Origin of the sequence: Alteromonas gracilis, assembly GCF_043642145.1 — a bacterium.
Taxonomy (GTDB): domain Bacteria; phylum Pseudomonadota; class Gammaproteobacteria; order Enterobacterales; family Alteromonadaceae; genus Alteromonas; species Alteromonas gracilis_B.
In genome coordinates this window covers 1-230,686 of record NZ_JBHZRZ010000004.1, presented here as the reverse complement: position 1 = coordinate 230,686, position 230,686 = coordinate 1, and the positions used below count along the sequence as shown (strand labels likewise).

Genomic DNA, 230,686 nt, shown 5'->3' with positions numbered 1-230,686 from the left:
ACAGATATGGTGTCGGGCGATAGCTTTATCGATCTTGACCGAATTGCCAATAGCGAATTAGATGCGCAAGAGTCAACTAACTACGAGCTGACCTATATTGGTGACTTTGAAAACGGTAATGTTAGCGTGTCGGTGTTTAGAACAAAATACACCAACGTGATTCAAGACGAGACCTTTTCAACGCCTTATGGCACCGAAATTACTATTCAGCAGTGTGGTCGCTTTGGTTGCGACACCTTAGTTACTGATCGAGATATTTTTACCCAACCACAAAATACGGGTGAACTTACCGTTGATGGTTTTGAGATAACGGCATCTTACGATTTCACTAACAATTTAAATGGTCGTTTTGCTTACACCGCATTAGACGGCACCTACGACACCGCATCAGCATTTAACAATGTTGGCGACGACCTAGAAACCGTATCACCTGATACAGCAACAGCATCATTAGGTTATGTATCTGATGAAGGCGACTGGGGCGCAGAGCTTGTTGCTATTTTAAGTAAGGATGTAGAAGAGAGCACGCAACTAAGCTATACGTCATTAAACAACGGTGACGGCCCTTCCCATTCACCAGCAGGCTATGCTGTTTTTGATTTGTTGGCATTTTACGACATTACCGAAGACTTGCGATTCACCACGGCAATTTACAATCTTACAGACAAAGAATATTACCGTTGGGAAGTGCTTAACAGCGTAAGAGACGGCGTAGGCGGTTTCTTTGGTGGCGTGAGTGGCAACGGCTACCAGCGTTTTTCAGAGCCAGGTCGAAGCATAAGTGCTTATGTAACCTATCAATTTTAAGAAAGCCAAGGCATGTGCCAAATAAGCGTTGCTATAAGGCCAGTTCATAAAGCGCGCTTTGGCATTGTAAATACAAAAGCGGACAGCGCATTGCTTGTCCGCTTTTATTGTTAAAAAGAATGCGTAGGAGGTAAACGTGAAAGGCATTCACCCTCAACCTAAAAGCTGCGAGCACTCGCATTCATTTCTACGCATTAATGAAAGTTTATTCACAAAAATGGGTGATCGAAAATTTCTTTTCAAACGTTTTCTCGCTATCTCTCTTATTAGGACATTCATAATGTTTGGATTCTTTAAAGGCAACCCGACAAAAAAGATGCGAAAGCAATATGACGCGCTGCTTGAAAAAGCCATGCACGCGCAAAGAAATGGCGACATTAAAACGTATTCTTTGCTTACGGCTCAATCAGAACAACTGTGGAAAGAAATAGAGCAATTGGAACAGAAAGCGTCAAAAAGTTAAGCCAATTGACGTTTAAAGGCGCTCTTTTCACGCGTAAAGGCGTCACATTAAAGCTTAGTACGTTAAATTTACGCCCAGGGCGTAGCGAGCGCCTGCATCTTGCACAAGCAGTAGGTGATTGCTGAATCTGCCTCGTTTGTGCACCGTCTCATTAGTTAAATTAATACCTTCAAAAAACACCGCAACGTGTGGGCTAAATTGATAGGAAAGGCTCATATCCCACTGCTCGTAAGGGCTGACAAACGTTGGCTCGGTGCTTTGCGTTTGGTTTAGCGACTGTAAAAAGCCCTCGCGCTGGTTCCACGCCACTCGCCATTGCAAGGCATCTTTTTCGTAAAACAACACCATGTTTTTGGCCCCTGACAGCCCGGTAAGTGCGAAAGTAGAGCGCGTGTTGGCAGTATCTAACTCGGCGTTGCTATCCACAAAGCTCGCGTTTGCCTGTATTCCCCAGCCAGATTCGCCAAACAAATGCTGCACTGCGATTTCTATACCTTCCACGGTGGCAGACTCGCCATTATTAGGCGAAATAACAGAAAACTGCGCCAGCTCGTCGGCTTCGTCAGCGGCATTAGGGTTGTTGCCTGTGCTGGGGTCGGTAACGTTATTAAAGGTTTGCGTACTGCTCTGGTTAATAATGAAGTTATCAACGGTTTTAGAGAAATAGCCTGCTGAAATATAACTGTTTTCTTGATAATAGTGCTCTATGGCCACATCAACATTTTTCGCCTCGAAGGGCAAAAGCTGTGCGTTACCAATGCGCGCTCGTAAATCGCCTCCTTGACGCGTAGTGGTATAGGTTACGCCAGGCGCCATTTGTTCTAACGTGGGGCGGGTTATACTGTGATTGTATGCCGCACGAAACACCCAGCTATCAAGCCAGCTGGCTTTTACGCTTACACTGGGTAAAAAATTGGTGTAGTTGGACGACTCATCAATATCAACCGAAGCGCCAAACTCTTGGCCAAGTTCGGTCTGATCTAATATCACCAACGCAGACAGCTGCTCATCAACGCCACTTACCTGTACGTTGGTGTACTCGGCGCGAAGCCCTGCATGAATGTCGATAAACCAAGGTGCCAAATCTTTTTCTATTGCAGCTTGAATGTACCCTGCATAAACCGTTTCTTTAACAGCAAAAGAGCTTCCTCGGGTTTCTGCAGCTAAGTTTACGTTTCCCGCATTTTCTAAATAACTAAATAGCGTATCGCCGTCATGCCTTAGCCAACGATGGGGAATATTTTCATGCCCACTTATCGACCCTAAGAAGTCGTCGCCTGCATCAAACACAGTTTGAAAGCTGTCGGGTATATCCGGTGAATCGAAGTAACCGCAAAAACTACAGTGTCTTGCGTCTGCTTCGTTGTCTCTTCGTTCGTTGGCTTTTTCGCGCTGCGTAAGTGCTGCGCCAACGTCAATCTTGCTATACCAACTGTCATCGCCAAGCACACTTACATTCAGTTTGGCCTGCCCAATATCATCATCAATACTCCACCCTCTGCGCAACATAACATGTGAGCGCCCATTTGCAGGGTCGAGATAGTGAGAAACGCCTACCGGTTCGCCCAATGCATTGACTTGTAGTGGGTTGGCTTCCTCGAAGCCCGAAATGGCGGGTAAAATATAAGATTGTGTGTGATCAAATGTAGAGCGGTTCAAATAACCAATAAGTGACAGCGAGTTTCCCTCACCGTTGTTATCATCAACGTTAGCCATTGAGTACGACAGGTCAGCGTCTACTATTACACTATCGCTTGCCAGGTAGTTAGCTTCAAAGCCAAAACTTTTTAAGTTTGATGAGCGATTAAAAGTTCTGGCGTGAAAGTCGGTGGCATGACCGCTATTTTGCGAAAAGGCCACTGCCGTACCATTTTCATCAACGGAAACATTTTCCAAGTTGCTTGACGTAAACCAGTGCCCCATTGACGTTGCAGAGGTTTCCACATCGAACGTTGACCCTAAATAATCAGCGGTAAGCTCTAATTTATTGTTTGGGCGATATTGCAAAACCAACGCTGAGCCTGTGCGTGTTCTATCGTCAAAGCGTACTCGCTGGTCGTAGTTTCTAGGCACATATAACGTTGTAACTCCATCAGGAAGCTCACTATCAGGTACGTTAGTATTTACCAACCACCCATCAATTTGGGCCTCTTCTAACCGCGCTTGCCTTTTGTGCTGAGTAAACGATGCTAAAACGCCAAAGGTGTTGTTTAAATAGGTGTTGCTGAACATGGCAGAAGCAGAGGGCGCATAGTCTTGTGAATTTGTGTCGTACTGCATTTTAACGCTACCGGCCGCTCGCATTCCTTTAAACGACAGTGGTTTGGCGGTTTGAACATTGATAGTGGCGCCAATTCCCCCCGACTGCATAGAGGCTTGGCTTTGCTTGTGTACGGTAACACTGCTTACAATTTCTGAGGCCAATGTATCAAAACTAAACTCGCGCCCCAGTTTGTCAGTGGCCATGGGCCTGCCATTTAACAGTACACGGTTAAACTCAGGTCCAAAGCCTCGCACGGTGACAAGCTGTCCTTCGCCTTCCGCGCGATCAATAGATACACCTGAAACCCGTTGCAGCGCTTCGGCAAGGTTTTGATCGGGAAATTTCCCCATATCCACCGACTGAATAGTATCAATAATCACACTGGCATTGCGCTTAATGCCAACCGATTGGGCAACTCTAGCCCGCAGACCTCTCACTTCGATATATTCAATGTCGTAACTGCCAGCTTCATCTGGCACAGTAACTAAGCTGTCGTCTTGCGCAGTTATGGCGTTAAAAAGACGCCCAAGTAAATGATTATTTTCATCAGCCTCATTCGCAGGTACAATTTTTATACGCGTATTGTCGACGATTTGAGCACTCAGCCCAGTTCCATCCAAAAGCTTTTCAATAGCAACTTGCGCCGTATAGTTACCACTTACTTCATTTGCAAAAATATGCCGCACTTTATTAAATGGAAAAACAACGGTGAGCTCGGCTTGATTGGCAAAGGCAATAATGGCTTCGTCGGCACTTTGTGGCGGAATTGCGAAGTTAATAACTGGCTTGGTAGCCTTTGCTGGCGCGACAACAGTCGCTTGTTGATGGGGCAACACCGACTGCGCCAACCCTATTTGGCTAATGCCTAACGACACCATACAACACGCCACCGTTAAAGCTTTTGGCTTAAATGGCAGCAAAATCGCTATATTGTGTGGGTTGTGTGCCACAGGCATGTTCGTATTTACGCTATTGTTATTATTTAGTTATAAAGAGTGTGCAACGTGGGCGTCACATTCCCTTTTATTTGTTGGTCTTGTTTTAAACCAGCGTCGCATTATATACAACCCATTAACAAATTTAATTTTTCAGCGATAATGTCGAAAATACTGGGGGAAAATGAAGTGGCTGTCGTCTTAATAAATAACAACGATAAAAAATAACAATATGCCCATAGAAACAGCTATACACAATGCCTACATGTCGGCGCGCAGCTCGATGGCCAAAATGCTATCGCGTCTTGTGCCGCCCAAAGAAGTAGACGACATACTGCAAGATACGTATGTGCGCTTGTGTCAGGCAAAAACTACCGAGCATATTAAAGAGCCAAAGTCGTTTTTGTTTAAAACAGCAAAAAACCTGGCTTACGACCACCTTAAACGTGCAGAAACACGCATGGTCGATGACAGCATAGAAGTAGTAGCAGCGCTAGAGAGCGCAATTAGTGGGGTTGAAGATGAGACTTTTCACAATAACGCTACACAACAAGAGTTTAAGATGTTTTGCGATGCGGTGCGCGCCCTCCCCAAGCAATGCAGGCGCGCATTTGTATTAAAGAAAGTGTATGGCTACTCTCTTAAAGAGATTGCCCAAGAATTAGGTATAAGCGAAAAAACCGTGGAAAAGCATATTGCTGAAGGTATAAAAAGATGCACCTTGTTTATGCGACGACAAACCGTGTCGCACACACGGCCTAACGCTTATAAAGCTAGTGGGCAACAGAGCATGGCGGGAACAAAGAGAGACGCCCATGAATAATTCGACAACCGAAACCAATGCTACAAAAGCAGACGTTAAGAGCAATGTTATTCCATTGAAAAGCGACGAGCATGTGCTTGATGAAGCCAGTGAGTGGCTGGTAAAGCTAGATAACGGTCTTGATGAGAGTGAAACTAAAGCACTTAAGGTTTGGCTTGCGACCCCGCTGCACCGAGATACGTTTTTAGAAATGGTCGCCTTGTGGGATAAAATGTCGGTACTTAACGAACTGGCCGATATCGTGCCTCATGCACCTGAGTCCAGTGCCCATCACAGCAGAAGCGGCGCTGTTACATGGAAGCGCCCTTTAGCCATTGCCGCCTCTTTCTTAATGGTGGGCTTTTTAAGCTACCAAGGTCTGAATTTATTCAGCTCACCTGACCAAACACCGCCTATCTCACAAGTGGCGAGCTACTCGCTACAAGCATCTACTAAAGCTGGCGAGCATAAAAGTATTAGCTTAGAAGACGGCAGCACGCTTTGGCTTAATACGAATTCTCAGGTGAACATTGCGTTTACCGATACCTCTCGGGTTATTCAGCTAGTTAAAGGCGAGCTTCATATTGAAGTAGCAAAAGACAAGTCTCGCCCACTTAATGTGCTTGCTGCTGGGAAAGCCATTCAGGCCGTAGGTACAGCGTTTAACGTGCAGTACCATCGCGGTGACCTTGAGCTTGTGGTGACAGAAGGTGTGGTTGAGGTAGCTAGCTATACGCTTAACAAAGCTAACGGCAAAACCATTATAAACCCTATTATTACGCCGCAGGCGACGCCTCTTACTTTGGTAGAAGGTGAAAAGTCGCTGCTATCTTTACCAAATAGCGCTATCGAGACTGTATCGCGTGAAGATATCACCAATGACTTAAGCTGGCGTGAGGGAAAAATTGTATTTCGCGGTGAATCACTCATTGACGTGATTGAAGAAGTCAGTCGTTATACAGACAAAACCGTTGTGTTAGGGGATTCCGCGCTTGCCAACATGCAAGTGGCGGGGCTATTCAATACCAATGATGTAGACGCTTTAATTGCGGCATTAGCCGACAATCTGCAGATTTCTACTGATTATTCTAACGACACCATTGTTCTTCGTCCTCGGTAAGGCCTTGGTTCAAGCCAGTCGTTTAGATAGCCGTTTAATCTAGAAGGTATAGCAAGGCACAAAACATTACGCGCGATTTCAAGCTTCACTCGCGCTTTTCACACCGACACCTTACAATAAAGCCTTATTAAAAAATGCACCAAACAATAAGGCTTCTTTAATATGCGAATTGGCAGCGCAGCAACGGCATTAAAACAACTTTCCACTCAGCTTACCTTGTTGATAACGTGCACCATGCTGTGCAATGGGGCATTCGCCATTGAAGCCGGGCAATATTACTATTTCATTTCTGATAAGTGCCAGGCTAAAGGCCCTCAAACGCCTGAAGAGCGCGGCGCAGTAACACCCGATGTAATGCTATTTGAAGTGGTGCCAGCGGGAATTAGCGACTATTACGTCAATATGAATACTAACGCGCTGGTTCATTATACCGAAGAAGGGCAAGAGCACCTTGCGTCGCTAGAGTCGGAACAGGCTTATACGGCAGGAAAAACACCGTCGAAAGAAAGCGTAAGAAAAGACGGTAACGCAATACATCACGACTTTATGCTTCAGCGCGAAGCGATAGATTTGAAAACGCTGGTAAACACGTTAAATGGTTTTTCGCAGCTGCAGACAGATAAAGGCTACTTTTTTAAGAAAATAGTGGGCCTTTCAGATTCCAATGCTAAATTTAAAGCCGTTACTCGCGTACGATTAAGCGATATAGGCCATGATAAGCGCATGATGCTAAGCAGTTATATCAGCGACTACTTTATGTTAGACGAACAAGGTAAGGCATCAGATACACCGTTTATCACCGCCGATCACGGTGCTGCGCTTCGACACCCGCTTCACGATGCCACCAGCCCGTACGCCATTTTCACAAAGCACACGGTATGCGGTGAAAAATGGGAGCCAGGCAACTAAGTAGTGCCGTTTTTAAGTGCTTCATTAAGTAACGCTTTTAATAGAAGCGTTACTTTCTTCCGCAGTACTTTTGTATCGTTTTACTTGTTGCGATAAAGGGTTTTAATAAGGTGATAACCGAAACGTGTTTTTACTGGCCCATGCACTTTAAGTACTTCTTTTTTAAACACCACATCGTCAAACGCTTTCACCATTTGCCCACGACGAAATTCGCCTAAATCACCACCTCGCTTACCCGACGGGCAAGTAGAATGGCGCTTAGCCAGCGTAGCAAAGTCTTTGCCTTTCTTAAGTTGTTCAAGAATAGAAAGCGCTTCTTTCTCTGTTTTTACCAAAATATGAATTGCGGATGCCGTTGCCATGGTTGTTTCTGCTCGCTGTTGCTAATGCTAATGCTGTTGGCAACATTATACCGAATTTGCGTGGTGTTCGACAAAACACCCATCTAAAAAACCCATTTGCTTAGTGTTTTTCCTTTACATGGTCTAAAGCGTTTTTCATCAAATAGTAAACGTGATTATCAGCTAAGCTATAGATAATATGTTTACCTTCACGCCTTGTTTTCACTAGGTTCTCACTTTTCAAAATCTTCAAGCGTTGAGATACCGTCGACATTTGAGACTGGGTTGCCAGTTCAGACACACAGGCTTCGCCCTGATATAAAATAGAGAGCAATTTTAACCGTTCGGCATCAGCCAGCGCTTTAAACAGCAAGGCGGCACGCGTAAAAGTAGCGTCGCTTTCTTCTAGTACCTTACGTTTGGTTTCATGCACATGATAGTCTGTATCTTGTTCAGACATGTTTTTTCTCGTCCGTTTCTTATTAAGCGCCCAGTAGAGGCACATCTTTGTCGTCGCCTTCACCATCAAGGGCTTTTTTGCGAAACTTGTAAAAGTTCACATAATAAACAATACTACATTTCAACAATTGATGAAATGTAGTATTGAAAAGAGGAACGATAGATGAGCGAATGCAATGTACACAAAAATCACCCTCACCAACATGGCCCTAATTGCGGCCATACGGCAATAAAGCATAGTGATCACGTCGACTATTTGCATGACGGGCACTTGCATCATATGCATGGCGACCACGTAGATGAACACACCTTAGACGTCAACAGCACTAATCCAGATACGTGTACTGGAGGGCATGAGTGCTCGGGTCACGAAGACGGTCATATTCACGGGCCAGGGTGTGGACATGAAGCAGTGCCGCACGGCGATCATGTCGATTACATTGTTGATGGGCACCTTCATCATCAGCACAACGGCCATTGTGATAATCACGGCCCGGTTGAAATACTGTCGAAAGGCTAATTAATTACCCTGTGGCAAGGTAATAATAAAAAGGCGCTAGCTTAAAGAGCTGCGCCTTTTTCATGTGTTTAGCTCAATAGGGTGGTTTAGCTTTCTTTCGCTGACTTAACTAAAGGTAAAATACGCTTTGCGACAAGCTGTTGAGTTATGTCATCTCGTTCGTGAGCGGTAACCACAACGGTTAAATCAAAGTCGGGAATAAGCAGAATATACATGCCACCGCCGCCTTGCGCCGAAAACGCGTAGTGTGTTTGCCCATCAAGCGTCATGTCTGTTCCCCACCAAAAGTATCCGTACCCTTGATTTGAAATGAGGTCACCGCCACCAAAAATATCGTCATCCCCCACACGAACCTGCCTTTTAGTGGCTTGTTTAAGGTATGCCGGTGATATTAATTGTTCACCATTCCACTTGCCATTATCACTTACTAAAAGCCCAAGCTTAAGCATGTCGCGTGCGGTAACACTGACTTTCCACCCAGATTCAGGTAAGCCGCTGGGGGCCGTGCGCCAGTGGTAATTCGTAATACCCAACTTTCCAAATAGTTCGTTATCGATAAATGCTTTTGCAGTTCCGGGCACAACAGACTCGATTACCTGCATGACAAACTGTGGGCCAGTGCCGTACTTAAACACCTGGCTATCTTTGGTAATAGGGTCGCTGTCCTCTAATATAGCCTGAATTTCCCCTTGGCCTTTTACTCGCGCGCTGTCTTTTTCTAACGCTTTCCACCCGTCTTCGTCAATGCGAATGCCGGTTGTCATGGTTAACGCATGGCGCAATGTAATGTTATCAGCGCCGTCTATCAATGAAGCTCGGTCAACCTGCTTCAAAAAATTAAGAACGGGTTTGTCTAAATCATCCATGGTTAAGTAGCCAAGCTGTATGGCTCGCCCTAATGCCAAAGAAGTAAAACTTTTCGTTGCAGATGACTGAGGATGAGATAAGTCTACCCGCCCTCGTTTGTAGTACGATTCGAACAACAACTTTCCGTTTTGTGCAATGAGCAAGCTGTCATAGTTACCGTGCTCGCCAGTGGCTATTTCTTTCGCCAACGAAACCAGCGCGTTTTCATCAATAGCTGCGCTAGAAAGTGTGCCAACGGCGATACCGTCTTTTAAATCTACAGGTGCTGAAGACACATAGGGCGTGGTAAGTTCAGAAATATCCATAAAGCGTTTTTCGATTTCAGGCATACGCCAATAAACAATTTGCGCCTCTTCCTTTGACGCTGTTGGCGGCATATTTTGCTTACTGCCCGCTAATGCCGAAGCTGTGCTGCTGATTCCTATTAAGCACATAAGTGCCGACACGTAATTTCTCTTTGTTCTTGCTGTCATGTTCTTTCCTTTTTTATTTTCGGGCTTTTTCTCATAGGGCTTAGTCTCTTTAGGCATAGTCTCTTTGAGCCTTGGAGGAGCCGCTTAGCCCATGGGTAACAGCGCGCAGCACGATGTTCTTGCTTCGCACTTAAACGCAGACACAGTTAACATTGCAGACAAAACCATTAGATACATGAAAAAGCGCTGATTTTTCGCTGATTTGTACCTGCACAGCAAACATCTTATTCTTATCAACAGCTTATAGTGGTACGGTATGACCTATGAAGAGCGCGTTTTTAAACACAATGCGCGAATTTTTTTACCGGCTAGAGTGCGTATGACACAACGATATTGGATTGGTGGCTTTTTTGTTGATGTGCCCAGAAACCAAATTACACACAACAAGCAAGCCCAAACGCTTCCCCCTAAAGCACTTGCTGTTTTAACGTATTTAGCCGAACGCCAAGGCGAGGTAGTTAGCCAAGATGAATTGTTGAACCATGTGTGGAAAGGCACTGTTGTCTCTCCAAATACGCTTCAGCGGTGCATTGCTCAGCTACGCAAAGCTTTCGGCGATGATGGCAAAGCACAAAGCTTTATTAAAACGCACGCCAAGAAGGGCTACAGTTTAGATTCAGACATTCGTTGGGACGAGACTTCTTCTTTAGAGCCTACTTCTATTGAGCCTGCGCCTATTGACACTCAGCTTACTAATACCAAGCCTATTTATAGCACTCCGGTAAATGCAGACGTTCCACACCAACCACAAGCTACCACCAGCCGAAAAACGACCTCGCTCACTTTATCGCTTTTACTCGTTTGCTTAGTAGCGGCGGTGACAATAGCTATAGCGTTTATACCGTCATCTAAACCTAGCAACGTACTTCAAATAAACGATATTCGTATGCTTACCTCGACAGACAACCGAGAGTTAGCCAGTGCCTACTCGCCTGATGGCCAATACATTGTTTTTCAGCGATTTCCCGAAGTGATGTGCCGAAGCCATTTGTGGGCGAAGCATATTGAAACGCAACAAGAATTTCAGCTAACCCAGTCGCTTGGTTCATACGGCAGTTTGGCGTTTTCTCATGACGGCAGTACGCTAAGCTTTGTAAAGGAAAACAACTGTACAGCGCCTGTAGAACAGAAAAAATGCTTCTATCTGCAATCGCTAAACTTTGCCAAGGCCCTGTCCTCTCCCCAGCCTTCTACTACACTTATGGAGTGTAAGAACACTGAAATTAAAAGCCCTATTTGGATTAATGACGACACCATAGCCTTGCTACAAAAGGCACAACGACGGTGGCGTCTTATTGGGTACTCGACAAGTGATGATACAAGCGCGCCGCTGTATGAGGTAAGTAATGGCAGTATTGTGTCGTTTGACTACGCAAAGCGCGACAACATCATTGCTTTAACAACCGTGCATGAAAGCGGCAAGCTTCATATTGAAAAGCTAACCACATCGGGCGATGTGCTTTCAAGCAGCCCCATTGATTACCAAAGCGTAATACCTAAATATAGCTACATCTACCCTAACTTTTCACCTGTTGATGAGCACCTTATCTTCAGCACCGGCAAGCAGCTTTTTACCGTTGCCTTCGACGGTTCAATAAGCCGTGTTTCTATGCCGTTAACCGATGCCATTGGCACACCGTTTTTCCACCCTTTCGATAAGAAAATGCTGGCGATAAAAGGGCATTACGATAGCGACATTGTTGCAGTGCCGCTTTCACAGTTTTCACCACAAGTACGCGCTCAAATAAGCAACCCAGAACAAGTGGAAATAGCGCATACAACGCTCGTACGCTCAATGAAAGAAGAAAGCCGAGCTTCGTATCAGCCTGGCGGTTCACTTATCGCCTACTCGTCTGAAGCTGATGGCACATCGCAGATATGGACAGTGTCGAACGAGGCTGAAAGCACAACATTCCCCATTGCTGGTAAGCAATTTAGCCGTTTTCCTACCAATACTTATGTTCGCGATATTCAATGGGCAAAAGACGGCGCAAGCATTTTAGTAAATGCCTCTGCCGAGCTAAAGCGTTTCGACTTAACGGGTAAGGTAAGCGACATTGACCTACCCTACCCTGTGTACAGCCTTTTCCACTGGGACAGCGAGCAACACCTAGCACTTGCCAATATTCTTCATCGCGGCGTGATCACGTTTGTGCGTATTGATTTAACAACGGGAGACTTCACAACGCTTTCCAACCGAGACGTTACATGGGCGGTACAAACGGACAACGGCACACACATTTATACCGATGCAGCTGGGCGATTTTGGCAGTCTGGCAACGTAGAGTACGCGCTTATTTCTGCACTACAGGGCCAAGGCAGCGACAGGCACTTCGTTGCCAAAGGCAACACGCTTTACGGTGTTAATGATGATTACAAGCTATGGCGCTTCACGCTTCAAGAAGGTGAATTGGAAATACTGGGTCAGCTTCCTGATACCGTTGACTATATTTCCGATGTAAACGACAACGTAATTTTGATTACGCACCGGGTAGCCGCCAGAAAAGACGTGGTAGAGCTAACCGTACAGTAAAGCTACGTACTTACTGTGTAATACGCGTAAATCAGCCAAAAATCAGCAGCACATCAAGCTATCTGATTGCTCAGGTGTAATGTAATGACTTTGCCGTTAAGGCTAACTATTACATTACGAGAGTTTTCTATGCGCCTGACTTTATGTTTATTTTTGGCAATATTGCCACTTTTACTTCCGCCCGCAATCGCAGCAACTACCGCCTACTCCATGCCAAGAACGCAGGTTGTTCCCCTGAAAGATAAAGAAACAGGCGGGCAGTATGAGCTGTATATAAAATTGCCTGAAGACTATAAGGTAAACGAGAAAACCCACGAGACTGCGTCATCAGACTCTGCCCCTCTTAAACACTACCCAGTCATTTATACGACCGATGCAGTGTGGCATATGGACTTACTGTCGGGCGTCACAGAGTTCCTTATGCCCGATGTGATATTAGTGGGTATTTCATGGCAACAAAATATGCCTGAAGACATCGACTACGGGCACCGAAGGGCATTTGCCAGCCGTTTTAAAGACTACTCATTTGTTGCACATGAAAAACCTGAAGTACAGGCTAAATATAATTTTGGGCAAGGCGATAAGCACTTGCGCTTCATTCAAGAAGACGTCATCGGCTATGTAGAAAAGCACTATAGAACATCACCAAACAATAGAGCTTATTTAAGTTATTCCATGGGTGCTGAATTCGGTGCGTATATTTTGCTTCACGCGCCTGACACGTTTAATCAGTACATTCTTGGAAGCCCGTCGTTCGATGCCACCAGCTTTGAATTTTTAGGCACACTCCAATCTCCACTATTCACACAAAGCCAACAAGACAACACTCCTCAGGTATTTGTATCAATTGGGGAGCTAGAAACAAAAAGAATGAAGTTAACGCAGCAGTTTGTAGACTTGCTAAGAAACAAAGGTGGGCAAGGTTTATCAATTAGCGGGCTAAATATAGTAGCTAATAGCGACCACGCCAGCGCCGTACCCGACACCTTTTCAGAAAGTATTAGATGGTTAGAGAGTAAGACGAGTGGACAGTAGAATAACTAGCCACTCATCATTTAGGTTCTCTGCGTGAAGCAACCTTCTCTTTATAGGCTTCACTGTGAATGAAATGCGTTCTGCGAAGAAAAACGTAAGCTAACTTAACGTAATACTAGCGAAGACGTTTCTTTATCTGTTGTGCAATTTGTTGGTGATTAAGCGTTTGGTCAATAGACTCAAATAACGAGTTAAACCCTTTGCCGAGCTTGAACGGTGTTGCCTTTACTCGAATATAAAAAGGTGCACGACGGCCAAAATAGTCGGTTTCAGGACCGACCTGCTCAAGCGGAAAACCAATGAATTTCAGACTTTTCGCCAAACGTGGCTCGACCATGATAAACGCATGATTAATGTTGTTTCTAAGCAATACAGACATCGCCGTGAAGTATAAACCTATGGCTATGTACGGGTAACATTGAATTTCATTGCTCAGTGAGCGCCTTGAACGAAACCTCCTCTTATACTCAGACTTAACATGCTTACGCCTAAACTCTCTTGGTACGGCAAGGCGCGAAATTTCAGCTATTTTGTCCTGCCGAAAATCGTCAGGGCTAATTTCTTCATCATGAAATCCATCGTCTAAGTAATGTTGCATTGGTAGCGGCTGGTTTTCGTTTTTGGGTCGCACCACTCTCACTGTACCGGCAAGCTTTCCTGTTGGCCGGTGTTGCAAAAAGCAATGGATAGAATATCTGTCGAATTGATCTGACTCTAATAATGTTTCTCGACGCTGCTCTAGCCCCAACTCTTCGCTAAACACATCATGACGAATTGAAAATGTACTATTTCTTTGTGCTTCGGTTTCGGCCACCTTAGGTGTAAAAAAATGAGGAAAATAATTGCTTATCTCACGTACTTTCTTATCAGCAACATTAGCCATTACCTTTTTTACTACTGACCCAGCTAAAAGGCTCGATATTCTTTTTTTAAACCTTTTCTTTGGCGTTGTTGTAGAGGTCATAATACTCTCCTAAAGCTTTGCAAAAAATAGAATCGCAAAGTGAAGCGAACTATGTGCAGGGCGAGCTATAGTCTTTTACTCCTTCGAACTGGTAATTGTTCAAATTGAAATAAAAAGGCTTTGAGTCGTCGAGACTTTATATGGAAGAAAGGTTTGCTTTAGCAAATATATATAAAATTTTTGTACTTAATCCGAGTAAGCATCTGCACAAGCAAACACGCGAGCATTTTATATTAGAAGTATAGACGCTATTTGCCCATTACGGAGGTAAATGAATTCGGTGCGAATATTTTGCTTCATACGCCCTACCCGTTTAACCAGAACATTGTGGGAAGCTTCTCATTCAATGCCACCAGCTTTGATTTTTTAAGCACACTTCAATCCCTACTATTCACACAAAGCCAACAAGACAACACCCTTCAGGTATTTGTATCAATTCGGGAACTGGAAACAGAAAGAATGAAGCTAACGCAGCAGTTTGTGGACATGGTAAGAAACAAAGGCGGGCAAGGTTTATTAATCATTGGACTGTAGTTGATACAAAAAAGCGCTGCTTGTAGAGCAGCGCCTCCAATGTAAACTCTTAATTTATAAATTCAGAGACCTGACAAAAATACGGACAGCCGCAACAAGTGTAGACTTTTTGCGTAATAATTCATGAACGGTATCTAACAACTTGATTACCGACTTTATTAGCTGAGTACACTGGTCACAGATGAGCCTCACGTAAACAATGCTATATCTTAGCTTTCTTCTCAGTTTTTTGTGCATTTTATTTCCTTCCTAGTTATTTATTGCTCGCTATTTTCGCTAAATCAACAATTCAACTAAACCATAAAAGTTAAATAAGTCAGACTTTTGCATTTTTGACTTATTGAATAGACAACACGCTCTAGAGATATAGAACTGCGGAGAGCTTTGAGGCAATTCCAATGCACAACTTTAGCCTTTGGTGCTTTACATATGAAATTTATAGTTCATATACTCAACTAGACAGGTCGGAAGAAGAGAAGACATTTCAGTATAAGAGAATTGTGGTTGAACGTAAGTTACCAAGCAGTCTCAATTGCTTTTTAGGGGAAATTTAACATGGAAGACTTCGAACAAATACAGGCTTATGATTCTGACGAGCAGAAAACCCTATACATGGAGTATTTTCAAGTACTTCAAGGAATATTGGTATCATTGGAAGCAATTGATGTATTGAAAGAAGTCGAAAGACCTGACAGTACGAATAGCAGTTCATATATCAAGGCTGCCAAGGAGCTTCAGAGCTATTTCATCAATGCTGGTGCCATAAAAGAAGTCATTGATACTTTGCCTCAGGTCAACAACTTCACCTTCTCGCATGACCAGCAATGCTTATACATCATAGGTAAGGCCATAAGAAATAAGGTTGCTCATGAAGGGTTATGGACACCTACATTTAGAACAGCATATAGCTTAACTAACAATTGGAAACCGACGATATGCTCTTTCGCTTATAAGACGGAAGAAATAATCAAAGGCATCCGTCAGATATACGCCAAAAGGAAATACGGCACTACAGATAAAGAACAGCGAAAAGCTCTACGAGACGACCAAAAGTTACTAAATGCTAAAAAACACATTCAATTGATAGACGATAACGGCTATTTGGATATTATCGCTTTTACTTCGAGACATGCCGGCTCACTTTTTCCTTGTTATATAAAACTAGTAGAGCAAGCATATCGTGACAGTAAAATGCAATCCTTGTCGACCTTAAGAAACGGCTTTAACTTAACAACTATTGATGACCAACTTTCGCTGGTTCATGCAAAGCTTCAGTGAATATCAATTCATTTAATCACAAAAAGCTGTAAGGCTAATACGACAATTAAGAAGCCTAAACTCCTTCAATGGAATGCCTCTACGCACTAAATGAGCAGCGCAAAGACAACGCAGGGACGCTGCTGGTCGATCTTCAAACCAAACAATAAACTTAAAGGTTATTGAAGTACACCAAAGGTTGAAGGCTACAAGACAGGCTTACACTTGCTTAGAGGTCACTTTGCGACAGCGCTAAAGCAGATGAGTTGTCCTGAAGACATCGCTACGAACTAGCAGGGCACATACGCTTTTCTCTGATGTATAAATAAAGAGGAACTTTGGCAGTATGTCGAGAGAGTTCACGAGGCTGACTGCTTGAAGCCGTTAGTACCATAATTAGCAGTATTAGATGAACCCTTGACTTAAAAAACTTACAACCTGAATATGACTCCTCATGTTATCGCCCAAGGAAGGTTTAAAATATTATGAAATTTAGTCAGCGAATTGGAATTAGCCCGATTGAAAGTGGACTTCAAACTGAAAGCATGTCTTCAGACTTGAGAACTACCTTATGGAATATTCTCGACTTGAAGGTTTGGTCTGCTTCTGATTTTAAAAGCTCTTTGCGTGGTAAGCCTACAATACTTTTTTTCGGAAAATCACTTTGGCTTGGCTACTTCAAATGGCCGATTGACGACATGCCTATTAATCCTGTGGCCATTATGAAGACAATAAGGCAGCATTTTTTTGAAGGCCAGTGGTACGAAGTATACGAGTTCATAGAATTCGTACTGAATTCACCCGTTTCAAGCGATGAGTTGGTAGATAACTTAAATTTAGTTCTTGAACGAGAGCTTTCAGGTTTTCGCATAATTGACAGTATGTTAGTGCAAGTAACTGATGATGCTGAAATTGAGTCTTTGCAAGAGGCACTTTCCGAGAGTCCTTTTAAAGGCGCTCAGTCACACATGAAAAGTGCCGTGCAGCATTTGTCTAGAAGAGAAAACCCAGATTATCGCAACTCTATTAAAGAGGCAATTTCGGCTGTAGAAAGCGTAGCAAAAGAAATTACAGGAGACTCAAAAGCAACATTAGGCAAGGCTCTTACTAAGCTAGAGCGAAATAAAAAACTACACCCTGCGCTTAAGGATGCTTTCTCGGCTATGTATGGTTATACAAATGATGAGGGAGGAATTAGACATGCTATGCTCGATGAGCCTGAATTGACTGCATCTGACGCAAAATTCTTTACAGTCTCTTGTGCATCTTTTATCAACTATCTGAAGTCCAACGCAGTAAAAGACGACAAGACTGCTCCTAAAGATTAGGTTGAGAGTTAAAAGTAAAGTTTTGACTACAAAAGTGTTAGGGGCCAAATCGACAATGATAAAGCCTCTACTCCCCCGCAGTGAGCCTTTACGCACCACAGGAAGTCACCTAAGACAATCTTCAAGCAAGTCGCAGTAGTCATCTTGACCAAACTCGAAGACAACACAAAGACTCTGTGAACCAAACGACAAATTGAGAGGTTGGCTAATTAGAGTTAGCTATGGATTTTTCCAGAGTTTATCGAGACTAGAAATACAAGGCTTCCTGAACGTCCACCAAAGTGAGTGTTTAATGCCTGTTGAAAGAACGGCCCCCTATTGACCATACAGACTTATAAAGCTCATACATATTTGCCATTGATACGGCATTTTTAGGCCCCCTTTAGTTGCTCCGGTTGCTTACGAAAGAAGTATTCTTTAGAGCTGCATTTAAGCTGCTTTGTTCTGCGTGCCGGTAGCAATTGAGACGACTAAAGCTGATTTCACAAGGCTTAAACGGTTTAATTAAAAATAAATCCGATTCGCCAAAATCATCGCTCAAAACCGAATCAGACAATGGTAATAATAAACCATCAAGATATCTTAAAACTAAGCTAAAGCATTGTAAATTGGCGAATTTACTGTATGCGTGGTCGTATGGATAGTTGGTTTGCTCGTAACTCCAAAATTGCTCTTCATTGAGGCCCTTCTTTAACGTAACGCCCGTAATGTCAGACAAAGTCTTAAGCATATTATGCGCTTTTTCATCAAGTTGTTTCGCATCTACTGAAATATCTATCTCTGACATTTCAATTAAATTAACCCGCTTGCTTATGTCAAAATTTTTATATGAATTCTGTGAGAAGAAAAACTTGTACAGTCGCTCTTTATCTAAGCGAAAGTCCATAATGTAATCGCTTAAATGAAGATTCTCCTCATCACTTTCTACAGTAAGCCTTGCCTTAAAAGTTATGCCGTCAAAATCCAACTTCTCAAAAAAGAGCTTTTTATGTTCGATAAAGTTACTAAAATTATTGTTACTCTCTGTTTGACGAAGAGCCTCATACCGCTGAACAGAACCGTGAAACCTCCCAACGAGTACGCCAAAAATTATGGAGCCGGACGCTATCCAGAGAGGGAACGAGAATAGCTCTACGAATTTTGAATACCCTTGTGGCGTTAAATCGAACTTAGTAGACGAGAACATTGGTATTGAAAGTACAAGCGCAATTGCTAATGGAAATAAAGTAGCGAACCAGAAAAGCTTTATCTTGAAAAGAGGAGCGTGGTCTATCCGAAAAAGTGACTTGAAAATAGCGTGAAAGCCAAGCAATTCTGAAATAACAATCACAACCAGCAAGATAGAAAGCATCAATAAAATCCCACCTACTACATCGCTCATTAACGCCTCCTTGCTATCAACCTTATATTGGTAAGTAAGCTACTAAACTAATTTGTTATTTACAAACAAAAAGGCGCTGAGTATAAACCCAACGCCTTTCTTAAAGTAAAGCTTCTTTTCGTCCTACATCAGTGTCTACATTTGCGTTTACTTAACCGTATACATTAAATGTAAACTAATGATTTTAAAGGACTATAAGAGGCAGCAATTGATTACATCATGCCGCCCATTCCGCCCATGCCGCCCATATCAGGCATTGCAGGTGCGTCTTCTTTAGGTAGTTCAGCTACCATTGCTTCGGTTGTGATCATTAGTGAAGCAATTGAAGATGCGAACTGTAGTGCAGAGCGCGTTACTTTAGTTGGGTCAAGAATACCCATCTCTAGCATGTCGCCGTAAGTGTCGTTACCTGCGTTGTAACCGTAGTTACCTTCGCCGTTCTTCACTTCGTTAACAACTACAGATGCTTCTGCACCTGAGTTGATAGAGATTTGACGTAGAGGCGCTTCCATTGCACGTAGTGCAAGCTTAATACCTACTGTTTGGTCTTCGTTGTCGCCAGTTAGGTCAGCAAGCTTAGCTGCTGCGCGAACTAGAGCAACACCACCACCAGGTACCACACCTTCTTCAACCGCTGCGCGAGTTGCGTGTAGTGCGTCTTCTACGCGGTCTTTCTTCTCTTTCATTTCAACTTCAGTTGCTGCACCAACTTTAATTACTGCAACACCGCCTGAAAGCTTAGCTAGACGCTCTTGAAGCTTCTCTTTGTCGTAGTCTGACGTAGAGTCTTCAATTTGACCTTTGATTTGAGCACAACGGCCTTCAATCGCTTCTTGGTCGCCGTTACCGTCAACAACAGTGGTGTTGTCTTTGTTGATAACTACGCGCTTAGCAGTACCTAGGTCTTCAAGCTGAACTTTTTCAAGGTCTAGGCCAATCTCTTCAGAGATTACAGTACCGCCAGTTAGGATAGCAATGTCTTGAAGCATTGCCTTACGACGGTCACCAAAACCTGGTGCTTTAACCGCTGCAACTTTAACAATACCGCGCATGTTGTTTACTACTAGTGTAGCAAGCGCTTCGCCTTCAACATCTTCAGCGATGATCATAAGCGGCTTACCAGCTTTCGCTACGCCTTCAAGGGTAGGAAGTAGTTCGCGGATGTTAGAAATTTTCTTATCAACCAATAGGATGAACGGGTTGTCTAGTTCAACAGTACCGTTTTCTTGGTTGTTGATGAAGTATGGAGATAGGTAACCGCGGTCAAACTGCATACCTTCAACAACGTCTAGTTCGTTTTGAAGTGCCTGACCTTCTTCTACAGTGATAACACCTTCTTTACCTACTTTTTCCATTGCTTGAGCAATGATGTCGCCAACTTCTGAATCAGAGTTTGCAGAGATAGTACCTACTTGAGCGATAGACTTGCTGTCTGCACAATCAGTAGAAAGTGACTTAAGACCTTCAACTGCTGCTGCAACGGCTTTATCGATACCGCGCTTAAGATCCATTGGGTTCATACCCGCTGCAACGCTCTTAAGACCTTCAGTTACGATAGCTTGCGCTAGAACAGTAGCGGTAGTTGTACCGTCACCTGCTTCGTCGTTCGCTTTAGACGCAACTTCTTTTACCATTTGTGCGCCCATGTTCTCGAACTTGTCTTCAAGTTCGATTTCTTTCGCTACAGACACACCATCTTTAGTGATAGTTGGTGCACCGAAAGACTTGTCTAGAACAACGTTACGGCCTTTAGGACCTAGTGTTACTTTTACTGCGTTAGCTAGTGTGTTTACGCCTTTTAGCATTTTGCTACGAGCGTCATCACCAAAACGTACTTCTTTAGCTGCCATGATTAAATTCCTCTAAAATTCGTTTTAACGTTAGTTGTTATTACTCAACAATCGCTAGAATGTCGCTTTCGCTTAGGATTAGTACTTCTTCACCATCCAGCTTTTCTGTTTTAACGCCGTAACCGTCGTTGAAAATAACGGTGTCGCCTACTTTAACGTCAAGCGCTTTAACTTCGCCGTTCTCAAGAATGCGACCGTTACCTACTGCGATTACTTCGCCGCGTGTAGATTTTTCTGCTGCAGAACCAGTCAGAACGATACCGCCTGCAGATTTGCTTTCTTGCTCTGCGCGCTTAAGGATTACGCGGTCGTGTAAAGGACGAATTGCCATTTTCAAGTCTCCTGAAAATTCCACTATTCAAGTTTATGTGATTACCAACACTCAGACCGTCTGAATGTTGCGTGCCTGGATTGCTCATTAATGAGCAGTTAAATTCTTATCTGCACGGATAGATGGGGTAGTACCCAGACAACTTCAAGGGTTTTTAAGCAAAAAAATGTAAAAAAATTGGTTTTTTCGCTAAATATTTATTTTTATTGGAAGAATTATTTTAGCGCTATGCGCTTGGTGAACGCCGTTTGCTACTGCAAACGGCGTATGAAGGCAACAAAGAATAGAAGGCGCTATTTCAAGCGTTTATCAGGGTCGTTGGTGGTGTGATCGGTATATTCACCTTCAATAACATCGTCACCACTTTGGTGAGAACGAGGGCGTTCATCGAATGGGTGTTGCCCAAAGGGCGATTGCCCATGACCAAAACCTCCTGCACCTGCTCCCATGCCCGGAGCAACAACGCGCATTTTCATGTGCTTGCTTACTTGCGATGCAAAGAACTGGCGCGAGCCCGGCATTACTAATAAAAACCCAAAAATGTCGGTAATAAAACCAGGGGTAACCAATAAAACGCCCGCTATAACAAGCATTAACCCTTCTACCAGCTCTTTGCCTGGCACTTCGTTGCGCTGCATTTTCTGTTGCGCAGTTTGAAGGGTATTAATGCCTTCGCGTTTTACAAAATAGGCACCAATAAAGGCAGACAGAATAACCAAGCCTACGGTATTCCAACCACCAATCACGCTGCCAACATTGATAAGTAGCGCAATTTCTAAAATAGGTAATAGGGCAAACAGTAAAAATAAAACCCGCAAAATACTTCCTCTTTCATGTATTCATAAGCTGTTATAGGGTCTTTGAGCGTAATAACAAGAAAAGGTGCCATGCTTTCGCTTAAATGGTCACTAAAAGCGACCGATTACAAGCGTGATATACTTTGTGTATGAAAGAATATTGTTACTTTTTAGGTCTACTAAATGGCCGCAGGATAAGAATGCGGAAAGCGCGGAAAAGGTAAGATTAGCTCATGACCATAAAGCTTGTATTGTGTACCACACCCGATGAAAAAACAGCGCAGCTGATAGCAAGTACGCTTGTGAAAGACAAACTTGCCGCCTGCGTGAATATTATTAAAGGCGTTGAGTCTGTGTATGAATGGCAGGGGCAAATTGAAACTGACACAGAGTGCCAGTTGCTGATAAAAACAAATACACAAAATGTATTGCAAGCTTTTGACAAGGTGAGCGAGCTTCATCCTTATGACGTACCCGAATGGCTAGAGCTTAACGCTGAAGCAAGTAGCGCTTACGGCCAATGGCTTCAAACTGTATTACAACAATAGCCAAACCAAATAACTGATATTAAAAATACAATTAAATGAACTGTAAACCTATGACCAACGTTTTTCTGTTGCCTACCAAGCTGTTAGCTTCACTGTTTAGTCGATTTACCACGTTAATGATAACGGCGTTATGTTTATTTCCGCTAATTAGCGGCGCAACTTTTGCGCAAGTGCCAAGCGCCTTTGACGACCCTTTTGTCGGTGAACCTCAATTTCTTGATGTAGAGCAGGCGTTCGCGTTTGACTTCAATCAGAATGAAAACATGCTTACGCTAACATTCGATATTGCAGACGGTTATTACCTGTACCGCAAACAGTTCAAGTTTGTGGCTAAACAAGCAGACATTGGTGAGCCCACGTTTCCCACTGGGGTGGTCATAGAAGATGAGTTCTTTGGCGAGTCTGAAGTGTTTTACGACAGCGTGTCTATCTCAGTTCCCATCAGCCATGCCGATAGCGACGGGGTGGTAAAGATTCGTTATCAAGGCTGCGCCGATGCTGGTCTTTGTTATCCGCCTACGGTAAAAGTGGTGTACTTAAACGAAGTTGCCGATCCTAAAAGTAATGATGAAAGTGGCAATGAGAAAGCAGGCCAAGTTGGGGGCTCGCCATCGTCGCAAAGTGAGCAGTTTGATCTAGCCCAGCGGCTTATCGACAAAGATAACTTATTACTTACTCTGACCCTATTTTTTGCGTTGGGGGTTGGTTTGGCATTTACCCCTTGCGTGTTTCCTATGTACCCCATTGTGTCTGGTATTGTTATTGGTCAAGGCAAACCTAAAACCCTGTCTCATTCGTTTTGGCTTACGTTTGTATATGTTCAGGGCATGGCCATTACCTATTCACTGCTTGGCTTAGTGGTGGCAGTGGCTGGCGCTCAGTTTCAGGCAGCCCTGCAGCACCCTGTAGTACTTGGTGTATTCATTGTTCTATTTGTAGCTCTAGCCATTGCTTTATTTGGTGGCTTTGAAATACAGCTACCTGCGAAATACCAAGAAAAGCTTACTCATATGAGCAACAACCAAACTCCGGGCAGCTTCGCAGGCGTGTTTGTAATGGGCGTACTGTCGGGTCTTATAGCGTCTCCGTGCACTACCGCTCCGCTTACTGGCATTTTGCTATTTATCGCCCAAACCGGTGATATGACGTTAGGGTTTGTTTCCCTGTATTTGCTCAGTATCGGCATGGGCGTGCCGCTTATTTTGTTTGGCATGACAGGCGGTAAGCTGTTACCCAAAGCGGGCAACTGGATGAATGTGGTTAAGGTGACATTCGGCTTTATGATGCTTGCAGTAGCCATTGTGTTTATTGAGCGTTTATACAACAGCCCAATGACAAACTTCTTATGGGCACTGCTTGGTTTTGGCCTATTTGGGTATTACTGGGTTATTAATCGCGCCACGCAAAACTCGTTGATGAAGCTAGTACGTGCCGTACTGGTAGCAATGGGCATTATGGGAAGTGCAGGGCTAACGTATCAAGCTGGGCTTAACGTGGGTCTTTGGGGCGAACAAGCAAATGGTGCACACGAAGACCATCCTGACTTCATTATTGCGAAGGATTTAACAGACTTACGCAATAAAATAGCCGCAGCCAACGCTGAAGGTAAAAGCGTTATGGTCGACCTTTATGCCGATTGGTGCGTGGCATGTAAGGAGTTCGAGAAATACACTTTCCCTGATGAAAAAGTGGTGAGCGCACTTTCTAATACGGTTTGGATGCAAATGGATTTGACCGATAACACACCCCAACGACAGGAAATATTTGATATCTTCACGGTGCTTGGCCTTCCTACCATTTTGTTTTTTGACCAAAACGGAGACGAACTAACGCGAGCGCGCGTTACCGGGTTTATGAAGGCCAACGCCTTTGCAAACCACGTTAACGAATGGCTGAACCATGCACCTGTCGATAATGACGGTAAGAATGTTAGCCCTAACTAAAGCCGATAGGCGAATAACCTTTACTCACAGTGCTTGGAACGCGGTACTTCGCCTTCCTATTTTACATTTGTCTAAAACAGGGCGCGTAATGTTTATGTTCGCGCTTTTTTGTTTTACGTTTTCAGTCGCAAAGCCCGCCGATGCTAAGTCGACGGGCTGCTTCGACAATAACCGCTTTTGTTTTGAGCTAACGAAATCCTCATCGTCTTCACTTTATAAGGTTTCAGTAAAGCGGCAAATTTCATTGCCCGTCGCGCTTACCCTTTACGCCAAAGCGCTTTATGACGTGCCAACCAATTCGAATGCCCTTACACCCAAAGCGCATGCAAATGCCTTTTTGAATACCGACAAAAGTGTGCTGCTAGGCGCGGTAAAAAATGCCAACGACTTTTGGCATTCTATGCGCGTTAAATGGACGGTAGGTGAAATAGACGCCAAGCACGATAACAACTACGACTATCTTTCACCGTTACAGCCGGCAGGCAAATATCGCATTGTGCAGGGCTTTAACGGCGCTTTCAGTCATTCCGGTGCTTCGCAGTATGCATTAGATTTTGCTGCCCCCGTGGGCACACCTATTCTTGCCGCCAGAGAAGGCGTGGTAATTGACACAAAAGACACGGGAAAAAAAGGCGGTGCGTCTGCGCGCTTTGCCAAATATGCGAACTATGTGGTTATTCTGCACAGCGACGGTACAACTGGCGAGTACTATCACCTTAAGCACAAGGGCGTTGCGGTAAGCCGTGGTCAAACCGTACAACGCGGCCAACTTATTGGTTATACAGGCAATACCGGTTTCTCATCTTTACCCCACCTGCACTTTGGTATTTACGTAGCTAAGTACCATGGCAAGTACTTCAGCGTGCCTTTCTCACTTGCCGATTAAGCGCAATAAGGCGGCACAGCACGCTTTAAAACGTAAAGACCCCACAAACTTTGCGGCGAAAACACCTGATTAGACCAGTATTTTGCTGCGAAATCTTTATCTATCACTATAATCAGCAATTAACACAATAAACGAGCAAATCAATTGGCTTTTTTTCGTGCAACTGTCACAAAAATTTGTTGAAATGGTAATTACAGTGACTTTTTCCCGAAGATAGCAGCAATCTAGATGAATATTTTGTTATTGAACGGCCCTAACTTAAATATGTTAGGCCAAAGAGAACCAGACAAATACGGCACGCAAACCTTGCAAGACATCGTCGATGATTTGCAGGCGCAGGCTGAGTCAAGCAATGTAACGCTATCGCATTTTCAGTCTAATGCTGAACATGCGCTGGTAGATCGCGTACATGCTGCAATGGGTTCTGTTGATGCCATTATTATTAATCCTGCTGCTTTCACGCACACCAGCGTTGCCCTGCGCGATGCTTTGTTAAGTGTCAATATCCCGTTTATTGAAGTGCATTTGTCGAATGTTCACGCCCGTGAACCGTTTCGTCATCATTCCTATTTTTCTGATGTTGCAGCTGGCGTCATCGTTGGTCTTGGTGCCATGGGCTACTCGCTCGCGCTAACTGCAGCAATCAATTTACCGAAATCGCAAAAATAACGCAGAGACAGAACATGGATATTAGAAAGATTAAAAAACTCATCGAACTAGTGGAAGAATCTGGCATTGCCGAGCTAGAGATTACCGAAGGCGAAGAGTCTGTACGCATCCACCGTGGCCCAACTGGTGTTCAAGCGCCAATGAACTATAGCTTTGCCGCACCTGCTGCACCACAAGCGGCTCCTGCTCCAGCAGCCGCGCCTGCTTCAGAAGCACCGGCCGAGCCAGCTAAGCCAGAAGGTCACGCGGTTAAATCTCCAATGGTAGGTACGTTCTACCGTGCGTCTTCACCAACTGCGAAGCCGTTTGCAGAAGTAGGTCAGCAAGTGAAAGTAGGCGACACACTTTGCATCATTGAAGCAATGAAAATGATGAACCAAATCGAAGCTGACAAAGCAGGCGTGGTGAAAGCAATCCTAGTTGAGAACCAAGACCCTGTAGAATTCGACCAGCCCATGTTCATCATTGAATAAGCGAGTGCTTAACCATGCTAGATAAAGTACTTATTGCTAACCGTGGCGAGATTGCCCTACGTATCTTGAGAGCCTGTAAAGAATTAGGTATCAAGACGGTAGCCGTGCACTCGACTGCGGACAAAAACCTAAAGCACGTGTTGCTCGCCGACGAATCAATTTGTATCGGTAAGGCATCAGCAACCGAGAGCTATTTGAATATTCCACGCATTATTGCGGCAGCGGAAGTTACTAACTCTATTGCTATTCACCCAGGCTACGGTTTTCTTTCTGAGAATGCTGACTTTGCAGAAGCAGTAGAGAAAAGCGGCTTTATTTTCATTGGCCCTAAAGCAGAAACCATCAACCTTATGGGTGATAAAGTTTCAGCGATTAACGCAATGAAAAAAGCAGGAGTACCTTGTGTACCAGGTTCTGATGGCCCGCTTACTGACGACGTTGAACGTAATAAAGCTATTGCGAAGCGCATTGGATACCCAATTATCGTTAAAGCCGCTGGTGGTGGTGGTGGTCGCGGAATGCGCGTTGTGCGCAGCGAAGAAGAGCTAATTCAAGCCATTGAAACTACGCAAGCAGAAGCAGGCGCAGCTTTTGGTAACTCTACAGTTTACATGGAAAAATTCCTTGAAAACCCTCGTCACGTAGAGATTCAGGTTCTAGCTGACGGCCAAGGTAACGCTATTCACTTAGGTGAACGTGACTGTTCAATGCAGCGTCGCCACCAGAAAGTAGTAGAAGAAGCACCTGCTCCTGGTATTTCAGAGCAAATGCGCACCAAAATTGGTGATCGCTGTCGCCGAGCTTGTATTGAAATTGGCTATCGCGGCGCAGGCACGTTCGAATTCCTTTACGAAAACGGCGAGTTCTATTTCATTGAAATGAATACCCGTATTCAGGTAGAGCACCCGGTTTCTGAAATGATCACTGGCGTTGACCTTATCAAAGAGCAGCTTCGCATTGCCGCTGGTCAACCATTGTCGATTGATCAGTCGCAAATTCAAATTCGCGGCCATGCCATTGAATGTCGTATTAACGCTGAAGATCCAAAAACCTTTATTCCTAGCCCTGGACCAATCAATATGTTCCATGCGCCAGGCGGTTTAGGTATTCGCTGGGAATCGCACATTTATGCTGGTTACCACGTACCGCCTTATTACGATTCAATGATTGGTAAGCTTATCACCTTTGGTGAAAGCCGAGACGAAGCCATTGCTCGTATGCGCCATGCGCTGGAAGAAATTGTTATAGACGGTATTAAAACCAATATACCGCTTCAACGCACGATTATGGCCGATGAAAACTTCTTCGCTGGTGGTACTAACATCCACTATCTAGAGAAGAAACTAGGTCTAGCCTAATCCCCCCTTTGGGCTACACGCAGTTTTTTGTGTAGCCCAATTTTCTCGCTATTCAGCACATTCTATTTTTACGATTAGTACAATCAATTTTTAACGATATTCTTAGTTAAAAACTCACTCTATACTGCATACAAGTTTTAAGACATCTCCCTTGAATCTTATTGTGTGTTTTATCCTTTTTATGAGTTTTACCCTCATTGGAGTCCCACTCCACTTAATGCCGGCACCCTTTGCCGGCTATTTTTTGCTTATTTCTATCTCGCCGTCATTCATTTGTCAGATTTTATTAGGTTTAATGCAGCAACCAATTTAACTGTGCCAACTTGAGCTTTTTACGTGCGTTGTTTTCTTTTTATCGGTTTACTATTTTTCGTTGCGTCGCCGTATTGTGCATTAGCTAGCCAAACAACGCCGCCGTTTTCACACAAGTTAGATACGACAACCGTTCTAATCGGCCAAGTAGAGAGCAATATCGCTTGCGCTATTACTCTTCTGTAGCGCTTAGTGCTGAATGGTTTGTAAGAACTGACGTTGTTGACAGCGTAAGCCGTTTATTAGCGGGTATTAAGTTGTCTTTCAAAGGTTAATTTGTAAACTAGCCAAGCGTGGAGCAAGTAAAAAAAGGGCCCATCAAATGATGGGCCAAACAGCAAGAACGCGTACACACTTTAACAGTGCAAAATAGTATACGGGCAATATCTGTCTGTAGTTCAAGAACATTAAATTACGTATTTTTAATATCCCTGCCTTCAATATAACGCCCAACTTTATTAAACTTTAGTCTAATACGATTCGCTCAGCGGCTCGTTTTAAGTGGTAAAAAAGTAGGGGTTAATATGACAAGCCGTTATTCGCAATTTAAAGAACAACTTCCTGTCTCTCAACTTTCAGATGAAACGCTGCTAGCGTTTCGTGTTTTATTCGATAACCCTCTCGATATTGTCGACTTGGCTCAAGACATAGCAGACTTGGCTCTATTTCCCGAACGTTTAAAAGACAGCTACAGAGAAGAGTGGGAAGCGTACGTACTTAAATCGCTCGCTATGGAAATAAAGAAACAAGAAAACTTATCGCCCGCTGAATTTATCGAGCAGATGATGGCGAAAGTGGAAGAGGTTCAACAACAAAACGACACCTACAACAACCTGTTGCGCCAAGTGCATCTTGCTAAAAGCGTTACGCAATCTGAAAACACCTTTGTATTTCCAACGCCGTTACGCCAACAGCTCACCGCATTTTTATTGCCAATAACAACGATTGTTCCATCCGAAGAATAGTGACAAAGCATAAGTCTTTGCTGTTCAGGCAGGGATAAAAGCGCTACTTGTTGGCGCTTTTCACCTTGTACTGAGATGGGCAATAGCCCCTATCCACACCTTCAGGGCGCAAGCTTTTATGCTTCGTTTTTCTGCCAGAAACACGCTCTCGCCAGTTTTTGAAGGTTTTCTGTTTTAAATTTTTGCGCATCAGTTTTATTACGTCTTTTTCAGGAAGCCCGTATAAATGCTCAATTGCTTCAAATGGCGTGCGGTCTTCCCACGCCATTTCTATAATTCGTGATTCTTGCTCTTCTGTTAATGCCATGTCTTACGTCTCAAAGTGCATGTAGTAAACACAGTAAATACTTGTAAACCGGCAATTGCGTTCAACTTTAAGCGCCAAATATCGTTGTAAAATGTACTACGCCAAATCACCAGCGGCAGTAAGTTCATCATCTTTCTCAAAGGCGAGTTTTAGAAGCTCGGCAGCCGCTTTAGCATCGCTTAGCGCACGGTGATGTTGCTCCATATCTATATGGAAATGCTTCGTTAGATTTGCCAAAGAATAAGACGGCAACCCAGGGTAGGTACGCCGCATTTCGCGGACCGTGCACATCTTAGGTCGCCTGAACGATTGATCTAGCCTTGCAAACTCTTGCTTTATAAACCCATAGTCAAAATTTACATTGTGTGCCACAAACACCGCATCTTCCGTAAACGTAGCAATATGCTCTGCTACTTCAGCAAAAAGTGGGGCATCGGCAACCATGTCATCTGATATGCCAGTCAGCCTAGTAATACTGCTTGGAATGCGCCGCTGCGGGTTAAGAAGGGTTTGAAACCTGTCGACTTCTTCTCCCCCAACCAACTTAACCATGCCAATTTCGGTAATACGGTTATAACTGTTGTTACCGCCCGTCGTCTCAATGTCTACTACCACGTAGGGCTGAGCAGGATCACGAACCCATTTAACGGTGGTAACAGCAACGTCAAAGCCTGCTTGCTGCAATCGCTGAATAGACACCAGCTGATTGCGACGAAGCTGATCGCCTGGCGCTTTCACCTCTTCAAATCGAAGCGCCCCATCAAATACCATAATATCGGGGAAGCCATCTCGTAAGCTTTCAAAGTCTTTGCACATCATTCTAAGCAATGAATAAATCGCGCTTAGCGAACCATGCTCAATTAGCGCCTCGATAGGTGTCAGCAAATGGCTAGACCACATAAATAAGCTATTTACCTTGCCATAGTGAGCGGTAGCCATCTTGTGAATGTGAAAGCGCAGTTTCTCTTTGCTGTCTAATTCATCGAGCAAGCCTTCAATACTGCTTTCAAACTTTGCGTAGAAATTGTTTTGCTTTAACGATAAAGGCCTGCGGTCAAACTCAGTCACTAGCGTGTCTTCTTCGTACAGCTGTTTCCAAAATGTAAGACCAAATAAACTGCGCCACAAACGGTTTTCAGTACGCCAACCTTCAATGCCGTTTCTGGCATAATGCGCTAGCACACCACGTTCCACTTGCTGATTCTGGCTTACATCTATGTTCAGTGTGCGACTGGCATTACGCAGCATATCGGTGACTGTGCTAGTACGCTTTTTATGGTATTTACGGGCATAAAAGTCTTCGGCAAAAGCAAGCAAGGTGTCAGATTGGGGATTATCTATAATCGACTCTAATTCGTGTCGTACCTCGTCTTCTTTTCCGTCTTTGTAACTCTCTCTAAGCCACTTTTCTTTCGCTTTATCGCTTTGAGCAAGTTGCAGAACCTCTAGTCCTTTTTCTTTATCAAACGCCAGTACTTTAAGACCTAATGCATAAAGCAGCTGATCGCGATAAAAACTCGCCGAAACCTCTTCGGTTTGAGGGAATTTTACGCCCGCTAGCTCAAGCAGCCTATCATCGTTGTAAAACGCCAGTTGGCTGTAATGGTTAGCATAAAACCATGCCGCTTGCGCATCACTATTACTTTCAAAGCGCGCAGTATCGGTAACCGAGTCGGACCGAGTTCTCATAACGCCTAGATCGCGCATAGAAAACTGATTAAGCCGGCTTTTAGTATTGCCAAAATAAATAAACAACAAAAAGCGAAGAGCCTCATCGAACAAGCACACAAGATAATTTTCTAGAGAAAAGCTTTCAGGCCAGCCGCGGGTATTTATATGCTCGCTTAACAAGGCAACCAGTTTTGGTTTTGTAAGCGAAGCCAGCCCTTGTACACTGCCATACTCAGACAATATTGCTAGCAATGCCTCTTTCGTTAGTACACCAGCGATGTCGTTAAATGAAGCATGCGTTAAATCGCCAAACCAACCTTGCGCTACCAGCCAATCAATTTGCTGCTGGGGATAGTTAATTTCTGCATAGTTGAACTGGGTTCTGTCTATCACCGCGTATTTGCGATTTGCCGCACGCACAACAATACACTGCTTATCGTCATCAAGCGTTTTAAAGCGCTGAATGAAATCAGCGGCACTTTCACTTAACAATGCACTGCTTGCGCCTTCAAAAAACGCAAGAAACTCGTGAAAATGGGTCAAGTAATAACGAGGCGGTAAATCTTTTCGCATGGGCAATCTTTGGCTATGAAATCGACGATAGTGTATATTTATACAGCCTAAATAATCAAATTAAATGCGTCTTCATTTCTGCCAAATAGGGTTAAACCCGTACCCGTTGTTTCGATACCCAATGAAAAAACAACGCTAACTGCTCGTCGTCTAGCAAACGCTGTAGGTTGTGATAGTGCTTAGCTAATGTCATTTCATCGTAAAATCGATGAATACCGCTATGACACTGTCTACAAATATAAATGCCGCTTTGAAGCTCAGATTTGTTGAAGTGCTTTTTGAAGTAGTTACGCCTGTGCATCTTTCGCGGAATAAGATGATGAAACGTAAGGCGCGTTTCTCGCTTGCAACAGGGGCATAGGCCTACTTTATTCGCCACTTCTTTCACCTTTGTTTTTTTACTTTGATTTATTTTTTACGGCTCCTTTGTCCTTATTACGCTTTCTTATTGAAAGCTTTCTTAGGTCACCCTTTAAGTAAATCCAGTCATCAATGCACTACGTAATAAACACAAATTGTGATTAAGAAGGCGATGAAATATGAGTTTAACCCGTTCCATGGGCTTCTCCTGCCCCTACTGTATGGCACCAAACGATGTGGAAATAGATGAGATAAATGATGTAGGTCAGGTACAAGTATTAGACTGCCAAGTATGCTGTCAGCCCATCGAATTAAACGTGTACCAGCACGGAGAAGACTTACAACTTGAGGCAGAACGAGAGAATGACTAAGCAATTTACTCGCAGCGATATTGATTCACTTGCCCAGCGTTTTCGCGCCAATTTAATTAACAGCCTATCCGGTTTTAAATCGGCCACCTTAGTTGGCAGTACCAACGGGCAGGTTAATAACCTCGCAATTGTAAGCTCTATAGTGCACGTTGGTGCAAACCCTCCGCTTATTGGCATGATCATGCGCCCACATACGGTGACGCGCGACACCCTTAGCAATATAAAGCAACAAGGCTTTTATACCCTTAACCATGTTTCTACCGAGTGGGTCGATAAGGCTCACCAAACGTCAGCCCGCTATGCACCAGAAGAAAGTGAATTCGACGCTGTAGGGTTAACACCACAATTTAGCGAGTCGTACAGTGCGCCTTATGTTCGGGAAAGCGAAATAAAAATGGGGTTAAAGGTTGCTCAGCATTTTACCTTATTAAACGATACCGAAATGGTTATAGGAGAAATCCAAGAGCTGTTTATTCCCGAAAGCATTATTGACGACGATGGTTACGCAAACATTGAACAGGCAAGCTCCGTGTGTATTTCTGGCTTAGACAGCTACCACAGCACTACGCGCATTGCGCAATTTTCTTATGCCAAACCCCACGTTAAGTTAACTACAAAGTGAACTTGTTATTGCGTAAGCGGTCCTAGTGCTATTGCTCATATTTTCACGTCGAGGTGTGCGTGCCTGTAGACCTCTGAAATTTATTTAATCTAGATCAAGAGAAATAGCGACATTTCGTTCGATCTTTTTTTAAAAAGAGATAGTATTTAAACATGAGACAAAACCTGCCCCTTGGGGCAGGTTTTTGCGTTTAAGGTACTGAATAAAAAAGAATCATTATCGTTTCTATCTCTTAAGGAGAATGTTATGAAATCTGTAAATCGCCGTGACTTTCTAAAGCTATCAGGCTCTACAGTGATCGGCCTGACGCTAGGTGGTGTGGCGTTACGTGCTCAAGCACAAGAACAGCTAAGTGCTGACGATCCAACAGCGAAAGCGTTGAACTACACGCCATCATCAACCGTTGATGGCGCAAAGTGCTCGAACTGCATGTACGTGCAGGGAGCCGATGGCGAGCAGTATCGCCCATGCAACATTTTCCCTAACAAACTAGTAAATGCTGACGGCTGGTGTAGCGCTTGGGTGAAAAAGCCAAGCTAGGAGTCTCGACTGCTTTCGCGTGATTAAAAGCGATCGGCTAAGTGCGTAGAGTGCAGTTTATTGATTCCCATGCAGTAAGCCAGAAAGCAGTAAAACACTAGGCAGGATTACGAGAAAGCTCTTGGTTCATCCAAGGGCTTTTTTGTTTTTATCACTCAGTGTCTTTGAATTAGGCGATAAGCGGCATTTCGTGGTGACTACTATTAATGTTTGCTGTCACCAACGTTCGTATTATCGTGAAGTTTGTAAAGCAGATTTTCAAGTTGGTATTTATCAAGCAGCGATTGATAACGACCGTCTGCAATGAATTGCTCTAGTGTAAGGTTAAAGGCAGCTCTTAATTCAGCATTGGGGATTGCAGCGCTGTAGGCAGAAAAGGAAAACAGTTCATGAAACACCGTTTTGTCTGCGGCATAAGCGCTATTTTCTGATTTAAAGTAATTGAAAATGTTTCTATCTAAAATGGCTACATCAACGCTGCCACGCATTAACATGTCCACTTGGCGGTCTTGTCTTGCCATTTCTAAATAGGTTGGTTGCGAGGCCATCATTTGCCCAAACTCTTCACCTAAAACAGACTGAGCAGTTTGAAAAGCGATGACACTTTTGCTTTTTAAGTCTTCGATACTTTGTATTAATATCTTTCTATCTGCGCGAGTCACGGCCACATTTTGATAAATAATATAAGGGGCAGAGAGGATAGCTTTATCAACATGATGGGCGGAATTCAGGGTAAGTGCGATATCAACCGCTTCGTCTTTTAATAAACGTGCAGTGCGACCAAAAGGTACATAAATGGGTGACAACGTGTGCCCCATGTCGGCGAGAATAGCGCGAACTAAATCAACCTCAAATCCTGCATGCTCTCGCGTAATAACATAAGGCGGTTTGTTCCAACCTACAACCACATCTAATTCTTTTGCCTTAAGCGGTGCAATTACACACAACAGACTAACTACAAATAATAGTGAACGCATACTGTAATTGTACCAAGTTAAAAATTAAACGTGCCCTGCCTCATAATATAAACTTCTATAGAAATTTGGCTAGTCGACAAAAGGCTAATTATTACACCGCATTCAAGAATCATTAAATAGCGAACGCTAGTTATGCTATTACGTGGCACTGTGCGTTTAGCCTCTACTTTGTGCTTTTTACTGCCTTGTATTTTTGTTTCCTGCAAACGAAAGGTACAATAAGGTATAAAGGTACTAATGAACTGAAAATATGGCTTGGCTACAACTTCGAATTAACACATCTTCTGAACACGCAGAATCTATTGGTGACATGCTTACTGCTAACGGGTCGCAAGCCGTTACCTATGTTGACGCTAAAGACACCCCCATGTATGAACCCAAGCCAGGGGAAGTGTTGTTGTGGCCAGACACGCAAGTGGTAGGGCTGTTTGAAGCCGACGCCGATATGAAAGGTATTCTTCAGCGCTTAGGTAAAGCCAAAGTGCTAGGCCCCGACTTCAAATATAAATTAGAGCCACTTGAAGACAAAGATTGGGAGCGCGAATGGATGGATAACTTCCATCCCATGCAGTTTGGCGAGCGCCTATGGATTTGCCCAAGCTGGCGCGATGTTCCAGACCCTAACGCCGTAAACGTGATGCTAGACCCAGGCCTTGCCTTTGGTACAGGCACACACCCTACCACCGCGCTATGCTTGCGTTGGCTAGATGGCATTGATATGACAGACAAAACGGTTGTCGATTTTGGCTGTGGCTCTGGCATTTTAGCACTCGCAGCCCTAAAGCTTGGCGCGAAGCGAGTCATTGGTATCGACATCGACCCTCAAGCGCTTCAAGCAACCAAAGAAAACGCCCGCCGTAATGGTGTGGAAGAACGTTTAGATGTATTCCTTCCTGAAGATCAGCCAGAACTTGAAGCCGATGTGGTCATGGCGAATATACTATCGGGCCCATTGTTGGAACTTCAAAGTGTAATTACCAACTACTGTAAATCCAGTGGCTTGTTGGTGCTTTCCGGCATACTCGCTGAACAAGTCTCAAAAATTGAAGACGCCTACGCAAACGATATCATACTTGAACCCAGCGCTATTGACGGCGAATGGGCCAGAGTTTCGGGCACAAAACGCTAACGCACATAAAACGGTGCACATTTTTACTGCTTAATTGTTGCTTGGGCAGCAATAAAAAATCTCAGTTTTGGCTAATTCTCTTAAAAAATTGTTAATTTTTTTCACATTACAGCCCTTTCAAATCGGGGGCTGTAAGACTTTCGTACAATAATTAGACCGAAAAACTGCGTTAGCTTATTAATGTGACAGATTTTTTTCACTGTCAAGACCACGAAGTGAAATTTTGTGCGATTTTTAGCCTTTTCAAGTATTGCGAAAACGCGTACACTTAGCGCCCCGTTTTAGCCGGGTGTATATTTTCTGTGCAGTTTTAGATGGCGAGCTATACAAAGAACAATGCGAATTGGACCTTACGAGCTAGAAAACAATTTGATGTTGGCCCCCATGGCTGGCGTAACCGATAGACCGTTTCGTCAATTATGTAAGCGCTTAGGTGCAGGACTTGTGGTATCCGAAATGCTTTCGAGTAATCCGAAGGTGTGGAACACAGCTAAGTCACAAGCGCGCATGAACCATGAAGGCGAGGAAGGTATTCGCTCTGTACAGATAGCTGGGGCTGATCCTGACCTTATGGCTCAAGCAGCACAATTTAACGTTGAGAACGGTGCACAAATCATCGACATCAATATGGGTTGTCCTGCGAAGAAGGTTAATAAGAAGCTAGCGGGATCTGCATTGCTTCAATACCCAGACACAGTGGAAGCAATCATCAAAGCCGTAGTTAATGCGGTAGATGTACCCGTTACACTTAAAATTCGTACCGGCTGGAACCCAGAAAACCGCAATGGGGTAGATATTGCCCGCATTGCAGAGCAAAACGGCATACAGTCGCTTGCTGTTCATGGCAGAACACGAGCTTGTATGTACAGAGGAGAAGCTGAATATAGCACTATACGTCAAATAAAGGCGGCAATTTCAATTCCTGTTATTGCAAATGGTGATATTACTTCTCCGGAAAAAGCACAAGAGGTGCTGAATTACACTGGTGCAGATGGCGTAATGATAGGTCGCGGCGCGCAAGGTAAGCCTTGGATTTTTAAGCAAATCCAATATTATCTTGAAACCGGCGAGAACCTAGCACCACCGCCGCTGTCAGAGCAATATGAGCTTTTGCACGAGCATGTAGCCAATGTGCAGGACTTTTATGGCGACATTGCCGGTGTAAGAATTGCCCGTAAGCACGTGGGCTGGTATCTCGCGGAGCACGATACGGATCGTCAGTTTCGTAAAACGTTTAACGCTATCGATGATGCGACAGAGCAACTCGATGCACTAAATGCATATTTTCAAGCGCTGCAGACTCGAGAAACCCGACAGATTTCTCCCGCAGCATAGTGATGACTAACTTAAGAGCAACACAGTATTATGTTCGATCAAAACGTGACTTCACCTTTTACTACTACAGTAACTACGCCTTCACAAACGCAAGCACAAAAGCCATTGCGTGACTCTGTAAAGCAAGCGGTTAACAAGTACCTTAAGCAATTGGATAACGCAAACATCGACAACCTGTACGAAATGGTACTGGCTGAAGTTGAAGCGCCGCTGCTAGAAGAAGTCATGACTTACACACGCGGCAATCAAACCCGCGCTGCCATCATGATGGGCATCAACCGTGGCACACTTCGCAAGAAGCTTAAGCAATACGGCATGAACTAAGATTCCAAGGGCTTTGCCCACCAAAGAGCACCAATCGGTGCTCTTTTTGTTTCAACACTACAACTTTAGAAACTTATAATTTATGCAAACACCAAAACCAATTAAACGTGCTCTCCTTAGTGTCTCTGATAAAACCGGTATCCTCGAATTCGCGACAGCGCTGCATAACGCTGGCGTAGAACTTCTGTCGACGGGTGGTACTGCGAAACTTCTTGCTGATGCTGGCTTACCTGTAAAAGAAGTGTCTGATCACACAGGTCACCCAGAAATCATGGCGGGTCGTGTTAAAACCCTTCACCCTAAAATTCATGGCGGTATCCTTGGTCGTCGCGGTACCGATGAAGCGGTGATGGAAGAGCACAATATTGCGCCTATCGATCTTGTGGTTGTTAACCTTTATCCATTTGCTGCTACTGTGGCAAACGAAGACTGCACGCTTGAAGATGCCATTGAAAATATCGATATCGGTGGACCAACCATGGTACGTGCCGCGGCGAAAAACCATAAAGATGTCACTATTGTGGTTAACGCGTCTGACTACTCTCGCGTACTTGCTGAAATGAATGACAATGACGGCTCACTAACCTATAGCACCCGTTTTGACCTAGCCATTAAAGCGTTTGAGCACACAGCTGAATACGACGGCATGATTGCGAACTACTTCGGCGCGCGTTTAGATAGTGCTGCATGCGAAACAGGTTGTTGCGAAGATAGCAGCGAATTCCCACGCACGTACAACATGCAGCTTACTAAGAAGCAAGACCTTCGCTACGGTGAAAACAGCCACCAAGAAGCGGCGTTTTATGTTGAAAACAACATTCAAGAAGCGTCTGTGGCTACGGCAACGCAGCTTCAAGGTAAAGAACTGTCGTTCAACAATATTGCTGACACCGACGCAGCCCTTGAATGCGTAAAAGAATTCGAACAACCTGCATGCGTTATCGTGAAGCACGCTAACCCTTGCGGTGTGGCTATTGGTGACGACATTCTTAGTGCTTACGACCGCGCGTTTAAAACCGACCCAACCTCTGCGTTTGGCGGCATTATTGCCTTTAACCGCGAGCTTGATGCAAAAACAGCACAGGCTATTGTTGACCGTCAGTTCGTAGAAGTGATTATTGCGCCAACCGTAAGCGATGAAGCGAAAGAAGTGGTAAGTGCGAAAAAGAACGTACGTCTTCTAGCATGTGGCGACTGGGCAGGTCAGCTTACTGAAGGTTACGACTTTAAACGCGTAAACGGCGGTTTGTTAGTGCAAGAGCGCGACTTCGGCATGGTTGAAATGGAAGACCTAGAAGTGGTAACTAAGCGCAAGCCTAGCGAAGATGAGCTACGCGACCTTATGTTCTGCTGGAAAGTAGCAAAATACGTGAAGTCTAACGCTATTGTTTACTGCAAAGACGGCATGACGGTAGGTGTTGGTGCAGGTCAAATGAGCCGTGTTTATTCTGCAAAAATTGCGGGTATTAAAGCAGCTGACGAAAACCTAGAAGTAGCAGGTTCTGTTATGGCATCTGATGCTTTCTTCCCATTCCGCGACGGTATCGACGCTGCGGCTGAAGCAGGCATTAAAGCAGTAATTCAGCCAGGTGGCTCGATGCGTGACCAAGAAGTGATTGACGCTGCTGACGAGCACGGCATTGCCATGGTCTTCACGGGCATGCGCCACTTCCGTCATTAATAACCTGACGCAAGTTATGTAGGAAATAGCGAACGCACAAGGCGTATTCTCAGTAAACCTACCTTTGGTAGGTTTACTGCATCGCTTTTGCAGAGGTGTGACTACGCGCGTTCGTATTTTTCACATTGAATGACGTGCTAAACAAAGCGACAAAGTTGCGATTTATTCTGCTAAGACGTTGAGTGCAGAGAGAGCTTAGCTGATAGGCTTGATCTGACCTGTGATAATTTGTAGTAATAGTGTTACTAATAAATATTCTACCCTCGACAGAAAAAGGAAATAAGAATGAAAAAGTTAGCCCAACTTGTGTTAGCCGCAACTTTAGGTGTAACTGCAACGTATGCAAGCGCTGATGCCATATCAGATGCAGTGAAAAGCGAGCTGCGTACATCAGACGCTAAATCAAGAGACGAATACCGCAAACCACAGCAAACGCTGCGTTTCTTTGGCCTTAAACCAGACATGACCATTGTAGAAATTTCACCAGGTGGCGGTTGGTACACTGACATTCTTTATCCAGTAGTTAGAGACAGCGGAAAGTATGTGGCGGCACACTTTTACGTTGATGAAGACACCAGCGATTACTACAAAAAAGCACTAGCAGCATTTAAAAAGAAAACTGAAGCGGGTCAACAATACCAAGGCGCGACTGTGACGGCATTTCACCCCACTAAAGCGCTGGACGTTATTGATGCTGGCACGGCCGACATGGTGCTAACGTTTCGAAACGTACACAACTGGTATATGCGCGAGGGTGACACAGGCATCGACAACGCATTTGGCGCGTTCTTCAAAGCCCTTAAGCCAGGCGGTGTACTTGGTGTAGTTGAGCATGAGCTACCTGAAAGCGCCAGCGATGAAGCCATGAAGAAAAGTGGTTACATGAAACGCTCTTACGTGGTGGCTGCGGCAGAAAAAGCAGGCTTTGAGCTTGAAGCCAGTAGCGATATTAACGCAAACGCGATGGATACCGCAGATCACCCCAAAGGCGTGTGGACATTGCCACCTCGTTTAGCGCTAGATGATCAAGATCGCGAGAAGTACATGGCGATTGGCGAGAGCAATCGCATGACGTTAAAATTCAAAAAACCAAAATCATAAAATTAAACACTCAAAACGGAACAATTAATGAACGTACTTGTAATTGGCGGCGGTGGCCGCGAGCACGCGTTAGCGTTTAAAGCAGCGCAGTCTTCTGATGTGTCAACGGTATTTGTGGCGCCGGGTAATGCCGGAACCGCTATCGAGCCCAAGCTTGAGAACGTAGCTATTGATGTGAACGACATTGCTGGCTTGGTATCTTTTGCTCAAGGTAACGATGTTGCACTTACTATTGTAGGCCCAGAAGCGCCGCTGGTTGCAGGTGTTGTTGATGCGTTCACAAATGAAGGTTTAATGATTTTTGGCCCAACACAAGCTGCCGCGCAGCTTGAAGGCTCTAAAGCGTTTACGAAAGACTTTTTGGCTCGCCATAATATTCCAACGGCTGAGTATCAAAATTTCACAGACATTGACCCTGCCATCGCATATGTTCGCGAAAAAGGCGCACCTATTGTAGTAAAAGCCGACGGTCTTGCTGCAGGTAAAGGGGTAATTGTAGCTATGACTCTTGAAGAAGCAGAAGCTGCAATTCGCGACATGCTGGCGGGTAATGCGTTTGGCGACGCGGGCAGCCGCGTCGTTATTGAAGAGTTCCTAGACGGCGAAGAAGCCTCGTTTATCGTGATGGTAGACGGCAAGAACGTACTGCCTTTTGCCACCAGCCAAGATCACAAACGTGCAGCAGATGGTGACAAAGGGCCCAACACGGGTGGAATGGGTGCATATTCACCTGCGCCAGTGGTAACTAAAGACATTCACGACCGTATTATGAATGAAGTGATCATGCCAACCGTTAACGGCATGGCCGCAGAAGGCAATGATTACGTGGGCTTCTTATATGCTGGCCTAATGATTATGGCCGACGGTACACCAAAGGTTATTGAGTACAACTGCCGCTTTGGCGACCCAGAAACTCAACCAATCATGCTGCGCTTAAAGTCTGACTTGGTTCCACTGTGCCAAGCTGCGTGCAAAGGCGAACTTGCAGGTAAAACCATTGAGTTTGACGAGCGTGCATCGGTAGGTGTAGTGCTTGCCGCAGGTGGCTACCCAGGTAGCTACGACAAAGGTGACGTTATTACAGGTTTTGACGACGCCGCAAAGCTAGACGGGAAAGTGTTTCATGCAGGCACCGCCCTTCAAGAAGGCAACGTTGTGACCGCAGGTGGTCGCGTGTTGTGCGCCACAGCATTGGGTAACAATGTGACAGAAGCACAGCAAAAAGCGTACGAGCTACTTAAAACCATTCAGTTTAAAGACGTTTACTACCGCAACGATATCGCTCATCGCGCTATCGCGCGTGAAGCTGAAGCGAAGTAAGCGCACGAAAACAGCTTATGTTTTATAAAAACGCGGCTTAATGCCGCGTTTTTTTATCTTTATAACTAGCCCTAAGGCTTATTTCTAGAAACCTCATGACGTACTTGGTTTCTGGCCAAGCTGTTAGCTATTTGCTGAGCACCACTTTTTCAAACACCGACGCGTCTTTGTAGCCTAGGTTTTTATCACCGTTAACGGGCGCAATGTCGTGACTACCTAAAAAGTGCTCTCTATCGCCACCGTCTGCATCGCAATACGCCAACATAAAGCCCAGCGCCATGCCTTCTTTTAACGTTAAGGGCGTATTTTCTTTGCCATGCTGATAAGAGTCGTCAAACACGTGTATCGCCGCTTCCCAATAAACCTTGTAAGGCGCTGCTATGTCACGCTGCCACTTATTTTCAACATGGTTGTTGTAAAGCTGCGGCACAGCCTCTCCCGCTTTGTTTGGGCCAATATCAACAACCTGATTATCTAGCGCAAGATGATAAGCAAACGCGTTGTAATTGTTAAGGTGGTCGCCACCTGAGGCATCAGCATCAATGAAAATCTCTAAGCAGTCATCATCCCAATAGCGTTCAAGCGGGTTTGCATAGGTATCTGAAAGATGATCATCTTGGATTTCTGCCAATAGGTACAATGCGTCTTTATTCCAGCGCAGTTTGTATCTGCCCGAAAAGTCATTAGGCTCGGGCGCGGTTCCCCACATAAGCGATGTCATCTCATGCCAATCGCCCTCTTTCCAAACGGCATCGTTTGCTACACCATCGATAACAGGTGGCGTTGAAGCAAAAGGCACACTAGCAGAGTTTGCCTGCACAGCGGATGTCGACAGTGCCACAATACATGCCGAAGTGATTGCGGTTACAAGGTATTTTTGACTTTTCAATTGAATACACTCTTTAATAACTGGCCTAAGCGTTAACGCTATCACGTTTTGCGAGCTTTCGCGCTAGATATACAAGCAAGTATAAGAATTACCAATTTGCTGCTGTAATTGGTATAAAAAGCTCAACGTTTCCTAACTAGCACCCACTATGTCTTTTCAAAGCGCGTGTTACCACATTCTCGCTCCGGCTAGCGAAGCCCGCGAATACAAAAAACTCAGCAAAGTATTTGATGTGTTTTTTATTACCTTGGTTATCGTAAATATTGTAGCCATGATGATTGAAACCGTGCCGAATATTTCACCGACGTGGAAGCACGAATTACGGGTGCTTGAACTAGTCTCTGTACTAATTTTTACCGTTGAGTATTTGCTGCGAGTATACAGCAGCGCATCGGCCCCGAATCAGGCCAATCATACGCAGGCGAGCCATAAGCAAAAAACCGCGATGCAAAAGCGTTGGGCGTATTTGAAAAGCCCTATGGCGCTTATTGATCTCATGGCCATTTTGCCTTTCTATTTAAGTGTGTTCGTGGCGTTCGACTTACGTATTTTGCGCATATTTAGGGTAATGCGAATTTTAAAAATAGGCCGTTACTCACGTTCTATGCAAACCTTAGTCACGGTGTTAAGAAATGAGTCTCACAGCCTCATTGCAGCACTAAGCGTTCTGCTGTTATTTACCGTTATTGCCGCAACCTGCATTTATTATATTGAACACACTGCACAGCCCGAAGTCTTTAGCAGCATCCCAGCGTCGTTGTGGTGGGCATTGGTTACCCTAACTACCGTGGGTTATGGTGATGTAGTTCCTGTAACAGCGCTTGGCAAAGTATTCGGCGGAATTATTACGATTATGGGCATTTGTTTTTATGCCCTTCCCGCAGGCATTTTATCATCAAGTTATACAGCGCAAATGCAGATAAAACGCGACCGCTTCAAAGACTCGGTGCGCAGTGTGCTTGACGACGGAATATTGAGTGAACATGACGTACATCACCTTGAACACGTAAGGGCGCTGCTTGATTTAGACGAAGAGGAAGCAAGGCTAATTGTGCGGTTATTACAGCATCATCACAAAGGGCTAGACACCTAGTTACACGAAGCATTACCGAAAGCACTAAAACCAAATCACACGGGGTTAGAACGAAGAGTTAGGCCGCAAGCAAAAGTTCGCCCCCTTGATTCTTAGCTCACATCAGCTTATAACTAGTAACCGTCATTTCCAAAAAGAATTCCTATGTCTGTTAAACACCCTATTATTGCTATAACAGGTTCTTCTGGCGCGGGTACTACTACCACGACCAATGCTATTCGCCATATTTTCAGGAACTTAAGTGTTAATGCGGCGGTAGTAGGTGGTGATAGTTTCCACCGTTTTACCCGTCCAGAAATGGAAGTGGAAATTCGCAAAGCCCAAGAACAAGGCAGGCACATTAGCTATTTTGGCCCTAAAGCGAACGACTTCGAGCTGCTTGAGTCGCTGTTTAGGGAGTACGGAAGCTCTGGCACTGGCCAGTTCAGACAATACCTGCACACGTTCGATGAAGCGGTGCCTTTCAATCAAATGCCAGGAACCTTTACACCTTGGCAAGATTTGCCCAAAAACACCGATTTATTGTTTTATGAAGGCTTACACGGCGGCGTTAAAACCGAAGAAAATGATGTAGCGAAACACGTCGATTTACTGGTGGGCATGGTGCCTATTGTAAACCTTGAGTGGATTCAAAAAATTGTGCGTGACACAACAGACCGAGGCCACTCTCGCGAAGCCGTAATGAGCAGCATAGTGCGAGGGCTAGACGATTACTTCCACTACATAACGCCCCAGTTTTCGCGCACCCACGTTAACTTTCAGCGTGTGCCTACTGTTGATACATCAAACCCTTTCAGCGCGCGAGAAATTCCTACTCAAGATGAAAGCTTTGTTGTGGTTCGCTTTAGGCGAGAAATGAAAACGGTCGATTACCCTTATTTGCTACAAATGATCGACGGCTCATTCATGTCGCGTATTAACACGCTGGTAGTGCCGGGCGGCAAAATTGCCCTTGCGATGGAGCTAATTCTTACCCCGCTGCTTGAAGACATTTTGAATAAAAAACGCAGAGCGGGCCATCAAATGGACTGGCTTAGCACCGACGAATAATTTCAAGCACACATACACCACTTCTATAGGCATATATTTAAAACAGTAAGTCGTAATGCCCGCTCGCTTGGGTCAATGTAGGTTTTGTTGACCTCCTTATCACCTAAAAAAAAGAGCAGGCCCTAATTATGACCACCATACAAAGCCAACAAATTTGGGTAGACCAGCAAAATCTTGCCAATACCAAAGTAGTAAAGTGCCAGATAAATACCAACGATTTACAAGAAGACGAAGTTTTACTGGAAACAGATAGTTTCGGCTTTTCGGCCAATAACATCACTTATGCCGCACTGGGTTTTAAGATGGGGTATTGGGGCTTTTTTCCTGCAGTAGATGCGGATAATAGTGACCATGAGAGTGGTTTTGGTATTGTCCCTGTTTGGGGGTTTGCGACCGTTAAAGCATCTCGCCACAGTGGTATTGAAGTGGGTGAAAAAGTATTTGGTTACCTGCCGATGGCTAGTCATTGGGTGATAAAAGCCGGCAAAGTTGCCCCTCATGGTTTTTCGGATGTGCATGAAACTCGTAAAAGCATCAGCCCAGTTTACGATCAGTACCTTCGCTGCGCTGTTGACCCTGGCTATGACGCAAACCGTGAAGCCTGGCAGCTAAATTTTAGGCCGCTATACATGACGTCATTCGTGCTCGATGACTACGTGGCTGAGAAAGCGAATAGCGAAGTGCTACTGCTTTCAAGTGCATCGAGTAAAACCGCTTTGGGCACAGCGCAGTTACTTAAAGATCAAAAATCGTCGCGTGGGGCGAGCTATTCCGTCGTTGGGCTAACGTCAAGCGCCAATGTCGACATGGTTAAAGCTTCAGGGTGTTATGACGCGGTCTATAGCTATGATGACCTTTCGGCAATTAGCACCAAAGCTGGCAGCGACGCACGTTATTGGCTGCTGGATTTCGCCGCCAACGGCACGCTTATCAATAATCTAGCAAAGCAACTTGGCGATAGTTTGAATGAAGTTACACTTATTGGCGCTACCGATTGGAAAGCGCAAGAAAAGCCAAACCCTAAACTGCTAAATGCCGAGATTTTCTTCGCCCCTGCGCGTGTAAAACTGCGCCAAAGTGAGTGGGGGCACGACACCTTTTTAGCCAAATACGCCAGTGCTTGGCAGCGCTTTGCGGCAAAAGTAAATGATCAATTTTTCGAACAATCGCATAGCGGAGCAGAGGCAATAACACAGTTATATTTAGAAACGCTGAACGGTACTGCGCCAACCAAAGCGCTAAACGTAGTCACCTTCAAATAACTACAGCAGTATCCCTTGTTACCCACGTTTTACTGGTACAAGACAACGCGTTTAGCTAACGCGATGGCCACGCCCTTAAGCTGCCATCGCGCTTGTTTACATTATTCACCAATGCTTCTCTAGACACTATTTGTAACAAACATCCCTCACCTTTTACGTTTTTCTCGCTTTTGTATTTCACATCTTGTGGTTATAGTGAAACAAAAGTAAAAAGAAAGGTATGAGTATGGGTCAGGAAACCTCCAAAATTCTCGTTGTTGACGATGACATGCGCTTGCGTAGCCTGTTAGAGCGCTATCTCTTAGAGCAAGGCTATCAAGTTCGCAGTGCTGCCAATGCAGAGCAAATGGACAGGCTGCTCGAACGCGAGAATTTTCACTTAATGGTTCTAGACCTTATGCTTCCCGGTGAAGACGGGCTATCGATTTGCCGCCGCCTGCGCCAGCAAGAAAACGACATGCCTATTATTATGCTTACGGCAAAAGGCGATGAAGTAGACCGCATTATTGGCCTTGAAATGGGTGCAGATGACTATTTACCTAAGCCATTTAACCCCAGAGAATTGCTCGCCCGCGCAAAAGCCGTATTACGCAGACGCAGTAGCGAAGCGCCAGGTGCGCCTTCTAAAGACGTGCAAATTGTTGAATTCGGCAACTACAAGCTGAACTTAGCTACCCGCGAGATGACCGCAGGCGATACGCCTTTAACGCTCACCAGCGGTGAGTTTGCTGTATTAAAGTCATTAGTAACCCACCCTCGCGAGCCTTTGTCACGAGATAAATTGATGAACTTAGCAAGAGGCCGTGACTACAGCGCTTTAGAGCGCAGTATTGACGTTCAGGTATCTCGATTACGCAGAATGCTAGAGGAAGACCCAGCTAACCCTCGTTATATACAAACCGTTTGGGGCTTAGGCTACGTGTTTGTGCCTGATGGCGAACAAGTTTAACGCCACTGTAGAGCAACCTTATGCGACAAATCGACAGCACGCTATGCGTTTAATTCCCAAAAGTGCGTTTGGCCAAACCGTCATGCTTATTGGCGTGCTGTTGCTTATTAATCAAATAGTGTCTTACATCTCTGTTACCTACTATTTCATTCAGCCCAGTTATCAACAAATTAACAGCCTTTTGGCGACCCAAGTTAAGTCAGTTCTGGCCAACGATTTACTGGTAACCAATCAACAAACTCGCGATCGCTACTTTCAAAAAACGCAGGTTCAGGTTTTCGATGAGAGCGTTGCCAAGAAAAATGGGTTAGAGAGCGCGGTTTATTATAGCTACATATCTTCGCAGGTGAGCGAACAGTTAAGGCAGCTTGCCGATGTGCGTATCAGTACCACCTCACAAGCCAGTGACGAAGACGCCCCTTATATTGTTTGGATATCGCTAAACCGTTACCCAGACACGTGGATTTCTATTCCTATTTCAGGGCTTAATGAAGCCAATATATCGCCCTTAACCATGTACTTAATGGTAATTGGTATTTTAAGTGTGGCCGGCGGCTGGTTGTTTGTAAGGCGTATGACACGCCCGTTATCGGCCCTACAAAAAGCCGCCATTTCCGTTGGTAAAGGTGAGCATCCAGCACCGCTTCGCGAGCAAGGCAGCACCGAAATGATTCAGGTTACTCGTGCATTTAACCGAATGAATCAGGGCATTAAGCAGCTTGAGCACGACCGTAACATTATGACCGCGGGTATTTCCCACGATTTACGTACGCCGCTTACCCGTATTCGCCTTGCATCTGAAATGCTGCCCGAAGACCAAGACTGGATAAAAGACGGCATAGTGAATGATATTGAAGATATGAATGCGATTATCGATCAGTTTATTGATTACGCGCGATACGATACCGAAGAAGTCACACAAGAAACCGATTTAAACGCAATCATTGCTGAGCTGGTGCAAGCTAGACACTTAGACGATAAGCATCATATCGACCTAAAACTCAACACCGTACCTTTACTGTCGCTGCGCCGCATTGCCATGAAACGGGTTATCGACAATCTTATTGAAAACGCCTTTAAATACGGGTCGGATGATATTGCAATTAGTAGCTTTTATAACCGCCACGAAAAGCGAGTGTATTGCAAAGTACGAGACTTTGGCCCGGGTATTCCCGAAGACGAGCTAGACAGTGTGTTCATGCCATTTGCACAAGGCGATAAAGCTCGTAACTCGTCAGGTTCAGGGCTAGGCCTTGCCATTATAAGGCGTATCGTTGAGGCCCACGATGGCGAAGTAATGCTAAGAAACCACCCGCAGCAAGGCCTTGTAGCCGAGTTCTATCTACCCCATTTACCTGACATTCAGCACAAAGAATAAGGGCGCTGTAAGCGCCCTTATTCGTGTCTTGGTATAGCGTTTTAATGTTAATTAGCTAGGTTGATGCTTTATTTTGCGGCTGTATCCGATTGATGCAAGCCACAATAAACAGCCACCAATTGGAATAACCCAAAACGCTGTAGTTAACGGCACAAAATTCGCCCACAGCCCCGTTGAAAAAGACGCGACCTGTACACCTGTAGAATTGCCAATAATGGCAATACCTGACAGCACAGGGCCATTGTCGCTATCAATGTTCATCGCCGCTGACAGCGCTAAAGGAAATAAGCCCCCTAAGCCTAAGCCCAACAGCAGGTTTCCAGCACCAATTCCATATAATGAAGGCATAAGTTTAAGCGCAAACACGCCTGTTAGCGAAGCCGTTGCCATGATGACAATCATGCGGTGCACCGAAACAAAGCGCAGTAAAAAAGGAAACGTGAGGCGGCTTATAACCATACCGGCAGTAAAACACGCCAGTAAGTTTCGCGACTGTTCGCCAGTAAACCCAAGGCCATTTTGCGCATAGCTAACAAACCAGTTTGCATTGCCAAACTCTACGGCACCATAACCAAAGGTAAGTAAAATCAGAAAGATAAAAACAGGCTGTTTAATGATAACGCCAAACGCCAAGGTCTTTTTAGGCTCTTTTGGCTGCCCTTTAAGTACTTTTGCTTGCGAGCGCGCCGCAATAAACGCATAGCATGAAAGTAGCACCATTACGCCCGCCAACACCTGAATAGGTAAGCGCCAGTTATGCTCTACCACGTATAACAGCGTTACAAAAAATGAAGCAGCAAAAGTACCTAGGCTGAACATAAAATCCATTAAGCCCATCATAGTAAAGCGCTTTTCTGCATACATTCGAGCTATAAGCGTGTGCCCGATAGTAAAAATTGTAGAGCTTACCACGCCTATTAAAACAGCCAATACCAAAAACCACTGCCAAGAAGTCAGCACAGACACCAATAGCAAAAGCAGGGTATTCATGCTAAACAGGGTGGCCAGTAGCGGCATAAACTCAAAGCGACTGGCATACTTACCCCCAATCACCGCGCCCAACATCATGCCCACAGAAAAGAGAGAAAAAAGCGCACCACTCACCACTTCAGACATTTGCAAATCAGCAGCAATGTCTGGAAGCAGAATTCCCCATAAAAGAAACAATTTACCGATTAAGAAAAAACCGGCAAAGATAACAATGGTGGCAGGAAGTCGGCTCATTTAGGCTCCATGGCTGAAATTGTTAAAAGGGTATCGTTAAAATGACATCCCATTCAGGCGTAAGGACACGGATTTCGCCGCACCCTCAACCATAAAATGAACCGCGTATTATCACATGATCACAATCTCGACCAATTGCTGATAGTCGCAAGTAAATGCAAGTGAAAGCGTTTTCCCTTTTTCATCCCATGTTACGGGTACTACAGCGCCATCAACAGAGACTTTTTTAGGCTTAGCTTCTAAACCGTGCACTACATAAGTTATTTCTCGCTGCTTAGGCATGCCGATATAGCTACCTTCACTATCAAGCGTAAGTGTAAGTGCACCGTTGCCGTTTGCCGCCGCGCTAAGTAGCAATGTAGCGTATACGCCTTTTTCTATAGACTCAGGGCTTTTACCGTCATCTTCATAATAGGTATAACTTGCTGACGTGACTGAACTGTCGTGCCAGTAATGCATTTCTAGTTCGCGCGCGTTGAACTGCTCGGTACGTGAAAGCGAATTTGACATAGGCATGAAGCTGCCCGCTTTAACCCACACAGGGAAGTTATCCTGCGTTAATGGGTAGTTGACCGTTTTACCGCCTTGGTATTTGGTATTCGAGAAAAAGTCGAACCATACACCTTGCGGTAGCTCGGTTGGCCACGTGGTTTGGTTAGGGCTTGTTACCACAGACACCAAAAGCGCATCGCCCCACATGTAACTTGCAGCGTTTTCAAACCATGTGCTTTCGTTAAACGCCATCGCTAAAGGACGCATAAGCGGCGTACCAAATAGCGCGTTTTCAAACGCCAATGAATAATTGTATGGCAACATGCTGTAACGCAGCTGAATAAATTTGCGCGCAATAGACTTCACAGGGTCGTCGTGAAAAATAGGTTCAGGCGCAATGTTATCTTGCGCGTGCGGTCTAAATACCGGAGAAAACGTGCCGAACTGAAGCCAACGGGTATAAAGCTCGGCATCAAAGGTTTCTCCACCGGCAAATCCGCCCACGTCAGAGTGCGTGTAGGCTAACCCGAAAACACTCATTTGAAGTGCAAGTTCCACCTGCGGCTTAAGTCCGCCCCAGCTTCTGCTTACGTCCCCTGTCCAAGGCACCATACCGTAACGCTGGCTACCCAAGAAGCCTGAGCGCATCAGCACGAACGGGCGCGTATCGGGCTGAAGCTCTGTTAAGTTGTTGTATACGGTTTTAGCCCACTGATGACCAAAAGCATTGTGCACTTCTGCGCCGCTTACTTTTGTAGACTGCCACATGTGCTGAATATCATCGGGGTGCACTTCTGGCTCGCCCAAGTCGCCCCACCAGCCTGCAACGCCTTGTGCAGCAAGCTTTTCGTAATATTGCCAAAACCACTCTTGGCCGGTTTCACTGAATACATCAACCAGACCTGTGTTGCCAAAATAAAAGTCGAAGGTATACGGCGTACCATCGTCTTTAGTGGCTAATGCATTAGCATTGGCAGCGCTCTCCCATTGCTTCGAAGTAGTTAAAATAAACGGTTCGGTAATAAGCACGGTTTTAACGTCTTGCTCGCGAAGGTTTGCAATCATGGCTTCTGGTTCTGGGAACGCTTCTCTGTCCCAGCTTAAATTGCCCATGTGCCCCTTTATGTCTTTACCAAACCAGTAAAGATCTAGTACCACAGCATCAACAGGAATATCTTGTTGATTGAATTGGTCGACAACATCCATTACCTCCTGCTGCGACTTATAGCCAAAGCGAGACGCAAAGTTACCTAACAACCAACGCGGTGGAAGCGGCTGTTTACCTGTTACGGTTACGGTAGACGTTACCGTATCTTCTAGGTTTTCACCCAACACCATGATGTAGCTAGCGCGGCCGCCTTGTGCCTTAAATAGCAACTCGTCGCTGTTCGTTTTGCCAATATCTAGCTCGCCAGAGGCGGTGTTATCGAACAATACACTGTAATTTTTCGACGACATCACCGCCGACAAACCAAAGTACATTTGGTTTGAAGACGTGGTGTAACTGTAATGTGCTTTGTTGTACAGCGGCATGCTATGACCACGACGATCCATACCTAAAACGCGCTGGCCGCCGCCATAAAGTTTTTCGTTTTCATCTAGCGCAAACGACAGGCTGACGCCTTTGTCAGAAATGCTTAGCCCGCCTTGCTCTTTCGCGACAATTTTGCCGTTTACAGAATAGCTGATAGCGTGCGTCGACTTATCAACATGCGCTGCAATATTTTTGAGTTTTAAAATTAGGGTTGTCGCTGTTTCAACTAGCTCTACATCATTAGCGGTGTTTTTTGTAGCATCAGTCAACGCGTGCTCGGGAAGCGCCATAGACGGCAGATTTGCGTAAGGCGTGCCATTATTATCTGTAAGATACGTTACTTGAAAGCCACTATCGTGCAACGCGCTTATCGTGAAGTCATTGGTATCCGTATCAATGTTTAGCGTTGCTTTTTCGAGTGTTGCTGTTTGAACTTCAGCTACCGTATTTACCGAGAAAAATGCCAAACCAGCACATACAAGTGCTATACGCTGTTTCCTGTCTATCATGCTTAAAACCTTCTTTGTGCTTCGTAGCAAAGCGCACTGAATTAGCGAAGCGCGTTTTAATGAAGCCTATTAATATACGATGAATGATAGCCAGTGCATCGCTCAACTTAAACAAACATACGTATTCATAATGTTAAAATTGTTAATAATAATTGCGTTATTTATGAGTATCGCTTTGGCTGACTTACCGGTATAAACAGATATGCAAATAGGGGGGTTAATTAATCATGGAAGAAAATTACGTAATGCCATCAACAGATTGCGCGCCGAACCTGCTTCCATAAACCCATATAGCGAACCTTACACCCTAAGACTTATCTCTGTTGATAATCAGCAATACTGGATTAGAGATAGTCACATGGAGAGCAAGCTTTTTCAGTACAGGTCTAACATCGACTTTACGCCAATATCTACAAATTGGTTTAGCTCAATATTCTAACATTAAAGGTGCCAATAAATCAGTGAGTTCTCGAAAGCGTTATGAATGCTTAACTAGGCAATATTCGCTAAAAAAAAGCCCGCAACACGGTGCGGGCAAAACATCAATCACGTTGTGTGTGATGAACGTTGGGAAGGGTCAGAACCTGTAACTTTTTAGTTACCTGGCCCTGCTTTAACGATAGCCTCGCTAACGTCATACTTTTCAAAGTTCTGTTTAAAGTCGTTAACCAAATTCTCAGCGTACTCGTTGTACTTTTCTTTATCTGCCCATGTGTTTTGAGGCACAAGCAAGTTACTGTCTACACCTTCAATGGCCACAGGCACGTCTAAATTTAGCGCATCAATATGCTGTGTTTCTACATCGGCCAAATTACCCGACACAATGGCATCAATAATGGCGCGCGTTGTTGGAATATCGAATCGGCTACCTGTGCCGTAAGGACCGCCAGTCCAACCCGTATTCACCAAGTATACTTTCGCACCGAACGCTTTAACGCGCTTGATCAAAAGCTCTGCGTATACGCCAGCTGGGCGTGGGAAGAATGGTGCACCGAAACACGTTGAGAACGTTGACTCGATATCGCTAGTAGAACCAATTTCTGTAGAGCCTACTTTCGCTGTGTAGCCGCTTAAGAAGTGATATGCCGCCGCTTCTTCACTAAGTACAGAAACAGGTGGCAGTACGCCGCTTACGTCGCAAGTTAGAAATACAACCGAACGAGGTTCGCCACCGCGGTTCTCAGCTACGCGCTTTTCAATGTGCTCTAGCGGGTAAGCTGCACGTGAGTTTTGCGTTAAAGAAGTATCGGTGTAATCTGGCGTACGCGCTTCATCTAGCACTACGTTTTCCAAAATGGTACCGAACTTGATAGCGTTCCAAATTACCGGCTCATTCTTTTGAGAAAGGTCGATACACTTAGCATAACAGCCGCCTTCAATATTAAACACGCTGCCAGGCGCCCAGCCGTGTTCGTCGTCGCCAATTAAGAAACGCTTAGGGTCGGCTGAAAGTGTGGTTTTACCTGTTCCCGACAAACCGAAGAACAAGGTTACATCACCTTCTTCACCCACGTTCGCTGAGCAGTGCATTGGCAGTACATCTTTCGCAGGAAGCAGGAAGTTTTGTACTGAGAACATGGCTTTTTTCATTTCACCTGCGTAGCGCATACCTGCAAGCAGTACGCGCTTTTTAGCGAAGTTGATAATAACCGTGCCATCGCTGTTGGTGCCGTCACGCTCTGGGTCACAAGTGAAGCCAGGAACGTTTAGAATTTGCCAAGGCTGATCGCCTTTAACATTCCATTTCTCAGGAATAATAAACAAGTTGCGTGCAAACACGTGCTGCCACGCAGTTTGCGTGCGTACTTCAAGCGACAATGCGTGCTCAGGGTCTGAGCCAACCTGAAGATGAGAAAGGAAGTGTTCTTGCGTAGACAAATACGCTTCTACTTTGTCCCACAGCGCATCAAATTTATCAGCATCAAAAGGTTTGTTTACCTTGCCCCAGTCAATGTCGTTTTCTGTTGATGGTTCTTTAACAATGAATCTGTCGTTTGGAGAACGACCCGTTCGTTTACCCGTTTCAACAACAAGTGCACCGTTTTTATCGAGTACACCTTCACCGCGCTTTACGGCGCGTTCGATAAGCTCTGCGTTTGGCAGATCGACCAGCGGCGTTACTTTTAGATCTGTTTGAATTGAGGCTGCTGCGTTCATGGCTGTTACCCTATATGTAATTTTTCAAAAGCACTTTCAAAAAAGTATCACCTCTTCGAGTGTAATGTAAACAAGGCCTAACGCGCATTTATAAAACACATATTCAATATATCGCGCACAGCAATTTCATAAATATTGTAAATTAATTACAAGGAAAGCCTTTTCCTTGGATATAAATGCAAAAAATGTGGTTATGAACGCTTAACTGATCGACGAATTTCACAATAAAAAATAAGGAAAAAAAGAAGAAAGTAACTCTGAAAACTTTCAGCAAAAAGAAAATATGAGTAGAGGGATAGACTGATGGAAAGGTAAACACTTACCGCTGGGCATTTTTTAACCAAAAGTGAAGTATAGGAGCTGCGGCTCAAACAAAAAAGCACTCTGTATTAGTGAGTGCTTTTTGTAAACGTTTAATGCCTATTAGCATCTGCTAGCTTGGGCAAACCAGTTCATGCTGACTGTTTTTAATTACTGACTTGATGAAGAAACGTCAAAGTTACCGCTGTGTATGGCTTCCACGTCGATACTGTCAAATCGATATTCAGTATGGCAGTACTGACAGTTCATTTTAACGGCACCTTCTTCTGCAATAATGGCGTGAAGTTCTGATTTTTCAACATGACGAAGCGCTTCTGCACTGCGCTCTTTTGAACATGAGCACGCAAACGACACGTCTTTTGCTGGGTAAACTTCCACATCTTCTTGGTGGTACAGACGATATAAAATGTCTTCAACAGGAAGAGAAAACATCTCTTCTTTGGTTAGCGTTTCCGTTAATTTAGAGATATGTGCAAACTCGTTAGCTTGAGACACATCAGTCGCACTCGCGTCGGTAGGCAATACTTGCAGCAGCACACCCGATGCCTTTGCGTTTTGTGCATCGCTCATATCCGTCATCAAGTGAACGCTGGTGGCAAGCTGTTCAGATTGAGCAAAATAGCCTTCAATACATTCAGCAAGAGAGGGTTTATCTAGCGCCACCACACCCTGATAACGCTCACCTTCATCTGGCGTAATGGTGATAACCAATACCGCTTGCGACAGCAGTTCAGAAAACGTTTCCGGCAACGTTTCTAACGACTCATCCCAACGTGCAACGCCGCGAAGGGTTTGCTCGTGCGTGGCATTTAATACCGCGTAACTTACCGGGCCTTTACTTTGAATTTGCAGTGAAATTTCACCTTTAAATTTCAATGTTGCCGTTAACAGCGACGTAGCGGCCGCCATTTCACTTAGCAATGTTTGAATTTGCACAGGATATTCGTAGCTGTGCACTATTTTCTTTAAGCTTTCATCAAGGCGAACCAATTCGCCACGCACGTTAGCTTGTGTAAATAAAAAGCGGTGTAATTTGTCGAAATCGCTCATAAATAATCCTGTTGAGCAGCTTACTATTGCTGCTTAAATTTAATAATCTGTCGTCGCTGCTTTTTATCAGGTCTATGATCTGGTTTTGGGCTGTGAAATGCGTTCATTTTACGCGCCATTTGGCTTTCTTCACGTTTTGTTACACTTTCAACCGTCTCTTCGAAAAGCGCTTGCGCCAAAGGTGCGCTCAATCGCTTGTCACTTAAGCCTAGCACCTTAATTTCACGATTATCCCACCCTGAGGGAACTTTAATCATGGCTCCAAGCTCTACATGCTTACCAGGTTTGGCTCGCTGGCCGTTGTACTGGACCTTTCCCGACTGCACCATGTCTCTGGCAATTGCACGGGTTTTAAAGAACCTTGCAGCCCATAGCCACTTGTCCAGCCTTACGTTTTGTGTTGTATTGTTGCTATCCGATTGGCTCATGTAATATTTTCGTAATGGTGTGGCATTAGTGTTGTGACCCTCACCTTTACTAGGCTATTATGGGTTTGCTAAAGCACGGTTAACCAAAAATTCATTATATTATAATAAAGCAGTACCATCAGTGGCAGCATGACATTCAATAAACCCAACCCACAATCTCTGGTTGTTTATCTGAACCAGCATCAAAAACAGCTACACACCATCGTAGTGGTTCTGCTCAGCCTGTATTTAATTGCATTTGCTGCCAAACTCGTGTGGCGAATTATACCTGAACCTCAGCTATCTGCGACACCCACAGTAAGCCGTGCCCCGGTTATTTCTTCGTCGTCAGGCCGAAATGGGGTCAATATTGCAAAAATACAACAGCTGAATTTATTTGGTAATGCAGCAGCCAAGCCTGCAGAGCCAGTGGCTGAAGTAACCGATGCCCCAGAGACTCGACTAAACCTAACGCTTACAGGTGTGGTGGCAAGCTCAGAACAAGAAGCGGGCACCGCCATTATAGAAAACCGTGGCAGCCAAGCGGTATATGGCTTAGGCGAAAAGATTGAAGGCACGAATGCAACTTTGCAAAAAGTGTACAACGACCGCGTTATTATTAAGAACGGGGTAAGAAATGAAACCTTGATGCTTGACGGCATTGATTACGAAGAAGCTAACAGACGCCGCGAAATGCAGGCTAGAGCGCGCCCAGAACCAGAAGAAAATGAAGGCGATGCAGTGGAACTTAGCGAAGAAGCACTGGAAGCTACTGCGGCACTGCGAGAGCGCCCAGCCAACTTTACCGATTTTATTTCAATATCGCCGAAAACCGAAGAAGGCCAGCTTATTGGTTATCAAGTAAGCCCAGGAAGAGAGCCGGAACTGTTCAAATCAGCGGGCCTTATGGCAGGCGATGTCATTACACAAATTAACGGGCTAGACCTAACCGACTTGCAACAGTCGCAAGAGGCTTTGTCTGAGCTACGCAATGCACAAACAATAGAATTAACGATTATTCGAGATGGCAGCTTAACAACGCTATACCTAGATTTACCCGAATCGTAAAAACAATAACGGTAACAGCGCTATTTTATCGCTAGGTAAGCACAATAAATAATAAAGCAACTCGCCCATCGACAAGTAAGGAAATGAAGGAAGTTAGAATGAAAAGGCGCACTGGCCAAAAATTATTATCTCGCTTGAGCACAGCTATGTGTACAGCGCTTCTGTGTTTCTCGGTAACAGCCGCTGAGTACATGCCTAATTTCAAAGATACTGACATCAACGAATTCATTAATATCGTTGGCAAGAATCTTGAGCGTACCATCATTGTAGACCCGAACGTTCGCGGTAAAATAAGCGTACGTAGTTACGATATGCTTAATGAAGATCAGTATTATCAATTTTTCTTAAACGTACTTCAGGTATACGACTTTGCGGTAGTAGAAATGCCAAGCGGCATTTTGAAGGTGGTTCGTTCTAAAGACGCAAAAACGTCAAATATTCCTGTGGTAGAGGGCGCTAATCGCGACGGCGATGAAATGATCACTCGCGTTGTGCCCGTATACAACGTGCCAGTGCGTGAACTCGCTCCGATATTGCGCCAGCTGAATGACCAAGCGGGCGGCGGTAACGTAGTTAGCCACGACCCATCAAATGTTATGATGCTAACTGGCCGAGCTGCGGTGGTTAACCGTCTTGTAGAAATCATTGAACGGGTAGACCGCGCTGGCGACGAAGAAGTTGAAATTGTTAAGCTTCGCTATGCATCAGCTTCTGAAATGGTGCGTATTATCGACAGCATCAATAAGTCTCAAGGTAAAGCCAACACCGGAGCTAAGTCTGAGCCTCGCGTTGTGGCCGACGACAGAACCAACTCGGTAATTGTAAGCGGTGATATTAAAGCGCGTCAGCGCCTAATTAACCTTATTCAACGCATGGACCAAGAGCTTGAGTCGAACGGCAATACCCGTGTGCTATTCCTTAATTACGCAAAAGCGGAAGATTTAGTTAAGGTACTGCAGGGCGTTTCGGCGAGTATCCAAGCCGAAGAGCAGGGCGGCACAGGTACTCAACGCCGCGGCGGTTCAAACCGTGAAATTAGCATTGACGCACACGAAGACTCAAACGCCATTGTTATTACTGCCGAGCCAGACATGATGCGCTCGCTAGAGGAAGTGGTACGTCAGCTTGATATTCGCCGCGCACAGGTACAAGTTGAAGCCATTATTGTTGAAGTATTTGAAGGTGACGGCACATCGCTTGGCGTGCAATGGGTGTCTGAAGAAGGTGGCGGCACACAGTTTAATAACGGCGTTATTCCTGTGGGCTCATTGGCAGTTGCGCTTCGTCAGGCTGAAGATCGTGAGGTGAGAAGAACAACGGTAACAGCGAACGGAGCAGTTGTACCTTCAGTAGATACCATTGAAGGAGACTTCACCGCGTTGGCTAACATACTTGGCGGCGCCAACGGCATGATTGCAGGTATTATCGAAGATGGCTGGGGTGCAGTAGTACAGGCGGTAAGTACTGACACCAACTCAAATATTCTTGCTACGCCTCACCTTACAACCATGGACAACGAAGAAGCGTTTTTTATTGTAGGTCAAGAAGTCCCCATTATTACGGGTACAACAACGGGTGCGAACAACTCGAACCCTTTCCAAACTGTTGATCGTCAAGAGGTAGGTATAAAGCTTAAAGTAACGCCTCAAATTAACGAAGGTGATGCGGTTCAACTGTTAATAGAACAAGAAGTGTCTAGCGTAAGCGGCGCAACGTCAGTAGATATTTCAATTAACAAGCGTGAAATAAAAACCACGGTTATTGTGGATGACGGCGGCACAATTGTGCTTGGCGGTCTTATTGATGAAGACGTGCAAGAAAGTGTGTCTAAGGTGCCACTGCTAGGTGATATTCCTGTTCTAGGTCACTTATTCAAGTCGACATCTACCAGCAAGCGCAAGCGTAATTTGATGGTGTTTTTGAAGCCTACCATCGTGCGTGATGGCGCAACTATGAACTCAATCAGCCATCGCAAATACAACTACATTCGAGCGCTACAGCTTAAGCGTCAGCAAGAAGGTGTTTCACTTATGCCGTATACCGAAACACCAAGCATTCCTCAGTGGGATGATGCGTTAGCGTTGCCGCCTTCTTTTGAAGAATACTTAATGCAAAAAGAAGCGATAGAAGAAGGTAATGAGTAGTATGGCAGGGCAAGACGAACAAATTACTCAGGCTTTAGAGGCGCAAGAAGAAGCCTTGGAAGCCATGGGTGACGATGCCGGTTTGCCAGAAGAGGAAGCCGGCCCCAAACAGCTTTCATTTAGCTTTGCAAAGCGCAATCAAGTGTTACTTGAAACCAACGAAACACCAGCGGTACTGTATTTTACCGAAAACACACCGTTCGACGTTTTTGCAGAAGTACGTCGCTTTTACGGCGAACCTTTTGTACCCAAAACTATTCCAGCAAATGAATTCGAAAGTCTGTTAACCAGCGCGTTTCAACGCGACAGTTCTGCAGCCAAACAGTTAATGGAAGACTTAGGCAACGAAAGCGATTTATTTGCACTTGCTGAAGACTTACCCGACACAGAAGATTTGCTAGATAGTGAAGACGATGCCCCTATCATCAAGCTAATTAACGCTATGCTTGGTGAAGCAATCAAAGAGGGCGCGTCTGATATTCATATTGAAACATTCGAAAACCAACTAGTAGTTCGCTTTCGCGTAGATGGCGTATTGCGCGAAATATTACGCCCAAATCGCAAGCTGTCTTCAATGCTAGTGTCGCGTATTAAAGTTATGGCTAAGCTGGATATCGCTGAAAAACGCGTACCTCAAGATGGCCGTATAACGCTACGAATAGCAGGTCGGGCAGTTGATGTTCGTGTGTCTACCATGCCGTCAAGCCACGGTGAGCGGGTGGTATTGCGTCTTTTAGATAAAAACAACGCTCGCTTGAATCTAGAAGATTTAGGCATGACGCTTCAAAACCGCAATCACTTCTCTACCCTTATTCGAAAACCTCACGGTATTATTTTGGTCACCGGCCCAACGGGCTCGGGTAAAAGTACCACTTTGTACGCTGGGCTTACCGAAATAAACTCCAGAGACAGAAACATTCTTACGGTTGAAGACCCTATTGAATTTGACCTTCCCGGTATTGGTCAAACGCAGGTGAACCCGCGTGTTGATATGACCTTTGCTAGGGGCCTTCGCGCTATTTTGCGTCAAGACCCAGACGTAGTGATGGTAGGGGAAATTCGTGATATTGAAACCGCACAAATTGCGGTGCAAGCCAGTTTAACCGGTCACTTAGTACTGTCCACACTGCATACCAATACTGCAGCGGGTGCCATTACACGACTTGAAGATATGGGCATTGAGCCGTTTCTGCTTTCTTCCAGCTTGTTAGCCGTGCTGTCACAACGATTAGTGCGTACCCTTTGCCCTGACTGTAAAAAGCCCCACTCGCCAGACGCTTCAGAACTAGAAATTCTAGGGCAAGACGCCACCAGCGAAGCCGTTATTTATAAACCTCACGGCTGCGCCGCGTGTAACCAAACGGGTTATCGCGGACGTACGGGTATTCACGAACTACTGTTGGTTGACGAAAAAGTGCGGGAAATGATGCATGAGGGCGTAGGCGAGCAAGCCATTGAGCGCTATATCAGGCAGTCGACGCCGAGTATTCGCGAAGACGGTTGCCGAAAAGTGCTCTCTGGCGCGACCTCACTTGAAGAAGTGCTTCGAGTAACGAGGGAAGACTAAATGGCGGCATTCGCTTACAAAGCGGTTGATGCCCGCGGTAAAAATAAAAATGGTGTGCTTGAAGGGGATAATGCGCGCCAAGTTCGCCAGCAGCTACGCGAAAAAGGCTTAATTCCTATAGAAATTGAGCAAGTTGCAGAGCGTAGCCAAAATGAAGGGAAAGGCTTTTCTTTTTCACTATTCAAACCCCGTATTTCAGCGTCTGACCTAGCACTACTTACTCGCCAGCTTGCCACACTTGTCGAGTCAGCGCTTCCTGTAGAAGAAGCTCTATTGGCCGTTGCCGAGCAATGCGAAAAGCCCCGTCAGAAAAACATGATGATGGCAGTGCGCAGTAAGGTTGTTGAAGGTCATGGCCTTGCTGATGCTTTAAGCCAGTTTCCCAGCGTATTCGACGAGCTATACCGCGCCATGGTTGCCGCAGGTGAAAAATCTGGCCACCTTGATACGGTGCTTAACCGCCTAGCCGACTACACCGAACGCAGACAGCAAACACGTAGCCAAATTACGCAGGCGCTTGTTTATCCTTCGCTTATGCTGTTTTTTGCATTAGGTATTGTTGTGATGCTCCTTACTCTAGTTGTGCCTAAAATTGTGGGGCAATTTTCTAAAACGGGTCAGGGGTTACCTGCCATAACAGAGTTGCTTATATCAATCAGCGAATGGTTGCAGAACTACGGGCTATATTTGTTCATCGCCATTGTGTTGCTCATTATTGTAATGCAGCGTGTTTTGCAGCAAAAACACATGAAGCTACGCTATCACCAAATGCTCTTGAAAGTGCCTTTAATTGGGCGAGTTTCACGAGGCCTGAATACTGCGCGCTTCGCGCGAACGCTGAGCATCTTAAATGCCAGTGCCGTTCCGCTACTAGAAGCAATGCGAATATCCGGTGATGTACTGGAAAATCTTCACATTAAAAACCAAGTCTCTGAAGCTGCGGTAAATGTGAAGGAAGGAAGCAGCCTGCGCGCTGCACTGGAAAACACGAAAATGTTTCCTCCTATGATGATGCACATGATTGCGTCTGGGGAAAAGTCGGGCGAGCTACAACAGATGTTGTCGCGCGCGGCAGATAATCAAGATAGGGAATTCGAAGCGCTTGTTGGTGTCTCACTTAAGGTATTTGAACCCTTACTTATTGTATCGATGGCAGGTATCGTTCTGTTTATCGTAATGGCAATATTGCAGCCAATTTTAGCATTGAACAACATGGTGAATATTTAATGAAAACTCTACGTAGTAATTCTGGATTCAGTTTGATTGAGGTAATGATTGTACTTCTTATCATTGGAATGATTGTGGCAATGGTCGGGCCTAACATGTTTGCAAGTGGTGAAGAAGCCAAGAGACAAAAGGCCGAAATCGACATTCAGTCTCTAGAAAGTGCGCTACAAATGTATAAGCTACGTCTTAATCGCTATCCAACCACCGAGCAAGGTCTTGAGGCACTGGTGAGTGCGCCCACTATAGACCCTATTCCGCGTAACTATCCAGAAGGTGGCTTTATTAATCGTCTACCTGAAGATCCATGGGACAACCCTTATTCATTGATTAGCCCAGGAGAGGTTGGCGCTATTGATATCTTTTCAAATGGCCCTGACGGGCAGCCTGGCACAGATGACGACATAGGCAATTGGGACAACTAAGAGCATCTATATAGACATGCAAAGGCGCAGCAATACACCCAACAAACAACACGGCTTTACTCTTATTGAGATAATGGTTGTATTGCTGCTTATTGGCTTGGCCGCTGGCTACGTGATGTTTAACGCCTTCGGCTCAAACCACGTTGATTTATTGAAGAGCCAAGCACAGCGCGTGCAAGTGTTGGTCGATATGGCGAGCGACTTTGCAGTACTTAACCAAAGGCAGCTTGGTATTCGCTTTGAGCATGAAACCAACGAATATTACTTCGTCTACCTTGATGATGAGGATAAGTGGCAACGCCTTGAAGATGAAAAGATGTACGCAACACATACCGTTCCTGAGCCTTTCACTTTTGAACTTAAACTAGACGACCTACCGTGGGATGTAGAAGATAGACTGTTTGACCGAGATTTGTTTGACGAGCAGCTCAGTGTATCTGATGAAGGCGTAGAAATTGGTAATGATGAGGATAAACGCTTACCACCACCGCAAGTTTTGATTATGTCTAGCGGCGAGATAACGCCTTTCACTTTGTCGTTTAACTACGAGGGCGACTTTGATGATGAGCCTGTATATTTTAGTGTCCAAAACCAAGAGCTGCCGCCGCTACTTTTAGAAGGCCCCTTGGAGCGGCCGCTGTGACTTTAGCTTCGCGCACTCAAAAATCACAACGTGGCTTTACATTAATAGAAGTCATGGTAGCCATGTCTATTTTTGCTCTTGCTGGCATTGCTATTTTGAAATCAGCATCTGAACACCTTTCGAGTGTAGGAAAAATAGAGGCCATTACCTTTGCCAATTGGGTGGCCAGCAATCGTTTAAATCAACTGCAACTTGACCCTACATGGCCCCCTAAAAATAATGCGAAGGGCTCAATGGAAATGGCAGATCGCACTTGGTATTGGAAGCAAACCGTCACCAAAACCAACGACAATGATTTGCGCTCTGTTACGATTTTTGTTGGTGAAGATGAGACTCATAATAATTCTGTTACTTCAGTAGTCACCTTCGTCGCCAAGCCAACAAATGGGCGTTAACGTGAAGAGCAGTCAGCGCGGTTTCACCCTCATTGAAGTACTTATCGCCATGGCGATATTTGCTATGATTGGCTTAGCGTCAACCAATATCCTTACCACCGTTATCAACAGCAACGACATTTCAGAAGAACGTTTCGCCAAACTGCAGCTATTACAGCGTGCGATGATCACTATAGAGCGCGACCTGCAACAAGCGGTTCCTCGTACATCACGGGTAAATGGTGAGAAACAAGACGTGGTAATGGCTGGCGGCGAAACCGCCGACAGCGACGATGATGGCATTGGCTTTGTGCGCGGCGGCTGGCACAACCCTCAATTAATGTTGCCAAGAAGTACGCTTCAGTTCGTTGCCTACCGCCTACGTGAAAACAAACTAGAGCGCCTGTACAGCAACTACGTTGATAACGTCATTGGCTACGAGCCCAAAGTGCGCGTTCTGTTAGAAGACATTGAAAGTTTAAAAATTGAATTTCTTGCCACTTCAAATAGCAACTCGTTAGATGATGAAGACGATGGCTCTTGGAGTGAAAGCTACAAGGGCACAGCACTGCCGCGTGCCGTGGCCATTGAATTTGTAAGTAAAGACTTCGGCAGAATTCGCCGAGAATTCACCTTAACCACAGGTGAAGTCTGATGAAGTTCTGCAGTATTAGGTCAGCCAAGCAAAGCGCACTTTCCACCACACCACCAGCTAAACAGCAGGGTGTAGCACTAATGATAGTGTTAATGATTGTGGCGCTGGTTGCGGTACTTGCTACTGAAATGGGAACCCGCTTGCAGCTTCAAGTACAACGCACCATGAATTTAAAAGACAACAATCAAGCGTATTGGTACGCCATGGGCGCAGAAGCTTTTGCAAGGAAGTCTATTCAGGGTTTAATAGAGGAAAGCCCAAATGTCATTTCTATAGACCAGCCGTGGGCGCAAGAGTTTAGTTATCCGCTAGAAAACGGTGGCCTAACCGCAAGCCTTGAAGACCTTCAAGCGTGCTTTAACTTAAATGCAATTACGTCTGGCAGTGCTGGAACCAATAACAACTCGAATAGCGCTGCTAGCAATACCACAGAGGCGATGGACGCCTTTCATACCATGCTGCTTTCACTTGGCGTAGATGGGTTAGATAATTTTACCGCCGATACAGTTCGCGACAGTTTGGCAGACTGGATAGACGATGACGACAGAATGCGTCCTTATGGCGCAGAAGACAGTGAGTACGAGTCACGAGAGTTTCCTTACCTTGCGGCTAACGGGCCACTGGCATCAAAAAGTGAATTGCGTATTATAAACGGCGTATCTCCCACGTGGTTAAATGCGCTTTTACCTTTAGTGTGCGTGATACCAGATTACAGCGAGTTAAAAATAAACGTTAACACGCTAGAAGAGGAAGATGCACCGCTGCTTGCAGGCTTAACAGGGTTAGACTTACAGCAAGCTTCAAGCTTGATTAGCAGCCGCCCGCAGAACGGGTGGGACGACAACAATGCATTTTTAAGCGAACCGTCTATTCAAGCGCTAAACCTAACTAGCACCCGACAAGACTGGTTTTCGGTTAAAACTGAATATTTTATGTTGCATACAAAAACACAATACAACAAAGCAACCTTTAAGCTTTCCACCGTGTTTCACGTTAGCGCAGATACTGGCGTTAGTATTGTGAATCGCGAGTTTGGGGGAACCTATTGATGGAACAACTATTGGTGCGTTTAGGCGCCAACAACACCGACTCTATTAGCTGGTTAGTTTATTCAAGCGCAGAAGATGAAATTATTGCGTCTGGTGAACTGCCAAATGCAGAAGCATTGTCGTCACTGACTGAACGCGCAGGGCAGCGAAGCGTCATTGCTTTAGCACCTAGCAGCGAAATACTGCTTAAGTGGGTGGAGCTACCACCTAAAGCTGGCCGCAAGATTATCTCTGCTATTCCGTTCATGTTAGAAGATGAGCTTGCAACCGACATTAGCCAGCAGTTTTTTGCGATTGGCCCGAAACGCGGCAATGAACAGGCCGTGGCTGTTGTCAGCCATGAAAAAATGGAATTGTGGCGGTCATGGCTAAGCGATGCAGGTTTGTTTTGCGACACCATCATTCCCGACGTTTTAGCTGTTCCCGTGACAAAAGACGGGTGGTCAGTACTGACTTTGGGCGAGCAGCTTCTTGTACGCCAAGACACCTTCAAGGGTGTGCAGGGTGAGTCAACATGGATGCTGCCAACGCTAGTTCATTTTACAGCGCAGCAGGAAAGCCCAGTAACCATTACTAATTATGCTGGTATCGATTTAAGCAGTTTGCCAAATATTGAAGAAGCACAAGCGCCACTTGAGCTGCCTATGCAAGTGCTTGCAAAAGAGGCCATGCAGAGTAGCTTCAACCTGTGCCAAGGTGAGTACAAAGTTAAGCGCAAACGCAGTGGAGTACTAAGCCAGTGGCGCATTGCAGCAGTATTGGCTGTACTAGCGCTGTGCACTAGCCTAATCGATAAGGGCGTAACGCTTTATCAGTTAAAAGCACAAAACCAAGCACTTAACAGCGAAATAAACGCAACAGTTAAAACCGGTTTTCCAAACCTTGGTGCCTACCGAAATGTGCGATTAAAGCTACAAAGTGAATTGACTAAATTGGAGCAAGGCGGTGGCAGTGCTTCTATGTTAATTATGTTAGATCAGCTTGCGCCAGCATTCTCGGCAACTGATGTAAAACCACAGACGTTACGCTTTGACGCAGCGCGAACCGAAATTCGTATTCAGGCAGAAGGCAAGAATTTCGAAGCATTGGAACAATTTAAACGCACAGCTGAAAGCGCAGGGTTCTTGGTAGAACAAGGGGCCATCAATAACCGTGACAATGGTGTTGTAGGCACAGTGTCTGTAAGGAGTACTTCATGAACGCACTTTTAGAAAAGTACAAGGCACTGACCGAACGCGAGCAAAAGCTTGTTGTTGTTTCGGCAGTAGTGGTTGTAATTGCCCTATTTTATTTCACTATTTGGTCGCCGCTAAACAGTGCACTAGATAAAGAAAAACAGCTGCTAGACAACCAACAGTCGCTGTTAGTGTGGGTAAAAGACAGCGCAGCACGAGCGCAACAGTTACGTCGCAGCAGCAGCGGTAAGCGCGCATTTTCTGGTTCACTGCCTCAGGCAGTAAACCGCACCACCGCCCAGCACGATATTGAGATTGCGCGCATGCAGCCTCAAGGTGATGAACTGCAGGTGTGGGTCGATCAAGCACCATTTAATAGTGTTTTAGACTGGCTTAAGGCCATGGAAAACATGGGCGTGGTAATTCTTCAAGCCGATATTGCCGAAGCTGATGCACCAGGCTATATCAAAATTCGCCGACTACAGTTAGGTAAAGCATGAAGTCGAAAGTTAGTTGGATTATAGGCGGCATTATTGCCTTCTTGTTGTTTGCCATTGCTTATATGCCGGCAGTGCACGTTATTGGTCGTGTGGCGTTGCCAAATAACGTTGCTTTAAGTGGTGTTAGCGGCACTTTGTTTTCTGGAAAAGCACAAACCGTGGTAGTTAATGGCTTGCCCATTAACAATGTTAAGTGGGAGCTAAGCCCGCTTCACCTGTTAATTGGAAAAATTAAGGTCGACCTTAAAGCCGGAAACATTCGCGATAAAAACGACATTGCATTCGAAGGGCCAATTACAACTGGGCTTTTTAGCCAAACAACGGTAAATACCGAGAACTTTACGCTGTACCTTCCTGTAGACCGTGTACTTGCCCAAGTTCGCCTACCGTTACCCGTTAATGCAGGCGGGCGTTTTAAAGTATCCCTTGACGACTTAACCTTTGGCCCTACATGTCAGTCGTTAAACGGTACCGGAGACTGGTTAAACGCTACCGTTGCTGGAACCCAAGGCCCTATCGATTTCGGCACCTATTCTGCAAAACTTCGCTGCGAAGGTGATGACATTGGCATTATGGTAAGCGAGCCCAATTTACTTAGTTTGTCGATGGACGCCGTTATCCCAACAACAATGAAGAACATATCCGTAAATGGTAAGTTTAAACCTAGCGAGAGCTTGCCAAATGAAGTTCATCAGGCTGCTCGCCTATTTGGTGCTCCTGATAACAGCGGTTATATTGCCATTAAACTCTGACATAGGCTGGTTAATGCAGTAATATAGCTTTTGCATTATGTTGCGGGGCGTAACCTTCAAGGTGTGCACGCCCTAATGTACTGGAAACTCTTTCTAACAAAGGATTGTAACAATGAACAAACCTCTTTTAGCTGGCGCAGGCTTAACCCTTGTTGCACTTGGCGTAGCCCCTTATTTTATCGGCAATAGCGTTCAATCTAATTTCAATTCAGCAATTGAAGAAGTCAACGAGCAAGCCATTTACTCGGCAGAAGTGCTCTCTTACCAAAAAGACTGGTTTTCAACCACAGCAGAAGTGAAGCTCGCCATAGACTATAAGGCGCTACTTAGTGCACAAAACGTCGATTCTGCAGACATGCCTTTTGAAGAAAACCCAAGTGTTGTAGCAACACTGGTAGCCCACCACGGCCCTGTTTATTTTGGTGATGGCATTGGGCTAGGTCGCGTTCATTACACCGTATCAGTCGATGGTGACGAACTAAGAGATCACGTTCAATGGGACGGTCAACTACCTATTTATCACAATGAAGGCGTGGTGGGTCTTTTGGGTAGCGTGAGCTATGCCGATGCGATTCCTGCACTGAGCGTTACCAGCGAGGACGATAACTTTACCGTGCTTTTCTCTGGCTATACGGGTGAGGCTGTGCCAGATGGCGATAACACTTTATATACCTCTGCGGGTGAATCGTTGAGTATGAGCGCCGATGAGTTTTCTATGGAGCTTTCTAACCTATCTATGGATATGAGCTACAAAGGTAGCTTTGTCGAGATATTTCGAGGCGACTTATTTGAATCTAAGTTTAATGCGTTAATCGAAAGCATGGAAATTACGGGTATAGAAGGGAATGAAACCGTTGAACTAGCGAATGTTTCGCTTATTACCGATACCAAGATTAATGAAGACGCTAATACTGCCAGTATCTATTTAGAATACGCACTTGATAAAATTGTTGGACCAGAACTTGAAGCAACAGACATCGCGCTTGGCGTAGCAATCAATAATTTAGACCTTGACTTCATCGAAGCGTACCAAGAGTTCAGCAATTCAACTCTACTTATACCTTCTGAGGAAGTACCAGCAAAAATGATGGAGTTTGTAGAGGCGAACTTGCTAACGCAGCTTAAAGCCGAACCAGAGCTGAATATTACTAAACTAAAAGCCACCGTCCCTGAAGGTTCGTTTACTGCTCATGCCAATACAAAGTTGGTAGATATTGAAGCATTGCCCGGCACTTTGGAAGATGCGGCTTACTGGGTTACGCATTTGTTAGCAGATGCACAAATAACCGCAGACAAAGCGTTTGCGCAAAGCATGGCATCTGGCTATATGATGGGCCAACTACTGGCAACGCCCCAAGCACAAAATATGACCGAAGAAGAGCTTCAAGCCGCGGTAGATCAGCAAACGCCAATGATGTTAAGCACCTTTGCGCAACAAGGCTTAATTAAAGAAACTGAAGCGGGTTACGAGACGAAGCTAGAGCTTAAAGAAGGCAAAGCAAGCGTAAACGGAACGCCAATTCCACTGCCTTTCGCACCTCAGTAGTCACGTTATTCAGCACTACGTTTGATAAAAAATGCAGAGCGTTGTGCTCTGTATTTTTGTTTCTAACCTTAAACGCTTGTTTGGTTACGCCGAACGCCCCCCGCAACAGGTGAATCGCCCCCCAGTCGTAAATTGAAGACCTGAGACCGACATTTCCATAGAAATATTCAACGGAAATAAATAGTTACATCTATACGCTTTGTCGTTAATAGCATGTTAACTATAATCCCATTTACTTTAGCAAGCACTTTCGCAAGTGTTTGCGTAAATGAATTAGCAAATCAGTGGGTAAATTTAGGTCTACGATTATGAGTGCAAAAGACAAGTTTTCTATTCAACTAAAAGACAATAATGCCTTTTTAGCCAAAACGGTTTTTGATCTCCACAGCCTTATCCAAGCGCAATCAGATGAGTTGTATCTTGAAAAAAATATGGGCTTTCCAGTTTCAGTATCGTCTACCCTGATGTTTTTGTCTCAATACTCAAATGTTACCACCATGCAGGTTGCCACTGCGTTGAACATCACACATCAACTTGTTTCACAAAGAATAAAAATGCTCCTGAAATTAGGCTTGATAGAGGGCAAAGCAGATGAGAACGATAGAAGAAAAACCCTATACAGTCTTACAGCGACAGGTCAGCAAAAAGTTCAAGTTTTGAATTTGTATTGTATTGACGCTGCGAACGCGTTTTCTAGTTTGTCTGAAGAAGTGGGTATCAACTTACAAAGTGTATTGAATGCGGCCATTGATGCATTGCGCAAAACGCCGTTTGGAAAGCGTTTTCCAACGAACAGCTCTTCCTATGACGAACAATTGTCTAAACCATGAATACAACCCAGAGTGCGAAGTGAAAGAAATATGATAACGATTGATTGTAGAAAAACGATTTGCTTGCTGCTTGGCGTAACAAGTTGCTTTGCGGCCATTGCGCAAGTGCCCAAACCGACACTTGTTGTTGGTATTGTTGTAGACCAAATGCGCGCAGAGCAGCTATATCGATACCAAAGTAAATTTTCTCAAGATGGTTTTAAGCGACTTATGTCGAATGGGTTTAATTATAAAAACGCCCAATACAATTACACACCCACGGTAACATCTGCTGGTCACGCCTCGATTTACACCGGCACAACACCTTCAGGACATGGGATAGTTTCGAACAGCTGGTACGATAGAACCAGTAATAACTATGTACAAAGCGTGGAAGACACTGAATACAGCACGGTGGGCAGTCGACAAGCAGAATCTGTTGGTGCGTCACCTAAAAACATGCTGACAACCACAATTTCAGATCAAATCAAACTCAGCTCCCAACTTCGTTCGAAAGTTATCAGCATTTCGTTGAAAGATAGAGCCGCAGTACTTTCAGGCGGGCATCTTGCTGACGGTGTGTATTGGCAAGATACCTATGCAAGTTCCGGCGGCTTCATAACGAGTTCATATTACAACGCTGAACTTCCACAGTGGGTTGAAGACTTTAATGCTGAAGGGCGAGCAGACGCGTATTTAGACTCAAAGTGGACTCCGTTATTCGATATTGAAAGCTATACCGAAAGTTACGCAGACGATAACACTTACGAAATAGTTTTGGGTGAAGAGCGAGCGGTTTTTCCATACGACTTTAAAGTATTGCGAGAAAAATATCGCCCGCGAAATTTGGAATACTTGTTACTAGGCTTATCCCCGTTTGGTAATACGCTTGTAACCGAGTTTGCGTTAGAAGCACTTGAACGCGAAAACTTGGGTAAGAATGGTGAAACGGATGTGCTTTCAATTAGCTATTCAGCAACCGATAAAGTAGGGCATTTGTTCGGGCCTGACTCCGTGGAGCTGGCGGATGTATACGTGCGCTTAGATAGAGAAATTGCAGCGCTGTTAAGTGAGCTCGATCGTCACTTAGGTAAAGAGGGCTACGTGGTCTTTTTAACCTCTGATCACGGCGCTATTCCTGTTGCATCCTATTTAGAAAATGTAGGTATTCCTACCGATGTTGCAAGGATCTCGCAGTATAAAAGCGTATTACAGCAGGGCCTGAATAAAGCGTTGGGGCAGGGTGATTGGTTACAACATTTCAGTGATAACCAAGTGTATCTAAATCGCCCGTTAATAAGAGAAAAGGGATTGGCCCTAGCTGATGTACAACGCACGGCGTCTGATATTTTGGTCGAACTTGATGGTATACGTGAAGCATTGACGGCAACTAATTTGCGGGTTCAAAACTATACCAATCATGACAGCAGACACCTGGCGCAAAATGGTTATTATCAAAAGCGTTCGGGCGATGTAGTAGTAATTTTCGAGTCTGGAGTTATTCAAGACGACGACTCCGACCTGCATGTGTCGCTGGTTAAAGGGACAGTACACGGCAGCGGCTATGCATATGATACTCACGTCCCACTTCTTATCATGGGAGCAGGGTTAAATAGCGGACAATCCGTTCGACGAGTGTCCCCAACCGATATTGCCTCAACTATTGCGATGATATTAAACATTCAGCCGCCAAGTGGAAACCGCGGCGAGCCTCTGTATGAGTTATTCAAATAACATTTAACGAATTAGAAATGCTGATATTTACTGCCTCGACGGCTATCACTGGCCGTCAAAGCTCTACTAACAGGGAACGCTAATATGAAAATCTCAAAAGAAAGTGCGTTGACACTTGTTGTATTTTTGTCCTTTGTCACGCTATTTTACTTTGTTGGCTTTTGGTTAATATTTCGCATGGCGCAAGCGACGCCATTAATGTTGTCAGTAGGATTCGCGACAATTGCAACCTGTTTGGTGCGCGGTAAGAAATTGTCGAGCTTAGGCTGGGGGTGGGGACCTTCGAAATATCAATGGATGAGTTATTTGCTCCCTTTTTTAATTGTATTTGTTTCTTACAGTCTCATTTGGGCCTTCGGTTTTGGTGATTTTTACAATGCAGATTTCCTTGAGGAGAAAAGAGTTAGCTATAACCTGAGTGGCTGGAATGATCTTAGTATATTTTTGTTTCATTTCACCTTAACGGCGTTAGTTGGATTTGTGATTTCTCTACCTACGATTTTAGGTGAAGAAATAGGTTGGCGTGGATTACTGGTTCCCGAACTGTCTAAGAGCATGTCATTCACGGGCGTGATATTGGTGAGTGGGGTAATTTGGTCGATGTTCCATTGGCCGCTAATTTTCTATGGTATGTATGGAAATCAAACGACATCAATATATTACCAGCTATCTTGCTTTACCGTTTTTATCATCGCAACGGGTACAATTATGGCGTACATTCGTTTAAAAACGAACAGTGTATGGACCGCCGTGATGTACCACGCAAGCTCAAACATTTTTATCCAGAAAGTGTTTAATCCAATGACCATTGAAAAAGAAACGTCGTTATTTTTTGTCGATGAATTCGGCATTGTGTTAGCTATAGTCGCGTCAATTGTCGCGTTTTTCTTCTGGTTAAAGGGAAAAAAAGAGTTTCCTCAGTCAAGACTCACTGCATGATTCTTGATTCACTACGCGCCCCCAAGCCGTATCAAAGTGCAGTATGCCGCGAGCCTTACTGCGCTTTGATGGTTTGCGCGGGTACCCGTTACTTTTATTCCCCAAGCGTTATATTCATCAACTCTTCAGCGGCATAAACGCGGCCCGGTGCAACCACCGCAATCGCTTCGGTAAGGGCATCAAGTCCGGTCTCGCTGCGCTTCATAATATGAGAAAGTAGCACTTGTTTAGCCTTAGACTGCTTCGCAATATCTATAATTTGTGTAGGTGTCATATGCAGGTTTTTCGCCACGCGCCCTGCGCGGTCGTCTATGGCATTGTGCAGGACTAAAAGGTCGGCGTTGTTTGCAAAGCCAGCAAGGTCCCCCTGTTGGTCGTTAGTGTCGCCTGAAAATACCACCACACACCCATTCGCTTTTACTTTCCAGGCTAGCGCTGGAATTGGCCCGTGGTTAACCGACATGGCCTCAACGCTCACACTTTCACTGACACGGCGCTCAAAGGGCTTTTGTAGCGTTGCGTTCGCAATGCTGTGAGTAGCAATAGTGTAATCGTCTTGCCCTTTTTCAGTGTAAGAAGACAAATAACTGAACGCGCCACCTTCGCCGATTAACGACGAAACATAAGCATCGGTTGATGGCATAACCTTGTTTCCATCAGGTCCTAACACTAATAAATCGTCACTTCGATTGGTGAAATAGCCGCCTTTTATAAAACTGGGCAAATCAGCAGCATGATCGGTATGAAGATGAGAAAGCAAAATAGCCTCTAACGACGTAAACGATGCCCCTGCTGCACCAAATTGAATGCTGCTACCGCTACCTGCATCGACCAATATTTTAGAACTTTCCCCTACCCACACAACATAAGCACTTGAACTTCTGCCATCATCTAGTTCGGGACCACCTGAGCCCAACACCTGCACAGATACGTCATGACATGCATCATGTAACGTGCTGTCGCTTTGCGCCGCGAGTGAAGCAGGCTGCGCATTAATAGACAGCAAAAGCACAGCCGCTGCTGACAGTGCACTTTTATAGGCAAAGCGAAACAACTGACTAGGGGCACGTTGCGAACCTGGTTTAACTCGCTTTTCATTTAACACTTTCATTGTCGTCGCCTTTTATTTTCCGTTGTGTTTAATACACCCTGTTTCTGGTAAAAGACCTATTTTCTTAAATGACCGCGCAAAACAACAAATCTATTCAGCGCGTTTACGCTTGGCACGCTACGTCACACAACTTATCCGAATTTACAAAAGCGCTGCGATGACTTTTGTCATCGCTGCAGTGTTAGCGTTAGAAACCGTATTGATGAAGGTCAGACACCAAAAAGGCGGACACTGGCCCGCCTTTGAATCTTAATACTCAAAACAACGCTTCATTCAGCCTTATTCATCTGAAGATTTCTCTGCCACCATAATGGTTTTGATGTTGACGAATTCTCGCATACCATAACCACCGTGCTCACGACCGTAGCCACTGTCTTTCACACCGCCAAAAGGCAGGTTAGGTTGTGCTAAAGAATAACCGTTAATGTTCACCATTCCTGTGTCGAATTCATCTTTCGCTAACGCAATCGCTTTGTCAGTATCGGTACTGAAGATACCGCCACCTAAGCCGTAGCGTGAGTCATTTGCCACTTCCATTGCCTGCTTGTCATCACGCACGCGAATGAGTGATGCAACCGGGCCGAACAATTCGTCGTCATAGGCTGGCATGCCAGGCGATACGTCTTCAAGTACCGTAACCGGGTAAAAGTAGCCGTCAGAGTCTGGAATTTCTCCACCAAGCGACAAGGTAGCGCCCGCATCAAGCGATTTTTTCACTTGCTCGTGCAGCTCATCACGTAAATCCTCACGCGCCATCGGTCCTAAGTCGGTGTTCTCATCAGTAGGGTCGCCTACTTTAAGTTTCTTACATTGAGCAACAAACTTGTCTCTAAACTCGTCGTATACACTGTCTACAATAACAAAGCGCTTGGCCGCTACGCAGGTCTCGCCGTTATTAATTACACGTCCTTGAATACACATTTCCACCGCATTATCGATATCAGCATCTTCAAGTACCAAGAATGCATCATTACTGCCAAGCTCCATAACGGTCTTCTTCGACAAGCTTGCTGCCTCTTTTGCAACTTCTTTACCCACTTCGTCGCTGCCAGTAAACGTAACGCCGCGTACGTATTTGTGTTTAATTAAGTCGCTTGCCGTACCACCATCAATAAGCAGTGATTGATAAACATTTTTAGGGAATCCAGCATCTTCGTACAGCTGCTGTATTGCTTTTGCCATGCCAAATACGTTTTTAGCGTGTTTTAGCACCGTCGTGTTGCCCGCCATGATGTTTGAGGCACTGTAACGAATAACTTGGTACAGCGGGAAGTTCCACGGTTGAATACCTAAAATGACGCCAATGGGTTGGTACGTGATAATGGCACGTCCACCTTCGAAAATGCGATGTTCATCTTCTAGAATTGATGCACCGTGCTCTGCCGTATAACGACAAATACCAGCACATAGCTGTACTTCTTGCTTGCCTTGAGCGGTTACTTTACCCATTTCTCGGGTCATCAAACTCGCTAGGTCATCAATGCGAGCTTCCATCAAATCAGCAAGGTTATTAAATAAGTCGGCGCGGGTTTCAAATGACGTACGACGCCAGTTTAAATAAGCTTCTTGTGAACGTGTAACAGCTTGCTCGGCATCCTCAGCTGACATCAAATGATAATGATCGATCTTTTCACCTGTGGCAGGGTTGTAGGTATTGATAGTCTCACTCATTGTCACTCTCCTTAATCCGTTTGGTCAGTGACAGGTGCAACTAAAAAGCCAAGGTGACAAATAATATTTTATTTAGCAATTTCAGCAGGATAAGTTTGAAGCAGAGCAATAAGGGGGATTTAAAGAGAACGAAAATCAGAAAAGATTACTTATCGCGGTAAAGATTTCAGGGCGACCGTTGCGATCGCCACCATTCGCTTTTCTAAAGCGTTTTAGCCTTTAAGTTACCACTCAGGTAAACGCAGGCTAGTCAGTGTATAAGTCAGGAAAATGAAACTTTGCCATCGCAAGCGTAAGCGCCACTTCGTACACGCTTTGTCGCGAAGCGTGATTGAGCGTAAGCAAACCAATGGCGCCGCCCTTTTGCTTTACATTCACTGTATCAAAAAGTTTATCCATAACAGGCCCTAGTTCTTCGCCTCGCTGCAACGCTTGAAATACGCTTACGGGCAGCGGCAAACTTGCGCTTCTCGTTACAGACCAGTGTCCTTCATGATATATCGCTACATAAGCAAATGTTGCTGGCCCATCTTCAAATACATCAACGCCGCCTTCAATTGCCACGTACCAAGCACCTGTTAATCCGCCGTGGTGATGAGCAAGCATGGCTTTAACGCGATTAATCGCTCCCAAACGCGTTTCATCTTCATTCATTGGCTGTTCGGGTACGCCGCTTGGCACATCCATACCTTGGGCGTCAAAATCGTGCTCTAGCGTGTCAGAAAGCGTATTAAGTGCAGCATTAATTTTTACCGGATTCAGTGACCCTATAAAAATTGTGTCAGAAACCATTTGTTTTCGTCCTTTAAAAACGTCTTTTTATGCTTCGCCCACAGGGCTCTGTTTAATGTCGTCTAGCATTAGACGATAATCGCGCACCGCCGGAAATTCACTAATATTGCGATTAGGTAGCGTGCTGTCAGGGTTATCTACTGCCAATAAATGCTTGATGCCAAATGTTTTTGCTGCATTTAATATGGGCAGTGAATCGTCTACAAACAGCGTTCGGCTAGCATCAAATTGCACGCGTTTTTGAAGTCGCTCCCACAATAACTGCGACTCTTTGGTTACGCCAAATTCATGGGTGGAAATTAGGTTATCAATGTGCGCATCAAGCTGTGTATGCTCAATTTTAAGCGCCAAGCTGTTTGGATGAGCGTTGGTCACAAGTATCACCTGCCTGCCAGACGCGTGTAAGGCATCAAGAAATGGAATGGTGTCGTCACGAAGGGCAAGCAAATGAGCCAGTTCACGCTTTAATGGCATGAATTCGTTTTCTAAATCCATCTCGAGCGACTCAGCCCAGTAATCTAAGCAGTACCACTGAATTTGACCAAATACCGCCTCGTACCGCGCTTTCATTTCTCTTTGGCTCTGTGCCTCTGAAATACCTCGCAGTTCAGCCAATCGTTTGGGCAGATGAACCAACCAGAACTGGTTATCGTAGTGAAGGTCTAGCAAGGTGCCATCCATATCAAGCAGTACAGTTTCTATTTCATTCCAGGGCAGAAAGGGCAAGCGATTTTCCTTATAATGAAGTAAGCTAAGAAAGTGTATACAAGTATGATAACAAAGTTGTAGCGATAGACATGCCAAAAATTGACCCGAACAAACCGTTACCTCAAATTCATTCTCGTGAAATCGTTGCGCAAAGCAAACTCTTTAGGGTAGAGCGTCTAGATCTAGAGTTTTCAAACGGTGCTACCCGTGAATTTGAACGGATGGCAGGCGGAAATAGGGGCGCTGTGATGATTGTGCCTATGCTAGATGAAAACACCATGGTGTTAATTCGCGAATACGCCGCTGGAACACATTCGTACCAACTGGGTTTTCCTAAGGGATTAATTGACCCAGGCGAAACCGCTGTAGAAGCAGCTAACCGCGAGCTGCAAGAAGAAGCTGGCTTTGCTGCCAACGACCTTGTAGAGCTGCATAAAGTCAGCATGGCACCTACTTTTTTCAATGCCAACATGACCATTGTATTGGCACGCGACTTGTATCCCAAACAACTAGAAGGTGATGAGCCTGAACCGCTCGAGGTGATTCACTGGCCTTTAGATGAATCAGATGCTTTACTTGCTCGAGAAGACTTTGTTGAAGCACGCTGCATAGCTGCACTGTTTTTAGCTCAAAAGTGGTTTAAGGAACAATAAACAATGCCCGATGACGCTCATGCCGACCTATTAGAAATTGCGAAAAAAATTGCTATTGAAGCTGGCGAAGCCGTTTTAGAGGTTTATGACAAAGGTGAGTTCGACGCTTATCAAAAAGATGATGAATCACCCGTTACCAGCGCCGATTACTTAGCTAACGACATTATCAATAAGCGCCTAAAAGCCGCCACGCCTGACATCCCTATTCTTTCAGAAGAAAACAAGCACGCTGGTTTAGAAGAGCGAAAGCACTGGTCGCGTTATTGGCTTATCGACCCTATTGATGGCACGCAAGAGTTCATTGCCAGAAGCGGTGACTTTGCCGTAAACATTGCTTTAATTGAAAACAACGAGCCAACCATTGGCGTAATTTTTTGGCCACCAGGGCAGTCATTGTACTACGCCCAAAAGGGCAAAGGTGCCTTTAAATCTTCACCCGATGGCGATCACCCCATTAAAGTGCGTAAATTAGATGACCCACGCAATAGCGTGGTGATGATAGCCATTAGCCGTCGTCAGTCACGAGAAAAAGTACTCAGTAGAATGTGCGCAAAGCGCGTGTATCAAACCCTGCCACTTGGAAGTTGTTCACTTAAAGCGTGCTTTATCGCAGAGGGTAAAGCCGACGTCTTCATGCGTATTGGTATTACAGGCGAGTGGGATACAGGCGCGTCGCAATGTATTGTTTCTGAAGCTGGCGGCAGTATTACCGCAGCCAACTTCGAGCCACTAACGTATAATCAACGACATTCGCTAGAGAACCCAGACTTTGTGGTAATGGGCGATCAGCGGGTGCCTTGGCAAGACGTTGTAAAGTATGATGACTTCATAAACCCTCATCAGCATTAGCACGTAACAAATTACTTAGCGCAACGTGTTAACCTACGTATAATAGCGTAGTAATGTTGCTGTGCCACATTACGCTGGTAGCGGTTAATCGCGCCAGGTGGAACCGAACAGTGAAAGGAGTAACCTATGATGACTACACGTATTCGCTCGTTGTCTGCAGCATTGCTTGCTAGCGGGCTAGCATTTCCTGTTGCAGCGGATTGGTCAATTGACGGCGAAACAAGTGCGCTACACTTCTTGTCTACAAAGAACGCACAAGTTACAGAAGTGCATAAATTTGACAGCTTCGATGGTTCGTTATCTGACAGCGGAAAATTAAGCGTTGCGGTAGACTTATCGTCAGTAAATACCGCCATTGATATTCGTGATAAGCGAATGCAAGAGATGCTGTTTAACGTCACTAAGTTCGCGCAAGCAACCTTTGACGCCAACTTAACAGAGCCGATGATGAACCTCAAACCAGGCGAAGTCATCAATGGAAAAGTCGATGGCATTTTAACGTTGCATGGTAAGGCGGTGCCTACCTCATTTTCGATTAAAGCAAGCAAGGTTGATGAGGATACACTGACTGTTTCAACAACATCACCAACCCTTGTGAAAGCAGAGTCGTTTGGCCTTGCTGAAGGTGTAACTGCACTTCAAAAAATTGCTGGACTTAATAGCATTACTACCACTGTGCCAGTGACGTTCTCAGTTACGTTCACTCAGTAGTAAATGGCGTTTCTTGTTTATAAGTAAATCGCCCTAAAAGCTTACAAAAAGCCGCACCATGTGCGACTTTTTAGTTCATGGTTACATGCAAACGTTTTTTGTACATGGTAACAAGTTAATGCGCGTTATTAGGTAGCGTGTGACGCATCGGCAAAGGCTCTTTACCTAAAACCTGTTCGGGCATAACCTGCCACACGTTGTCTGGCAGTGCAGGCACTTCTGCCTTGTGTTGAGAAATGGCAAAATAGCCCATGGCCACGCGCAAGCGCTTAAGCGCCTTGCACTCATTCACTTCCTGGTCGATGACAAACACGCCCCACTTGCGCATTGCTAAACCCAGCTTATCACTGCTTGTTAAGCGAATAACCGGCGCGGCTAGCACCATACCGACCAGTACAGGTAGCAGCCACATAAATAGCGACGGCGTAAAGTAAAAGGTGGTCACGCCCCACGCCACGGCTAAACAACTCATTATCTGCGTGTGCTTAATTGCCACCTTCCACGGCACTTTGCGGCCCTCGCGCTCTTGTGCTTCCCACTTAACAGAGTGGCCAACAAATACGCTTATCACAAAATAGCTATGATAGAACATCATTAGCGGCGCAATAAGCACAGCCATAGCAAGCTCAATTGCTGCGCCCTTAAGCAAAGACCACGCGCCACCAAATTCACTGCGGCGCTTCATTAACGCCAGTGCTATGCCCAGAAGCTTGGGTAAAAACAGTAAAGCCGCGGTTCCCCACATGGTCACCATCATCATATCTTGACGTGCAACCTGCCAGCTTGGAAACAATTGATATTCTGACACGAAAAACTCTGGAACAGAGGTGGCGCGAATTAGCGCATCTGCCGTACCTAAGGCCAACATGCAAAACAGAATGAGTGAAGAAATATACGCAAACGCACCAAATAAGAAATGCAGTCGGTTTGCCATTTTAAGGCCTTTTACATTCAGTAGCCCTAAATGCTGGATGTTGCCCTGTACCCAGCGACGATCGCGAATGGCGTAGTCAACAATATTGCTTGGCACTTCTTCATAACTGCCCGTGGTGTCGGTAAGCAAGTAGGCCTGCCAGCCAGCACGGCGCAAAAGTGCGGCTTCCACAAAGTCATGGCTTAGTATTTCACCACCAAAAGGCGCGCGCCCCTCAAGAGTAGGTAGCCCGCAATGCTGCATAAATGGCGCAATACGAATAATGGCATTGTGACCCCAGTAGTTCGCGCTGTCGGTTTGCCAGAATGATAAACCTGTCGCCAACATTGGGCTATACAGGTGAGCAGCAAACTGCACAAATCGGCCAAAGAAAGTGTTTTGGCGTACGGGCATGGGAATCGTCTGGACTAAAGCCGTGTCTGGGTTTTGCTCAATACGACGGGCAAGGTCCTGCATGCGCTCACCGCTCATTACACTGTCGGCATCTAACACAATCATCGACTCGTAATTTGCTCCCCAGCGTTCGCAAAACTCTTTAAGGTTCCCCACTTTTCTATGTAGGTTTTGCTCGCGACGGCGGTAAAACACCTGGCTAGAAAAAGCACCTAAACGCTTTTTCAAACGGGTGAAAGCACGTAGCTCAGCATCTGCCTTTTCCATATCTCGCGTGTCGCTTAACATGAAAAAGTCGAACTTCGCGCTGTTTTCACTTTCCATCAACTCTCGAATACACGCTTCAAACCCCACCATAATGCGGCGCGTATCTTCGTTATATACTGGCATAACTACGGCGTGCTTTTGCGCCAACGGTGCAGAGGCGTCAGGTTGTGCTTGGTTTCTGCGAAGGCTTAATGGGTCGACATTAAATAGCTGCAAGAAAAAGCCAATAATGCCTGTCCAAAACGCCATGCACAGCCATGCAAAAAGGGTTAATCCAAGTCCTAGCTGCGCAATTTCTAAATTCGTAAGGCCGTTAGGTAAAAATATCTCGTACAAACTCCAACCGGCCAGTGCCGTACTTGGAATGACTAGCATTGCCATGATAAACAAACGCATATGCTCTCCTTTTAAGGTGAAATGTGGCCCGCGCGATGCGCTGTCACTTATAACCTGAGGCACGGCTTTCGCCCCGTGAGAATCCGATACACCAGCATCGTTATTTCGGTTGATAGACATAGTTCCAAACCTCACTCACACGTTTACCGTCTTTTTCGATGAAAGCGCGCATATCAACTGTTTGCTTTTCTTTCGGCTTAACAAAAAACGTGGCACGCCACTCTTGGCCGTCTGCAACAGGGTAAAGACGCTGCTGTGAAATCGTGCCATTCGCGCCTTGAATCACAAGCTTCATCGACTCGCCGTTAAACGCAATTGAAGAAGGCGCACTGAAATCCACGCTAAACTGTCGGGTAGCATTCAGGCTATCGTCTTTAAACTCATCACCTGGAAGCACGGCTTTGCCTTGGCGAGTACGAACTACCGAAGCAAGCTCGCTAACAAAGGGGTTCTGCTCTACTGTCTTGAGATCGTAAGAAAAATAAAGAGATTCACCCGACTTGAATGGCTTTTCGGGAGTCCAAAACGCCACAATGTTATCGTGAATTTCAGATTTAGTGGGTATTTCTACCACTTCCAATCGACCTTTCTCAAAGCCCGCTATCGGTGTTACCCAAAGACCTGGGCGCAAGTGATAGTTCGCTTCTGCATCAAGGTAGTTTGCCCATTCTCCATCGCGCTGAAGCATACCGAATCCTTTGGGGTTAGCATCGCTTAACGACGTAACTTGAAGGCGAGCAGGATTTGTTAATGGACGCCATATTTCTTCATCGGCGTGAGTAACCATAAGCACACCATCGCTATCATGCACTTCTGGACGATAGTCATCGTGGCGCTTTTCAGTATTTTCACCGTACAAGAACATGCTTGTGAACGGTGCAATACCTAACTTGCTCACGTCATCTCTGGCAAATAACCAGCTTTCAACTTTAACGCTGGTATCAATATCAGGCTGAATAACAAATTTATATGCACCTGCAACCGAAGGGCTTTCAAGGCGTGCATAAATGGTTATGGGTTTGCCTTCACTCGGCTCAATCACCCAAAACTCAGTAAAATGAGGGAATTCTTCTCCTTTTGCCAACGCGGTATCAATAGCCAGACCACGGGCTGAAATACCGTAGATCTGGTTTTTGCCCACTAATCGAAAATACGATGCCCCTAAGAAAACCGCGAATTCGTCTTTATATTCTTCGTTCTTAATGGGGTAATGAACACGAAAACCCGCAAAGCCAGATTTCTCATCAATCAAACCTGCCAATTCAGAAGCAGCACCATCGTAATTAAACATGTTGCTGTTAAAGGCCAAGCGCTCGGGTTTATTGTTTTCGCCAATAGTGTGAATCGTTACCGGGTACTCATATAAAAAGCCGGGGTGAAAAAATTGCAATTCATAGTTGTTCTCGCCATGCCAAAGGCTTTGCTGGGGCTTAAAACGAATTGATCGATAGGTGGTGTAATCAATCTCTTTCAATTTGCTATTAAGCCCGTGGTCGTCCTGCTCATAGCTTTCTGTTGCCGATTTACGTGCAGCATCAATAATAGATTGAAGTACAGGCGATGTTTTTTGAGGCTGATTGTTGTCATTTACCTCAACCGCGCCAGCGTGTTGAAACGATATAAGCGCAATGACGCTGGTCACAGCTAAAAACATACGAGACAGCATTGCCGTGCAGCGTTGCTTTTTTATAACGTGTGAATCTTTTACGAAAATTGAAACTGGCTTAGCCATTTGTCCTCTCCTTATGAAAACAATGGTTATCCAGATGGTCATCAGTCATACCCTCTGACGTTTTTTACCTGAAAACGCTAACTAATCGGTACTGATTGAAACCACGCGAGAAAGGCGCTCTTCTCCTTTCTTTATTCACTGATGTCGTGAAAAACCGAATTCTTCGCCGAGCGGCGTAAGTGAATGTTGGATAACACAACATGGCATCAGCAAAAGGTGTTCCAACACGAAAACTCCATAACAATTTTCAGCAAAACACCTTAATTACAACGCTTTATAAATCCCTTTTATCTTTTAGTTTTACTCTTCCATTTGTGTAAGAGGGACCGATGAGTTAGACAAGAGGGTAACTGTTGTTTTTTAGAGACAGTTATGTGTATCAATGCACGCTCTGCTTAACGATTCTGCCATTAAACAAGCAATTTCAATTGCAATTACTCACATCTTAAAACCAAAAATAAACATCAAATTCAAAAACTTAAGCAATTAATTTTACTTAAAACCACTAGTCTTTATCGACATTGGCAAACGCTTTGCTTTATTTGATTCAACAAAGCTGGACAAACACGGTAGCTTAATTCAGCGCGTTCATGGGCGTTGACGGGAAACAGGTGTCACAGACGACAACGAAAGCTTTAGTTACTGACAAAGCTACTGAACACATTAAGGAGTTATCACATGCGTAAATCAATCACACTTATTACGGCAGCACTTGCTGCAGCAACACTTCCTCTTTCAGCAATGGCTGACAAGCCTGACTGGCGTTACGTAGAAGGTGGTTACACTAAAATGGACTTTGATGACAATGAGTCTTTCGAGCCAGATGGTTTAACTGTAAATGGTAAGTACTTACTTAATAGCAACTGGTATTTAAACGGTGAATACAGCTTCTTTGAAGAGGGCAATTTCGATTTTGACATGCTAACGCTGGGTGCTGGTTATCGCTTACCAATAAACGCCACAACCGACGCGTATTTCGGCGCTAACCTAGAGCGCGTTGACGGTGATGTAGATGACGAAACAGGCTACAGCATTAACGCAGGCCTTCGCTCTATGATAACCGAACAAGTAGAGCTAGCGGGTGAAGTAGGCTACTACGATGTTAATGATGGTGAAGCAACATTTAAAGTGGGCGCGAACTACTACATCACACCACAGTGGGCAATTGGCGCAAACTATAAAGTTATTGATGATTTAGACATTATGCAAGTCACTGCACGTTACGCGTTTTAAGCCATCCTCTCCTCAGGCCGGCAGCCGGGTTGCTCGACCCGGCTTTTTTGTGCCTGTTTGGCTGCGCTCGCATTTATTCTGAAGCTTCAACTTTTATTCTGAAGCTTCAACTTTTATTCTGAAGCTTCGCTGGGCTGAACATCTTCTTTTCGTTTAATGTCTACGCTTTCATGAAGTTCTGAGTACACCAATACGGCTTCACCTGATTTCAACCTGTCTAACACCTGCTGAACCTTCACGTCTAGCGCCACTTCCTCTTCGCCGTAGTCCGTTCCCTCGCGTAATACAAAAGCCTCGGCAAGGCTGTAAAGTGTCTCAGCCTCTAAGGCATCAATAGGAATAATCATTCACACTCCAGATAAAAATAGCGCTTAAGTTAAACAAACACGCTTAACGGCTTACATAGCTGCAGGTTGTATTAACCGGCAAAATGTCGCTAACAAAGCGTTTTACACGCTCGTGCAACCATACTTTCGGGTTTAATACCGACCCTTGCATAAACCCGACATGACCACCTCGCTCGCTGAGTTCTACCGTAACATTGCGCGCAAGCTCCTCTTCTTTTGGCACAATCAAATGATTCATAAAGGGGTCATCAATGCTATGCAACACAAGGGTGGGGCAGTGTATTGCGCTTAAGAAATGATAGGCGCTGCATTTTTCATAATAGTCTTCTGCATCAGCAAAGCCATGTAGTGGCGCTGTAACCTTCTCATCAAATTGCGTGAAGCTGGTGATGTCATCTACATCGCTTTTAGTTAGCTGAATCAGCTTGCGATAATCGATGTACTCCATTTTTTTACGCAATGTGCTTTTCATGCTGGTTAGCAAATACTTTTGATATACCCGAGAAAAGCCCTGATTAATTGATTTTGCGCACTCAGAAAGCTTAAGTGGAGAAGAGATAGCAACCGCGGCGTTAAGCCATTTTTGCGCGGGGTTTTCGCCTAGAAGCTTCAATAGCATGTTGCCACCTAAGGAAAACCCGATAGCCACCTTGGGAATTTGGGGAAATTTATCGTGTAGCCATTCTAAGAAAAAACTCGGATCTTCAGTTTCACCGCTGTGATAGGCCCGCGCCTTAAGATTCGGCACTCCGCTGCAGCCGCGGTAGTGCATCATCACCACTTGCCACCCGTTCACAGATAATTGCGCCATCATATCGTTGGCATAGTGCGACCGAATACTGCCTTCAAGACCGTGAAACATTACTACAATACCCGAGGTCTCCTGAGGCTTTGGTCCCCACGCCACATCAACAAAATCGTCATCAGGCAGAGTTAGCCGCTCCATGTCATAAGACAAGGGTAAACGCTTTTGAATAAAACGCGGCCATATGGTTTGCACATGACGGTTTTTGGCCCACCTTGGCACCTTAAAGCTGCTTTTTATAATTTTTCCATGCGATAGCGCTGATTTACTCATTGTTTTTTCTTATTGTGTTTTTACGATAATTGATTAATCACAAGGCTTATAAGACGACGAGCTTCGCTGTTTTCGCGAAGTCCATATGCATTGATAAACGCCGCAATAGACGCGTTAAATACATTAGTAGACAGTGCTTCGGTTTGTCCTAAACGGGTAACCGACTGTTCATTAAACGACGCAACAATATCGCGCTGCTGCTGTCTTTCAATGTCAAGCTCTTGCGCTTTAAGCGCGTCATACGTTGCCTTATCGCCGCCTTTCTCAGGACTGGCTGCTTTGCGTTTTGCTCTATGACTTTGCAGTGCCCTTTCGGTTAGCGCAGATGCCCCCACAACGGCCTTGAGCTGAGGCAAATTTATAATGACATTATTCTCTAAACACCAACAAATCAGCAAGAGAACGTTTACATTAACATTGTGATTGTCTTGCAGTAAAAGGGCGAGAGGCGCCATATCCCCTTTGGTGTACCGAGAAACGCTATACTCCCAAAACGCGTTGTTTTCGATATTAGGCGTTGGCATTGTCATATTCTTCTCGTTTTAACTCTATTTGTTCTTGGGCATCTAGCCAGGCCATTTCCTCCTCTTCAAGCTGCTGCTTTAGCTTCGTTTGCTTGTCGAGTAAGCCCATAAGTTCGGCTTTTTTCTCTTCGCTATAAAGCGATGTGTCAGATAAAGACGCTTCCACTTCAGCCAAGGCCGCACTGCATTTTTCCATGGCTTTTTCGTGTTTATCTATGGCCTTTTTAAGCGGCGCAACGCTTTGCCTGAACTCAGCTTCGCGGCGCTTTTCTTCTTTACGGTCTAATTTTCGTTCTGGCTTATTCTGCAGCGTGGCATCTTGCTGCGCGTTTTTCTGGGCATCGATGTTGGCACTTTTCGCATCGCTATTGGCCTTGGCTTTCTCTGCCGCCTGTTGCTTTAAAATCCAGTCGCGATAATCATCTAAATCGCCTTTAAACTGCTCAACTTCACCGCTATCTACAAGGTAGAAGTCTTCACACACCGACGAAAGTAAGAAACGGTCGTGCGATACCAGTACCATTGCCCCTTCGAAGCCCTGCAAGGCGATATTAAGTGCGTGACGCATTTCTAAATCTAAGTGGTTTGTTGGCTCATCCAGAAGCAACAAATTAGGCTTTTGATACACAATTAACGCCAAAACCAGCCGTGCTTTTTCACCACCAGACATCGGCGCTACAGGGGCAAGTGCTTCATCGCCGTTAAAGCCAAAACCGCCCAGATAGTCGCGAAGTTGCTGCTCGGTGGCCTTTTCATCTATGCGCTGCAAGTGAAGAAGCGGGGTAGCGTTAGCATCTAAGGTTTCTAACTGATGCTGAGCGAAGTAGCCAATTTTCAGGCCTTTAGCCGTATTGAAAATGCCTTGCTTTGGTGCATGAACACCTGCCAAGAGCTTGATAAGCGTAGATTTACCCTGGCCATTTCTTCCTAATAAACCAATACGGCTACCGGGCACTAAGTTAAGTTTCACCTGCTGCAACACGATGTGATCATCGTAGCCCAACTGAACCTTTTCCATTTGCACAAGAGGATTGGGCAGCGCTGTTGGCGGTGCAAAAGAAAAGCTAAATGGGCTAGCCATATGGGCCGGCAGCAAAGTTTCCATCTTTTCTAATTGCTTAATACGGCTTTGTGCCTGCTTGGCCTTGCTCGCTTTCGCTTTAAAACGGGTAATGAATGAGTTTAAGTGCGCCACCTTTTGCTGCTGCTTTTCATACTCAATGTTTTGCAGGCGAATACGCTCAGCACGCTGCGTTTCATAAGACGAATAGTTACCTGTGTAGGTAATCAGTTTTTGTTGTTCTACACTAATGATTTGCGCCACTGTGTTGTCGATAAAGGCCTTATCGTGAGATATCAACAGCAACGTGCCTGCATAGCGTTGCAACCACTTCTCAAGCCAAATTACGGCATCTAAGTCTAAGTGGTTTGTGGGTTCGTCTAGAAGGAGCAAATCTGATGGGCAAAGCAGCGCTTGTGCTAGGTTTAGGCGCATGCGCCAACCACCTGAAAAATCCGTTACAGACGCGCTTAACTGGGCATTTGTAAAGCCAAGGCCCGACAAAATTGTAGCTGCGCGAGACTCTACATCATAGGCACCCGCCTGCTCTAAATGGCCATGAATTTGACCTATTTTAACCCCATCACCACTTTGTTCAGCGGCCGCAAGTTGAGCCTGCAAGTCGCGTAGATGTTTATCGCCGTCCACCACATAGTCAATGGCTGTTCTATCCGTTGCTGGCGTTTCCTGTGCCACACTTACAATACGCCAATCACTAGGTACACTGCAGTCGCCAGCATCTACGCTTAATTCACTGCGCAATAGCGCAAAAAGCGTGGATTTTCCGCAGCCGTTACTGCCGATGAGCGCCACTTTATGGCCCGGGAACACCTGCGCCGATGCCTCTTCTAGCAGCATTTTACGACCGCGCAGTAGCGATACATTGGAAAGCTTAATCATGAGTAACCTGTGATGGAACAAACTAGGGCGCGTATAGTATCAAAAACTTAAGGTAAAAGCTGATCAACACATACCAATTCAAGGTATAATAATGGCGAATTTGTTCAAAGGTGTATGTATGTCAAAACGTGTAAAACGCCGCTTCGTCGCTGGGGCTACCTGCCCAAAATGCCAAGCGTTAGATACTATCTCGTTATATTATGAAAATAACGTGGAAAAGCTGGAGTGCGTGGCGTGTGGGTACAATGAAGCGCAAACAGACGAAAAAGTCAGCGCTGCTACTCGTTCAAATGAAAACGTCATCGGTATTTTTAAACCGCACTAGCATTCCTACTCACTGTTAGGTAAATCTTACCTTTTTCTAAAGCAAAAACACGTAAGCTCTACATTTAGGTGTTTTTGCATGCCTCCCAACAGTACGCCAGACGTACGTTTACGACGCCATTCTAATTAAAAGCAGTACGGGTATAGTTCTTGTATCTGTAAGTCTTAAGGAGTGGAATATGAAACATGCCAAAAGACGAATCTGTTACGCGCTAGCAGGGTTATTGATTATGCTGGTTGCGTTTAGGCTTTATCTTCCTTACGCCGCAGCAAATTATATCAACTCTACGCTAAGCCAGTCGAAGAACTACGACGGTCGCGTAGGCGATGTGGATCTAATGCTGTGGCGCGGTGCTTATAGCTTAGAGCATGTGTTGCTTTATAAAGCGAATGGACAAGTTGACAGGCCTTTGTTTAAAGCTGATTACGTAGAATTTACGCTATCGTGGTCACAGTTATTTAAGGGCGCCGCCGTAGGGCGAGTTGTGGTGAATTCCCCTGAAATTAACTTTGTTGACGGAAACACTGAGGAAGAGAGTCAGTCAGGCAAAAACGAAAACTGGCTGTACATTGCTAACCAGCTTTTTCCGCTACGCATAGACAAGCTAGCTATTAATCAAGGTAAAGTTGCCTTTCACAACCCTGACACTACCCCTGCTATCGACATTGCGCTACACGATATCCAACTTGAAATAAATAATTTAGTGAATAGCGACAATTTATCTGACTCTCGCGTGGCCACCGCAAAAGCGAAAGGGCAAACCGCAGAGCAAGGAACCATCTCTTTAAATGCAAAACTAAACCCATCTACTAAAGCGCCCACCTTCGACATAGACATTCAAGCTGATAATGTAGGGTTGGTAAACTTCAAAAACTTACTCGATACTTACGCGCCCTTTGATTTAGAAGCAGGCACGTTGACGCTAGCGGCAGAAGTGGCGTCCAACGAAGGCAAAGTAAAAGGCTATATCAAACCTATTTTGCATAATGTAGAGGTGTTTTCGTGGAAAGGCGACATTGTGCGCGATGGCGATGGCTTTTTTGAGGGCAGTGTAGAAGCTATCTCTGCATTTATCACCGAGCTTTTTGAGAACCAAAGCGAAGATCAAATAGCTACCCGCATTCCCATTGAAGGAGACTTATCAAGCCCTGAAACACAAACTTGGGATGCTTTTATCGCTATTTTGAAAAATGCTTTCGTTCAGGCATTTAAAGGCAATGTTGAGGAAAGTATTGAGCTAGATAGGCTAGAAGACGTGAAAGGCGCAAAAAGTTAACGCGCCTTTTCACCATAGGCTTAATGTATTACTAACAACAGTAAGAAGTTAAGCAAGTTTAAATTGTGCAGCTATCGCCACAGTCGTTAGCGCCATCGCGCATGCCTTCAATTTCCTGACTTTCTTGTTTATCTTTTTCGGCCTGCTTTTCTGCCACTGACTGTTCTACTGAATCAAAATCGATGCTGTCAAACGCATCCATATCAAAATCGCTCATAAGTAACTCTTTGTAAATTGAAAACTCGACGCCCACGCTGGCATCTTTTTATTGATGGCGCACAGTATAATTCATGCTTGCTTCGAGGCTAAATGACGACTTAGCCTAACTCATAACAAGATGAACTTGTGAGAATGACAAAATCACGACAAAGGCCGATGCGCGCTAGTTCCAATACGTTAAAAGTACGCGAGACAATTAATAGTGCGGAGGCGGCGTTTCTTCTGATTGCCTAGCAATATTCGAAGGTTCGATAGACTTAACTCTATCGACAACGTGGCGTAGTTTGAAGGCCAGCTCGTCGAGCTGTTTTTGTTGCGATGACAGCGCGTCGTTCAACGCCTCTATCGTGTGTTCTTGAAATGCAACTTTGGTTTGCAGCTCTTCTATATAGTGATTGGCACTGTCTATTTGCTGCTGTAAGTGCTCAGCGCTTTTTTCTGTCATGTAAATTCTCTATTGTTCCCGTTGCCATTCTTCGGCAAGACCACTACTGCTTATAGACACTATATTACCATTGGGAAGGAAAGCGACGCCATAAACAACAGCGGTTGGCGGCGAAATTGTTTCTCTTGATGCAACCTGAATGGCTTGTACTTGTTCACCGCTTTGCAAGTCCCATAAATACACTTTTCTGGATGGCGACCCTGTTAACAAAAATTGGCCGTCTTTCGAAAACTCAGCATCGGTAAATATTTTTTGTCGGGATATAAACTTTAATGAAGTAACAGGCTGCCCAGACTGAACATTCCACACCTGTGACTTGCTTTGGCTATCGGCAGTAAAAGCAAAACGTCCGTCATCATCTAGCGCTACTTTTGTCACTCGAGTAGGATGGGTGAATGTATGAATGATTTGCCCGGTTTCGGTACTCCATAGATACGCGATGTAGTCATTGCCGCCGGTTAGAGCAAACTTACCGTTTGGTGAAATATCAATGGAGTTAACTTTCTCTTGATGCCCCAAAAATTCAAGGCGACGGGAGGTGCGAGGTTCAAAATACATCACCTTGCCGCTTGAACGGGCCACCAAAATTCCGTTGCCATTATTGGTAACCGCCACATCTCGAATGGAAGACTCATCAATGCGCCAAAACCCTTCTGGCTCTCCGGTTTCAAGGCTCCAAAGGGCAAAGGCCTCACGGTCTGCGGTAACCACATAACGCTTATCAGCACTAATATGTACTGACATCACCAAGTTGTTACCTTCGCCCTGATGACTCCAGTGGTATAAAGGCTCGCTTTGGCCCATACGCCATACGTTTACGCCATTATCAACACCAGATACCACTGCCAATGTGCCATCGGTAGAAATATCTGCGGCATAAGCCCCTTCTTCTACATGACGCCACTGCTGTATTGGCGTAGTATCAGGGACAGAACACCCCATGGAATTACTTATAAGTACGATGAGTAACACTATTCTATGGAACATTTGAGACCTAAACATAATCAAATGGGTTTCGCTTTGTAAACGCTAGGTTTAACATAGCATGGATCACGCATCTTTAACTATCGTGCACACTGCCTTGGATGCAGCAGTATAGACATAGACGCATGATGATAAAAATTTATGGAGACGTTTTTATGCAGAAGTCGCTCGTTGCCTTATCAACAATTGCTGCGCTAGGCCTTTTCGCTTGCCAGCCAAATACATCTGATGAGGCCGCTTCTACAAGCGCTGATAGTGCAAAAACAACTTCTGTTTCAGCAGAAGAAATGACAGATACGCAAAAACAAGCTTACGCTATGGGCGCAAGCATGGGTTTGTTTGTTAGCAGCCGTGCCGAACAACAAGAGCAGCTTGGCCTTACTTTAGACCAAGCAGCGCTACAACAAGGCTTCCAAGACGGTTTAAACGACACACTTAAATTCACACCTGAACAAATTCAACAAATTGCTCAGCAAGGTGAAGAAGTACTTCGTGCTAAGCAGCAAGAAATGGCAGAACAGGCCGCTGAGAAAAACATTGAAGCGGGCCTAGCTTATCTTGAAGAAAACGGAAAGAAAGAAGGCGTTGTTACCACAGAGTCGGGTCTTCAGTATGAAGTACTTGAAGAAGGCGAAGGCGCTAGCCCAGAAGCAACTGACATGGTTAAAGTACACTACCGTGGCACTTTGCTAGATGGCACTGAATTCGATTCTTCTTACAAGCGTGGCGAACCGGCAGAATTTCCACTTAACCGCGTTATTGCTGGTTGGACTGAAGGCGTTCAATTAATGAAGGAAGGCGCGAAATATCGCTTCCACATTCCTTCTGAGCTTGCCTACGGTCCTCGTTCAACGGGCGCTATTACCCCTAACTCAACGCTTATCTTCGATGTTGAGCTACTAGAGGTTGTTAAGCCAGAAGCTGAAACAGAAACAGAGTAAGTTTTTTACACTGTAAAAATGAGAAAGCCGACGCATAACGTCGGCTTTTTAGTTTTAGTGAGTCAGCGTGATCCTTGCTTACCTTTTCCCTACGAGCCAGTGGATTTTCACCACGCGCGTACCCAAATAGTAAAGTGGGTTATTCAATATGCTTGGTGCCTCGAATTACACTATTAAGCATAGTCTAAAGTTGCAGAATCACACGGTAAAAACACAACTTTCTTGTAACAATTTCGCCTTAAAAATTTCGGCTTAAAACTAAAGGTTTTAACGCTGAGGCGCACGTCGCCGTTCAGTATGCACCTTTAGTGTGGCGAAATGGTTTAGTAGCGAGTGCCCCACCTTGTACATGGCACAGCTCAAAATAAGATAGACCACTGTTTGTAAACTATTTAAGCGAACAACGATATCAAGAAAAGCATACAACAATAACATTCCACCACTCAAAAACAGCATAAAACCGATGATTGTCCCACTGGTTTGTAGCGGATCGTTTGCCGACCTTCGTCGGTTCAACACAGGTATTCTGTTGCGCATTTATATCCCCTAATAAACTGTATAATATTTATACTAAGACATTGTGTGAAAGGTTTATGTTCAATAATTATTCAACCTGTCGATTTTGTCACTTTTTAAGGCACAGAAAGATTGCGTTTTACCGCATTACCCACATAAAGTAGGGGTAATTAGCTGGATTATTTAAAGGACATTGTGAAAACACCGCTTATTACTCGAAAGGGCTATTTAAAGCTTAAGCAGGAGTTAGATTTCTTGTGGCGTGAAGAACGCCCAGAAATTACTCGCAAGGTTACTTGGGCTGCCAGTTTAGGTGACCGAAGCGAGAATGCCGACTATCAGTATAACAAGAAGAAGCTTCGAGAAATTGACCGTCGCGTACGCTATCTTCGCAAGTGCTTGGAAAACCTCAAAGTGGTGGATTACGATCCGCAACAAGAAGCGAAGGTTTTTTTTGGCGCGTGGGTTGAAATAGAGAACGACGCTGGCGAGGTAATGGAGCTTAGAATAGTTGGTTATGATGAAATATTTGGTCGAAAAGACTACATATCTATCGATTCACCAATGGCGCGTGCTCTACTTGGCAAAGAAGAGGATGATGAGTTTGTTGTTAAAACAGAAGCGGGATCAAAAGAATGGTGGATAAACCGTATTTGGTACGACGCAACAGACAAACTGTAGGCAACCAAATGCTCCGTTCAATTGCCTTTTGGTAACACAATGATCAGACGACTTCCCATACATGGCGGTGATATACTCGCCGCTCCTATTTTCAATACCAACGCTGTGTATATAAGCCTTTCACACACCGTTTATTCGCCATTGCCTAACGCGAATTTTTAGTACCTTAGAGCGACTTATGATTATCAATAAAATTGCAGATGAACTTAGCGTTCAACCTTCGCAAGTAACTGCCGCCGTAAAACTACTAGATGAAGGGGCCACTGTACCTTTCATTGCACGTTACAGAAAAGAAGTAACGCAAGGCCTTGATGACACGCAGCTGCGTACGCTAGAGCAGCGTTTAACCTATTTGCGCGAGCTTGAAGAACGCCGCGATGTCATTCTTAAATCTATTGAGGAACAGGGCAAGCTTACCAATGAGCTCAAAAGCAGCATCAGTAGTGCAGACAGCAAAACCACGCTTGAAGATTTGTACTTACCGTATAAACCGCGCCGCCGTACCAAGGGCCAAATTGCAATTGAAGCCGGCTTAGCACCACTTGCCGACGCCTTATTTAACAATCCTGAGACCGACGCTGAAAGTGCAGCAAGCGATTACATAAATGCAGAGAATGGCGTAGCCGATACCAAAGCTGCGTTAGAAGGTGCGCGATACATTCTGATGGAGCGTTTTGCAGAAGACGCGGCACTGCTGGCAAAAGTGCGCAAGTACTTAACTGAAAATGCTTATGTAAAAAGCACTGTCGTGCCGGGTAAAGAACAAGAAGCAGCCAAGTATAAAGACTATTTCGAACACAGCGAAAAGTACAAAACCGTGCCGTCTCATCGTGCACTCGCGATGTTTAGAGGTCGCAACGAAGGCATGCTTCACATTCAATTAGATGCCGACCCACAGTCAGAAGACAACGGCCCGTCTCACTGCGAGCATATTATTGCAAGCCACTACGACATTATGCACCGCGGCCGCGGCGCAGATGACTTTCTTGCGCAGGTTGTACAGTGGACATGGAAGATCAAAATTGGCTTACATATGGAAACTGAGCTTTTCAGCGCACTAAGAGAACGCGCGGAAGAAGAAGCCATTGAAGTATTTGCTAAAAACCTAAACGACTTGTTAATGGCAGCGCCCGCGGGGGCAAAAACCACTATGGGTTTAGATCCAGGCTTGAGAACCGGCGTTAAGGTAGCAGTGGTTGATAGCACAGGCAAAGTGGTCGCGACCAACACGATTTTCCCACACGCACCACAGAATCAGTGGGATAAATCTATGCGCACACTTACCACGTTGTGCAAGCAATACAAGGTAGATTTAATCAGCATTGGTAACGGTACAGGCTCTCGCGAAACCGACAAACTTGTTGGCGAAATGCTTAAAAATAATAGCGAACTTAGTGCACAGAAAATTATGGTAAGTGAAGCGGGTGCGTCAGTGTATTCGGCCTCTGAGCTTGCATCAAAAGAACTACCTGATCTTGACGTGTCAATTCGCGGTGCAGTCTCTATCGCTCGACGCTTACAAGACCCTCTGGCGGAATTAGTTAAAATTGAGCCAAAAGCCATTGGCGTTGGCCAGTATCAACACGACGTGAGTCAAAGCCAATTAGGAAAGTCGCTAGATCGTGTTATCGAAGACTGTGTAAACGCTGTTGGGGTTGATTTAAACACGGCTTCGCCTGCGCTACTTAGTTATGTATCGGGCTTAAACAAAACCCTTGCGCACAATATTGTGAACTTCAGAGACACCAACGGCGCGTTCCCTGATCGCAAAGCGCTATTAAAAGTTGAACGCTTAGGTCCAAAAGCCTTTGAGCAAGCGGCGGGCTTCCTACGTATTGTGAACGGCAAAAATCCACTTGATGCCTCTGCGGTTCACCCAGAAGCGTACCCCGTTGTAGATAAAATTGTCGATACCACCGCCGTAGCGGTTAATGACATTATCGGCAACACCGAATTACTAAAGAGCCTTTCGCCAGACACCTTTACCAGCGATGCGTTCGGTTTACCTACTGTTAAAGACATTCTTAAAGAGCTTGATAAACCAGGACGAGATCCTCGCCCAGAGTTTAAAACAGCTGCGTTTAAGGAAGGGGTTGAAACCATAAACGACCTTAAGCCCGGCATGATTTTAGAAGGTGTGGTTAGCAATGTGGCAAACTTCGGTGCGTTCGTCGATGTAGGTGTACACCAAGATGGACTTGTGCATATTTCGGCTTTGACTAACAAGTTTATCTCTGACCCACGTGAGGTGGTTAAAGCAGGTGATATTGTAAAAGTTAAAGTGCTTGAAGTAGACGTACCGCGCAAACGTATTTCTTTCACCATGCGATTAGACGATACGCCTAGCCAAAGTACAAATACAGGTGGAAACCCAAATGCCAACAAAAGCAGTGCGGGTAAAAATGGTGGTGCCAAGCACGCCAATAAAGGCCAAACACGCGGTAACCCAAGAACAAATGCGCGTTCAAACCAAGGTGGTGGCCGCAATAATCAACCGCAAAATAGCGCAATGGGCAATGCCTTTGCCGATGCGTTTGCTAAAGCAAAGAAATAAGTTTTAACCTTTGTATTCAACTAGGTTTAGCCTAGTGGTAAACATTGACGAAAAGAGATAACAAGGGGTTACCTTAGTGGTAATCCCTTTTTTGTGCACCACAATACTCCTCACTCTCGCCCAATAAGACACATGCAAAGAATTTTTTTGCCGCGTCACACCTTCCTTGTTTTTTACACTTTCACAGAACATGCTTCATAGAGCATACGGTTTTTGCTACATTAGCAAATGTGCATGGTAAGCAACCATGTACGTTGAAACACCGGAAATAATGAAAAGGTGTCGGTCACTCTTCCTCCGAAGTTCAAGTGTTGTTGATGTTTAGCGAGGGTTCAGTTGCGTCTTTGACCACTACCTTTTTAAAGGCAGCACTTTCGGATCACGAAAAGATTAAGCCTGTTAACTTGTGGTGTTATGCAGTTAAGGTCAACAGGCCCCAAATCAGAGGAAGATTTTATGAACTCGCCTGTCTCAAAAAAAATGCTAAAAGTAAGTGCCGATTACCCCGACCTTCGGGATCGTGTTTACCAACCTAACCTCACTCCTTTAAAGCCGTTTATCGACCCGCCGGGAAACCTTGTGATATTAGATCAAGGCAAAGATGGGGCATGTACGGGGTTTGCTTTAGCCGCAACCATTAACTTTATTTACCGCAAGCAAAGTCGAAAGCACACGGTTAGCCCATGGATGTTGTATGCCATGGCAAAACGTCACGATGAATGGTTAGGCGAAGCCTATGAAGGCTCTAGTTGTCGAGGCGCAATTAAAGGCTGGTACAACAGCGGCGTTTGTAACTACTCACTTACTGAAGATTTAAAGCACAGTAATGAGTTTGAAATGACACTAGCGATTGCGAACAACGCCAGTAATCACAGACTTGGCGCTTACTATCGCATTGAAAGAGAAATCAGCGATTTTCACGCCGCACTGAATGAAGTGGGTGTTATCTTTGTTTCAGCCAGAATTCACGAGGGGTGGAATGAAAGCGAAGGCGATGCGATAACCCTTAGGCCCGAACCCATGGGTGGTCATGCGTTTGCCATAGTCGGATACAACGATGAAGGTTTTTGGATCCAAAACTCTTGGGGAACCGATTGGAAGAAGTCTGGTTTAGCCCTGTGGCGCTACGACGACTGGGCGCTTAACGTTATGGATGCATGGGTTGTGCAGCTAGCACTTCCAATTTCAGGTACAGGCACTTATCACCAAGCCACACGTTCAATCGCTCAAGGCTTGTTCTCACGCTCTACGCCTCGGGTGAGTATTCAAGACCACTTCGTTCATTTTGACGATGGGCACTTCGATACAAAAGGCAAGTATTGGAGCAATAAAAATCACGTCGATGCCATCATAGAAAAGCTAGAAGAGTGTAATCACCGCCACGTCATGTTGTATGCACACGGTGGCTTAAACAGCATAAAAGCATCGGCAAAACGCATAGCCGCGATGAAAGACACATTTCTAAAAAATGACGTGTTCCCCATTCATTTTATGTATGACACTGGTATGTTAGAAGAACTTAAAGATATTTTAGGCTTTAAGAACAAAGAAGTGAGCGATAAAGTTGGCGCCTTTACCGATTACACTGACCGCATTTTGGAGTGGGCAACACGTAAGGTTGGCGGCGCTCTGTGGCGAGAGATGAAGTCAGATGCTTGCACGCCTTTTACTCGTGCAACCTCAGATGGCACCTACTTTTTAACCCGCTTGGCAGGTTATTTAAAAGACAACGCACACATACAACTTCATGTTGTAGGTCATTCAGCGGGCTCTATCTTCCACGCTCACAGTTTGTCGCGTCTGTTCAAAGTTGATGAAACACTAAAAGTGAAAAGTCTGCACCTTCTAGCCCCGGCTATTAGCTACCCTTTGTTTGAAAGTACGCTTGCACCTTTTATTGAAAGTAAGCAGATCGCTTCGACTACCGTTTACAACTTAACTGAAGCGTTAGAAAAAGATGATCACGTAGCGCGTATTTACCAAAAGTCACTGCTTTATCTCGTGTCTAATGCATTCGAATCTAAGTCGGGCATGCCGTTACTAGGTATGGCAGTATTCAATGAGCCTATTTCCAACGTAACGTTCAATTACAGTGAAGGTAAGAAAGGCGAGGCGACGGCTGCAACGTCTCATGGCGGTTTCGATGGCGACGTAGACACCATGAATTCGGTGCTCTCTGACATTGTTGGCGGCTCGCCTAAATACCCTTTTACTAAAGCAATTTTAGATTACTGATAAGCATGTTCAGGTTGTGAGAGCCCTTGTACGTAGCCCTTACCTAGTGAAGACATGCGGTAGTTGTTATAGGTAAGCGACTGCGTGCAAGCACACGCCAATGATGAAGTGCTTTCGTCTTGAGTTGAGGTTTTACGCTTAAGCTTCAACAATTAAGCTTGGAAAGATAGGCCTTCACGAGAGGGTGTGTAGGCTTGAAGGTAGGCGTTTTGAATGCGGCCAATTCGCGCTTGCATAAATTCAGACTCATCGCTTTCACGAGTGCCAGCGAACGTAGAGTTTGAATTTACGGATTGCGCAGTGAGCACGGAATCCTGTATAGCGCCAGGGCTCGTCTCGTTTGTGGTTGCGGAGTTTTCACTAACCCCAATATTGATTCCAGCATCAGCCCCCGTTTCTGTCACAAGACCGCTTTCTGCAGTGTCATTGGTGGTATTTACACCGTCGTTACTGCCATTATCGGGGGCTCGACTCTCTACTTGGGCTTTCGCTATTTCGCTGCGCGCTTCTGTTGCTTTTTGCGAGGCTTCGGCTGCCACTTTTAAATCTTGTGAAGACGGTTCAGCTGGCGCAAGTGCGGCAGCACGAACTTGCTCCATTTTCTTCAGAGTTTCTTGAGGCGTTTTTTCTTTAGAAACATCAATCGACACTTCACCATCGGTCACATAACGCTTATTGTCAGGCCCGGTGGTATATTCGTACCTTGGTGCACCGGCATATTGGCCACCCGTGGCTGCGTGAGCCTGCTCGTGAACCCTCACTTCTTGGTCTCGCGCTTTTAACTGTTCTATTTCAGCAGCATCTTGTTTCTCTTGCTGCTTTTGCTCAGCCTCTTTACGAGACTGCTGTTGATCTTGTGCGTTCTGTTTACCCGCACTTTCATCTTGGCCGTTGTCTTTAGCCTGACCGAATACGTTCTGAAACGCGGCTTGCAGCTCGGTTTGCACTTGTGGGCGGTCGTACGTGACAGGTGATGGCGGCTGGCCTGGGCTTTTTGCTTTATCAGCTTCAGAGCCTAGCCCTTTTTGAGACGCACCTTGTTCGGCATCGGAAGCTTGAGGAATAGTTTCTCGCTGAACATTATCTCTACGCGCAGATTCCGTATTGATGTTAGCCGTGGGGTAGGCTATTGCGTTGAGAATTGGCGTTACAATGTTCACCGTAATCGCTCCGGTTACGCTAACACGTCGATAATAGTACCAAGCATTTCATCTGCAACACCGAGTACTTTTGCAGACGCTTGGGCATTTCGTTCATTTACGTTTAACGCGATAAGGTCGTCAGTTAAGCGCGTAGCGCCAGACGTAGTATTATTTGTTGATGAAGTCGCAGCATTAGGTTGAACAGCCTGTACAGACACTTGCGACTCTTCAGCCGTGCGCTGGGCGATATTCGACGCGGCTTGTGCAATACCATCACTGGCATTTTGCAAACCGTACTGGCCTGCTAAAAACGCAGAACCTGCACTATTATCTATACTTGTCATACACTACCTCTACTCTCTCATGTGCAATTATTAACCAATTTCACACAAATGAAAAGTCGTGTATAACTCCGCACGGTTAAATCTTTGTCAGACGGCGCTTTTTATCTAACCAACTCAACCACACTTCGCTAAAAAGCGCCTCAAACCCAATTATTTACTTGCTTGAAGCGCTATATACACTCTTCGCTACACGGGTTAAGACGCTTTCTGTTGATAAACCCCGGCTGCAAAACGAAACAGAATGTCAGCGGTTTGTTGAGGGTGCGAAATAAAAGGAGCGTGAGACGCGTGAGGCAGTACAACGGTATCTGCCTGCGGGTGTAGCTCGCAAATTCTGTCAATTGAACTCGTTGGAACTAAGCTATCTAGCCTACCGTAGAGGCGCAAGGTAGGTGTGGTAATGCGACCCACGTCTTGGCGCATATCTTCCGTAGACAGAATGCGAAGCCCTTTTTTTAATGCTTCTTCAGCGGGGTCAGGAAACTGAGTCACCTGCTCCCTAATCGCTTTGATATCCTGTTTTGCCGTTTCACTGCCCATCGCTTGAATAGCCAAGAAACGTTCCAATGTTTTTTGGTAGTTCTTCTCAAGCTGGGTTTCAAACATCTTAAGTAAATCAGCTGCAATACCTGGCCAGCACGGCCCAGCAATGAAACGGGGAGTAGATGCAATAGTTACCAAGCCTGTTAGTTTTTCAGGTGCTAGCAGGGCCACTTTTTGCGCCACTAAACCACCTAAAGACCAACCCACCAGCACGCACTCATCAGGCAATTCGTTAATTATTGATTGCGCCAATGCCTCAACATTATATGGCGAAGGAATTATTTCAGCGTTTTCTCCAAACCCGGGAAGATCAATGGTGGTTACACGAAAATTATCGCTAAGATAAGGAACAAAGGATGTGAACGCGCCGCTGTTCATACCCCATCCATGAAGGAATACCACATCTACGCCTGTACCCATCGTTCGGGTGACAAGCTCGCCATTACTATGCAAACTTTCCATTTACACCTCCTTAGGCAGTAACGTGTCTTTGTGAAAACACGAAATAATGAAAATAAGCCGACTTCGACAATTCAAGGAAGTTGATGGAATCAACACTATGAACCTTTCATGCTTGCTATGTTATCAGGCAAGTCCTACGCCAGTATGTCACTGGTGTGAAGATGACATGTTTTTTTTCGATGCACAGGTGCACGGAAGTAACTTATTACAATACGGTCCTGTGGCAGGCCACGTAAAGCATAGCCACTACGACGCGCTTACGGTATTGGGCCTTCACGCATGGCCTATGTCATCGTTGGTTCACCAGTTGAAGTTTACGCATTCCCTTACCGCAGGAAAAGTTTTAAGTAACTGGTTTGTCCTTAAAAAGCGACAGTGCACTTTAACAGTGCCCAATGTGCTACTTCCTGTACCAATTAGTGCGTGGCGTCTATCGAAGCGCCACTATAATCAGGCTACCGTATTGTGTGAGAGTTTAAGCCGCAATCTTGGGATACCTGTCAATCAAGGGTGGGCGAAGCGACGTGGGTTCAGCGTACAGCACCACCTCTCTAAAACCGCTAGGGCAGAAAACGCCAAGCGCGTTTTTAGTCTAACAAAACCGTGTATAGATAAAGCTATCGCAAATAATGGCAACGACGAGCTAGGTACTCATTTTTCTGTTGCCATTGTTGATGACGTGCTGACTACTGGCGTAACGGTAAACACACTAAGCAAGATGCTAAAGCAGCGTTATCCCAATATTCATATACAGGTGTGGGTGGCAGCATTTACGCCACCACCCAAAAGTAGCCTGTTCCAGCAAACATAGTGTCTGCTAAGGTTGAAATTAACGGATAAAGTGAGACTGATAAATAGCGTTAGCTAGCATTTTGTTCGTGCCGTACCAGTACCCTCGGAACTGGGTGTTATCAGTAAATCCTATGATAACGCCGCGTCCCATCTTACGCGTGGTCACAGCACTAGACTCGGCCATGAGGGCCACCATTGCTTTGTCGCTAAAACCAGCCATTAAAGGCTCATCGGTGTAGCGGGCAGGCGTAACAAACGGCGAACTGCTCGCTTCCACTATCATGTTATTGGTTTTAAACATGGGAAGGTTGTCGTCGTTGTAGCCGTAAAAGAGCGGGTGAGTGTTATCGATGTTCGCCTGAAACACAGCCCCTGCCACCAGCTTTCTGGCATAAAGCGACGAGCCGTCTTTGTAGCTTAATTCACTTTCGTCAAATGCGTTATCAATGCTCTCACGACTTACTATTTCAATATCTAGCCACTTATGTTTGGCAAAATAGCGCAGGGCCGATTTTTGACCAACAATCACGCCACCGGCTTTTACCCAACCTTCAATCTGCATTCTTTCTTCTTCAGAAAAGCGAAATCCGCCGCTAGCAAAAAGAATATGGGTGTAATTTACACTTGGGTCGCGCAATGCTCGCAAGAGGTGCTGTTGCTCAACGATACTCGCAGACAGCCCCACTTTTGTATCAAAGTAATGCCACATCTCGCCTACTTCGTACTCACTCGTACCTTCACCGCCCACAATCAGTACTTGAGGAAGCGCAACAGGTGCCATACTTCTGCTGCCCAAGTCGTGCCCTGTGGGCGTTAAGCCGCTTCGTAAACTAAACACAGGAACCTGCAGTTGCTGCTGTGCATCGCTTAGTATGGTTGCCAAGTTATCGGGTTGCCCTAAACCTTTTGGAATAACGATGCTGCCTGATTGCAGCTCTACGTTTTTACCGTCGTATTTAATAGCGGAGAAAGCTTCTTCACTGCTTCGCACTTTCACTCCAGCTTCAAGCAACGTTTGAAGCATGGCTGGCGCATAATAATGCTGCCAAGAAAACGCATACGCGTAAGCATCAGGATGAATGCTATTAAGCGCTGCCTGCTCTAGCGTTTCATCTTTAGCTCGTTCAAGGCTGCGCGCATCGCCTTTATCTAACGGCGCATAGTCTAAATTAAACGCCAAAGCCAAATTCCACGTTGAAACATCATAAAACGTGTTGTTTTCAAACGAGGTCTGCGTTGAAAAAATTGACTTAATTAATCGATACTGAGGTTGGCTGGTTGGTACGTATATAGCTTGCTGTGCACCAAAACGTATTTTATTTATCTCGTAGTCTTTGGTGACCACTTCATATCGGATGTGATGCTGCTTTAGCAGGTCGACGAAAGCGTTGAAGCGTGCCGTGTCGTTTGATGCACTAACCACATAGCCTACTTGATCATCCTCTCTAGCAAGAGACTGTGTGCTTTTCACAAAGTTAGACTGATAATCAAGAATAGCAGCCTTGTTTTCCAATGCCCCTTTGAACGTGCTAAGCGACGTAGTTATCTGATTTGCAATCGTATCTTTGAACGCCAGTTTGCCGTTGATAGAGTCTTGCAGGTGACCGCGTGAGCTTGCTTGCTCGAAAAGAATTCCGATGCTGCCGTGTAAGTCTGGGTACGTTGAGCCTTTGCCCGCATAAAAGTCGTCAAACGCCTCTTGCGTAAAATAAAGCTCGCCCTGTTCATCGAATGCCGCAGCATGATATTGAGCAAGTACTTCGGTTAGCGTGACATTTTCATCCGGCGTGTGCGGGTTTTTCCGCGAGCGAACGCCAGGTTGAAAAAAATAGGTACTGTCTGTGCCCATTTCATGAAAATCAGTTAAAACATGAGGACGCCATTTATGAAACTGCTTAATGCGCGCCTGTGACTCAGGGTGGGCAAGTAATAGCCAGTCTCGGTTTAAGTCGAACCAATAGTGGTTTGTGCGACCTGAAGGCCAGCCTTCGTCGTGTTCCCGGTGGTGACTGTCTGAAACCAGCTGCTTACCTTTGTGCATATTTGCCCATTGAGCAAAGCGAGATAACCCGTCGGGGTTGAAAGACGGGTCGAACAGCACAATATTGTTATCCAACAAGTCATCAATTTCTTCACCAACACCAGCCGCTAAATAGTAGGCCAGTGCAAGTGAAGCATTGGTGCCGGAAGGCTCATTACCGTGAATGCTGTAGCCCATGTAAAAAATAAGTGGTGCATCGCTACCGACTTTTTTACCGCTTTCCATGGCCTCGATGTGCTTTTGTCTCATCGCTTCAACATTGTTTCTGTTTGATGGCGCAGTAATCGTCATCAACAATAAAGGGCGGTTCTCGTGCGTGCGACCCGTTTCTTTAATGGTGATGCGATCTGATTTCTCGGCGAGCAATGTCATGTAGTTCACGATTTGGTCGTGTCGAACATGCCACTCGCCAATTTGCGCACCTAGCACCGATTCAGGAGTGGGAATATCGGGGTTATAGGAAACGGTGTCGGGCAAGTAGGCCGTTACAGGTTGCCCGCCAGTATCTGGTGAAATGGTTACTGACGCTGCCATTGCCGACGTAGCGCTGGTTACGCCAAAAGTAAGTGTGCTTAAAGCCAACATTAGGGCCAATGAGAATGGGTTCTTTTTCGCGGAGTAATGCAATTTCGCTGACATAGCGCTTCCCGTCTTGTTGTTAGCGTTGATAGTGAGTTGCTATATATGCCTCACTCAACAAATTCGATTCACTGGAATAATTTATTTAATTAATACCTGACTGTTTTACTCAGGTAAATTTGATACAATAGCTTAAATTTCAAAATATGTAGGACTTGCTGATGATAACTATATCAGAAGAAGCCCAGGCTCACTTCGTAAAACTGTTGAGTAAACAAGAGTCTGGCACGAATATTCGTGTATTCGTCGTAAACCCAGGCACTTCGTCGGCAGAGTGTGGCGTGTCCTATTGCCCGCCAGACGCTGTTGAAGACACCGATACGCGTTTACCGTTTAACGGTTTCGACGCGGTTGTTGACGAAGAAAGCGCACCATATCTGGATGAAGCCGAAATTGATTATGTTACTGATCAAATGGGCTCGCAGCTAACGCTTAAAGCGCCAAACGCAAAAGCACGAAAAGTAGCCGATGACGCGCCATTGATTGAGCGTATTAACTACATGATTGAGTCAGAAATTAATCCTCAGCTAGCGAGTCATGGCGGTAATGTCGTGCTCACTGAGCTGACAGATGACGGCTACGCGATACTTCAATTCGGCGGCGGTTGTAATGGCTGCTCAATGGTAGACGTAACGCTTAAAGAAGGCATCGAAAAGCAAATGATTGAACAGTTTGCAGGCGAACTGAAAGGCGTTCGCGATGCCACTGAACACCAAGCAGGCGAGCACTCTTACTACTAAGCGCCTTGTAGCGTGCACGTAGGTGCAAATTAGGGTGCCGACCTTATGATAACGCAGGACATAAACAAAAGCTGGCAACGATTCAAAATAGGTTTGGCTATTTTCGTTGTCGGCGTCTTGCTGTTATTTCTCACCAGTCACATTCATATTGCGCTGTACTACCTCAGCATTAGTGTATTGCTTGTGGGCTTCGCCATTGCCATGTTCGGTTATTTTGGCATTTTTATTCAGCGCTTTTCATTTATTAAAAACAAGAAGCCACCACCTAAATTCTAGCCTCGCTTTAGCGTTTGTTTGACGCATTTCCCACTACAATCCCTACTCAGCAGCCGTTTAAAGCAATAGTCTAAGCGCCTTGTTTTACGCAAGACTCGTTAATAAGTCTACTTACGAGGCCGCTGTATCCATTTCATAATTTATTCTTGGCTTGGGTAGTAGCACGTACTTTTTATAGGTAGATTAGAAGCCGTTTTACGTTCCCGAAATAGCATAAAGGGTGTTTGCGATGCATAAATTGAAGAAGCTTGGCCTACTTGGCGGAATGAGCTGGGAGTCTACCGTTAGCTATTACCAAGCCATTAACCGTGGCGTAAACGCTCGCCTTGGCGGCCTGCATAGTGCGTCGCTGGTCATTAGCAGCGTGGACTTTGCCCAAATTGAACAGCTTCAGCACAAAGGCGAGTGGGAAAAAACCGCAGATATCCTCTCCCAAGAGGCGAAGCATTTAGAAAATGCTGGCGCACAAGCGGTGTTAATTTGTACCAATACCATGCACAAAGTTGCAGATACCATTGCTCAAAACATTGACGTTCCGCTTATTCACATTGCCGACGCGACAGGTCGCGAATTGCAGCACAACAAAGTAAAAAAAGTCGGGTTGCTTGGCACTCGATTTACCATGGAACAAACCTTTTTTACCTCTCGCTTGCAAGATGCGTTTGGCATTGACGTAGTTATTCCAAATGCGCAACAAAGGGAAACCGTTCATAACATTATTTATGAACAATTATGCAAGGGCGTGATTTGTGTTGATTCCCGTAACGCGTATATTGAGATTATTGACGCACTGGCCGCCGAGGGTGCCGATGGAATAATTCTAGGCTGCACAGAAATAGCGTTATTAGTACAACAAAAGCACACCCCAATTCGATTATTCGACACCACGTCAATTCACGCTAACGCTGCGGTAGACTTCGCGTTAGGGAGTTAGACGCGGCTAACGTAAGTCGAAAGGGTTCAACGTTAATTTTTGAAGGACACAACTATGTTTAGCCACGTTATGATTGGTGCAAACGACCTTGAAGCGTCAAAGAAATTCTATGATGCCATATTAGGTGTACTGGGTTACGAACCAGGCGTTTTCGACGAACACGGCCGAGTATTTTACTACACAGCTAAAGGCATTTTAGCGCTTACAAAACCGATTAACGGTGAAGCCGCTACACACGGTAATGGTACGACCTTAGGCCTTGCGGCGCGTACGCCAGAAATAGTTGATGAATGGCATAAAGTAGGCAGCGAGAATGGCGGTGTACCATGTGAAGATCCACCGGGAATTCGCGGTAACGGTGAACGCCAGCTTTACCTTGCCTATTTGCGAGACCCTGCAGGCAACAAGCTCTGCGCCACGCACATAGTAAGAAAGTAAATAAAAACAAGCCTGCACGAGACGCTGTTTTCTTTTGCAGGCGGCTTATTCTTAGCCAGCCTAATGAGGCATTCACAATAAAGCAATACAGGCTATAACCAAGTCTTACGTCGCCGCAGAAGTCGTTAGCTCACCGCGCTTATCAAGACGATAAAAGCTCCATGCCAGTGTTACACCGCGGGCTAGCAAGAACGCAAGCAATGCATACCATAAGCTCGCATTGCCCTGCTGTTTAGTTAAGTACCACACAGGGAAATACACACCAAGCGCACTTATTATCATGGTATTTCTCATTGCGCTGGCTCGAGTTAACCCAACAAACACGCCATCATACAAAAAGCACCAATGTGCTAATAACGGAAGTATTACCATTAAACCTAAATAAGGGAGTGCAGCATTTATGATGTCACGATGCTCGGTTAGCAAAGCGATTATAGCTTCGCCGCTTGCAAAAAATATCACGCTATAAACAAGAGCGAAAACACTCGACCACACCAGGCCTTGATAAGTGCGACGTTTAATTTCACTGGAGTCTGAGGCTCCTTTTGCTTCGCCGACCAGTGCTTCAACGCCATAAGCAATACCATCAAGCCCTAACGCAATTAGTACAAAGAACTGCATGAGTATTGCGTTAACCGCGGCTGATGTTTCACCGTAGCGGGCCCCTTGAATAGTAAGGAACGCCAAGCAACCTTGTAATGCCAAATTACGTAGCAGCATGTCGCCGTTGAGCTTCATCAGCACCTTGCGGGCTGCACGGTTAAACCACGCTGCACTTACCGCTACACCGCCAACCTGTTTGAAGGCCACCACCAGTGCCATAATTGCCATGGAATATTCAGCAATAACACTGGCCAGCGCTACCCCAGCTACCGACATGTTTAAGCCGAACACAAACACTACATCAAGTGCAGCATTTAATAAATTTCCCACAATTTGAATTGTCATTACGCTGCGTGTTTTTTGTTGCCCCACTAACCACCCAACGAGTGCAAGGTTAAGCATTGCGGCGGGCGCGCCCCACACCCGCGCTGAAAAGTAACTTTGAAGATGAAGAGCAACTTCAGCGTTAGGTTGAGTCAGTCCTAAACCCAAGGAAAGGATTGGAGACTGAAGCGTAACGATAAAACCGCCTAATAACAGCGCAACCGCAACCGTTTGCCACAGCACTTTGGCTGACTCTTCTGTATTATTGTGCGAACCTTTTGCTTGTGCGCTTAATCCTGTGGAAGACATGCGTAAGAAACCGCAAACCCAGTATATCTGCGTTAAGATGAGTGCGCCTACCGACGCCCCAGCTAGCATGGCCGGTAGTGACATATGCCCAAGTACGGCCGTATCTACCAGCCCCAATAGTGGCGTGGTGATATTGGCTAGGATCATAGGAAGCGCTAAAGCTAATAGACGAGTATGATCGTCTAAGATGGCGCGCTTAGTTACTTGGTCACGGGACATAAATGATCTCAGTTGGGGTTTGTTTCGCTATATACTATCAACCTATGCAATGGCATAAGTAAAACGCGCACGTGCTTGCCAAAATGCCGATTTAGCGCCGATTTGGCCAAGCTACGCGCATTTGGGAGTTTACCATGCTATCGAATTTGTTCAGGCACTCAGTGGATGATGATATGAGAAGCTACAGTTTTATACAAAAGAGAACGTTAAATCGCTCAAGCTGCAATTTCGCAACGTTGATGTTCACAGGAATTCTCAGCGTTTTGTTCTGTGCACCTGGTCTTGCAGCAACGCCAGCTAGCTCTGAAAGTCAGAGTGAGTCCAAAGTCGACACTAGCGCGGCTACAACACCCAACGCCGCAATATTGCTTTATCATCATGTATCATCTTCTACGCCAGCCAGCACAAGTATATCGCCTGAAGCCTTTAAATCTCATATGGAGTACTTAAACGCGCACCATACGGTTGTGCCACTACAAGACGTTGTTTCAGCCATACAAAATAATACTGCATTACCTGAAAAAGCGGTGGCAATCACGTTTGACGATGGCTACGCAAACATATTAGAAAATGCCCACCCAATACTTTCCGATTTAGGCTTTTCATACACCGTATTTATAAACCCCGATGAAATTGGCGTTGGCCCGCAACAGCTGACTTGGAAACAGGTAACGGCGATGCACAACGACGGGGTTGTGTTCGCCAACCACACTTTAGATCACCTGCATATGCTAAACGGTGAAAAAGAAATGGGGGAACGTGCGTGGCTGGAAAAAGTGTGGGACAACGTAGAAAGCGCTGAGCAGAAAATAGAAGATAAGCTAGAAATTAGCCTAAAGTATTTGGCATACCCGTTTGGAGAGTACAACACTGCACTGGCTGACAAACTGAAAGCTGAAGGTTACATTGGGTTCGGACAGCATTCTGGAGCCGTTGGCCCACACAGCAACATGCAAGCGCTCCCTCGCTTTCCTGCGGCTGGCCCTTATGCCAATTTAGCGACGCTTAAAACCAAGCTAAATAGCCTTGCCATGCCAGTAACACACATAACGCTTGAAAACCCGCGTATGACACAACGAGAGCTATCATCGCCAATAAGCCTGACCGTAAACAGCGATGATGTTCGCCTAACCCAAGTGAATTGTTTCTTTGGTGGCGACCCTATTGATACCAGTCTTAAGGGAAATGTGCTTACGTTTAGCTTAACTGAAACGCTTCCGGTGGGGCGTTCGCGAGTGAACTGTACAGCGCCGTCCAACTCACAAGCTGGTCGTTACTATTGGTATTCAACGCCTTTCTTTGTTGCTGATGAGAACGGAAATTACCCTGACTAAGGTATGTTGATAGAAAAGGGTTGAGGCTAAACACGAGCATTTATCATTAAGGCTCGTGCTCAGTTAATTCGTTGCTTACTTAGACAGGTTTGGCAAAGCGAATAAAACCCTTATTAATTGACTCTTCAACAAACCCTTGGTGCTGATAAAAACGAATGGCTGGTATATTTGACACTTCAACATCCAATACTAGCTTACGTTTCTTGAGTTTTTCCGCTTGCGCCTGCATCGAGTCTATCAAAAGTGAACCTACGCCATTTCGACGTGCACTCTCGGCAACTGAAAGGTGGCCGATCATTAATTCAGTGTTGCTTGGTGGGGTGAGGTTTATGGCAACGGTCTGATTGCGCATTAACACCGTCATAGCCTCATCAAGCGAAAAGTACGAGGTAATACTATCGAGTGTTGCTCTGTCAAAGTCAGCGCCTAGCTTGCTATGCCAGCAGGTGACCACGCCTACTATCACGTCACCTTCATACGCCACCCAGTGATTTTTAAAGCCATATTGCCCGCCGCCAAGTGCCCAAGCGTGAGCAAGGTATCCACCAGCTGTTTTATCTTTGTTGTGTCCAAAAATAGACGTTAGCAACGACTGAGCCGCATTCAATATTAGGGGCGCTGCTTGCACGGCATCAGGTGCCGCGCCTTGTCTTACTCTGATTTCCATAATACTACTTCGAGATTATTATCGGCATATCTGCCAATATCTGCTGGGAATCACTTATCGATAGCTTTCCTGGCTCTCTTTTAGGTTTAAATCTTCCTACCACCCTTGCCTTGGGGTCGATAAGTACGACGGATGCACTGTGATCTACTAAATAATTGGGATTATCGGTACTTTCAGCAATGGCGTACATCATCCCTAAGTTACGCACGAAGGGGAACAGCGCCTTATGCTCTCCAGTCACGGCGATGAACTCCTCATTAAAATAGCTCACATACTCTGAGAGCCTTTCAACCGAGTCACGCTTTGGATCTACTGACACAAAGACCACACGAATAGGTTCGACAGAGTTTAGTGCCTGAAGTTCCGGGTAAATTCCGTTCAACTCAGCCATAGTGGTAGGGCAAATATCAGGACAAAAAGTATAACCAACAAACACTAGGCTCCATTGACCTTCTAGCGATGACGTATCAAAAGGTTGTCCGGTATGCGTCGTTAGCGTAAACGGCGCTATTGCCCTTGGTTCTGGGTAGGTTTGAAAGTATTTTGGCTCGCTTTCACTTTCAATACTGGGGGGCGCGATATACAGCGCCCCAACAATGCCTGCGCACAGTGCTACGAATGCGACAATACCGACAATAATTCGTTGATTCATAAACTCAGTGGTATGTAATGATCGAGAAGTAATACAACAAACAATACCATGAGATGAATAATTGAAAACCTAAAAGTTTTCATTGCCGTTTGTGAGTCTGCATCGAACTTTAGCTTTAGTGCATAGTACAGAAACCCAATATTAAGCAAGCTTGAGCCAGCCAAGTAAATGAGGTCACTCATTCCAGTAAGATAGGGCAGTAAGCATACCAGCCCCAATAACACTGTATACAGCAATACTGACGTTTTAGTAAAAGAAACACCATGCGTTACGGGTAACATAGGCACTTTCGCCTTCGCGTAGTCTTTTTCTCTGTGAATAGCGAGAGCCCAAAAATGTGGAGGTGTCCAAGTAAATATGATGAGCACTAGCAATAAGGCGTGTGCGTGAATTTCACCCGTTACGGCTGTCCAACCCAAAAGAGGGGGCGCTGCACCCGCTAGCCCTCCAATCACGATGTTTTGCGGCGTTGCGCGCTTTAGGTACATGGTGTAGACAAACGCGTACCCTACTAAACTTGCTAATGTAAGCCATGCGGTAATCATGTTGACGAAAAGGGCAAGCACAACAAACCCGACTACGCCAAGTGTCCCTGCAAACCACAGCGCGTTATTCACGCTCACTTTTCCCTTCGCCACAGGCCGGTTAAACGTTCGCGCCATAACACTGTCAATTTTATGGTCGACTACATGGTTAATGACTGCCGCAGAGGCTGACAACATACCTATACCTAATAAACCGCAAATAAGCACCTTTGCGTTTACCCAAGTAGGCGTTGCCAAACACATCCCCACAAGCGCGGTTAACAACAGCAGCATTACCACATTTGGCTTGGTCATTTCGTAATAATCACGCCATGTGACTATTTGATGTTGGCGCGAAGCACGTGCATGTATAGAGACTGATTTAGCCATGGAAACCTCCTGGAGCCTTGGGAAGAATATGAGAAGACGTCGACGCACTTAACGCGTCATTTGAAAATACATCTGTTCTAAAAGCGCCAGCACTTTGCAGTGTTCTAGTGCTTGATAATGCGTTTACCTTTTGTGCTTCAATGCGTTCAACGCGTTCGCGTTTTAAGGTAAGTACAACCGTAAAAATTAGGTTCAATAATGAAAGAAGGAGTACAGCAGCCACTGCGTTATGCAGCACCGCAACAGCTAATGGCAACATGAAAGCGACATTGCTTACGCCTAGTGCCACCTGTGTGCACAGCGCTAGCAGCATAAAGGCGCTGATGCGTTTTTGCTTTTGTGCAGCATAGCGACTTATGAGTAGGCTAATACCCAAGGCCAGCAAATAGAAAAAAGTAATAACGGCGCCTAGCCTGTGCACAATGTGCATGGTGACGCGCTCGCCGTAATCGTGCGCGCCAAATTCATAGTTCTCGGCATCAGGCACGCTGAATGCGCCTGAGATATCTATTCTATCTTGCCACCCGGTTTCGCAAATCGGCATTTCTGTACATGCGAGCGCGGCGTAATTTGCCGACGTCCACCCTCCAAGGGCTATTTGCGTAACCAGTACGCCCAACCCTAAAAATGCGAACACTCTAATATAAGACTGAAAACCTTTGGCATTAGCTGAAACGCTTGTTGCATTTTCGCTATCATCTAATGTTGAGGTTTCGGCTACGCGTGGAGGCTGCGAACTGGAAGCATGACGTAAACGAAGATAAAGAACGAAAAGGCACGAGAGCACCGTAAAGCCGCCTAGCAAATGCCCCATTACCACAACAGGAAGCAGGTTAAGTGTTACGGTCCACATTCCAAGCGCAGCCTGAAATATGATGAGCCCTAACAATAACAATGGCAATTTAACAGGCGTACCTTTATTGCGCTGTCTTACAGCAATCACTGCTATTGCTAAAACACATAATCCTAATGTGCCTGCAAAATAGCGATGAATCATTTCATTCCATGCTTTAAACGCTTCAACAGGACGCTCTGGGTAGGCAGCATTCGCCTGAGCTACCTTTTCTTCACTAAGCGGCACCGTTAAGTTGCCGTAGCAACCGGGCCAATCTGGGCAACCAAGACCAGCATCGGTCAATCGGGTATAGGCGCCCAAAATGATGACTACTGCCGCTAGAAAAATGCTAAATAACGTTAACTTTTTCATGGTCATTATCCTATACGCGACAGCTTCAAGAGCTTTCTCATGTCTGCCAACATATTGCGGCTTTCCATCACTGCCTCTTTTCTGTCATCTTTAATTTCATAAAAGAGCATGGCATTGTTTTGGGTATCAACAATATAAACGCTGCTCGAAGCAAGCGTGGTTGGCGTGGTCACAGCTAACGTTTCAACAAAAGGATATTCGCTAAGAGCAGCAATAGCAGTTTGGTCGCTAGACGCTGTGGTAACCACCAATGCTTGAGCGCGATCAGATTCTTTTCCTAGCGCAAGCCACACTTGGTTAATACTAAAAAGTGCGTTCTCGCACACTGCATCGCAGTTATTTGGCATAACATATAGTAAACGCCACTTGGGCTCTGCGTTTTCAAGTAACGCGCTCACATCAATGGTAGGTGCAAGCAGTTGCCCTTTGTTCGTAGCGCCTTTCGTAAACCAATCGTTATCAAGTGCAAGCTTTGCCAAAACCACTGGCAAAACAAACACCGCCACCATAATTATTAACGTTTTTTTTGAAGCAGCATTACTCATAACTACGTCCTTTCTTACTAATTGCAAAACCACCAATAGCTGCAGCCGCAATAGCTAAACCAAACCATTGCACGGCATAGCCTAGGTGCTTTTCAGGAGACATAACAACGGCCTGATGCTCGCGAACAAAGGCAGGGTCAGGTGTTGTAAGTTGAAGAATAAAAGGTAAAAACTTGCGCTCTAAGGCGTTGCTTAGTGCAGAAAATTCGATTTGTTGAACCAGCGCAGGACTTTTTGCGAGCGCCATATTGGTTTCAGTAACCAAGGGGTTCTTACTTGGCACACTGATGACGCCTGTAAATGTTCGAGTTTCACTGGTAAAAAGAATATCAGGCATGGTGCGCATTAAATCTGGAGCGGGGACCCAACCAAAATTAACAAGTAGCCACCCAGCGTTAGTATAAGCGGGCACTAAAACGTCAAACCCTACCTGCTGGTTGTAGATCTGATTATCTAAAAGCAGAATGTGATTAGCGTCTAACGAACCACTGAACGATACCGTAATATCTCGTGGATCTTCATTCGACAGCGCCTCTTCTAAACTCATGGTTCCATTACTTTGCTTTTGCGCTATGCTAGCTAAGCGTTGTTGCTTTTGGACCATGCGATCAAGTTGCCAGTACCCTAAACCGCACATAATCGCCACACTGATGCCCGTGAGTATCCAAGGAATAACGTGGCTTGTGCGAGAAAACATGGTTATCTCGCCCCATACACAAATAGAATAAAAACCGAGGTGAGTATGTTAATAAAAATAGTCCTTGTTGCTTTAGTGCTGTATATGATTGTTAACTTGTTCATGGCTATGCGCATCATGATGAAAAACGACACATCAAAAGGCCCAATGAGTAAATACATCGGTCGACGCGTGCTCACTTCCACCATCATCGTCATTATTATTCTTATCGCTATTGGTACCGGCCTAATTACCCCAAACCCGAGGCCATATTGAGTTTGGGGCTACCTTTAAAGTACGTAAACAAAGATGTAGAGCATGACCCACACTACATCAACAAAATGCCAATACCAGCTGCCCGCTTGAAATGCGAAGTGATTCTCTGGCGTAAAGTGCCCTTTTAGCACTCTGAAAAACAATACGATGAGAATGATGGTACCCAGCGTAACGTGCATGCCGTGAAAGCCTGTGAGCATAAAGAACGTGTTGCCGTATATGCCAGACTGTAGGGTTAAACCCAAATCGCGATATGCGTGGATGTATTCCTCAACTTGCAGAAACAAAAATCCGCAACCCAATAAAATAGTGATGCCCAACATAAGGGTGAGTTGCTTGCGTTTATTTTGCTCTAGCCCAACATGTGCAAAGTGCAGCGTAATTGAGGAAATGAGCAGAATAATGGTGTTGATGGTTGGTAAACCTGCAGCGCTCATCTCTTGCGTTGTGATGCCACCAGGTGTCGTAACGAGGGGCCACATGGCTTCAAAGGTGGGCCATAACACCTCATTGGTCATGGCATTATTTGATGCTCCGCCGAGCCAAGGCACAGAGATAAACCTTGCGTAATAAAGCGCGCCGAAAAACGCTGCGAAAAACATAACCTCTGAGAAAATAAACCAGCTCATCCCCTGTCGGTATGAGCGTCCAAGTTGGTCGCTGTAAAGGCCTGCCATCGACTCGTCGATTTGATTTTTAAACCAACCGACAAGCATTACCAGCAATACTGCTATACCAGCAAGCAGAATGTGACCTCCGTAGCCGGTTTCACCTCTGGTCACTTGAACTACGTAATTGCCAGCACCAACGGCAATGAGAAATAGTGCGACGGCACCTACAATAGGCCATGGGCTTTGCGCAGGTACATAATATTTTTGATAGTCGTGATTTTGTATTTCGGGTTGCATATTCTTCTCCTTATCCCTTCGGTTTATTCACCAGCGACGGGTGTGGAAGCCATAAAGGGATTCGGGGTTGTCGTTAGGTCACTTGCTCTCGCTGTGACGTCATAGAGTGTGTACTGCAATGTAAAAAACGTTATTTCTTTAGGTAATTGGGGGTCTACGTAGAACTGCATAGGCATGTAGGCTTCGCTACCCGCATCTAAAGGTTGCTGGTTGAAGCAGAAGCACTCCGTTTTATTCAAATAAAGCGCTGCGGTTCCGGGTGACACAGAGGGAATAGCTTGGGCAACGATATTGCTTGAAGCAGGGTTTCTTACGTAAAAAGACACTGTGTTTAGCTCGCCAGGGTGAACTTTCACACGCTTCGTTTCAGCACGAAATTCCCACGGCATGCCTGAATTGGTTCGAGTGATGAATTCGACAGTTACTTCTCGAGACTCATCAATTTCTACCGATTGATAAACCGCTGCCGTACCTTCTGTCTTCCCATTGATGCCTGTGACATCACAAAACACGTCGTAAAGCGGCACTAAGGCGAAGCCAAAACCAAACATGCCAATAACAATTGCGACAAGCTTGATCACCATCTTGTTGTTTGCACTTTGCTGAGACATCACGCGACCTCCGGTAAACCCAAAGGTGAGGGCAGTTTGTACCTATTGAGCACATTTTCTGCCCCACCGTCTGCAAATGTGTGAATATCCCCCTTCAAGGGCATTTAAGCACCTGAAGGAAATGAGCTACTCACAGCCAAACCCACCGTTATTTAACAACAGGTGGCGTTTCGAATGTGTGATAAGGCGCAGGAGAAGGAATTTCCCATTCCAAGCCTTCAGCACCATCCCATACTTGTGCTGACACGGCGTCGCCTTGCTTTTTGCATGCTTTAATTAGCAGAGCAAGGAAAATAAGCTGAGATAATCCAAAGGCAAAACCGCCCAAGCTTATCCACTTATTAAAATCAGCAAACTGCAATGCATAGTCTGGGATACGACGAGGCATACCAGCCAAACCAACAAAGTGCATTGGGAAAAACAACACGTTTACTGAAATCAGTGAGCACCAGAAATGCCACTTTGCCAGTGTTGTGTCGTACATTTTGCCTGTCCATTTTGGTAGCCAGTAATACACGGCAGCCATAATGGAAAAGACTGCACCTGTTACCAACACATAGTGGAAGTGAGCAACAACAAAGTAGGTGTCGTGATACTGGAAATCTACCGGTGTTATCGCCAGCATTAAGCCTGACAGGCCACCAATGGTGAACAGCACAATAAAAGCAATGGCGAACATCATTGGCATTTCAAAACTTAATGAGCCTCGCCACATGGTGGCCACCCAGTTAAATACTTTCACGCCTGTTGGCACCGAGATAAGCATGGTGGCAAACATGAAGAACATCTCCATGTACACCGGCATGCCTGTTGTGAACATGTGGTGCGCCCATACCACGAACGAGAGCAGTGCAATAGATGCCGTGGCATACACCATAGAAGCGTAACCAAAAAGTTGCTTTCTAGAAAAGGTAGGAACAATTTGAGAGATAATGCCAAACGCTGGCAAAATCATGATGTAAACTTCAGGGTGCCCGAAGAACCAGAAAATATGCTGGAACATTACGGGATCTCCGCCGCCCGCTGCGTCAAAGAAACTTGTGCCAAAGAACTTATCAGTTAATACCATGGTGACTGCACCGGCAAGTACTGGCATTACAGCAATGAGCAAAAACGCTGTAATTAACCATGTCCAAACAAACAGCGGCATTTTCATCCACGTCATACCCGGCGCACGCATATTAAAGATGGTCACAATTACGTTAATCGCGCCCATAATCGATGAGATCCCCATGATATGAACGGAAAACACAAATAGGGCTGTAGAGTCGCCACTGTAAGTTGTTGAAAGCGGTGCATAAAAAGTCCAACCGAATGCCGGACCACCACCTTCCATAAATAGCGAACTAAGCAGAATTAAAAACGCCCCGGGTAAAATCCAGAAACTCCAGTTGTTCATTCGAGGCAGTGCCATATCAGGCGCACCAATCATCATTGGAACTAACCAATTGGCAAGCCCAGTGAATGCTGGCATGACGGCACCGAAAACCATGATAAGGCCGTGCACCGTCGTCATTTGATTAAAAAAGTTAGGGTCTACAATTTGAAGGCCCGGTTGAAACAATTCGGCACGAATGACCATTGCCATAGCACCGCCGACCAAAAACATGATGAAGGCGAACCATAGGTAAAGTGTACCGATATCTTTGTGGTTAGTGGTAAAAAGCCAGCGTGTAATGCCTTTGGGAATATGATCGTGATGCTCGTGTTCTTGATGAGATGAACCATCGTGGGGCACTGTGGTATCTGGCGAAATAACTTCAGTTGCTTTGCTCATGATCTGCTCCTAGTTTCCGTTAGCCACGGCATTAACATCTTTCGCCTGAACCATATCACCGGTGTTGTTCCCCCACGCATTTCGCTCGTAGGTCACTACTGCGGCAATCTCTTTAAGACTTAGCATTTTAGAGAAAGCTTGCATGGCAGTACCTGTTTTGCCATGAAGCACAATGTCAATATGAGCTTGCTGATCTTCAAGCGCCATTTTGCTACCTTTCAAGGCAGGAAATACACCCGGTAAGCCTTCTCCGTTAGGCATATGACATGCTGCGCACGTAGCGTTATAAACGCGCTCACCTTCTCTCATCAACTCGTCCATCGACATGTTCATTGAAAGAAGGCGTTGCTCTTCTTCCTTGGCCTGACGAACAATTTCTTCTTGCTCGTTCATCCACTTATCAAATTCAGCAGGCTCTTTAGCAATAACGACGACCGGCATATAACCATGATCTTTTCCACACAGCTCTGCGCATTGCCCGCGGTAGATACCGGACTCATTTACTTTTGCCCACGACTCGTTAATAAAACCTGGATTCGCGTCTTTTTTAACGGCAAAGTCTGGCACCCACCAAGAGTGAATAACGTCGTCAGACGTAATGAGGAATCGAACTTTCTTGCCTGTTGGGATAACCAGTGGACGGTCTACTTCTAGTAAGTAGTTGTCGGTTTTTTGAAATTTGTTTTCAATCTGCTCTCGCTGTGTAGCAAGTAGCGAATAAAACTCCACGTCACTGTCCATGTACTTGTAATGCCACTTCCACTGAGAGCCAGTCACAAGTACTGTCATATCAGGTTCAGACGTATCTTCCATTGCGATGAGGGTGTTGGCTGCTGGTACAGCCATGAAAATTAAAATAAGAAAGGGAATTACGGTCCACGCTATTTCTACTTTTACATTCTCGTGAAAGTTAGCTGGCTTGGCGCCTCGTGATTTTCTATGTAAGTACATTGACGCAAACATGACGCCAAACACCACTACGGCGATAGCAACACAAATGAAAAACATCAACATATGCAGGTCGTAGACCTGACCACTGATGTCGGTAGCGCCGCGTCTTAAGTTCAGTGAAGAGACTTCTTCACTTGCTTCTTGCGCGAAAAGCAATGGAGAGAAAAGCAAACATGGTATGCATGCACACCACTTTGCCAAAACGGTCGTTAGTTGTTTCACTCAGCACCTCCGGAATGGTGTGGCCAAAACGCTAATTAAGTGCGAGCTGCCCTACCAAATGGTTTGCGAACGATTGACCCATAACCTCAACTTGTAATACAAATTTAGAGTCATTGTTATTATTTTGTTAATCTCTGTATAAGAATTGCGCAATAATGTCGTGCCGTCTAGTCTTTTCTGTTAAAAATTTAACGAAGTGACTAATTTTTAATCATTACATTAAGGGAAGGTCGGGTTTGCGTAGCTGTTAAAGAGAAGAAAGGGATAACAGACGGCGCTAAAATTAAACACTCATTTTGAACGAGCTTTTAAAACCGCAAAGCCGTTAACTGACTAATAAATAAACAGGTAACAGTGTTATTCATTTTTGTTTCAAACAAATTTTAAGTAAAAGAATGTCGCTGACTTTAGCCATTCACAAAGAAAATAGTGCTGAAAATTAGCATAATTGTATTGCCCATCGCAGTGTCAGTTTACCGTTAAATTAATAACTAACTTGGCAAAAAAGCGAGAAAAACGGGTACAAAAGGCATAAAAAAAGCGGCTAACGTGCCGCTTTTGTGCAAAGTCGTTAAAACCTTACATCCAGTCAGCGTTTCTGATCACGCCAACAGCAATACCTTCAATGGCAAAATGTTCAGTCGCTAAGTCTACTTTTATCGGTGAGAACTCTTCATTTTCGGCATGAAGAAGTACCTCGCGTCCACGTTTCTCTAAACGCTTCACCGTAACGTCTTCATCTACGCGAGCAACAACAACCTGACCGTTGTGGACATCAGTAGTACGGTGCACCGCTAAAAGATCGCCATCTAAAATACCAATATCTTTCATGCTCATGCCGTTTACACGAAGTAAAAAATCGGCTTGAGGTTGGAACAGAGCAGGGTCTACCTTGTAATGCGATTCTACGTGTTCTTGCGCCAGTATAGGCTCTCCGGCTGCAACGCGACCAATAAGCGGTAGGCCTTCTTCCTCAGCGTCGTTATCAAGAGGGATATTCAGCTTTATACCACGTGACGTACCAGGCAGAATTTCAATTACGCCTTTACGCGCCAACGCTTTCAAATGCTCTTCTGCCGCATTTGCAGAACGGAAACCAAGTTGACGCGCAATTTCCGCACGCGTGGGAGGCATTCCCGTTTCTTGCATGGTAGTTTTGATAAGTTCTAAGACTTCAGTTTGTCGTGCTGTGAGTGGGCGCATAAAAGACCTGTCTGTTCATACAGTTCCTGTAAGTATATACACCTAAAAACAAATAACAAGCACTTGCCGCTAACTATTGGTAATAGTTTGCGGCAAGTGTTCATGTCTTATTTAACAAGCAACGCCATACTTTCGTTTCCTATCTGTAACTCTAGTTGTCCAGCAGCAGTTTTGTGTGCGCGCAAGCCACTGACATTTTCAACATCGAGACCTGGGCTGCGCCATAGTAAATGTCCTGTATGGGCTATTTCAGCAACTTTTAGTACAGCGTTATAATTCCCGGACTGAGAGTCGTAATCTTCTGTTACATGCACGCTAAGCATTGATTGGTTAGCGTCAGTTGACGGATTTGCTATTATTTTGTTTGGAGAAGAAGGTGTTGCCAAGCTTTCTTTTAACGCAAACGCATCGTCTTCTAATTCGAAAATATGGATGAGGCGCTGGCCATCGTCTAAACACGCAAATTCAAAAGCACTGTCAGTATCGATGTTGATAGTTATTAAACTTTGACAATTAACTTCAGTTTCACTCACGCTGCTCATTTCACCGTCTTGAATCTTATAAAACATCAGTGATTCATAACCGCTCGCAGCAATGTAGTGCGTTTCACCATTTTGTAGTGTAGCCATCGAATAAATATTGACGTTGCTCACCACCGAATCGATAAGCACCTGATTTTCAATATCGAACACTTTAATTCGGTCGTTATCGACAATAACCGCGTCTTTGAAGCCATCGTTATTTAGGTCGGCTGCTTCAATCAGTGATACATAACCGTTTTGATTGTTTCCTAACGTCCATTGCACTGAATTGTCTGAAAGCTCCACGACATTAAATGATGAATCAAAATCTAAAGCGCCTATGAACAGTTCGCCTACACCGTCATTATTATAGTCAGTTACCACTGGTTTACTGTAATCATGCGACGCCTCTCCAACTTCGTCGCTTTGCGCAAAATTACCACTGTTGTCTACGGATAAGATCTGAATAGACGTGTTGTAGTTATACGTTTTGCCTACAAATACGGCGCGCTCATCACTATCACTATAAGGTGCCCATCCCGCAGCGAAGTATTCTGATGAACGTGACGCACTTTCAATGCCTGACAAAACAAAGTCATCATTCGCGCTTTTCTGTGCCACCATCACTTTGCCGTCAGCAGCCCAGATAACGTCATTTACATTGTCGTTATCTACATCCCCAACAAACAGTGAAGTACTCTCATAGCCATCGTGAGTAATATTCCAACGCTGAGAAATTTGTCCGCCAGTCAACGTAAGCGCTCTCACCTCTCCCCAATTACAATCAGAAGCAATCACAATTCCTTGTGAAGAAGCGTCGTCTTTGGCATAAATAATTCCGCAAAAATCACTCGGTTCCCCAGATGCAATACTCGTTTTCGATACAGCAGAATACACTGAAAGGTTCTCCCAGCGCTCGGCACCAACGATTTCATCAACTCCGTTGCCATTCATGTCTCCAACAACAACGTAATTTTCACTAAAGCCACTGCCATACAGCCATTGGTTATCACCACTGTCTAGATCGAATACGTAACCGTTGTTGGTTACCATTTCTATAGAGGCATCGTCATCTACATTGCCGAAAGCAACATTCGATACTCCATCTACATCATATTGTTGTAACTTTTCACCAGACGCTATGTCGTAAATAGAAATAGAAGCAGGGTCATCGTAGTCCTCACCATGTAGAACGGCAATTTCTTCTCGTCCATCTTGATTAATGTCGTAGAACCAACCAGACGACACTCTTCCATCAATAGTAAATACAGACTCAGCGTTATTTTGTCGGTTCTCAATTACCGACAAGCCTCGCTCGGTCAGCACGTAAATTTCGTCGCTGTCATTACCATCAATATCTTGGGTAAAAACGCCTTTCACTTCACCTTTAGTAGGTAACTTATACGGGTACACATAGGAGTTTTTAAGCGTATTACCTTCTACCATAAATGTCCCAACATTTCTGTTATTAGCTGCTACAAGTTCTTTGACACCGTTTGTGGATGCAATAGCAAAACTCTGACTACGTCGAGGTATCAATGTGGAAGCTCTAGCGAAAGCTGGCGCCTTGTCAGCAAAAGATGTGACTTCTAAGGTCTGTTGATTTTCTGATTCATCTAAACTCGCAAACGTAAATACGTATGTCTGCTCGTTAAACAATTGACTCGCTGGCACTTGCCACGTTAAAAGCCCTTCATCATTCATTGTAGCGCCAGGCGGAGCAGAAATGAGGGCACCTGCAGTATCGTCGTCAATATTGTCTGGGTCTGTCATTGCAATGGTAAACTCAACGTAATTTCCTGCATTCACTGAATCTGGCATATTCTCTGCGCTCAGCGTCATCGGAGAGTCACTAATCTCAATGGATGAAGACGGAAGCGACTCGACCACATTAAAGCCGTCAGATACCACCATGGAGACGCTCACTTCATCTCCATAAACAGCTTTAAAAGGAGGAAGCGTGTCATCACTAACACCTTCTACCACGTTACCATTTATTCTCCACAAGTAAGAAACGGTAAGATCTGACTCTGGCGTGTCTGTATCGTAGTAATAACCTGGTGAGGCAACGATTGCTTCAGTTGTGTAAACATCACCATATACATCAAGGTTAGGTTCCGTAACAACTGGTGGTATTGAGAGTTGATCGATGTCAGAAAACGCAAGGCCGCTATGTTCACCATAGGCAAATGTATCAAAGGAGTTGAAGTAAACGCCTACGTCATATTCGTCATCACCATTGGTGTCTTCTGCATAGAGAATAACACCGGAAGTTACTTCAATACCCACGGCTTTGCTGCCTTTTATAGCTAGTTTACCCTCAGATACGTACGGGAAGTCTCCATCATCAGACGAGTACGAGAAATCGAGCTTACCCTTTGAGGCCACATAAACAGAGCCCTGTATTTCAGACATATAGCCATTATCAGCATTGCCTTCCGATGACGTACCCGTAATTTTATATTTTTTGCCATTTAAGGACGCAGTAAGGTGCTGACTAGTTTTTTCAGTGTAGTAACCTGACTCAACACTACCACTAAGACTCAGCATACCGTTTAACACCGTGACATCACCATCCCGAGCTATAGATAGCGAAGTAAAGTAGGTTGTAACTTCATTACCCGTCTCATCAGCCTTAGAAGTAACAACCGTGAACTTTCCATGAAAGCGAGCGTTTTGATTGTAGTCATTACACCGGTCGTAATCGATGATCATGGTACCAAGACCCGTATTGGGGTCTATTTTACCAGCATATTTTACAGAACCCGCTTCATGACACTGCGCTGTTCCGCTTATCGTGCCGTCGTTATCCACAAATTCTGAGAGTTCATAATCACCAATATATGGAGTACTAATTGTGCTTTCACCGAATAGCGCAATGTACACGTCTTGAGCGGCATTAATATCAGCGGTTGCAACCTTTGTTTCCCCCGTGTAACTCGCGTCTGCAATAGACTTAGCAGCATCATCAAGCGTGGCTTTCGAATGATCCAAAGGATTAGACAAAATTTGAAACGCAGTAGGCTCTGGAGGAGGTGTTGGTGCAGGCGCTGGATTTGGGGTTGGAGAGGAATCAGAGCCGCCTCCACCCCCACATGCACTAAGAATTAAGATTGAAAAAAGGCCGGCAAAACCTAGGTTTGAAGTTTTCATTCATCTTCCCTGACTTGGACAGCATGCGGCCCCTCAATACGATGGGTTCAGCGCATACCAGTATTCGCGATTATAATTAGCTTAACCTTATAACTTATCTTCTATAGAGTGGCAACGAAATCCCATAGAATAACATTGAATTTTCACGCATAAAGGCTATTCATCCTACGTCAGCTATTACTTCAAACCATTTGATTTCTAAATTTTTATTTTGCCTGGTAAAGCGCTGTATCGGCCGATGACAAAAGTGCGCTGAAAATTGAGGTATCGGTAAACGAGTGCGCTTTTGAACTTCTTAGACTAGTGTAAGTCAGTAAAGCAAACAGCGCGGTGATATTGGCTCACCGCGAGATTGTGGTGCAATTGTGTTACACTGCGCCCGTTTTTATTTCATAGGACTACAGAATTCATGTCGTGGATGCGAAAAGCCCTTTTATCGGTATTTCATTATCCTGTTAAGTTACTGGTCAAAGCCCACAGTATTCCAGTAAACGTTGAAACCGAATTAGGAATAGATAAAAGTAAACCTATCGTTTATCTACTCCCGACCAACTCAGTGACAGACCAGCTTGCATTGAGAATGTCAACCGAAGCGCTAGGTCTACCTAGCCCAACAGAAACCCTCACGTTAGCAGGCCGAGAATACTCATCAACGCTGTTTTTAAGAAAAACGCAGCCTATATTCCGTTCATCTGCAAAAGACACGGGAATTGAAGAGGTATTTACCGATCTTTTCCACTTGCACCGAGACCATGAAAACCTCGATTTACAAGTTGTTCCTGTGTATGTGACGTGGGGACGTGCTCCAGGGCGTGGCAATCCCGGTCTTGCCGACCTTATCACTGAAGCAGCAGCGCCTAGCTGGCTACGTAAGCTATTTATCGTACTGTTTTTAGGCCGTGACAATTTCATAAACTACTCGAAAGCCGTTTCTGCACGCGCCATGTCTAACCAACATGGAAGCGACCAGAGCATTGCCCACAAGCTAGTACGCGTAGCAAGTACTCACTTTCAAAGAAAGCGTCAAAGTATGACGGGCCCAACGTTATTGGAGCGTCAAGAGCTTAATAATAGTGTGTTGGGTTCCGATGCGGTGCGTCGTGCCATTGCTGAAGAGTCGCGAAGCAAAAAAGTTTCCCATGAAAAAGCAAAAGAAACCGCTCAGTCTTACATTACTGAAATTGCCGCAGATTATCGTGAAGGCCTTATTCGGTTTGGTGACAGACTACTTACCCGAATTTGGAACAAGATTTACAACGGTATTAGCGTAGGTCACGCCGACCGAATTCGAGAGCTTGCGGCTAACGGACACGAAATTATTTATGTGCCTTGCCATCGCAGTCATATGGATTACCTGTTGCTCACTTACGTTATTTATCACGAAGGCATGGTAACACCGCACATTGCAGCGGGTATCAACCTTAACTTTTGGCCCGTGGGCAAAATGTTCCGCCGAGGTGGCGCGTTCTTTTTGCGTCGAAGCTTTGCTGGCAATAAGCTCTACACCGCTGTTTTTCGCGAATATTTAGAACTGCTGTTTAATAAAGGCTACTCGGTTAAATATTATCCCGAAGGCGGCCGTAGTCGCACGGGTCGTTTGATCCCACCCAAAACCGGTATGCTTGCCATGACGATTCAAGCCATGCTGAAAGGTGTGAATCGCCCAGTCAGTATCGTGCCGGTTTATATTGGTTATGAAAACGTGATGGAAGTGAAGAGCTACTTGAACGAGCTGAAAGGCTCTAAGAAGAAAAAAGAATCTAATCTTCAGGTATTCTCGGCTATTCGTAAGCTTAAAAATTATGGCCACGGCTATGTCAACTTTGGCGAGCCTATTGCCCTCAATCAGTTCCTTGAAACACATGTGCCGGACTGGAGAGAGTGTCGCGATGCCGAACCAGAGAAAAAGCCTGCCTGGTTAACGCCAGCGGTAAATGAGCTTGCTAACAACGTGATGACGCGTATTAACCGCGCTGCTGCGTTAAATGGAATGGCATTAGCTTCATTATGCTTACTGTCTTCTAAAACGCAAACCATGAGTGAAGCCGAGCTGAAGCAAGCTATTGGCGATTTTATGGACCTATTTAAAGCCGTGCCATTTAGCGACGATGCAACCATTCCTGATTCCACTGCAGAGGAATTGCTTAGCGATACGCTTAAGTTAGGCCGTTTTGATATAAAAGAAGACGACTATGGCCGTTTAATTAGCCCTCAGCCAAAATCTGCTGTGTACTTAACCTATTATCGCAACAACATCTTACATTTGTTCGCCATTCCGGGGCTTATAATGGCATCGGTTTTTGCCAAAAAAGGCGCAACGAAAAACGACATTCTTCAGCTTATTGCGGCGCTTTATCCATTGCTACAAAAAGAGTTGTTCTTACATCTTACGCAAGACGAGGCGCTATCACACACTGATGCATTGATCACAGCATTGCTCGACAGCGGGCTATTACGTCAAAAAGGCGATGAGCTATTGCCTCCAGACGCGCTCTGCAAACAGTTCCACTCTGCGTGGTTATTAAGCCGCTGCATGCAAGAAACGCTGCAGCGTTATGCTGTGGTACTTACCATTCTTGATAAAGAGAAGGTGATTAGTCGCGGCGCGCTAGAGCGGGAAAGCAAACAAGTAGCAGAGCGCTTGTCGGCACTTTATGGCTTAAGCTCCCCTGAGTTTTACGACAAAAATGTGCTGTCTAGCTTTATCAGCGCCCTGAAGGAAAATCATTGGTTAGACTCTGAAAAAGACGGCAGTTTGAAATACTCGGAAGAGTGCGAAGCACTTCGCGCAGACGTTATGTCACTAATATGGCCTGAAATGACGCAGCATTTAGAGAATGTGGCGCGTAACAATTAACGATCAACATCTTCAATTTGATTGCTATTTTGCCAATGTCTAGCTGTTTACAGTAAAGCATAAATGTAAAAGCCCATTCACTTGCATGGGCTTTTTTAATGTGAAATATCACGACTGGACCGCATTTTCTGCTACTCGCTGCGCGTTGCCAATCAACTACCCCTATTAAGGATCGCTTTGTATCGCTCCCCGGAAAACCATTGCTTATCGTGAAGCGATACAAAGCGGAAAACAGCACTGTTAGCGTGTTCGCTTGCCTATTTCATGTGGTCTGGTTGTGACAAGAAAAAGCGATACGCTGGATTGTCTGTCACTTCTTCTACTTTATAACCCAGCTCGGCAACATGTTGATTAAAATCTTCACGGCTTTGTGGAGGTATATCAAACCCAACCAAAACCAGCCCTTCTGCTGCTCCGTGGTTGCGATAGTGAAATAGAGTAATGTTCCACTGCTCGCCCAGAGTATTTAGGAAGTTTAATAGCGCGCCAGGGCGCTCTGGAAACTCAAAGCTAAACACTTGCTCGTTCAAAATAGTAGGGGGACGCCCGCCCACCATATGACGCACGTGTAACTTTGCCAGTTCGTTGTCAGTTAAGTTAACGCAGTCGTATCCCTTGTCTTGAAGGCTATGTTGCAACGCGGCAAACTCTTGCTGACCACCTTTTAGCTTAACGCCTACAAATATATGCGCTTCACTTTCATTGGCGTAGCGATAGTTAAACTCGGTTATGGCTTTTGCCCCCACGCATTCACAAAACTGCTTAAACGCGCCTTTGGTTTCTGGAATTTTAACCGCAAATACTGCTTCTTTTTGTTCACCCAATTCACAGCGCTCAGACACGTAGCGCAGGGTATGGAAGTTAATGTTGGCTCCACATAAGATTCCGCCTAACTTCTTGCCTTGTAAGTCGTGCTGCTTGGCGTATTTGCGAATGGCCGCAACTGACAGAGCGCCCGCCGGTTCTGCAATAACACGGGTGTCATCAAAGATATCTTTAATGGCGCCGCATATTTCATCGTTTGTTACTGTGATGGCTTCATCAATTAAGCGGTTACAAAGACGAAACGTTTCTTTGCCCATAACTTTAACCGCTACGCCGTCGGCGAAGATGCCTACACTATCAAGCTCGGTAGGTTCGCCTTTAGCCTTGGCTTTAATAAAGCAGGCAGACTCTTCAGACTCTACGGCAACAATTTTAATACTAGGCTTTAACTGCTTTAAATACACTGCAATACCTGCAGCTAGTCCGCCTCCGCCCACAGCGATAAACAAAATATCAAGATTGGGATTTTGCTCTAGCAGCTCTCGCGCAACCGTTCCTTGACCAGCAATAACATCTGGGTCGTCAAACGGCGGCACAAAAGTATAACCATGGGTTTCACACAAACCCTTTGCATGATTACTGGCTTGGTCGAAGCTGGTGCCGTGTAATACTACATTTACGTTTTCACCGCCGAAGCGCCTTACTGCATCTACCTTAATGTCTGGTGTAGTTTCAGGCATGACAATCGTCGCCTGAATACCTTTCATTTTAGCGCTATAGGCCAAGCCCTGAGCGTGGTTTCCCGCCGATGCACCAATTACCCCTGCCTGCAATTGCTTGTCACTTAACGAACAAATTCGATTGTAGGCACCGCGTAGCTTAAAGCTTTTAACCGGCTGCTGATCTTCTCGTTTTAAGAAAATCTCATTCCCAAGCTCAGCAGAGAGTAAAGACATATAAGAAAGCTCACTTGCCACCGCCACATCATAGACAGGGGCAAGCAAAATCTTTTTTAAGTACTCGTGGTCGCTTACATGCTCACTTGTCATTATAGATTTTCCAGCTTGCTAACATCGCGTACGGCACCTTTGTCGGCACTGGTTGCTAGCGCCGCAAAGGTTTTTAAAGAGGTTGAAACTTCACGAACCCTATCTTTAGGCTTCCAAGGCGTATCGCTGGCTTCCATTTTTGCGCGGCGCTCAGCAAGCTCTTCATCACTGATGACAATGTTGATGCTTCTGTTAGGGATGTCTATTTCAATTTTATCGCCATCTTCTACAAGACCAATGCCGCCGCCACTTGCGGCTTCTGGTGAGCAATGCCCAATAGACAAGCCGCTAGTACCACCACTAAAACGCCCGTCAGTTACCAGCGCACAGTGCTTGCCAAGCCCTTTCGATTTTAAGTACGACGTTGGATACAGCATTTCCTGCATGCCCGGGCCGCCTCGAGGACCTTCGTAACGAATAAACACGACATCGCCCGCTTGTACTTCGTTGCCCAAAATGCCTGCTACAGCGTCATCTTGGCTCTCATAAATACGTGCAGTTCCGTTGAATGTTAAAATAGACTCGTCCACGCCTGCCGTCTTCACAATACAGCCATCTTCTGCCACGTTTCCATAAAGCACAGCAAGGCCACCCTCTTGGCTAAATGCGTGGTCAATAGAGCGTATACAGCCGTTTTCACGGTCATCGTCGGCGGTATCCCAGCGACAGTCTTGACTAAATGCTTGAGTGGTACGAATGCCAGCAGGGCCCGCGCGGTAAAAAGTAATGGCGTCTTCGTTCTCAGGGTTTGTGATATCCCAATCGCTTATAACCTCAGTCAAAGGTTTACCTAACACATGATTTACGTCGGTGTTTAGCAATCCCGCTTTGTTAAGCTCATTCAAAATACCTAGTACGCCACCTGCGCGGTGTACGTCTTCCATGTGGTATTTAGGCGTAGATGGCGCCACCTTACACAAATGCGGCACTTTACGAGACAATCTGTCGATATCTGCCATTGTAAATGGCACGTCACCTTCCATGGCTGCGGCCAACAAATGCAAGATAGTATTGGTCGACCCACCCATGGCAATATCAAGGCTCATGGCGTTTTCAAACGCTTTGAAATTAGCGATATTGCGTGGCAATACACTTTCGTCATCATCGCCGTAATAACGCTTACACAGCTCTACAATTTGTTTGCCCGCGTGCTTAAATAAGCCTTCACGATCGGCATGCGTGGCAAGCATCGAGCCATTACCCGGAAGTGACAAGCCTAACGCTTCGGTTAAACAGTTCATTGAGTTCGCGGTGAACATACCTGAGCACGAACCACAAGTGGGACACGCAGAGCGTTCAATTTCTTCAGAGTCGGCATCGCTCACCTTATCGTCGGCAGCCGCTACCATGGCATCAACAAGGTCTAGCTTAATAAGCTGGTCTGAAAGCTTTGTTTTACCCGCCTCCATAGGGCCGCCCGACACAAAAATCACTGGCACGTTAAGGCGCATTGAGGCCATTAACATTCCTGGGGTGATTTTGTCGCAGTTTGAAATACACACAATCGCGTCGGCGCAGTGTGCGTTTACCATGTACTCCACCGCGTCTGCGATAATTTCACGAGAAGGTAAGCTATACAGCATACCGCTGTGGCCCATAGCGATGCCGTCATCAACCGCAATCGTGTTGAACTCTTTCGCCACGCCACCTGCAGCCTCTACGCTGCGCGCCACAAGTTGGCCGAGATCTTTTAAGTGAACGTGCCCAGGTACAAACTGCGTAAATGAGTTCGAAATAGCAATGATAGGCTTTCCGAAGTCAGAGTCTTTCATTCCAGTCGCTCGCCATAACGCGCGAGCGCCTGCCATATTTCTACCTTGCGTGGTAGTTGCAGAACGTAACTTGGGCATAAATCCTTCCCGTTGTATTTAGGTACTAAACCATTTCGTGAAACTTTAAAATAAGCGGCAAACCAATAATGCTATGGCACGTTTTTCATTGCACACTGCTTTACGCGTTATTGCATGTCATACTGATGGTGTATTAAACCATCTCAGGTCGTTCAAAGCGAAGGGCGTCAAAGCTTAACCACTAACATATCAGTAGCGCTTTGTTTTATATGATATATTCGACTTACAATGCTGTATTCCATTAGCACTGTAATTATGAAATGTTGTTCGTTAGAGGCTATGGCTTTACCTCTTATCTCAACGTGTAGTTTAGGGTACACGTTGATATTGGGCAAAGAAATAGCATGAAACACAAGGCCTGATCAAGTATTTTGCGGTAGAAATAGCGAGTTATTAAGGGCAGAAAAAGGGTAATAAGAAGATGTTCGATTGGTTTCATTGGCTGAACCTAGCGGGTGTTGCAGTGTGCGCCATTTCCGGCACCCTAATGGCTTATCAAAAGCGCATGGACGGATTTGGCGTAGTGGTATTAGCCAGTGCGACAGCCATTGGCGGCGGTACGCTGCGCGATGTGATGTTAGATGTGCCCGTATTTTGGATTGCCGATACCGACTACTTGTATACCACGCTTATTGCCGCCTTCATTCCTATTATTTGGCTGCGTATTAGCCCTCGCTTTCCTTTTCACTACCTGCTTATTGCCGATGCATTTGGATTAGCGCTCTTTAACGTTGTGGGAATTGAGAAAGCCTTAGCCAACGACACAGGTATGGCCGTAGCTGTTGCAATGGGAACGATTACAGGCGTATTTGGCGGGCTGCTTCGTGACGTTATCTGCCGAGAGGTACCACTGGTATTAAACGGCGAATTGTATGCTATGACCTGTATCGCAGGTGGCGTGGTATACGGGCTGGGCTTACAAATGGACCTCGCCACACAATGGTGTGGCATCGCCGCGCTTGCCACCACAGTATTGTTCAGGCTAGGCGCCATGCGCTGGCACTGGCAGTTACCTGTGTTTTATACCGATCACCACTAGGCGTAGAAGTCTATACCTAGTACCACTACAGCAATGAACGCGCTGTATTTTGATAACCGCTTGGTTATTCCCGCCGTAAGTACAGTTACATCTGAAATTCACTCACACTAGAGTTTACGCCCTATGGGCGTTTTCTTGTTTTTTAGCTACGCCTAAAGTTTTTATGTCAAAGGCTGCGAAAAAACGCGCAACACTAGTGAGGAGTAAGTTACATTATGGGTATGGCTGTTGTTAAGACCTTTGCAGGGCAGGGTGTATCTGCGCCAGAAGTAAGTGTAGAAATTCATCTTGCTAATGGTTTACCTGCCTTTCAATTGGTGGGCATGGCCGAAACCAGTGTTAAAGAAGCCAGAGAGCGAGTACGTAGCGCCCTTATAAACAGCGGCTTCGAGTTTCCTGCTAAGCGAATAACGGTAAATTTGGCCCCCGCGGATATCCCTAAGTTTGGCGGTCGTTTCGACCTGCCTATCGCCGTTGGAATATTAGCAGCATCTGGCTATATCGCAGACACCAGCTTGCTAAATATTGCCTTTGTGGGCGAGCTTGCCTTAAACGGCGAGATAAAACCGGTAAACGGGTTAATTCCCGTAGTAATGACCGCCGCCAACGAAGATATTTCGCTAGTATACCCGGGTGACAACGACGTAGAGGCAGCGTTAGTTTCTCATGCCACCCGCTATCCTGCCTTTGACTTGCTGTCTGTTTATGAACACCTTACCGGCAACAAAAAACTTGCCAAGGGTCAGCCATTTACAAGTCATGCTACGCCTCGAACGCTTACTGGGTGGGATGACATTATTGGCCAAGAACAGGCTAAACGCGCGCTAATTATTGCCGCCAGTGGCTCGCATAACCTGCTAATGGTAGGTCCTCCTGGTACTGGAAAAAGCTTGCTTGCCAGTCGTATGCTGTCGTTGCTACCAGACATGAGTGAAGAAGAAGCCCTAGAAGTCGCCGCGATCCATTCAGTAAAGGGCGAAAAACTTAAAGCCGAGCAATTTCTGACTCGCCACCTTCGCTCGCCACATCACACCAGCTCTGCCGTTGCCTTGACCGGGGGCGGTTCCAACCCAGTTCCAGGTGAAATATCACTTGCGCACCACGGTATTTTGTTTTTAGACGAACTCCCCGAGTTTGGACGAAAAGCGCTAGACGTGCTGCGAGAACCCTTGGAAACCGGCGACGTACACCTTTCTCGCGCCTCTGGTAGTGCAACATACCCAGCCAACTTTCAGCTGGTCGCGGCAATGAACCCAAGCCCCACAGGGGATATTGATGACAACCGGCTTACACCACAGCAACAGCTGAACTACTTAAACCGCTTGTCAGGCCCATTGCTCGATAGGATAGACATTCAAGTAGAAGTGCCTCGCTTACCCGACTACGACTTACCCGAACGGGCAAATGCACCCAATGACTCGTTGTTTGACACAAGGAAGCAAGTTATCAAGACAAGACACAAACAAGGGCTTCGACAAGGCAAACCAAATGGCGCACTGCACGCCGGAGAGCTTGCCGATATATGCTTGCTTGATGACGCTGATTTACGCTTTCTGCAAGCGGCGGCCAAGCAGCTGAATTTGTCTATGCGAGTGTTTCATCGCACGTTAAAAGTAGCGCGTACGATAGCCGATCTTGAAGACGCAAACGCTGTATCGCGCGCTCATATTGCAGAAGCATTAGGCTATCGTGCGCTCGATAACTTAATTAAACAGCTAAGCGCCAGCTAGTTACTCGCTAAGCATGCGAATGCAAATTCAGCTGCATAAACGCATTGATAAGGGGCTCGTTTTGCTTATCTTGCAAACAGCATAGCCCAAGAGCATATGGCTCAATGTCTTCTACCGCTATCTGGGTTACTGCGCTCGCCATACTAGAGTGGTCAAGTACCACTTTAGGTACAAAGCCTACACCGCATTCAAGCGCCACCATACTTACAATGGCCTCGTTACCGCCCACGTATGCGTATACATTTGGGCGAATACCGTGCTCTGCAAACCAGTGATAAGCGGTACGACGGGTAGGCCCAGTTTCCGGCATAATAACTTGATGTTTCGTCCAATCTAGCTGGTTCAACTGGGTCAATCGCCACTGTTTTGGTGCAATAAGTACCAAGGGCACATTATCAAGCGCCGTGAAGTGTAAATCGGTTGGCATGTCAGGAGTATAAATTGCAATGGATAAGTCGCACTGCTTGCCTTTTACTTTTTCAATCGCAAGGGCAGGGTCGCCAGTAATAAGACGAATATCAACGCCAGGATGTTGTTGCCTGAACTGGCGCAGCATGGCGGGTAAATGGCTTTGACTAGCCGTAACCGAGCAAAACACGCTTAGCTCACCTTGAAGTGCATCGCTGTCTTCTTTTAAATCGACTTTTAACTGCTGCCAATCTTTCAGCGCCTGTTTCGAGAACGACAACAACTTGTGACCACTGTGGGTTAGGGCCACTTTGCGGTTATCTCGCTTGAACAACGTACAGCCCAACTCGTCTTCAAGACGCTGAATCACGCGGCTTAACGTAGAGGGCGACACATACATGGCTTCTGCGGTAACACCAAAATGCAGGCTAGTGGCAAGATGGTTAAAGAGTTGAAGGCTGCGAAAATCCATAAACATTTCACTTAATGCAATATTATCTTGCAAATATATCATTTTCCAAAACAAAAGAAATCTTTTAGTCTCAATACCAAGTCGTCATAGACGAGGTCTGTCAACGCCAAGGTCGGCGTTTGATATTGACAAAAATGAATGTTGTTCGGAAATTTTTATGGCTAATTATTTCAACACCCTGTCACTTCGCCAGCAGTTAGATCAGCTTGGCCGCTGCCGTTTCATGGCACGCGATGAATTCGCTGACGGTTGTCAGTTTTTAAAAGGCAAGAAGATCGTTATCGTAGGCTGCGGCGCGCAGGGCCTTAACCAAGGCTTAAACATGCGTGACTCAGGGTTAGATGTTTCTTATGCGCTGCGTCAAGCAGCCATTGATGAGCAACGCGACTCTTATAAACGCGCATCAAGTAATGGATTTACCGTTGGTACATACCAACAGCTTATTCCTGAGGCAGATTTAGTTTACAACTTAACCCCTGATAAGCAGCACGCAAGTGTAGTAGAGGCAGTGATGCCGTTGATGAAAGAAGGGGCAACACTTAGCTACTCTCACGGTTTCAATATCGTTGAAGAAGGCCAGCAGATTCGTAGCGATATCACAGTAATTATGTGTGCGCCGAAAAGCCCGGGGTCTGAAGTGCGTGAAGAATATAAGCGTGGCTTCGGTGTGCCAACACTTATCGCGGTGCACCCAGAAAACGACCCTGAAGGAAAAGGTTGGGATCAAGCCAAGGCACTTGCCAGTGCAACAGGCGGTGACCGTGCTGGCGTACTTGAATCATCTTTTGTGGCTGAAGTTAAATCTGACCTTATGGGCGAACAAACCATTTTATGTGGTATGCAACAAGTTGCTGCAGTGCTTGCGTTTGAAAAGATGGTTGATGATGGTATCGACCCAGGCTACGCAGGTGCACTTATTCAGTACGGCCTAGAAGCCATCACTGAAGCCCTTAAGATTGGCGGTGTTACTAATATGATGGACCGCCTGTCTAACCCAGCGAAGGTGAAAGCGTTTGAGCTTTCTGAGCAGTTAACTGATTTATTGCGTCCGCTATTTGAAAAGCACCAAGACGACATCATCAGCGGTGAGTTCTCTCGCACTATGATGGAAGACTGGGCAAACGGCGATGCGAACCTACTTAAGTGGCGTGAAGAAACCGGTGAAACCGCGTTTGAAAATGCGCCTGCTTACGACGGTGAAATCAGTGAACAAGAATTCTTTGACCACGGCATCTTGCTTGTTGCCATGATCAAGTGTGGTGTTGAAGTTGCGTTCGATGTAATGGTTGAAGCCGGTATTCTACCTGAGTCAGCGTACTATGAATCACTACATGAAACGCCGCTAATTTCTAACACCATCGCACGCAAGCGTTTGTATGAAATGAACGTGGTTATTTCAGACACCGCAGAATATGGAAACTACTTGTTTGCCAATGCAGCAATTCCAATTTTGCGTGAGAAATTTATGCCTACCATCGATACCAGCGCTATCGGTAAGGGTTTGGCTTCTGCTTCTAACCAAGTAGAGAACAAACGCCTTGTTGAAATTAACGAAGCCATCCGCTCACACGGTGTGGAATCGGTAGGTAAAACCTTACGTGGCTACATGACTGACATGAAAGCCATAGTAGTGTAAGAACAGTGGTTAGGACAGTTTCTGTCGTTAGGTGCTTAACTAAGCCCTCTTGCCCGACCATTTTGGTCGGGCTTTTTTATGCCTGACGTAACGCAGAATCTACGTCCAAAGTGGCACGCATCAGCCACTCACATTTCTTACGCATCATCTAACCGCACTCACGAACACGCTCAGCGTAGCGCACCGATGCATACGACAAGGCAAAAAACACCAAGAATCCCCAGCCAATGGGCATTAAGTTTCCATTTAAAAAACTGTCTACAAATAAGGCAACAGGTACCGATATTAAGCTAGACATAGAACCGATAATGGCCGCGCCTAATCCTGCCATTTCGCCTAGTGGCTGCATCGCCATGGCGTTTAAGTTGCCAAACAAAATGCCAACAAAGAAGAAACCTACAAACATTACGCCGATAGTAAGAAAAAGAGGAGGGAGACCGTCATAGGCGAACAACAACGCTAGATATATCACCGCAAACGTATTAACGCCTTTTAGCGCAAAACGACAAAGCTTTCGCATGCCAAAACGCATTACCATTTTGCCATTAAAATAAGAAGCCAACCCAATTGAAAACGCGAGAGTGGCAAATATATAGGGGAACCATTCGCCAACATCGTAGAACACCGTAAAAATGGTTTGCGAGGCGCTTAAATACGCTAAGAAAGCACCAAAGATACAGCCCATAGCCAACGTATATCCCATTACGCAAGGGTTGGTGAGTATGAATTTTGATGAGGTAAAAAACTGCGCCCACGAGAATTTTTTTCGCCTAGCCCTGGGTAGCGTTTCTCCTTGGCGCGAGAAAAACCAAATGCCCGCCATAGTTGCAACGACTAGAAACAGGGTGAAAATATGAAACCATGACGACAGCTCCATTACGGTTTGTCCGATAATAGGGGCCAGCATGGGCACGAGAATGAATACCATCATGATAAAAGACATCACTCTTGCCATGGCATCGCCAACGTACAAATCGCGAATAATTGCCATTGACGCTATGCGCGGCCCAGATACGCCAAACGCCTGAATGACACGGCCCACCAGCATGGTTTCTAAGTTAGTGGCCAGCATACATACGAACGTACCAAGGGCGAAAATGCATAACCCAACCAAAATGGTTAAGCGGCGACCGCGGCTATCTGAAAATGGGCCAAAAAACATTTGCCCAAATGCCATGCCTAAAAAGAACACGGTTACTATCAAATGCGTTTGATGGGCCTCAGCTACGTTAAGTGCTTCACCAATTTGAATGAGCGCGGGCAGCATGGCGTCAATACTTAGCGCCACAAGTGATGTCATTGTTGCCATTAACGCAACAAATTCAACCAGGCCAAGTGCGGGCTTTTGCACTACTGCGGTATCCGCAGATACGCCATTAGATGTCTGGGGCATAAAGTCTCGAATATGAATAAAAGTGAGGGAATAAAAAAGGCGTGAATTTGTCACGCCTTGAAGAGTATACCTGAAATCTGTTTAAAAAGCCGCCAGCGCGCGGCAATCTTGTCGTAGAAACTACGGCTTTTAACGGCGGTTACTGTGCCCCAGACACACTCAAAGTCGTTGCATTCGTCTTAGCTGGCTTTAAGTACTGTTCCAAAAAAGCATCCATTTCTTTAAAGAAAATATGACGATTTCGCTGAATTGATAGATGGTGATCACCGCTTTCCAATTCAACATATTTAAATACTTTATCGTAGTCTTCCAGCTCGTCAGCCATGTATCGGCTATGAAGAGGAGGCACTATGCGATCTTCATCGCCGTGCACCAGTAATATGGGCGTTTTGATGCTTTTTGCATTGTAGTAGGGCGACCGCGCTTCCAAATCATCATAGTCATCGCCAATTTGGTTTTTAACAAACTCATTGTTCATGAAACGTCGAGAATGAATAACCAAATGTTTAAGCGAACTTACTCCGGCAAAACTCACTGCACACTGAAACAGCTCAGGGGTTTTAACCGTCGCCATTAATGCAGCATAACCACCATAACTTGCCCCTACTATGCACATGTTGTCTTGTTCAGCGTACCCTTGTTTCACCATCCAATTAGCGGCGTCGGTAATATCATCTTGCATGGCCAAGCCCCAGCCTTTCATCTGGCTTTGCGCAAAGCTATAACCATAGCCTCTCGAGCCCCGAAAGTTCGGCCTTAATACCGCATAACCTTTAGACGTGAAGTAAGCGGTCCAGTAATCAAAACCGCTAAAGTCTCTTGCTCCTGGGCCGCCGTGAGGGTGAATAATAGTGGGAAACGGTCCTTTTCCTTTGGGTAAGGTTAAATATGCCTCAATCTTGATGCCGTCTCGTGCTTCGTACTCAACCAACTCATGTTCTGACAATACAGTAGAATCTATCTGAGCGTATTGCTCAAAAAGTAAATCTAATGTGCCCTGTTCACGATTCCCTAATAAGTAAGCGCCAGGCAACGTATCAGACTCAGCATAAACAATGTAGGTTTGCTCATCATCACTAAAGCTCACTAATGTGTTGTCGTAATCGGGAAGCCCTGCGTCGATACCATTTTGTAAGGCGACATACCGTTCGTCCCAATAAAAACGACCATTATGACGCACTCCAATAGCATCATTGGTTACCGGAGAGTAAATAAGGCCCCCGTTAACGTCGTAACCATCATCTGCGTATATTTCGGTACGCTCATTGGTGGTAAGGTTCAAGGTATAAAGCGCGCGATAATCACCTTTATAGCCTTTGAAAAATAAAATATTAGGGTCTTTTGCAAAGCCAGCCGGGTATTCACCTTTCTCAGTCATCGCGTTATAAGAGAAAAGGGTACGCCAGCCGTCGTCTTCTTTTAATAAAACCTCACGTTCACCGGAATCAAAGTCTAGCGACACACCAATACGTACATTGTGCTGTTGATCGGTTAGCCAATCTCTAATGCGCTTTTTACCACGAATAAGCCGCCTTACCCCACCGTCATTAACATTCACTTTGTAAACGGAAGGTAGGCCTAATACCTCGGCGTCTATTGCGATTAAAATATGGTCGGGATCGTTAGGTAGCCAGTCAATAACATCATCGTGAAACTGTGGAACGTGGCTAGGGTTACCGGCTCTACGCTTTATTCTTTCCCACTCAACAAGGTTAAACGCACCGCCTTCGCCGTCAAATTTAATGCTCAACAGTCGCGTGTCATGCACCTTCGTGGTACCACGCCGCGTTTCATAACGCGCGCTTACAACCAACCGCTCGTTATTAACCCAGTTGTACCAGTTTATTTTCACGCGCTCGTTGTCCGAGCGAAGCAGATAGTGCTTCTCTCCTTTTTTCAAATCAAAGGTGGCTAACATAGAAAATGCTTCTTCTTGTTCCACATTTTGAACAAAAGCGATTTTCGTTCCATCGGGTGATAAAGACGGCGTCCAATAGGTAGGTAAAGCACTAAACGCTTCGTAGCCGTTTTCTTTCGCAGCTGACGTAGCAGAGAACGCTGAAAAAGGTATTAACAGGCACAGTAGAACAATGAAAGAGGTAGGCAAGAGGGCCTTTAAAGAAGACATAACAATCCTTTGTGATTTTTATTATTCGTTGAACTTAGCTCAAGGAATATCCTCGAAGTAACGTATCTTGCTGAGTATACAAACTTGCACTCGAATGTACAAAAATGAACCTGCACGTATTATGACCAATAAGCGCAAGCACACTGAATTGGCGCAATAATTTGATCTCTCGTCGTACTTTACGGATACAAAATGCAAATGTGGTATGATAAACCACATACATAATATGGATTTTACCACCAATCGGTAAGCGTTTTAGCTCAGCGTTATCTTAAGGATTTTGCCTTTTCATGCCTTCAATTTGGAGCGTACTTGCCAGTTTGCAAGACCAGCTATTCCAACAATTTATGTTTAGAACACGCAAAGCCGTAGCTGTTTTGGTATGGACTGTTGCGTGTACATTTTCGTTCGCCGTTTTCTCTCAAGAGCAAACACCTATTACCTATACTATCAATGGTATAGAAGACGATAAGCTGCGCAATAATGTTAGGTTGCACTTAAACAGCCTTGATGTGGAAAAGGCGCTGTTGACTGACCCCTACTGGCAGGACGAAGTGGGCGAAACCGTTGCCAAAGCCGTACAGCCATACGGTTTCTACAATAGTGATACCAGCGTAACTATTGAAGAGGGAGACAAGGTAACGGTAAACGTTACATTAAATGCGCCGTTAACAATCAACAAAGTGACCCGCGAAATTATTGGCGCAGGCCGCGAAGACAAAGCTTTTCGAGAGCGCTTCAATTCGTTAAACCTTAAAGAAGGTGATGTGCTCAATCAAACTATTTACGAGTCGTTTAAGTCATCGATGTTTAACTATGCGCTTTCCAACGGTTATTTTGATTATTTTTGGCAAGCCACCCGGCTCGACTTAGTACGCGACGAAAAGCAAGCTAACGTGCTGTTAATTGCGCAAAGCGGGCCTCAATATCAATTTGGCGAACTACGCCTAATTGGTGAAGACAAAGCAAAAGCGATCATTGAGCGGCTGAAACCTTTTAAGACAGGCGACGCCTATTCGTCTGCAACCCTTGCTGACTTTAATCGAAGTTTAAACCAATCTGGCTATTTTACTCGAGTCATCGCGCGCCCCGTAGTAAGTGAGGCCGAAGGCTTGCTTGTTCCAATAGAAGTCTCGCTGCTTCACAGGCCTACCGATGCATTTAATGTAGCTGTCGGGGCCGCTACAGACACTGGGCCGCGCGTTCGCTTAGGCTGGGAGCGACCTTGGGTGAATAGTAAAGGGCATTCGGTTTCATCAGACATTTTCGTTTCAAGCCCAGAACAATCGGTTACCGCCGACTATCGCATACCAATGAAAAACATCACTCGCGATTACGCAAGTATCGAAGCGGGTTACCAGTTCATTGAGTACAGCAACACGTCGTTTGAAAGTGAAACGCTTTCTCTGTCTGCCCACCGCTATTGGCAACGCGACGACTCGCCGTGGCAACACGATGGCTCAATAACCTATCTTAGGGAAACGTACGATCAAGGCGAACTCAGCACCAATACCACATCACTGGTATTACCCGGCTACTCGTTGACTTATCGCGATAAAGACAGCGAGCTTAACATCAACGATGGCAGCTACATTCAAATGTTGGCACAAGTGGGTAAAGAAGGTTTTGGATCTGATATCGATTTTGCAAAAGCGGTGGTTGAAGCCATGTTTATTCGAACCTTCGGCAATGTACACAGGATAGCGTTGCGCGGTGAGGCAGGTGTGATAAAAACAAACAGCTTTGACGAGGTCCCCACAAGCCTGCGTTTTTACGCGGGGGGGGATAGAAGTGTACGTGGTTTTGATTTTAGAGAGATCTCGCCAACCGCTGAAGTTATAGACCCTGAAACCGGAGAACTGGTCCTTGATTCTATAGGCGGCAAATACCTGTTAACGTCAAGTGTAGAGTACGCCTATCAGGTAGCTGACAACTGGCGACTAGCCGCCTTTATCGATGCAGGAACGGCAACTAATGATACCAGTACAACCTTGACCTATGGCATAGGTCCAGGCGTACACTGGCTCTCTCCTATTGGGCCCGTGCGGGTTTACGTTGCAAGAGGGTTTGCCCCTGACGAAAACACGTGGCAATTACACATTATGTTGGGGCCTGAGCTATGAGAAAACGCACGCTTTCGGCCATTTTACTGGCTCCCGTCTTTTTGCTTGTTGCCATTTACGCGGTGTTAATTAGCCCGTTAGGCGGCCCTTTCATAAAAACACTAGCCAACACCTTTGTTGAAAACCTTACTATAGAGGCTATTGACGGCGGTTTTGCCGATAGCCTTGAAGTGCAAAATGTACAGTGGGAAAACCCACAGTGGCGCGTATCCGCCCAATACGCTTACATAGATGTTACGTGGCGATGCCTATTTGAACCAAGCGTATGCGTTAATGAAATATTGCTTGAGAGTGCAACGCTAACCCAACTTTCCGCTGCGCCTGAAACGCCTAACGAAGATAAAACTGGCGGAAAAATTGTTTTACCACTGCCCGTGAATGTGAGTTATTTAGCCCTAACCAACATTAAGCTGGCCTTGCTAGCTGCAACCATAGAAGTAGATGAGCTTGAACTTGCTGATTTTGAGGGCAGCAGTGCGCTAACACTTGATAGTATAGCCACAAAAGGGGTAAGAATAACCGTAAACCCACAAGACGATAGCACTTCGTCAGGTCAACGTGTTGCAACAACGTCTCCTCAAGCTCCAGCTACCATTGAAAAAAGTACTGATAAGGCGTTGCCAACGTCTTATTCACTAAGCTACAAGGTTCCAGAATTACCCACTATTACAACGCCAATTCCTGTGTCTCTTGGCACCTTGTTAGTGGAAGATCTTCAAATTGCACAAGGCGAAAGCACACAGCGCGTGTCGCTAATTTCATTGCTGGAAACTACGTTCAAAGGAAGCGATGTAGCCATTGAAGAAATGACAGTAGTGCATGATCAGGGGGAAGTAAAAGGGGAGGCTAGCGCTACCTTAGACGGCAACTTTCCACTAAATATAGCGATTGATGTAAAAACTAATATAAACAATACGCCTCAAGCTGTAAGCCTCAAAGCGTCTGGGGCCTTGGATGATTTAACGTTATCGGTAAGTGCAACAGGGGCTGTCAGTGCTCAAGCGAGTTTAGTAGCAGACATTCTTGATAGCAATTTGCCCATTGAATTCACGGCAAATTGGCAGGAGCAAGCCATTCCAACTATTGAGGACACCACGTTAAAAGAAGGAAGCCTATCGCTTACCGGCACCATAGGAGATTACCTTTTAAAAGGCACTGGTGCGGCAGTTTTGCCAGACATTGGCAACGTGCCCGTATCGCTTGATGTGGTATTTAAGAAAAACAATATTTACGTGAATCGAGCAAACATCAGCGCCTTGGAGGGTAGCTTAACTAATACCGGTACCCTTTATTTAAACGAGAGCATTGCTTGGGAAGGGAAGACGACGCTTAAAAATGTATCGGGCCGACAGTTCAGCACCTATGCACCTGAGAAGCTTAACGGTGAAATAGACAGTATTTTGCAATATTCAGAGCGCGGAGGGCTTCATATGAGCCTTCGCGATATGACAGTGTCAGGGGTACTGCAAGGCAAACCACTGATAGTGAAGGGTAATGCGGTTTACGCAGGCCCTAGTGACTTATTTGTGACGAACGTAAATATTATGCAAGAGCACGAACAAGAGAAAAACACCATTCGTGCTGTTGCTCAGGTTCTTAATAAACGACACTTAAACGCTAATATTGCTGTTAATGTGAACACCATTGCTAGCCTTTATCCTGAAGTTTCCGGAGGGGTGAGCGGCAACATAAGCGCAGAAGGGCCTTGGCAAAATCCGCGCGCTAACGGCTCATTTTCGCTTTCCGATATCACCGTCTCGTCTAACTTAAATGCAGCAGCTGCACAGCAGGGACCTTTAAACGGTGAAGTTAAAATTAACGGTACCTATAAAGATCACAACGCAAACATTGACCTTGCTATACCCGACAACAACATAGCGCTTTCATTAAAAGGCGCGTGGACAAATAATCATTGGATTGGTGAAGTCAGTGAGACTGCATTAAAACTTGCCAACACCCAGTGGACGCTATCAAGCCCGTTTAGCGTAGATATTGGTACAGCGCCTGTAACAGCGCAAATTGGACAACACTGCTGGACGTCTAGAAAAGAAGGCGAGCTGTGCATTTCAAACATTAATTATCTGGAAAACAGAGCAAGCTGGGACGTTAGCGCAACGGCACTGCCTATTGGGCTATGGGCAAATGAACTAGCTCCCACCGCAGTTTCAAGCCCTTCCGACGCAACGCTTACGGTTAAAACCAAAGGTAGCTATTCTGCCAACGATCCCATCGATGCCACGTTTACTGCATCGATGAGTACCGCTGCATGGCAAATAGGCGAAACAAGACCGCTTACGCTTACTATCAATTCTGTAGAAACAAAAGGCAACATTAGACAGGGCCAGCTTGAATCAACGTCACTCATTTCAAGCCAAGATATTGGCGACGCGACGCTTACGTTGAACACACGCCCTTTCGATGAACGCATACCACTTGATGGCAGATTGGTAATGCAGGGGCTTACTGTTGCGCCCTTTAAGCCACTTTCACCTGCGATTAGAACGCTGACAGGCATGCTTGATGGAAACATAACCTTGAGCGGCTATATTGACGACCCTGCGCTTAATGGCAAGCTTACCATCTCAAATGGCGCAATTGATATTCAAGATACCCCCGTCACCCTAGCTGATTGGAATCAGAAAGTGGTGCTTAACGACCAAACTGCCTCGCTAGATGGCACTTTCATACTCGGTGGAGGGAAGGGTTCGTTAAAAGGTGAGTTAGATTGGTCGTCCGACCCAAGCGCTACATTTAATTTAAAAGGCAGTCGCTTTGAAATTCGACAACCTAATATTCGACTTAGGGTATCGCCCAATATCGATATAGCAGCAACAAGAGAGAAGGTAGACGTAAACGGCGAAGTAAACATTCCATGGGCGCGAATTGAAATTGAATCGCTTCCAGAAAGCGCGGTTTCACCATCAAAAGACGTGCACTTGCGCGGCGAGCCAAGAAGAGAAGAGCCCCTAGACATTGTTCACGCTTCAGTGTTGGTTAATATCGACAAAAACAAAACAGAAGAAGTAAAGCTAGAGGCCTTTGGCCTTACCGCCAGTTTACACGGCGGCATTAGAGTGAATACCCAGCCTGCATTGGTGGGCTTTGGCGACCTTCAAATACTTAATGGCCGCTACAGTGCTTATGGTCAGCAGCTAATCATTCAGACTGGTGAAGTGCAGTTTAACGGGCCTATCGACCAACCGTTGTTACTTATTGAGGCAATTCGCGACCCAGCAAAAACCGATGACGATGTTATTGCGGGTATTCGCATTGATGGGGCCGCCGACTCGCCCAGTATTAATTTGTTTTCTGAACCGTCAATGGATCAGCAAGGCGTGCTGTCTTACCTGCTCACAGGCTCAGGCCCGAACTCTGGTACGCAAGACCCTAACTACGCCGCACTGTTGCTAGGGTTTGGTCTATCAAACACCAAAACCCTGACGGGCCAAGTTGGTAGCGCGCTGGGCATAGATGACTTTAGTTTAAGTACTAACGAAAATATGCTGTCGGTAACCGGGCAAATTAACGACCGATTATCAGTAGAGTACAATGTTGATGTTGGACTGAGTAACAACGATGCAAACAGTACACTTAGACGCAGACAACTGCCCCCCGACTTGGCGCTAAAATATCAATTACTGCCAAGCTTATACCTAGAGGCTATTCAAACCACCTTGGAAGACCAGTCTGAGTTTGCACTGGACCTCTATTACGAGTTCTTTTTAGGTGACAACAGAACGCGAAAAGATGATGCTGAAAATGACCAGGACGAAGACACCGAGCTAAGTGAAGCGAACAATGCTAGTAGCGAAGCTTCTAGTAGCCATTAGCGTTAGCCACCATTTGTTTGTCCATTGTTACGCAATGTTTTGAAGAAAAGTACGTAAAGGTGCTTTTTGTCATTTTGCATAACTAAAAAGCAACCTATACGCACTGGAGCCAAATACAACTAGTAATTTTCTCTGAGCTGAAAACACTAGCGTATAATGTGTTTTGTTAATCTAGTTACCAACAAAATTTACGATAGCGTGCACCATTTTTTCTGGCTGTTCTAAATGAATATTATGGCCCGCATCATTAAACAGTATATGTTCTTGGTGGCTAACTGGGGCAATCAGGCTTTTATGGATAGCTAACCAAGCGTCTTTGCCTTTTGCCGTCTCCTCGAACACAAATGGCTTTTCACTCACTTGTGTAGAAGTCATTAGCAGTGTAGGTATGTTAGAAGGTAGCGGAGACACTTTGTAGGGTGCAGTATCCATTTCTGCTTTCAGTGTTTTGTAGCTTTCTATGAAGTGTGGAGGCATGTACTTTTCTAACATTTGATCATCTTGTTGAATGCGTTCTTTATCCATTTTTTTAAAAATGACACGTTGCGATAATACCGATGGCTCCACAAGCACAAGAGCGTGAAGGTCTTTTGGAAATTGGCGCGCAAATCTTGTTGCGACAAGACCACCATAAGAATGACCTACTAAAATAAACGGGTGATCAACGTCAAGGTGTTCAGTAAGCTTTTTTAATTCAGCAACATGCTCATCGATTGATAATGCTGTTTTAGAAGACACCGTTTTGCCAGTGCCAATTCGGGAATACGAAATTGTTTGAAACTGATCTGATAAGCTCTCAGCAATGCCATTCCAAACATTAGCATCGGTTCCAAATCCGGATTCAAAGACGACAGTCAGTTTTTTCTCGTCGCTTTGCTTTACCTCATATTGCGTATCATCAATTTGAATTAAACTGCTTGTTATCGTTGAGTTTTCCGCAAACACGACTTGAGTTACTAGCGCCAAAGACAAAACCATTCCAGTTAAAAGATTAGTTTTCATTGTGTTTTCCTTATTGTTGTAATTAATCTTGTTAAAGCAATCTCTGCACCAAACTATGACATCCCATATATAAAGGCCTTGATGGTAACTAACTGATTTAAAGCGAGATACACTTGGCCTTCATGACCAAAAAGTGGGTGTATTGACCACATTAAACGGTGAAGAAGCAGTCTTTTTATTTTAAATAAATTTGTGGATACAAGCGCTTACTCATTTGGGTACGGTGATAGCGAGTAAACTATGCCACTGTCTCACAGTAATGGTGACAATGTCATCGTAGAACACAACGCTCACAAAAACCTGTAAATAACTGATATATATGACAATAAATTTAATAGATAATTATTAGCTCAATGTTAGGACATCAAGAATTTTCCTATGTAGTGTGAAACTAAATTCAACCAAAGGAATATTCATGTTTTGCAGTAGAAGCAACATTTTAACTTGCGTAACAGCATTTTCGTTACTCACAATTTCAACATCAGGGTTAACCGCTGATTATATCCCTCCTCCCATGGTCAACATTCCGGCGGGACAGTTTTTCATGGGAACAGAGAATGGGGGCAGTGAAACAAAACCCATGCATCAGGTAAGCGTAAAAGCATTTCAGATGGGAAAATACCCTGTCACTGTTGCAGAATTCAGAAAATTCACCGCATCGACTGGATATCAGATGCCCGCAACCTGTCATGACTATATCGATGAAAATTGGTTAGGGGGACCGGAGGTTGGGTCTGCTAAATGGGACAAACATCGTTATCTGAAGAGTGAGTTTCAACCAGTTACCTGCATTACCTATAAAGATGCCAACGCCTACGTATCATGGATCTCTGAAAAAGCAGGAATCAATTACAGGCTTCCGAGCGAGCAAGAGTGGGAGTATGCCACCAAAGGAAATACATCAAGTCGATATTTTTGGGGGGATGATGAAAATTTAACCAACGCCTGCAAGTATGGAAATTTTGCTGATTACTCAGGTGAATACTTCGCGTCGTCTGAATACGGCGCTAGTTATAAAGGCTTTATTGGACACACAAACTGTGATGATGGTGAGCCCTATATCTCAATTGTAGGGCTATACCGGCCCAATCCCTTTGGTCTTTACGACATGGTTGGCAACGTGTCGCAACTTCTCGCCACATGTTTTTACCCAGGATATGAAAAACGTTCGAACGAAGAAATGGATCTTAAACGCTGTGAACATTTGTCGCACAGAGGTAGCTCCTGGCATTTCCCACCTCAACCTCATGCTTTGCGCTCCCGTACTGACCGAGAACCTCGTTCTGCTAGTTCTTTGATGGGGTTTAGGTTAGCGACCGACGGCCATAGCTCGCAAACACACGCTAATTTAAAAGCATTTGAGGAAACTGTACTTCATGCTCAACAAAAAAGACGTGCCAATCGGACACAGATTTTGGATACGCCGTCAGCGCTGAAACTGGTCTCATTACAACGAGGTCATGCCGAGTTGAGTTGGCAACCCATAAAAGACAAGCGTGCAGTGAGTTACGACATCTATCGTTCAACTACCCATCAAGCACATCGCTTTGGGCAGTATTACCGACGCCACTTTGAAAAATGGAAGACTGTTCCGGCGAGTCAGCACTCAGTAAGGCTAAAAGCCTCCGAAAATAGTGCAAGCTATCTCGTTGTTGCGAATGCTAGAGACATATCCAGCCTGCCAAGCAAAGCTGTAGCTCTTGATTTTGCGTCAGAGAATCTATTGCCCGGCCGTTTGACCATGAGAGATATGGCAGAGCTTAAAGGGTCACTCTTAGCTTATCGCAAACCGACAGATGGACGCCCAGAATTACATTACATATCTAAAGTAAGTCATGACTTTGATCAAAATGCGGTTCTCGCCACTTTTAATATACATGTGCAGAAATCCGGTCTATATCGGTTGAACTACAGGGGAAAAAGCCGCGTTCAAGGCGAGTTTTTCAGCTTGTGGCAGAACGACAAACTAATAGGGAAAATCGACTATAACAAAAATGTCGATGACAAGAGTTCAGATCGCCATAGCGTCTTCCTCGAGGAAGGCTCACATACATTAGAAGTAAAGGTAACGCGCTCAGGCTTTGACTATTGGAATTTGGTTTGGCTGGAGTTTACCTCTTTAGATATATAACCTGTTTAACCGCGAATCGGGCCCCATTGATTTATTCCAAATCAATGGGGCCTAGTTCAAGTTCGCTCAGTATTCCTCGGTTAATGCTTTGCCACCGATTAGTTGCACTCTTTGAAATAAAATCTCGATAGCGGCTGGCAGATTTTATATTAGGAGCCTCTCGGTGAATTCTAAGTATAAGAAGAGCGGCATCTAATGCGTCGACCTGATGTTGGTTGACCATTGCCTGTTGGAATGCCATTTCTGCAAACTCGGTTGCGCGTTGAAAGGATTCACGAGCAAAAGCTGTGATGGCCATTCCAAGATATTGGTAAGATTGCCTTTGCCAATCTTTTACACTTAACGCTGCCAATTGCCACTGCCGATGATTTATAGCACTACTTCTGAGAAAGTCTGCGGCAGAATAAAAACGCTTCTCAAATTGCTGCGAATACGGTGTGTCTAAAATCTGTCGATAATAGACTAAAGCGTCTTCTTCCTCAGAAGCAGACCAGGCCTTATTGTAAGTTAACTCCAAATGATGCACATCCAACAATTGATGAATAGTTAACAGTTCTCTTGCAAGGCTACGCTGAGTTTGCATCAAATCTTCACGGCCGGCTTTAGACGCCAGAAATGACTGAATCAAGTGCGCTTCAACTTCAGTCAACGGCTCTCTAGCTACACGTGCTTTGGCCGCGCCCTTGTTTAATGCCTGCATGGCTTTAACAAAGGCACTGTCAACAAAGTGTAACCATGACGACTCTATTAAAGCTCTAGCTTGAAGATGCTCAATTTGTAAATCGTTGAAAATGGAAAGAGCGGTATTAATACTTTCGGTCGCTTGATCCCACTGGTCATTATCCATGAAGATTCTTGCCTGTTGTAATAGCAGCAAACCTTTGTAGAAGGTTGAGTTGTCAGCAGACAATTGCATTGCAACCAAGGCAGAGGCTTGACGAAGTTGTTTTGATGCCAATAGAAGTTGTATTTTCTGACGTGCAACCAAGGGCCCTATAGTTGCTTGCTCCGATAAAAGCGCAAGTTCTGCAAGAACTAGATGTTGGCGCTTGTGATTGAAATACTGTGTTTTTCCTAGGCTTTGAAGTAGTGTTGACATTTCACTCAGAGCACTTTCTTTCGAGCCAGCCTCAATATAGTCATGCCAGCTTCTTTGTGCCCCCTGAATAAGAAAGCGCAACACTCCACCTTTACTCAGTGGATACCAACGTATAGCAACAACTAGCTCGGTATTCTCCGAGGTTAAGTTTTCCCAACTATGGTATGGCGAATCAAATACGGACTGTGTAGAAACCAATACGTTTTTTTCGGTGATGAAATCTAAATTAACGGCTTCGGTTTGCGCCTGATTAAATTTGAAAACCGACTCGGTAGGTGTATTGATATCACCTAGTTGAGGAAACAGAAACCCGCTAGCTATAATGAACACAGCTAATACTATTGTGACGTACTTTTTAAAACTGGTTTTGAAAAACCTTAATAATGTAGCGCAATTTTTATAAAGCGATGCTTCGTCACACGATTCATAAACGCTTTCAAGGTCTAATTGCCACTGATACCCGCGTTTCGAATAGGTCTTGATAGCATCATCACCCAGTAAAGCACGTAAATGACTGATGTTTTGAAATATAACTTGGTCTGTCACAACGCGGTCGGGCCAGATTTCCTGAAGAATTTCTGCTTTTGAAAGTACTTTTCCGCTATTGAGAATGAACATAGATAGGAGTCTAGCGGGCTTTTCATTCAGGTTTATAACCTGTCCATTTTGTTGCAACAAATATTGTTGGCAATCAAAAAGGTAGTCCCTGAAACGATACTGCATGATCGTTAATACTCCTTAAAAAGACATAGAACGTTTTAAAAACGATAAAATGGATGAGTCTAATAGCGGCTATCCATTGACTCAAATGATACCTTATTCGTCAGATTCAAAAAAACACTTTGGATACTCACAATAATATCTGAGCCTAGCATTTTATGGTGAGTACCTTTGTGTTAAATCGTTCTGACTTTGCACTGGATCTCTATTACCCGTTCTTTTTAGGTGACGACAGGACGCGAAAAAACGACAGCGAAAACGTAAATGAAGACGTGGACGAAGCGCAACCCGAGAGTTGCGACACTAATCGAAGTGAAAGGGCTGACGATAATCCCTCACCATAGTCACCACTAACAGAGCTGATCTGCTATCTCTTCAAGCGTTTTGAGTTGGCGCTCGAAACGCTTTTGCCGTTTATGCGCCCAGATAAACCAAATAAGCATCGCCACGCTCATTGATGTCATTACGGCAATCATTCTCGTGACTTTCTCTTGGGTTAGTTCGCCGAAAAGTATTCTTTCCATAATAAAGGCAAAGCCAAATAACAGTGCCACCCACGTGGAGTGTTTTGTTATAAATGAGATTTTCACGTTGTTCTTAATTTGCTTCGTTAGCTGGGTAAGGTGATCAGAGGTACGATTATCTTTGTAAAATGCGGCCACTCTTCTTAGCCAAAGCTGATAAACAAGCAAAGGTATTGCCGAGCATATCAGTAGCAGGTATATCGTCTGTGCTACGAGAGAGAGTGTTTCCCAGTAAGTGACAAGTAAATAAGCGCCAGGAACAAATGCAAGGGAATCAATAGCCATATACCAGCGCTGCTTTTTCCGTTCGCTGCTTAGGTTTGCTTTTACTTTCTCAAGGTCGATAGCTGCTATCGGCTGTGCTTGCCACAGTGCGGACAACGTATCGTCCTGCGGATTTTCTGCTACAGCTGTTGGTGTCTTTTGTTTTTCTTTATCTGTGTTATACATGCGGTTGCTCCTGCATGACACTTTGCTTGGCGCGTTTTAAAATAACGCCTACGTGATTTTTAGTCAGGCCACATACGTCTGCAATTTCATCGTAACTTAACCCTTCAAGGGACAGTGTAAGCACCTGTCTCGGTTGAAGAGGCAAAGCCCGTACAGCGTGCAGCAAGCGTTCAAGGGATTGACGCTGACTAGACACCTCTTCTGGAGAGTGGGCGTGGCTTACAAACCTATCTGAACCTATTTCGTCTTCATCATACTGATGAGTATCTACCCGCTTAACTTGCCTTGCTACGTGGGTCACTGCGCGGTTGTGAGCAATTTTCAAAATATACGTTTTCACGCTGCTGTCTCCTTTAAATCGAGACAACCCCTGCCATACGGCAATCGCAATTTCTTGCAACAACTCTTGCTGCATGGCTTCACATGCTTCGTAGCTATTGGCTACGCGGCTTAAAAGTGCACCGTATTGCGCAAAAACATCTTCGAAACCCTGCCCCAAATTTACTTTCCTAGTTACAAAAACTGTTGTTATTTTATTGTGTTATTTCTATCAGTCTGCCCACGTTGATTTTTATTACAAACTTTTTTAGTTGAACCCGTAATTTTTTCTCATACATTGAGACTACCACTAATAGAGCAAGCCTTCCGCAGCAAATAAGTGCGGTGTTTGCTTAAATTTTAAATCGCTTAGTACGCAAGGTTTTAACGAATAATTTGAACACGGGTGAGGAAAGACTATGTCTACATTGAATTTAGTTTTGTTAATTGGCAGCATTACATCGCTTGTACTTTTGGCAAGCTACTTAGATGCAAAGTTTCAGTGGCGACTAAACGACTGGATGAACGGAGAATGCAGTAACCCGTTTATTAAAAGCGTTACCGATAAACAGCAACAGCGGTTACAAGAAAAAGACGATCAGATAGCAGCGTTGATGCAACGCATCGAGACGCTAGAAACAATAGTTACTGAGCCAGCTTACGAGCTTAATAGAAAAATAAATGCACTGAAATAGGCTCGATGTAAGCACTTACTCACAAGGAAACCTATTTATCATTTGTCTTTTTTTCTTTAAAACGTTGCCCTAGCCGGATATAGCAGGGCGACGCGAAAGCCGTGGAATTTTTCCCATGGCAATAGCATTGCCAAGCAGCACAATAACAACCCCTACCACCGACAACACACTCCACGTGTAGCCCTCAAAAAAGGTAGAGATAACCAAGGCCACCATGGGGTAAACCAAAACCACATAGGCAGCTTTGTCAGCGCCCATCTGCTTCAGCAATTTCATGTACGCGCCAAAGGCAAATACTGAACCAAAGACAGCTAAATAAAGCAGCGATACATAAAACTCGGTGCTTGTTGGAATAATTAATTCGCCAGGCATGGCTAATGAGGTCATAAATAACAGCACCATCGCATAACTCATGGCATAAAAATTCATTTGAATAACAGGGGTACCTGACGTGAGTATGCGCTCAGAAATAACATTGCCGGTAGATGCACAAAAGAAGCTCACAAATGCAATAGCAAGGCCTGTAGCAAGGGCTGCATCCATCGACACCTTGGAAAACTCGGGCACGAATAAGCATATAATGCCCAATAAACCAAACGTAGCGCCCACCACCACTTCTTTTCTGATGGGCTCTTTTAGCCACCAGCGACGAAGCACCACGTTAATGTAAATGATGCACGAGCTCATAAGCGCCAACAGGGCACTAATAATATGCGCTTGCGCCATGTACAGCAGCGTATAATTAAGGCTATATAAAAATAGCCCTACCGCGGCCATCTTCACATGTACGTGAGCGGGGAGTTTTAACGGTAGGCGCCTTATTATGCAATAAGCGCCTAAACAGGCCGACGCCAGTAAATAGCGAAGCGCAATGGCAAACGTCTCAGAAGTGTGGCCAATTTGATAAGTAATAGCAATCCACGTGGAACCCCAAATCAGACAACATAGCGTGAATAATGTAGCGTTATTCATGACCTAGATTCACTCAAGAATTGGGATAGATGGCTAACGGTTTTATCTAGCAGCTTTTGTCTTGCCCCTTTGCCTATCCACGCGTTATGAGGCGTTATCAATAAATTAGGTAACGGCTCTTTAAGTAGAATGTGATCAACAGGAGGCGGTTCAACGCTTAGTACGTCTAACCCCGCACCGCCAATTTGCTTGCTTTTTAGGGCGTTATGCAATGCGTCTTCATCAACCAAAGCGCCGCGCGCGGTGTTGATAAGAAAGGCTGTAGGTTTCATTAGTGATAAAACATCGGCATTAATTAGTTTATTGGTATCGTTAGTGAGGGGGCAGTGAAGGCTTATTACGTCCGCCTCTGGCAACAGAGACGCCAGAGTAGGGCGAGGGTCGTCTTGCTTGCCGGGCCTCCCTGCAATACTCACTTTCATTCCCATGGCAATAAATAACGCTTCAACCCGTTTGCCTAGCTCTCCATGCCCTACAATAACCGCATGTTTTCCAGCTAGCTCTACAACGGGGTGATTAAGCAAACTAAAATGAGAAGACGCCGACCATGCCTGATTGTGAACATCACGCTGATAGGCCACAAAATTGGTGGCAAGGTTTAGCGTTAACGTCAGTGCATGTTGAGCTACGCTGTCGGTGCCGTATCCTTCAACGTTTTGCACCGTTATACCTGCCTGCTTGCAGTAGTCTAGGTCTATATTGTTTGTTCCGGTGGCAGTAACACCGATATAACGAAGCTGTTTTGCCTGCTGTAAGTCCTCAGCGTTTAACACTACTTTGTTTACTAAAATCGCATCAGCTTCACGAATGCGCTGAGCTATTTCGGCTTTTGGGGTTTGCTGAAACAAGGTAACGTTTGCATCTAGCTGTTGTAGTGCTTTGGTATCTAGGCTTGGTAAGTCCAGGGTTTCCGCATCAAGAAAAACAACGTGCGCTTTTGAGGCTTGCGTTGTATTTTCCAGCGGCGCATCGATCGTTAGCTTTGTCATTGTTATCGTGCCTACACGTCGTCGCAAATCGATTCTAGGGCCGTTTTTATTTTGACAGGGATAGGAATTGCCTTGTCGCTTTTTCTGTCCACGAAAACGTGTACGAATTGGCCGTGCGCCACTCGGCGCTTGTTTTCGCCTGCATACACAGACAGCCCATAGGTAACCGAACTTCGGCCAATTTTTGTTACGCGTAGGCCAACAAAAATATCTTCGGGGTATGCCGCTGGCGCAATGTATTGGCATTGACTACTTACCACGTAGGCTACTGTTTGGCCGTTGTGTATATCTAATCCGCCCTCTTCAATTAAAAAGCGGTTTACCGCAGTATCGAAGAAGCCGTAATACACCACATTGTTAATGTGCCCGTAAGCATCGTTATCTTGCCAACGAGTGGCTACCGTTACTTTAAATGGATAGTCGGCAAGTGTAGGTGTGATATCAGTCATGATCATCCCTTAGCTTATGCGTTTGTTGCAGTTCTACAGGCATTAACAAATAGCAGCCAAAACTCATTCATTACACTAGCGGAGCTTGGCTTTCCTTTTCCTCTTACAGCCCTCGGCGTCATAGGCAATGAGTGTTATGAAAAAAGCACCATATCGTCGCGATGAACGGCAACATCAGTTGTCTCATAACCTAACACACTGGCAATATCTTTCGACTTTTTCCCTCTTATAAGGCGTAAATCCTTTGCGTTATATAAACACAGTCCTTTGGCAATGGTTTCTCCCTGACAGGAAATCTCAACAGCATCACCTTGTACAAATTGCCCCGTTACATCAACAATACCCGAGGGCAATAAAGACGCCCCTTTTCGAGTCAGCGCCTCTTTTGCACCGCTGTCCACCTGTATGTTGCCAGCGGTTTTTAATGTGTGTGTTAACCACAATCGACGCGCATTAGCAGGGGTATTGCTAGGGTTAAACAAGGTGCCCGGTACGTTACCTTCAAGTAGCGCGTCAAATGTTTCGCCTTTTCGCCCGTTTACAATAAGGGTTTGAATGCCGCTACTGGTGCACTTATCCGCGGCTTCGATTTTTGTTCGCATGCCGCCTGTACCTACCGACGTACCAGCGCCTCCGGCAAGGGCGTAAATTGAACGATCAATTTTATCTACCTGTGGAATAAGTGTTGCCGAGTCATCTTTTCTAGGGTCGGCGGTATACAAACCGTCAATGTCTGAGCAAATAATCAAGGTATCAGCTTGGGCAACAAGCGCAGTGTAAGCCCCTAAGTTATCGTTATCTCCCACCTTTAGTTCGTTAACCGCTACCGTGTCATTTTCGTTAACAATGGGCAGCGCGCTGTGGTTTAAGATTTCACGAAGCGTATTTTTAATATTTACATAACGAGTTCTGTCGCGAAGATCATCTGCGGTTAACAATACCTGTGCACAGGGAAAGTCGAAAAAGCGTTGCCAATTTGCCATCATAAGATTCTGCCCAATAGCTGCCATCGCTTGCTTCTCTGCAATTGACGCATTATGGCGAACCTTTACTTTGCTGCGGCCTGCAGCAACACTACCCGAGGAAACCAAGATAACCTCTTTACCAGCGTCCCTGCTGGCGGTAATAAATCGCGCAAGGGAAAGTAAATAACGCCCACTACACTCATTGCCTTCAGGCGCAATAAGTGCACTGCCAACTTTGATAACGGCACGTTGCCAGGTAAAACGGTTCATACGGGGAAGAAAAAAAGAAAACAAGAGGTTAAGAATACGACAGTTAAAGCGTGAAACAAAACGATCTATTACAGTTTTTTGCGTTAAAACATGGTTAGTTTACGGTCAAAAAATTGGATTGTGCTCTGCATACTTATATACTAGAGAGTGTTATCTTATAACAATTCTAACTTACAAGTTGCAAGGAACCTGCATGAGCACCGCAAAACGACACTTTTTCTGGCTAGCGCCAGTGTTGTCTATGCTGATTTCTCTTCCAAGTGCCGCCGCTATTAAACAAACTAAAGGCGATTTTGAAGATAAATTCCGTCAGCTAGACGAAGTTCTTCCTACTCCAAACGTATACCGCAACGCTGCCGGTGAGCCGGGTCATCAATATTGGCAGCAGCAAGTAGATTACGATATTGACGTAAAGCTACTTGAAGACAAGCGCCGCATTGAAGCAAGCGAGACCATTACTTATCACAACAATTCTCCAGATACGCTTAAGTATTTGTGGGTTCAGCTTGATCAAAACAAATTCCGCGACGACTCAATGTCAGCCCTTACCACTACTTTCGGTGGCATTGGTAATCGTGGTCCAGGTACGCAGGCAGCCGATGGCGACAAGCCCGCTAAATTAAGCATGGGCGCGCTACGCCGTCAGCAGTTTGTTGACGACACTGAGCTGGGCTATACCATTTCTCGCGTTGAAGACAAATCAGGCAACGATCTGCGTCACACCATTGTTGGCACGTTAATGCGTGTTGACCTAGCAACGCCGCTTAAGCCTGGTAATAACGTTACTTTCGACATCGACTTTGCATTTAACATTGTAGAAGAAGACGCTGTATCTGCCCGTGCAGGTTACGAGCACTTCCCTGATGACGAACGCGAAGGTGGCAACGACATCTTCTTGCTAGCACAGTGGTTCCCACGTCTAGCGGCTTACACCGACTATGAAGCTTGGACGAATAAAGAGTTCATTGGCCGCGGTGAGTTCACGCTAGAATTCGGTAACTACGAAGTCGATATTACCGTTCCTGCTGACCACATCGTATCGTCAACGGGTGTGCTTCAAAACCCTAAAGACGTGCTAACTAAGACCCAGCGCGATCGTTTGAAAAAGGCAGAAAAAGCAGACCGCATCGTTTTCATCGTTTCGCCTGAAGAAGCCATTGAAAATGAAAAAGAAGGCACATCTAAGCTTAAAACCTGGACGTTCAAAGCAGACAACGTACGCGACTTCGCATGGGCGTCTTCGCGTAAATTTGCGTGGGATGCACGTGGCTATCAGCAAGGTGGTGACACTCAGCCATTAGTAATGGCCATGTCTTTCTATCCGAAAGAAGGTGGTGAGCTGTGGCAGAAGTATTCAACAGAATCTATCATCCACACCATGGATGTATACAGCCGCTTTAGCTTCGATTATCCATACCCAGTCGCTCAGTCGGTAAATGGCCCTGTAGGTGGCATGGAATATCCAATGATCACCTTTAACGGCCCGCGTACTGAGCTTCGTGACGATGGTTCACGCACTTACTCGCTTGCTGAAAAACGCTTTTTGATTGGCGTAGTAATTCACGAAGTGGGTCATATCTATTTCCCAATGACGGTGAACTCTGATGAGCGTCAGTGGACATGGATGGATGAAGGCCTTAACAGCTTTCTAGATGGCGTTGCAGGTCGTGAGTGGGACCCAACGATTCCATGGGGTGTAGAGCCGCGTGATATCACAGGCTACATGAAGTCTCAGACGCAGGTGCCAATTATGACACAGTCTGATTCGGTGCTTCGCCTTGGTCCGAATGCTTACACCAAGCCAGCGGTAGCGCTGAACATTCTTCGTGAAACTATTCTTGGTCGCGAGCTATTTGACTTCGCGTTTAAAGAATACGCACAGCGTTGGATGTTTAAACGTCCTACACCTTCAGACTTCTTCCGTACTATGGAAGAGGCATCGGGCGTTGACCTAGACTGGTTCTGGCGCGGTTGGTTTTATACCACAGACCACGTAGACATTAGCCTAGACAGCGTTTACAAACTACGTTTAGACACTGAAGATCCAGATATCGATTTTGCTCGCGAGCGCGACGCTGAAATGGAAAAACCTAAGTCACTTACCGACATTCGTAACAAAGAAGAAGGTAAAAAACTTTGGGTAGACCGCTTTGAAGATATCAGCGACTTCTACGACGAAAACGATCGTTACACCGTGACGAACAAAGAGCGCAACAAGTACAAGAAGTTCTTGAAAGATCTTGAACCTTGGGAGCGTAAAGCGTTTGAGCGTGCGGTTAAAGAAGACAAAAACTACTACGTGCTAGATTTCAGCAACAAGGGTGGATTGGTGATGCCGATTATTCTTGAGCTGACATTTGAAGACGGCACAAAAGAAGAGATGCGTATTCCTGCTGAAATTTGGCGTCGTACGCCAAAAGCGGTAAGCAAGCTTATTGTGACTGACAAAGACAAAGAGCTAGTTAGCGTAACGGTTGACCCGCACTGGGAAACAGCAGACGTGAATGTGGAAAACAACCACTACCCACGTCGTATTATTCCATCGCGTATTGAAGCGTATAAGAATAAGCCGCGTGATACTTACGAGTACCGCGACCTTATGCACGACTCAAAAACCGAGCTAAAAGACGATAAAGAAGAGGACAAAGATGACGAGTAAGTTGTCTTTCTCTGACTTGCAGCGGGGCAGAAATGCTCTGCTAGTAAGTGTGTGTGCGTTTGTTTTAACTGCAGCTTTGCTAGTAAGTGCTTCAACTTACAGCGCTGCTGCACACGCGCACCAAATTAAAGCTGCAATCACAACCGTGCTGTTCAACCCCAGAACAGAAAACATTGAGGTGATGCACCGTTTTAATTTGCACGACGCCGAGCACGCAGTGAAGGCGCTATTCGACAAACATGCTGACATAATGGATGACGCAGATACACAGCAGCAATTTGCTGACTACGTGGCTCATCACTTCGCAATTTTAAACGCAGCCGGCGAGCCACTTAAGCTTGCCGATGTGGGGTTTGAAGTTGAAGGTAAGCATTTTTGGGTTTATCAAGAAACCGCTGAGCCACCTGTATTAGAGGGCATTAAAATTCGCCACGACGCGTTACGCGATTTATGGCCTAAACAGGTCAATACACTAAACGTAGAAGGTAAAGGTGACATTAAAACCCTAACGTTTGCAGATAGCGTTAACCTGTTGGAAGTGAGTTTCTCTAACCATCACGGCGACCATCACTAAAATACAAAACAGTATTTTTTAGAACTATTCAAAAGCCCGCCCGCGCACTGAAAGCCAAAAACAGTGAAAGCAGGTGGGCTTTTTTGTTTATATGCATTTAGCCCAATGTGCGACCGAAGTCTTATGGTTAAATTCGCGAATTTGCTCTACTTTAATGGTGACTAAACACGTTTCTAACCGGGTCAATGAGGTACATCATGGACAACAGCGCTGCAACGCCAATGCCTTCACAGGTAAAAAAATCGCTAACACGACGCGAGCGTAGCGAACGCAAAAAGCGTGCAGTTAAAGCATCACAGGTTGCAGAACAAAAAGCAAAGTGCGAACAATCGCAGTCTTCTAAAACATCGAGCAACGCATTTGCTGATAAGAAAAACATTATGTGGGTAGTGTTAAGTGGGGCCATGGCACTTACCTTCATTGTAATGTTGTTTTTGCCAGATACCGGCATGGGCGGCGGCCTTATTTCTACTTATTCTGCTATGTTATGGTGCGGTTTTTTTGGCGCTGCGCTTTTCCGATACAGAGCGGCAAGCGGCTGGGCAGGGTTTGCCTACGGAAGCGTAATAGGTTTAGTGATTCAGTTCGTTTCTCAATTCATTTAAAGAGAGCCGCCTGCACCACACACAATTTTGATGATCCCGATGCTGATAACACTCAGGCTTTTAGGGCTCAATGGCACACTGCTTTATAAAACACTAATACACAAAAACTAACGCGACTAAGCCGCCACCACATAGGCATACATACACAGCCCTTAAATGAAAAACGTCTTAAACCTCGCTTTACACCAGATCCACCATTCGTTTCTGCTAGTATGATTGATAACACATGCGGTTAATATGATTGCGGCTAATACTGTTTGTACGATTACCGCTAATGTTGTTTGTATCATTACCGCTAATGGCTTTTGTTTAGTAAGAACGTCAATCAACGATGCTACGGCTAAGCGCTCAACACATGTGTTCTTATCACGCCTTGAATTGAATTAAAGTGAGATTATGGCAGAGAAATCTAAGACTACGGGTAAATCTTCAACGCGCATCAGCAAAGCGGTGCCATCGTCTCGCTTATCTCGAATTGGTAAATTAGGGACGCTGGCCGGTAAAATTGCGGGCAACGTGGTTACGCAGGGTGCCGGCCAAATGCTTAAAGGCGAAAAGCCAGTGTTATCGTCGTTACTGCTAACGCCTAAAAACATTTCAAATATTGCCGACCAGCTTGCCAGCATGCGCGGCGCGGCCATGAAGTTAGGTCAGCTTATTTCAATGGATGCGGGTGATTTCCTGCCAGAAGAACTTGCCGTCATTTTAGGGCGGCTGCGTGATGATGCCGACCCTATGCCAAAATCTCAGCTTATCAGTAGATTAAATGATGCATGGGGCGATGACTGGCAAGACAGTTTGCTCTATTTTTCCTTTGCTCCCGTTGCGGCAGCATCTATAGGGCAGGTCCATAAAGTTATCACCATGGATGGCAAAATGCTGGCAATTAAGGTGCAGTACCCGGGTGTGAAAAAGAGCATCGACAGTGACGTTGATAACGTTGCTACGCTGATAAAGCTGACTGGCTTAGTGCCTAAATCGCTGGATATTGGCCCGCTATTGCAGGAAGCCAAAACGCAGCTTCACCAAGAGGCCGATTATGTGCGCGAAGCCAATATGCTGAATCGCTATCACGCACTGGTAGAAGAGAGTAACGTCAATACGTTTAGCGACACAGCGTTTGTCATTCCCAAAACCTATTCCCCCCTTACCACCAGCTCAGTATTGGCAATGGACTTTATCGAAAGTAAAGATTTAGACGTACTGTTAGATGAGCCGCAAGCAGTCAGAAATTCCGCTATGACAGCACTAATGACCTTATTTTTTAACGAGGTTTTTCAGTTTCAGTTGCTTCAAAGCGACCCTAATTTGGCCAATTATCGCTTTAAACCGGATACCAAGGAAATTGTGCTACTAGATTTTGGCGCAACACGGGACATACCCGATGACATAGCAAAGCAGTACAAAGCGCTGCTAAATAGTGCGGCGAATGAAGACAAGTTTCAAATGCAACAAGCAGCCTTGGCCATAGGATTAATTGATGACAGTCATTCACAAGCTCAAATAGACGCTGTGCTAGACATTGGTATGGAAGCGTGTGAAGCGATTCAGCATGAAGGGTCTTACGATTTTGGCGAAAGCAACCTTGTTATGCGACTGCACGATAAAGGCATGGCCCTGACGATGGAGCACAACTTCTGGCACACTCCGCCTGTTGATGCCTTGTTCATTCACAGAAAGTTAGGAGGCTTATTTCTTTTAGCTAAGCGATTAAAAGCACAAGTTAATATGCGACAGGCCGCAAGCCCTTGGCTTACGCCCTAGACACAATTGTAAACTAGTAGGGCAACTCCATACTAAAAGGCAGCGCCATTTGTTCTTTGCTTTTGGGTGGGTTCCCAATCATTTCATCGTAAGGGGTATCGTGCTTCATTACAGCTTGTTGCACGTGGCAATGGGCAAACGCCTCGCGTATGTGACCTGCGCTAAAAAAGCGCATGGGTTTGTCTTTGTTGTCGTAAAGCATCCCGCTCACGTTGCCAATTGTGAGATAAACTAAGTACACATTCATCTCGTAAGACTGGACTTCTAAGTAATCTACTGCTGTTGGCGTGTCTTCAATATCTCGAAAATAAAACTTTTGCATTACCTACCTCATGAAACAAGCGTAAGCTTTAGACATTGTTCACATAGCTGTGGCGTTATATTCACCTCACTATCTTTTTTCCCTGTTTTTAACTGGTGCGTAACACAATTAAAAAAGCCCAATATATACGCTAAGCGAGGTTTTCAGGTTCATTAGTCAAGTTAAGCGGACGACGATGATTTCTGTGTCGCACTGCATTGGCCAAAACCAGTAAAGATGCCAAAGACAACGCGCCAAAAACAAAAGCCGCCATCCCCATTCCACTTGCAACCCAAAGCAGTGGGAATATCAGCAATCGCGGGCATTCAATAGCAAGAGCAATGTTAGATTTAGAGAGAATAAAACTATTTTGTACACTCATTACAACAACAGTGACCACTGCAATAAGTTGATGATTGGTGGGAAGACTACTTATATTTAAAAGTAGATAACACATCACACCCAACATAATTGCGTGCTGCATAAGACTATACCGCTTAACAGCGCTATGGAGTTTTGGGTGATACTGTCTGCAATTATTCAAACTAACGGTCCTATTAAAGCGATTTAACCAAAAGGGATTGCGATGCCCAACATATTGTTGGGCAAACTGAAAACCCACCAACTATCAAACACTTTCAGACTTCTTTTCATCACAGTAGTACACAAAGCGAAATAATTAAACACCTGTTTGAAAAATATTATCTGTTTCATGGTCGAATGCTTATTTGCAAATACAAAAATAGGTTTTTCCACTAAACTTTGACTATAAAGAAATCGAAAAGTGACTTTTTTACGTTAAAAAGTGAGCAAATTAAGGAATTTACAGTCAGAGTGAATATTTCTCTTGATTGATAATCTAATTTTGGTTGTTATCTCTGGTAGTATTATCTAAAGGATATTTTTGTAGCGGAGTCATTATGAGCGAATCGTCAGAAAAGAAATCGTTAGGCCCACATTTTATAATAGTCGGCATTCTTCTTATTGTAATTCTGGCTGTAGTTTTTTGGCCTAGCGACGAAGAACCCGAACCTGTAGTTTCAAGCGAACCCGAAATTACGGAGCCTGAGGTAAGCACACCGCAAGAGCCTGAGGTTTTTGAACCTATTCAGCCAGCACCTACTGTTGAGCTTGAAGAAAAAGACGAAGTAGAGCCACTTCCAGAGCCAGTAGAACCTGAGCCACTTGATACGAGCGATTCTGCCGTAAAATCTTCATTAATTGAAAGTTCTTCAGCAGACGAAGAAACTGTGAATCGCATGTTGGTTGACGAAGGGCTAATTCAGCGTTTTGTAGTGTCCGTAGCCAACTTAGCAAATGATGAAATGGCGCCTAGCCATCAGCTACTCACTCCACCAGAACAAAACTTCCGCGTTTACTCGCAAGCTGGCAAGCAGTGGATTGATGCCGCAAGCTATAAGCGATATACGCCGTATGTAGACATGCTGGAATCATTTGATAATGAAGCATTACTTAATATCTACGGTATTTATAAAGGTGATATACAAGCAAAATATGCGGAAATTGGTAATCCTGATCAAGATTTCAATGAAACGTTATTAAGCGCCATTGATCAGCTATTAGACACTCCTGAAGTGCCAGTTCCCGTTGAAGTGTATACTGACTCTGTTTCCTACAAATATGCAGATGAGCGCTTAGAAAGTTTAAACGAACCACAAAAGCAGCTACTTCGCACTGGCCCAGACAATATGCGCCGTATCAAAGCGAAATTGCGCGAACTCAAAGTATTGGTTGAAGAGCGTGGATCTAACTAGGTTTCAACAGCAGCTTAAGGGCACGTCTTCTAAGGCGCGCCCTTTGCCGCCTGTTGAAAAATGGAACCCCAACTTTTGTGGTGACATTAACCTGACTATTGCTTTAGACGGCAGGTGGTTCTATGAAGGCAGCCCCATAGGGCGCGCGAGCCTCGTTCAGCTTTTCGCATCTGTGCTCAAGCGTGAAGGCGACAGTTATTTTTTGGTAACACCTGTTGAGAAAGTCGGAATTACTGTAGAAGACACGCCTTTTCTTGTTACTCAGTGGCGAAAAGAGCGTGCTGAAAGCAATAATTTAAACACCTTCGTGTTTACAACCCAGACCGGCGATGAGATTTATCTTGAGCGCGAAGAACAACTTGAGCTTCGTGTGCCGCCAAAAGCCATACAAGACCCCCAAGCAACGCCCATTCCCTATGTATGTGTTCGAAGGAACTTGTGGGCAAGACTGCATCAAAATGTTTATTATCAACTGCTTGAACAGGCCAAAGAGCAGTCTGATGCCTCAGGCACGTCATTTTGCATTCAGTCAAGCGGCAAAACCTTTGTACTAGGCGAAATAACCCGCTAGCGCTTAACGCATCATTCTGGTGCCGCTATTACTCACTACATTCATTCATCATTAATATCATGCTGTTAGCAGTGCTTTATTTTGCGTTATCTCGCTGCGTGCATTACATTCGATATAGTCCATAAAACAATCAACAAGAAGACCTATATCATGAATAAATCTCTCGCATCGCTGGCCGTTGCCAGTACAGTAGTGTCATTGTCTTTTTCGGCAACAGCAGCAACCCTCATTCACGCTGGTAAAGTATTTACGGGCACCACTAATGGTCTTCAAGAAAACGTGACGATTGTTGTAGAAGACAACAAAATTACTGCCGTTAAAGACGGTTTTTCTAAAGCACAAAACGGCGATACCGTCATAGACTTAAAGGCGTCAACAGTTATGCCCGGTCTGATGGATATGCATGTTCACCTGTCAATGCAACACGGAGGCCCGCAAACCTATCTCGACCGATTTTCTTTAAATGAAGCGGATTATGCGTTGCGAGCAGCAAATTACGCCAAAATCACCCTAGACTCAGGCTTTACGACTGTGCGCAACCTTGGCGACGGCTTCAATGAAACTGTTGCCCTTAGAAATGCTATAAACAAAGGTTACGCTACCGGACCGCGTATCTATACTGTGGCAAAGCCTATCGCTACAACAGGCGGACATGCCGACCCTAGTAACGGTTTATCTCATTTATTACGGCCTGATGTAGGCCCAAAGCAAGGAGTGGTAAATGGAAAAGTTGAAGCCCGTGAAGCAGTGAGAACACGTTATCAAGATGGCGCAGACCTGATAAAAATTACTGCGACAGGCGGCGTATTAAGTGTGGCAAAAAGCGGACAAAACCCACAATTTATGACCGATGAGTTAGACGCTATTGTTGATACTGCGAAAGATTACGGTATGACGGTTGCGGTGCATGCGCATGGGAAAGAGGGCATGAAACGCGCCATTGAAGCGGGCGTCGACTCTATTGAGCACGGCACGTACATGGACGATGAAATACGCAACCTGATGAAAAAGCATGGCACATACTACGTACCCACCATTTTGGCGGGCAAATTTGTGGCGGATAAGGCGAAAATTGATGGCTTCTTCCCAGAACTGGTTCGCCCTAAAGCAGCAGCTATAGGCCCACTGATTCAAAATACCTTTGAACAGGCGCACAAAGCAGGCGTAAAAATTGCTTTTGGAACAGACAGTGGCGTATCTGCTCATGGCGATAACGCACAGGAATTCTCGCTTATGGTAAAAGCCGGCATGAAACCCGCTGATGCGCTGCTAAGCGCAACGGTAAATAGCGCAAGTTTATTGGGTATTAGCGACATTCTTGGCACGTTAGAGGAGGGCAAACTAGCCGACATTGTGGCAGTTCAAGGCAATCCGCTTGAAGATATTTCACTGATGGAAAGCGTGTCATTTGTAATGAAAGACGGCGTTGTTTATAAGCAGTAAAACTTTTAATGCGGTAGGGGTTACATGGAACTGGGTAAAAAGGTAAAGCAAAAAACCAAAAAGCTTATTGATTCTAAACATATGCTTAGAGGTATTACATTAGCCTCGTTTTTAGAATCGACCATCGTGCCCATTCCACTTGAAGCTGTGATGGTGCCGTTAATGCAAGCCAGGCGAGAGTCGCTGTGGCAAATTGCATTAATGGCCACGGTTGGCTGTGTAATTGGTGCTGTTTTTGGGTATGCCTTAGGGTATTACCTTTTCGATATGGTAGGCCAGTGGCTAATTGACACCTTTTTCAGTCAGCAACAGTTCGATAGCGTTAAACAACAAATGGAAAACCAAGGTTTCTGGTTCGTAATGACCCTAGGTATTGCGCCAATTCCTTTTCAAGTTGCCATGTTAGCAGCGGGTGCCACAAAGTACTCTTTGCCGCTTTTTTTACTCGCAACGGTTATCGCGCGCTCTATTCGCTACTTCGGGCTTGCAGTAGTGGTTTATTACGCCGGCGATAGAGCCGAGCAGCTTATCAGGCGCTATAAAATGAAAGCGGTTATCGCAATAACGCTGGCCGTAGTTATGTTGTGGTGGCTTTCAAATGTGCTTAGTCAATAGCATTAATTCCACTATCTCTGATTAAGTTTTGATTCTCTTTGAGTTGTAGAGCTGCGCATCACTACAAAACACTTCTTTAGATTAAAAGAAATAAGTAATTAGAAGCATCGCTTTTTTTTAACTTTGCATTTGATAATGATTCTTATTTGCATTAATGTAAGAAAAAAGGAGGTGCAAATATGAATTCCCAGCGATTATGCCCTGTTTACCGAAAGTGGTTACAGCTACACCCAGCTAACGCTCGCGCGCATCGACTCAGGTTACAAATTCAGGCACAAGAAGCACATCAACAAGGTAAAAGCGCGTTTGCCCGTGACATGTGTTATCAAGCATTTGAAACAGCAAAGGTCGTGTTAACCGCATTGCAACCGGTGTCGAAAAGCAATTTTAGCACCGCCTATAACGACATCGTTTCATTTGGCGCTCTGGGTATGTATTTGTCGTCTTTACTTCAGCGTGCATACAAGGAACATGAAGCTCACGAGGTGTTACAAGAGTGTCATCAGCTCCTAATTGCGGTGATGCCACTGCATGCGGCCAATCCTTCTGTTTGCCGTCTTATAAACGCTGTTCAGCATTGTGTTGACAGCAAGGGCTTACCGCCAAATACACTTCCTATACCAAACGGGGCTAGTCACTAAAATTCTTTAAGTAAAAGACATATAGCAAGGAGAACACTATGCCTTCACAACAGCATGAGCACGAAGACAACTTTATTGCGTTAAACGTTAGAGCTTCCGTGCTTAAGAAGATGCTCAGCGGTGAGAACTTACACATGAGTGACATACATTGTACCTGCTCTCAAAGCAAACAAGCGTTACAACGGCTTTTACTGCAAGCCGTTAGTACAAGCAAATAGTGCGGAATACCTAAAAAACAGACACATTTGGATCGAAACTTGAAGGTCATTTGGAAACGACGCCTTATTTTAGATGGACTCACTACGTAAGGAAGACCAATGACTAACGATTCAAAATGGTATCATCGCATAGCGAGAGCGGGCTACAGCGCTAAAACAGTCATGTACGTTATGCTAGGTACATTCATTCTGTCATCGGTAATAAATTCACTCAATCGTGAAAAGGCGACTCAATCGCAAGTTTTTGAAACCCTAAAAGAACAACCTTTCGGGCAGCTCTTGCTCGGCGGCCTGGTTCTAGGCCTGGCGTGTTACGCCTTGTGGCGGTGGCTACAAACCTTCACTGAATCATCGTCCGACGACGATACTAAACTTAAAGCCGTTATTACTAAATGCTTCTTTTTTATATCCGGACTCTTTTATATGGCCGCCGCATTTGTAGGCGCCAAAGTACTTTTCTCGTGGCGTCAAAGCCAGTCAGGTGGGTCACAAGGTAACAGCCAAGAAGTCACTAGTTATTTAATGCAATTTGAGTGGGGCCTGTTTTTGGTCGCCGCCATCGGAGTAGGCATCATTGTTTTCTCTGGTATTCAATTCAAACACGCATATACGAAAGACTTTTTAGAAAAATTTACTATGAGCTCACTGAGTAGTAGGGTACAGAAAAGTATTTCATTTAGTGGACGCGCGGGTTATGTCGCACGGGGCATTGTGTATTTAGTCGTAGGCGGATTTTTTATTTTTGCGGCGTTAGTGAGCAACCCATCTGAGGCAGGAGGATTACAGAAAGTGCTATCAACTCTAATGGAACAGCCATTTGGACCGTATCTAATTGCTGGCGTAGGGGCAGGGTTTGTAATGTTTGGACTTTATTGTGGCCTAGAGGCCAAATACCGCGACTTAGAATAGAAGAGGCGCTAAGCGCGCCCCTTTTTAATGACATATTGGTAGGGCATCTCATCAGTTTGCGATGCCACTAGCGTGTGGTCCATAAACCGACAAAAGCTTGGAATATCCCTGGCCGTTGAAGGGTCATCGGCTGTGACCGACAAGGTTTCACCATCGGCCAGCTTTCGAATATTTAGGCGCACCATCATAACGGGCTCTGGGCAGCGCAGCCCCAGAGCGTCTAGATGCTGACTGGCTGCGTCAAATGCGCTATCAAAATCAGATGCCATAGTTTTCACGGTAGGTGTTTATTGCGTTGATTTCGCTTTCGAAGCCGCCTTTTTCAGATAGGAAAGCAACAACATCAGCAAGGGAAACAATAGAGATTACCTTGGTGCTAAAGTCACGCTCAACCTCTTGAATAGCTGAAAGCTCGCCATTACCACGCTCTTGTCTGTCTAATGCGATCAGTACGCCAGACAAACTCGCTTTCTGCTGCTCAATTAACGTCATAGACTCACGAATAGCAGTACCAGCGGTGATCACGTCATCCACCAGCATAACCTTGCCTTCCAGCGGACTGCCCACTAAGTTACCACCTTCACCGTGAGTTTTGGCCTCTTTACGGTTAAAGCAATAAGGTACATCAAGGTTGTGACTGTCGGCCAACGCTACAGCGGTTGTAGTCGCAATTGGAATACCCTTATAGGCAGGGCCAAACAGAACGTCAAAGCTTACGCCCGCATCAATCAGAGCATCGGCGTAAAAGCGTCCCAACTTAGCTAAATCGCCACCGCGATTAAACAAGCCAGCATTAAAAAAATATGGACTAACACGCCCCGATTTTAGGGTAAATTCGCCAAACTTTAACACGCCACGCTCAATGGCAAACTCTATAAAATCACGTTGAAACGCTTTCATGATGACCTCTTAAATACTCAATTACGCTTTGCTTCTAAACTTAAGCTAGCGCAGCTTTTTGAATGTCGAACAACTCACGTAAACCGTGCTTACCAATTTTCAGCATTTCATCTAGCTCTTCAAACGAGAACGGTTCGCCCTCAGCGGTGCCTTGAACTTCAATCAGTTTTCCGGTCTCGGTCATAACGATGTTCATGTCTGTTTCAGCTTCAGAGTCTTCCGTGTATTCAAGGTCAGCAATTGGCATACCTTCATAAATACCCACTGAAAGCGCAGCAATCATGTGTTTAAGAGGGTTTGTTTTGATAATACCTTTTGCACGCATGTACGTAAGCGCATCAACAAGGGCAACGCACGCACCAGTGATTGACGCCGTACGCGTACCGCCATCAGCCTGAATAACGTCGCAATCTAAGGTTATGGTGTTTTCACCAAGTAACTTTAGGTCTACCGCTGCGCGCAATGAGCGTGCGATAAGACGCTGTATTTCTAGTGTACGACCACCTTGTTTACCGCGTGCAGCCTCACGGCCACTGCGCGTATGTGTCGCGCGCGGAAGCATACTGTACTCAGCCGTGATCCAGCCTTTGCCTTGACCCTTCATAAAGCGTGGCACACCTTCTTCTACCGTCGCATTACACAACACCTTGGTATTACCAAACTCTACAAGAACAGAGCCTTCTGCGTGACAAGTATATTGGCGAGTAATAGTAACAGGGCGAATTTGACTGGCGGTTCTGCCGCTTGGACGCATAGTGTTCTCCACAACGTAAGTGCTTAAAAAAGGGTAGCGTTTTACAGGTTTTTTCTGCGAAATGTGACAAGAAAACTAAATTCGCAGTAAAACCTCGTAAATTCGATGAAGCTACGAAATTGCGCCTAAGTATAACGCAATACCCGTAGCCGTTAAAAACGAACTTTACATGTTTGCTTATTGAATTAGGTAAATGTGCGCTAATATACAAGTTACAAGAAAACTTGCGCTGGATATAAACATTTACAACACGATGTTCGGGTTGTTTTGCAGGTTTTCAGTTACGACAAAGGATATTTATGATTTACAGCATGACAGCGTTTGCGCGTGTAGAAACGAAAAAAGATTGGGGCTCGGCGGTATGGGAAATTCGTTCTGTTAACCAACGCTTTTTGGAAACTTATTTTCGACTACCTGAACAGTTTCGATCACTTGAGCCTGTTTTACGCGAACGTTTTCGCAAAAAACTAGCGCGCGGGAAAGTTGAATGTGCGCTGCGTTTTACTGCCAACGACGCTGCTGTAACCACCCTAAGTTTAAATGAAGAACTAGCCAAACAGATACTTCACGCTGCAGACTGGGTACAGTCTCATGGACAGTCAACCGGCGTTAATCCACTAGACGTATTGCGCTGGCCTGGCGTAATTGCTGCTGAAGAAGCAGACATGGACACCATTCATGCTGACGTAATGACCGCCTTTGACCAAGCCTTAAATGACTTTATTAGCGCTCGTGCCACCGAGGGTGAAGCGCTTAAAGGCATGATTACACAACGTTTAGATGCCATTGAAGTAGAAGCAGAAAAAGTGGCCACACGCATGCCTGAAATTATGCAATGGCAGCGTGAAAAAGTGCAGTCGCGCTTTGAAGAAGCAAAAGTGGAGCTAGACCCAGGCCGTTTTGAGCAAGAAATGATCATGCTTGCCCAGAAAGTGGATGTAGCTGAAGAGCTAGACCGCCTTAACGCGCATGTTAAAGAAACCCGCAATATTCTAAAGAAAGGTGGCGCAGTAGGTCGTCGTCTAGACTTTATGATGCAGGAGTTTAACCGTGAGTCTAACACGTTAGGGTCGAAATCAATCAGCACGGATATCACGCAGTCAGCGGTTGAACTGAAGGTGTTGATTGAGCAAATGCGCGAGCAAATTCAGAATATTGAGTAAGCCATCCAACACGTTGAATGCTTCGTTTCTTAATTTAGTTCAGCTTATTGTCAAAACGTAAATACGACGCAATACATCATTGCTATCGGTGATGTATTGCGGATGCTTTTATCTTTCCAAACCTTCACCACCATTTTTGAATACAGCTGCCTATGAATACCAAACACAAAGAACAGAGAAAGCCCTTTCCTGTAAATTTATGCATTCTACATGGCCCGAGAAAGGGCTTTCTCAAATAGCAAAAGAGAGCTAAACAACTGACTACTAAATTATTTTCAAAGTTAACTACCGTATTAGTTAAAAAAAGAAGCCTTTGCCCGAAGTCGCACGCGACAGTTACTTCACTCATTTGGCATGGCGAAGCGGTGTTGATAACGGCATAATATAGCCAACATTATTATCGCTTTAAAAATGGGATTTTTTACGTGCCAACCATTTACCAAGTTGCTGAGCGGGCTGGTGTATCTTTATCAACGGTGTCCCGAGTTTTGAACGGTAAAGCTTCGGTGAATGCCGCGCTAAGAGAACGCGTAGAAAAAGCAGTAAAGGAGCTAAATTATCGACCTAGTACTGTGGCTCGCTCGTTAGCTAATAGCCGAACCGATAGCGTTGGCGTGCTGGTCCCCGAACTAGATACAACGTTTTTCAGTGAGATCGTTCAGTCGCTTGAATCCATTTTTCGTGCAGAAAACAAACACATCATTATTGCCGTTGGTGGCAAATGTACCGATTCGCAAAAAAAGGCGGTGGATTTTCTTGTTAGTCGAAATTGTGATGCGCTGATTGTTCACGCTCAGGCCGTAACCGACGACTATTTAAAAGGCATTAGTGAATCGAAACTTCCCATAGCCTTTATAGACCAGCATGTTGAAAGCCTGCCTAATGCATCTTTTAACTTCGACCATGAAAAAGGCGGCTATTTAGCCACCCGCCACTTACTCGAATTAGGTCACCAGAATATTGCTTACATTTCAGGGCCAGCGGAATTCTCTGAATCCGCTATACGAGTTAAAGGGTATAAGCGTGCGTTGTCAGAGGCAGGAATACCCATTGAGCAGCCGCTTATTTTTAATGGTGATAACGCAGAAGATGGTGGAAAGGCTGGGCTGTTAGAGCTCCTGTCACAAGACTTGCCTTTTACGGCAATAGTATGCGCTAACGATCTGATGGCGTCAGGGGTTATAAGCTGCGCTCGTGAGTTAGGCATGAGCCTACCGCAAGATTTATCCATTGTAGGGGGCGATAACGCTGCATTCGCTCAACATGTTTTTCCGCGCCTCACTACCATAGATATGCCCACTGCGAAGCTGGCAGAAATGGCAGCGAAATATGTTTTAAATAGAGTTTACGCGCAGAATAATGATGTTGAATTTGCCCTTGAGCCGTCGATAGTGCCAAGAGACTCAACCGTGCAATATCAAGGCTACTGATTACTTTTTAGCATGTCAGCGTGCGCTGCAACGATTTGGCGCGTGGAAGCGAGCGCGGTTTCATGTGAAACATATTAATAAGATAGATTAAAACACCTAGTTTTAAATTGCGTGAGATGTATAAACTTATGCAAATAATGCCTTTAACAGCATAATGACTTAATTCCCTAAATTCATGGAGAGAACATGAAGCACATTTTGTTAAGTTTGTTTTTATTACTTGGTGTAACAGCGCATGCTGAAAGCAATTATGAGCAGGTCGATAAGACACTAAACGCTTTGCACCACAACGCGTCAACCGCCAACTTTGAGGAATACTTCAATCTGTACCATAACAACGCGGTATTTATCGGAACAGACGCATCGGAAGTGTGGAGCAAAGAAGAGTTTCAAGCCTACGCTAAACCTCACTTCGATAAGGGTAAGGGTTGGACTTATCACCCTCGCGATAGACACATCTATTTTTCATCGAATAAAGATGTGGCGTGGTTTGATGAACTTCTTGATAACGACAGTTTGGGTGAAACGAGAGGTACTGGTGTTTTAGTTAAGGAAGGGGATGTATGGAGGGTCACGCAATATCACTTAACCATTCCTATACCTAATGCACTCGCAGACTCGATTGCTGAACAAATTAAAAGCGCGAAATAAAAAAAGCCCCGACAACTGCCTAGGCTTTCTTTCTATTTGGCTGCGTATTAGGTATTAGATTGGGTCAGCGGCTGAATTTCCATTTCAACGCGACGGTTCATTGAACGGTTCGCAGCGCTGTTATTAGGCACTTTAGGTGCATACTCGCCCATACCTACTGTGGTAATACGCGTTGGATTAACGGCATAGTTAATTAGTAGGTTTTTCACTGCACCCGCACGGCGCTCAGATAAAGACTGATTGTACTGCTCTGAGCCTGTGTCATCGGTATGACCTTTGATCATCAATACGGTTTTTTCGTAGTTGTTTACTACTTTTGCGACATCTTGCAACACGGGGTTGAAGTTAGGGCTAATGCTTGAACTGTCCGTAGCAAAGGTAATGTCGCCCGGCATAATGAGACGCAAGTTATCACCCTCACGCACTACTTGCACGCCAGTGTCAGAAAGCTCATTTCTCAGCTCTTCTTCTTGTTTGTCCATGTAGTTACCAATTGCACCACCAGCAATTGCTCCTACTGCTGCGCCCCACGCATAACGACTTTTATCGTTATCGCCAGTAGCTTTACCCAGTAGTGCCCCCACTACCGCGCCGATAGCAGCACCTTTTTGAGTATTGTTTGGGTCTGTCGCGCAGCCTGCCACTGTTAATGAAGCGGCTATCAAACTTACAGCAAGAGTCTTTTTCATAACGTCCTCTTTTTCCATTTAAAAGCTCATTGTTGAGAAATTGCCGTTGTCCATTGCATCTCCCAACAAGCTTTGTCGTAAATTTTCGTTAATTTAAATACAAGTTAGCAATTAGTGTTCCATCCGTAAAAGTTAAGAACGTGGGAACATTGCTCGTTTATCTGATGTTTAAAGGCTAATTTAAAGCCATGTTGGTAAACGCCACGTGTTAAGGGCCAGCAAGTTTTTGCCCTTCGTTAATTATGTCTAATAGTAAGGGGCGAAACCTGAACACAAGCTAAATGAATATGTGGCAGGTAAAGCCTACGAGCAGGGAAGTTAGAGACAACACAGTGTAAACTCTACACTGTGTTGCCAAAAAGTAACGTTTTAGCCGATGGAAACAGACCGTTCAAAAAATGCATTCACATCTATTTTATAATCGGAAGCGACTACGGCTTTCGCGATACTTATTGCTTTATCCACTGAAAGATCGATGTCTTTAGGCGTCAGATAATGGCTGTTGCGTACAGAGTAAAATACTTTGACCAAAGGTGTTAGTGGCGAATCTTTTTGCTCAACCACCATGGCTAGCTTTTCATTAGAGAGTAAAACTAAGCTTCCTACGGGGTAGACGCCCAAACATTTAATAAACTGCATCACAAGTGATTGGTCGAGGCGAGAAGGTGCGTCACTTATTAATATAGAAAATGCTTTTTGGCTCGACATCCCAGCTTTATACACGCGATCGGCGGTCAGCGCGTCGTACATATCGGCAATGGCCAACATACGGCCTGCTTGGCTAATGTCTTTGCCTTTCTTTCCGGCAGGGTACCCCAACCCATCTAAACGCTCGTGATGTTCACTAATAGTTTGGATGAGTAGTGGCGCAATGTCTGTCTCATTCAGGTAATCTACACCGTGTTTTACATGCCCTTTCATGATTTCCATCTCGCTATCCGTTAAGCGACCAGGTTTATGAAGAATGTCGTCAGGAATTTTTATTTTGCCTAAATCATGTAAAAAGCCTGCATAGGAGAGATCTTGCACTTCCTCCTCAGACATACCTAAATAACTACCAAAATTCGCCAATAGAATAGCTACATTCAGCGAGTGCTCTAACAAATAATCGTCTTTTTCACGAATTTTCGTTAGACAAAGAAGGGCATCCGGATTTCTGTCTACAGACTCAACTAGCTTGTTTGAAAAGGCTTTAGGGATACTTGCATCAAAAGGCGTCTCTTTTTGAACATTTTCAAGCAGTAACTTTTGAATGGCTTTACCTTGTTCATGCAGCTTAACCGCTTTTACAAGTTCATTCTCCAGTGATACTTTTTTCGATTTATATTTATTATCAGAGGCACTGGGTAACTCTTCCGACGCTTTAGAAGAAGGCACTTTTTGATCAACAATAAATGCCTTATCGGTGTCAATCGCTAGCGTTTTAACGCCGCGTTTTTTAAGTGTTTTGATGACATCGTTCGAGGTTACACGTCCTTGGCTTTTAACAGTTAACGCGCCTTTTTGCTCTAAAATTTGATGAACAAACATGCCTAGCTCTAACTGATCAATAGTAATCTTTTTTATCATTTCACCTGCACTGCACCGTTATCTATTTGCTATTTCAACCCTAAGCAACAACGCCTATCAACTGCGCCTTTAATACTCTAACTCTACCAGTATAGTGTGTAAATCTGGTGTCCAACCGAAGTTTCTCATATTCACTCGGTAGTTTTTAACCAGCACACCTTCTGCGAGTAAACGCGCTCGCTGTTCCTCCGCTTTCTCTGAACCTGCAGGAAAGGCAATTTTGCCATCGGCACGCAACACGCGATGCCAGTTGCTTTTGTTGCCAATTTCTTTAAGGCACTTGCCCATCATTCTCGCCCTACCAGGTAGTCCGCATAAGTCTGCAAGCAGCGCATAACTTACAACATTGCCCTCAGGTACAAGGGAAAGGGTTTTCTCGACGCGAGATTGTACTGCTTCACGTTGCATGCTGTATATTATCCTATCTGGTAAGTTAAATTATTCAGTAAACCCGTAGTATCAAAACAACTATCAAGAGAAAGAAGTTAAGCCATGCGCCGCTATTGTGAAAAATGTCGATACCCCCAAACAACGTGCATTTGCTCACATATCTCTATAATCAATACTTCACTGAATATCATTATTGTTCAACACGAGAAAGAAGCCCTCCATGCCAAAAATACGGCCCGACTCATCTCTTTGTGTGTTCCACACACGGAAATTGTATGTGCAAATGATAGCGTTGCCATGCAGGGCCTCTTGGAAAGATGTTCAATTGAACATTCTGCGCTTATTTACCCAAGCGATGTGAGTCACCCAATTGAGGCGATAGCGCCAACCACTGCAAGTACAATTTCCACCATTGTGCTGATTGATGGGAGCTGGAAACAAGCGTTTGGAATCGTCAAGAAGAACCCATGGTTAGAAAAGCTTCGTGCTTTTCACTTTGCTTCAGCCCCTAGTTCGAACTATTTCATCCGCCATACGTCCTTGGATAACGCCCTTTCAACGTTAGAAGCTACAGCGTATGCCCTGCATTGTATAGATAAGGTTGACGTTTCTGCGCTTCACAAGGCACAGAGCGCTCTACAAAGTGTGTGGCAAGGCCCAACATCTCACAGGCGAAAAGTGTAGCGTAAAATAGCGCTCAGAGGTTTTTACGCATTCATTGGAATATAGCCTTTCTGATCTTTTATTAAGGTTATCCAGTTTCGAATGGCTGGATACGCCGCAAGATCAAAGCCGCCCTCATGTGCCACATGGGTATAAGCAAAAAGCGATATATCAGCTAGGCTAATTGTGTCACCCAGTAGGTATGGTGTCACTTTTAGCTGGTGCTCCATGACAGCAAGCGCGCGATAGCCACCGGCTTGCTTAGACTCATATTCCGCTTTTTTTTCGTCGGGAAGGCCGAGGTACACAGCAATATAACGCGCAACCGCGATATAGGGTTCATGGCTGTATTGCTCAAAAAATTGCCACTGCAATAACTGTGAAAAACTATAGGTCGAGGAGGGCACAAAAGACGTATTTGACGCAAGATAATGCATGATAGCGTTAGATTCAGACAAGACTCTACCGTCATCTAATTCAAGTATTGGAATTTTACCATTGGGGGACTTTTCAAGAAATGAATGCGCTCTTGTATCGCCTTTCATGATATCTACATCGATCCATTCGCAACTTTTACCAAGAAGGGACAGGAGAAGCTGAAGTTTATAACAGTTCCCAGAACGTTTATCGCCGTATATTCGCACAAGGGTATTCCATTAAAGTGGATAGACCTACCATAACAACCCAAGGTGCCAGCGACAATCTCAAATTGAACGAGGGTAAAAAGAAGAGTGTTTCAAACTACGTTATTACTCAAGCAGAATAAATTCAAGCGAGATTAATGATAGCGGGGAAGTTGTATTAACCACTCAACAATAAATAAAAGAACCCAAGAGATTGGGATTAAAGCAATACACGCTGCTACTCTGGCCTTATCCCTTGGCGCGAAAATGCGCGCACCCATTTTTAATACGCGTTCTTTTTCGCTCTCTAACTGTTCAATCGATGCTGAACCTGTCGATTCTTCGCCTTTAGCACAACGCTTAATACCATCTTCAATGTCTTCTTCAAGATGCGCTACAGCAAGCTTTTGCTCGTCATCAAGCATTCGTCTTAGTTTAATCACAGGCCAAAACAAATAAAAACTTACTACCCCTGTGAAAAACGTAACCACCAATACATCAATAGATGGAATATCCTTTTTCAACCAAAAAATAGGAAAGATTGCGAGCGCCCCCATGGCAAAAATACTGTTTGTGGTTCCTAGCTTTAATAGGGTCATGACTGATTGTAATCTATCGATATTGCCACCCGCTTGAGGTAGCACCTTGGTAGTAAGGTATTTAATGTTAGAGGAAATCTGAAACAAAAATAGTATGGCAAGAAACCAAAAGGGAACGGCGGTTACCGTAAGAAACAAAACATGAATTTCCTGCTTGACCGTTATCAACCCCTCAAAAATGCAGTAAACAACAGTGATCATGATAGACGTGATCGCAGCGTTAAAAATATGGTGTTTGAATTCAGAGCTAAGCTCTTGTCTGTGAGCAGAAAACTGACTTAATCGATTAGTTTTAACAAGAAGCGAAATTAGCGTGCTAGCTACGTTTTGATGCATTAATCGCAAAGCAAACCAAAAATAGCCAGTTATAAGCGACATACCAATTGCAGAGTTAAAATCGCGCTGTGCGCGAATATTTCCCGCTTCCGGCCAGTCTAACGCGCCCGTGAAGTAATGCACCGAAAGTAAAATCAGCGTGGTGAGGAGTGGAAAAAATCCAATAGATGCACCTTTATGCATATTGGAATACGGGTTGAGCTTCATTTATAAAATTCGTTACAGGCAAAAACGGCAAAAAACCTGCCGCACAGTTCGTTTTAATTTTAAATTGGCGAAAGCGCTCTAACGATAAGCTTTGTATGGTGTTATAGCAATAGAAATAAACGTAAGCGAATGTGAACGAGTACTTTTCGTTCGCCAATAAAAAACCCGCCAAATGGCGGGTTTTTTCAAAGCTGTGCTTTTTACTTGCGTAACTTCTGAATAAGGCGAAGTTGTGCAATAGCTTCTGCAAGCTCGTGAGCTGCTTCTGCGTAGTTAAAGTCAGCGCCTGGGTTGGCGATGTGCTCTTCTGCACGTCGTTTGGCTTCTTCTGCTGCCTGCTCGTCAAGATCTTCAGCTCGAACCGCGGTATCAGCCAGTACGGTAACGTTACCAGGTTGTACTTCAAGTACACCACCAGCAACATAAATTACTTCTTCTTCACCGTGCTGTTTAACCAAACGCACCATACCAGGTTTAATAGCAGAGATAAGTGGCGCGTGGCCTGGGTGAATACCCAGCTCACCTTCGCTACCTGTCACCTGAATCGTTTCAACGCGACCAGAGAAAATTGATTTCTCGGCGCTTACTACGTCCAAATGTACTGTCATTGCCATGTGAACCTCCTGATTAGGTACGTTAGCATGATGCTAGGCTAGCAGCTGCTAGCCCCGTCATTATGCTTTCTTGGCTTTCTCTAGCGCTTCTTCGATAGAACCAACCATGTAGAAGGCCTGCTCTGGAAGGTGATCGTACTCACCGTCTAGAATGCCTTTAAAGCCACTGATTGTGTCTTTTAGCGATACATATTTACCAGGTGCACCAGTAAATACTTCTGCTACGAAGAACGGCTGAGATAGGAAACGCTGAATCTTACGAGCACGTGATACCACTTGCTTGTCTTCTTCAGACAGTTCGTCCATACCTAGGATCGCGATGATGTCTTTCAGCTCTTTATAACGCTGAAGAACAGTCTGTACGCCACGTGCTACGTCATAGTGCTCTTGACCAATTACTAGTGGGTCTAGCTGACGAGACGTTGAATCTAGTGGGTCTACCGCAGGGTAGATACCAAGAGACGCGATATCACGAGAAAGTACTACCGTTGCATCCAAGTGAGCAAAGGTTGTCGCCGGAGATGGGTCAGTCAAGTCATCCGCAGGTACGTATACCGCTTGAATTGAAGTGATTGAACCTGTCTTCGTTGACGTAATACGTTCCTGAAGTACACCCATCTCTTCTGCTAGTGTAGGCTGGTAACCTACCGCAGATGGCATACGACCTAGAAGTGCTGATACCTCAGTACCTGCTAGGGTATAACGATAGATGTTATCTACGAAAAATAGTACGTCACGGCCTTCGTCACGGAACTTTTCAGCCATTGTTAGACCAGTAAGTGCAACACGTAGACGGTTACCTGGTGGCTCGTTCATCTGACCGTATACAAGCGATACTTTATCAAGTACGTTTGATTCGTTCATTTCATGGTAGAAATCGTTACCCTCACGCGTACGCTCACCAACACCTGCGAATACTGAGAAACCGCTGTGCTCGATTGCGATGTTACGGATAAGTTCCATCATGTTTACGGTTTTACCTACACCCGCACCACCGAATAAACCAACTTTACCACCCTTAGCGAATGGACAAACCAAGTCGATTACTTTGATACCAGTTTCTAGTAGTTCTACCGAGCTAGACTGATCTTCGTAGCTAGGCGCTTCACGGTGAATAGACATACGCTCTTCTTCACCAATTGGGCCTGCTTCGTCGATTGGGTTACCCAATACGTCCATGATACGACCTAGTGTCTTCGTACCAACTGGAACCATGATTGGGTTACCGGTATTTTCTACTGCAAGACCACGTTTTAGTCCATCAGTAGTACCTAGTGCGATGCCACGAACAACACCGCCACCTAATTGCTGTTGCACTTCCAGGGTTAGACCTGACAAGTCACCTTCGGTAACTCGTAGTGCGTCATAAACTCTTGGTACCGCATCTTGTGGAAACTCAATGTCCACAACGGCGCCAATGATTTGGACGACCTTACCTTGACTCATAATTTGTCCTCGTTATCTCTTTTAAACCTTTGCCTACACCGCTGCGGCACCGCCAACAATCTCACTGATTTCTTGTGTGATTGCGGCCTGACGCGCTTTGTTATATACCAGTTGTAACTCATCAATAAGGTTACCGGCGTTGTCGGTTGCTGCCTTCATGGCAACCATTCGCGCAGCTTGCTCTGACGCTGCGTTTTCTACAACACCCTGATACACCTGAGACTCAATGTAACGCACCATTAATGCTTCCAAAATTTCTTTTGGATCTGGCTCGTAAATGTAGTCCCAACGATGTTGATATTCTTCGTCTTGTGACTTTGGCAAAGGCAATAACTGATTGATCACAGGTTTCTGTGTCATGGTGTTAACGAAGTCATTGAATACCAAGAATACTCGGTCTAATTTTCCTTCGTCGTACGCTTTAAGCATAACGCGTACAACACCTACTACATCGCTTACAGACGGCTTGTCGCCCAAACCTGATTCGGCAGCTAACAATGTGCCACCAAAACGGTTAAAGAAACTGCACGCCTTAGAACCTAATGCAGCAAAATCTACTTCTACACCCTGGTCACGCCATTTCTTAACGTCTTGGGTTACCAGCTTAAATTCGTTGGTGTTCAAACCACCACATAAGCCTCGGTCAGTAGAAATCACAATGTAACCAACACGCTTGATTTCACGCTCTTCCAAATACGGATGGCGATATTCAAGGTTACCGTTAGCAATGTGACCAATCACTTTTAGCATGTTTTGTGCGTATGGGCGGCCAGAGGCCATGCGTTCCTGCGCCTTTTTCATTTTAGACGCGGCAACCATTTCCATCGCACTGGTAATTTTTTGAGTATTCTTGATACTCCCAATCTTACCTTTAATCTCTTTACCGCTGGCCATGACTATCTCTCCGATTACTCAACGAAATGTGCTGGTGGTTGAACACCAGCACCATTGATTACCAAGTTTGTGTCGCTTTAAAGTTAGTTAAAGCGTCGCTCAACTTGCCGGCAATCTCGTCGTTGTAGTTACCTGATTCGTTGATAGTCTTCATCAGCTCAGCGTGTTCGCTGTTCATGTATGAGTGAAGAGCAGCTTCAAAATCTAGGATTTTAGGAAGCTCGATGTCCTTAAGGAACCCTTTCTCTACTGCAAACAGTGAAACACCCATGTCAGCGATAGATAGCGGAGAGTACTGTTTCTGCTTCATTAGCTCAGTAACGCGCTCACCGTGCTCTAGCTGTTCACGAGTAGCATCATCAAGGTCAGACGCAAACTGCGAGAACGCCGCAAGTTCACGATACTGTGCAAGTGCTAGACGGATACCGCCACCAAGCTTCTTGATGATTTTAGTCTGTGCAGCACCACCAACACGAGATACCGAGATACCAGCGTTAACCGCTGGACGAATACCTGCGTTGAACAAGTCAGTTTCAAGGAAGATCTGACCGTCAGTAATTGAGATTACGTTAGTAGGTACGAATGCTGATACGTCACCTGCTTGCGTTTCGATAATTGGAAGCGCAGTAAGTGAACCAGTTTTACCTTTAACTTCACCGTTTGTGTAACGCTCAACGTATTGCTCGTTTACACGTGCAGCACGCTCTAGTAGACGCGAGTGAAGATAGAATACGTCACCTGGGTAAGCTTCACGGCCTGGTGGACGCTTAAGTAGTAGTGAGATTTGACGGTAAGCAACAGCTTGCTTAGACAAATCATCATATACGATTAGCGCATCTTCACCGCGGTCACGGAAGAATTCACCCATTGTACAGCCAGAGTAAGGCGCTAGGTATTGAAGCGCTGCAGACTCAGACGCAGAAGCAGCAACAACGATAGTGTGCGCAAGTGCACCGTGCTCTTCTAGCTTACGTACTACGTTAGCGATAGTAGACGCTTTCTGACCAACCGCTACGTACACACACTTAACGCCTGTACCTTTTTGGTTGATGATAGCATCAACAGCCATAGCTGTTTTACCACACTGACGGTCACCGATGATAAGCTCACGCTGACCACGACCTACTGGGATCATGGCATCAACTGACTTATAACCAGTTTGGATTGGTTGGTCTACTGATTGACGCTCGATTACACCAGGTGCAATTTTCTCAACTGGCTCAAAGCCCGCTGCATCAATTGCGCCTTTACCGTCGATAGGCTCACCAAGTGTGTTTACAACACGACCTAGTAGGGCGTTACCAACTGGTACTTCAAGGATACGACCGGTAGATTGTACTTTTACGCCTTCTTGTAGGTCAGCGTATGGGCCCATTACAACCGCACCAACTGAGTCTCGCTCAAGGTTTAGTGCAATTGCGTAGCGGCTTCCAGGAAGCTCGATCATTTCACCTTGCATTACATCTGCAAGGCCATGAATGCGGATAATACCGTCAGTTACTGCTACGATAGTACCTTCATTGCGTGCTTCACTGGTTACATTGAACTGTTCAATTCTTTTCTTGATCAGTTCAGCAATTTCAGTGGAATTAAGTTGCATGCTCTTATCCCCGTTATGCTTGCAACGCGTCTGCTAGACGGTTCAATTTCGACTTTACGGAACCATCTATTACTGTATCGCCGGCTTTAATAACCATTCCAGCGATAAGGGCAGGGTCCACGTTACAATTAAGCTTCACTTTACGTGCCAAACGTTTTTCCAAAGATGCAATCAACTCATTTTGTTGTGCATCGGTCAGCGTAGTTGCTGAGGTTACGTCCACTTCTACTTCTTTGTCGTACTCTGCTTTAAACGCATCGAACAAAGTAGAAATTTCAGGCAACGCGGCTAAACGTTTATTCTCAGCCAAAACCTTCACAAGGTTTTGGCCGTGTTCGTCGAGTTGCTCACCACAAACATTGTTAAAAATGTCGGCAAGCGTGTCAGCAGCAACCGCACCAGACAAAATCTGGTGCATGTCATCGTTCGCTGCTACAGCGCCTGCAAAGGCTAGCATTTCTTGCCATTTTGCAACGGCGTCTTTCTCGACAGCAAAATCGAAAGCAGCTTTAGCATAAGGACGAGCAACGGTTGTCAATTCAGACATGGCTCATCTCCCTATTAAAGCTCAGCGACAAGTTTTTCAACAATGTCGTTTTGTGCGTTTGCATCGATTTCACGTTGTAAGATTTGCTGTGCGCCAGCTACTGCAAGGGCAGAAACCTGCTTGCGCAAATCTTCTTTGGCACGATTGCGTTCAGCTTCAATCTCGGCATAACCAGAAGCGACAATTTTCTCGCGTTCCGCATGGCCTTTTTGCGTTTCTTCGTCAACCAATTGGTTGGCACGCTTTTTAGCCTGCTCGATAATTTCAGCTGCTTGCGCTTTCGCATCTTTCAATTGCTCAGTAGCTTTTGCTTGAGCAAGCTCTAGGTCTTTCTCTGCACGCTCAGAAGCTTCAAGCCCATCGGCAATTTTCTTCTGACGTTCTTCAATCGCTGCCATTAGTGGAGGCCATACATATTTCATGCAGAACACCACGAACACAGCGAAGGCGATTAATTGACCAATAAAAGTGGCGTTAAAATTCACAATCGCCCCTCCTCTTAAAGTTCGCTAAAAAAGTGTTTAGTAGAATTAGGCACCAACAGCGAACAATAGGTATAGAGCGATACCAACACCGATCATCGCGATGGCGTCGATAAGACCCGCTACGATGAACATCTTAACTTGTAGTTGAGGTGCTAGTTCAGGCTGGCGAGCAGCAGATTCAAGGAATTTACCACCTAGTAGACCGAAACCAATAGCGGTACCAAGGGCACCAAGACCAATCAGTAGTGCAACAGCGATGTATAACATTTACGTCTCCGATTTAAGTTAAATTTAAAGTTAATGTTTAAAAGTCAAACTCTGTAAAAACGGCGTCGATTAAAATTCAAACCCACGCCATTAATGCTTAGTGGTCTTCACACGCCAGGCTTAAATACACGATGGTTAGCATCATGAAAATAAACGCCTGAAGCGGAAGTACCAAAATATGGAATACAGCCCACATAAAGTGCAGTGGAAGCTGGAAGTAGCCAATCGTTGCGATAAGGATAAAGATTAGCTCACTCGCATAAAGGTTACCGAACAAACGCAGTGCTAGTGAAAGCGGGCGTGCAAGCAACGTAACCGTTTCAAGAATGAAGTTCACCGGAATAAAAACAGGGTGACCAAAAGGCTGCATGGTCAGCTCTTTCGCAAAGCCGCCAATACCTTTCATCTTGATAGAGTAGAAAAGAATTAGAATGAATACGCCTGAAGCCAGTGCAAACGTTAGGTTAAGGTCAGTGGTTGGTACTGCCTTGTTGTAAACGTCGTGTGGATCCATACCAAAAGCAGCTTGGCCAATTAGACCTGACACCCATGGAATTAAATCAACTGGCACTAGGTCCATCAAGTTCATTAGCAACACCCATACGAAGATAGTCAGTGCTAATGGCGCAATAAGCGCGCTTTTACCGTGGAAGGTACTTTTCACGTTGTCGTCAACAAACTCAACGATTAGCTCAACAAACGCCTGCATTTTGCCAGGTACGCCTGTCGTCGCTTTTGACGCAACGCTTCTAAAGATGATTAGAAAAAGAAGACCAAGACCGATAGACCATGCCAGTGTATCAACATGCCATGCCCAAAAACCGGCATCAGAACACGCTTTATTAAAAGCAATTCCGTTGTCAGTTGAGCACATGGTGGCATTGGTCAAGTGGTGCTTGATGTATTCTGAGGTAGTGTATTCAGATGCCATTGTTTAACCCAAGTTGTAAAGTGTAAAAATTTGGTGACTGGTTCTTTTGTCTCAATCGGCCCGTTAAGTCGTTCTCGTTATCGCAACGCAAGGCGTTGTCTTATTCTTTGGTACCGTAATGAAACATAGCTAACGCATGGCTAGCCGTTGTAATCACAAATGCCATGAAAATCTCTAATGGCGCGGCGTTTAAGCCCTTAAAAGCAATTACAAATAAAATGATTGTCAGTGCCAGCTTCAATTTTGAGCCTTGGCTAAAACTACGTGCAACAAGCTGGTTTTTACTCGCCCCTGCGTAGCGAAACGCGAAGGCCGTAAAAACACTGTTTGGCAAGATACTAATCAAAGCACCTGCGGCGGCTGACATGGCGGAATGACTCCCCCCAGCAGCGCCTGCGAAAGCGGTAACGAAAAGGGCAGTGATTGCCTGAAAAAGTAGCCCTTTTTTTGCGAGTTCTATCCCACGTTTTGCTAACTTATTCGTCACATTTACTCGCAGCTTGTTCACGTCTTACAAAAAGCGTCAGAAGTATACTGTTTTACCGACAATTTTCAACAGTACAACGCATTTTGAAAGTTATTCTGAAAATTTTCTATTGCTATAACCGGAAAGGAGAGTGTCCGGTGTGTGAACCAAACAACCTGTCAATTGCGGGTAGGCAAGGAAGCTATCTTAAACCTTTTATGTTTAACCTATTGAATTTTAGAGATAATTCCATCTAATTGCTCTAGGTCGCTAAAGCTAATAGTAAGTTTACCTTTGCCTTTAGCGTTATGGTCTATGCTCACCTGAGCGCCTAAATTTTCTGAAAGTCGCGTTATAAGGTTTTGCACATCTGGATCAACTTTCTTCTCAGGCTTTGGTTTCGCGGGCTCAAGAAGCTTTTTCACGAGTTTTTCAGTGTCGCGAACGGTTAGACCTTTGCCCGATACCACTTGCGCGGTTTCAGATTGTGTTTCACCTTCAAGCGCTAGCAGCGCTCGTGCGTGGCCCATTTCAATGTCACCGTGCTCAACCAACAATTTTACGTCATCGTTCAAATTGTTCAGACGAAGTAAGTTGGTCACCGTGGTACGGGATTTACCCACTGCTTCAGCCACTTCTTGGTGAGTAAGCGAAAATTCGTTCATTAAGCGGTCAAGGGCTTGCGCCTCTTCCATCGCGTTTAAGTCTTCACGCTGAATATTTTCAATAAGCGCAATCGCAACCGCAGCTTCATCGGGTACATTTTTAACTAAGCAAGGCACTTCATCTAGCTGCGCTAGCTGTGAAGCGCGCCAACGTCGCTCTCCGGCAATTATCTCAAAGCGGTGCTCATCCACTTTTCTCACAACAATAGGCTGAATGATGCCCTGCGCACGAATGGACGATGCCAATTCTTCTAGCGCCTCAGGTGACATGTCTTTACGAGGCTGATACTTGCCCGGCACTAAGTATTCAATAGGGAGCTTGCTTAACTCACCGTTGGTTGAATTTACCTCGGCGGCATCTTGTTCTTTTTGAGCAGATGATTGGCTGGTTGCGAGTAGCGCATCTAAACCGCGGCCAAGGCCTCTTTTACGTGCTGACATAGTGTCCTCTATGGCATGTGCTGATGGTATTCAGCTTATTATCGTTTAACTTGCTTTTGCCTGTGCAGGCGTTGTTTTGTCCCTACGACGCAAAATTTCGCCCGCTAAAGCGAGGTAAGCTTTTGCACCTGTCGACGACTTATCATAGTACATCGCTGGCGTGCCAAAACTCGGGGCTTCAGCAAGGCGAACGTTACGCGGAATAACCGTGCGATAAACTTGCTCGCCAAAGTGGCGCTTCAATTGCTCTGAAACGTCGTTAGCAAGGCGGTTGCGCGGGTCGTACATAGTACGCAATACGCCTTCAATCTTCAATTCAGGATTCACCACCGACGCTAATTTTTGAATAGTGTCCATTAGGGCAGTTAACCCTTCTAGCGCGTAATATTCGCACTGCATGGGCACCATTACAGAATCTGCGGCGGCCAATGCGTTAACGGTTAGTTGATTGAGTGAAGGTGGACAGTCAATAAAAACAAAGTCGTAGTAATCCATCACCGGCTTCAAAGCATTGCGAAGTCGTACTTCACGGGCAAACATTTCCATCAATTTGATTTCGGCCGCGGTAACATCACCGTTGGCAGCAATGAGATCGTATTTGCCACTGGTCGCTTTTACGATCACATCGTTAATTGGTTTCTCTTCAATCAACAATTCGAATGCCGTAGATTCCACTTCGTATTTGTCTACGCCGCTTCCCATAGTGGCATTGCCTTGTGGATCGAGATCAATAAGCAACACCTTGCGTTTCGTTGCTGCCATTGACGCTGCCACGTTAACTGCAGTGGTTGTTTTTCCAACACCACCTTTTTGATTCGCGATCGCGATTACCTTAGCCACGTTAGATCCTGTTTTCGTCTATTTCTATTCTTCGGCTATTTCTTTTTTAGCCAAACCAGATGTCGTTCGCCTATCAAATTTGGCACAGTGAGGTTTTCCGTTTTGCTCACGTGGAAGTGATCACTCACTTCGTCTATCTCATCTTGTGGAAACTGACCTTTAAGCGCCAAAAACTGACCTTGTGAATCTACCAGATGTTGGCACCAGTGCAACATATCTTTTAGTGAAGCGAAGGCGCGACTTAGCACAATATCGTAAGGCGTGTCGCCATTATGCTCTTCAACACGGCTTTGCACGGGTGTTACGTTTGCTAAACCAAGCGTATGCACACATTGGGTCATGAAGCGCACGCGTTTACCCAACGAGTCGAGTAGCGTAAATGTCTTTTCGGGAAAAGCGATGGCCAGTGGCATACCTGGCAAGCCAGGGCCAGTACCAACATCTATGACATTGTTACCATCTAAAAATGGCACAATAGCCAACGAGTCTAGAATGTGTTTCACCATCATTTGCTTAGGATCGCGCACAGATGTGAGGTTATACGCCTTGTTCCATTTATCCATAAGCAACACATAATCAACTAATTGTTGTTGTTGCTTATCACTTAACTCAAGTGAAAGAGCGTTTAGTCCAGAGACCAAAATGGTGTGCAATTCTTGCTGTATAGTCATCGAAAAGTCTGTTTATTCGCGTTGATAGATTTGCTTTACGTAGATCCACGGTGCTTAACGTGTATCGTCGCTCGTTGCATGCTAATTCACGTTTTACAATAAGCGTGAAGCAAAGTAAGCGGTGTCAACATAACGTTGTTAGGCATTTGGACGGTTTGAAAAGCGCCAAGTACTTCTACTTTTCTGTTGTATCAATACCATGATACGCGAATAACTAAGAAAAACTAAGCGCTGTACGTTGCCTGTTGGCTCAAGCGCGTATTTTACGCGCTAATTTTGTCTTGCTTACGCAGCATGCCGTGTTTTTTGAGGTAAACCAGAAGTAGTGAAATGGCCGCTGGCGTAATGCCAGAAATACGCGACGCTTTACCAATGGTTTCAGGCCGTGCTTCGGTTAACTTTGCTACGACCTCGTTCGACAAACCAGAGATCTTGCTAAAATCCATATCAACAGGCAATAACGTATTCTCGTGACGCTGTGTTTTAGCAATTTCATCCATTTGGCGCGCAATGTAACCGGCGTATTTAATTTGAATTTCCACCTGTTCAGCTGCGATAGGATCGTTAAGACCCGGCCCAACACTTTCAATTTCCATCAACTGTCGATAGGTCATTTCAGGGCGACGGATCAACTCTTCAAGCGAGTGTTCACGGCTAACTGGGTTTTTAAGTACCGTATTTAGCTGTGGTGTTGCCGCGTGATCGGGATGGATCCACTGACCGCGTAAACGCTGCAATTCACTTTCAACCGCTTCCATTTTGTCATTAAATTTTGCCCAACGCGCATCGTCGACAAGGCCAATTTCACGGCCCATGGCCGTTAAGCGACTATCAGCGTTGTCTTCACGAAGAAGCAGTCTGTATTCGGCTCGGCTAGTAAACATACGGTAGGGTTCTTTTGTCCCCATGGTCGCCAAGTCGTCGATAAGTACGCCCATGTAAGCCTGATCGCGACGTAGAATTAACGGGTCTTTTTGCTGAACTTGTAGCGCCGCGTTCGCGCCTGCTACCAAGCCCTGTGCACCGGCTTCTTCGTAACCCGTAGTACCGTTAATCTGACCCGCGAAGAACAAGCCTTGAATGAACTTGGTTTCCAGCGTCTGTTTCAAATCACGCGGATCAAAGAAATCATACTCAATGGCATAACCCGGGCGAACGATATGTGCATTTTCGAAACCTTTAATCGAACGCACAAGATTCATTTGTACGTCAAACGGTAAACTGGTCGAAATGCCGTTCGGATAAACTTCAATGCTGTTTAGCCCTTCCGGCTCAACAAAAATTTGGTGCGATGTTTTGTCGGCAAATCGCGTGATCTTATCTTCAATACTTGGGCAATAGCGCGGCCCAATACCCTCGATTACGCCAGTAAACATTGGCGAGCGATCTAAGCCTCCGCGAATGATATCGTGAGTCTTTTCATTGGTATGCGTGATGTAACACGGGATCTGCGTAGGGTGCATGGTTCTATCACCCATAAACGAAAACACTGGCGTTGGATTGTCACCAGGCTGAGGTTGCATCACAGAAAAATCTAATGAACGCGCGTCGAGTCGAGCTGGCGTGCCAGTTTTTAGTCGGTCTACGCGAAACGGAAGCGCGCGTAGTCTATCTGCAAGGGCGATTGACGGAGGATCACCTGCACGGCCACCACGATAATTTTCAAGACCGATGTGAATAGTACCGCCAAGGAATGTCCCCACGGTTAGCACTACCGACTTTGCTTTAAACTTCAAACCCATTTGCGTTACAACGCCACACACACGATCATTTTCAACTATCAGATCATCAACGCTTTGCTGAAACAGCGTCAGGTTTTCTTGGTTTTCAACGATGTCACGAATGGCGTTTTTGTAAAGCGTTCTGTCGGCTTGTGCTCGCGTTGCACGTACCGCAGGGCCTTTAGATGAGTTAAGCGTTCTAAATTGAATACCGCCTTTGTCGATAGCCAGTGCCACTGCACCACCTAACGCATCGATCTCTTTTACAAGGTGACCTTTACCGATCCCGCCTATGGCAGGGTTACACGACATTTGACCTATCGTTTCAATATTGTGAGTGAGCAAAAGTGTATTTGCACCCATGCGAGCAGCTGCAAGTGCCGCTTCTGTACCTGCATGTCCACCACCAACAACGATGACATCAAATGCTTCAGCATAAAACATGGTTAAACCTCACTATTAACTTACGATAAGCCTATTAAAACTAATTTTTTCTCAAGCAGAGTCTGCTGAAAAAAGGGGGCGTATTTTATCTGACTTATTGGATAAAGAAAATGATTAAATTTTCCTCAAAACCTGTTTTTGAAAAGGTGTGATCGAATTATAAGATCTTAAGATCTCTTTTAGATCTGTTTATTTTTACTTTTATTAGGATCCTCAAGATCTGTGGGTAACCGATCAAAGCACATAAAGATCATCAAGTTACGCGATCAATAACATTGGGAAACCCCGATCCATAACCCTACCTCAAACTTGTGTATAAGTAGCCTTTTTATCCACACCCTGATTTGTTTGAAAAGTTATTCTTTTTTCGATCAAAGCTTATGCACAGTGGTTTGTAGGATCCTATCCACAGGGGTGATCAAAATGTGATCCAACTGGGGATAAAATGTTTGCTAATTATGTATTGTGATCGAAAGATCGTGTATTCACGCGTGTTATAGGGCGATCACATTGTGGAAGAGATCTTTTAAAAAAACTGTGACTAGATCGCCTGATCACATTTTCATTCATTAATTTAAGACAAACAATATTTACCTATGACAGCATTATTTTTTTGGAATTAGTGCACACATCAGCAAAAAGTTTATTATGGCTGTCTAGATTACAACCATTATTTGCAATAAAAAGCGCCTGACAAAGCGAATACTTGTTGGTTAGATCATGATGGTTGTCGGCTTCGACCAAGATTAAAAAGGGGCATCTTTTCGATGAATTGGGATCAACATTATTATTTTCATCCTCTTACTACCATTTAACGCAGCGAAATATAGGGGCGCAAGATCACCACGAAGGACAATGACGGCAAGCAAAGTTCGAGCAGCAGTTATCGATAATCCTTTGCAGGTATTCGTTTTGGTATCGAAAGTGGTAGATGCTTTTCGTTGAATACATGACTGAAAGCTAGCGCTGACGTTTTACTACTGCCATTGTTGCCTTGAAGAAAGACGTTGTCATAAGTATCGAACGTTAGTGAAAGAGTGCTTTGTGTTAAATCAAAGCGTGGCTATGGCTTAAATTTTGGCTAAGTGGCTAGGCCAGGTGCTATTAGCGCACCTGGTTTGGTTGATAGCGTGGTTGAGCTACAGAACCCTGCATGTCTTCTTGCTCTATCGTTAATCCTTCACGGCGACTAGGGCCTTGGAATCTCACCTTGTAGGTGTCGTATTCTTTTATTGATTCAAAACAATAGCGACCGAGTGCATTTTCAAGTTCGGCTAAGTTGTGGTTAGTGATCAAAATACAATTTTTCTTGTTCACTAATCGCTGACGCAGTAAGTTGCCAAACCAGCTTTGCGCGTTTTTCTTAAGCGCTGACTCATTCACACACACTTCATCAAGAATAAGTAAATCAACGTCAAGAAGCTCTTGATTGATCTCTCTAAAGCGCTGACTGGCGTTGTCTGTTGCAGCAAAGTCAAACGAGAAATTACGCATTTCCAGTAAGGTGGAAAGCTGTCGGTAGAGGACAGAGATCTCATATTGCTCAATAAGTTGATGGGCTATAGCGCCGGCAATGTGAGACTTACCACGGCCGTAATCGCCGTAAAAAATCATCATATGCGAGCCACTTTGACGCCACGCCGGGTCATCGTGGGCAGCGATAAATGACTGCGCAATAGATACCGCTTCAATGACATCGTCGCTATCTTCAACTAAATTAGCAAAGGTCCATTTAGGGTTTAGATCAGAGCGGCCGTGAATGGCCTCAACGCGCGCTTTCTTGCTGCGTTGCTGTAGTTGAGATACTTCTTCGTTAGCTTTCGCTTCATACTGCTTACGCAGTGTTTTGTAGTCGATATACTCACGATTGGGATCGACGTCTTTCTTGAGCGCTCTCGCTAAATTGGCAATTTTATCGGTTATACGATCCATAACGAATTAACTCTTTTTGGTTGCGGCATATTTTTCCACCAGCTTTCTCGCATTATCATCTGCTTCAATGCCCGCTGCAACTTTCACTTGCTGTGTACCGACCACTTTTGTGGGAGCATAGCCAGAAGCCAATCGCTTTCGCTTGATATTGTTGGCAAATTTTTGAGTCCATTGAAACTCGCTAAACACGGAACTTGGTCTTCCCAGCCAATAGGCAATGAATTCACCCACTTCATTGTCATCATATGTTTTGTCGATGAGCCCTAGTAGCGCAGCCATTTCTTCAAACAGGGCTTTATTTGGTGTCCAGCTGGCGGTCATGGCGCTATGACGTGCATGCAGCTGTTCAAAGTCTGATTGTGGTTCGCTTAAAAGTGGTAGCAGAAGGGTTTTACCGTTAATCGTGTGTTCAAGATCAAGCTCTAGGGGGAGGGCAACTAAACCCACTTGCTCAAGTTGCTTTACCAAACTGTTGACCTGACGACCCCGCTGATAGGGCTCGTCTTTACTGTCACCGTTTAGCAAATTCAGCAGTTGTTTATAATCGATAGGCGCAGAAGACGTGGTGGCTGTGTTCGCACCCAAGCGAAGCCCCAGCAAATACAACACCCGGCAATCGTTAGAAAGCGGGGATTGCAAAGCAGCAATTTCAGCTTGGGTGAGGTTGCTGTTCATAGCAAAGCGTCCACGTTGAAAAGGTTATTGACCATTGGCTAGCTTGTCGTCGAACCATTCTACTGCTGCATCTTCAGGAATTGGATGCTCAAGTACATCGATATAAAGTGCGTCAGCAATTAGTTTACCACCAGCGTTTACGATGTGTTTTTCCATTTCTTTAGCGCCAAAGCAGAAAGTATCGTAGCTGGTATCGCCAAGGCCAATAACATACGCTTTTACGGCGCTTAAATCCGCGCTTTCAAGCTGTTTAGCAAAGGGTTGAATATTGTCTGGTAATTCGCCTGCACCATGGGTAGAAGTACACACAATCCACGTTGATTCGGTGTTAACGTCGTCTAGATTCGGCTCGGCGTGAATTGTATGCGTATGTCCGCTTGCGTCGAGTTTTTCGGCAATAGCGTCGGCAACATACTCTGCTGCACCTAACATGGTGCCAACAATAATTTCAAAGTGCTTACTCATTAATACATTACTTCTCTTTCAACGATAGTGTTTAGCGGCCGTGCCGCCAATCTTACTTACCAATACAGAATGACGAAAATATCTTACCAAGCAGATCGTCTGAGGTGAATTCACCCGTTATCTCACAGAGTGCTTGATGCGCTAGGCGCAGTTCTTCTGCAAGTAACTCGCCTGCCATGGCGTCGTGTAACTGCTGCTCGCCTGTGCTTACGTAGCTGTAAGCCTGATCGAGTGCATCTATATGACGTCTACGGGCAATAAACTGGCCCTCAGTTGTTGTGTCAAAGCCCATGGTTTTGGCTAAATGTGCCTTTAACGTATCGACGCCGTGGCCTTCTTTGGCCGACAAATTTATCACCGAAATATCGCCATGCTCTGTTGCCACCGTGCTTTGACCTATATCTAGTGTGCTGAGGTCAGCTTTATTGCGAACTACCGTAACGGGAATGCCCTCAGGTAGCCGGGCCATAAATTCTGGCCAAATCTCGTAGGGGTCGATGACAGTTGTCGTTGTAGAGTCGACAACGAATAACACATGGTCGGCCTCATTAATGGCCTGCCATGCGCGCTCAATACCAATTTGTTCGACTTTGTCGGGGCTTTCACGAAGCCCCGCGGTATCGATGATGTGCACTGGCATACCATCAATATGTATATGCTCTTTCAGTACGTCTCTAGTGGTGCCTGCAATGTCGGTAACAATGGCACTATCTCGGCCTGCTAAGGCGTTTAACAAGCTAGATTTACCGGCATTAGGTCGCCCCGCAATAACCACCTGCATACCTTCACGCAGCAAGGTTCCTTGTTTGGCTTGCTCGCGCACTTTGGTCAGACTTTGCATGATGGCGCTTAAGTCGCCCGATACTTTGCCATCAGATAAGAAATCGATTTCCTCTTCAGGAAAATCGATGGCGGCTTCGACGTACATACGAAGGTGCACGATTTGATCAGACAAGGTCTGGATTTGTGTAGAAAACTCACCCTGCAGCGAGCGCAGCGCACTTTTGGCTGCTTGCTTAGAACTGGCATCAATTAGGTCGGCTATTGCCTCGGCTTGTGCAAGGTCTAATTTATCATTTAAAAATGCTTGTTCACTGAATTCACCTGGATTGGCTAGTCGTGCGTGGCCTGTGGCGAGTACGGCGTCAATAAGCATATCCATAACGACTTGACCGCCGTGGCCTTGCAGCTCAAGCACATCTTCACCGGTGAACGAATTCGGGCCCTTAAAAAATAACGCTATGCCTTGGTCAATAACACTTTGGTTAGCGTCGACAAAAGGCGTATAGGTAGCAAGACGCGGCGTAAGGGCGCTGGGTACTAATGCTTCAGCAATTGCTTTTGCGTTAGGGCCTGAGACGCGCACAATACCCACACCGCCACGACCTGGTGCCGTGGCTTGTGCAGTAATGGTATCGGTAGAGAGGGTGAGTGATTCCATAATTAATCACGGAAGTTCTTAAATTGGAAAGGCTGGCCTAAGTTCGACTCTTTCACCAGTGCAATAACTTGTTGAAGGTCGTCGCGCTTCTTACCTGTGATACGTAGCTCTTCGCCCTGAATTGCGGTTTGAACTTTAATTTTCGCGTCTTTAACCAGCTTCACAATTTTCTTTGCGGTAGGTTGCTCAATGCCTTCTTTAAACGCGATAGTTTGACGGTAGGTTTTACCGTGGGCATCGTATGGCTTAACGTCCATCGATGACGTATCTACACCGCGCTTAGACATGGCGGTTCTAAACATACTTTCCATTTGCTGAAGCTGGAATTCTGCTTCGGCAGTCATTAGCACGGTTTTATCTTTATATTCAAAACTTGCTTCAACACCGCGAAAGTCGAATCGTGTAGACAGTTCTCGACTAGCATTTTCAGTGGCGTTACGCACTTCTTCCATATTGATTTCTGAAACAATATCAAATGATGGCACAGTTTAATCCTCTTAAGACAAAACAGCCCGCAAAGGCGGGCTGTGTAATTCATAGATCAGCGTATTACTTACTGCTGATGCCCCGCTTCTCCATAGAAGCATAAATCATTTTGGCTTGAACCAAGGTAATAACGTTACTTATTAGCCAGTATAGTACCAGACCTGCAGGGAACCATAGGAAGAATACACTCATGGCCACAGGCATCCACTGCATGATTTTTTGCTGCATTGGATCTGTAATGGTGGTTGGCTGAAGCTTTTGCAACAGGTACATACTTGCGCCAGTAAGAATAGGTAGCACAAAGTACGGGTCTTTTGCCGATAGGTCAGTGATCCAAAGTACAAAGTCTGCATGACGTAGCTCAACACTTTCCATTAACACCCAGTAAAGTGCTAGGAAGATAGGCATTTGTAGAAGCAGCGGTAAACACCCACCCATAGGGTTCACCTTTTCTTTGCGATACAGTTCCATCATGGCTTGAGACATTTTTTGTCTGTCGTCGCCAAAGCGGTCTTTCAGCTGCTGCATTTTAGGTGCTAGGTTGCGCATACGTGCCATTGACTCGTATTGCTTCTTGGTTAGCCAGTACATGGCACCTTTCACAACAATTGTGATAAGAATAATCGCCACACCCCAGTTATTCACCAGACTATGAAGGAACGTTAGAAGAGCAAACAGAGGCTGAGAAATCCAGAAAAGAATGCCGTAATCAACCGTTAGGTCTAAACCACGTGCAATTTTCGCTAGGCTTTCTTGGTCTTTAGGGCCCATGTAAAGGGTAGACGCAATTGTCTTCGTTTCGCCTGGCGCAACGCTTTCAGAAGGCGACAATACGCCAATCACAGCATATTGGTTTTTTAAGTTGCGTGAGTAAATCGTATTCGTCTGTTCTTGTGAAGGAACCCATGCCGAAACAAAATAGTGCTCAAGCATGCCAACCCAACCCGCTTTTGTGGTTTCGCGAAGGTTGTCGTCTTCAATTTCATCGAAGGTGTATTTCTGATAGCGGTCATCTTCCGTTGAATAAGCTGCGCCACGGTATGTCGGCATAAACATGTTGCTGTCGTCTTCAAACTCCATCACTTGCTTTAACTGCGCATAAGGTTGTACCGTTGCTAAGCCGCCAGTGCCGTTTTCAACGCTGTAGCTTACATTTACGTCGTACTGACCTTTTGTAAATGTAAACGTCTTGGTAATTGACAAGCCTTGATTGTTTTTCCACGTCAGTGGAATAACAAGCGAGTCGCCGGTCATTTCATAAAAATCGCTTTGTGCGTTATAAACAGGACGACCACTGCTGCTAGCATCTGGCCCTTGTGCACCAATAAGACCGCTTTGTGCAACATAAAGACCATTACCTGAACGCAGTAGGCTGTAAGGAATATCAGAACCTTGTTCTACGGGAAATTTAAGTAGGTCTGCTGAAACTACATCACCGCCTAACAAATCGATGCGTAAATCTAGCGTATCGGTTTTTACTTCAATAATGCGGTTAGTGTTTTGCGCCGCTGCAACAGGCTGTGCTGCCGGAACGCTATCGCCACTAGGTACATCTTCACTGCCATTGTCATTAAATGACGGCACGCCTTGTGATGTTTCTTGTGTTTGTTGCTGTTCAACAGGCACAATTGGCTGCGGCCCATAATCTTTTTGCCATGACTGCCAAAGCAAAAAGCTAACTAGCGCAAGGCCAATTATCAGAAAACTACGTTGCGATTCCATAGAGGTCTCTTTATTTTGAGTGTTTATCTTGTTGTTTTTCCGGCACTGGATCATATCCGCCGGCATGCAAAGGGTGGCATTTTAATATGCGTTTAATAGATAACCAACCGCCTTTTACCAATCCGTGCGTTTTTAATGCGTCTATAGCGTACCAAGAGCAGGAGGGATGGAAACGACATCGTTGCCCTAATATAGGCGAAATGAACCATTGATAACATTTTATCAAGGCCAATGGCACTGCAATTAAGAGTTGCCGCAACGCTTGTTTAATTTTTTCCATAGCTTGTCCAATGTAGCGAATACTTCTTGGTTGCTAAGGTTATCAGCGCCAGACTTTCCAATAACAATAATATCGACATTGGGTAAGTTGTGCTGCTTATGCCTGAAACTTTCTCTAACTAATCGTTTTAATCGATTTCTGTCGTGTGCTTTACGAATGCGTTTCTTGGCAAGCGTAATGCCTAAGCGTGGTGTAGAGAGCGTATTTTTTCTGGCTAGAACAGTAAAAGAAGGGGATACAGCAGGGGTTGCGTTATCAAACACATAAGTAAAGTGGGTGGGAGTTAACAGACGTAACTCCCTTGAAAAATTATTCTCGCCCACTTTGGCGTCTTTCTAATTAAGCTGAAAGACGAGCGCGGCCTTTTGCACGGCGAGCTGCTAGTACTTTACGACCATTTTTAGTCGCCATACGAGCACGAAAACCGTGAGAACGCTTGCGCTTTAGATTGCTCGGTTGAAATGTTCTTTTCATGACCAAAGTCTCACTTATATTTAGTTAAACATAGGCGTTTTTGGTAACACAGTGCGCTGTTGCCAGAACAATGTGGTGTTTTCACCAGAAAAGCCCATCGAAAAAGGACGCTGAATTCTAGAGATCTCGGGGCGTGCTGTCAATGCATATTCTCGCTTTTCGGATGAATAAGTGAACAATTTTTGCTGTTTTTTAATCGATACCGCTTTTATTTGTACAAATTCACTGTGAATAACGCGTTAAAATGAGTTAGGTTATCCACAGTATATTGTGAAAAACCTTGCGCTAAGTCTAAATTGCAAGGTGATCTATCGGTTTTTTACGCAGAATTTAGACTGATTTTTTCTCGCCATAGCAAGATTTGATCTAAAAGAAAAATCTAATTAATTCAGTGGCTTGCTTTTTTGATCGAAAAGATCGATCGGGATCGCCATTTACTTTGTGTTGATAACGTTAGATAATCCACAGCGAATAAAACGATAACTTAATTTCTCGCTGCTACCCAACACATCCAACGCTGTTTCTACTAATGGCGCTTTTTAGTGCCTACATATTATTGCTTGGCTTTTTCGGAGTTGGCTTTCTAGCGAGTTACGGGAGCGACTTACGTACCATGTCCTTGTGGAACCAATGCCTTGAAAGATTGCGTCAAGAATTACCAACGCAGCAATTTAGTATGTGGATACGGCCGCTTGTTTGTGAAGAACAAGGAGGCGTGGTAGCGCTATATGCCCCAAATCGTTTCGTACTTGATTGGGTAAGAGATAAATACCTCAATAATATAACTGCGCTACTTAAAGAGTTTGCAGGAAATGATGCACCCCAATTGCGTCTAGAGGTGATGAGCCGCCATAATGTTAACCGCTCACAGCCTATAAGTAACAGTGCATCAGCGCCTTCTTCAAGTGCACCGTTTAGCAATAGCGGCAGTAAGCCAGTTACCCCAATGGGAAGTCAAGGCTATGAAGGAAGCAATAATAGTTATTCACCTCATCAGCCTTCTTCTAATAGCCATGGTCAGTTTTCAGCGTCACGAGCTAGTACAACGCCCATGGGGTTTTCCCAAGGAACTGGTCTAAACGATCAGGCGAATGCTAATTCATTCAATAAATCGACATCTTATCCGCAGAATCCAGATCAGAATGATCTGAGCTCGCAAAACCAAGATCGCAATGGGAACAACAATTACGCCCAAGCAACGCCGAGATCGTCCACTCCACCAAAAGTGATCCCGATCCCCGAAGCGATGAAACACAAAAGTAACATCAACCCTACGTATCAATTTGATAACTTCGTTGAAGGTAAATCTAATCAACTTGCACGGGCTGCTGCTACTCAGGTTGCAAATAACCCTGGTGGTTCTTACAACCCATTGTTTATTTACGGCGGTACAGGTCTAGGTAAAACTCACTTATTACACGCTGTTGGAAATGGTATCGTTGCGAACAATGGCGATGCCAAAATTGTCTATATGCACTCTGAGCGTTTTGTGCAGGACATGGTTAAAGCACTTCAAAACAATGCTATTGAAGATTTTAAACGGTTTTATCGCAGCGTTGACGCATTGCTTATCGATGACATTCAATTTTTCGCTAACAAAGAGCGTTCACAGGAAGAGTTTTTCCATACGTTTAATGCGCTTTTAGAAGGTAACCAACAAATCATTCTTACCTCTGATAGGTACCCAAAAGAAATTGACGGGGTAGAGGACAGATTGAAGTCGCGCTTTGGTTGGGGCTTAACCATTGCTATAGAGCCGCCTGAACTTGAAACTCGTGTTGCTATTTTAATGCGCAAGGCGGCGGAGAATCGTATTCATCTGCCTAACGAAGTGGCGTTCTTTATTGCTAAGCGATTACGTTCAAACGTTCGTGAATTAGAAGGCGCGCTTAACCGCGTTATCGCAAACGCAAACTTTACTGGCCGTCCTATCACTATCGATTTTGTTCGCGAAGCGCTACGTGATTTATTGGCGCTTCAAGAAAAGTTAGTAACCGTTGATAATATTCAGAAAACTGTCGCAGATTATTATAAGATTAAAGTAGCTGATATTTTGTCTAAGCGACGTAGTCGCAGTGTGGCGCGTCCTCGCCAAGTGGCGATGGCCCTTGCAAAAGAACTCACTAATCACAGCCTTCCTGAATTAGGAAACGCGTTTGGTGGGCGAGACCATACTACCGTTTTGCACGCATGTAGAAAAATAGAGCAGCTAAGAGAAGAAAGTCATGATATAAAAGAGGACTATAAGAACCTCATTAGGACTTTGTCTTCCTAACACCACGACCTTTAGAGGCGAGATAGCACTGCGATGAAATTTACTATAAGCCGCGAACAATTTTTACAACCCCTACAGTTGGTATCAGGTGCTGTAGAACGTAGACACACACTGCCCATCCTTTCGAATGTCCTTATTAAGGTTAGTGAGGACGCACTTTGGCTTACGGGCACAGACTTAGAAGTGGAATTAATTTCCAGTGTGAAATTAGAAGGCGATTTTACGGAAGGTGAGATTACCGTTCCCGCTAAAAAGCTGTTCGATATTATTCGCGGTATATCTGAGGGAACAGATATTCATTTCTCGCTAGATGGAAGTAAAGCGCTTATTCGTGCAGGGCGAGGTCGCTACACGCTATCAACGCTTTCAGCAAACGATTATCCGAACCTTGAAGATTGGGAAGGTGAGGTAGAGTTTGAATTAACATGCAGTGATTTAAAGCGTTTGATAGATGCAACGAGCTTCTCTATGGCGCAGCAAGACGTTCGTTATTATTTAAACGGCATGTCGCTTGAAACCGAAGAAAATGTTATTCGTACTGTTGCCACAGATGGGCATCGCCTTGCGCTTTGTCGTTTAAACTATGAAACCGCATTGCCGTCACGACAAGTCATTATTCCTCGCAAAGGCGTTTTAGAAATTTCACGCCTTATTAGCGAGGATGACAAATCACTTAAAGTACAGATTGGTGCGAATCACCTGCGTATATTTTCAAACGACTTTATTTTCACGTCTAAATTAGTCGATGGTCGATTTCCTGATTACCGTCGTGTACTTCCTCAAAATGGCGATAAAGAAGTCATTGCCAGTAAAGCGGTACTTAAAGAAGCATTTTCGCGTGCTGCTATTTTGTCGAACGAAAAATTTAGAGGCGTACGTTTAAACTTGTCGTCTGGCGAGCTAAAAATAACCGCTAACAACCCAGAGCAGGAAGAAGCGGAAGAGATCGTTGACGTACAGTATCAAGGTGATGATTTAGAAATTGGATTTAACGTAGCTTACCTTATTGATGTCCTAAATGCGCTTGGTTCTGATAACGTAAAGGTTAGTTTGTCAGACTCAAATGCCAGTGCGTTGATCGAGGACGAAGCTGATGACGCAGCGTTGTACGTAATCATGCCGATGCGACTGTAGCAGTCACTACTTAACGTTTTCGCACAAACACTCTTGTTTTGTTAGTTAATCCCCATTTTCAGAAGCGATTAGTAATGGTGCTTTTCGCTTCTTTTTTATCTTCAGTGTGATTTCATGAAACTGGACCGTGTCCAGATTACACAGTTTCGTAATCTAAATTCTGTATCTATCTCTCCGTCTCCTTCTTTAACAATTATTAAAGGTGTGAACGGTAGCGGTAAATCTTCGCTTATAGAGGCGCTTTATTATTTAGGATTTGGGCGTTCTTTTCGAACCAATAAACACAGCTCTGTGATTCAAAATGGAAAAGATAGTTTTAGTGTGTTTGCTTCGTGCAAAACGGAAGAAGGGGATTTATTAAAACTTGGCTTCCAACGCGGTAGAAACGAAACATTTACATGCAGCATTAATGGTGAGCATTCTAATAAGCTATCAGATTTAGTAAGTCTAGTGCCACTCCAACTTTTTACGCCTCAGAGCACAGATCTTATTATTGGTTCACCGTCAGAAAGAAGACGTTTTTGTGATTGGGGATTGTTTCACGTGAAACATAAATTCCAAGCGTTAGCTAATCAATATGGAAAATTTCTAAAACATAGAAATGCATTATTGAAGCAGCAAGCAAACTTAAATGCACCACAAAACCAATATTGGGAATCGCAGTTCAGTACGTTAGGTGAATCGTTAAGTGCAACACGCCAACAATATGTTGAGAATTTAACGCCCATTTTCAAACAATACGCACAAGAATTTCTTCCTAACTTTGACGTTGAATTAAGTTACTATAAAGGGTGGGAAAAAGATGTGTCTTTATCAGAAAGCCTAGTTAAAAAGCGCGAGTATGATGGTAAAATAGGACATACTTCTTCTGGGCCCCATAAAGCTGATTTAAGGCTCAAAGTGAATGGCGTCAATGCTCAGGAGCTTTTATCGAGAGGGCAGCTTAGAATGGCCGTGGCGGCGCTACAGATGTCACAGACTAAGCTCTTCAACTCGGCCACGCAGCGTAAGAGTATCTTCTTACTTGATGATGTGGGTGCAGAGTTAGATGCCGATAAAAGAGAACAATTTATTGATGGGTTGCTCAAAATGGATACGCAGGTTTTCGTTACTGCAATAGAATCCACGCAGCTCGCTTTTATACAAAAATACAACGAAAAGAAAATGTTTCACGTGGAACATGGAAGCGTGAAAGAGGAGTAAAAGCTAGTATGTCAGAAGAGAACAACTACGACTCGTCCAGTATTAAAGTACTTAAAGGATTAGATGCCGTAAGAAAGCGTCCGGGTATGTACATCGGTGATACTGATGATGGCACCGGATTACACCACATGGTATTTGAGGTGGTCGATAACTCTATCGATGAAGCACTGGCTGGACATTGTTCTGAGATAACTGTGCTCATTCACAGCGATGGCTCAGTATCTGTGTCTGACGATGGACGTGGTATACCTACTGAATTGCACCCAGAAGAGGGTGTGTCAGCAGCTGAAGTTATCATGACGGTACTTCACGCAGGCGGTAAGTTTGACGATAACTCTTATAAAGTATCGGGCGGTCTTCACGGAGTAGGTGTGTCGGTAGTAAACGCACTTTCTAGCCGTTTGAAGCTACGAATTCGTCGTGGCGGTAAAGCACACGAACAAGAATATCATCACGGTGTTCCACAAGCACCACTAGCGGTAACGGGTGACACCGACAAAACCGGTACGATGATCCGTTTCTGGCCAAGTTCAGACACTTTCACAGACACGCTTTATCACTACGATATTTTGGCCAAGCGTCTTCGCGAACTGTCATTTTTGAACTCTGGCGTGTCTATTCGATTGAAAGACGAACGCGATGGTAAAGAAGACCACTTCATGTACGAAGGTGGTATTAAAGCGTTTGTTGAATACCTGAATGAAAAGAAAACGCCAGTTCACCAAAAGGTGTTCCACTTTAGCAGTGAACAAGAAGACGGTATTGCTGTAGAAGTTGCGATGCAATGGAATGATAGTTTCCAAGAGAACGTATTTTGTTTTACCAATAACATTCCTCAGCGCGATGGTGGTACACACTTAGCCGGCTTCCGTGGTGCGTTAACGCGTACATTGAATAACTACATGGAAAAAGAAGGGCTGAATAAAAAGGCCAAAACTAATGCCAGTGGTGACGATGCGCGTGAAGGTCTAACTGCTGTAATTTCAGTTAAAGTACCAGACCCGAAATTTAGCTCACAGACTAAAGACAAACTTGTATCTTCAGAAGTGCGTCCTGCTGTTGAGTCGGCGATGAATGAAAAGCTAGCGGACTTCTTATTAGAGAATCCGGCTGAAAGTAAAATCATTGCTGGCAAGATTATCGATGCTGCACGTGCTCGTGAAGCAGCGCGAAAGGCCCGTGAAATGACTCGCCGTAAGGGTGCGCTCGATTTGGCCGGTCTACCGGGTAAGCTAGCTGACTGTCAGGAAAAAGATCCTGCACTAAGCGAACTATACATAGTGGAGGGTGACTCTGCAGGCGGTTCGGCTAAGCAGGGTCGAAACCGTAAAAATCAGGCTATTTTGCCGCTTAAAGGTAAAATCCTAAACGTTGAGAAAGCCCGTTTCGACAAGATGCTTTCTTCACAAGAAGTTGCGACGCTTATCACTGCACTAGGCTGTGGTATTGGTCGCGATGAATATGACCCAGATAAACTACGTTATCACAGCATCATTATCATGACCGATGCTGACGTAGATGGCTCTCACATTCGTACGTTGCTACTGACTTTCTTCTATCGTCAAATGCCTGAGATTATCGAGCGCGGCTATGTGTATATTGCCCAGCCTCCGCTATATAAAGTAAAGAAAGGCAAGCAAGAGCAGTATCTTAAAGACGACGATGCTTTGACTAATTACCTAACTTCAATCGCTATCGATGGTGCCTCTTTGCATACTAGTGATGAGGACCCAGGTATTAGTGGTGTAGGGTTAGAAAACCTTGTTAAGCAATATCAGTCAGTAGAGAAAATGATTGCACGTATGAAACGTCTAATGCCTGCATCTATCCTTTACAGAATGCTTTACACGCCTACGCTGAACCTTGAAGACCTGAAAGATGAAGCTGCACTAGAGCATGTTGCTAAACACTTCGTAGAGCAGCTTACAGAGCGTGAAAACGACGGTGCGACTTACCGCTATGAAATTCGTACAGACGCTGAGCTAAGTGAATACTACATTACGATTATTATGCGTATGCACGGTATCGACTACGAATATATTATCGATCACGAATTCATCGAATCGACTGAATATCAGCGTCTTAAAGAACTTAACCTGGCTATCAACGATATGATGGGTGAAGACGCTTATATTCAGCGTGGTGAACGTAAACAGCCCGTTGAGTCGTTCAAAGAAGCGTTAGAGTGGTTAATGAATGAAGCGAAACGTGGCCAATACATCCAGCGCTATAAAGGACTAGGTGAAATGAACCCAGATCAGCTTTGGGAAACCACGATGGATCCTGAAAGCCGTCGTATGCTTCAAGTAACTATTGAAGATGCCATTGGTTGTGACCAGTTGTTCACAACATTAATGGGTGACCAAGTTGAGCCGCGTAGAGAGTTTATTGAAGCCAACGCGCTTAAAGTGGAAAACTTAGACGTATAGACTTTTGTTCACTAAAATACTTTTTAGAAAGCGACCGTAAGGTCGCTTTTTTTTGCCTCTATGCTCTTAGTTTGCAGGCAAAATTTGTGAGTTAGATTTTTGAAACCATCAGCGCGACTTCACCGGCACTTGCTGCGTTTACAGTAAAGCGATATATGCCAGTGGAAGAAGGCGTGAATTGAAGGTTTTCTGAGTCTTGTTCGCAGACCAAATAGACCGTAGAACCCAGCATAACAGGTTGGCCTTTATATTTTCCACCGCAGCTTTGTGAAGGGGTCCACTTCGCATCAGAGATACGAAAATCGTACGGTTGGCCGTCTGCAATCAATTCAACTTCAACGCTCCATCCCGTGTTAGTACGCTTAAATTTATAGCTAGGGTCTGCTTCCCACCAATTAAATACACCTCGTAAAAATAAATTTTCGAATTGTATACGAGGGGCTTCTGGAGCAATTTCAGGAATTTTAAAGCTTCCGTTACTTGAGCAGGCAGAAAGTGCAAAACATACAGTAGCAATTATAAATGACTTTTTCACAGCGTCTCCATCTATAAAAAAGCCCAACTGAAGGCTGGGCTCTTTTTCGTTGCGGCTATTAACCCGCATTAATTTTTACTAGCCTACGACTTTGCTAGGATAGAAATATCCGCAGTAGTAAGGAAAAGTTGCCTTAAAAGCGACAACAAAGCAAGTCTGTTTTTCTTAACCGCTTCATCATCTGACATTACCATTACGTTGTCGAAGAAGTTATCGATGACATGACGCAGCGTGGCAAGCGCTGTTAATATGCGTGTGTAGTCTTGTGAAGGCGCAGCATTTTCAACTTCCTTTTGCGCTGTTGTAAGCTCAGCATAAAGGGCTTTTTCTGCATCTTCTGAAAGTAACGATGCATCAATATTGATGGTATCTGTCACTTCAACGTTTTGCTTGGCAAGTATATTTGCTACGCGTTTATTCGCTGCGGCAAGGGCTTCAGCTTCTTCTAACGCTCTAAACTTATCAACGGCATGTACACGTGCTAAATAGTCCGCAGGCTTAGTTGGGCGTCGAGCCGCCACTGCCTGTATAACATCTATCGCAATAGCCTGATCTTGAAGTAGTGCAGTAAAGCGGCCTAGTACAAAGTCGACTACTTGTGTTTGCGTTTCTGCATTTGAAAGCTTGTCACCATACACATCAATAGACTTAGCTACTAAGGTTTCTAAATCTAAAGGTAGCGATAATTCAGTGACAATACGTAGAACACCGATAGCAGCACGACGAAGCGCAAATGGGTCTTTATCGCCTTTTGGAAGCTGCCCTATACCGAAGATACCTACAAGGGTGTCAAGCTTATCAGCTAGCGCAACAGAGGCACTAACGCCTGAGCTAGGAAGTGCATCACCAGCAAAACGTGGCATGTATTGTTCATACAGTGCTTCTGCAACTGGTGCGTCTTCGCCATCATTAAGCGCATAGTACTTGCCCATAACGCCCTGAACATCTGGGAACTCCATGACCATGTTGGTCATTAAGTCTGTTTTGGCAAGTAGGCCTGCGCGCGCAGCTTGTGCTTCATCAGCATCAATTTGAGCAGCAATGAAAGCAGAAAGCGCTGATATACGTTCGGACTTTTCTTTGAGCGTACCAAGTTGTTTTTGGAACAACACGGTTTCTAAGCTTTGAAGGCGGCTTTCAAGCGTTGCCTTTTTATCGCTATTAAAGAAGAACTCAGCGTCTGCAAGGCGAGGGCGAATTACCTTTTCGTTACCTGAGATAATTTGCGAAGCATCGCTGCTTTCAATGTTGGTCACGAACAGAAACGTATTAGAGAGCGCACCGTCACTATTAAGCAGTGGTACGTATTTCTGGTCGTCCTTCATCGTGTAAATCAGCGCTTCTTTAGGCACGGCTAAGAAAGCTTCATCAAAGCCCGCTTGAAGCACAACAGGCCACTCTACAAGTGACGCAATTTCTTCAAGTAGGTCTTCGTTGTAGTCAGGTGTTAACGATAAGCCTTTTGCCGCGTCTTCTAACTGTTGACGAACTTTATTTTTACGCGATTCAAAGTCGGCTAGAACAAATTGCTGCTCAAGCGCTGACGCGTAGTTATCAGCGTGATCAAGCTCGAAACGGCCTTCGCCATGAAAACGGTGACCTTGAACTGTACGACCGCTTGTTAAACCGAGTACAGAAACATTAACCACTTCGCTTCCATACAGCACGCAAAGAGTATGAACCGGGCGAATAAACTGCGTGTTGTAGTTACCCCAGCGCATTGGCTTTGGAATCGGCAATTTACTTACCGCTTGATTAATAAGCCCTTCTAAAAGCTCAGCAACCGATTGACCCGGAACGTGCGCTTTGTGAAGCAGCCATTCTCCTTTTTCTGTCACCAGGCGTTCTGCATCGGCTACGTCAATACCGTTACCACGGGCCCAGCCTTGTGCTGCTTTAGTTGGGTTACCATCGGTATCAAAAGCGGCAGCAACGGCAGGGCCGCGTTTTTCTACGACTTTATCTGCTTGGCCTTCAGCTAAGCCTGACACATAAACCGCAAGGCGGCGAGGTGCAGCAAACCAGCTTACCGAGTCAAAGCTCAAGTCTGCTTGTGTTAACGCTGCTTCAAACTGTACGGCAAATGCTTCACCTAAAGATTTAAGCGCTTTTGGTGGAAGCTCTTCAGTGCCTAATTCAACTAAACAATTTTCGGTACGCACGCTTATGCCTCCTTGTTACATAGTGGGAAGCCTAATGCTTCACGCGCTTGGTAATAACTTTCTGCACATGCTTTGGCAAGTGTTCTTACGCGAAGTATGTAACGCTGACGCTCTGTAACAGAGATTGCATGACGTGCATCTAGAAGGTTAAAAGCATGCGATGCTTTCATTACCTGTTCGTAAGCAGGAAGCGGCAAGCTGTTTTCAATAAGTTTCTGGCACTCAGCTTCGCACTCGTCAAAGGTTCTAAACAGCGCTTCAACGTTGGCGTGTTCGAAATTGTAGGTAGACTGTTCTACTTCGTTTTGATGGAATACATCGCCATACGTTACTTTACCCATAGGACCATCTGTCCAAACGAGGTCATAGATACTATCTACACCTTGTACATACATGGCTAGTCGCTCTAAACCGTAGGTGATTTCTCCGGTCACAGGCTTACATTCAAGGCCACCTACTTGTTGGAAGTAGGTGAACTGAGTTACTTCCATACCGTTTAACCATACTTCCCAACCAAGACCCCACGCACCTAGCGTTGGTGATTCCCAGTTATCTTCTACGAAGCGAATGTCGTGAACCAGCGGATCGAAGCCTAACTCTTTCAAAGAGCCCAGGTACAACTCCTGAATATTATCAGGTGAAGGCTTAAGCATTACTTGGAATTGATAGTAATGTTGTAAGCGGTTTGGGTTCTCGCCGTAGCGACCATCGGTAGGTCGACGACATGGTTGAACATAGGCGCTACTCATTGGCTCTGGACCTAGAGAACGTAGGAACGTCATAGGGTGAAAAGTACCGGCACCCACTTCCATATCCAGAGGCTGAATAATAACGCAGCCCTGACGCGCCCAATAATCTTGAAGCGCAAGGATCAACCCTTGAAAGGTCTTAATATCGTATTTCTGCATACATCCGCTGCTTATTAGTTATCTGACTTAAAATAAAGGTGGGATAGTATACAATTTGTGAGGCATAGTATGTAGGTGTAAAGGGTGAAAAAACGTCACGAATAAAGGCAATATACCTGTTCACAACAAGGATTTAATCTTTAAGTATGCCCAATCAAACGAAAATACAACAAAATGAACAATTACAACGATGTGGCTGGGTGAGTAACGACCCCATTTACCTTGCTTATCACGACAACGAATGGGGCGTACCTGAGCTAAATAGCCGAGCCTTATTTGCAAAGCTGTGTTTGGATGGTCAGCAAGCTGGCTTGTCATGGCTTACTATTTTAAAAAAGCAGCAAAACTTTGAGCGCGCTTTCCATCAGTTTGACCCTGAAAAAATTGCGCTCATGGGGCCTTCTGATGTGGAAAGGCTAATGCAAGATAGCGGCATTATTAGAAATAAGCTTAAAATAGAATCGATCATCAAAAACGCTAAAGGCTTTCTTGCCATTGAAGCGTCACAGCCATTTAGCGAGTTCATTTGGCAGTTTACAGACGGACGCTCAGTCATCAACGCGTGGGATGATTTTAGGCAAGCACCTACCTCTACCGATGCGTCAAAAGCAATGTCTAAAGCCTTAAAAAAGAGTGGATTTAATTTTGTGGGGGAAACTATCTGCTACGCATTTATGCAAGCGGTAGGGATGGTTAACGATCACGAAGTAGGGTGTCACTGTTACGAGCGCACGTGTAAGCTTGCCATAAAGTAAATATGAAGGTGGGCAAAAGAGACTAAGCGTAAAGCAAAAAAGGCCGCGTTCTAATGAGTATGCGGCCTTATTTCTTAAAACAATAAGCGGTGTATAACCGGGCGTTATTTCGCTGTCATAAGCGTTTCGCAATAGGCCTGTAGTGGCGGTAGCTCAGCTAGAACCTTTGATTCGTATTCTGACTCAATTTGCTCACGGGCCATATCTTGCTTTTTGCGTTCGCTTTTAGGTAACTGTTGCCGTGCTTCTAAAATAGCGAAACCACTGACTTCTGTGAATAGCGCATGAATGTGTGGATACTGCGCTTTGAAGTCAGGCGGGGTATTTATTGGAAGGGCGTTCAGCAAATTAACAATGCGGATAACGCCTTCTGATAAATCACACTGCTGCTGGTCCATCGCTTTGGCAATCACGATAATACTGTCGGTGATGTTAGTGATACGAGACTGTCTTGCCGCCTCTTGCCGTGCTTTTTGCTGCTTCAGTAGAAACAACAGCTTACCGGCATAAAAGCCAAGCCCAATAATGATTAATAGCGCAATGCCAGAAAGTACTGCCCAAAGCATGACTCTTTCCCGTTTTTATTAATGCTTAAAGTCGTCGATGTTAATAGCGTCTAAATCGTTAAACGGATCTATATCGTCGTCTTCATCATCATCTTCTACTATGCCTAATAAATCGCAAAGAATACGGTGGCGCGCCATTTTTTCATCTACATAAGCTTGTTGCTCGCGGGTTAACGGCTTGTCATCATCTAATTTGTCGAGTAAATCAGACAAACGTTGATCTGCCTCTAGTGCCGCTAGCTCTTGCGCAGGCGTAGCATATTTCTTCTTTTGCGCTGGTGTAGGTGTTACCGCTTTTACCAGCTGTATTGGCTTTTTACTGCCGTGACGAGGGTCTTTATTCTCTGCACTCTTTTTGCCCGTTACTTTTTTCTGTTCAACATTGTGGCGACTACCAGCTGGCTTGCCTTTATGTTTTTTAGGGCGAGGCGCTTCTGATTTGCGGTTTTCGCTTGGTTTAAAGTCTGGATCTTTACGAACGCCGATGAGGCCGACTTTTCGTGATTTCTTTGAACGTGCCATAATTTCCAAATAACAAAGAGAGTGAAAAAACAACGCTATTATAGCGCGAATTCGTGCCTGCGTATTGATCTTTGGGTGAGGTGTGTAAAATCAATACGGAAAACGTAAACTAATACGACAATCTGTTTCAGCGTTTTTTCATAAGAACAACGTCGTTCGCAGGGAAAGAGACATCAAAGCCATCTCTTTGCCCCAAAAATTGGAAGGTTGCTTCACTAAAAAAGCAAACATGGGTGATATCGTTTTTGTAATGCCAGTTAGCAAAACGGGTTTTATCAAGCACCCGCTTTGTCATAATGGCAAGCATGCCGTTTGTAGCAAGTAGTTCATTAAACAGCTTCCACTCTTTATGTGGAGTATGAAAGTGCTCAATAGCTTCTGTGCATGTAACTATATCGTATGCCTGGGCTAATACTTTGGGCTCGTTAGCATAGAAGGGGTCGTATACATGTGTTTGAACGCCCAACTCTTCAAGCATGCTCGCCAAAACAGGTGCTGGCCCACAGCCAAAATCCAAAGCGTGCAGCTCATTTGGCTTAGACGCCTCAATGAAAGGTGAAAGTGGCGTTAAAACCTTTCTTAAAAACTTTCTATAACCTTCGTCTTCAAAGTGATTTTCATGAAGGTCGTATTCTTGTTTCTCTCGGTCTTTCGATGGCAAAAAAACAGGAGCCACATAAACTAATTCGCACTGGTTACACTGAAGGTAATCACGCTTTTTGTCACTGTGATAATGAGATGGCGGGTTAACGCTTAAACATAAAGGGCAAGACATAGAAGGGTGAACAATAATATATAAAGGACTAAAAAAAGAAAAAGGCGATGGTTTTCACCATCACCTTACATTGTATGAGTGTCAGATGACACCTCTCCCGTTATACACCTCTATGTGTAGCTGGCTTCCCTAGCTGTGCTCCCCTTATTTTTGTTTTTAGCAGAGCTGTATTGTTGTTTTTGGCCCTCGTGGCTCTTTATCCCATCTTCCATGCTGCATTTTTATTATTATTCTTGTTATTTAGCTTGTAGCTTTTCAAAGGCACCTACAAACTACGCCGTTAGATTACACGAATAATTTCAAAATACAACTTTTCTGGTAACAATTTTTTAACAACAATATGCTAAAACGGTAATGCTTAGTGTAAGCCCGCGATATAGTTAGATAAAATTTCGATATCTTCATCAGTTAATTTCATCGCAATATCACGCATCATGCCGTTCATATCGTTATGACGTTGGCCTGAGCGGAATGCTTTCAACTGAGATGCAGTATACGTTGCGTGCTGACCGCTGATATCAGGAAAGCCTGCCAGCGCCATACCGTTACCTTTAGGGCCGTGACATGCAATACATGCAGTTACGCCTCTAGATTCGTCGCCACCTTGGTAAAGTGCGCGTCCAGCTTCAACATACTGTTCTGGCGTTTCACCTGCTTTTGGCTCTTGGCTTGAGAAATATGCCGCTAAGTCTTTCATGTCTTGCTCTGATAGTGGAGCAGCCATGCCGTTCATAACGGCGTTGTTACGACCTTCCTCGCCACCTGTTTGCGAGGCAAGTTTAAATTCGGTTAATTGCTTAACGATGTACTTCTCATGTTGGCCAGCAATTTTGGGGTTCATGTCAATCATGCTGTTGCCATCAGGGCCATGACAGGCTGCACATACTGCAGATTTCGCTTTACCTGCCTCGGCGTCGCCTTCTGCCATAGCAGTTGCGCTTAAACCTAAAGACATACATACCAACAAACACAGTTTTTTCATAATAAATCTCTTAAATGGATCCAACGGCTCGCGTGATATACGTGATATCATGCGTATTTTACACATTTAACGCGTCAGAAAAACCTATTCCATGATAAAACTATGGTTTTTAGCTGGTTTATTCATTAAAAAACTGTAAACCGAAGGTTGTGACGCATGTGGAGGTAAGTCTAGATGTCGTATTACACCAAAGCAAAATTCTTTACGAGTGCACCAGATATTCGTCATTTAAAGAATGATACCGGAATTGAAGTTGCGTTTGCTGGTCGTTCAAACGCAGGCAAATCGAGTGCGCTCAATACATTAACTCGTCAAAAGAACTTGGCGAGAACCAGTAAAACGCCGGGTCGTACTCAATTAATCAACGTCTTTGAATTAGAAGAAGACTTACGTTTGGTTGATTTACCAGGATATGGCTTCGCTAAAGTCCCTGTGGCAATGAAGAAAAAGTGGCAGGCGTCTTTAGGTGAGTACCTACAGAAGCGTAAGTCACTTAAAGGTTTGGTGGTGTTAATGGACATTCGTCATCCATTTAAAGACTTAGACCAAGACCTTATTCATTGGGCTGTAGCGTCAAACATTCCAGTGCTTGCGCTGTTAACTAAAGCCGACAAACTAAAAAGCGGTAAGCGTAAAGCGCAGCTGCTTATGGCGCGAGAAGCGGCCATGGCATTTATGGGCGATGTAACGGTTCAAACATTCTCTTCACTCAACAAACACGGTTTACCTGAGTTAGAACGCATTCTGGATACGTGGTTTGGTTTAAATAAAGTTGAAAACGAGGGGATGTCTGACAGTGAGTCAGAGTAATTAAACGCGCACTCGACGCCATGTAATAAGAGTGGGGTGTTAGAAAAAAGAACGCCCCGCATAATGCGAGGCGTAAACTGAGAGAAAACACATAAAAACCGAATATATAGAGTAGTCAGAAACTCAGAAGTTCAAAAACATAAGAAATTAATTACGCTTAAAAATTTAAGCTGTTGATACTTAACAATAATTTATTTTTTTCAGGCATAAAAAAACCCCGACAAAGCTGTCGGGGTTAAAGCAAAGGTTTGAAAACAGCTTTCTCACCTCTGTACCCTACATGCGTAATATTACAACAAAGTTGGGAAAAGGCAAGGGTGATATGTAATTAAATTACCAAAATTAATCAAGATAACACGCTTTTTAATGTTAAAACTGTAATCTAATTACCAAACTAGTGGGCTTCGTCCCAGTTCTCTCCCACGCCAGCTTCGACAACAAGCGGTACGTTAAGCGTAGCAGCACTTTCCATTAGCGCAGTGATGGTAGAAACATAAGTCTCGACCTTTTCTTCTTTTATTTCAAAAACCAATTCATCGTGCACTTGCATCATCATTTTGACATCGTCTGACGCATTTTTTCTAATCCAGTCGTCAACCTTAATCATTGCCATCTTAATAATGTCTGCTGCTGTGCCTTGCATTGGTGCGTTAATCGCTGCGCGTTCTGCGCCTTTTCTGCGTGCACCGTTACTTGCTTTAATGTCGGGCAAATAAAGTCTTCTACCAAATACGGTCTCTACATAACCTTTTTCTTTCGCGCTTTCACGGGTAGAGTCCATATACTCAAGCACACCTGGGTAGCGTTCAAAATAAAGGTCCATGTACTTTTGTGCTTCATTGCGCGGTATATTTAGCTGCTTTGATAAACCAAACGCACTCATACCGTAAATAAGACCAAAGTTAATTGCCTTTGCGCTGCGACGCTGCTCGGTTGTCACTTCTTCAAGCGGCACGCCAAATACTTCAGACGCTGTTGCTTTATGAATGTCTTTGCCATGGGCAAACGCGTCTAATAATCCTTTGTCGCCAGAAAGGTGAGCCATGATACGCAGTTCAATTTGTGAGTAGTCTGCTGCTACAAATTTATTGCCTTCTCGTGGCACGAACGCCTGACGTACGCGGCGACCTTCTTCGTTTCTAATTGGGATGTTCTGTAAGTTAGGATCGGTTGACGATAAACGCCCCGTTGCGGTTACTGCTTGATGATAAGAAGTATGAACTCGGCCCGTGCGATGGTTGATCATTTTTGGAAGTTTATCGGTGTAGGTATTCTTAAGCTTGGTTAAACCGCGATATTCCATAATCTTTTGAGGTAATGAATACTCAAGCGCAAGTTCCTGTAGCACGTCCTCAGAGGTAGAAGGCGCACCTTTAGGCGTTTTTTTAATAATAGGAAGCGACATCTTCTCAAACAAAACTTGCTGAAGCTGCTTGGTTGAGCCTAAGTTAAAGGTTTCGCCTGCTTCTTCGTGTACTTCTTTTTCAAGTTCTGAAATACGCGTAGCAAGATCCTGACTTTGTTGACGCAGCCTTTGGCTATCAATCAATACCCCTTCCTGTTCCATACGCGAAAGCACACAGGCAAGCGGTACTTCGACATCAACTAGCAAGCTTTTAAGCTCAGGAATGTCTTTCAATTTACTCCAAATTACATTGTGCAAACGAAGCGTTATATCGGCATCTTCAGCGGCATATGGACCTGCTTCTTCAAGCGCAATTTGGTTAAACGTAAGCTGTTTTGCGCCTTTGCCTGCAATTTCTTCAAAGTGAATGGTTTTATGACCTAGGTAGGCAAGGGCAAGTGAGTCCATGTCATGACGCTGCGCGGTACTGTTTAGCACATAGCTTTCAAGCATAGTGTCAAAGCCAATACCGTTCAAGGTAATGTCGTAGTTAGCCAACACGTTCTTGTCGTACTTAATATGTTGACCGACTTTTATCACACTGTCCGATTCTAAAATTGGCTTTAATGCTTTTAATACGTATTCACGTGACAGTTGCGCCGGTGCATCTGGGTAATCATGGGCTACGGGTACATATGCGGCTTCGCCTTCTTCTATGCAAAACGATACGCCCACTAACTCTGCATCCATGTAATTTAGGCTTGTGGTTTCGGTATCAAACGCAATTAACTCTGCGTCTTTTAGTTTTGCCACCCACGCGTTAAAGCGTTCTTCATCAAGTACTGTTTCGTACCGCGACTTGTCGATGTCTATTGAAGCGCCTTGTTCGTCCTCTTGCGCGCTGTCGCTGCTATCTTTACTTGTGGTAGCTTGAGCACTTGTGGTGTCACCGCCTGCTAGAAGCGCGCTTACTTCTGCGTGCCAGCGTTTGAACTCGTACTCTGCGAACAAATCGCGAAGCTGTTCATTATCAGCCTGACAGGGCATCAGTGCTTCAACATCATAGTCGAGATCTAGATCGATGCTGATGGTAGCTAGAGTATAAGAAAGGCGAGCTTGTTCCTCATACTCTTGCATTTTAGCCGCCATCGACTTACTTCCTCTAAACGACAGATCTGCAATTTTATCTAGGTTCTTATAAATGTCGTCGATACCGCCAATACCATTTAACAATGCTTGGGCACTTTTATCGCCTACACCCGGTACGCCAGGAATGTTGTCGACCTTATCGCCTTTAAGCGCAAGAAAGTCTATTACAAGCTCTGGTGGAATGCCGAATTTGGTATTCACACCTTCGACATCCATAAGCTGGTTGGTCATGGTGTTGATCAATGTCACATGTTCATTTACCAGCTGAGCCATATCTTTATCGCCGGTACTGATAAGGGTATCAATACCTTTTTCTGTGGCGTGCTTGGCTAATGTACCAATTACATCATCCGCTTCTACACCCGATTCAACAATTACGGGTAAACCCATTGCTTTGATGATGGCGTGTAATGGTTCAATCTGACTTCTTAGCTCATCCGGCATAGGCGGACGGTTCGCTTTGTACTCTTTATAGATGTCGTCGCGAAAGGTTTTGCCTTTGGCATCAAAAATCACCGCCATGTGCGTGGGGTTATACTGTTTGATCAAGCTTTTAAGCATGTTCACAACACCATAAATAGCACCGGTGTCTTGGCCTTTTGAATTGGTTAAGGGTGGTAAACCGTGAAAGGCACGAAAGAGATATGACGATCCATCGACAAGAATAAATGGAGGCTTTTTAGAATCAGGCATAGATGGCGATTTTCCAATGTACAATATGAGCGCAAGGATGCCACAGGCAAGGGCAGATCGCCATATCATGAAGGAACATTAAGGTCGATAGTTGATCGTACTTTACCTGTGGATAAGTTTGTGATCTAAAGTTTTGCGCACGACGATCCGGATGATCTTTGTCAAGTTAAAGATCACCTTTCAAATCAAGAAAAATAAGGGAATGAGACTAAGGTGTGAAAACAGCGTACCTGCTACTTACCATTCCATTTTTTGTGGATAACTTGGTGTACGTTTATTTTTGGTTTAACCAAGTTGGGCAAGTAATGTAGCATAACCGTTAACAATGTATATACGTATTACTAAGAACTTTTTTTGAACGATTGTGTATTTAATAGCCAAATATTGAATAAGTAGATGGCATAACGTCTGGGAGGACAGTATGAAGCAAGTAGCCGTTATTTTAAGTGGTAGTGGTGTGTTCGACGGAGCAGAGTTGCATGAAGCTGTATTAACACTTTTAGCGATAGAGCAAGAAGGCGTCTCTTATCAGTGTTTTGCACCCGATGTAGACCAATTGCATGTGATCAATCATTTAACGGGTGAAGTGTCGGAGGGTGAAACCCGTAACGTATTGGTAGAGTCGGCACGTATTGCTAGAGGCAACATTAAACCTGTTACCGAGTGCGACGTAAATACGTTCGATGCGCTTATCTTACCAGGCGGCTTTGGCGCTGCGAAAAATCTGTGTACGTTTGCAGTAGACGGAGAAAACTGCACATTTAATGAAGACGTATTGGCGGTTTGTAAGGCGTTCGCTCAAGCGAAAAAGCCGGCGGGTTACGCGTGTATTGCCCCCGCGCTTGCTGCAAAAGTGTACGGTAATCAAACTAAGTTGACCATAGGTGATGATGAAGCAACGGCCAGCGGATTGAATGCATTGGGCGCAAGTCACGTAAACTGCGCGGTTGATGAAGTGGTTATCGACAACAATGCGAAGTTGGTCACTACGCCAGCGTACATGCTAGCGCAAAGCGTTAGTGAAGCTAACGCGAGCATTAGTAAAATGGTGAAAACCGTGTTGGCAATGAAATAACGCAACCATATAAAAACAGCGTGTATAGGGAATACGAATGTGGGGAGACAAAGGTTTCCCCGCGTTGATTATAGTCCTATAATCAAAAATCTTACGTAACTACTGCGCCACTATAAAAATAAAGGCATAACAAGAAAATGCACTACCGTGCCATCATACGAATACTTGGTCTATTAATTGCGCTTTTTAGTGTGACCATGATCCCACCCGCTATTGTATCGTTAGTTTATCAAGATGGCAGTGGCTTACCTTTTACTCTTGCTTTTATATTATGCGTTATTGGTGGTATGGCCTTGTGGTATCCCAACCGTCAGCAAAAAAATGACCTAAGAGCGCGAGAAGGGTTTCTTATTGTTGCACTATTTTGGTCGGTACTGGCAAGTGTGGGTGCAATACCCCTGATTCTGTTAGAACAGCCCAGCATGACGGTGACAGATGCCTTCTTTGAATCGTTTTCAGGCCTGACTACCACTGGGGCAACGGTTATCGAAGGTATAGATTTTCTTCCGCACTCGGTACAGTTTTACCGCCAGCAGCTTCAGTGGTTAGGTGGAATGGGTATCATTGTACTTGCCGTAGCAATACTGCCTATTCTTGGCGTAGGGGGCATGCAGCTTTACAGAGCAGAGACACCTGGCCCCGTTAAAGATAACAAAATGACGCCACGTATTGCCGATACGGCAAAACATTTGTGGTACATCTATCTATCAATAACTATCGCGTGTGCGGGGGCGTATTGGCTTGCTGGAATGAGTGTATTTGATGCTATTTGCCATTCATTCTCTACCGTAGCGATTGGCGGATTTTCTACTCATGATGCAAGCTTAGGCTACTTTAGTAGCCCCGTTGTAAACGTGGTATGTACCGTGTTTTTGCTGATCGCTGCACTAAATTTCTCGTTGCATTACGCTGCGGTTAGCTCTCGTTCCGTGAAAGGGTATTTTAAAGACCCTGAGTTTAAAGCTTTCTATATTATTCAGGCGTCTCTTATCGGTATTTGTTTTTTAGTGCTAACCCTATCAGGCTATTACAGTTCTGCAGAACAAGCGTTAGACCAAGCAATGATTCAAGCGGTATCAATTAGCACTACTGCAGGTTTCGCCACAACCGACTTCTCTGTATGGCCAACGTTTTTGCCAATAATGCTTATTTTCTCCAGCTTTATTGGTGGCTGTGCAAGCTCTACGGGGGGAGGCTTAAAGGTGGTGCGAGTATGCTTACTATTTCTACAAGGTAAGCGTGAAGTAGACAGGCTAATTCACCCTAAAGCGGTCTACAGCGTTAAGTTTGGTGATCGTGCAATGCCTGATAGAGTCGTTGAGGCGGTATGGGGGTTCTTCTCTGCCTACGCCGTGGTGTTTGTGATAATTATGATAGGCCTGATTGCAACTGGCCTTGATAACTTAAGCGCCTTTACCGCCACAGCTGCAATGCTCAACAACCTAGGCCCGGGCCTTGGAAGTGTGGCGGCCAACTACGCTGATGTAACCGATGCGGGGAAGTGGATTTTGGTTACAGCAATGGTGTTTGGACGACTCGAAGTATTCTCGTTGCTTGTATTATTCTCGCCAACGTTCTGGCGAAGCTAGTTTATGAATAGCGTAGCTAAGTAGGTGTTGAAGATAACAATTTACAAAAAAGGGCGATATTTATCGCCCTTGTTTATTTCTATAACTGTTTTCTTTAATCATCGCACTTATCAAGTTTACAAAGCGCTAGCCAAAGAAGAAAGCACTTGGTTGGAATAGCTTTTCCACATCGTTGATGTATTTCTTATCTACCAAGAACAGAATGACATGATCGTTGGCTTCAATCTTGGTGTCACTGTGCGCGATGATTACCTGGTCGTCGCGAACAATTGCGCCAATTGTGGTACCTGGCGGCAGCTTAATATCGCCAATTTGCTTGCCTATTACCTTAGACGTATTTTCATCGCCATGTGCGATGGCTTCAATGGCTTCAGCTGCGCCTCGTCGTAATGAGTATACGTTAACAATGTCACCACGGCGCACGTGAGTAAGTAGTGCTGAAATGGTGGCTTGTTGAGGTGAAAATGCGATGTCTATCTCACCACCTTGAACCAAGTCTACATAAGCACTTCGCTGAATAAGTACCATGGCCTTTTGCGCGCCCATTCTCTTAGCCAACATGGCTGACATGATATTCGCTTCATCGTCATTGGTGACGGCAATGAAGGCGTCAACCTGCTCGATATTTTCTTCGCTGAGTAGTTCTGGGTCAGATGCGTCGCCACTGAATACAATGGTTTTATCTAAGTTGGCCGATAGATACTTAGCACGCTCTGGGCTGTACTCAATCAATTTAACGTTGTGATTGTGCTCAAGCTTTTTTGCAAGGCCTGCACCGATAAGCCCACCGCCAGCAATCATGATGCGCTTATAGCTTGACTCTAGTTTTTGAAGCTCGCTCATTACTGCGCGAATGTGCTTAGTAGCGGCAATGAAGAACACTTCATCGTCTGCTTCAATAACTGTGGTACCCAGCGGACGGATAGGGCGGCCACGACGGTAAATGGCAGCAACCCGGGTTTCAACATTAGGCATATGGTCTTTAAGTGCAGATAACGCGTGACCTACTAGCAGGCCACCGTAATAGGCTTTAACGGCCACAAGGCTCGCTTTACCTTCAGCAAACTCTACAACTTGAAGTGCGCCTGGGTAGTCGATTAGACGCTTAATAGCTTTGGTAACCAGTTGCTCAGGGGCAATAATATGATCAACAGGAATATCTTGCTGCTTATACAGCTGCTCTTGGTAAATAATGTATTGTTCAGAGCGAACGCGGGCAATTTTGGTTGGCGTTTTGAAAAGGCTATAAGCCACCTGACAGGCCAGCATGTTGCTTTCATCGCTGTTAGTTACGGCTATTAGCATATCGGCATCTTCTGCACCGGCTTTGCGAAGCACGTCAGGGTGAGAGCCCACACCTGTAACTACTTGTAAATCAAGACGGTCTTGAAGTGCGCGCAATATAGTGGGGTCAGAGTCAATTACCGTGATTTCGTTGTTCTCACCCACTAAGTTTTCAGCAAGTGTTCCGCCTACCTGGCCGGCCCCTAAAATGATGATTTTCATCGTTATTATTTTGCCTTCATATTCGTGCTGGTCTTAACTTTGTGACATTGCACAGCTATCCAACTCAGTCTTCTGACTTTACCAGCCTCGCATAATAGAAACCATCCATTTGTTGTTCACCTGGCGTTATCTGACGTCCGGGTTTATCTAGGGTTTCTGTTTTTAGTATGGGCGATAACGTAGCACTAGGGGTGTCTTCTAAAAACTGCTTAATTTGCGCTATATTCTCTCTTGGCAATATAGAGCACGTTGCATAAAGTAGCGTACCGCCTGGCTTTAAAAGGCCCCAAAGCGTATCTAATATACTACGCTGCAGCTGCGCTAAGTTGTCAATATCCGTTGATTTTCGAAGCCAGCGAATATCGGGGTGGCGACGAATAACGCCTGTTGCAGAGCAAGGTGCATCCAATAAAATTCTATCGAAAAGCTGACCATCCCACCATGAATCGGGGTTGGCCGCGTCACCTTGTTTAATATCTACTACGTGCTTAAGACGTGTCATATTTTCTTCAACACGTTTCAGGCGGGTGGCATCGGCATCCAGTGCTAACACGTACTGCGTATCAGGTGCGCGCTCTACAATGTGCCCCGTCTTTCCACCTGGAGCGGCGCAACAATCTAATATTCGCTCGTTTGCTTGCGGCTGCAAGTAGTGTGCGGCTAGTTGAGCTGCCCCATCTTGTACCGCAAAGTGGCCTTTTTCAAACCCAGGTAAAGCGGTTATGTCTTCTCTGTTTGTAAGTATCACGGCATCAGGATGGCTTTCGCTAAGTGTGTACTTAACGTTGGCTTTATCCAGAGCTTGAATGAAGTTTTCGAAGCTTACCTGTTGTCGGTTCACGCGAAGCCATATTGGCGCCATCGCATTTGTTTCACTACGAACCTGCTCGGCATCGCCGCCATAGGCTTGTTCAATAGCTTTATACAGCCATTTAGGTAAGCCACTATTTATAATGGCATCGTCTACCGGTTTGTCAGCAAGGTTTTCTCGCTGAAAATTGCGTAATACCGCATTCACCAAACCTTTTAAGGCAGCAGCGTTTAGATATGATGCTGCGGCCACAGTTTCACCAACCGCCGCATGTTTGCTCACACGTGAAAAATTTAATTGGTACAGGCCAAGAAGAATAAGGTGTTCAATAACCTTTTTGTTGCCTTTTAACGGCCTATCAAGCAAAGAGCGCAACCAATGCTGTAAAAGGGGAAGGCGGCGCATTACCCCTAACGACATTTCTTGAAGCCACGCGTTATCTCTAGCGTTATGTCTTCGCTGAACTCGCTCTAAGCACTCACGCGATGATTTGCCTTGCTCTAAAATTTGGTAAATGACCCACGCGCAATCCGCGCGCAGGTTTTTTTGTTTGGGTAGGGGTAATGGTTTCACGTTTTGTCCGCTTGCGTCAGACAGCGACCCACTTCAAACCACGTTTGGCGAGCATTAATTACGTCTGCAGCAGGTAGCGCCTTTTTACCTGGAATTTGAAGTGATGTGATGCAAAGAGCATCGCGTCCTGTAGCTATAGTAATGCCTTCTTTGGTGGCATCAATTACCGTACCTGGCGCGACATCTTTATCCAACGTTACAACGCTGGCTGACCACACTTTCACATTTTGATCTTCTACTTGCATCCACGCCACTGGCCACGGGTTAAAGGCACGAATATTACGTTCTATTTGCTTAGCATCATCTGCCCAATTGATAAGCGCTTCTTCTTTCGATAGCTTTTTCGCGTAGGTGGCTTGCGTATCGTCTTGTTTCGTTGGCGTATAGCGCTCAAAGTCGTTAACTACGTCAACCAACGCTTTTGGGCCTAGCTCTGCAAGTTTGTCATATAAGCTCGCACTGGTGTCTTCGGGCAGTATTGGCAAGGTTGCAATGTGCAACATATCACCGGTATCTAAGCCTTCGTCCATTTGCATAATGGTCACGCCGGTTTCAGCGTCACCCGCCCAAATAGAACGTTGTATTGGTGCTGCACCGCGCCACTTGGGCAGAATAGAACCATGAACATTAATGCATCCTAGCTTAGGTGCGTTTAATACTGCTGTTGGTAAAATTAGGCCATAAGCAACAACCACCATTAAATCGGCATTGAGTGAGGCTAATTCTTCCTGTGCATCTTGCGCTTTCAATGACTGAGGTTGATAAACGGGAATGCCATTTTCCTGAGCAAGTACTTTAACAGGGCTGGCGGTTAACTTTTTACCGCGTCCTGCTGGTCTGTCTGGCTGCGTGTAAACCGCAATAACCTCGTGCTCACTATCAAGCAGTGCTGATAAGTGTTTAGCTGCAAAATCCGGAGTACCGGCAAAAATCACTTTCAATGGAGTTGTCACGTTATTCCTTAGGCTTTGGCAGCAAGACGTGCTTCTTTCTCTAACTTTTTACGAATTCGTTGGCGCTTAAGCGGCGATAGGTAATCAATAAACAGTTTGCCTTTTAAATGATCAAGTTCGTGTTGAATGCAAATAGCCAACAAACCTTCAGCATCTAATTCAAACGTGTCACCATTTTGGTCTAGCGCTTTTACGGTAATTGTCTCTGAACGTTCTACCTTGGCGTAGTTACCTGGTACAGATAAACAGCCTTCTTCGCTAATCGTCACGCCGTCTCTGCGAATAATTTCAGGATTTATAAATACGCGAGGCTCGTTTTGATCTTCCGATACGTCCATTACAACAACTTGAACGTGGCGATTAACTTGCGTAGCAGCAAGACCAATACCGTTCTCGTCTTTCATGGTCTCGAACATGTCCGACACCAATTGTTTAATTTCGTCGTTAACGACTTCAACCGGCTTAGCTACCGTGCGAAGACGTTCATCAGGAAAACTTAATACGTCTAAAATTGCCATTTCTCGCTTACTTCACCTTTTCGCTGTATAAATTCATATACGATCTAATTGCCAGCACACTTTACAGTGCCTATTAAGTTACTATTCTAACGTATATCGGGCTGTTTCGTGCAGTTTTTTACCGAAACCCTATTAGAATACGTACTTATGCCGATATAGTGCTATTGTCTGAAAAATCAACAATAAGTGACAGTGAATAATTTGCAGGTGGTTAATTTGAAAAAGCGATTAATTGACGCGCGTCGAGCAGCAACATTTATCCTTGGTGTGATGCTGTCTGTGCCTGCATTTGCGCTTCAACTGAAAGAGAGCGCCCCTGAAACTTACACGGTGAAACGTGGCGATACGCTGTGGGCTATTGCAAATATATTTCTCAATGAGCCTTGGCTATGGCCAGAACTATGGCGAACCAATACGCAAATTGATAACCCGCATTTAATTTACCCGGGCGACGTTATTATTGTTGGGTATGTCGATGGCGAACCAGTGCTAACAGTAAAACGTGAGAAACCCTCCTACACATTATCACCTTCCACCGATAAGCGTTTGAAGCCAAAACCTGTCGATATGTTGTCGTGGACCTCTATCTCGCCGTTTATAAGACAGCATATGCTTCTTGATGAAGACAGTTATATGGCGTTACCCAAGTTGCTGGGCAACCAAGACGGAAATGTAAGGTTTGCGTCAGATGACTTTGTATTGAGCCAACAACAATTCAGTACCGACGATCAGTATAGAGTCGTCAGAAAGCACGCTACTATAAAAAACCTAGATGGAGAAACCTTGGGAATACAGGTTACACATGTATCTACGGCTTCGCTGGTCGAAAAAGGCCAAGCAGACGATACAATGTTGCTCTTCATCGATGATGCCAACCAAGAAGCAAAACGCGGGGATAAGTTAATGTCGGGTGGTTTTGTCCATCCTGATAGCTTTGCATTAGTGCCTGCCACTACTCAACGCGGCGCCGTGGTGGGCGACTTACACGAACATGATCTCCTTGGAAAGTATGACGTTGTTATTCTTGATTTAGGTAAGACAAACGTTACGCCAGGCACAGTGTTAGGTCTCTACGCGCAAGGCCCAGCAATCATCGACGAAGACAGCCCGCGTTATGTCGATGAGCCAGGCGCTAATAATGGTGGTGAGTGGTTTATCGATACGGTATCGCAGCCTGCACTTAAAGTAGGCGAAGTTGTGGTGTTTAAAACGTTTGATGCGGCAAGTTACGGTTTGATAACGCGAGCTAATAAAGGAATTAAGCGCGGTTTTATTGTCGCAAAGCCTTAGGTGTAGCGTAAAACCAGCGTGATTCATTGTCGCTCAGAAAGGAGCGACAATGAATTCACAATTACACCTTCAAAACAACGACGTTACTGCGTGGCTAACACTGGCATCGGCGCAGCGCGTATCACCAAAGCTTTGGTTAGAAGCGTTGAAACGCCTCCAGCTTTCCCCGTTTGCGCTCGCCAATGATTCAAAGACACTTCCTGAAGACGTAAAGCCGCTTACTGGCCAAATATCTCAACCTCTTATCGATGCAGCGTTGCGTTGGTGTCAGGCAAGCAGCAACCGGCATATTATTACGCTGTCCTCACCTTACTACCCACAGCTATTAAAACAGCTAGACAGCCCGCCTCTTGTATTGTTTGCAACTGGGGATAAGCAACTATTGCAGAAACCGCAACTTGCCATTGTCGGCAGCCGAAGGGCCAGTCTTCAAGGGAAGCGAATAGCAAACGATATTGCCTTTGGGTTATCCAGTAGTGGTATTGCGGTAACAAGCGGACTTGCCATGGGAATAGACAGCGCGGCGCATCAAGGCGCCATGTCTGGAAGTACCGGTACCGTCGCTGTTATGGGCACTGGGCCAGATAAGATATATCCAACCAAAAATAGCAAGCTCTATGACCTTATTAACAGCGAAGGTGGCGTCACTATTACTGAGTTTTTTCCTGGGCAGGGGCCTAAGCCTTGGCATTTTCCTCGGCGAAATCGGATAATTGCTGCTTTATCTCTTGGTACGCTGGTTGTAGAGGCAAAAATTAAGAGTGGCACCTTGATAACTGCGAATTTGGCCGCAGATATGGGGCGAGAAGTATTCGCTGTGCCTGGTAGTATCTTTCACGCGTACTCTGAAGGTTGCCACTGGTTAATCCAACAAGGCGCCAAATTAGTAACTAATATTAACGATATTCTTGTTGAAATTGGCGTTCAACCAGCGCAAATAAGCTTACAGGTTGACGAGCAAAACGAAAAAAGTACAGCGAATAGCTTGGCAACCGATAAATTATTAGCTAGTGTGGATTATGACATCACCGCTATTGATGTTATAGCCCAGCGCAATGCCATATCTGTATCGCAAGCAATGGCATCATTATTAGAATATGAGTTGCGTGGTTTAGTAGCCGCTGTCCCTGGTGGTTACGTTAAATTGAGGGGAAAATAATATGTTCGATATCCTCATGTATCTGTTTGAAAACTTCATTCACAGTGAAACGGAAATTCGTGTTGACCAAGACGAGTTGACAGAAGAGCTTGTGCGCGCAGGTTTTCATCACGATGAGATTTATAAAGCCCTCGCATGGTTAGAAAAATTAGCGGCTCTTCAAGAAACGGATATTAAACCGTATTTTTGCAAAGGCATTAGCACGAGCTTAAGTCGTATATATACGCACGAAGAGCAAATGCGTTTAGATGTGGAATGCCGAGGTTTCTTAATGTTTCTTGAACAGGTTAATGTTCTTGATGCATCTACGCGTGAGATGGTGATAGATCGCGTTATGGAAATTGATTCTAACGAATTTTGTTTAGAAGACTTAAAGTGGGTTGTGCTAATGGTGCTATTTAACGTACCAGGCAAAGAGAAGGCCTATGCACAAATGGAAGATTTATTGTTTGAAGAGCCTGATGGTGTTCTGCACTAATGCAGCCAGTTCATCCTTTTAATTTCCCAAGTCTTTGGTTTTCTGTATTTAACTAAATGCGTTGTGAGGTAGCAGCGCATTTAAGGTTCTTATGTCTAAAATAGACCATTCACTTTTCTCAGCACACGAGCATGCTCTAGAGGACAACTTCGGAGACTGCCCCGAATGCGGTAAGCCTCTTCATATAAAAAACAGTAAGTCGGGCCCATTTATTGGGTGTACTGGCTACCCACAGTGTAGCTTCAGTAAGCCACTTCACGATAAGCAAACCACCATACTCAAAACACTAGATGGTGTTGCCTGCCCAGAATGCGCTTCTGACTTAGCAATAAAGAAAGGCCGATTTGGTATGTTTATCGGCTGTACCAATTTTCCTTCTTGCCATCACATAGAACCCATTAAAGAAAAAGAAGACACCTTGGTTGATTGCCCTAAGTGTAAGAAAGGGCATCTTATTTCACGCACCAATAAATACGGCAAACAGTTTTTTGCGTGTAACCATTATCCACAATGCCGATATGTGCTAAATTTCACACCAGTAAATGAAAGCTGCCCAGACTGCGGTTGGGGAGTGTTGATTGACAAAAAAGGGCGATTGCAGTGCCCTCAGCCAACTTGCGGCTATAAAAAGTAGTCATACGTAGAGATTAAAACCATGTCTGATATCCAAAATGGGAACGTAAACACGTTTACCCCCGTTGAGGCCAATTCATCTGAAGTAGACCCTGTAGTTGCCGCGTTTGAAGCGGGAAGTTTAATTGTTTATCCAACCGAAGCGGTGATGGGCATAGGGTGCGACCCAGACAACGAAGCGGCGGTAAGCGCGCTGTTAGAAATTAAACAACGCCCTGTGGAAAAAGGCGTTATCTTAATTGCAGCAAATTACAGCCAGCTTTTGCCTTATGTTGACGACAATGCAATTCGCCCTGACAGACGCACTGATATTTTCTCTAGCTGGCCAGGCCCAAATACTTGGTTGCTTCCCAAATCGGCCTCTGCTCCCAAATGGTTAACCGGAGTACACAGCAAAATTGCGGTGCGAGTGACTAATCATCCAGTCGTAGTAGAGCTTTGTAATAAACTAGGCAAGCCTCTGGTTTCTACTAGCGCCAATCTAACCGGACAGCCGCCTGCAATCACAACCGAGGAAGCAAAAGCCGTATTCGCAGACTCTGTTTTCTATGTTGAAGGCAATGTGGGTGGGGCGTCCAAACCAAGTACAATCCGCGATGGTGACACAGCAGAGGTAATAAGAGCATGACATCAGCAGGGTTACTTGATGGAAAAAATGCCGCCGAAGTCATTGAGCAGGTTAAAAGCTATTTATTGGGCTTACAAGACACTATCTGCCAAACGCTTGAACTTGCCGATGGGAAAGGTCAGTTCGTTGAAGATAGCTGGCAGCGCGAAGAGGGGGGCGGTGGGCGCTCTCGTGTACTGAAAAACGGTGCGGTGATTGAGCAAGGTGGCGTTAACTTTTCTCATGTGTTCGGCAGTCAAATGCCTGCTTCAGCAACAGCCAATCGACCAGAACTGGCAGGAAGAAACTTTCAGGCAATGGGGGTATCGTTAGTGATACATCCTCATAACCCTTATATTCCTACCTCTCATGCGAACGTACGTTTTTTCATTGCAGAAAAAGAGGGTGAGGCACCTATTTGGTGGTTTGGTGGTGGTTTCGATTTAACACCGTTTTACCCGTTCAAAGATGATGTTGTGCATTGGCATGATACTGCAAAGAAATTGTGTAAGCCGTTTGGTGAAGACGTATACCCTAAATATAAAAAGTGGTGCGACGACTACTTTTATTTAAAACATCGCAACGAAACGCGCGGTGTAGGCGGGTTATTCTTCGACGATCTCAATGAATGGGGTTTCGAACAGTCATTCGCATTTATGCAAGCTGTCGGCAATGGCTTTATCGACGCTTATGTGCCCATTGTCGAGCGCCGAAAGCAAACTGATTTTGGTGAAAGAGAGCGAGATTTTCAGCTTTATCGAAGAGGTCGCTACGTTGAGTTTAATCTTGTGTTCGACCGTGGAACCTTATTTGGCTTGCAAACTGGTGGGCGCACAGAGTCTATTTTAATGTCAATGCCGCCGCTAGCACGATGGGAATACTGTTATACCCCTGCGCCAGGCAGTGCAGAGGCTAAATTAGCAGATTGGCTTAAGCCAACGAACTGGTGATGTCACCCAGACGTATAGGTGCTTACTCTTTTTTAAACTAAGCCCACAAAAACTAGCCTTAACTTATATAAACAACGCCGCAATAAAGCGCTTAAATAAGCACTCTGCGGCGTTTCTTTTGATCTACATCAATCTCGAATATCATCAGTGTTTCAGCAGGTTATGAACCTTGCGCTGGATCAATGTTTCTTTTGCACGAGAGCGTACAGTAGCGCCATCTTAGTTAAACATTAAAGAGACACATCATGCGCAAACACACTTTATCTGCTATTTGTCTTACTCTTGCTGCTCTTTCTCCTCTAGCAAGTGCTCACCAACAAGGTGATTGGATTGTTCGAGGTGGTGCTACAACTGTTGCACCTGATGAATCTAGCTCAAATATTTTTGCTGGTGGTGCAGACCTAGGCGTTGCCTTAACCATCGACAGCAACACTCAGCTGGGCTTAAACGTTGCGTACTTCATTACCGACAACATTAATATAGAGTTGCTTGCAGCGACGCCGTTTAAACATGACGTTAATTTTTCAGTGTCCGATCCGCTTGGAACGGGTAATCAGCTTGGTGAGGTAACGCATTTGCCTCCTACGCTAACTGCAAACTACTACTTCAATGATGCTAGCTCTGCTTTTCAGCCTTATATCGGTGCGGGTATTAACTACACCTTTATCTTCGATGAGGAATTTACTGGCGCGAATGAAGGTGCAGGTCTAAGTGATTTATCACTCGACAATTCATTTGGTTTGTCAGCGCAAGTTGGAATGGATTATCAAATAGATACGAAATGGCATGTCAACGCGTCAGTCCGCTTTATAGATATAGATACAGAAGCAACATTCAATGTTGGTGAGGCTCGCGGACAAGTGAACGAGATTGAAATAGATCCATGGGTATACACACTATCTGTTGGCTATACATTCTAGTTGGCAACTTATAGTTGATACTTCAAAGCCCTGGCCGTAAAAATCCGTTGGCTTTCACAATTGCACTACTTTATGCGCCATAAAGAGCGTAGACAGTAACAGGGGACTTGCGCGTTAAAAGGTTAAATCCTTCTAACGCGCTTTTTTATTTTGTGTTCACCATGTGGTTGGCAAGCTGATCAAGAGCATCTAGTAACTGTTGTGCTAAAGCAATATCGTCAACTGTCTTAAACATTGCTTTTCGCATGCAGTACATCCATTGAGCCTTAAGCTCTGGCGTTACGGTATAAGGTAAATGACGAGCACGTAAACGCGGGTGGCCAAACTGCTGCTGATAGTCATCTGGCCCACCAAGCCATAAACTTAAATACAAAAAGAACACGTGGCGAATTCTATCTAATGGCTGAGGGTGAATAGCAAGCAGCTCTTTTGCTAATGGGTCGGTTTCCATTATGTCGTAAAACCCATTTGCTAATTCGCGTACTTTCTCCTCTCCACCTATGCGTTCATATGGTGTAACCTGCCTAGCTTGTTTATCGCTTTTCTTTTTTATATTAAATAAGTTTCGTATTCCCATGAAAAAATTCGCTGTATTCGGAAATCCTATTGCGCAGAGTTTATCACCAACTATTCACCAAATGTTTGCTGATCAACTTGGAGAAACGATTTCTTATGAAAAGATACTTGCGCCAGAAGATGGCTTCGTAGAAGCAGCAACAACGTTTTTAGCGCAAGATGGTGCAATAGGTTGCAATGTCACCATGCCGTTTAAACTGGATGCATTTAACTTTGCAAAGGTTGATGATCAAGCAGCGAAAGATGCGCAAGCTGTTAATACATTAATGAATGATGACAACGGTAAAGTGTTGGGATATAACACGGATGGCATTGGGCTAGTAAACGATTTATTAAATAATGACGTTGAAATCCAAGGTAAGCGAGTGTTGCTTATCGGTGCCGGTGGCGCAGCGCGTGGAGTGATTTCTCCTTTAATAGAAGCAGGCGCTGCATCACTGACTATAGCGAACAGAACAAAAGCGAAAGCGGAACAAGTGGCGAACGCTGTTTCAAACTCAAAAGTACAAGTCGTCGCGCTTGAAGATATCGCAAGTGTAGCGCCTCATATTATCATTAACTCAACAGCGGCCAGTTTAAGCAATGAATTGCCGTGCAGTCTAAACAACGGTGTTTTACGAAACTGTGACGTGGTGTACGACATGGTTTATAAAAACTCTCCCACGCGTTTTATGAGAGAAGCCGCTGAAGCTGGTGTTGAAAACCAGATAGATGGTTTAGGAATGCTGGTTGAGCAAGCGGCAGAAGCGTTTTACATATGGACGCAAAAACGCCCGGATACGTCAGATATTGTAAAGCGAGTAAGAGATATCGTTGAGCAAGGTGAGAAGCGAAACTAGTTCGCTTCTTCCAGATACTCATCTTTTAATACAACGTAGTTAACAGCAGACTGTCTGAGAAAAGCCATTTCGCTTTCTTTTAACGGTCGCTTCTTTTGCATAGGGTTACCTACGTACAAATAGCCGCTTTCTAATCTTTTGTTTGGTGGAACTAAAGTACCTGCACCAATAAACACATCGTCTTCAACCACAACGCCATCCATTACAATAGCGCCCATGCCAACCAATATTCTATTCCCTAGTTGGCAACCGTGCAGCATGCACTTGTGCCCAACGGTAACATCTTCGCCAATAATAAGAGGGAATCCTTCCGGGTTTTGCTTAGATATACGGGTAACATGTAAAACACTGCCGTCTTGTATATTAGAACGAGCGCCAATACGGATTTTATTTACGTCGCCCCGCGCTGCAACAAGTGGCCAAATACTCGTATCGTCTTCTAATACGACATCACCGACTATTCTTGCTGAGGCATCAACGTAAACATTCTTTCCTAATATAGGAGAGACACCTTTAAAACTATCAACTGATTTATGCATTACACACTCGCATGGATGGACTTCTTTATTAACAAGAACTGTAACAGTAATAGCGAAAGGTGTGTACATACGAAGCAGTATTATAAAAATAGATAAAAGGTATTAATGATAAAGCGATAATTAAAAGAAGAGAGAAGACGCGTTAATTGATACTTTTTAATTACCGTATTAATAAATAGGGGAGCAAAGAAAAGGTAAAGCGTGACAAGGAATGAGTATCTCGCGAGGAATGGGTATTGCGAGTAAGTACTCTTAGTACGAATACTGCACGATATCGCGGTAAAACGCGCGCATTTTAAGCATTCAAAACGAATGTGACACTTTTTTTAAAATAAGTGTTGACGTGAGCGCTCATTTCCCTAAAATGCGCATCCGCTTCGGGGGAAAAGCAAAACAGCAAGCCTCCTGAAGTAAGTCTCTACTACCTTTATAGGCCAGTAAAGACGGGGGTTTAGAAGAAGCGCTTCAGAAAATAAATTTTCAAAAAGTGTTGACAACGAAAACTTCCAGCGTATAATGCGCACCTCACTCGAACAGGGTGAGTCACTAAGAAGCGAAGCTTCTAGTGAATGTTCTTTAAAAATTTAGACAAGACAATCTGTGTGGGCACTCGTTAAGAGTGTCACAACGACGATTCATATTTCGATATATTTAATTGAAGAGTTTGATCATGGCTCAGATTGAACGCTGGCGGCA

At 45.0% G+C, this 230,686-nt stretch carries 214 protein-coding genes (1 of these 214 cut by a window edge); 105 read left to right on the top strand and 109 right to left on the bottom strand.

Annotated elements, in window-relative coordinates; translation table 11 throughout:
- Positions 1-807, top strand: the 3' portion of a protein-coding gene (locus ACHUFN_RS10460) for a TonB-dependent hemoglobin/transferrin/lactoferrin family receptor (RefSeq protein ID WP_394222319.1). 1,521 nt of this gene lie to the left of the window's left edge; 807 of the gene's 2,328 nt are visible here — the last part of the coding sequence; its start codon lies off the left edge, out of view; the stop codon is at positions 805-807.
- A 280-nt stretch (positions 808-1,087) separates the two neighbouring features.
- On the top strand, positions 1,088-1,270 hold the full coding sequence (locus tag ACHUFN_RS10455) for a DUF6435 family protein (RefSeq protein ID WP_394222318.1): 183 nt from the start codon (positions 1,088-1,090) through the stop codon (positions 1,268-1,270).
- A gap of 54 nt (positions 1,271-1,324) precedes the next feature.
- On the opposite strand, the gene ACHUFN_RS10450 is transcribed toward ACHUFN_RS10455, so the two are convergent.
- Positions 1,325-4,489 carry a TonB-dependent receptor gene (locus tag ACHUFN_RS10450; RefSeq protein WP_394222317.1) on the bottom strand — a complete coding sequence of 1,055 codons (3,165 nt, stop codon included), beginning with the start codon at positions 4,487-4,489 and terminating at the stop codon, positions 1,325-1,327.
- 211 nt (positions 4,490-4,700) lie between these two features.
- Between ACHUFN_RS10450 and ACHUFN_RS10445 the strand changes: the two genes are divergently transcribed.
- The 3 genes from ACHUFN_RS10445 to ACHUFN_RS10435 all read left to right on the top strand — a co-directional run bounded on the left by ACHUFN_RS10445 (position 4,701) and on the right by ACHUFN_RS10435 (position 7,299).
- Entirely contained in the window at positions 4,701-5,291 is a 591-nt protein-coding gene (locus tag ACHUFN_RS10445) for a sigma-70 family RNA polymerase sigma factor (protein ID WP_394222316.1), read from the top strand.
- The gene (locus tag ACHUFN_RS10440) at positions 5,284-6,390 is read left to right on the top strand and encodes a FecR family protein (protein ID WP_394222315.1); all 1,107 of its coding nucleotides are present in this window, start codon (positions 5,284-5,286) and stop codon (positions 6,388-6,390) included. Before ACHUFN_RS10445 ends, ACHUFN_RS10440 begins: the two co-directional genes overlap by 8 nt.
- A gap of 162 nt (positions 6,391-6,552) precedes the next feature.
- Positions 6,553-7,299 carry a hypothetical protein gene (locus ACHUFN_RS10435; protein WP_394222314.1) on the top strand — a complete coding sequence of 249 codons (747 nt, stop codon included), beginning with the start codon at positions 6,553-6,555 and terminating at the stop codon, positions 7,297-7,299.
- 80 nt (positions 7,300-7,379) lie between these two features.
- Here the strand turns inward: ACHUFN_RS10435 and ppiC are convergent, their stop codons facing one another.
- Together ppiC and ACHUFN_RS10425 are read right to left on the bottom strand one after the other, a co-directional pair.
- Positions 7,380-7,661: a peptidylprolyl isomerase PpiC gene (gene ppiC, locus ACHUFN_RS10430; RefSeq protein ID WP_394222313.1), complete on the bottom strand. Its 282-nt coding sequence runs from the start codon at positions 7,659-7,661 to the stop codon at positions 7,380-7,382.
- A gap of 100 nt (positions 7,662-7,761) precedes the next feature.
- A complete protein-coding gene (locus ACHUFN_RS10425) occupies positions 7,762-8,100 on the bottom strand; it encodes an ArsR/SmtB family transcription factor (protein WP_394222312.1) in 339 nt (112 codons plus the stop codon).
- A 162-nt stretch (positions 8,101-8,262) separates the two neighbouring features.
- Between ACHUFN_RS10425 and ACHUFN_RS10420 the strand changes: the two genes are divergently transcribed.
- Complete coding sequence (locus ACHUFN_RS10420) at positions 8,263-8,619, top strand: hypothetical protein (RefSeq protein WP_394222311.1); 357 nt, start codon at positions 8,263-8,265, stop codon at positions 8,617-8,619.
- Positions 8,620-8,705: 86 nt separating this feature from the next.
- Here the strand turns inward: ACHUFN_RS10420 and ACHUFN_RS10415 are convergent, their stop codons facing one another.
- Positions 8,706-9,959, bottom strand: coding sequence for a serine hydrolase domain-containing protein (locus ACHUFN_RS10415; protein ID WP_394222310.1), 1,254 nt, complete (start codon positions 9,957-9,959; stop codon positions 8,706-8,708).
- A 319-nt stretch (positions 9,960-10,278) separates the two neighbouring features.
- On the opposite strand from ACHUFN_RS10415, the gene ACHUFN_RS10410 reads away from it, so the two are divergent.
- Both ACHUFN_RS10410 and ACHUFN_RS10405 read left to right on the top strand, forming a co-directional pair.
- Positions 10,279-12,492 carry a winged helix-turn-helix domain-containing protein gene (locus tag ACHUFN_RS10410; protein WP_394222309.1) on the top strand — a complete coding sequence of 738 codons (2,214 nt, stop codon included), beginning with the start codon at positions 10,279-10,281 and terminating at the stop codon, positions 12,490-12,492.
- Positions 12,493-12,576: 84 nt separating this feature from the next.
- Complete coding sequence (locus tag ACHUFN_RS10405; protein WP_394222308.1) at positions 12,577-13,527, top strand: alpha/beta hydrolase; 951 nt, start codon at positions 12,577-12,579, stop codon at positions 13,525-13,527.
- A 115-nt stretch (positions 13,528-13,642) separates the two neighbouring features.
- Here ACHUFN_RS10405 and ACHUFN_RS10400 read toward each other — a convergent pair whose 3' ends face one another.
- On the bottom strand, positions 13,643-14,491 hold the full coding sequence (locus tag ACHUFN_RS10400) for a PEP-CTERM/exosortase system-associated acyltransferase (protein ID WP_394222307.1): 849 nt from the start codon (positions 14,489-14,491) through the stop codon (positions 13,643-13,645).
- Between the two features lie 252 nt (positions 14,492-14,743).
- Here ACHUFN_RS10400 and ACHUFN_RS10395 point away from each other — a divergent pair, with 252 nt between their 5' ends.
- From ACHUFN_RS10395 to ACHUFN_RS10385, 3 genes are all read left to right on the top strand, one after another.
- Positions 14,744-15,025, top strand: a complete 282-nt coding sequence (locus tag ACHUFN_RS10395) for a hypothetical protein (RefSeq protein WP_394222306.1) — start codon at positions 14,744-14,746, stop codon at positions 15,023-15,025.
- Between the two features lie 555 nt (positions 15,026-15,580).
- Positions 15,581-16,303: a hypothetical protein gene (locus ACHUFN_RS10390; protein WP_394222305.1), complete on the top strand. Its 723-nt coding sequence runs from the start codon at positions 15,581-15,583 to the stop codon at positions 16,301-16,303.
- A gap of 464 nt (positions 16,304-16,767) precedes the next feature.
- Entirely contained in the window at positions 16,768-17,610 is an 843-nt protein-coding gene (locus tag ACHUFN_RS10385) for an AbiJ-NTD4 domain-containing protein (RefSeq protein WP_394222304.1), read from the top strand.
- A 382-nt stretch (positions 17,611-17,992) separates the two neighbouring features.
- On the opposite strand, the gene ACHUFN_RS10380 is transcribed toward ACHUFN_RS10385, so the two are convergent.
- From ACHUFN_RS10380 to ACHUFN_RS10365, 4 genes are all read right to left on the bottom strand, one after another.
- Positions 17,993-18,991: a hypothetical protein gene (locus ACHUFN_RS10380; protein WP_394222303.1), complete on the bottom strand. Its 999-nt coding sequence runs from the start codon at positions 18,989-18,991 to the stop codon at positions 17,993-17,995.
- A gap of 212 nt (positions 18,992-19,203) precedes the next feature.
- Complete coding sequence (gene groL, locus ACHUFN_RS10375) at positions 19,204-20,841, bottom strand: chaperonin GroEL (protein WP_394222302.1); 1,638 nt, start codon at positions 20,839-20,841, stop codon at positions 19,204-19,206.
- A gap of 40 nt (positions 20,842-20,881) precedes the next feature.
- On the bottom strand, positions 20,882-21,172 hold the full coding sequence (locus ACHUFN_RS10370; RefSeq protein ID WP_012520088.1) for a co-chaperone GroES: 291 nt from the start codon (positions 21,170-21,172) through the stop codon (positions 20,882-20,884).
- 293 nt (positions 21,173-21,465) lie between these two features.
- A complete protein-coding gene (locus tag ACHUFN_RS10365) occupies positions 21,466-21,990 on the bottom strand; it encodes an FxsA family protein (RefSeq protein WP_394222301.1) in 525 nt (174 codons plus the stop codon).
- 212 nt (positions 21,991-22,202) lie between these two features.
- Between ACHUFN_RS10365 and cutA the strand changes: the two genes are divergently transcribed.
- From cutA to ACHUFN_RS10330, 7 genes are all read left to right on the top strand, one after another.
- Positions 22,203-22,517 (top strand): divalent-cation tolerance protein CutA, encoded by a 315-nt coding sequence (gene cutA, locus ACHUFN_RS10360; protein ID WP_394222300.1) that lies wholly within the window; start codon positions 22,203-22,205, stop codon positions 22,515-22,517.
- Positions 22,518-22,633: 116 nt separating this feature from the next.
- On the top strand, positions 22,634-24,460 hold the full coding sequence (locus tag ACHUFN_RS10355; RefSeq protein WP_394222487.1) for a protein-disulfide reductase DsbD: 1,827 nt from the start codon (positions 22,634-22,636) through the stop codon (positions 24,458-24,460).
- Between the two features lie 94 nt (positions 24,461-24,554).
- Positions 24,555-25,346, top strand: coding sequence for a M23 family metallopeptidase (locus ACHUFN_RS10350; RefSeq protein ID WP_394222486.1), 792 nt, complete (start codon positions 24,555-24,557; stop codon positions 25,344-25,346).
- Between the two features lie 228 nt (positions 25,347-25,574).
- Positions 25,575-26,015 (top strand): type II 3-dehydroquinate dehydratase, encoded by a 441-nt coding sequence (aroQ, locus tag ACHUFN_RS10345; RefSeq protein WP_394222299.1) that lies wholly within the window; start codon positions 25,575-25,577, stop codon positions 26,013-26,015.
- Between the two features lie 14 nt (positions 26,016-26,029).
- A complete protein-coding gene (gene accB / locus ACHUFN_RS10340; RefSeq protein WP_394222298.1) occupies positions 26,030-26,488 on the top strand; it encodes an acetyl-CoA carboxylase biotin carboxyl carrier protein in 459 nt (152 codons plus the stop codon).
- 14 nt (positions 26,489-26,502) lie between these two features.
- The gene (gene accC / locus ACHUFN_RS10335; RefSeq protein WP_394222297.1) at positions 26,503-27,846 is read left to right on the top strand and encodes an acetyl-CoA carboxylase biotin carboxylase subunit; all 1,344 of its coding nucleotides are present in this window, start codon (positions 26,503-26,505) and stop codon (positions 27,844-27,846) included.
- 836 nt (positions 27,847-28,682) lie between these two features.
- The gene (locus ACHUFN_RS10330; RefSeq protein ID WP_394222296.1) at positions 28,683-29,123 is read left to right on the top strand and encodes a hypothetical protein; all 441 of its coding nucleotides are present in this window, start codon (positions 28,683-28,685) and stop codon (positions 29,121-29,123) included.
- Positions 29,124-29,166: 43 nt separating this feature from the next.
- Here ACHUFN_RS10330 and ACHUFN_RS10325 read toward each other — a convergent pair whose 3' ends face one another.
- The 3 genes from ACHUFN_RS10325 to ACHUFN_RS10315 all read right to left on the bottom strand — a co-directional run bounded on the left by ACHUFN_RS10325 (position 29,167) and on the right by ACHUFN_RS10315 (position 32,053).
- Positions 29,167-29,430 carry a TIGR03643 family protein gene (locus tag ACHUFN_RS10325; RefSeq protein WP_394222295.1) on the bottom strand — a complete coding sequence of 88 codons (264 nt, stop codon included), beginning with the start codon at positions 29,428-29,430 and terminating at the stop codon, positions 29,167-29,169.
- 96 nt (positions 29,431-29,526) lie between these two features.
- Entirely contained in the window at positions 29,527-31,674 is a 2,148-nt protein-coding gene (locus ACHUFN_RS10320; protein ID WP_394222294.1) for an exonuclease domain-containing protein, read from the bottom strand.
- Between the two features lie 91 nt (positions 31,675-31,765).
- Positions 31,766-32,053, bottom strand: a complete 288-nt coding sequence (locus tag ACHUFN_RS10315) for a hypothetical protein (protein ID WP_394222293.1) — start codon at positions 32,051-32,053, stop codon at positions 31,766-31,768.
- 160 nt (positions 32,054-32,213) lie between these two features.
- Between ACHUFN_RS10315 and ACHUFN_RS10310 the strand changes: the two genes are divergently transcribed.
- The 3 genes from ACHUFN_RS10310 to ACHUFN_RS10300 all read left to right on the top strand — a co-directional run bounded on the left by ACHUFN_RS10310 (position 32,214) and on the right by ACHUFN_RS10300 (position 33,567).
- Complete coding sequence (locus ACHUFN_RS10310; protein WP_394222292.1) at positions 32,214-32,405, top strand: zinc ribbon domain-containing protein; 192 nt, start codon at positions 32,214-32,216, stop codon at positions 32,403-32,405.
- Positions 32,398-33,027 carry a flavin reductase family protein gene (locus ACHUFN_RS10305; RefSeq protein ID WP_394222291.1) on the top strand — a complete coding sequence of 210 codons (630 nt, stop codon included), beginning with the start codon at positions 32,398-32,400 and terminating at the stop codon, positions 33,025-33,027. Before ACHUFN_RS10310 ends, ACHUFN_RS10305 begins: the two co-directional genes overlap by 8 nt.
- A 246-nt stretch (positions 33,028-33,273) precedes the next feature.
- Positions 33,274-33,567, top strand: coding sequence for a high-potential iron-sulfur protein (locus ACHUFN_RS10300; protein WP_394222290.1), 294 nt, complete (start codon positions 33,274-33,276; stop codon positions 33,565-33,567).
- A 203-nt stretch (positions 33,568-33,770) separates the two neighbouring features.
- On the opposite strand, the gene ACHUFN_RS10295 is transcribed toward ACHUFN_RS10300, so the two are convergent.
- Positions 33,771-34,544 carry a substrate-binding periplasmic protein gene (locus ACHUFN_RS10295; protein WP_394222289.1) on the bottom strand — a complete coding sequence of 258 codons (774 nt, stop codon included), beginning with the start codon at positions 34,542-34,544 and terminating at the stop codon, positions 33,771-33,773.
- Positions 34,545-34,794: 250 nt separating this feature from the next.
- On the opposite strand from ACHUFN_RS10295, the gene prmA reads away from it, so the two are divergent.
- The 6 genes from prmA (at position 34,795) to purD (ending at position 41,434) form a co-directional block, all read left to right on the top strand.
- Positions 34,795-35,673 (top strand): 50S ribosomal protein L11 methyltransferase, encoded by an 879-nt coding sequence (prmA, locus tag ACHUFN_RS10290; RefSeq protein WP_394222288.1) that lies wholly within the window; start codon positions 34,795-34,797, stop codon positions 35,671-35,673.
- Positions 35,674-36,009: 336 nt separating this feature from the next.
- Positions 36,010-37,008, top strand: a complete 999-nt coding sequence (gene dusB, locus ACHUFN_RS10285) for a tRNA dihydrouridine synthase DusB (RefSeq protein WP_394222287.1) — start codon at positions 36,010-36,012, stop codon at positions 37,006-37,008.
- A 30-nt stretch (positions 37,009-37,038) separates the two neighbouring features.
- Positions 37,039-37,332: a DNA-binding transcriptional regulator Fis gene (gene fis, locus ACHUFN_RS10280; protein ID WP_012520109.1), complete on the top strand. Its 294-nt coding sequence runs from the start codon at positions 37,039-37,041 to the stop codon at positions 37,330-37,332.
- Positions 37,333-37,414: 82 nt separating this feature from the next.
- Positions 37,415-39,013, top strand: a complete 1,599-nt coding sequence (purH, locus tag ACHUFN_RS10275; protein WP_394222286.1) for a bifunctional phosphoribosylaminoimidazolecarboxamide formyltransferase/IMP cyclohydrolase — start codon at positions 37,415-37,417, stop codon at positions 39,011-39,013.
- A 285-nt stretch (positions 39,014-39,298) separates the two neighbouring features.
- Positions 39,299-40,114, top strand: a complete 816-nt coding sequence (locus ACHUFN_RS10270; protein ID WP_394222285.1) for a class I SAM-dependent methyltransferase — start codon at positions 39,299-39,301, stop codon at positions 40,112-40,114.
- A gap of 27 nt (positions 40,115-40,141) precedes the next feature.
- Complete coding sequence (gene purD / locus ACHUFN_RS10265) at positions 40,142-41,434, top strand: phosphoribosylamine--glycine ligase (protein ID WP_394222284.1); 1,293 nt, start codon at positions 40,142-40,144, stop codon at positions 41,432-41,434.
- Positions 41,435-41,561: 127 nt separating this feature from the next.
- On the opposite strand, the gene ACHUFN_RS10260 is transcribed toward purD, so the two are convergent.
- Positions 41,562-42,323, bottom strand: a complete 762-nt coding sequence (locus tag ACHUFN_RS10260; RefSeq protein WP_394222283.1) for a sugar-binding protein — start codon at positions 42,321-42,323, stop codon at positions 41,562-41,564.
- A 148-nt stretch (positions 42,324-42,471) separates the two neighbouring features.
- On the opposite strand from ACHUFN_RS10260, the gene ACHUFN_RS10255 reads away from it, so the two are divergent.
- From ACHUFN_RS10255 to envZ, 5 genes are all read left to right on the top strand, one after another.
- The gene (locus tag ACHUFN_RS10255) at positions 42,472-43,416 is read left to right on the top strand and encodes an ion transporter (protein WP_394222282.1); all 945 of its coding nucleotides are present in this window, start codon (positions 42,472-42,474) and stop codon (positions 43,414-43,416) included.
- A gap of 144 nt (positions 43,417-43,560) precedes the next feature.
- Positions 43,561-44,466 (top strand): phosphoribulokinase, encoded by a 906-nt coding sequence (locus tag ACHUFN_RS10250; RefSeq protein WP_394222281.1) that lies wholly within the window; start codon positions 43,561-43,563, stop codon positions 44,464-44,466.
- Between the two features lie 128 nt (positions 44,467-44,594).
- On the top strand, positions 44,595-45,728 hold the full coding sequence (locus ACHUFN_RS10245) for a DUF2855 family protein (protein WP_394222280.1): 1,134 nt from the start codon (positions 44,595-44,597) through the stop codon (positions 45,726-45,728).
- 226 nt (positions 45,729-45,954) lie between these two features.
- Positions 45,955-46,677, top strand: coding sequence for an osmolarity response regulator transcription factor OmpR (gene ompR / locus ACHUFN_RS10240; RefSeq protein WP_014951298.1), 723 nt, complete (start codon positions 45,955-45,957; stop codon positions 46,675-46,677).
- A 43-nt stretch (positions 46,678-46,720) separates the two neighbouring features.
- Complete coding sequence (gene envZ, locus ACHUFN_RS10235; RefSeq protein WP_394222485.1) at positions 46,721-48,055, top strand: two-component system sensor histidine kinase EnvZ; 1,335 nt, start codon at positions 46,721-46,723, stop codon at positions 48,053-48,055.
- 51 nt (positions 48,056-48,106) lie between these two features.
- Here envZ and ACHUFN_RS10230 read toward each other — a convergent pair whose 3' ends face one another.
- The 5 genes from ACHUFN_RS10230 to hslR all read right to left on the bottom strand — a co-directional run bounded on the left by ACHUFN_RS10230 (position 48,107) and on the right by hslR (position 55,770).
- Entirely contained in the window at positions 48,107-49,279 is a 1,173-nt protein-coding gene (locus ACHUFN_RS10230) for an MFS transporter (RefSeq protein WP_394222279.1), read from the bottom strand.
- Between the two features lie 111 nt (positions 49,280-49,390).
- Positions 49,391-51,814 (bottom strand): TIM-barrel domain-containing protein, encoded by a 2,424-nt coding sequence (locus ACHUFN_RS10225; protein ID WP_394222278.1) that lies wholly within the window; start codon positions 51,812-51,814, stop codon positions 49,391-49,393.
- Between the two features lie 594 nt (positions 51,815-52,408).
- Positions 52,409-53,971 carry a phosphoenolpyruvate carboxykinase gene (locus ACHUFN_RS10220; RefSeq protein WP_394222277.1) on the bottom strand — a complete coding sequence of 521 codons (1,563 nt, stop codon included), beginning with the start codon at positions 53,969-53,971 and terminating at the stop codon, positions 52,409-52,411.
- A gap of 471 nt (positions 53,972-54,442) precedes the next feature.
- Positions 54,443-55,342, bottom strand: coding sequence for an Hsp33 family molecular chaperone HslO (gene hslO, locus ACHUFN_RS10215; RefSeq protein WP_394222276.1), 900 nt, complete (start codon positions 55,340-55,342; stop codon positions 54,443-54,445).
- A gap of 23 nt (positions 55,343-55,365) precedes the next feature.
- Complete coding sequence (gene hslR, locus ACHUFN_RS10210; protein WP_394222275.1) at positions 55,366-55,770, bottom strand: ribosome-associated heat shock protein Hsp15; 405 nt, start codon at positions 55,768-55,770, stop codon at positions 55,366-55,368.
- A gap of 129 nt (positions 55,771-55,899) precedes the next feature.
- Here hslR and gspC point away from each other — a divergent pair, with 129 nt between their 5' ends.
- The 16 genes from gspC (at position 55,900) to ACHUFN_RS10130 (ending at position 72,353) form a co-directional block, all read left to right on the top strand.
- Positions 55,900-56,817, top strand: a complete 918-nt coding sequence (gspC, locus tag ACHUFN_RS10205; protein WP_394222274.1) for a type II secretion system protein GspC — start codon at positions 55,900-55,902, stop codon at positions 56,815-56,817.
- A gap of 98 nt (positions 56,818-56,915) precedes the next feature.
- Positions 56,916-58,961, top strand: a complete 2,046-nt coding sequence (gene gspD / locus ACHUFN_RS10200; protein ID WP_394222273.1) for a type II secretion system secretin GspD — start codon at positions 56,916-56,918, stop codon at positions 58,959-58,961.
- A gap of 1 nt (position 58,962) precedes the next feature.
- Positions 58,963-60,528 (top strand): type II secretion system ATPase GspE, encoded by a 1,566-nt coding sequence (gene gspE, locus ACHUFN_RS10195; RefSeq protein WP_394222484.1) that lies wholly within the window; start codon positions 58,963-58,965, stop codon positions 60,526-60,528.
- Positions 60,529-61,755 carry a type II secretion system inner membrane protein GspF gene (gene gspF / locus ACHUFN_RS10190; protein WP_394222272.1) on the top strand — a complete coding sequence of 409 codons (1,227 nt, stop codon included), beginning with the start codon at positions 60,529-60,531 and terminating at the stop codon, positions 61,753-61,755.
- Positions 61,755-62,177, top strand: coding sequence for a type II secretion system major pseudopilin GspG (gspG, locus tag ACHUFN_RS10185; protein ID WP_394222271.1), 423 nt, complete (start codon positions 61,755-61,757; stop codon positions 62,175-62,177). The genes gspF and gspG overlap by 1 nt, the downstream gene beginning before the upstream one ends.
- 16 nt (positions 62,178-62,193) lie before the next feature.
- Positions 62,194-62,820: a type II secretion system minor pseudopilin GspH gene (gene gspH / locus ACHUFN_RS10180; RefSeq protein ID WP_394222270.1), complete on the top strand. Its 627-nt coding sequence runs from the start codon at positions 62,194-62,196 to the stop codon at positions 62,818-62,820.
- A complete protein-coding gene (gspI, locus tag ACHUFN_RS10175) occupies positions 62,817-63,215 on the top strand; it encodes a type II secretion system minor pseudopilin GspI (protein ID WP_394222269.1) in 399 nt (132 codons plus the stop codon). Before gspH ends, gspI begins: the two co-directional genes overlap by 4 nt.
- Positions 63,205-63,849, top strand: a complete 645-nt coding sequence (gene gspJ, locus ACHUFN_RS10170; RefSeq protein ID WP_394222268.1) for a type II secretion system minor pseudopilin GspJ — start codon at positions 63,205-63,207, stop codon at positions 63,847-63,849. Before gspI ends, gspJ begins: the two co-directional genes overlap by 11 nt.
- Entirely contained in the window at positions 63,849-64,898 is a 1,050-nt protein-coding gene (gene gspK / locus ACHUFN_RS10165; protein ID WP_394222267.1) for a type II secretion system minor pseudopilin GspK, read from the top strand. The genes gspJ and gspK overlap by 1 nt, the downstream gene beginning before the upstream one ends.
- Positions 64,898-66,097 carry a type II secretion system protein GspL gene (gspL, locus tag ACHUFN_RS10160; RefSeq protein WP_394222266.1) on the top strand — a complete coding sequence of 400 codons (1,200 nt, stop codon included), beginning with the start codon at positions 64,898-64,900 and terminating at the stop codon, positions 66,095-66,097. The genes gspK and gspL overlap by 1 nt, the downstream gene beginning before the upstream one ends.
- Positions 66,094-66,573 carry a type II secretion system protein GspM gene (gspM, locus tag ACHUFN_RS10155; protein WP_394222265.1) on the top strand — a complete coding sequence of 160 codons (480 nt, stop codon included), beginning with the start codon at positions 66,094-66,096 and terminating at the stop codon, positions 66,571-66,573. Before gspL ends, gspM begins: the two co-directional genes overlap by 4 nt.
- Complete coding sequence (locus tag ACHUFN_RS10150) at positions 66,570-67,325, top strand: type II secretion system protein N (protein WP_394222264.1); 756 nt, start codon at positions 66,570-66,572, stop codon at positions 67,323-67,325. Before gspM ends, ACHUFN_RS10150 begins: the two co-directional genes overlap by 4 nt.
- A gap of 112 nt (positions 67,326-67,437) precedes the next feature.
- Positions 67,438-68,871 carry a YdgA family protein gene (locus ACHUFN_RS10145; protein ID WP_394222263.1) on the top strand — a complete coding sequence of 478 codons (1,434 nt, stop codon included), beginning with the start codon at positions 67,438-67,440 and terminating at the stop codon, positions 68,869-68,871.
- A gap of 308 nt (positions 68,872-69,179) precedes the next feature.
- Positions 69,180-69,701 carry a MarR family winged helix-turn-helix transcriptional regulator gene (locus tag ACHUFN_RS10140; RefSeq protein WP_394222262.1) on the top strand — a complete coding sequence of 174 codons (522 nt, stop codon included), beginning with the start codon at positions 69,180-69,182 and terminating at the stop codon, positions 69,699-69,701.
- A 30-nt stretch (positions 69,702-69,731) separates the two neighbouring features.
- Entirely contained in the window at positions 69,732-71,414 is a 1,683-nt protein-coding gene (locus ACHUFN_RS10135; RefSeq protein WP_394222261.1) for an alkaline phosphatase family protein, read from the top strand.
- Between the two features lie 84 nt (positions 71,415-71,498).
- Entirely contained in the window at positions 71,499-72,353 is an 855-nt protein-coding gene (locus ACHUFN_RS10130) for a CPBP family intramembrane glutamic endopeptidase (RefSeq protein ID WP_394222260.1), read from the top strand.
- 94 nt (positions 72,354-72,447) lie between these two features.
- Here the strand turns inward: ACHUFN_RS10130 and ACHUFN_RS10125 are convergent, their stop codons facing one another.
- From ACHUFN_RS10125 to yrfG, 4 genes are all read right to left on the bottom strand, one after another.
- Positions 72,448-73,464 carry an MBL fold metallo-hydrolase gene (locus ACHUFN_RS10125; protein WP_394222258.1) on the bottom strand — a complete coding sequence of 339 codons (1,017 nt, stop codon included), beginning with the start codon at positions 73,462-73,464 and terminating at the stop codon, positions 72,448-72,450.
- A gap of 279 nt (positions 73,465-73,743) precedes the next feature.
- A complete protein-coding gene (locus tag ACHUFN_RS10120; protein ID WP_394222257.1) occupies positions 73,744-75,135 on the bottom strand; it encodes an NAD-dependent succinate-semialdehyde dehydrogenase in 1,392 nt (463 codons plus the stop codon).
- Positions 75,136-75,381: 246 nt separating this feature from the next.
- On the bottom strand, positions 75,382-75,927 hold the full coding sequence (yjjX, locus tag ACHUFN_RS10115; RefSeq protein WP_394222256.1) for an inosine/xanthosine triphosphatase: 546 nt from the start codon (positions 75,925-75,927) through the stop codon (positions 75,382-75,384).
- A 27-nt stretch (positions 75,928-75,954) separates the two neighbouring features.
- Positions 75,955-76,653, bottom strand: a complete 699-nt coding sequence (yrfG, locus tag ACHUFN_RS10110) for a GMP/IMP nucleotidase (RefSeq protein WP_394222255.1) — start codon at positions 76,651-76,653, stop codon at positions 75,955-75,957.
- A 71-nt stretch (positions 76,654-76,724) separates the two neighbouring features.
- Between yrfG and nudE the strand changes: the two genes are divergently transcribed.
- From nudE to ACHUFN_RS10095, 3 genes are all read left to right on the top strand, one after another.
- Positions 76,725-77,288 carry an ADP compounds hydrolase NudE gene (gene nudE, locus ACHUFN_RS10105; protein WP_394222254.1) on the top strand — a complete coding sequence of 188 codons (564 nt, stop codon included), beginning with the start codon at positions 76,725-76,727 and terminating at the stop codon, positions 77,286-77,288.
- A 3-nt stretch (positions 77,289-77,291) separates the two neighbouring features.
- On the top strand, positions 77,292-78,137 hold the full coding sequence (gene cysQ, locus ACHUFN_RS10100; RefSeq protein WP_394222253.1) for a 3'(2'),5'-bisphosphate nucleotidase CysQ: 846 nt from the start codon (positions 77,292-77,294) through the stop codon (positions 78,135-78,137).
- 126 nt (positions 78,138-78,263) lie between these two features.
- Positions 78,264-78,848 carry a YceI family protein gene (locus ACHUFN_RS10095; protein WP_394222252.1) on the top strand — a complete coding sequence of 195 codons (585 nt, stop codon included), beginning with the start codon at positions 78,264-78,266 and terminating at the stop codon, positions 78,846-78,848.
- Between the two features lie 115 nt (positions 78,849-78,963).
- Here the strand turns inward: ACHUFN_RS10095 and mdoH are convergent, their stop codons facing one another.
- Both mdoH and ACHUFN_RS10085 read right to left on the bottom strand, forming a co-directional pair.
- Positions 78,964-80,958 (bottom strand): glucans biosynthesis glucosyltransferase MdoH, encoded by a 1,995-nt coding sequence (gene mdoH / locus ACHUFN_RS10090; protein WP_394222251.1) that lies wholly within the window; start codon positions 80,956-80,958, stop codon positions 78,964-78,966.
- Positions 80,939-82,570 carry an OpgD/OpgG family glucan biosynthesis protein gene (locus ACHUFN_RS10085; protein ID WP_394222250.1) on the bottom strand — a complete coding sequence of 544 codons (1,632 nt, stop codon included), beginning with the start codon at positions 82,568-82,570 and terminating at the stop codon, positions 80,939-80,941. Before ACHUFN_RS10085 ends, mdoH begins: the two co-directional genes overlap by 20 nt.
- Positions 82,571-83,248: 678 nt before the next feature.
- On the opposite strand from ACHUFN_RS10085, the gene ACHUFN_RS10080 reads away from it, so the two are divergent.
- Positions 83,249-83,803, top strand: a complete 555-nt coding sequence (locus ACHUFN_RS10080; protein WP_394222249.1) for an outer membrane beta-barrel protein — start codon at positions 83,249-83,251, stop codon at positions 83,801-83,803.
- A 113-nt stretch (positions 83,804-83,916) separates the two neighbouring features.
- On the opposite strand, the gene ACHUFN_RS10075 is transcribed toward ACHUFN_RS10080, so the two are convergent.
- The 4 genes from ACHUFN_RS10075 to ACHUFN_RS10060 are packed head-to-tail and all read right to left on the bottom strand — an operon-like array spanning position 83,917 to position 87,712.
- Positions 83,917-84,150, bottom strand: a complete 234-nt coding sequence (locus tag ACHUFN_RS10075) for a YheU family protein (RefSeq protein ID WP_394222248.1) — start codon at positions 84,148-84,150, stop codon at positions 83,917-83,919.
- A gap of 43 nt (positions 84,151-84,193) precedes the next feature.
- Entirely contained in the window at positions 84,194-85,228 is a 1,035-nt protein-coding gene (locus ACHUFN_RS10070; protein WP_394222247.1) for a hydrolase, read from the bottom strand.
- A 20-nt stretch (positions 85,229-85,248) separates the two neighbouring features.
- Complete coding sequence (locus tag ACHUFN_RS10065) at positions 85,249-85,758, bottom strand: TIGR02444 family protein (protein WP_394222246.1); 510 nt, start codon at positions 85,756-85,758, stop codon at positions 85,249-85,251.
- The gene (locus ACHUFN_RS10060) at positions 85,739-87,712 is read right to left on the bottom strand and encodes an ATP-binding cassette domain-containing protein (RefSeq protein WP_394222245.1); all 1,974 of its coding nucleotides are present in this window, start codon (positions 87,710-87,712) and stop codon (positions 85,739-85,741) included. The genes ACHUFN_RS10065 and ACHUFN_RS10060 overlap by 20 nt, the downstream gene beginning before the upstream one ends.
- A gap of 118 nt (positions 87,713-87,830) precedes the next feature.
- Between ACHUFN_RS10060 and ACHUFN_RS10055 the strand changes: the two genes are divergently transcribed.
- A complete protein-coding gene (locus tag ACHUFN_RS10055) occupies positions 87,831-88,037 on the top strand; it encodes a YheV family putative zinc ribbon protein (protein WP_394222244.1) in 207 nt (68 codons plus the stop codon).
- 178 nt (positions 88,038-88,215) lie between these two features.
- Positions 88,216-89,313 (top strand): DUF748 domain-containing protein, encoded by a 1,098-nt coding sequence (locus ACHUFN_RS10050; RefSeq protein WP_394222243.1) that lies wholly within the window; start codon positions 88,216-88,218, stop codon positions 89,311-89,313.
- 58 nt (positions 89,314-89,371) lie between these two features.
- On the opposite strand, the gene ACHUFN_RS10045 is transcribed toward ACHUFN_RS10050, so the two are convergent.
- From ACHUFN_RS10045 to ACHUFN_RS10035, 3 genes are all read right to left on the bottom strand, one after another.
- The gene (locus ACHUFN_RS10045) at positions 89,372-89,530 is read right to left on the bottom strand and encodes a hypothetical protein (RefSeq protein ID WP_012520154.1); all 159 of its coding nucleotides are present in this window, start codon (positions 89,528-89,530) and stop codon (positions 89,372-89,374) included.
- A 198-nt stretch (positions 89,531-89,728) separates the two neighbouring features.
- Positions 89,729-89,977, bottom strand: coding sequence for a SlyX family protein (locus tag ACHUFN_RS10040; RefSeq protein ID WP_394222242.1), 249 nt, complete (start codon positions 89,975-89,977; stop codon positions 89,729-89,731).
- Between the two features lie 9 nt (positions 89,978-89,986).
- Positions 89,987-90,919: a WD40 repeat domain-containing protein gene (locus ACHUFN_RS10035; protein ID WP_394222483.1), complete on the bottom strand. Its 933-nt coding sequence runs from the start codon at positions 90,917-90,919 to the stop codon at positions 89,987-89,989.
- Between the two features lie 197 nt (positions 90,920-91,116).
- On the opposite strand from ACHUFN_RS10035, the gene fkpA reads away from it, so the two are divergent.
- The gene (fkpA, locus tag ACHUFN_RS10030) at positions 91,117-91,902 is read left to right on the top strand and encodes an FKBP-type peptidyl-prolyl cis-trans isomerase (RefSeq protein WP_394222241.1); all 786 of its coding nucleotides are present in this window, start codon (positions 91,117-91,119) and stop codon (positions 91,900-91,902) included.
- Positions 91,903-92,169: 267 nt separating this feature from the next.
- Here fkpA and ACHUFN_RS10025 read toward each other — a convergent pair whose 3' ends face one another.
- Positions 92,170-92,439, bottom strand: a complete 270-nt coding sequence (locus ACHUFN_RS10025; RefSeq protein ID WP_394222239.1) for a hypothetical protein — start codon at positions 92,437-92,439, stop codon at positions 92,170-92,172.
- A 174-nt stretch (positions 92,440-92,613) separates the two neighbouring features.
- On the opposite strand from ACHUFN_RS10025, the gene greB reads away from it, so the two are divergent.
- The 3 genes from greB to ACHUFN_RS10010 all read left to right on the top strand — a co-directional run bounded on the left by greB (position 92,614) and on the right by ACHUFN_RS10010 (position 97,888).
- Complete coding sequence (greB, locus tag ACHUFN_RS10020; RefSeq protein WP_394222238.1) at positions 92,614-93,099, top strand: transcription elongation factor GreB; 486 nt, start codon at positions 92,614-92,616, stop codon at positions 93,097-93,099.
- Positions 93,100-93,277: 178 nt separating this feature from the next.
- Complete coding sequence (locus tag ACHUFN_RS10015; RefSeq protein WP_394222237.1) at positions 93,278-95,653, top strand: Tex family protein; 2,376 nt, start codon at positions 93,278-93,280, stop codon at positions 95,651-95,653.
- 456 nt (positions 95,654-96,109) lie between these two features.
- Positions 96,110-97,888 (top strand): C1 family peptidase, encoded by a 1,779-nt coding sequence (locus ACHUFN_RS10010; protein WP_394222236.1) that lies wholly within the window; start codon positions 96,110-96,112, stop codon positions 97,886-97,888.
- Positions 97,889-98,040: 152 nt separating this feature from the next.
- On the opposite strand, the gene ACHUFN_RS10005 is transcribed toward ACHUFN_RS10010, so the two are convergent.
- From ACHUFN_RS10005 to bioH, 3 genes are all read right to left on the bottom strand, one after another.
- Positions 98,041-99,048 carry a putative metalloprotease CJM1_0395 family protein gene (locus ACHUFN_RS10005; protein ID WP_394222235.1) on the bottom strand — a complete coding sequence of 336 codons (1,008 nt, stop codon included), beginning with the start codon at positions 99,046-99,048 and terminating at the stop codon, positions 98,041-98,043.
- A gap of 14 nt (positions 99,049-99,062) precedes the next feature.
- On the bottom strand, positions 99,063-99,374 hold the full coding sequence (locus ACHUFN_RS10000; RefSeq protein ID WP_394222234.1) for a hypothetical protein: 312 nt from the start codon (positions 99,372-99,374) through the stop codon (positions 99,063-99,065).
- A 195-nt stretch (positions 99,375-99,569) separates the two neighbouring features.
- Positions 99,570-100,379, bottom strand: coding sequence for a pimeloyl-ACP methyl ester esterase BioH (gene bioH, locus ACHUFN_RS09995; RefSeq protein ID WP_394222233.1), 810 nt, complete (start codon positions 100,377-100,379; stop codon positions 99,570-99,572).
- A gap of 97 nt (positions 100,380-100,476) precedes the next feature.
- On the opposite strand from bioH, the gene ACHUFN_RS09990 reads away from it, so the two are divergent.
- Positions 100,477-101,190 carry a ComF family protein gene (locus tag ACHUFN_RS09990; protein ID WP_394222232.1) on the top strand — a complete coding sequence of 238 codons (714 nt, stop codon included), beginning with the start codon at positions 100,477-100,479 and terminating at the stop codon, positions 101,188-101,190.
- Between the two features lie 18 nt (positions 101,191-101,208).
- Here ACHUFN_RS09990 and ACHUFN_RS09985 read toward each other — a convergent pair whose 3' ends face one another.
- The gene (locus tag ACHUFN_RS09985; protein ID WP_394222231.1) at positions 101,209-103,851 is read right to left on the bottom strand and encodes a M14 metallopeptidase family protein; all 2,643 of its coding nucleotides are present in this window, start codon (positions 103,849-103,851) and stop codon (positions 101,209-101,211) included.
- A 161-nt stretch (positions 103,852-104,012) separates the two neighbouring features.
- On the opposite strand from ACHUFN_RS09985, the gene nfuA reads away from it, so the two are divergent.
- The 4 genes from nfuA (at position 104,013) to ACHUFN_RS09965 (ending at position 106,239) form a co-directional block, all read left to right on the top strand.
- Positions 104,013-104,591 (top strand): Fe-S biogenesis protein NfuA, encoded by a 579-nt coding sequence (gene nfuA, locus ACHUFN_RS09980; RefSeq protein WP_394222230.1) that lies wholly within the window; start codon positions 104,013-104,015, stop codon positions 104,589-104,591.
- Positions 104,592-104,636: 45 nt separating this feature from the next.
- On the top strand, positions 104,637-104,867 hold the full coding sequence (locus tag ACHUFN_RS09975; RefSeq protein WP_394222229.1) for a hypothetical protein: 231 nt from the start codon (positions 104,637-104,639) through the stop codon (positions 104,865-104,867).
- 229 nt (positions 104,868-105,096) lie between these two features.
- A complete protein-coding gene (locus tag ACHUFN_RS09970) occupies positions 105,097-105,801 on the top strand; it encodes an aspartate/glutamate racemase family protein (RefSeq protein ID WP_394222228.1) in 705 nt (234 codons plus the stop codon).
- A 54-nt stretch (positions 105,802-105,855) separates the two neighbouring features.
- Positions 105,856-106,239: a VOC family protein gene (locus ACHUFN_RS09965; protein WP_394222227.1), complete on the top strand. Its 384-nt coding sequence runs from the start codon at positions 105,856-105,858 to the stop codon at positions 106,237-106,239.
- Positions 106,240-106,344: 105 nt separating this feature from the next.
- Here the strand turns inward: ACHUFN_RS09965 and ACHUFN_RS09960 are convergent, their stop codons facing one another.
- Positions 106,345-107,694, bottom strand: a complete 1,350-nt coding sequence (locus ACHUFN_RS09960; protein ID WP_394222226.1) for an MATE family efflux transporter — start codon at positions 107,692-107,694, stop codon at positions 106,345-106,347.
- 134 nt (positions 107,695-107,828) lie between these two features.
- Between ACHUFN_RS09960 and ACHUFN_RS09955 the strand changes: the two genes are divergently transcribed.
- A complete protein-coding gene (locus tag ACHUFN_RS09955; RefSeq protein ID WP_394222225.1) occupies positions 107,829-109,028 on the top strand; it encodes a polysaccharide deacetylase family protein in 1,200 nt (399 codons plus the stop codon).
- Positions 109,029-109,107: 79 nt separating this feature from the next.
- On the opposite strand, the gene ACHUFN_RS09950 is transcribed toward ACHUFN_RS09955, so the two are convergent.
- From ACHUFN_RS09950 to ACHUFN_RS09925, 6 genes are read right to left on the bottom strand one after another with little or no spacing between them, the layout of a single operon-like run.
- The gene (locus tag ACHUFN_RS09950; protein ID WP_394222224.1) at positions 109,108-109,695 is read right to left on the bottom strand and encodes a GNAT family N-acetyltransferase; all 588 of its coding nucleotides are present in this window, start codon (positions 109,693-109,695) and stop codon (positions 109,108-109,110) included.
- A gap of 4 nt (positions 109,696-109,699) precedes the next feature.
- Positions 109,700-110,347, bottom strand: coding sequence for an SCO family protein (locus ACHUFN_RS09945; protein WP_394222223.1), 648 nt, complete (start codon positions 110,345-110,347; stop codon positions 109,700-109,702).
- Positions 110,344-111,261, bottom strand: coding sequence for a heme o synthase (gene cyoE / locus ACHUFN_RS09940; protein ID WP_394222221.1), 918 nt, complete (start codon positions 111,259-111,261; stop codon positions 110,344-110,346). The genes ACHUFN_RS09945 and cyoE overlap by 4 nt, the downstream gene beginning before the upstream one ends.
- Positions 111,254-112,468 (bottom strand): COX15/CtaA family protein, encoded by a 1,215-nt coding sequence (locus ACHUFN_RS09935; protein WP_394222220.1) that lies wholly within the window; start codon positions 112,466-112,468, stop codon positions 111,254-111,256. Before ACHUFN_RS09935 ends, cyoE begins: the two co-directional genes overlap by 8 nt.
- Before the next feature lie 5 nt (positions 112,469-112,473).
- Positions 112,474-113,013, bottom strand: a complete 540-nt coding sequence (locus ACHUFN_RS09930) for a hypothetical protein (RefSeq protein WP_394222219.1) — start codon at positions 113,011-113,013, stop codon at positions 112,474-112,476.
- Positions 113,006-113,710 (bottom strand): SURF1 family protein, encoded by a 705-nt coding sequence (locus ACHUFN_RS09925; RefSeq protein WP_394222218.1) that lies wholly within the window; start codon positions 113,708-113,710, stop codon positions 113,006-113,008. Before ACHUFN_RS09925 ends, ACHUFN_RS09930 begins: the two co-directional genes overlap by 8 nt.
- A 45-nt stretch (positions 113,711-113,755) precedes the next feature.
- Between ACHUFN_RS09925 and ACHUFN_RS09920 the strand changes: the two genes are divergently transcribed.
- Entirely contained in the window at positions 113,756-113,965 is a 210-nt protein-coding gene (locus tag ACHUFN_RS09920; RefSeq protein ID WP_394222217.1) for a DUF2909 domain-containing protein, read from the top strand.
- A gap of 14 nt (positions 113,966-113,979) precedes the next feature.
- Here the strand turns inward: ACHUFN_RS09920 and ACHUFN_RS09915 are convergent, their stop codons facing one another.
- From ACHUFN_RS09915 to ACHUFN_RS09890, 6 genes are all read right to left on the bottom strand, one after another.
- Positions 113,980-114,873, bottom strand: a complete 894-nt coding sequence (locus tag ACHUFN_RS09915) for a cytochrome c oxidase subunit 3 (protein ID WP_394222216.1) — start codon at positions 114,871-114,873, stop codon at positions 113,980-113,982.
- Positions 114,874-114,896: 23 nt separating this feature from the next.
- Positions 114,897-115,484 carry a cytochrome c oxidase assembly protein gene (locus ACHUFN_RS09910; protein ID WP_394222482.1) on the bottom strand — a complete coding sequence of 196 codons (588 nt, stop codon included), beginning with the start codon at positions 115,482-115,484 and terminating at the stop codon, positions 114,897-114,899.
- Between the two features lie 148 nt (positions 115,485-115,632).
- Positions 115,633-117,261, bottom strand: coding sequence for a cytochrome c oxidase subunit I (ctaD, locus tag ACHUFN_RS09905; RefSeq protein WP_394222215.1), 1,629 nt, complete (start codon positions 117,259-117,261; stop codon positions 115,633-115,635).
- Between the two features lie 9 nt (positions 117,262-117,270).
- A complete protein-coding gene (gene coxB / locus ACHUFN_RS09900; protein WP_394222214.1) occupies positions 117,271-118,434 on the bottom strand; it encodes a cytochrome c oxidase subunit II in 1,164 nt (387 codons plus the stop codon).
- 579 nt (positions 118,435-119,013) lie between these two features.
- Entirely contained in the window at positions 119,014-119,637 is a 624-nt protein-coding gene (gene lexA, locus ACHUFN_RS09895; RefSeq protein WP_394222213.1) for a transcriptional repressor LexA, read from the bottom strand.
- Positions 119,638-119,744: 107 nt separating this feature from the next.
- Positions 119,745-123,311, bottom strand: coding sequence for a hypothetical protein (locus ACHUFN_RS09890; protein WP_394222212.1), 3,567 nt, complete (start codon positions 123,309-123,311; stop codon positions 119,745-119,747).
- Positions 123,312-123,720: 409 nt separating this feature from the next.
- Here ACHUFN_RS09890 and plsB point away from each other — a divergent pair, with 409 nt between their 5' ends.
- A complete protein-coding gene (plsB, locus tag ACHUFN_RS09885) occupies positions 123,721-126,168 on the top strand; it encodes a glycerol-3-phosphate 1-O-acyltransferase PlsB (protein WP_394222211.1) in 2,448 nt (815 codons plus the stop codon).
- Between the two features lie 257 nt (positions 126,169-126,425).
- Here the strand turns inward: plsB and ilvA are convergent, their stop codons facing one another.
- Entirely contained in the window at positions 126,426-127,982 is a 1,557-nt protein-coding gene (gene ilvA / locus ACHUFN_RS09880) for a threonine ammonia-lyase, biosynthetic (RefSeq protein WP_394222210.1), read from the bottom strand.
- Positions 127,982-129,832, bottom strand: coding sequence for a dihydroxy-acid dehydratase (gene ilvD / locus ACHUFN_RS09875; protein ID WP_394222209.1), 1,851 nt, complete (start codon positions 129,830-129,832; stop codon positions 127,982-127,984). Before ilvD ends, ilvA begins: the two co-directional genes overlap by 1 nt.
- A gap of 421 nt (positions 129,833-130,253) precedes the next feature.
- Between ilvD and ACHUFN_RS09870 the strand changes: the two genes are divergently transcribed.
- Together ACHUFN_RS09870 and ACHUFN_RS09865 are read left to right on the top strand one after the other, a co-directional pair.
- Entirely contained in the window at positions 130,254-130,871 is a 618-nt protein-coding gene (locus tag ACHUFN_RS09870) for a trimeric intracellular cation channel family protein (RefSeq protein ID WP_394222208.1), read from the top strand.
- A 215-nt stretch (positions 130,872-131,086) separates the two neighbouring features.
- Complete coding sequence (locus ACHUFN_RS09865; protein WP_394222207.1) at positions 131,087-132,601, top strand: YifB family Mg chelatase-like AAA ATPase; 1,515 nt, start codon at positions 131,087-131,089, stop codon at positions 132,599-132,601.
- A gap of 7 nt (positions 132,602-132,608) precedes the next feature.
- Here the strand turns inward: ACHUFN_RS09865 and ilvY are convergent, their stop codons facing one another.
- Positions 132,609-133,481 carry an HTH-type transcriptional activator IlvY gene (ilvY, locus tag ACHUFN_RS09860; RefSeq protein ID WP_394222206.1) on the bottom strand — a complete coding sequence of 291 codons (873 nt, stop codon included), beginning with the start codon at positions 133,479-133,481 and terminating at the stop codon, positions 132,609-132,611.
- A gap of 157 nt (positions 133,482-133,638) precedes the next feature.
- Here ilvY and ilvC point away from each other — a divergent pair, with 157 nt between their 5' ends.
- On the top strand, positions 133,639-135,117 hold the full coding sequence (gene ilvC / locus ACHUFN_RS09855; protein WP_394222205.1) for a ketol-acid reductoisomerase: 1,479 nt from the start codon (positions 133,639-133,641) through the stop codon (positions 135,115-135,117).
- Positions 135,118-135,265: 148 nt separating this feature from the next.
- Here the strand turns inward: ilvC and ACHUFN_RS09850 are convergent, their stop codons facing one another.
- Both ACHUFN_RS09850 and ACHUFN_RS09845 read right to left on the bottom strand, forming a co-directional pair.
- Positions 135,266-136,510: a multidrug effflux MFS transporter gene (locus ACHUFN_RS09850; RefSeq protein WP_394222203.1), complete on the bottom strand. Its 1,245-nt coding sequence runs from the start codon at positions 136,508-136,510 to the stop codon at positions 135,266-135,268.
- A 139-nt stretch (positions 136,511-136,649) separates the two neighbouring features.
- Complete coding sequence (locus tag ACHUFN_RS09845) at positions 136,650-138,638, bottom strand: alpha/beta hydrolase family protein (protein WP_394222202.1); 1,989 nt, start codon at positions 138,636-138,638, stop codon at positions 136,650-136,652.
- A 290-nt stretch (positions 138,639-138,928) separates the two neighbouring features.
- Here ACHUFN_RS09845 and ACHUFN_RS09840 point away from each other — a divergent pair, with 290 nt between their 5' ends.
- Positions 138,929-140,761, top strand: coding sequence for an autotransporter assembly complex protein TamA (locus ACHUFN_RS09840; protein WP_394222201.1), 1,833 nt, complete (start codon positions 138,929-138,931; stop codon positions 140,759-140,761).
- A complete protein-coding gene (locus tag ACHUFN_RS09835) occupies positions 140,758-144,591 on the top strand; it encodes a translocation/assembly module TamB domain-containing protein (protein ID WP_394222200.1) in 3,834 nt (1,277 codons plus the stop codon). Before ACHUFN_RS09840 ends, ACHUFN_RS09835 begins: the two co-directional genes overlap by 4 nt.
- A gap of 171 nt (positions 144,592-144,762) precedes the next feature.
- Here the strand turns inward: ACHUFN_RS09835 and ACHUFN_RS09830 are convergent, their stop codons facing one another.
- On the bottom strand, positions 144,763-145,593 hold the full coding sequence (locus ACHUFN_RS09830) for an alpha/beta fold hydrolase (RefSeq protein WP_394222199.1): 831 nt from the start codon (positions 145,591-145,593) through the stop codon (positions 144,763-144,765).
- Positions 145,594-146,008: 415 nt separating this feature from the next.
- Here ACHUFN_RS09830 and ACHUFN_RS09825 point away from each other — a divergent pair, with 415 nt between their 5' ends.
- A complete protein-coding gene (locus tag ACHUFN_RS09825; RefSeq protein WP_394222197.1) occupies positions 146,009-147,724 on the top strand; it encodes an SUMF1/EgtB/PvdO family nonheme iron enzyme in 1,716 nt (571 codons plus the stop codon).
- Between the two features lie 31 nt (positions 147,725-147,755).
- Here ACHUFN_RS09825 and ACHUFN_RS09820 read toward each other — a convergent pair whose 3' ends face one another.
- Positions 147,756-149,546 (bottom strand): winged helix-turn-helix domain-containing protein, encoded by a 1,791-nt coding sequence (locus ACHUFN_RS09820; protein ID WP_394222196.1) that lies wholly within the window; start codon positions 149,544-149,546, stop codon positions 147,756-147,758.
- A gap of 170 nt (positions 149,547-149,716) precedes the next feature.
- Between ACHUFN_RS09820 and ACHUFN_RS09815 the strand changes: the two genes are divergently transcribed.
- A complete protein-coding gene (locus ACHUFN_RS09815; RefSeq protein ID WP_394222195.1) occupies positions 149,717-149,887 on the top strand; it encodes a hypothetical protein in 171 nt (56 codons plus the stop codon).
- Positions 149,888-149,893: 6 nt separating this feature from the next.
- On the opposite strand, the gene ACHUFN_RS09810 is transcribed toward ACHUFN_RS09815, so the two are convergent.
- A complete protein-coding gene (locus ACHUFN_RS09810; protein WP_394222194.1) occupies positions 149,894-150,517 on the bottom strand; it encodes a hypothetical protein in 624 nt (207 codons plus the stop codon).
- Positions 150,510-151,016: an RNA polymerase sigma factor gene (locus ACHUFN_RS09805; protein ID WP_394222193.1), complete on the bottom strand. Its 507-nt coding sequence runs from the start codon at positions 151,014-151,016 to the stop codon at positions 150,510-150,512. Before ACHUFN_RS09805 ends, ACHUFN_RS09810 begins: the two co-directional genes overlap by 8 nt.
- A 238-nt stretch (positions 151,017-151,254) precedes the next feature.
- On the opposite strand from ACHUFN_RS09805, the gene ACHUFN_RS09800 reads away from it, so the two are divergent.
- Positions 151,255-151,530 carry a hypothetical protein gene (locus tag ACHUFN_RS09800; RefSeq protein WP_394222192.1) on the top strand — a complete coding sequence of 92 codons (276 nt, stop codon included), beginning with the start codon at positions 151,255-151,257 and terminating at the stop codon, positions 151,528-151,530.
- A 69-nt stretch (positions 151,531-151,599) separates the two neighbouring features.
- On the opposite strand, the gene ACHUFN_RS09795 is transcribed toward ACHUFN_RS09800, so the two are convergent.
- From ACHUFN_RS09795 to proB, 4 genes are all read right to left on the bottom strand, one after another.
- Complete coding sequence (locus ACHUFN_RS09795) at positions 151,600-152,502, bottom strand: DMT family transporter (RefSeq protein ID WP_394222191.1); 903 nt, start codon at positions 152,500-152,502, stop codon at positions 151,600-151,602.
- A complete protein-coding gene (locus ACHUFN_RS09790) occupies positions 152,499-153,491 on the bottom strand; it encodes a D-2-hydroxyacid dehydrogenase (protein WP_394222190.1) in 993 nt (330 codons plus the stop codon). The genes ACHUFN_RS09795 and ACHUFN_RS09790 overlap by 4 nt, the downstream gene beginning before the upstream one ends.
- Positions 153,492-153,502: 11 nt before the next feature.
- Positions 153,503-153,940, bottom strand: a complete 438-nt coding sequence (locus ACHUFN_RS09785; RefSeq protein WP_394222189.1) for an acyl-CoA thioesterase — start codon at positions 153,938-153,940, stop codon at positions 153,503-153,505.
- 134 nt (positions 153,941-154,074) lie between these two features.
- Entirely contained in the window at positions 154,075-155,175 is a 1,101-nt protein-coding gene (gene proB, locus ACHUFN_RS09780; protein ID WP_394222188.1) for a glutamate 5-kinase, read from the bottom strand.
- 193 nt (positions 155,176-155,368) lie between these two features.
- Between proB and ACHUFN_RS09775 the strand changes: the two genes are divergently transcribed.
- The 4 genes from ACHUFN_RS09775 to ACHUFN_RS09760 all read left to right on the top strand — a co-directional run bounded on the left by ACHUFN_RS09775 (position 155,369) and on the right by ACHUFN_RS09760 (position 160,777).
- A complete protein-coding gene (locus tag ACHUFN_RS09775; protein WP_394222187.1) occupies positions 155,369-157,834 on the top strand; it encodes a M1 family metallopeptidase in 2,466 nt (821 codons plus the stop codon).
- Positions 157,824-158,408: a DUF6702 family protein gene (locus ACHUFN_RS09770; protein ID WP_394222186.1), complete on the top strand. Its 585-nt coding sequence runs from the start codon at positions 157,824-157,826 to the stop codon at positions 158,406-158,408. The genes ACHUFN_RS09775 and ACHUFN_RS09770 overlap by 11 nt, the downstream gene beginning before the upstream one ends.
- 197 nt (positions 158,409-158,605) lie before the next feature.
- On the top strand, positions 158,606-159,013 hold the full coding sequence (locus ACHUFN_RS09765; protein WP_394222185.1) for a hypothetical protein: 408 nt from the start codon (positions 158,606-158,608) through the stop codon (positions 159,011-159,013).
- A 396-nt stretch (positions 159,014-159,409) separates the two neighbouring features.
- Positions 159,410-160,777: an ABC1 kinase family protein gene (locus tag ACHUFN_RS09760; RefSeq protein WP_394222184.1), complete on the top strand. Its 1,368-nt coding sequence runs from the start codon at positions 159,410-159,412 to the stop codon at positions 160,775-160,777.
- 13 nt (positions 160,778-160,790) lie between these two features.
- Here the strand turns inward: ACHUFN_RS09760 and ACHUFN_RS09755 are convergent, their stop codons facing one another.
- Both ACHUFN_RS09755 and ACHUFN_RS09750 read right to left on the bottom strand, forming a co-directional pair.
- Positions 160,791-161,099, bottom strand: a complete 309-nt coding sequence (locus ACHUFN_RS09755) for a DUF6482 family protein (RefSeq protein ID WP_394222183.1) — start codon at positions 161,097-161,099, stop codon at positions 160,791-160,793.
- A 130-nt stretch (positions 161,100-161,229) separates the two neighbouring features.
- The gene (locus tag ACHUFN_RS09750; RefSeq protein ID WP_394222182.1) at positions 161,230-161,562 is read right to left on the bottom strand and encodes a hypothetical protein; all 333 of its coding nucleotides are present in this window, start codon (positions 161,560-161,562) and stop codon (positions 161,230-161,232) included.
- Positions 161,563-161,998: 436 nt separating this feature from the next.
- Between ACHUFN_RS09750 and ACHUFN_RS09745 the strand changes: the two genes are divergently transcribed.
- From ACHUFN_RS09745 to ACHUFN_RS09715, 7 genes are all read left to right on the top strand, one after another.
- A complete protein-coding gene (locus ACHUFN_RS09745; protein WP_394222181.1) occupies positions 161,999-162,853 on the top strand; it encodes a DUF3014 domain-containing protein in 855 nt (284 codons plus the stop codon).
- On the top strand, positions 162,840-163,424 hold the full coding sequence (locus tag ACHUFN_RS09740) for a DUF1285 domain-containing protein (RefSeq protein WP_394222180.1): 585 nt from the start codon (positions 162,840-162,842) through the stop codon (positions 163,422-163,424). The genes ACHUFN_RS09745 and ACHUFN_RS09740 overlap by 14 nt, the downstream gene beginning before the upstream one ends.
- Before the next feature lie 150 nt (positions 163,425-163,574).
- Positions 163,575-164,867, top strand: a complete 1,293-nt coding sequence (locus ACHUFN_RS09735; protein WP_394222179.1) for an amidohydrolase family protein — start codon at positions 163,575-163,577, stop codon at positions 164,865-164,867.
- Between the two features lie 24 nt (positions 164,868-164,891).
- Positions 164,892-165,482: a YqaA family protein gene (locus ACHUFN_RS09730; RefSeq protein WP_394222178.1), complete on the top strand. Its 591-nt coding sequence runs from the start codon at positions 164,892-164,894 to the stop codon at positions 165,480-165,482.
- 179 nt (positions 165,483-165,661) lie between these two features.
- A complete protein-coding gene (locus tag ACHUFN_RS09725) occupies positions 165,662-166,123 on the top strand; it encodes a hypothetical protein (protein WP_394222177.1) in 462 nt (153 codons plus the stop codon).
- A gap of 38 nt (positions 166,124-166,161) precedes the next feature.
- Entirely contained in the window at positions 166,162-166,341 is a 180-nt protein-coding gene (locus ACHUFN_RS09720) for a hypothetical protein (protein WP_394222176.1), read from the top strand.
- 99 nt (positions 166,342-166,440) lie between these two features.
- Entirely contained in the window at positions 166,441-167,250 is an 810-nt protein-coding gene (locus ACHUFN_RS09715) for a DUF1206 domain-containing protein (RefSeq protein ID WP_394222175.1), read from the top strand.
- Between the two features lie 8 nt (positions 167,251-167,258).
- Here ACHUFN_RS09715 and tusA read toward each other — a convergent pair whose 3' ends face one another.
- From tusA to rph, 3 genes are read right to left on the bottom strand one after another with little or no spacing between them, the layout of a single operon-like run.
- The gene (gene tusA / locus ACHUFN_RS09710) at positions 167,259-167,519 is read right to left on the bottom strand and encodes a sulfurtransferase TusA (protein WP_394222174.1); all 261 of its coding nucleotides are present in this window, start codon (positions 167,517-167,519) and stop codon (positions 167,259-167,261) included.
- The gene (pyrE, locus tag ACHUFN_RS09705; protein WP_394222173.1) at positions 167,509-168,150 is read right to left on the bottom strand and encodes an orotate phosphoribosyltransferase; all 642 of its coding nucleotides are present in this window, start codon (positions 168,148-168,150) and stop codon (positions 167,509-167,511) included. The genes tusA and pyrE overlap by 11 nt, the downstream gene beginning before the upstream one ends.
- Positions 168,151-168,190: 40 nt before the next feature.
- Positions 168,191-168,904: a ribonuclease PH gene (gene rph, locus ACHUFN_RS09700; RefSeq protein WP_071817690.1), complete on the bottom strand. Its 714-nt coding sequence runs from the start codon at positions 168,902-168,904 to the stop codon at positions 168,191-168,193.
- 299 nt (positions 168,905-169,203) lie between these two features.
- On the opposite strand from rph, the gene ACHUFN_RS09695 reads away from it, so the two are divergent.
- The 3 genes from ACHUFN_RS09695 (at position 169,204) to ACHUFN_RS09685 (ending at position 172,148) form a co-directional block, all read left to right on the top strand.
- On the top strand, positions 169,204-170,067 hold the full coding sequence (locus tag ACHUFN_RS09695) for a YicC/YloC family endoribonuclease (RefSeq protein ID WP_394222172.1): 864 nt from the start codon (positions 169,204-169,206) through the stop codon (positions 170,065-170,067).
- Between the two features lie 425 nt (positions 170,068-170,492).
- The gene (locus ACHUFN_RS09690) at positions 170,493-171,497 is read left to right on the top strand and encodes a LacI family DNA-binding transcriptional regulator (RefSeq protein ID WP_394222171.1); all 1,005 of its coding nucleotides are present in this window, start codon (positions 170,493-170,495) and stop codon (positions 171,495-171,497) included.
- Positions 171,498-171,683: 186 nt separating this feature from the next.
- Positions 171,684-172,148, top strand: a complete 465-nt coding sequence (locus ACHUFN_RS09685) for a nuclear transport factor 2 family protein (RefSeq protein WP_394222170.1) — start codon at positions 171,684-171,686, stop codon at positions 172,146-172,148.
- A gap of 47 nt (positions 172,149-172,195) precedes the next feature.
- On the opposite strand, the gene ACHUFN_RS09680 is transcribed toward ACHUFN_RS09685, so the two are convergent.
- The 3 genes from ACHUFN_RS09680 to ACHUFN_RS09670 form a co-directional block, all read right to left on the bottom strand.
- On the bottom strand, positions 172,196-172,837 hold the full coding sequence (locus ACHUFN_RS09680) for a YiaD family glycine zipper/OmpA-like lipoprotein (protein ID WP_394222169.1): 642 nt from the start codon (positions 172,835-172,837) through the stop codon (positions 172,196-172,198).
- A 369-nt stretch (positions 172,838-173,206) separates the two neighbouring features.
- Positions 173,207-174,406, bottom strand: coding sequence for an HD-GYP domain-containing protein (locus tag ACHUFN_RS09675; RefSeq protein ID WP_394222168.1), 1,200 nt, complete (start codon positions 174,404-174,406; stop codon positions 173,207-173,209).
- Between the two features lie 69 nt (positions 174,407-174,475).
- The gene (locus ACHUFN_RS09670) at positions 174,476-174,814 is read right to left on the bottom strand and encodes an MGMT family protein (RefSeq protein WP_394222167.1); all 339 of its coding nucleotides are present in this window, start codon (positions 174,812-174,814) and stop codon (positions 174,476-174,478) included.
- A gap of 84 nt (positions 174,815-174,898) precedes the next feature.
- Here ACHUFN_RS09670 and ACHUFN_RS09665 point away from each other — a divergent pair, with 84 nt between their 5' ends.
- Entirely contained in the window at positions 174,899-175,480 is a 582-nt protein-coding gene (locus tag ACHUFN_RS09665; protein WP_394222166.1) for a tRNA-uridine aminocarboxypropyltransferase, read from the top strand.
- Between the two features lie 23 nt (positions 175,481-175,503).
- On the opposite strand, the gene ACHUFN_RS09660 is transcribed toward ACHUFN_RS09665, so the two are convergent.
- The 24 genes from ACHUFN_RS09660 to rpmH all read right to left on the bottom strand — a co-directional run bounded on the left by ACHUFN_RS09660 (position 175,504) and on the right by rpmH (position 196,731).
- On the bottom strand, positions 175,504-176,103 hold the full coding sequence (locus ACHUFN_RS09660) for a glutathione S-transferase family protein (RefSeq protein ID WP_394222165.1): 600 nt from the start codon (positions 176,101-176,103) through the stop codon (positions 175,504-175,506).
- 134 nt (positions 176,104-176,237) lie between these two features.
- Positions 176,238-177,224 (bottom strand): hypothetical protein, encoded by a 987-nt coding sequence (locus ACHUFN_RS09655; RefSeq protein WP_394222164.1) that lies wholly within the window; start codon positions 177,222-177,224, stop codon positions 176,238-176,240.
- 200 nt (positions 177,225-177,424) lie between these two features.
- Positions 177,425-177,838, bottom strand: a complete 414-nt coding sequence (locus ACHUFN_RS09650) for a F0F1 ATP synthase subunit epsilon (protein ID WP_394222163.1) — start codon at positions 177,836-177,838, stop codon at positions 177,425-177,427.
- A gap of 60 nt (positions 177,839-177,898) precedes the next feature.
- Positions 177,899-179,284: a F0F1 ATP synthase subunit beta gene (atpD, locus tag ACHUFN_RS09645; RefSeq protein ID WP_014951449.1), complete on the bottom strand. Its 1,386-nt coding sequence runs from the start codon at positions 179,282-179,284 to the stop codon at positions 177,899-177,901.
- A 33-nt stretch (positions 179,285-179,317) separates the two neighbouring features.
- Positions 179,318-180,178, bottom strand: coding sequence for a F0F1 ATP synthase subunit gamma (gene atpG / locus ACHUFN_RS09640; protein WP_394222162.1), 861 nt, complete (start codon positions 180,176-180,178; stop codon positions 179,318-179,320).
- A 58-nt stretch (positions 180,179-180,236) separates the two neighbouring features.
- Positions 180,237-181,778, bottom strand: coding sequence for a F0F1 ATP synthase subunit alpha (atpA, locus tag ACHUFN_RS09635; protein ID WP_394222161.1), 1,542 nt, complete (start codon positions 181,776-181,778; stop codon positions 180,237-180,239).
- 13 nt (positions 181,779-181,791) lie between these two features.
- On the bottom strand, positions 181,792-182,325 hold the full coding sequence (gene atpH / locus ACHUFN_RS09630) for a F0F1 ATP synthase subunit delta (RefSeq protein ID WP_394222160.1): 534 nt from the start codon (positions 182,323-182,325) through the stop codon (positions 181,792-181,794).
- Positions 182,326-182,339: 14 nt separating this feature from the next.
- A complete protein-coding gene (gene atpF, locus ACHUFN_RS09625; RefSeq protein WP_394222159.1) occupies positions 182,340-182,810 on the bottom strand; it encodes a F0F1 ATP synthase subunit B in 471 nt (156 codons plus the stop codon).
- Positions 182,811-182,855: 45 nt separating this feature from the next.
- A complete protein-coding gene (atpE, locus tag ACHUFN_RS09620) occupies positions 182,856-183,077 on the bottom strand; it encodes a F0F1 ATP synthase subunit C (RefSeq protein WP_012520222.1) in 222 nt (73 codons plus the stop codon).
- A gap of 97 nt (positions 183,078-183,174) precedes the next feature.
- Positions 183,175-184,008 carry a F0F1 ATP synthase subunit A gene (atpB, locus tag ACHUFN_RS09615; RefSeq protein ID WP_394222157.1) on the bottom strand — a complete coding sequence of 278 codons (834 nt, stop codon included), beginning with the start codon at positions 184,006-184,008 and terminating at the stop codon, positions 183,175-183,177.
- A gap of 100 nt (positions 184,009-184,108) precedes the next feature.
- Positions 184,109-184,495: an ATP synthase subunit I gene (locus ACHUFN_RS09610; RefSeq protein WP_394222156.1), complete on the bottom strand. Its 387-nt coding sequence runs from the start codon at positions 184,493-184,495 to the stop codon at positions 184,109-184,111.
- A gap of 206 nt (positions 184,496-184,701) precedes the next feature.
- Positions 184,702-185,580 carry a ParB/RepB/Spo0J family partition protein gene (locus ACHUFN_RS09605; protein WP_394222155.1) on the bottom strand — a complete coding sequence of 293 codons (879 nt, stop codon included), beginning with the start codon at positions 185,578-185,580 and terminating at the stop codon, positions 184,702-184,704.
- Positions 185,581-185,625: 45 nt separating this feature from the next.
- Positions 185,626-186,420 carry a ParA family protein gene (locus tag ACHUFN_RS09600; protein WP_394222154.1) on the bottom strand — a complete coding sequence of 265 codons (795 nt, stop codon included), beginning with the start codon at positions 186,418-186,420 and terminating at the stop codon, positions 185,626-185,628.
- 35 nt (positions 186,421-186,455) lie between these two features.
- Positions 186,456-187,091, bottom strand: coding sequence for a 16S rRNA (guanine(527)-N(7))-methyltransferase RsmG (gene rsmG / locus ACHUFN_RS09595; RefSeq protein ID WP_394222152.1), 636 nt, complete (start codon positions 187,089-187,091; stop codon positions 186,456-186,458).
- A gap of 263 nt (positions 187,092-187,354) precedes the next feature.
- Positions 187,355-189,256: a tRNA uridine-5-carboxymethylaminomethyl(34) synthesis enzyme MnmG gene (mnmG, locus tag ACHUFN_RS09590; RefSeq protein ID WP_394222151.1), complete on the bottom strand. Its 1,902-nt coding sequence runs from the start codon at positions 189,254-189,256 to the stop codon at positions 187,355-187,357.
- A gap of 1,104 nt (positions 189,257-190,360) precedes the next feature.
- On the bottom strand, positions 190,361-191,188 hold the full coding sequence (locus ACHUFN_RS09585) for an ATP-binding protein (RefSeq protein ID WP_394222149.1): 828 nt from the start codon (positions 191,186-191,188) through the stop codon (positions 190,361-190,363).
- Between the two features lie 6 nt (positions 191,189-191,194).
- Positions 191,195-191,863: a DnaT-like ssDNA-binding domain-containing protein gene (locus tag ACHUFN_RS09580; protein ID WP_394222147.1), complete on the bottom strand. Its 669-nt coding sequence runs from the start codon at positions 191,861-191,863 to the stop codon at positions 191,195-191,197.
- Between the two features lie 24 nt (positions 191,864-191,887).
- Positions 191,888-192,328: an FMN-binding protein MioC gene (mioC, locus tag ACHUFN_RS09575; protein WP_394222146.1), complete on the bottom strand. Its 441-nt coding sequence runs from the start codon at positions 192,326-192,328 to the stop codon at positions 191,888-191,890.
- A gap of 52 nt (positions 192,329-192,380) precedes the next feature.
- On the bottom strand, positions 192,381-193,769 hold the full coding sequence (gene mnmE / locus ACHUFN_RS09570; RefSeq protein ID WP_394222145.1) for a tRNA uridine-5-carboxymethylaminomethyl(34) synthesis GTPase MnmE: 1,389 nt from the start codon (positions 193,767-193,769) through the stop codon (positions 192,381-192,383).
- Between the two features lie 2 nt (positions 193,770-193,771).
- Entirely contained in the window at positions 193,772-194,254 is a 483-nt protein-coding gene (locus ACHUFN_RS09565; protein WP_394222143.1) for a YajQ family cyclic di-GMP-binding protein, read from the bottom strand.
- A 64-nt stretch (positions 194,255-194,318) separates the two neighbouring features.
- Positions 194,319-195,977, bottom strand: coding sequence for a membrane protein insertase YidC (gene yidC, locus ACHUFN_RS09560; protein WP_394222142.1), 1,659 nt, complete (start codon positions 195,975-195,977; stop codon positions 194,319-194,321).
- 10 nt (positions 195,978-195,987) lie between these two features.
- Positions 195,988-196,257: a membrane protein insertion efficiency factor YidD gene (gene yidD / locus ACHUFN_RS09555; RefSeq protein ID WP_394222141.1), complete on the bottom strand. Its 270-nt coding sequence runs from the start codon at positions 196,255-196,257 to the stop codon at positions 195,988-195,990.
- The gene (gene rnpA, locus ACHUFN_RS09550) at positions 196,221-196,580 is read right to left on the bottom strand and encodes a ribonuclease P protein component (RefSeq protein ID WP_015000154.1); all 360 of its coding nucleotides are present in this window, start codon (positions 196,578-196,580) and stop codon (positions 196,221-196,223) included. Before rnpA ends, yidD begins: the two co-directional genes overlap by 37 nt.
- A 16-nt stretch (positions 196,581-196,596) precedes the next feature.
- Positions 196,597-196,731, bottom strand: coding sequence for a 50S ribosomal protein L34 (gene rpmH, locus ACHUFN_RS09545; protein WP_014290886.1), 135 nt, complete (start codon positions 196,729-196,731; stop codon positions 196,597-196,599).
- Positions 196,732-197,344: 613 nt separating this feature from the next.
- On the opposite strand from rpmH, the gene dnaA reads away from it, so the two are divergent.
- The 4 genes from dnaA to gyrB all read left to right on the top strand — a co-directional run bounded on the left by dnaA (position 197,345) and on the right by gyrB (position 203,772).
- Positions 197,345-199,006, top strand: a complete 1,662-nt coding sequence (gene dnaA, locus ACHUFN_RS09540; RefSeq protein WP_394222140.1) for a chromosomal replication initiator protein DnaA — start codon at positions 197,345-197,347, stop codon at positions 199,004-199,006.
- Between the two features lie 33 nt (positions 199,007-199,039).
- Positions 199,040-200,140 carry a DNA polymerase III subunit beta gene (gene dnaN, locus ACHUFN_RS09535; RefSeq protein ID WP_394222139.1) on the top strand — a complete coding sequence of 367 codons (1,101 nt, stop codon included), beginning with the start codon at positions 199,040-199,042 and terminating at the stop codon, positions 200,138-200,140.
- Between the two features lie 114 nt (positions 200,141-200,254).
- Entirely contained in the window at positions 200,255-201,343 is a 1,089-nt protein-coding gene (gene recF, locus ACHUFN_RS09530) for a DNA replication/repair protein RecF (RefSeq protein ID WP_394222138.1), read from the top strand.
- Positions 201,344-201,351: 8 nt separating this feature from the next.
- Positions 201,352-203,772, top strand: a complete 2,421-nt coding sequence (gene gyrB, locus ACHUFN_RS09525; protein ID WP_394222136.1) for a DNA topoisomerase (ATP-hydrolyzing) subunit B — start codon at positions 201,352-201,354, stop codon at positions 203,770-203,772.
- Between the two features lie 91 nt (positions 203,773-203,863).
- Here the strand turns inward: gyrB and ACHUFN_RS09520 are convergent, their stop codons facing one another.
- The 3 genes from ACHUFN_RS09520 to glyQ are packed head-to-tail and all read right to left on the bottom strand — an operon-like array spanning position 203,864 to position 207,377.
- Positions 203,864-204,376, bottom strand: coding sequence for an early set domain-containing protein (locus tag ACHUFN_RS09520; RefSeq protein ID WP_394222135.1), 513 nt, complete (start codon positions 204,374-204,376; stop codon positions 203,864-203,866).
- Between the two features lie 14 nt (positions 204,377-204,390).
- Positions 204,391-206,469, bottom strand: a complete 2,079-nt coding sequence (glyS, locus tag ACHUFN_RS09515; protein WP_394222134.1) for a glycine--tRNA ligase subunit beta — start codon at positions 206,467-206,469, stop codon at positions 204,391-204,393.
- A 2-nt stretch (positions 206,470-206,471) separates the two neighbouring features.
- A complete protein-coding gene (glyQ, locus tag ACHUFN_RS09510; protein WP_394222133.1) occupies positions 206,472-207,377 on the bottom strand; it encodes a glycine--tRNA ligase subunit alpha in 906 nt (301 codons plus the stop codon).
- Between the two features lie 146 nt (positions 207,378-207,523).
- Between glyQ and ACHUFN_RS09505 the strand changes: the two genes are divergently transcribed.
- Positions 207,524-208,132 carry a DNA-3-methyladenine glycosylase I gene (locus tag ACHUFN_RS09505; RefSeq protein ID WP_394222132.1) on the top strand — a complete coding sequence of 203 codons (609 nt, stop codon included), beginning with the start codon at positions 207,524-207,526 and terminating at the stop codon, positions 208,130-208,132.
- Positions 208,133-208,236: 104 nt separating this feature from the next.
- Here the strand turns inward: ACHUFN_RS09505 and ACHUFN_RS09500 are convergent, their stop codons facing one another.
- The 4 genes from ACHUFN_RS09500 to ACHUFN_RS09485 form a co-directional block, all read right to left on the bottom strand.
- Complete coding sequence (locus ACHUFN_RS09500; protein WP_394222131.1) at positions 208,237-208,698, bottom strand: DUF2489 domain-containing protein; 462 nt, start codon at positions 208,696-208,698, stop codon at positions 208,237-208,239.
- 18 nt (positions 208,699-208,716) lie between these two features.
- A complete protein-coding gene (yihI, locus tag ACHUFN_RS09495) occupies positions 208,717-209,220 on the bottom strand; it encodes a Der GTPase-activating protein YihI (protein WP_394222130.1) in 504 nt (167 codons plus the stop codon).
- Positions 209,221-209,347: 127 nt separating this feature from the next.
- Positions 209,348-209,995 carry a class I SAM-dependent methyltransferase gene (locus tag ACHUFN_RS09490; protein ID WP_394222129.1) on the bottom strand — a complete coding sequence of 216 codons (648 nt, stop codon included), beginning with the start codon at positions 209,993-209,995 and terminating at the stop codon, positions 209,348-209,350.
- Positions 209,996-210,353: 358 nt separating this feature from the next.
- Positions 210,354-210,977 (bottom strand): c-type cytochrome, encoded by a 624-nt coding sequence (locus ACHUFN_RS09485; RefSeq protein WP_394222128.1) that lies wholly within the window; start codon positions 210,975-210,977, stop codon positions 210,354-210,356.
- Positions 210,978-211,151: 174 nt separating this feature from the next.
- On the opposite strand from ACHUFN_RS09485, the gene yihA reads away from it, so the two are divergent.
- The gene (gene yihA, locus ACHUFN_RS09480; protein ID WP_394222126.1) at positions 211,152-211,787 is read left to right on the top strand and encodes a ribosome biogenesis GTP-binding protein YihA/YsxC; all 636 of its coding nucleotides are present in this window, start codon (positions 211,152-211,154) and stop codon (positions 211,785-211,787) included.
- A gap of 394 nt (positions 211,788-212,181) precedes the next feature.
- Here the strand turns inward: yihA and polA are convergent, their stop codons facing one another.
- Positions 212,182-214,974, bottom strand: a complete 2,793-nt coding sequence (polA, locus tag ACHUFN_RS09475) for a DNA polymerase I (RefSeq protein ID WP_394222125.1) — start codon at positions 214,972-214,974, stop codon at positions 212,182-212,184.
- A gap of 421 nt (positions 214,975-215,395) precedes the next feature.
- Between polA and elbB the strand changes: the two genes are divergently transcribed.
- A complete protein-coding gene (elbB, locus tag ACHUFN_RS09470; protein ID WP_394222124.1) occupies positions 215,396-216,049 on the top strand; it encodes an isoprenoid biosynthesis glyoxalase ElbB in 654 nt (217 codons plus the stop codon).
- A 137-nt stretch (positions 216,050-216,186) separates the two neighbouring features.
- Positions 216,187-217,638: a TrkH family potassium uptake protein gene (locus ACHUFN_RS09465; protein WP_394222123.1), complete on the top strand. Its 1,452-nt coding sequence runs from the start codon at positions 216,187-216,189 to the stop codon at positions 217,636-217,638.
- Positions 217,639-217,764: 126 nt separating this feature from the next.
- Here the strand turns inward: ACHUFN_RS09465 and trkA are convergent, their stop codons facing one another.
- The 4 genes from trkA to def form a co-directional block, all read right to left on the bottom strand.
- Entirely contained in the window at positions 217,765-219,144 is a 1,380-nt protein-coding gene (gene trkA / locus ACHUFN_RS09460) for a Trk system potassium transporter TrkA (protein ID WP_394222122.1), read from the bottom strand.
- A 64-nt stretch (positions 219,145-219,208) separates the two neighbouring features.
- On the bottom strand, positions 219,209-220,528 hold the full coding sequence (gene rsmB / locus ACHUFN_RS09455) for a 16S rRNA (cytosine(967)-C(5))-methyltransferase RsmB (protein ID WP_394222121.1): 1,320 nt from the start codon (positions 220,526-220,528) through the stop codon (positions 219,209-219,211).
- Positions 220,525-221,481, bottom strand: a complete 957-nt coding sequence (gene fmt / locus ACHUFN_RS09450; protein WP_394222120.1) for a methionyl-tRNA formyltransferase — start codon at positions 221,479-221,481, stop codon at positions 220,525-220,527. The genes rsmB and fmt overlap by 4 nt, the downstream gene beginning before the upstream one ends.
- An 8-nt stretch (positions 221,482-221,489) precedes the next feature.
- Positions 221,490-221,999 (bottom strand): peptide deformylase, encoded by a 510-nt coding sequence (def, locus tag ACHUFN_RS09445; protein ID WP_394222119.1) that lies wholly within the window; start codon positions 221,997-221,999, stop codon positions 221,490-221,492.
- A gap of 216 nt (positions 222,000-222,215) precedes the next feature.
- Here def and ACHUFN_RS09440 point away from each other — a divergent pair, with 216 nt between their 5' ends.
- The 7 genes from ACHUFN_RS09440 (at position 222,216) to ACHUFN_RS09410 (ending at position 228,036) form a co-directional block, all read left to right on the top strand.
- Positions 222,216-223,289, top strand: a complete 1,074-nt coding sequence (locus tag ACHUFN_RS09440; protein WP_394222118.1) for a LysM peptidoglycan-binding domain-containing protein — start codon at positions 222,216-222,218, stop codon at positions 223,287-223,289.
- A 49-nt stretch (positions 223,290-223,338) separates the two neighbouring features.
- Positions 223,339-224,448: a DNA-processing protein DprA gene (gene dprA / locus ACHUFN_RS09435; protein ID WP_394222117.1), complete on the top strand. Its 1,110-nt coding sequence runs from the start codon at positions 223,339-223,341 to the stop codon at positions 224,446-224,448.
- Between the two features lies 1 nt (position 224,449).
- A complete protein-coding gene (locus ACHUFN_RS09430) occupies positions 224,450-224,926 on the top strand; it encodes a DUF494 family protein (protein WP_014947732.1) in 477 nt (158 codons plus the stop codon).
- A gap of 91 nt (positions 224,927-225,017) precedes the next feature.
- Complete coding sequence (locus ACHUFN_RS09425) at positions 225,018-225,560, top strand: DNA topoisomerase family protein (RefSeq protein ID WP_394222116.1); 543 nt, start codon at positions 225,018-225,020, stop codon at positions 225,558-225,560.
- A gap of 21 nt (positions 225,561-225,581) precedes the next feature.
- Positions 225,582-226,187 (top strand): L-threonylcarbamoyladenylate synthase type 1 TsaC, encoded by a 606-nt coding sequence (gene tsaC / locus ACHUFN_RS09420; protein WP_394222114.1) that lies wholly within the window; start codon positions 225,582-225,584, stop codon positions 226,185-226,187.
- On the top strand, positions 226,184-227,116 hold the full coding sequence (hemF, locus tag ACHUFN_RS09415) for an oxygen-dependent coproporphyrinogen oxidase (RefSeq protein ID WP_394222113.1): 933 nt from the start codon (positions 226,184-226,186) through the stop codon (positions 227,114-227,116). Before tsaC ends, hemF begins: the two co-directional genes overlap by 4 nt.
- A 245-nt stretch (positions 227,117-227,361) precedes the next feature.
- On the top strand, positions 227,362-228,036 hold the full coding sequence (locus tag ACHUFN_RS09410; protein WP_394222112.1) for an OmpW family outer membrane protein: 675 nt from the start codon (positions 227,362-227,364) through the stop codon (positions 228,034-228,036).
- A gap of 145 nt (positions 228,037-228,181) precedes the next feature.
- Here the strand turns inward: ACHUFN_RS09410 and ACHUFN_RS09405 are convergent, their stop codons facing one another.
- Positions 228,182-228,613: a group II truncated hemoglobin gene (locus ACHUFN_RS09405; protein ID WP_394222111.1), complete on the bottom strand. Its 432-nt coding sequence runs from the start codon at positions 228,611-228,613 to the stop codon at positions 228,182-228,184.
- Between ACHUFN_RS09405 and aroE the strand changes: the two genes are divergently transcribed.
- Entirely contained in the window at positions 228,612-229,451 is an 840-nt protein-coding gene (aroE, locus tag ACHUFN_RS09400) for a shikimate dehydrogenase (protein ID WP_394222109.1), read from the top strand. The two genes, ACHUFN_RS09405 and aroE, sit on opposite strands and share 2 nt — an antisense overlap.
- Here the strand turns inward: aroE and ACHUFN_RS09395 are convergent.
- Positions 229,448-229,990 (bottom strand): gamma carbonic anhydrase family protein, encoded by a 543-nt coding sequence (locus tag ACHUFN_RS09395; protein WP_394222108.1) that lies wholly within the window; start codon positions 229,988-229,990, stop codon positions 229,448-229,450. The genes aroE and ACHUFN_RS09395 overlap by 4 nt on opposite strands.
- Positions 229,991-230,686: the final 696 nt, after the last annotated feature.

Excerpts from the sequence above, each read along its gene's own strand:
- yihI (WP_394222130.1), bottom strand. The coding sequence starts at position 209,220 with ATGGCACGTTCAAAGAAATCACGAAAAGTCGGCCTCATCGGCGTTCGT.
- ACHUFN_RS09930 (WP_394222219.1), bottom strand. The coding sequence starts at position 113,013 with ATGAGTAATGCTGCTTCAAAAAAAACGTTAATAATTATGGTGGCGGTG.
- trkA (WP_394222122.1), bottom strand. The coding sequence starts at position 219,144 with ATGAAAATCATCATTTTAGGGGCCGGCCAGGTAGGCGGAACACTTGCT.
- ACHUFN_RS09485 (WP_394222128.1), bottom strand. The coding sequence starts at position 210,977 with ATGAAAAAACTGTGTTTGTTGGTATGTATGTCTTTAGGTTTAAGCGCA.
- dprA (WP_394222117.1), top strand. The coding sequence starts at position 223,339 with ATGAATTCACAATTACACCTTCAAAACAACGACGTTACTGCGTGGCTA.
- ACHUFN_RS10325 (WP_394222295.1), bottom strand. The coding sequence starts at position 29,430 with ATGGCATTAACAGAAGAGCAAGAATCACGAATTATAGAAATGGCGTGG.
- tsaC (WP_394222114.1), top strand. The coding sequence starts at position 225,582 with ATGTCTGATATCCAAAATGGGAACGTAAACACGTTTACCCCCGTTGAG.
- ilvA (WP_394222210.1), bottom strand. The coding sequence starts at position 127,982 with ATGACAAGTGAGCATGTAAGCGACCACGAGTACTTAAAAAAGATTTTG.
- ilvC (WP_394222205.1), top strand. The coding sequence starts at position 133,639 with ATGGCTAATTATTTCAACACCCTGTCACTTCGCCAGCAGTTAGATCAG.
- ACHUFN_RS09735 (WP_394222179.1), top strand. The coding sequence starts at position 163,575 with ATGAATAAATCTCTCGCATCGCTGGCCGTTGCCAGTACAGTAGTGTCA.
- accB (WP_394222298.1), top strand. The coding sequence starts at position 26,030 with ATGGATATTAGAAAGATTAAAAAACTCATCGAACTAGTGGAAGAATCT.
- hemF (WP_394222113.1), top strand. The coding sequence starts at position 226,184 with ATGACATCAGCAGGGTTACTTGATGGAAAAAATGCCGCCGAAGTCATT.
- ACHUFN_RS10145 (WP_394222263.1), top strand. The coding sequence starts at position 67,438 with ATGAACAAACCTCTTTTAGCTGGCGCAGGCTTAACCCTTGTTGCACTT.
- bioH (WP_394222233.1), bottom strand. The coding sequence starts at position 100,379 with ATGGAAAGTTTGCATAGTAATGGCGAGCTTGTCACCCGAACGATGGGT.
- ACHUFN_RS10130 (WP_394222260.1), top strand. The coding sequence starts at position 71,499 with ATGAAAATCTCAAAAGAAAGTGCGTTGACACTTGTTGTATTTTTGTCC.
- ACHUFN_RS09935 (WP_394222220.1), bottom strand. The coding sequence starts at position 112,468 with ATGAAAAAGTTAACGTTATTTAGCATTTTTCTAGCGGCAGTAGTCATC.
- hslO (WP_394222276.1), bottom strand. The coding sequence starts at position 55,342 with ATGAGCGATTTCGACAAATTACACCGCTTTTTATTTACACAAGCTAAC.
- ACHUFN_RS09865 (WP_394222207.1), top strand. The coding sequence starts at position 131,087 with ATGGGTATGGCTGTTGTTAAGACCTTTGCAGGGCAGGGTGTATCTGCG.
- ACHUFN_RS09945 (WP_394222223.1), bottom strand. The coding sequence starts at position 110,347 with ATGAATCAACGAATTATTGTCGGTATTGTCGCATTCGTAGCACTGTGC.
- ACHUFN_RS09810 (WP_394222194.1), bottom strand. The coding sequence starts at position 150,517 with ATGTATAACACAGATAAAGAAAAACAAAAGACACCAACAGCTGTAGCA.
- ACHUFN_RS10150 (WP_394222264.1), top strand. The coding sequence starts at position 66,570 with ATGAAGTCGAAAGTTAGTTGGATTATAGGCGGCATTATTGCCTTCTTG.
- ppiC (WP_394222313.1), bottom strand. The coding sequence starts at position 7,661 with ATGGCAACGGCATCCGCAATTCATATTTTGGTAAAAACAGAGAAAGAA.
- ACHUFN_RS09770 (WP_394222186.1), top strand. The coding sequence starts at position 157,824 with ATGACGAGTAAGTTGTCTTTCTCTGACTTGCAGCGGGGCAGAAATGCT.
- gspF (WP_394222272.1), top strand. The coding sequence starts at position 60,529 with ATGGCGGCATTCGCTTACAAAGCGGTTGATGCCCGCGGTAAAAATAAA.
- ACHUFN_RS09890 (WP_394222212.1), bottom strand. The coding sequence starts at position 123,311 with ATGAAAACTTCAAACCTAGGTTTTGCCGGCCTTTTTTCAATCTTAATT.
- ACHUFN_RS10305 (WP_394222291.1), top strand. The coding sequence starts at position 32,398 with ATGACTAAGCAATTTACTCGCAGCGATATTGATTCACTTGCCCAGCGT.
- ilvY (WP_394222206.1), bottom strand. The coding sequence starts at position 133,481 with ATGGATTTTCGCAGCCTTCAACTCTTTAACCATCTTGCCACTAGCCTG.
- ACHUFN_RS10040 (WP_394222242.1), bottom strand. The coding sequence starts at position 89,977 with ATGACAGAAAAAAGCGCTGAGCACTTACAGCAGCAAATAGACAGTGCC.
- ACHUFN_RS10035 (WP_394222483.1), bottom strand. The coding sequence starts at position 90,919 with ATGGGGTGTTCTGTCCCTGATACTACGCCAATACAGCAGTGGCGTCAT.
- accC (WP_394222297.1), top strand. The coding sequence starts at position 26,503 with ATGCTAGATAAAGTACTTATTGCTAACCGTGGCGAGATTGCCCTACGT.
- dusB (WP_394222287.1), top strand. The coding sequence starts at position 36,010 with ATGCGAATTGGACCTTACGAGCTAGAAAACAATTTGATGTTGGCCCCC.
- ACHUFN_RS09675 (WP_394222168.1), bottom strand. The coding sequence starts at position 174,406 with ATGATAAAAAAGATTACTATTGATCAGTTAGAGCTAGGCATGTTTGTT.
- ACHUFN_RS09670 (WP_394222167.1), bottom strand. The coding sequence starts at position 174,814 with ATGCAACGTGAAGCAGTACAATCTCGCGTCGAGAAAACCCTTTCCCTT.
- gspH (WP_394222270.1), top strand. The coding sequence starts at position 62,194 with ATGCAAAGGCGCAGCAATACACCCAACAAACAACACGGCTTTACTCTT.
- ACHUFN_RS10225 (WP_394222278.1), bottom strand. The coding sequence starts at position 51,814 with ATGATAGACAGGAAACAGCGTATAGCACTTGTATGTGCTGGTTTGGCA.
- dnaN (WP_394222139.1), top strand. The coding sequence starts at position 199,040 with ATGAAATTTACTATAAGCCGCGAACAATTTTTACAACCCCTACAGTTG.
- aroQ (WP_394222299.1), top strand. The coding sequence starts at position 25,575 with ATGAATATTTTGTTATTGAACGGCCCTAACTTAAATATGTTAGGCCAA.
- ACHUFN_RS09430 (WP_014947732.1), top strand. The coding sequence starts at position 224,450 with ATGTTCGATATCCTCATGTATCTGTTTGAAAACTTCATTCACAGTGAA.
- ACHUFN_RS10010 (WP_394222236.1), top strand. The coding sequence starts at position 96,110 with ATGAACTCGCCTGTCTCAAAAAAAATGCTAAAAGTAAGTGCCGATTAC.
- ACHUFN_RS10025 (WP_394222239.1), bottom strand. The coding sequence starts at position 92,439 with ATGCGCAACAGAATACCTGTGTTGAACCGACGAAGGTCGGCAAACGAT.
- ACHUFN_RS09970 (WP_394222228.1), top strand. The coding sequence starts at position 105,097 with ATGCATAAATTGAAGAAGCTTGGCCTACTTGGCGGAATGAGCTGGGAG.
- ACHUFN_RS09955 (WP_394222225.1), top strand. The coding sequence starts at position 107,829 with ATGCTATCGAATTTGTTCAGGCACTCAGTGGATGATGATATGAGAAGC.
- mnmE (WP_394222145.1), bottom strand. The coding sequence starts at position 193,769 with ATGGAATCACTCACCCTCTCTACCGATACCATTACTGCACAAGCCACG.
- envZ (WP_394222485.1), top strand. The coding sequence starts at position 46,721 with ATGCGTTTAATTCCCAAAAGTGCGTTTGGCCAAACCGTCATGCTTATT.
- ACHUFN_RS09765 (WP_394222185.1), top strand. The coding sequence starts at position 158,606 with ATGGACAACAGCGCTGCAACGCCAATGCCTTCACAGGTAAAAAAATCG.
- ACHUFN_RS09985 (WP_394222231.1), bottom strand. The coding sequence starts at position 103,851 with ATGTCAGCGAAATTGCATTACTCCGCGAAAAAGAACCCATTCTCATTG.
- ACHUFN_RS09825 (WP_394222197.1), top strand. The coding sequence starts at position 146,009 with ATGTTTTGCAGTAGAAGCAACATTTTAACTTGCGTAACAGCATTTTCG.
- ACHUFN_RS09730 (WP_394222178.1), top strand. The coding sequence starts at position 164,892 with ATGGAACTGGGTAAAAAGGTAAAGCAAAAAACCAAAAAGCTTATTGAT.
- atpB (WP_394222157.1), bottom strand. The coding sequence starts at position 184,008 with ATGGCATCTGAATACACTACCTCAGAATACATCAAGCACCACTTGACC.
- ACHUFN_RS10420 (WP_394222311.1), top strand. The coding sequence starts at position 8,263 with ATGAGCGAATGCAATGTACACAAAAATCACCCTCACCAACATGGCCCT.
- ACHUFN_RS09795 (WP_394222191.1), bottom strand. The coding sequence starts at position 152,502 with ATGAATAACGCTACATTATTCACGCTATGTTGTCTGATTTGGGGTTCC.
- ACHUFN_RS10390 (WP_394222305.1), top strand. The coding sequence starts at position 15,581 with ATGGAAGACTTCGAACAAATACAGGCTTATGATTCTGACGAGCAGAAA.
- plsB (WP_394222211.1), top strand. The coding sequence starts at position 123,721 with ATGTCGTGGATGCGAAAAGCCCTTTTATCGGTATTTCATTATCCTGTT.
- cyoE (WP_394222221.1), bottom strand. The coding sequence starts at position 111,261 with ATGGCTAAATCAGTCTCTATACATGCACGTGCTTCGCGCCAACATCAA.
- ACHUFN_RS10410 (WP_394222309.1), top strand. The coding sequence starts at position 10,279 with ATGACACAACGATATTGGATTGGTGGCTTTTTTGTTGATGTGCCCAGA.
- ACHUFN_RS09655 (WP_394222164.1), bottom strand. The coding sequence starts at position 177,224 with ATGAAGCTCAACCCGTATTCCAATATGCATAAAGGTGCATCTATTGGA.
- ACHUFN_RS09680 (WP_394222169.1), bottom strand. The coding sequence starts at position 172,837 with ATGAAAAAGACTCTTGCTGTAAGTTTGATAGCCGCTTCATTAACAGTG.
- prmA (WP_394222288.1), top strand. The coding sequence starts at position 34,795 with ATGGCTTGGCTACAACTTCGAATTAACACATCTTCTGAACACGCAGAA.
- ACHUFN_RS09715 (WP_394222175.1), top strand. The coding sequence starts at position 166,441 with ATGACTAACGATTCAAAATGGTATCATCGCATAGCGAGAGCGGGCTAC.
- ACHUFN_RS10310 (WP_394222292.1), top strand. The coding sequence starts at position 32,214 with ATGAGTTTAACCCGTTCCATGGGCTTCTCCTGCCCCTACTGTATGGCA.
- ACHUFN_RS09845 (WP_394222202.1), bottom strand. The coding sequence starts at position 138,638 with ATGTCTTCTTTAAAGGCCCTCTTGCCTACCTCTTTCATTGTTCTACTG.
- ACHUFN_RS09685 (WP_394222170.1), top strand. The coding sequence starts at position 171,684 with ATGAAGCACATTTTGTTAAGTTTGTTTTTATTACTTGGTGTAACAGCG.
- fkpA (WP_394222241.1), top strand. The coding sequence starts at position 91,117 with ATGCAGAAGTCGCTCGTTGCCTTATCAACAATTGCTGCGCTAGGCCTT.
- ACHUFN_RS09425 (WP_394222116.1), top strand. The coding sequence starts at position 225,018 with ATGTCTAAAATAGACCATTCACTTTTCTCAGCACACGAGCATGCTCTA.
- ACHUFN_RS10440 (WP_394222315.1), top strand. The coding sequence starts at position 5,284 with ATGAATAATTCGACAACCGAAACCAATGCTACAAAAGCAGACGTTAAG.
- ACHUFN_RS09785 (WP_394222189.1), bottom strand. The coding sequence starts at position 153,940 with ATGACTGATATCACACCTACACTTGCCGACTATCCATTTAAAGTAACG.
- ACHUFN_RS10445 (WP_394222316.1), top strand. The coding sequence starts at position 4,701 with ATGCCCATAGAAACAGCTATACACAATGCCTACATGTCGGCGCGCAGC.
- def (WP_394222119.1), bottom strand. The coding sequence starts at position 221,999 with ATGGCAATTTTAGACGTATTAAGTTTTCCTGATGAACGTCTTCGCACG.
- ACHUFN_RS10125 (WP_394222258.1), bottom strand. The coding sequence starts at position 73,464 with ATGAAAGTGTTAAATGAAAAGCGAGTTAAACCAGGTTCGCAACGTGCC.
- gspM (WP_394222265.1), top strand. The coding sequence starts at position 66,094 with ATGAACGCACTTTTAGAAAAGTACAAGGCACTGACCGAACGCGAGCAA.
- ACHUFN_RS10435 (WP_394222314.1), top strand. The coding sequence starts at position 6,553 with ATGCGAATTGGCAGCGCAGCAACGGCATTAAAACAACTTTCCACTCAG.
- ACHUFN_RS10250 (WP_394222281.1), top strand. The coding sequence starts at position 43,561 with ATGTCTGTTAAACACCCTATTATTGCTATAACAGGTTCTTCTGGCGCG.
- ACHUFN_RS09950 (WP_394222224.1), bottom strand. The coding sequence starts at position 109,695 with ATGGAAATCAGAGTAAGACAAGGCGCGGCACCTGATGCCGTGCAAGCA.
- ACHUFN_RS10085 (WP_394222250.1), bottom strand. The coding sequence starts at position 82,570 with ATGGCTAAGCCAGTTTCAATTTTCGTAAAAGATTCACACGTTATAAAA.
- pyrE (WP_394222173.1), bottom strand. The coding sequence starts at position 168,150 with ATGAAAGCGTTTCAACGTGATTTTATAGAGTTTGCCATTGAGCGTGGC.
- ACHUFN_RS10015 (WP_394222237.1), top strand. The coding sequence starts at position 93,278 with ATGATTATCAATAAAATTGCAGATGAACTTAGCGTTCAACCTTCGCAA.
- tusA (WP_394222174.1), bottom strand. The coding sequence starts at position 167,519 with ATGGCATCTGATTTTGATAGCGCATTTGACGCAGCCAGTCAGCATCTA.
- ACHUFN_RS10000 (WP_394222234.1), bottom strand. The coding sequence starts at position 99,374 with ATGACAAGTATAGATAATAGTGCAGGTTCTGCGTTTTTAGCAGGCCAG.
- ACHUFN_RS10055 (WP_394222244.1), top strand. The coding sequence starts at position 87,831 with ATGTCAAAACGTGTAAAACGCCGCTTCGTCGCTGGGGCTACCTGCCCA.
- ACHUFN_RS09665 (WP_394222166.1), top strand. The coding sequence starts at position 174,899 with ATGCGCCGCTATTGTGAAAAATGTCGATACCCCCAAACAACGTGCATT.
- ACHUFN_RS09760 (WP_394222184.1), top strand. The coding sequence starts at position 159,410 with ATGGCAGAGAAATCTAAGACTACGGGTAAATCTTCAACGCGCATCAGC.
- elbB (WP_394222124.1), top strand. The coding sequence starts at position 215,396 with ATGAAGCAAGTAGCCGTTATTTTAAGTGGTAGTGGTGTGTTCGACGGA.
- atpA (WP_394222161.1), bottom strand. The coding sequence starts at position 181,778 with ATGCAACTTAATTCCACTGAAATTGCTGAACTGATCAAGAAAAGAATT.
- purH (WP_394222286.1), top strand. The coding sequence starts at position 37,415 with ATGCAAACACCAAAACCAATTAAACGTGCTCTCCTTAGTGTCTCTGAT.
- polA (WP_394222125.1), bottom strand. The coding sequence starts at position 214,974 with ATGCCTGATTCTAAAAAGCCTCCATTTATTCTTGTCGATGGATCGTCA.
- atpG (WP_394222162.1), bottom strand. The coding sequence starts at position 180,178 with ATGGCCAGCGGTAAAGAGATTAAAGGTAAGATTGGGAGTATCAAGAAT.
- aroE (WP_394222109.1), top strand. The coding sequence starts at position 228,612 with ATGAAAAAATTCGCTGTATTCGGAAATCCTATTGCGCAGAGTTTATCA.
- cutA (WP_394222300.1), top strand. The coding sequence starts at position 22,203 with ATGACCATAAAGCTTGTATTGTGTACCACACCCGATGAAAAAACAGCG.
- gspG (WP_394222271.1), top strand. The coding sequence starts at position 61,755 with ATGAAAACTCTACGTAGTAATTCTGGATTCAGTTTGATTGAGGTAATG.
- ACHUFN_RS09775 (WP_394222187.1), top strand. The coding sequence starts at position 155,369 with ATGAGCACCGCAAAACGACACTTTTTCTGGCTAGCGCCAGTGTTGTCT.
- nudE (WP_394222254.1), top strand. The coding sequence starts at position 76,725 with ATGCCAAAAATTGACCCGAACAAACCGTTACCTCAAATTCATTCTCGT.
- mdoH (WP_394222251.1), bottom strand. The coding sequence starts at position 80,958 with ATGTCTATCAACCGAAATAACGATGCTGGTGTATCGGATTCTCACGGG.
- ACHUFN_RS09800 (WP_394222192.1), top strand. The coding sequence starts at position 151,255 with ATGTCTACATTGAATTTAGTTTTGTTAATTGGCAGCATTACATCGCTT.
- ACHUFN_RS10405 (WP_394222308.1), top strand. The coding sequence starts at position 12,577 with ATGACTTTGCCGTTAAGGCTAACTATTACATTACGAGAGTTTTCTATG.
- ACHUFN_RS09490 (WP_394222129.1), bottom strand. The coding sequence starts at position 209,995 with ATGTCTTGCCCTTTATGTTTAAGCGTTAACCCGCCATCTCATTATCAC.
- atpE (WP_012520222.1), bottom strand. The coding sequence starts at position 183,077 with ATGTTATACATCGCTGTTGCACTACTGATTGGTCTTGGTGCCCTTGGT.
- gspL (WP_394222266.1), top strand. The coding sequence starts at position 64,898 with ATGGAACAACTATTGGTGCGTTTAGGCGCCAACAACACCGACTCTATT.
- atpD (WP_014951449.1), bottom strand. The coding sequence starts at position 179,284 with ATGAGTCAAGGTAAGGTCGTCCAAATCATTGGCGCCGTTGTGGACATT.
- atpH (WP_394222160.1), bottom strand. The coding sequence starts at position 182,325 with ATGTCTGAATTGACAACCGTTGCTCGTCCTTATGCTAAAGCTGCTTTC.
- mioC (WP_394222146.1), bottom strand. The coding sequence starts at position 192,328 with ATGAGTAAGCACTTTGAAATTATTGTTGGCACCATGTTAGGTGCAGCA.
- ACHUFN_RS09405 (WP_394222111.1), bottom strand. The coding sequence starts at position 228,613 with ATGGGAATACGAAACTTATTTAATATAAAAAAGAAAAGCGATAAACAA.
- ACHUFN_RS09750 (WP_394222182.1), bottom strand. The coding sequence starts at position 161,562 with ATGCAGCACGCAATTATGTTGGGTGTGATGTGTTATCTACTTTTAAAT.
- ACHUFN_RS09790 (WP_394222190.1), bottom strand. The coding sequence starts at position 153,491 with ATGACAAAGCTAACGATCGATGCGCCGCTGGAAAATACAACGCAAGCC.
- ACHUFN_RS10070 (WP_394222247.1), bottom strand. The coding sequence starts at position 85,228 with ATGAGTAAATCAGCGCTATCGCATGGAAAAATTATAAAAAGCAGCTTT.
- ACHUFN_RS10450 (WP_394222317.1), bottom strand. The coding sequence starts at position 4,489 with ATGCCTGTGGCACACAACCCACACAATATAGCGATTTTGCTGCCATTT.
- ACHUFN_RS10050 (WP_394222243.1), top strand. The coding sequence starts at position 88,216 with ATGAAACATGCCAAAAGACGAATCTGTTACGCGCTAGCAGGGTTATTG.
- ACHUFN_RS09695 (WP_394222172.1), top strand. The coding sequence starts at position 169,204 with ATGATTTACAGCATGACAGCGTTTGCGCGTGTAGAAACGAAAAAAGAT.
- gspE (WP_394222484.1), top strand. The coding sequence starts at position 58,963 with ATGGCAGGGCAAGACGAACAAATTACTCAGGCTTTAGAGGCGCAAGAA.
- gspC (WP_394222274.1), top strand. The coding sequence starts at position 55,900 with ATGACATTCAATAAACCCAACCCACAATCTCTGGTTGTTTATCTGAAC.
- gyrB (WP_394222136.1), top strand. The coding sequence starts at position 201,352 with ATGTCAGAAGAGAACAACTACGACTCGTCCAGTATTAAAGTACTTAAA.
- ACHUFN_RS09835 (WP_394222200.1), top strand. The coding sequence starts at position 140,758 with ATGAGAAAACGCACGCTTTCGGCCATTTTACTGGCTCCCGTCTTTTTG.
- ACHUFN_RS10080 (WP_394222249.1), top strand. The coding sequence starts at position 83,249 with ATGCGTAAATCAATCACACTTATTACGGCAGCACTTGCTGCAGCAACA.
- ACHUFN_RS09920 (WP_394222217.1), top strand. The coding sequence starts at position 113,756 with ATGTTAATAAAAATAGTCCTTGTTGCTTTAGTGCTGTATATGATTGTT.
- ACHUFN_RS10300 (WP_394222290.1), top strand. The coding sequence starts at position 33,274 with ATGAAATCTGTAAATCGCCGTGACTTTCTAAAGCTATCAGGCTCTACA.
- ACHUFN_RS09725 (WP_394222177.1), top strand. The coding sequence starts at position 165,662 with ATGAATTCCCAGCGATTATGCCCTGTTTACCGAAAGTGGTTACAGCTA.
- ACHUFN_RS09605 (WP_394222155.1), bottom strand. The coding sequence starts at position 185,580 with ATGTCAGCACGTAAAAGAGGCCTTGGCCGCGGTTTAGATGCGCTACTC.
- ACHUFN_RS09465 (WP_394222123.1), top strand. The coding sequence starts at position 216,187 with ATGCACTACCGTGCCATCATACGAATACTTGGTCTATTAATTGCGCTT.
- ACHUFN_RS10355 (WP_394222487.1), top strand. The coding sequence starts at position 22,634 with ATGATAACGGCGTTATGTTTATTTCCGCTAATTAGCGGCGCAACTTTT.
- ACHUFN_RS09990 (WP_394222232.1), top strand. The coding sequence starts at position 100,477 with ATGAACCTTTCATGCTTGCTATGTTATCAGGCAAGTCCTACGCCAGTA.
- ACHUFN_RS09840 (WP_394222201.1), top strand. The coding sequence starts at position 138,929 with ATGCCTTCAATTTGGAGCGTACTTGCCAGTTTGCAAGACCAGCTATTC.
- ACHUFN_RS10255 (WP_394222282.1), top strand. The coding sequence starts at position 42,472 with ATGTCTTTTCAAAGCGCGTGTTACCACATTCTCGCTCCGGCTAGCGAA.
- yidC (WP_394222142.1), bottom strand. The coding sequence starts at position 195,977 with ATGGAATCGCAACGTAGTTTTCTGATAATTGGCCTTGCGCTAGTTAGC.
- ACHUFN_RS10330 (WP_394222296.1), top strand. The coding sequence starts at position 28,683 with ATGACAAGCCGTTATTCGCAATTTAAAGAACAACTTCCTGTCTCTCAA.
- mnmG (WP_394222151.1), bottom strand. The coding sequence starts at position 189,256 with ATGTTTTATGCTGAAGCATTTGATGTCATCGTTGTTGGTGGTGGACAT.
- yihA (WP_394222126.1), top strand. The coding sequence starts at position 211,152 with ATGTCGTATTACACCAAAGCAAAATTCTTTACGAGTGCACCAGATATT.
- lexA (WP_394222213.1), bottom strand. The coding sequence starts at position 119,637 with ATGCGCCCACTCACAGCACGACAAACTGAAGTCTTAGAACTTATCAAA.
- ACHUFN_RS09925 (WP_394222218.1), bottom strand. The coding sequence starts at position 113,710 with ATGTTTTCTCGCACAAGCCACGTTATTCCTTGGATACTCACGGGCATC.
- ACHUFN_RS09870 (WP_394222208.1), top strand. The coding sequence starts at position 130,254 with ATGTTCGATTGGTTTCATTGGCTGAACCTAGCGGGTGTTGCAGTGTGC.
- ACHUFN_RS10425 (WP_394222312.1), bottom strand. The coding sequence starts at position 8,100 with ATGTCTGAACAAGATACAGACTATCATGTGCATGAAACCAAACGTAAG.
- ACHUFN_RS10060 (WP_394222245.1), bottom strand. The coding sequence starts at position 87,712 with ATGATTAAGCTTTCCAATGTATCGCTACTGCGCGGTCGTAAAATGCTG.
- ACHUFN_RS09850 (WP_394222203.1), bottom strand. The coding sequence starts at position 136,510 with ATGCCCCAGACATCTAATGGCGTATCTGCGGATACCGCAGTAGTGCAA.
- gspD (WP_394222273.1), top strand. The coding sequence starts at position 56,916 with ATGAAAAGGCGCACTGGCCAAAAATTATTATCTCGCTTGAGCACAGCT.
- ACHUFN_RS10295 (WP_394222289.1), bottom strand. The coding sequence starts at position 34,544 with ATGCGTTCACTATTATTTGTAGTTAGTCTGTTGTGTGTAATTGCACCG.
- ACHUFN_RS10065 (WP_394222246.1), bottom strand. The coding sequence starts at position 85,758 with ATGACAATGCCAACGCCTAATATCGAAAACAACGCGTTTTGGGAGTAT.
- ilvD (WP_394222209.1), bottom strand. The coding sequence starts at position 129,832 with ATGCCCAAGTTACGTTCTGCAACTACCACGCAAGGTAGAAATATGGCA.
- ACHUFN_RS09755 (WP_394222183.1), bottom strand. The coding sequence starts at position 161,099 with ATGCAAAAGTTTTATTTTCGAGATATTGAAGACACGCCAACAGCAGTA.
- ACHUFN_RS09650 (WP_394222163.1), bottom strand. The coding sequence starts at position 177,838 with ATGGCAATGACAGTACATTTGGACGTAGTAAGCGCCGAGAAATCAATT.
- proB (WP_394222188.1), bottom strand. The coding sequence starts at position 155,175 with ATGAACCGTTTTACCTGGCAACGTGCCGTTATCAAAGTTGGCAGTGCA.
- ACHUFN_RS09500 (WP_394222131.1), bottom strand. The coding sequence starts at position 208,698 with ATGCTTTGGGCAGTACTTTCTGGCATTGCGCTATTAATCATTATTGGG.
- purD (WP_394222284.1), top strand. The coding sequence starts at position 40,142 with ATGAACGTACTTGTAATTGGCGGCGGTGGCCGCGAGCACGCGTTAGCG.
- ACHUFN_RS09395 (WP_394222108.1), bottom strand. The coding sequence starts at position 229,990 with ATGCATAAATCAGTTGATAGTTTTAAAGGTGTCTCTCCTATATTAGGA.
- ACHUFN_RS10370 (WP_012520088.1), bottom strand. The coding sequence starts at position 21,172 with ATGGCAATTCGTCCTTTACACGACCGCGTAATCCTTAAGCGCGCAGAG.
- ACHUFN_RS09975 (WP_394222229.1), top strand. The coding sequence starts at position 104,637 with ATGATAACGCAGGACATAAACAAAAGCTGGCAACGATTCAAAATAGGT.
- ACHUFN_RS09410 (WP_394222112.1), top strand. The coding sequence starts at position 227,362 with ATGCGCAAACACACTTTATCTGCTATTTGTCTTACTCTTGCTGCTCTT.
- ctaD (WP_394222215.1), bottom strand. The coding sequence starts at position 117,261 with ATGAGCAAAGCAACTGAAGTTATTTCGCCAGATACCACAGTGCCCCAC.
- ACHUFN_RS10385 (WP_394222304.1), top strand. The coding sequence starts at position 16,768 with ATGAAATTTAGTCAGCGAATTGGAATTAGCCCGATTGAAAGTGGACTT.
- ACHUFN_RS09915 (WP_394222216.1), bottom strand. The coding sequence starts at position 114,873 with ATGCAACCCGAAATACAAAATCACGACTATCAAAAATATTATGTACCT.
- ACHUFN_RS10350 (WP_394222486.1), top strand. The coding sequence starts at position 24,555 with ATGTTCGCGCTTTTTTGTTTTACGTTTTCAGTCGCAAAGCCCGCCGAT.
- ACHUFN_RS10380 (WP_394222303.1), bottom strand. The coding sequence starts at position 18,991 with ATGAGCGATGTAGTAGGTGGGATTTTATTGATGCTTTCTATCTTGCTG.
- ACHUFN_RS10400 (WP_394222307.1), bottom strand. The coding sequence starts at position 14,491 with ATGACCTCTACAACAACGCCAAAGAAAAGGTTTAAAAAAAGAATATCG.
- cysQ (WP_394222253.1), top strand. The coding sequence starts at position 77,292 with ATGCCCGATGACGCTCATGCCGACCTATTAGAAATTGCGAAAAAAATT.
- rpmH (WP_014290886.1), bottom strand. The coding sequence starts at position 196,731 with ATGAAAAGAACATTTCAACCGAGCAATCTAAAGCGCAAGCGTTCTCAC.
- ACHUFN_RS10135 (WP_394222261.1), top strand. The coding sequence starts at position 69,732 with ATGATAACGATTGATTGTAGAAAAACGATTTGCTTGCTGCTTGGCGTA.
- recF (WP_394222138.1), top strand. The coding sequence starts at position 200,255 with ATGAAACTGGACCGTGTCCAGATTACACAGTTTCGTAATCTAAATTCT.
- nfuA (WP_394222230.1), top strand. The coding sequence starts at position 104,013 with ATGATAACTATATCAGAAGAAGCCCAGGCTCACTTCGTAAAACTGTTG.
- ACHUFN_RS09580 (WP_394222147.1), bottom strand. The coding sequence starts at position 191,863 with ATGAACAGCAACCTCACCCAAGCTGAAATTGCTGCTTTGCAATCCCCG.
- yidD (WP_394222141.1), bottom strand. The coding sequence starts at position 196,257 with ATGGAAAAAATTAAACAAGCGTTGCGGCAACTCTTAATTGCAGTGCCA.
- gspK (WP_394222267.1), top strand. The coding sequence starts at position 63,849 with ATGAAGTTCTGCAGTATTAGGTCAGCCAAGCAAAGCGCACTTTCCACC.
- ACHUFN_RS10230 (WP_394222279.1), bottom strand. The coding sequence starts at position 49,279 with ATGAGCCGACTTCCTGCCACCATTGTTATCTTTGCCGGTTTTTTCTTA.
- ACHUFN_RS10320 (WP_394222294.1), bottom strand. The coding sequence starts at position 31,674 with ATGCGAAAAGATTTACCGCCTCGTTATTACTTGACCCATTTTCACGAG.
- rph (WP_071817690.1), bottom strand. The coding sequence starts at position 168,904 with ATGCGTCCAAGCGGCAGAACCGCCAGTCAAATTCGCCCTGTTACTATT.
- ACHUFN_RS10095 (WP_394222252.1), top strand. The coding sequence starts at position 78,264 with ATGATGACTACACGTATTCGCTCGTTGTCTGCAGCATTGCTTGCTAGC.
- ACHUFN_RS10455 (WP_394222318.1), top strand. The coding sequence starts at position 1,088 with ATGTTTGGATTCTTTAAAGGCAACCCGACAAAAAAGATGCGAAAGCAA.
- ACHUFN_RS10245 (WP_394222280.1), top strand. The coding sequence starts at position 44,595 with ATGACCACCATACAAAGCCAACAAATTTGGGTAGACCAGCAAAATCTT.
- dnaA (WP_394222140.1), top strand. The coding sequence starts at position 197,345 with ATGTCCTTGTGGAACCAATGCCTTGAAAGATTGCGTCAAGAATTACCA.
- ACHUFN_RS10075 (WP_394222248.1), bottom strand. The coding sequence starts at position 84,150 with ATGATTATTCCTATTGATGCCTTAGAGGCTGAGACACTTTACAGCCTT.
- gspJ (WP_394222268.1), top strand. The coding sequence starts at position 63,205 with ATGGGCGTTAACGTGAAGAGCAGTCAGCGCGGTTTCACCCTCATTGAA.
- ACHUFN_RS09585 (WP_394222149.1), bottom strand. The coding sequence starts at position 191,188 with ATGGATCGTATAACCGATAAAATTGCCAATTTAGCGAGAGCGCTCAAG.
- rsmG (WP_394222152.1), bottom strand. The coding sequence starts at position 187,091 with ATGACTATACAGCAAGAATTGCACACCATTTTGGTCTCTGGACTAAAC.
- ACHUFN_RS10270 (WP_394222285.1), top strand. The coding sequence starts at position 39,299 with ATGAAAAAGTTAGCCCAACTTGTGTTAGCCGCAACTTTAGGTGTAACT.
- ACHUFN_RS09910 (WP_394222482.1), bottom strand. The coding sequence starts at position 115,484 with ATGTCTCAGCAAAGTGCAAACAACAAGATGGTGATCAAGCTTGTCGCA.
- glyQ (WP_394222133.1), bottom strand. The coding sequence starts at position 207,377 with ATGCAGAAATACGATATTAAGACCTTTCAAGGGTTGATCCTTGCGCTT.
- ACHUFN_RS09720 (WP_394222176.1), top strand. The coding sequence starts at position 166,162 with ATGCCTTCACAACAGCATGAGCACGAAGACAACTTTATTGCGTTAAAC.
- ompR (WP_014951298.1), top strand. The coding sequence starts at position 45,955 with ATGGGTCAGGAAACCTCCAAAATTCTCGTTGTTGACGATGACATGCGC.
- ACHUFN_RS09965 (WP_394222227.1), top strand. The coding sequence starts at position 105,856 with ATGTTTAGCCACGTTATGATTGGTGCAAACGACCTTGAAGCGTCAAAG.
- hslR (WP_394222275.1), bottom strand. The coding sequence starts at position 55,770 with ATGAGCCAATCGGATAGCAACAATACAACACAAAACGTAAGGCTGGAC.
- groL (WP_394222302.1), bottom strand. The coding sequence starts at position 20,841 with ATGGCAGCTAAAGAAGTACGTTTTGGTGATGACGCTCGTAGCAAAATG.
- ACHUFN_RS09505 (WP_394222132.1), top strand. The coding sequence starts at position 207,524 with ATGCCCAATCAAACGAAAATACAACAAAATGAACAATTACAACGATGT.
- ACHUFN_RS09520 (WP_394222135.1), bottom strand. The coding sequence starts at position 204,376 with ATGCGGGTTAATAGCCGCAACGAAAAAGAGCCCAGCCTTCAGTTGGGC.
- ACHUFN_RS10120 (WP_394222257.1), bottom strand. The coding sequence starts at position 75,135 with ATGAGTGAGACTATCAATACCTACAACCCTGCCACAGGTGAAAAGATC.
- ACHUFN_RS09820 (WP_394222196.1), bottom strand. The coding sequence starts at position 149,546 with ATGCAGTATCGTTTCAGGGACTACCTTTTTGATTGCCAACAATATTTG.
- yjjX (WP_394222256.1), bottom strand. The coding sequence starts at position 75,927 with ATGGTTTCTGACACAATTTTTATAGGGTCACTGAATCCGGTAAAAATT.
- ACHUFN_RS10140 (WP_394222262.1), top strand. The coding sequence starts at position 69,180 with ATGAGTGCAAAAGACAAGTTTTCTATTCAACTAAAAGACAATAATGCC.
- fis (WP_012520109.1), top strand. The coding sequence starts at position 37,039 with ATGTTCGATCAAAACGTGACTTCACCTTTTACTACTACAGTAACTACG.
- ACHUFN_RS09745 (WP_394222181.1), top strand. The coding sequence starts at position 161,999 with ATGAGCGAATCGTCAGAAAAGAAATCGTTAGGCCCACATTTTATAATA.
- ACHUFN_RS09960 (WP_394222226.1), bottom strand. The coding sequence starts at position 107,694 with ATGTCCCGTGACCAAGTAACTAAGCGCGCCATCTTAGACGATCATACT.
- ACHUFN_RS09830 (WP_394222199.1), bottom strand. The coding sequence starts at position 145,593 with ATGAAAACTAATCTTTTAACTGGAATGGTTTTGTCTTTGGCGCTAGTA.
- ACHUFN_RS10045 (WP_012520154.1), bottom strand. The coding sequence starts at position 89,530 with ATGAGCGATTTTGATATGGATGCGTTTGACAGCATCGATTTTGATTCA.
- ACHUFN_RS10415 (WP_394222310.1), bottom strand. The coding sequence starts at position 9,959 with ATGACAGCAAGAACAAAGAGAAATTACGTGTCGGCACTTATGTGCTTA.
- ACHUFN_RS10220 (WP_394222277.1), bottom strand. The coding sequence starts at position 53,971 with ATGAACGCAGCAGCCTCAATTCAAACAGATCTAAAAGTAACGCCGCTG.